210 protein-coding genes, 3 tRNA genes and 2 riboswitches (2 of these 215 cut by a window edge) are annotated in these 230,686 nt (G+C 48.9%); of the genes, 48 read left to right on the top strand and 165 right to left on the bottom strand.

Translation table 11 applies throughout. The features are described from left to right. From ACS5WU_RS04980 to ACS5WU_RS04950, 7 genes are all read right to left on the bottom strand, one after another. A protein-coding gene (locus tag ACS5WU_RS04980; RefSeq protein ID WP_302759871.1) for an AraC family transcriptional regulator crosses the window boundary here: on the bottom strand, nucleotides 1-717 show its 5' portion. Its footprint begins 150 nt before the window's first position; 717 of the gene's 867 nt are visible here — the first part of the coding sequence; the start codon lies at nucleotides 715-717; its stop codon lies beyond the left edge, outside the window. Beyond that, nucleotides 710-1,837, bottom strand: coding sequence for a C45 family autoproteolytic acyltransferase/hydolase (locus tag ACS5WU_RS04975; protein ID WP_302759870.1), 1,128 nt, complete (start codon nucleotides 1,835-1,837; stop codon nucleotides 710-712). Before ACS5WU_RS04975 ends, ACS5WU_RS04980 begins: the two co-directional genes overlap by 8 nt. 136 nt (nucleotides 1,838-1,973) lie before the next feature. Continuing rightward, on the bottom strand, nucleotides 1,974-3,713 hold the full coding sequence (locus tag ACS5WU_RS04970) for a COG1361 family protein (protein WP_302759869.1): 1,740 nt from the start codon (nucleotides 3,711-3,713) through the stop codon (nucleotides 1,974-1,976). A gap of 57 nt (nucleotides 3,714-3,770) precedes the next feature. Continuing rightward, nucleotides 3,771-4,835 carry a branched-chain amino acid aminotransferase gene (locus ACS5WU_RS04965; RefSeq protein ID WP_046444872.1) on the bottom strand — a complete coding sequence of 355 codons (1,065 nt, stop codon included), beginning with the start codon at nucleotides 4,833-4,835 and terminating at the stop codon, nucleotides 3,771-3,773. A 26-nt stretch (nucleotides 4,836-4,861) separates the two neighbouring features. Beyond that, nucleotides 4,862-5,524 carry a YigZ family protein gene (locus ACS5WU_RS04960; protein ID WP_046444871.1) on the bottom strand — a complete coding sequence of 221 codons (663 nt, stop codon included), beginning with the start codon at nucleotides 5,522-5,524 and terminating at the stop codon, nucleotides 4,862-4,864. A gap of 15 nt (nucleotides 5,525-5,539) precedes the next feature. Next, the gene (gene tyrS, locus ACS5WU_RS04955) at nucleotides 5,540-6,769 is read right to left on the bottom strand and encodes a tyrosine--tRNA ligase (protein ID WP_059109004.1); all 1,230 of its coding nucleotides are present in this window, start codon (nucleotides 6,767-6,769) and stop codon (nucleotides 5,540-5,542) included. Between the two features lie 138 nt (nucleotides 6,770-6,907). Beyond that, nucleotides 6,908-8,116 (bottom strand): aminotransferase-like domain-containing protein, encoded by a 1,209-nt coding sequence (locus tag ACS5WU_RS04950; protein ID WP_465088993.1) that lies wholly within the window; start codon nucleotides 8,114-8,116, stop codon nucleotides 6,908-6,910. Between the two features lie 233 nt (nucleotides 8,117-8,349). Here ACS5WU_RS04950 and ACS5WU_RS04945 point away from each other — a divergent pair, with 233 nt between their 5' ends. Continuing rightward, complete coding sequence (locus ACS5WU_RS04945; RefSeq protein WP_046444869.1) at nucleotides 8,350-9,273, top strand: mechanosensitive ion channel family protein; 924 nt, start codon at nucleotides 8,350-8,352, stop codon at nucleotides 9,271-9,273. A gap of 65 nt (nucleotides 9,274-9,338) precedes the next feature. Here the strand turns inward: ACS5WU_RS04945 and ACS5WU_RS04940 are convergent, their stop codons facing one another. The 9 genes from ACS5WU_RS04940 to nth form a co-directional block, all read right to left on the bottom strand. Continuing rightward, nucleotides 9,339-9,587, bottom strand: a complete 249-nt coding sequence (locus ACS5WU_RS04940) for a helix-turn-helix domain-containing protein (RefSeq protein WP_046444868.1) — start codon at nucleotides 9,585-9,587, stop codon at nucleotides 9,339-9,341. A 568-nt stretch (nucleotides 9,588-10,155) separates the two neighbouring features. After that, nucleotides 10,156-10,368, bottom strand: coding sequence for a zinc ribbon domain-containing protein (locus tag ACS5WU_RS04935; protein WP_046444142.1), 213 nt, complete (start codon nucleotides 10,366-10,368; stop codon nucleotides 10,156-10,158). A gap of 51 nt (nucleotides 10,369-10,419) precedes the next feature. Beyond that, nucleotides 10,420-10,785, bottom strand: a complete 366-nt coding sequence (rsfS, locus tag ACS5WU_RS04930; protein WP_046444141.1) for a ribosome silencing factor — start codon at nucleotides 10,783-10,785, stop codon at nucleotides 10,420-10,422. Beyond that, nucleotides 10,785-11,351: a bis(5'-nucleosyl)-tetraphosphatase (symmetrical) YqeK gene (gene yqeK / locus ACS5WU_RS04925; RefSeq protein ID WP_302759867.1), complete on the bottom strand. Its 567-nt coding sequence runs from the start codon at nucleotides 11,349-11,351 to the stop codon at nucleotides 10,785-10,787. Before yqeK ends, rsfS begins: the two co-directional genes overlap by 1 nt. After that, nucleotides 11,329-11,988 carry a nicotinate-nucleotide adenylyltransferase gene (gene nadD / locus ACS5WU_RS04920; protein ID WP_302759866.1) on the bottom strand — a complete coding sequence of 220 codons (660 nt, stop codon included), beginning with the start codon at nucleotides 11,986-11,988 and terminating at the stop codon, nucleotides 11,329-11,331. The genes yqeK and nadD overlap by 23 nt, the downstream gene beginning before the upstream one ends. A gap of 4 nt (nucleotides 11,989-11,992) precedes the next feature. Next, nucleotides 11,993-12,280, bottom strand: coding sequence for a ribosome assembly RNA-binding protein YhbY (gene yhbY / locus ACS5WU_RS04915; RefSeq protein ID WP_046444139.1), 288 nt, complete (start codon nucleotides 12,278-12,280; stop codon nucleotides 11,993-11,995). Then, on the bottom strand, nucleotides 12,274-12,570 hold the full coding sequence (locus tag ACS5WU_RS04910; protein WP_302759865.1) for a hypothetical protein: 297 nt from the start codon (nucleotides 12,568-12,570) through the stop codon (nucleotides 12,274-12,276). The genes yhbY and ACS5WU_RS04910 overlap by 7 nt, the downstream gene beginning before the upstream one ends. Nucleotides 12,571-12,592: 22 nt before the next feature. Then, nucleotides 12,593-13,861, bottom strand: a complete 1,269-nt coding sequence (obgE, locus tag ACS5WU_RS04905) for a GTPase ObgE (protein WP_046444137.1) — start codon at nucleotides 13,859-13,861, stop codon at nucleotides 12,593-12,595. Then, on the bottom strand, nucleotides 13,858-14,478 hold the full coding sequence (gene nth, locus ACS5WU_RS04900; RefSeq protein WP_046444136.1) for an endonuclease III: 621 nt from the start codon (nucleotides 14,476-14,478) through the stop codon (nucleotides 13,858-13,860). The genes obgE and nth overlap by 4 nt, the downstream gene beginning before the upstream one ends. Before the next feature lie 702 nt (nucleotides 14,479-15,180). Between nth and ACS5WU_RS04895 the strand changes: the two genes are divergently transcribed. The 5 genes from ACS5WU_RS04895 (at nucleotide 15,181) to ACS5WU_RS04875 (ending at nucleotide 17,288) form a co-directional block, all read left to right on the top strand. Continuing rightward, nucleotides 15,181-15,351 (top strand): hypothetical protein, encoded by a 171-nt coding sequence (locus ACS5WU_RS04895; RefSeq protein ID WP_302759864.1) that lies wholly within the window; start codon nucleotides 15,181-15,183, stop codon nucleotides 15,349-15,351. After that, a complete protein-coding gene (locus tag ACS5WU_RS04890; RefSeq protein ID WP_465088992.1) occupies nucleotides 15,348-15,680 on the top strand; it encodes a hypothetical protein in 333 nt (110 codons plus the stop codon). Before ACS5WU_RS04895 ends, ACS5WU_RS04890 begins: the two co-directional genes overlap by 4 nt. A gap of 216 nt (nucleotides 15,681-15,896) precedes the next feature. Beyond that, nucleotides 15,897-16,136, top strand: coding sequence for a helix-turn-helix transcriptional regulator (locus ACS5WU_RS04885; protein WP_046444133.1), 240 nt, complete (start codon nucleotides 15,897-15,899; stop codon nucleotides 16,134-16,136). After that, the gene (gene def / locus ACS5WU_RS04880) at nucleotides 16,136-16,588 is read left to right on the top strand and encodes a peptide deformylase (protein WP_046444132.1); all 453 of its coding nucleotides are present in this window, start codon (nucleotides 16,136-16,138) and stop codon (nucleotides 16,586-16,588) included. The genes ACS5WU_RS04885 and def overlap by 1 nt, the downstream gene beginning before the upstream one ends. Before the next feature lie 157 nt (nucleotides 16,589-16,745). Continuing rightward, a complete protein-coding gene (locus tag ACS5WU_RS04875; protein WP_302759863.1) occupies nucleotides 16,746-17,288 on the top strand; it encodes a helix-turn-helix domain-containing protein in 543 nt (180 codons plus the stop codon). 91 nt (nucleotides 17,289-17,379) lie between these two features. Here ACS5WU_RS04875 and ACS5WU_RS04870 read toward each other — a convergent pair whose 3' ends face one another. The 18 genes from ACS5WU_RS04870 to ACS5WU_RS04785 all read right to left on the bottom strand — a co-directional run bounded on the left by ACS5WU_RS04870 (nucleotide 17,380) and on the right by ACS5WU_RS04785 (nucleotide 31,799). Further along, complete coding sequence (locus ACS5WU_RS04870; RefSeq protein WP_046444130.1) at nucleotides 17,380-17,631, bottom strand: TM1266 family iron-only hydrogenase system putative regulator; 252 nt, start codon at nucleotides 17,629-17,631, stop codon at nucleotides 17,380-17,382. 6 nt (nucleotides 17,632-17,637) lie between these two features. Further along, on the bottom strand, nucleotides 17,638-18,831 hold the full coding sequence (locus ACS5WU_RS04865; protein WP_046444129.1) for a S41 family peptidase: 1,194 nt from the start codon (nucleotides 18,829-18,831) through the stop codon (nucleotides 17,638-17,640). Nucleotides 18,832-19,025: 194 nt separating this feature from the next. After that, nucleotides 19,026-19,598 carry a uracil-DNA glycosylase gene (locus ACS5WU_RS04860; RefSeq protein WP_302759862.1) on the bottom strand — a complete coding sequence of 191 codons (573 nt, stop codon included), beginning with the start codon at nucleotides 19,596-19,598 and terminating at the stop codon, nucleotides 19,026-19,028. Then, a complete protein-coding gene (locus tag ACS5WU_RS04855; protein WP_046444127.1) occupies nucleotides 19,585-20,151 on the bottom strand; it encodes a uracil-DNA glycosylase in 567 nt (188 codons plus the stop codon). Before ACS5WU_RS04855 ends, ACS5WU_RS04860 begins: the two co-directional genes overlap by 14 nt. Nucleotides 20,152-20,179: 28 nt before the next feature. Further along, nucleotides 20,180-20,770 (bottom strand): recombination mediator RecR, encoded by a 591-nt coding sequence (gene recR / locus ACS5WU_RS04850; RefSeq protein ID WP_046444126.1) that lies wholly within the window; start codon nucleotides 20,768-20,770, stop codon nucleotides 20,180-20,182. A gap of 6 nt (nucleotides 20,771-20,776) precedes the next feature. After that, complete coding sequence (locus ACS5WU_RS04845; protein ID WP_046444125.1) at nucleotides 20,777-21,112, bottom strand: YbaB/EbfC family nucleoid-associated protein; 336 nt, start codon at nucleotides 21,110-21,112, stop codon at nucleotides 20,777-20,779. 27 nt (nucleotides 21,113-21,139) lie between these two features. Beyond that, nucleotides 21,140-22,777, bottom strand: coding sequence for a DNA polymerase III subunit gamma/tau (dnaX, locus tag ACS5WU_RS04840; protein WP_302759861.1), 1,638 nt, complete (start codon nucleotides 22,775-22,777; stop codon nucleotides 21,140-21,142). Between the two features lie 38 nt (nucleotides 22,778-22,815). Then, nucleotides 22,816-23,538, bottom strand: a complete 723-nt coding sequence (locus tag ACS5WU_RS04835; RefSeq protein ID WP_046444124.1) for a phosphatase — start codon at nucleotides 23,536-23,538, stop codon at nucleotides 22,816-22,818. 29 nt (nucleotides 23,539-23,567) lie between these two features. After that, nucleotides 23,568-24,446 (bottom strand): DNA-3-methyladenine glycosylase family protein, encoded by an 879-nt coding sequence (locus ACS5WU_RS04830; RefSeq protein ID WP_046444123.1) that lies wholly within the window; start codon nucleotides 24,444-24,446, stop codon nucleotides 23,568-23,570. 62 nt (nucleotides 24,447-24,508) lie between these two features. Beyond that, the gene (locus ACS5WU_RS04825; RefSeq protein WP_046444122.1) at nucleotides 24,509-24,775 is read right to left on the bottom strand and encodes a hypothetical protein; all 267 of its coding nucleotides are present in this window, start codon (nucleotides 24,773-24,775) and stop codon (nucleotides 24,509-24,511) included. A gap of 110 nt (nucleotides 24,776-24,885) precedes the next feature. After that, nucleotides 24,886-25,134, bottom strand: a complete 249-nt coding sequence (gene rpsR / locus ACS5WU_RS04820; RefSeq protein WP_046444121.1) for a 30S ribosomal protein S18 — start codon at nucleotides 25,132-25,134, stop codon at nucleotides 24,886-24,888. Nucleotides 25,135-25,161: 27 nt separating this feature from the next. Then, complete coding sequence (locus ACS5WU_RS04815; protein ID WP_046444120.1) at nucleotides 25,162-25,611, bottom strand: single-stranded DNA-binding protein; 450 nt, start codon at nucleotides 25,609-25,611, stop codon at nucleotides 25,162-25,164. Nucleotides 25,612-25,684: 73 nt separating this feature from the next. Beyond that, entirely contained in the window at nucleotides 25,685-25,975 is a 291-nt protein-coding gene (rpsF, locus tag ACS5WU_RS04810) for a 30S ribosomal protein S6 (RefSeq protein ID WP_046444119.1), read from the bottom strand. Between the two features lie 96 nt (nucleotides 25,976-26,071). Continuing rightward, on the bottom strand, nucleotides 26,072-27,136 hold the full coding sequence (locus ACS5WU_RS04805; RefSeq protein ID WP_302759860.1) for a hypothetical protein: 1,065 nt from the start codon (nucleotides 27,134-27,136) through the stop codon (nucleotides 26,072-26,074). A gap of 87 nt (nucleotides 27,137-27,223) precedes the next feature. Then, nucleotides 27,224-28,687 (bottom strand): glutamate--tRNA ligase, encoded by a 1,464-nt coding sequence (gene gltX, locus ACS5WU_RS04800; protein ID WP_302759859.1) that lies wholly within the window; start codon nucleotides 28,685-28,687, stop codon nucleotides 27,224-27,226. Between the two features lie 26 nt (nucleotides 28,688-28,713). Next, complete coding sequence (locus ACS5WU_RS04795) at nucleotides 28,714-30,369, bottom strand: glutamine--tRNA ligase/YqeY domain fusion protein (protein WP_302759858.1); 1,656 nt, start codon at nucleotides 30,367-30,369, stop codon at nucleotides 28,714-28,716. A gap of 51 nt (nucleotides 30,370-30,420) precedes the next feature. Next, the gene (rlmH, locus tag ACS5WU_RS04790; protein WP_302759857.1) at nucleotides 30,421-30,897 is read right to left on the bottom strand and encodes a 23S rRNA (pseudouridine(1915)-N(3))-methyltransferase RlmH; all 477 of its coding nucleotides are present in this window, start codon (nucleotides 30,895-30,897) and stop codon (nucleotides 30,421-30,423) included. Between the two features lie 107 nt (nucleotides 30,898-31,004). Next, nucleotides 31,005-31,799 carry an MBL fold metallo-hydrolase gene (locus tag ACS5WU_RS04785; protein WP_046444114.1) on the bottom strand — a complete coding sequence of 265 codons (795 nt, stop codon included), beginning with the start codon at nucleotides 31,797-31,799 and terminating at the stop codon, nucleotides 31,005-31,007. Between the two features lie 276 nt (nucleotides 31,800-32,075). Between ACS5WU_RS04785 and ACS5WU_RS04780 the strand changes: the two genes are divergently transcribed. After that, complete coding sequence (locus ACS5WU_RS04780) at nucleotides 32,076-32,771, top strand: C40 family peptidase (RefSeq protein WP_052740539.1); 696 nt, start codon at nucleotides 32,076-32,078, stop codon at nucleotides 32,769-32,771. A gap of 142 nt (nucleotides 32,772-32,913) precedes the next feature. Continuing rightward, nucleotides 32,914-33,468 carry a TetR/AcrR family transcriptional regulator gene (locus tag ACS5WU_RS04775; protein ID WP_046444113.1) on the top strand — a complete coding sequence of 185 codons (555 nt, stop codon included), beginning with the start codon at nucleotides 32,914-32,916 and terminating at the stop codon, nucleotides 33,466-33,468. Between the two features lie 70 nt (nucleotides 33,469-33,538). On the opposite strand, the gene ACS5WU_RS04770 is transcribed toward ACS5WU_RS04775, so the two are convergent. Then, nucleotides 33,539-34,702 (bottom strand): iron-containing alcohol dehydrogenase, encoded by a 1,164-nt coding sequence (locus tag ACS5WU_RS04770; RefSeq protein WP_052740538.1) that lies wholly within the window; start codon nucleotides 34,700-34,702, stop codon nucleotides 33,539-33,541. A 271-nt stretch (nucleotides 34,703-34,973) separates the two neighbouring features. Between ACS5WU_RS04770 and ACS5WU_RS04765 the strand changes: the two genes are divergently transcribed. Together ACS5WU_RS04765 and ACS5WU_RS04760 are read left to right on the top strand one after the other, a co-directional pair. Next, nucleotides 34,974-35,876, top strand: a complete 903-nt coding sequence (locus ACS5WU_RS04765) for a DUF7973 family transport facilitator (RefSeq protein ID WP_302759856.1) — start codon at nucleotides 34,974-34,976, stop codon at nucleotides 35,874-35,876. Nucleotides 35,877-36,027: 151 nt separating this feature from the next. Further along, on the top strand, nucleotides 36,028-38,448 hold the full coding sequence (locus ACS5WU_RS04760; protein WP_302759855.1) for a YhgE/Pip domain-containing protein: 2,421 nt from the start codon (nucleotides 36,028-36,030) through the stop codon (nucleotides 38,446-38,448). Nucleotides 38,449-38,733: 285 nt separating this feature from the next. On the opposite strand, the gene ACS5WU_RS04755 is transcribed toward ACS5WU_RS04760, so the two are convergent. Then, a complete protein-coding gene (locus ACS5WU_RS04755) occupies nucleotides 38,734-39,837 on the bottom strand; it encodes a DNA alkylation repair protein (RefSeq protein WP_302759854.1) in 1,104 nt (367 codons plus the stop codon). 403 nt (nucleotides 39,838-40,240) lie between these two features. On the opposite strand from ACS5WU_RS04755, the gene ACS5WU_RS04750 reads away from it, so the two are divergent. Next, nucleotides 40,241-41,293, top strand: coding sequence for an inorganic phosphate transporter (locus ACS5WU_RS04750; RefSeq protein WP_046444108.1), 1,053 nt, complete (start codon nucleotides 40,241-40,243; stop codon nucleotides 41,291-41,293). 34 nt (nucleotides 41,294-41,327) lie between these two features. Further along, nucleotides 41,328-41,951 carry a DUF47 domain-containing protein gene (locus ACS5WU_RS04745; RefSeq protein WP_320606782.1) on the top strand — a complete coding sequence of 208 codons (624 nt, stop codon included), beginning with the start codon at nucleotides 41,328-41,330 and terminating at the stop codon, nucleotides 41,949-41,951. A 156-nt stretch (nucleotides 41,952-42,107) separates the two neighbouring features. Here ACS5WU_RS04745 and ACS5WU_RS04740 read toward each other — a convergent pair whose 3' ends face one another. From ACS5WU_RS04740 to ACS5WU_RS04715, 6 genes are all read right to left on the bottom strand, one after another. Next, nucleotides 42,108-43,616, bottom strand: a complete 1,509-nt coding sequence (locus ACS5WU_RS04740; protein ID WP_046444106.1) for a glycoside hydrolase family 32 protein — start codon at nucleotides 43,614-43,616, stop codon at nucleotides 42,108-42,110. Nucleotides 43,617-43,643: 27 nt separating this feature from the next. Continuing rightward, nucleotides 43,644-45,134: a xylulokinase gene (xylB, locus tag ACS5WU_RS04735; protein WP_046444105.1), complete on the bottom strand. Its 1,491-nt coding sequence runs from the start codon at nucleotides 45,132-45,134 to the stop codon at nucleotides 43,644-43,646. A 63-nt stretch (nucleotides 45,135-45,197) separates the two neighbouring features. Continuing rightward, a complete protein-coding gene (locus ACS5WU_RS04730) occupies nucleotides 45,198-46,133 on the bottom strand; it encodes an ABC transporter permease (RefSeq protein ID WP_046444305.1) in 936 nt (311 codons plus the stop codon). An 82-nt stretch (nucleotides 46,134-46,215) separates the two neighbouring features. Next, entirely contained in the window at nucleotides 46,216-47,712 is a 1,497-nt protein-coding gene (locus tag ACS5WU_RS04725; RefSeq protein WP_465088991.1) for a sugar ABC transporter ATP-binding protein, read from the bottom strand. Between the two features lie 152 nt (nucleotides 47,713-47,864). After that, complete coding sequence (locus ACS5WU_RS04720; protein ID WP_046444103.1) at nucleotides 47,865-48,875, bottom strand: sugar ABC transporter substrate-binding protein; 1,011 nt, start codon at nucleotides 48,873-48,875, stop codon at nucleotides 47,865-47,867. A gap of 240 nt (nucleotides 48,876-49,115) precedes the next feature. Next, nucleotides 49,116-50,336, bottom strand: coding sequence for an ROK family protein (locus ACS5WU_RS04715; protein ID WP_302760092.1), 1,221 nt, complete (start codon nucleotides 50,334-50,336; stop codon nucleotides 49,116-49,118). Between the two features lie 531 nt (nucleotides 50,337-50,867). Here ACS5WU_RS04715 and ACS5WU_RS04710 point away from each other — a divergent pair. Further along, a complete protein-coding gene (locus tag ACS5WU_RS04710) occupies nucleotides 50,868-52,337 on the top strand; it encodes a GH32 C-terminal domain-containing protein (RefSeq protein WP_302760091.1) in 1,470 nt (489 codons plus the stop codon). 108 nt (nucleotides 52,338-52,445) lie between these two features. Here the strand turns inward: ACS5WU_RS04710 and ACS5WU_RS04705 are convergent, their stop codons facing one another. The 11 genes from ACS5WU_RS04705 to ACS5WU_RS04655 all read right to left on the bottom strand — a co-directional run bounded on the left by ACS5WU_RS04705 (nucleotide 52,446) and on the right by ACS5WU_RS04655 (nucleotide 62,951). Beyond that, nucleotides 52,446-53,261, bottom strand: coding sequence for an acetyl-CoA carboxylase carboxyltransferase subunit alpha (locus ACS5WU_RS04705; protein WP_465088990.1), 816 nt, complete (start codon nucleotides 53,259-53,261; stop codon nucleotides 52,446-52,448). After that, nucleotides 53,258-54,172, bottom strand: a complete 915-nt coding sequence (gene accD, locus ACS5WU_RS04700; protein WP_082103528.1) for an acetyl-CoA carboxylase, carboxyltransferase subunit beta — start codon at nucleotides 54,170-54,172, stop codon at nucleotides 53,258-53,260. The genes ACS5WU_RS04705 and accD overlap by 4 nt, the downstream gene beginning before the upstream one ends. A 3-nt stretch (nucleotides 54,173-54,175) precedes the next feature. After that, a complete protein-coding gene (gene accC, locus ACS5WU_RS04695) occupies nucleotides 54,176-55,525 on the bottom strand; it encodes an acetyl-CoA carboxylase biotin carboxylase subunit (RefSeq protein WP_046444099.1) in 1,350 nt (449 codons plus the stop codon). Between the two features lie 40 nt (nucleotides 55,526-55,565). Next, nucleotides 55,566-55,997, bottom strand: a complete 432-nt coding sequence (gene fabZ, locus ACS5WU_RS04690; RefSeq protein ID WP_302760088.1) for a 3-hydroxyacyl-ACP dehydratase FabZ — start codon at nucleotides 55,995-55,997, stop codon at nucleotides 55,566-55,568. 19 nt (nucleotides 55,998-56,016) lie between these two features. After that, complete coding sequence (locus ACS5WU_RS04685; RefSeq protein ID WP_302760087.1) at nucleotides 56,017-56,508, bottom strand: acetyl-CoA carboxylase biotin carboxyl carrier protein; 492 nt, start codon at nucleotides 56,506-56,508, stop codon at nucleotides 56,017-56,019. Between the two features lie 39 nt (nucleotides 56,509-56,547). Next, nucleotides 56,548-57,789: a beta-ketoacyl-ACP synthase II gene (fabF, locus tag ACS5WU_RS04680; protein WP_465088989.1), complete on the bottom strand. Its 1,242-nt coding sequence runs from the start codon at nucleotides 57,787-57,789 to the stop codon at nucleotides 56,548-56,550. 81 nt (nucleotides 57,790-57,870) lie between these two features. Beyond that, nucleotides 57,871-58,605, bottom strand: a complete 735-nt coding sequence (fabG, locus tag ACS5WU_RS04675; RefSeq protein ID WP_302760085.1) for a 3-oxoacyl-[acyl-carrier-protein] reductase — start codon at nucleotides 58,603-58,605, stop codon at nucleotides 57,871-57,873. Nucleotides 58,606-58,631: 26 nt separating this feature from the next. Next, nucleotides 58,632-59,567, bottom strand: coding sequence for an ACP S-malonyltransferase (locus ACS5WU_RS04670; RefSeq protein WP_302760084.1), 936 nt, complete (start codon nucleotides 59,565-59,567; stop codon nucleotides 58,632-58,634). 87 nt (nucleotides 59,568-59,654) lie between these two features. Then, nucleotides 59,655-59,873, bottom strand: a complete 219-nt coding sequence (locus ACS5WU_RS04665) for an acyl carrier protein (RefSeq protein ID WP_046444093.1) — start codon at nucleotides 59,871-59,873, stop codon at nucleotides 59,655-59,657. A 60-nt stretch (nucleotides 59,874-59,933) separates the two neighbouring features. Continuing rightward, nucleotides 59,934-60,884, bottom strand: a complete 951-nt coding sequence (locus ACS5WU_RS04660; protein ID WP_046444092.1) for a 3-oxoacyl-ACP synthase III family protein — start codon at nucleotides 60,882-60,884, stop codon at nucleotides 59,934-59,936. A 132-nt stretch (nucleotides 60,885-61,016) separates the two neighbouring features. Beyond that, nucleotides 61,017-62,951: an aconitate hydratase gene (locus tag ACS5WU_RS04655; RefSeq protein ID WP_302760083.1), complete on the bottom strand. Its 1,935-nt coding sequence runs from the start codon at nucleotides 62,949-62,951 to the stop codon at nucleotides 61,017-61,019. A gap of 180 nt (nucleotides 62,952-63,131) precedes the next feature. Between ACS5WU_RS04655 and ACS5WU_RS04650 the strand changes: the two genes are divergently transcribed. From ACS5WU_RS04650 to ACS5WU_RS04640, 3 genes are read left to right on the top strand one after another with little or no spacing between them, the layout of a single operon-like run. After that, nucleotides 63,132-64,070: a DMT family transporter gene (locus ACS5WU_RS04650; RefSeq protein WP_307757335.1), complete on the top strand. Its 939-nt coding sequence runs from the start codon at nucleotides 63,132-63,134 to the stop codon at nucleotides 64,068-64,070. Between the two features lie 51 nt (nucleotides 64,071-64,121). Further along, nucleotides 64,122-64,382, top strand: coding sequence for a hypothetical protein (locus ACS5WU_RS04645; RefSeq protein WP_046444089.1), 261 nt, complete (start codon nucleotides 64,122-64,124; stop codon nucleotides 64,380-64,382). 24 nt (nucleotides 64,383-64,406) lie between these two features. Then, complete coding sequence (locus ACS5WU_RS04640) at nucleotides 64,407-65,441, top strand: 2-hydroxyacid dehydrogenase (RefSeq protein ID WP_302760082.1); 1,035 nt, start codon at nucleotides 64,407-64,409, stop codon at nucleotides 65,439-65,441. On the opposite strand, the gene ACS5WU_RS04635 is transcribed toward ACS5WU_RS04640, so the two are convergent. After that, nucleotides 65,438-66,370, bottom strand: a complete 933-nt coding sequence (locus tag ACS5WU_RS04635) for a YitT family protein (protein WP_082674820.1) — start codon at nucleotides 66,368-66,370, stop codon at nucleotides 65,438-65,440. The two genes, ACS5WU_RS04640 and ACS5WU_RS04635, sit on opposite strands and share 4 nt — an antisense overlap. Nucleotides 66,371-66,551: 181 nt before the next feature. On the opposite strand from ACS5WU_RS04635, the gene ACS5WU_RS04630 reads away from it, so the two are divergent. Next, nucleotides 66,552-66,731, top strand: a complete 180-nt coding sequence (locus ACS5WU_RS04630) for a hypothetical protein (RefSeq protein ID WP_046444087.1) — start codon at nucleotides 66,552-66,554, stop codon at nucleotides 66,729-66,731. Between the two features lie 75 nt (nucleotides 66,732-66,806). Here ACS5WU_RS04630 and ACS5WU_RS04625 read toward each other — a convergent pair whose 3' ends face one another. The 6 genes from ACS5WU_RS04625 to ACS5WU_RS04600 all read right to left on the bottom strand — a co-directional run bounded on the left by ACS5WU_RS04625 (nucleotide 66,807) and on the right by ACS5WU_RS04600 (nucleotide 72,941). Beyond that, the gene (locus tag ACS5WU_RS04625) at nucleotides 66,807-67,055 is read right to left on the bottom strand and encodes a hypothetical protein (RefSeq protein ID WP_131924659.1); all 249 of its coding nucleotides are present in this window, start codon (nucleotides 67,053-67,055) and stop codon (nucleotides 66,807-66,809) included. Nucleotides 67,056-67,358: 303 nt separating this feature from the next. Then, the gene (locus ACS5WU_RS04620) at nucleotides 67,359-68,849 is read right to left on the bottom strand and encodes an L-fucose/L-arabinose isomerase family protein (RefSeq protein WP_330697068.1); all 1,491 of its coding nucleotides are present in this window, start codon (nucleotides 68,847-68,849) and stop codon (nucleotides 67,359-67,361) included. 20 nt (nucleotides 68,850-68,869) lie between these two features. Continuing rightward, the gene (locus tag ACS5WU_RS04615) at nucleotides 68,870-69,493 is read right to left on the bottom strand and encodes a DUF4867 family protein (RefSeq protein ID WP_302760081.1); all 624 of its coding nucleotides are present in this window, start codon (nucleotides 69,491-69,493) and stop codon (nucleotides 68,870-68,872) included. A 92-nt stretch (nucleotides 69,494-69,585) separates the two neighbouring features. Continuing rightward, nucleotides 69,586-70,617, bottom strand: coding sequence for a TIM barrel protein (locus ACS5WU_RS04610; protein ID WP_046444084.1), 1,032 nt, complete (start codon nucleotides 70,615-70,617; stop codon nucleotides 69,586-69,588). Nucleotides 70,618-70,812: 195 nt separating this feature from the next. Then, the gene (locus ACS5WU_RS04605) at nucleotides 70,813-71,733 is read right to left on the bottom strand and encodes a helix-turn-helix domain-containing protein (RefSeq protein WP_046444083.1); all 921 of its coding nucleotides are present in this window, start codon (nucleotides 71,731-71,733) and stop codon (nucleotides 70,813-70,815) included. A gap of 56 nt (nucleotides 71,734-71,789) precedes the next feature. Beyond that, the gene (locus ACS5WU_RS04600; RefSeq protein ID WP_302760079.1) at nucleotides 71,790-72,941 is read right to left on the bottom strand and encodes a Gfo/Idh/MocA family protein; all 1,152 of its coding nucleotides are present in this window, start codon (nucleotides 72,939-72,941) and stop codon (nucleotides 71,790-71,792) included. Between the two features lie 164 nt (nucleotides 72,942-73,105). Here ACS5WU_RS04600 and ACS5WU_RS04595 point away from each other — a divergent pair, with 164 nt between their 5' ends. After that, nucleotides 73,106-74,152 carry a Gfo/Idh/MocA family protein gene (locus tag ACS5WU_RS04595; protein ID WP_046444081.1) on the top strand — a complete coding sequence of 349 codons (1,047 nt, stop codon included), beginning with the start codon at nucleotides 73,106-73,108 and terminating at the stop codon, nucleotides 74,150-74,152. 188 nt (nucleotides 74,153-74,340) lie between these two features. Here ACS5WU_RS04595 and ACS5WU_RS04590 read toward each other — a convergent pair whose 3' ends face one another. The 4 genes from ACS5WU_RS04590 to ACS5WU_RS04575 all read right to left on the bottom strand — a co-directional run bounded on the left by ACS5WU_RS04590 (nucleotide 74,341) and on the right by ACS5WU_RS04575 (nucleotide 81,906). Then, nucleotides 74,341-75,417 carry a sugar-binding protein gene (locus tag ACS5WU_RS04590; RefSeq protein WP_302760078.1) on the bottom strand — a complete coding sequence of 359 codons (1,077 nt, stop codon included), beginning with the start codon at nucleotides 75,415-75,417 and terminating at the stop codon, nucleotides 74,341-74,343. A 57-nt stretch (nucleotides 75,418-75,474) separates the two neighbouring features. Next, entirely contained in the window at nucleotides 75,475-76,455 is a 981-nt protein-coding gene (locus tag ACS5WU_RS04585) for an ABC transporter permease (protein ID WP_082103526.1), read from the bottom strand. Between the two features lie 29 nt (nucleotides 76,456-76,484). Beyond that, nucleotides 76,485-77,999, bottom strand: coding sequence for a sugar ABC transporter ATP-binding protein (locus ACS5WU_RS04580; RefSeq protein ID WP_059109061.1), 1,515 nt, complete (start codon nucleotides 77,997-77,999; stop codon nucleotides 76,485-76,487). A gap of 1,180 nt (nucleotides 78,000-79,179) precedes the next feature. Next, complete coding sequence (locus ACS5WU_RS04575; RefSeq protein WP_465089001.1) at nucleotides 79,180-81,906, bottom strand: family 78 glycoside hydrolase catalytic domain; 2,727 nt, start codon at nucleotides 81,904-81,906, stop codon at nucleotides 79,180-79,182. A 251-nt stretch (nucleotides 81,907-82,157) separates the two neighbouring features. Between ACS5WU_RS04575 and ACS5WU_RS04570 the strand changes: the two genes are divergently transcribed. Continuing rightward, nucleotides 82,158-83,711 carry a response regulator transcription factor gene (locus ACS5WU_RS04570; protein WP_465088988.1) on the top strand — a complete coding sequence of 518 codons (1,554 nt, stop codon included), beginning with the start codon at nucleotides 82,158-82,160 and terminating at the stop codon, nucleotides 83,709-83,711. An 87-nt stretch (nucleotides 83,712-83,798) separates the two neighbouring features. Here ACS5WU_RS04570 and ACS5WU_RS04565 read toward each other — a convergent pair whose 3' ends face one another. The 4 genes from ACS5WU_RS04565 to ACS5WU_RS04550 form a co-directional block, all read right to left on the bottom strand. After that, entirely contained in the window at nucleotides 83,799-84,779 is a 981-nt protein-coding gene (locus ACS5WU_RS04565; RefSeq protein ID WP_302760890.1) for an ABC transporter permease, read from the bottom strand. 82 nt (nucleotides 84,780-84,861) lie between these two features. Further along, nucleotides 84,862-86,052, bottom strand: coding sequence for a sugar ABC transporter substrate-binding protein (locus ACS5WU_RS04560; protein WP_302760892.1), 1,191 nt, complete (start codon nucleotides 86,050-86,052; stop codon nucleotides 84,862-84,864). Nucleotides 86,053-86,118: 66 nt separating this feature from the next. Then, nucleotides 86,119-87,093: an ABC transporter permease gene (locus ACS5WU_RS04555; RefSeq protein WP_302760894.1), complete on the bottom strand. Its 975-nt coding sequence runs from the start codon at nucleotides 87,091-87,093 to the stop codon at nucleotides 86,119-86,121. 25 nt (nucleotides 87,094-87,118) lie between these two features. Further along, nucleotides 87,119-88,615 carry a sugar ABC transporter ATP-binding protein gene (locus tag ACS5WU_RS04550; RefSeq protein WP_302760896.1) on the bottom strand — a complete coding sequence of 499 codons (1,497 nt, stop codon included), beginning with the start codon at nucleotides 88,613-88,615 and terminating at the stop codon, nucleotides 87,119-87,121. A 320-nt stretch (nucleotides 88,616-88,935) separates the two neighbouring features. On the opposite strand from ACS5WU_RS04550, the gene ACS5WU_RS04545 reads away from it, so the two are divergent. Next, nucleotides 88,936-90,690, top strand: coding sequence for a sensor histidine kinase (locus ACS5WU_RS04545; protein WP_302760898.1), 1,755 nt, complete (start codon nucleotides 88,936-88,938; stop codon nucleotides 90,688-90,690). Nucleotides 90,691-91,271: 581 nt separating this feature from the next. On the opposite strand, the gene ACS5WU_RS04540 is transcribed toward ACS5WU_RS04545, so the two are convergent. The 5 genes from ACS5WU_RS04540 to ACS5WU_RS04520 are packed head-to-tail and all read right to left on the bottom strand — an operon-like array spanning nucleotide 91,272 to nucleotide 97,542. Continuing rightward, nucleotides 91,272-92,978, bottom strand: coding sequence for an ABC transporter ATP-binding protein (locus ACS5WU_RS04540; protein WP_465088987.1), 1,707 nt, complete (start codon nucleotides 92,976-92,978; stop codon nucleotides 91,272-91,274). Between the two features lies 1 nt (nucleotide 92,979). Next, complete coding sequence (locus tag ACS5WU_RS04535) at nucleotides 92,980-94,731, bottom strand: ABC transporter ATP-binding protein (RefSeq protein ID WP_465088986.1); 1,752 nt, start codon at nucleotides 94,729-94,731, stop codon at nucleotides 92,980-92,982. A gap of 32 nt (nucleotides 94,732-94,763) precedes the next feature. Continuing rightward, the gene (locus tag ACS5WU_RS04530; RefSeq protein ID WP_465088985.1) at nucleotides 94,764-96,218 is read right to left on the bottom strand and encodes an ABC transporter ATP-binding protein; all 1,455 of its coding nucleotides are present in this window, start codon (nucleotides 96,216-96,218) and stop codon (nucleotides 94,764-94,766) included. After that, on the bottom strand, nucleotides 96,215-96,934 hold the full coding sequence (locus ACS5WU_RS04525; RefSeq protein ID WP_465088984.1) for an energy-coupling factor transporter transmembrane component T: 720 nt from the start codon (nucleotides 96,932-96,934) through the stop codon (nucleotides 96,215-96,217). Before ACS5WU_RS04525 ends, ACS5WU_RS04530 begins: the two co-directional genes overlap by 4 nt. Continuing rightward, on the bottom strand, nucleotides 96,931-97,542 hold the full coding sequence (locus ACS5WU_RS04520) for an MptD family putative ECF transporter S component (protein WP_465088983.1): 612 nt from the start codon (nucleotides 97,540-97,542) through the stop codon (nucleotides 96,931-96,933). Before ACS5WU_RS04520 ends, ACS5WU_RS04525 begins: the two co-directional genes overlap by 4 nt. Before the next feature lie 192 nt (nucleotides 97,543-97,734). Here ACS5WU_RS04520 and ACS5WU_RS04515 point away from each other — a divergent pair, with 192 nt between their 5' ends. Next, complete coding sequence (locus ACS5WU_RS04515; protein WP_465089000.1) at nucleotides 97,735-98,709, top strand: AraC family transcriptional regulator; 975 nt, start codon at nucleotides 97,735-97,737, stop codon at nucleotides 98,707-98,709. A 172-nt stretch (nucleotides 98,710-98,881) separates the two neighbouring features. On the opposite strand, the gene ACS5WU_RS04510 is transcribed toward ACS5WU_RS04515, so the two are convergent. Both ACS5WU_RS04510 and ACS5WU_RS04505 read right to left on the bottom strand, forming a co-directional pair. Continuing rightward, nucleotides 98,882-98,958, bottom strand: a tRNA-Met gene (locus ACS5WU_RS04510). Nucleotides 98,959-99,119: 161 nt separating this feature from the next. Then, nucleotides 99,120-99,386, bottom strand: coding sequence for a hypothetical protein (locus ACS5WU_RS04505; RefSeq protein ID WP_465088982.1), 267 nt, complete (start codon nucleotides 99,384-99,386; stop codon nucleotides 99,120-99,122). Between the two features lie 416 nt (nucleotides 99,387-99,802). On the opposite strand from ACS5WU_RS04505, the gene ACS5WU_RS04500 reads away from it, so the two are divergent. Continuing rightward, nucleotides 99,803-100,333 (top strand): hypothetical protein, encoded by a 531-nt coding sequence (locus tag ACS5WU_RS04500; protein ID WP_465088981.1) that lies wholly within the window; start codon nucleotides 99,803-99,805, stop codon nucleotides 100,331-100,333. Between the two features lie 111 nt (nucleotides 100,334-100,444). On the opposite strand, the gene ACS5WU_RS04495 is transcribed toward ACS5WU_RS04500, so the two are convergent. The 5 genes from ACS5WU_RS04495 to ACS5WU_RS04475 all read right to left on the bottom strand — a co-directional run bounded on the left by ACS5WU_RS04495 (nucleotide 100,445) and on the right by ACS5WU_RS04475 (nucleotide 104,736). Beyond that, the gene (locus ACS5WU_RS04495) at nucleotides 100,445-100,645 is read right to left on the bottom strand and encodes a hypothetical protein (protein ID WP_465088980.1); all 201 of its coding nucleotides are present in this window, start codon (nucleotides 100,643-100,645) and stop codon (nucleotides 100,445-100,447) included. Beyond that, entirely contained in the window at nucleotides 100,642-100,854 is a 213-nt protein-coding gene (locus ACS5WU_RS04490; protein ID WP_465088979.1) for a hypothetical protein, read from the bottom strand. The genes ACS5WU_RS04495 and ACS5WU_RS04490 overlap by 4 nt, the downstream gene beginning before the upstream one ends. 20 nt (nucleotides 100,855-100,874) lie before the next feature. After that, the gene (locus ACS5WU_RS04485; protein WP_465088978.1) at nucleotides 100,875-102,038 is read right to left on the bottom strand and encodes a tyrosine-type recombinase/integrase; all 1,164 of its coding nucleotides are present in this window, start codon (nucleotides 102,036-102,038) and stop codon (nucleotides 100,875-100,877) included. A 353-nt stretch (nucleotides 102,039-102,391) separates the two neighbouring features. Beyond that, nucleotides 102,392-104,050, bottom strand: coding sequence for a DEAD/DEAH box helicase (locus ACS5WU_RS04480; protein WP_465088977.1), 1,659 nt, complete (start codon nucleotides 104,048-104,050; stop codon nucleotides 102,392-102,394). Nucleotides 104,051-104,604: 554 nt separating this feature from the next. Continuing rightward, nucleotides 104,605-104,736: a hypothetical protein gene (locus tag ACS5WU_RS04475; protein ID WP_465088976.1), complete on the bottom strand. Its 132-nt coding sequence runs from the start codon at nucleotides 104,734-104,736 to the stop codon at nucleotides 104,605-104,607. Nucleotides 104,737-104,916: 180 nt separating this feature from the next. On the opposite strand from ACS5WU_RS04475, the gene ACS5WU_RS04470 reads away from it, so the two are divergent. The 5 genes from ACS5WU_RS04470 (at nucleotide 104,917) to ACS5WU_RS04450 (ending at nucleotide 107,422) form a co-directional block, all read left to right on the top strand. After that, on the top strand, nucleotides 104,917-105,306 hold the full coding sequence (locus tag ACS5WU_RS04470; RefSeq protein ID WP_465088975.1) for a hypothetical protein: 390 nt from the start codon (nucleotides 104,917-104,919) through the stop codon (nucleotides 105,304-105,306). A gap of 95 nt (nucleotides 105,307-105,401) precedes the next feature. Beyond that, complete coding sequence (locus ACS5WU_RS04465) at nucleotides 105,402-105,575, top strand: hypothetical protein (RefSeq protein ID WP_465088974.1); 174 nt, start codon at nucleotides 105,402-105,404, stop codon at nucleotides 105,573-105,575. A 16-nt stretch (nucleotides 105,576-105,591) separates the two neighbouring features. Next, nucleotides 105,592-106,773, top strand: a complete 1,182-nt coding sequence (locus ACS5WU_RS04460; protein WP_465088973.1) for a WG repeat-containing protein — start codon at nucleotides 105,592-105,594, stop codon at nucleotides 106,771-106,773. Nucleotides 106,774-106,907: 134 nt separating this feature from the next. Beyond that, on the top strand, nucleotides 106,908-107,159 hold the full coding sequence (locus ACS5WU_RS04455) for a type II toxin-antitoxin system Phd/YefM family antitoxin (protein ID WP_465088999.1): 252 nt from the start codon (nucleotides 106,908-106,910) through the stop codon (nucleotides 107,157-107,159). Then, on the top strand, nucleotides 107,159-107,422 hold the full coding sequence (locus ACS5WU_RS04450; protein ID WP_465088972.1) for a Txe/YoeB family addiction module toxin: 264 nt from the start codon (nucleotides 107,159-107,161) through the stop codon (nucleotides 107,420-107,422). The genes ACS5WU_RS04455 and ACS5WU_RS04450 overlap by 1 nt, the downstream gene beginning before the upstream one ends. A gap of 455 nt (nucleotides 107,423-107,877) precedes the next feature. On the opposite strand, the gene ACS5WU_RS04445 is transcribed toward ACS5WU_RS04450, so the two are convergent. Further along, nucleotides 107,878-108,219 (bottom strand): FtsB family cell division protein, encoded by a 342-nt coding sequence (locus ACS5WU_RS04445; protein WP_465088971.1) that lies wholly within the window; start codon nucleotides 108,217-108,219, stop codon nucleotides 107,878-107,880. A 193-nt stretch (nucleotides 108,220-108,412) separates the two neighbouring features. On the opposite strand from ACS5WU_RS04445, the gene ACS5WU_RS04440 reads away from it, so the two are divergent. The 3 genes from ACS5WU_RS04440 to ACS5WU_RS04430 all read left to right on the top strand — a co-directional run bounded on the left by ACS5WU_RS04440 (nucleotide 108,413) and on the right by ACS5WU_RS04430 (nucleotide 111,324). Further along, the gene (locus tag ACS5WU_RS04440; protein WP_046444079.1) at nucleotides 108,413-109,552 is read left to right on the top strand and encodes a DUF3048 domain-containing protein; all 1,140 of its coding nucleotides are present in this window, start codon (nucleotides 108,413-108,415) and stop codon (nucleotides 109,550-109,552) included. A gap of 250 nt (nucleotides 109,553-109,802) precedes the next feature. Next, complete coding sequence (gene glnA, locus ACS5WU_RS04435; protein ID WP_046444078.1) at nucleotides 109,803-111,131, top strand: type I glutamate--ammonia ligase; 1,329 nt, start codon at nucleotides 109,803-109,805, stop codon at nucleotides 111,129-111,131. Between the two features lie 118 nt (nucleotides 111,132-111,249). Continuing rightward, nucleotides 111,250-111,324, top strand: a tRNA-Glu gene (locus ACS5WU_RS04430). Nucleotides 111,325-111,622: 298 nt separating this feature from the next. Here ACS5WU_RS04430 and ACS5WU_RS04425 read toward each other — a convergent pair. Continuing rightward, nucleotides 111,623-112,477, bottom strand: a complete 855-nt coding sequence (locus tag ACS5WU_RS04425) for an HNH endonuclease (RefSeq protein WP_465088970.1) — start codon at nucleotides 112,475-112,477, stop codon at nucleotides 111,623-111,625. Further along, nucleotides 112,474-114,507, bottom strand: a complete 2,034-nt coding sequence (locus ACS5WU_RS04420) for an N-6 DNA methylase (protein ID WP_465088969.1) — start codon at nucleotides 114,505-114,507, stop codon at nucleotides 112,474-112,476. Before ACS5WU_RS04420 ends, ACS5WU_RS04425 begins: the two co-directional genes overlap by 4 nt. A 584-nt stretch (nucleotides 114,508-115,091) precedes the next feature. Between ACS5WU_RS04420 and ACS5WU_RS04415 the strand changes: the two genes are divergently transcribed. Next, complete coding sequence (locus ACS5WU_RS04415) at nucleotides 115,092-115,259, top strand: hypothetical protein (protein ID WP_302762163.1); 168 nt, start codon at nucleotides 115,092-115,094, stop codon at nucleotides 115,257-115,259. Between the two features lie 71 nt (nucleotides 115,260-115,330). Here the strand turns inward: ACS5WU_RS04415 and ACS5WU_RS04410 are convergent, their stop codons facing one another. The 26 genes from ACS5WU_RS04410 to ACS5WU_RS04285 form a co-directional block, all read right to left on the bottom strand. Then, nucleotides 115,331-116,371 (bottom strand): SIS domain-containing protein, encoded by a 1,041-nt coding sequence (locus tag ACS5WU_RS04410; RefSeq protein WP_302762162.1) that lies wholly within the window; start codon nucleotides 116,369-116,371, stop codon nucleotides 115,331-115,333. Between the two features lie 18 nt (nucleotides 116,372-116,389). Continuing rightward, nucleotides 116,390-117,301: an ROK family protein gene (locus tag ACS5WU_RS04405; protein WP_302762161.1), complete on the bottom strand. Its 912-nt coding sequence runs from the start codon at nucleotides 117,299-117,301 to the stop codon at nucleotides 116,390-116,392. After that, nucleotides 117,298-118,293, bottom strand: coding sequence for a uroporphyrinogen decarboxylase family protein (locus ACS5WU_RS04400; protein ID WP_302762160.1), 996 nt, complete (start codon nucleotides 118,291-118,293; stop codon nucleotides 117,298-117,300). The genes ACS5WU_RS04405 and ACS5WU_RS04400 overlap by 4 nt, the downstream gene beginning before the upstream one ends. 204 nt (nucleotides 118,294-118,497) lie before the next feature. Then, nucleotides 118,498-119,553, bottom strand: a complete 1,056-nt coding sequence (locus ACS5WU_RS04395; protein ID WP_465088968.1) for a sugar ABC transporter substrate-binding protein — start codon at nucleotides 119,551-119,553, stop codon at nucleotides 118,498-118,500. Nucleotides 119,554-119,648: 95 nt separating this feature from the next. Then, nucleotides 119,649-120,647 carry an ABC transporter permease gene (locus tag ACS5WU_RS04390; protein WP_302762186.1) on the bottom strand — a complete coding sequence of 333 codons (999 nt, stop codon included), beginning with the start codon at nucleotides 120,645-120,647 and terminating at the stop codon, nucleotides 119,649-119,651. Further along, nucleotides 120,625-122,136 carry a sugar ABC transporter ATP-binding protein gene (locus ACS5WU_RS04385; protein ID WP_302762185.1) on the bottom strand — a complete coding sequence of 504 codons (1,512 nt, stop codon included), beginning with the start codon at nucleotides 122,134-122,136 and terminating at the stop codon, nucleotides 120,625-120,627. Before ACS5WU_RS04385 ends, ACS5WU_RS04390 begins: the two co-directional genes overlap by 23 nt. 90 nt (nucleotides 122,137-122,226) lie before the next feature. Then, complete coding sequence (locus ACS5WU_RS04380) at nucleotides 122,227-123,102, bottom strand: NAD(P)-dependent oxidoreductase (protein ID WP_302762184.1); 876 nt, start codon at nucleotides 123,100-123,102, stop codon at nucleotides 122,227-122,229. A 59-nt stretch (nucleotides 123,103-123,161) separates the two neighbouring features. Further along, nucleotides 123,162-123,467 (bottom strand): hypothetical protein, encoded by a 306-nt coding sequence (locus ACS5WU_RS04375; RefSeq protein WP_302762183.1) that lies wholly within the window; start codon nucleotides 123,465-123,467, stop codon nucleotides 123,162-123,164. Beyond that, nucleotides 123,457-124,473 (bottom strand): carbohydrate kinase family protein, encoded by a 1,017-nt coding sequence (locus ACS5WU_RS04370; RefSeq protein WP_320606864.1) that lies wholly within the window; start codon nucleotides 124,471-124,473, stop codon nucleotides 123,457-123,459. The genes ACS5WU_RS04375 and ACS5WU_RS04370 overlap by 11 nt, the downstream gene beginning before the upstream one ends. Beyond that, nucleotides 124,470-125,360, bottom strand: a complete 891-nt coding sequence (locus ACS5WU_RS04365; RefSeq protein ID WP_465088967.1) for a sugar phosphate isomerase family — start codon at nucleotides 125,358-125,360, stop codon at nucleotides 124,470-124,472. The genes ACS5WU_RS04370 and ACS5WU_RS04365 overlap by 4 nt, the downstream gene beginning before the upstream one ends. Nucleotides 125,361-125,375: 15 nt before the next feature. Further along, nucleotides 125,376-126,197: an aldose epimerase family protein gene (locus ACS5WU_RS04360; RefSeq protein WP_302762164.1), complete on the bottom strand. Its 822-nt coding sequence runs from the start codon at nucleotides 126,195-126,197 to the stop codon at nucleotides 125,376-125,378. Next, complete coding sequence (locus tag ACS5WU_RS04355; protein ID WP_302762165.1) at nucleotides 126,142-127,200, bottom strand: aldose 1-epimerase family protein; 1,059 nt, start codon at nucleotides 127,198-127,200, stop codon at nucleotides 126,142-126,144. The genes ACS5WU_RS04360 and ACS5WU_RS04355 overlap by 56 nt, the downstream gene beginning before the upstream one ends. Beyond that, a complete protein-coding gene (locus tag ACS5WU_RS04350) occupies nucleotides 127,201-128,577 on the bottom strand; it encodes a hypothetical protein (protein WP_465088966.1) in 1,377 nt (458 codons plus the stop codon). Next, a complete protein-coding gene (gene nagA, locus ACS5WU_RS04345) occupies nucleotides 128,577-129,770 on the bottom strand; it encodes an N-acetylglucosamine-6-phosphate deacetylase (protein WP_465088965.1) in 1,194 nt (397 codons plus the stop codon). The genes ACS5WU_RS04350 and nagA overlap by 1 nt, the downstream gene beginning before the upstream one ends. 396 nt (nucleotides 129,771-130,166) lie before the next feature. Further along, on the bottom strand, nucleotides 130,167-131,300 hold the full coding sequence (locus ACS5WU_RS04340) for an ROK family transcriptional regulator (RefSeq protein WP_302761707.1): 1,134 nt from the start codon (nucleotides 131,298-131,300) through the stop codon (nucleotides 130,167-130,169). Nucleotides 131,301-131,453: 153 nt separating this feature from the next. Next, entirely contained in the window at nucleotides 131,454-132,467 is a 1,014-nt protein-coding gene (locus ACS5WU_RS04335; protein ID WP_302761705.1) for a carbohydrate kinase family protein, read from the bottom strand. Nucleotides 132,468-132,509: 42 nt separating this feature from the next. Continuing rightward, nucleotides 132,510-133,502 (bottom strand): AraC family transcriptional regulator, encoded by a 993-nt coding sequence (locus tag ACS5WU_RS04330; RefSeq protein WP_302761703.1) that lies wholly within the window; start codon nucleotides 133,500-133,502, stop codon nucleotides 132,510-132,512. A 242-nt stretch (nucleotides 133,503-133,744) separates the two neighbouring features. Continuing rightward, entirely contained in the window at nucleotides 133,745-134,632 is an 888-nt protein-coding gene (locus ACS5WU_RS04325) for a glycyl-radical enzyme activating protein (RefSeq protein WP_302761701.1), read from the bottom strand. An 88-nt stretch (nucleotides 134,633-134,720) separates the two neighbouring features. Beyond that, nucleotides 134,721-137,186 (bottom strand): glycyl radical protein, encoded by a 2,466-nt coding sequence (locus ACS5WU_RS04320; RefSeq protein ID WP_465088964.1) that lies wholly within the window; start codon nucleotides 137,184-137,186, stop codon nucleotides 134,721-134,723. A gap of 318 nt (nucleotides 137,187-137,504) precedes the next feature. Further along, nucleotides 137,505-138,590 carry a sugar ABC transporter substrate-binding protein gene (locus ACS5WU_RS04315; RefSeq protein ID WP_302761697.1) on the bottom strand — a complete coding sequence of 362 codons (1,086 nt, stop codon included), beginning with the start codon at nucleotides 138,588-138,590 and terminating at the stop codon, nucleotides 137,505-137,507. A 72-nt stretch (nucleotides 138,591-138,662) separates the two neighbouring features. Next, complete coding sequence (locus tag ACS5WU_RS04310) at nucleotides 138,663-139,652, bottom strand: ABC transporter permease (RefSeq protein ID WP_082674766.1); 990 nt, start codon at nucleotides 139,650-139,652, stop codon at nucleotides 138,663-138,665. 29 nt (nucleotides 139,653-139,681) lie between these two features. After that, nucleotides 139,682-141,169 carry a sugar ABC transporter ATP-binding protein gene (locus ACS5WU_RS04305; protein WP_302759952.1) on the bottom strand — a complete coding sequence of 496 codons (1,488 nt, stop codon included), beginning with the start codon at nucleotides 141,167-141,169 and terminating at the stop codon, nucleotides 139,682-139,684. Nucleotides 141,170-141,221: 52 nt separating this feature from the next. Then, nucleotides 141,222-142,916: a dihydrolipoyl dehydrogenase gene (lpdA, locus tag ACS5WU_RS04300; protein WP_302759951.1), complete on the bottom strand. Its 1,695-nt coding sequence runs from the start codon at nucleotides 142,914-142,916 to the stop codon at nucleotides 141,222-141,224. 15 nt (nucleotides 142,917-142,931) lie between these two features. Beyond that, the gene (locus ACS5WU_RS04295; protein WP_046444070.1) at nucleotides 142,932-144,299 is read right to left on the bottom strand and encodes a 2-oxo acid dehydrogenase subunit E2; all 1,368 of its coding nucleotides are present in this window, start codon (nucleotides 144,297-144,299) and stop codon (nucleotides 142,932-142,934) included. A gap of 122 nt (nucleotides 144,300-144,421) precedes the next feature. Further along, complete coding sequence (locus ACS5WU_RS04290; protein ID WP_302759950.1) at nucleotides 144,422-145,393, bottom strand: alpha-ketoacid dehydrogenase subunit beta; 972 nt, start codon at nucleotides 145,391-145,393, stop codon at nucleotides 144,422-144,424. Between the two features lie 34 nt (nucleotides 145,394-145,427). After that, on the bottom strand, nucleotides 145,428-146,399 hold the full coding sequence (locus ACS5WU_RS04285; protein ID WP_059108668.1) for a thiamine pyrophosphate-dependent dehydrogenase E1 component subunit alpha: 972 nt from the start codon (nucleotides 146,397-146,399) through the stop codon (nucleotides 145,428-145,430). A gap of 684 nt (nucleotides 146,400-147,083) precedes the next feature. Between ACS5WU_RS04285 and ACS5WU_RS04280 the strand changes: the two genes are divergently transcribed. The 4 genes from ACS5WU_RS04280 to ACS5WU_RS04265 all read left to right on the top strand — a co-directional run bounded on the left by ACS5WU_RS04280 (nucleotide 147,084) and on the right by ACS5WU_RS04265 (nucleotide 151,537). Beyond that, nucleotides 147,084-147,911 carry a transketolase gene (locus ACS5WU_RS04280; RefSeq protein WP_302759949.1) on the top strand — a complete coding sequence of 276 codons (828 nt, stop codon included), beginning with the start codon at nucleotides 147,084-147,086 and terminating at the stop codon, nucleotides 147,909-147,911. An 18-nt stretch (nucleotides 147,912-147,929) separates the two neighbouring features. After that, complete coding sequence (locus ACS5WU_RS04275; protein WP_302759948.1) at nucleotides 147,930-148,904, top strand: transketolase family protein; 975 nt, start codon at nucleotides 147,930-147,932, stop codon at nucleotides 148,902-148,904. A 1-nt stretch (nucleotide 148,905) separates the two neighbouring features. Beyond that, nucleotides 148,906-149,376 carry an RpiB/LacA/LacB family sugar-phosphate isomerase gene (locus tag ACS5WU_RS04270; RefSeq protein WP_052740533.1) on the top strand — a complete coding sequence of 157 codons (471 nt, stop codon included), beginning with the start codon at nucleotides 148,906-148,908 and terminating at the stop codon, nucleotides 149,374-149,376. Nucleotides 149,377-149,530: 154 nt separating this feature from the next. Beyond that, complete coding sequence (locus ACS5WU_RS04265) at nucleotides 149,531-151,537, top strand: heavy metal translocating P-type ATPase (RefSeq protein ID WP_046444065.1); 2,007 nt, start codon at nucleotides 149,531-149,533, stop codon at nucleotides 151,535-151,537. Between the two features lie 82 nt (nucleotides 151,538-151,619). On the opposite strand, the gene glmM is transcribed toward ACS5WU_RS04265, so the two are convergent. From glmM to ACS5WU_RS04205, 12 genes are all read right to left on the bottom strand, one after another. Further along, a complete protein-coding gene (gene glmM / locus ACS5WU_RS04260) occupies nucleotides 151,620-152,966 on the bottom strand; it encodes a phosphoglucosamine mutase (protein ID WP_302759947.1) in 1,347 nt (448 codons plus the stop codon). Between the two features lie 9 nt (nucleotides 152,967-152,975). Next, nucleotides 152,976-153,968 (bottom strand): N-acetylglucosamine kinase, encoded by a 993-nt coding sequence (locus tag ACS5WU_RS04255; RefSeq protein ID WP_302759946.1) that lies wholly within the window; start codon nucleotides 153,966-153,968, stop codon nucleotides 152,976-152,978. A 20-nt stretch (nucleotides 153,969-153,988) separates the two neighbouring features. Then, nucleotides 153,989-154,717, bottom strand: a complete 729-nt coding sequence (locus ACS5WU_RS04250) for a glucosamine-6-phosphate deaminase (protein WP_302759945.1) — start codon at nucleotides 154,715-154,717, stop codon at nucleotides 153,989-153,991. Nucleotides 154,718-154,797: 80 nt separating this feature from the next. Beyond that, on the bottom strand, nucleotides 154,798-155,808 hold the full coding sequence (locus ACS5WU_RS04245; protein ID WP_059108673.1) for a Gfo/Idh/MocA family protein: 1,011 nt from the start codon (nucleotides 155,806-155,808) through the stop codon (nucleotides 154,798-154,800). Between the two features lie 28 nt (nucleotides 155,809-155,836). Continuing rightward, complete coding sequence (locus ACS5WU_RS04240) at nucleotides 155,837-156,577, bottom strand: SDR family NAD(P)-dependent oxidoreductase (RefSeq protein WP_059108674.1); 741 nt, start codon at nucleotides 156,575-156,577, stop codon at nucleotides 155,837-155,839. A 66-nt stretch (nucleotides 156,578-156,643) separates the two neighbouring features. Then, on the bottom strand, nucleotides 156,644-157,612 hold the full coding sequence (locus tag ACS5WU_RS04235) for an ABC transporter permease (protein WP_302759944.1): 969 nt from the start codon (nucleotides 157,610-157,612) through the stop codon (nucleotides 156,644-156,646). Nucleotides 157,613-157,626: 14 nt separating this feature from the next. Beyond that, entirely contained in the window at nucleotides 157,627-159,168 is a 1,542-nt protein-coding gene (locus tag ACS5WU_RS04230; RefSeq protein WP_059108676.1) for a sugar ABC transporter ATP-binding protein, read from the bottom strand. Nucleotides 159,169-159,191: 23 nt separating this feature from the next. Beyond that, nucleotides 159,192-160,211: an ABC transporter permease gene (locus ACS5WU_RS04225; protein WP_082674771.1), complete on the bottom strand. Its 1,020-nt coding sequence runs from the start codon at nucleotides 160,209-160,211 to the stop codon at nucleotides 159,192-159,194. Between the two features lie 70 nt (nucleotides 160,212-160,281). Beyond that, nucleotides 160,282-161,454: a sugar ABC transporter substrate-binding protein gene (locus ACS5WU_RS04220; RefSeq protein ID WP_059108678.1), complete on the bottom strand. Its 1,173-nt coding sequence runs from the start codon at nucleotides 161,452-161,454 to the stop codon at nucleotides 160,282-160,284. Nucleotides 161,455-161,833: 379 nt separating this feature from the next. After that, entirely contained in the window at nucleotides 161,834-162,748 is a 915-nt protein-coding gene (locus ACS5WU_RS04215; RefSeq protein ID WP_320606887.1) for a glycyl-radical enzyme activating protein, read from the bottom strand. Nucleotides 162,749-162,766: 18 nt separating this feature from the next. Then, complete coding sequence (locus tag ACS5WU_RS04210) at nucleotides 162,767-165,190, bottom strand: glycyl radical protein (protein ID WP_302759942.1); 2,424 nt, start codon at nucleotides 165,188-165,190, stop codon at nucleotides 162,767-162,769. A gap of 395 nt (nucleotides 165,191-165,585) precedes the next feature. Next, nucleotides 165,586-166,347: a DeoR/GlpR family DNA-binding transcription regulator gene (locus ACS5WU_RS04205; protein WP_052740532.1), complete on the bottom strand. Its 762-nt coding sequence runs from the start codon at nucleotides 166,345-166,347 to the stop codon at nucleotides 165,586-165,588. A 259-nt stretch (nucleotides 166,348-166,606) separates the two neighbouring features. Between ACS5WU_RS04205 and ACS5WU_RS04200 the strand changes: the two genes are divergently transcribed. Continuing rightward, nucleotides 166,607-167,452, top strand: coding sequence for a site-specific integrase (locus ACS5WU_RS04200; protein ID WP_046444053.1), 846 nt, complete (start codon nucleotides 166,607-166,609; stop codon nucleotides 167,450-167,452). Between the two features lie 105 nt (nucleotides 167,453-167,557). Here ACS5WU_RS04200 and metE read toward each other — a convergent pair whose 3' ends face one another. The 3 genes from metE to ACS5WU_RS04185 form a co-directional block, all read right to left on the bottom strand. Beyond that, nucleotides 167,558-169,837, bottom strand: coding sequence for a 5-methyltetrahydropteroyltriglutamate--homocysteine S-methyltransferase (gene metE / locus ACS5WU_RS04195; protein WP_465088963.1), 2,280 nt, complete (start codon nucleotides 169,835-169,837; stop codon nucleotides 167,558-167,560). A 112-nt stretch (nucleotides 169,838-169,949) separates the two neighbouring features. Further along, the gene (locus ACS5WU_RS04190) at nucleotides 169,950-170,870 is read right to left on the bottom strand and encodes a LysR family transcriptional regulator (RefSeq protein WP_302759940.1); all 921 of its coding nucleotides are present in this window, start codon (nucleotides 170,868-170,870) and stop codon (nucleotides 169,950-169,952) included. A 122-nt stretch (nucleotides 170,871-170,992) separates the two neighbouring features. Further along, a complete protein-coding gene (locus tag ACS5WU_RS04185) occupies nucleotides 170,993-172,489 on the bottom strand; it encodes a carboxylesterase/lipase family protein (protein WP_302759939.1) in 1,497 nt (498 codons plus the stop codon). 184 nt (nucleotides 172,490-172,673) lie between these two features. Here ACS5WU_RS04185 and ACS5WU_RS04180 point away from each other — a divergent pair, with 184 nt between their 5' ends. From ACS5WU_RS04180 to ACS5WU_RS04170, 3 genes are all read left to right on the top strand, one after another. Then, nucleotides 172,674-173,423, top strand: a complete 750-nt coding sequence (locus ACS5WU_RS04180) for a LytR/AlgR family response regulator transcription factor (protein WP_465088962.1) — start codon at nucleotides 172,674-172,676, stop codon at nucleotides 173,421-173,423. Beyond that, a complete protein-coding gene (locus ACS5WU_RS04175; protein WP_046444049.1) occupies nucleotides 173,416-174,738 on the top strand; it encodes a sensor histidine kinase in 1,323 nt (440 codons plus the stop codon). The genes ACS5WU_RS04180 and ACS5WU_RS04175 overlap by 8 nt, the downstream gene beginning before the upstream one ends. Nucleotides 174,739-174,838: 100 nt before the next feature. Then, nucleotides 174,839-174,915: transfer RNA gene (locus tag ACS5WU_RS04170), tRNA-Met, on the top strand. 69 nt (nucleotides 174,916-174,984) lie between these two features. Here the strand turns inward: ACS5WU_RS04170 and ACS5WU_RS04165 are convergent. Next, nucleotides 174,985-175,317 carry a tyrosine-type recombinase/integrase gene (locus ACS5WU_RS04165; protein ID WP_413815484.1) on the bottom strand — a complete coding sequence of 111 codons (333 nt, stop codon included), beginning with the start codon at nucleotides 175,315-175,317 and terminating at the stop codon, nucleotides 174,985-174,987. A gap of 255 nt (nucleotides 175,318-175,572) precedes the next feature. Between ACS5WU_RS04165 and ACS5WU_RS04160 the strand changes: the two genes are divergently transcribed. Further along, nucleotides 175,573-176,133: a YdeI/OmpD-associated family protein gene (locus ACS5WU_RS04160; RefSeq protein WP_046444045.1), complete on the top strand. Its 561-nt coding sequence runs from the start codon at nucleotides 175,573-175,575 to the stop codon at nucleotides 176,131-176,133. Between the two features lie 131 nt (nucleotides 176,134-176,264). Here ACS5WU_RS04160 and ACS5WU_RS04155 read toward each other — a convergent pair whose 3' ends face one another. After that, nucleotides 176,265-176,816: a flavodoxin family protein gene (locus ACS5WU_RS04155; protein WP_302759937.1), complete on the bottom strand. Its 552-nt coding sequence runs from the start codon at nucleotides 176,814-176,816 to the stop codon at nucleotides 176,265-176,267. 341 nt (nucleotides 176,817-177,157) lie between these two features. Here ACS5WU_RS04155 and ACS5WU_RS04150 point away from each other — a divergent pair, with 341 nt between their 5' ends. Next, entirely contained in the window at nucleotides 177,158-178,210 is a 1,053-nt protein-coding gene (locus tag ACS5WU_RS04150) for a zinc-ribbon domain-containing protein (protein WP_302759936.1), read from the top strand. Between the two features lie 211 nt (nucleotides 178,211-178,421). Then, nucleotides 178,422-179,525, top strand: a complete 1,104-nt coding sequence (gene prfB, locus ACS5WU_RS04145) for a peptide chain release factor 2 (RefSeq protein WP_046444042.1) — start codon at nucleotides 178,422-178,424, stop codon at nucleotides 179,523-179,525. A 69-nt stretch (nucleotides 179,526-179,594) separates the two neighbouring features. Here prfB and ACS5WU_RS04140 read toward each other — a convergent pair whose 3' ends face one another. The 9 genes from ACS5WU_RS04140 to secA all read right to left on the bottom strand — a co-directional run bounded on the left by ACS5WU_RS04140 (nucleotide 179,595) and on the right by secA (nucleotide 189,487). Further along, nucleotides 179,595-180,389: a MerR family transcriptional regulator gene (locus tag ACS5WU_RS04140; protein ID WP_302759935.1), complete on the bottom strand. Its 795-nt coding sequence runs from the start codon at nucleotides 180,387-180,389 to the stop codon at nucleotides 179,595-179,597. Nucleotides 180,390-180,545: 156 nt separating this feature from the next. Continuing rightward, a complete protein-coding gene (locus tag ACS5WU_RS04135; protein WP_302759934.1) occupies nucleotides 180,546-181,907 on the bottom strand; it encodes a hypothetical protein in 1,362 nt (453 codons plus the stop codon). 3 nt (nucleotides 181,908-181,910) lie between these two features. Further along, nucleotides 181,911-183,323, bottom strand: a complete 1,413-nt coding sequence (locus tag ACS5WU_RS04130; protein ID WP_302759933.1) for a S24/S26 family peptidase — start codon at nucleotides 183,321-183,323, stop codon at nucleotides 181,911-181,913. Beyond that, nucleotides 183,313-184,293, bottom strand: a complete 981-nt coding sequence (locus ACS5WU_RS04125; protein WP_465088961.1) for a P-loop NTPase family protein — start codon at nucleotides 184,291-184,293, stop codon at nucleotides 183,313-183,315. The genes ACS5WU_RS04130 and ACS5WU_RS04125 overlap by 11 nt, the downstream gene beginning before the upstream one ends. Next, entirely contained in the window at nucleotides 184,290-184,820 is a 531-nt protein-coding gene (locus tag ACS5WU_RS04120; RefSeq protein ID WP_465088960.1) for a signal peptidase I, read from the bottom strand. The genes ACS5WU_RS04125 and ACS5WU_RS04120 overlap by 4 nt, the downstream gene beginning before the upstream one ends. A 90-nt stretch (nucleotides 184,821-184,910) precedes the next feature. After that, nucleotides 184,911-185,438 carry a hypothetical protein gene (locus ACS5WU_RS04115; RefSeq protein WP_465088959.1) on the bottom strand — a complete coding sequence of 176 codons (528 nt, stop codon included), beginning with the start codon at nucleotides 185,436-185,438 and terminating at the stop codon, nucleotides 184,911-184,913. Between the two features lie 36 nt (nucleotides 185,439-185,474). After that, nucleotides 185,475-185,558, bottom strand: a riboswitch (cyclic di-GMP riboswitch). A gap of 312 nt (nucleotides 185,559-185,870) precedes the next feature. Next, entirely contained in the window at nucleotides 185,871-186,089 is a 219-nt protein-coding gene (locus tag ACS5WU_RS04110) for a hypothetical protein (protein ID WP_046444040.1), read from the bottom strand. 179 nt (nucleotides 186,090-186,268) lie between these two features. Next, the gene (locus ACS5WU_RS04105) at nucleotides 186,269-186,544 is read right to left on the bottom strand and encodes a hypothetical protein (protein ID WP_046444039.1); all 276 of its coding nucleotides are present in this window, start codon (nucleotides 186,542-186,544) and stop codon (nucleotides 186,269-186,271) included. A gap of 210 nt (nucleotides 186,545-186,754) precedes the next feature. After that, the gene (secA, locus tag ACS5WU_RS04100) at nucleotides 186,755-189,487 is read right to left on the bottom strand and encodes a preprotein translocase subunit SecA (RefSeq protein ID WP_059109520.1); all 2,733 of its coding nucleotides are present in this window, start codon (nucleotides 189,485-189,487) and stop codon (nucleotides 186,755-186,757) included. Nucleotides 189,488-190,146: 659 nt separating this feature from the next. Here secA and hpf point away from each other — a divergent pair. Next, nucleotides 190,147-190,677, top strand: coding sequence for a ribosome hibernation-promoting factor, HPF/YfiA family (gene hpf, locus ACS5WU_RS04095; protein WP_046444037.1), 531 nt, complete (start codon nucleotides 190,147-190,149; stop codon nucleotides 190,675-190,677). Between the two features lie 55 nt (nucleotides 190,678-190,732). On the opposite strand, the gene ACS5WU_RS04090 is transcribed toward hpf, so the two are convergent. The 8 genes from ACS5WU_RS04090 to ACS5WU_RS04055 form a co-directional block, all read right to left on the bottom strand. Then, entirely contained in the window at nucleotides 190,733-191,386 is a 654-nt protein-coding gene (locus ACS5WU_RS04090; RefSeq protein WP_059109153.1) for a ComF family protein, read from the bottom strand. After that, nucleotides 191,370-193,556 (bottom strand): SF1B family DNA helicase RecD2, encoded by a 2,187-nt coding sequence (gene recD2 / locus ACS5WU_RS04085; RefSeq protein WP_059109154.1) that lies wholly within the window; start codon nucleotides 193,554-193,556, stop codon nucleotides 191,370-191,372. The genes ACS5WU_RS04090 and recD2 overlap by 17 nt, the downstream gene beginning before the upstream one ends. Then, nucleotides 193,553-194,728 carry a methionine adenosyltransferase gene (gene metK / locus ACS5WU_RS04080; protein ID WP_046444035.1) on the bottom strand — a complete coding sequence of 392 codons (1,176 nt, stop codon included), beginning with the start codon at nucleotides 194,726-194,728 and terminating at the stop codon, nucleotides 193,553-193,555. The genes recD2 and metK overlap by 4 nt, the downstream gene beginning before the upstream one ends. A 155-nt stretch (nucleotides 194,729-194,883) precedes the next feature. Next, nucleotides 194,884-195,648 (bottom strand): ABC transporter ATP-binding protein, encoded by a 765-nt coding sequence (locus ACS5WU_RS04075; RefSeq protein WP_046444034.1) that lies wholly within the window; start codon nucleotides 195,646-195,648, stop codon nucleotides 194,884-194,886. Then, a complete protein-coding gene (locus ACS5WU_RS04070) occupies nucleotides 195,645-196,703 on the bottom strand; it encodes a FecCD family ABC transporter permease (protein ID WP_046444033.1) in 1,059 nt (352 codons plus the stop codon). Before ACS5WU_RS04070 ends, ACS5WU_RS04075 begins: the two co-directional genes overlap by 4 nt. Before the next feature lie 2 nt (nucleotides 196,704-196,705). Beyond that, nucleotides 196,706-197,767 carry an ABC transporter substrate-binding protein gene (locus tag ACS5WU_RS04065; RefSeq protein WP_302760309.1) on the bottom strand — a complete coding sequence of 354 codons (1,062 nt, stop codon included), beginning with the start codon at nucleotides 197,765-197,767 and terminating at the stop codon, nucleotides 196,706-196,708. A gap of 123 nt (nucleotides 197,768-197,890) precedes the next feature. Further along, complete coding sequence (locus ACS5WU_RS04060; RefSeq protein WP_046444031.1) at nucleotides 197,891-198,949, bottom strand: ABC transporter substrate-binding protein; 1,059 nt, start codon at nucleotides 198,947-198,949, stop codon at nucleotides 197,891-197,893. 149 nt (nucleotides 198,950-199,098) lie between these two features. Further along, nucleotides 199,099-199,279, bottom strand: a riboswitch (cobalamin riboswitch). Between the two features lie 159 nt (nucleotides 199,280-199,438). Then, nucleotides 199,439-199,918 carry a COG2426 family protein gene (locus ACS5WU_RS04055; RefSeq protein WP_052740528.1) on the bottom strand — a complete coding sequence of 160 codons (480 nt, stop codon included), beginning with the start codon at nucleotides 199,916-199,918 and terminating at the stop codon, nucleotides 199,439-199,441. Nucleotides 199,919-200,032: 114 nt separating this feature from the next. Here ACS5WU_RS04055 and ACS5WU_RS04050 point away from each other — a divergent pair, with 114 nt between their 5' ends. Then, nucleotides 200,033-200,764 (top strand): tRNA 2-thiocytidine biosynthesis TtcA family protein, encoded by a 732-nt coding sequence (locus tag ACS5WU_RS04050; protein WP_302760310.1) that lies wholly within the window; start codon nucleotides 200,033-200,035, stop codon nucleotides 200,762-200,764. Nucleotides 200,765-200,808: 44 nt separating this feature from the next. Here the strand turns inward: ACS5WU_RS04050 and ACS5WU_RS04045 are convergent, their stop codons facing one another. The 3 genes from ACS5WU_RS04045 to mreB all read right to left on the bottom strand — a co-directional run bounded on the left by ACS5WU_RS04045 (nucleotide 200,809) and on the right by mreB (nucleotide 204,477). Beyond that, on the bottom strand, nucleotides 200,809-201,894 hold the full coding sequence (locus tag ACS5WU_RS04045) for an LCP family protein (RefSeq protein ID WP_046444028.1): 1,086 nt from the start codon (nucleotides 201,892-201,894) through the stop codon (nucleotides 200,809-200,811). Between the two features lie 189 nt (nucleotides 201,895-202,083). Beyond that, nucleotides 202,084-203,244, bottom strand: a complete 1,161-nt coding sequence (locus tag ACS5WU_RS04040; protein WP_465088958.1) for an LCP family protein — start codon at nucleotides 203,242-203,244, stop codon at nucleotides 202,084-202,086. Nucleotides 203,245-203,427: 183 nt separating this feature from the next. Then, complete coding sequence (gene mreB / locus ACS5WU_RS04035) at nucleotides 203,428-204,477, bottom strand: rod shape-determining protein (RefSeq protein WP_046444026.1); 1,050 nt, start codon at nucleotides 204,475-204,477, stop codon at nucleotides 203,428-203,430. Nucleotides 204,478-204,831: 354 nt separating this feature from the next. Here mreB and ACS5WU_RS04030 point away from each other — a divergent pair, with 354 nt between their 5' ends. Next, nucleotides 204,832-206,310, top strand: coding sequence for a phosphohexomutase domain-containing protein (locus tag ACS5WU_RS04030; protein WP_082674830.1), 1,479 nt, complete (start codon nucleotides 204,832-204,834; stop codon nucleotides 206,308-206,310). A gap of 163 nt (nucleotides 206,311-206,473) precedes the next feature. Here the strand turns inward: ACS5WU_RS04030 and yfcE are convergent, their stop codons facing one another. From yfcE to ACS5WU_RS03985, 9 genes are all read right to left on the bottom strand, one after another. Continuing rightward, nucleotides 206,474-207,019, bottom strand: a complete 546-nt coding sequence (yfcE, locus tag ACS5WU_RS04025; protein WP_059109160.1) for a phosphodiesterase — start codon at nucleotides 207,017-207,019, stop codon at nucleotides 206,474-206,476. 24 nt (nucleotides 207,020-207,043) lie between these two features. Next, nucleotides 207,044-208,639 (bottom strand): MBL fold metallo-hydrolase, encoded by a 1,596-nt coding sequence (locus ACS5WU_RS04020; RefSeq protein WP_302760313.1) that lies wholly within the window; start codon nucleotides 208,637-208,639, stop codon nucleotides 207,044-207,046. A gap of 152 nt (nucleotides 208,640-208,791) precedes the next feature. After that, complete coding sequence (locus ACS5WU_RS04015; protein ID WP_302760314.1) at nucleotides 208,792-210,069, bottom strand: energy transducer TonB; 1,278 nt, start codon at nucleotides 210,067-210,069, stop codon at nucleotides 208,792-208,794. A 174-nt stretch (nucleotides 210,070-210,243) separates the two neighbouring features. Beyond that, nucleotides 210,244-211,245 (bottom strand): ribose-phosphate diphosphokinase, encoded by a 1,002-nt coding sequence (locus tag ACS5WU_RS04010; RefSeq protein ID WP_046444021.1) that lies wholly within the window; start codon nucleotides 211,243-211,245, stop codon nucleotides 210,244-210,246. A gap of 70 nt (nucleotides 211,246-211,315) precedes the next feature. Beyond that, nucleotides 211,316-212,146 carry a PHP domain-containing protein gene (locus tag ACS5WU_RS04005; RefSeq protein WP_046444020.1) on the bottom strand — a complete coding sequence of 277 codons (831 nt, stop codon included), beginning with the start codon at nucleotides 212,144-212,146 and terminating at the stop codon, nucleotides 211,316-211,318. A gap of 78 nt (nucleotides 212,147-212,224) precedes the next feature. Next, nucleotides 212,225-214,228 carry an ATP-dependent zinc metalloprotease FtsH gene (gene ftsH, locus ACS5WU_RS04000; RefSeq protein ID WP_082103516.1) on the bottom strand — a complete coding sequence of 668 codons (2,004 nt, stop codon included), beginning with the start codon at nucleotides 214,226-214,228 and terminating at the stop codon, nucleotides 212,225-212,227. Nucleotides 214,229-214,304: 76 nt separating this feature from the next. Next, the gene (gene hpt, locus ACS5WU_RS03995) at nucleotides 214,305-214,853 is read right to left on the bottom strand and encodes a hypoxanthine phosphoribosyltransferase (RefSeq protein WP_046444019.1); all 549 of its coding nucleotides are present in this window, start codon (nucleotides 214,851-214,853) and stop codon (nucleotides 214,305-214,307) included. Beyond that, nucleotides 214,838-216,235 (bottom strand): tRNA lysidine(34) synthetase TilS, encoded by a 1,398-nt coding sequence (tilS, locus tag ACS5WU_RS03990; RefSeq protein ID WP_302762218.1) that lies wholly within the window; start codon nucleotides 216,233-216,235, stop codon nucleotides 214,838-214,840. The genes hpt and tilS overlap by 16 nt, the downstream gene beginning before the upstream one ends. Nucleotides 216,236-216,471: 236 nt before the next feature. Next, nucleotides 216,472-217,926, bottom strand: coding sequence for a C40 family peptidase (locus ACS5WU_RS03985; protein WP_302762220.1), 1,455 nt, complete (start codon nucleotides 217,924-217,926; stop codon nucleotides 216,472-216,474). Nucleotides 217,927-218,218: 292 nt separating this feature from the next. Here ACS5WU_RS03985 and ACS5WU_RS03980 point away from each other — a divergent pair, with 292 nt between their 5' ends. Further along, nucleotides 218,219-220,600, top strand: coding sequence for a beta-glucosidase (locus tag ACS5WU_RS03980; protein WP_465088957.1), 2,382 nt, complete (start codon nucleotides 218,219-218,221; stop codon nucleotides 220,598-220,600). A 192-nt stretch (nucleotides 220,601-220,792) separates the two neighbouring features. After that, nucleotides 220,793-221,341: a DUF2284 domain-containing protein gene (locus tag ACS5WU_RS03975; RefSeq protein ID WP_052740527.1), complete on the top strand. Its 549-nt coding sequence runs from the start codon at nucleotides 220,793-220,795 to the stop codon at nucleotides 221,339-221,341. 184 nt (nucleotides 221,342-221,525) lie between these two features. Here ACS5WU_RS03975 and ACS5WU_RS03970 read toward each other — a convergent pair whose 3' ends face one another. Then, entirely contained in the window at nucleotides 221,526-221,687 is a 162-nt protein-coding gene (locus tag ACS5WU_RS03970) for a hypothetical protein (protein WP_156415135.1), read from the bottom strand. A 275-nt stretch (nucleotides 221,688-221,962) separates the two neighbouring features. Between ACS5WU_RS03970 and ACS5WU_RS03965 the strand changes: the two genes are divergently transcribed. Further along, nucleotides 221,963-222,319, top strand: coding sequence for a hypothetical protein (locus ACS5WU_RS03965; protein WP_046444015.1), 357 nt, complete (start codon nucleotides 221,963-221,965; stop codon nucleotides 222,317-222,319). A 47-nt stretch (nucleotides 222,320-222,366) separates the two neighbouring features. On the opposite strand, the gene ACS5WU_RS03960 is transcribed toward ACS5WU_RS03965, so the two are convergent. The 9 genes from ACS5WU_RS03960 to ACS5WU_RS03920 form a co-directional block, all read right to left on the bottom strand. Further along, entirely contained in the window at nucleotides 222,367-223,206 is an 840-nt protein-coding gene (locus ACS5WU_RS03960; protein ID WP_046444014.1) for a class II fructose-bisphosphate aldolase, read from the bottom strand. Nucleotides 223,207-223,387: 181 nt separating this feature from the next. Further along, a complete protein-coding gene (locus ACS5WU_RS03955; protein ID WP_046444013.1) occupies nucleotides 223,388-223,930 on the bottom strand; it encodes an HdeD family acid-resistance protein in 543 nt (180 codons plus the stop codon). A 105-nt stretch (nucleotides 223,931-224,035) separates the two neighbouring features. Next, nucleotides 224,036-225,193 carry an MFS transporter gene (locus tag ACS5WU_RS03950; protein ID WP_302760351.1) on the bottom strand — a complete coding sequence of 386 codons (1,158 nt, stop codon included), beginning with the start codon at nucleotides 225,191-225,193 and terminating at the stop codon, nucleotides 224,036-224,038. A 131-nt stretch (nucleotides 225,194-225,324) separates the two neighbouring features. Further along, nucleotides 225,325-225,585 carry an acyl carrier protein gene (locus ACS5WU_RS03945; protein WP_059109576.1) on the bottom strand — a complete coding sequence of 87 codons (261 nt, stop codon included), beginning with the start codon at nucleotides 225,583-225,585 and terminating at the stop codon, nucleotides 225,325-225,327. Nucleotides 225,586-225,613: 28 nt separating this feature from the next. Further along, nucleotides 225,614-227,281 carry an AMP-dependent synthetase/ligase gene (locus ACS5WU_RS03940; protein WP_302760352.1) on the bottom strand — a complete coding sequence of 556 codons (1,668 nt, stop codon included), beginning with the start codon at nucleotides 227,279-227,281 and terminating at the stop codon, nucleotides 225,614-225,616. A 130-nt stretch (nucleotides 227,282-227,411) separates the two neighbouring features. Next, the gene (locus ACS5WU_RS03935; protein ID WP_059109574.1) at nucleotides 227,412-228,092 is read right to left on the bottom strand and encodes a class I SAM-dependent methyltransferase; all 681 of its coding nucleotides are present in this window, start codon (nucleotides 228,090-228,092) and stop codon (nucleotides 227,412-227,414) included. Nucleotides 228,093-228,184: 92 nt separating this feature from the next. Then, complete coding sequence (locus ACS5WU_RS03930; RefSeq protein ID WP_302760353.1) at nucleotides 228,185-229,255, bottom strand: glycosyltransferase; 1,071 nt, start codon at nucleotides 229,253-229,255, stop codon at nucleotides 228,185-228,187. A gap of 24 nt (nucleotides 229,256-229,279) precedes the next feature. Further along, nucleotides 229,280-230,512: an LL-diaminopimelate aminotransferase gene (locus tag ACS5WU_RS03925; RefSeq protein WP_046444008.1), complete on the bottom strand. Its 1,233-nt coding sequence runs from the start codon at nucleotides 230,510-230,512 to the stop codon at nucleotides 229,280-229,282. 83 nt (nucleotides 230,513-230,595) lie between these two features. Beyond that, nucleotides 230,596-230,686: the 3' end of a potassium/proton antiporter gene (locus ACS5WU_RS03920; RefSeq protein ID WP_046444007.1), read on the bottom strand. 1,325 nt of this gene lie beyond the right edge of the window; 91 of the gene's 1,416 nt are visible here — the last part of the coding sequence; its start codon lies off the right edge, out of view; its stop codon occupies nucleotides 230,596-230,598.

Below are 230,686 nucleotides of genomic sequence, written 5' to 3'. Positions count from 1 at the left end.
CAGGCGCGCAAGACTTCCCGCATGCGTAAAAACCGCATATTTTCCTGCGTGCAGTATTTTTTGTTCGAACTGCTCCGGCAGCCCTTTGGCGCTTTCCACCTCGATGCCTACAAATTCCGAAAACACCGCATCCCTGTTCATGGTATAAACCGTCTCATCTGTCTCGCATATCCCAAAACGGCGTGCGTTTTTCGCCCGGCCTGTGATCATTCCTTCCATTTCCAAAAAACGTTTCCAAAGCAGCGGCACAACATTTTTACCGATCGTCGTCTGTCCGCGCAGCCCTGCAACGGCCGCCCCCTCAAACTTCACAATTTGAGGCCGTACCGTTACATTTCCCGCTATGTGCCTCAATAACCCGGGCTGCAATCTTTTTTTAGCGCCAACGATCACGTCCCGCCTGTTTCTTCTGTACTGTGCAGGACTTACACAGTACACTGCCTTGAACGCCCTGCTAAATGCTTCTGAAGAACCAAACCCGTTTTCCACTGCAATATCGATCACCCGTTTATCTGTATAAAGAAGCTTGTGCGCTCCATCCGCCAGCCTGCGTTTTTTGATATAACTGCCCATCGGCTCTCCCAGCATATTTGAAAACAGGCGCGTCAAATGATAATAAGAGTATCCTGCTTTTTGCGCCGCTTCCTGTGCGCCGACACTTCCAAGGTCGTCTTCAATGACCGAGACTGCGCGCTCCAATGCCTCCAGTTTATCCAATGGTTTCCTCCCTCAAAGGTAATGCTTCATACAAACCGCGCGGCGAAGGCTCGGGCTCCATTGCAATGCGCTCCCTGCTTTTTTTGAGCGGCGTATCCACCCCATAACATTTCCAGCCATTCTGTTCTATCCCTCCCCAGCACAGCTCTATTGTACCATCATTTACATCCAGCAGCATACTTTTTGTCGTTCCAAAAAAATCCTTGTAATATGGGCAGTACAGTCCCTGTGGATATTTTTCGTGCAGCAGCTTCCTGAGCAAGCCGCTGTCCACACGCTGCGTAGTTTCCAGGAAATTCCGGATTTTTTCATACCGCACGAGCGAATGCCGCATTGCAAACGGTTCCCTCCTGATAAGCAAAGGAAGCGCCGCATGGTTTGTTGCGAATAAATATTGTTCCTGCGTATCCGTTCCGATTTGCCTGATCCCGGTCTCCCCATCGAGCGTTTCAAACAGCGCGGCGTTGCCTGCCTTATCCGCCAGAATCAGGTTGATATTGTATGCGATTGGCATTCCATCCAAATAATCGATTGCCTGGGCAACATCCGCGCAATTTTCCAGCAGCGTGCGGATCACAGCCCAAAACTGCAACCCGCGTAACGCGGGCGCTCGCATCCCTTTTGGCGCTCCCACCGGCAATCCGCAGGAGCTCATCGTGACCGCAAGTCCACATTCGTTTACTCCCTCATCCCTTCCAAGCTGCATCGCAGTCGTCCCAATATGCGTATATTTTCCCTTTACGCTCGTACGCGCAAGAATAAAATCTTCTGCCGCCGGAGAAAATTCATAGCTCCTTGCAAGCATTGTATGCCTGTTTTCCGTGCGTTGCGGAAGCACCACGGCCTGCGAACACCGCGGCACCAGATATGTCATGGTATAATATGCGCTGATTTCCGGCGGGAAACCAAGCACATCAGCGACGCCCTCAATCTCTTCGTTGATTCCGCTGCACCATTGCTCCAGCAGGTGCCTTGCATATATCATATCCTGTGCGCCCAGGCCGCATGGTTGCTGCGGGATTCCCGGCTTCGGATAACGTTTTATGTGTTCCCCCATCCTGCGGCCAATCTCATAATTCGTACCTGCGAGTTCCAGACAAGTTGCTTGCGTGTATATCATTTGTTTCTCCTGCGCTTTCTTTTCCTTTATTGTAGCAATCCTGCCGGATTAAAAATGATAATTCCTGCTGTTTTTGAAAAAAGATAATTTTTGCACAAAAAAACCGGCAGGATAACTGCCGGTTTTTTAAGTATCATCAGAACTTATTCCTGTCCGTATAATTTGCCCCGCCTTTTTTCGCAGGCGGTTTTTGCTGCCGTTGTTTTGGTGGGCGCTGCTGTGTCTTTGATGGTTCAATATTCTCCACGGACATATGGTTACGCGGCTTTTGCTGTGCCTGTCTGTGCTGCTGCGGCCTTTGCTGCGGCAACTGCCCCTGCGCCTGACGCTGTCCGTTTATGGGCTTCGCCGGACGGCCATTCGATCCGTTCTTACCGCCTTTACCGTTTCTCGGTTTTCCAAACGCAGTAAAGCCCGCTTTTTTGTTCTTATGGATAAACACACCCAGCACAATCGCCACTACCACAATCGCAATGACAACAATCAACAAAATCATCAGCATATTTCCCATGCCGCCGATTCCCTGATCAAGCGTCATTGTAACGGGAGTTGCCGCTTTTTCCACCTGTGTGCCATCCGGAAGCGTTGCGCTGATCTGGAATGTCAGCGTAGTCGTCTTATCGATCTCAATCGACTTTTTGACCTCCTGCTGCGCATCCGTCATGGTTGCAATCGTCTCGATATCGCCAAGCGTCGCTTCCGTGATTTTTACATCCGTAAGCTCTACGCCGGAATTATTTTTTACGATAAAGGTAAATTCAACCGGCCCCGCCTTGGTAAGCGTAAGCGTTGGAATACTGATGTCCATTCCGATAGCCGTTGCAGGATCTACTTCCTGCACTGTGATGCTGACCGGGCTCGACGTTGCCTTTACGCTGTTTCCATCGGCATCCTCACCTGTCACGGTAAACGAAATGCTGTCCGTTTTCTCCGCCACGATGCTTGCGGTGCCTGTAACGCTTCCATTACCTTCCACAGTTGTCGCGGAAAGCTTTACGTTGTTTCCTGCCGAATCGGTCGCTTTCAGGTTCCTGATTTTATCAGAACTGCTGTTCTTTACCGTGATCTGAAAAGCCACCGTGCTTCCCGAAACTACAGTCGTATTATCTGCCGTAGCAGAAATGGCAAGCGCATCTGCCGCCGCGCTTGCCGACGACTCGGCATCGTCTTCGCCTTTGATCTTAACGCTTACGGTATCTGCCTTTGCCGTTCCCTTTTCACCATTCGCCGTATAGCTGAATACCGGCTTCACTTCCACCCCCGCCGAAAGCGTGGGGCTCCATGTCATGGTCTTTTTTTCACCGGCCTTCAGCGTAAACGTATCTCCAAGCTGGTCTCCGCCATTGAGCGGCGGCGCTTTGAGCGATACCTTTTCCAGCGTCACATTCCCGTTGTTTTCCAGAACAAAGGTAAACTTTACCTTGCCGCCCTTATCGATTTCCTTTTTATCTACACTGGCGCTTGCCTGTGCGTCAACAACGGAATCCTTTTTGGTAATGGTCGCCGATGCGCTCACAGACTTCTCGTTTCCGTTCGCGTCCGTAAAATCCGCAGTGAATTCGAGGGGCGTATCCAGCATATCGCTCGATACCTCCCATTCGGAGTTGGATTTTGTACCGGAATCCCCCGCCGCGATACTTCCTATCGAGGCCGGATCCGTGCCCGGAAAGGTAACGGACACATCCGTGATTTCATTATCCGTATTGTTTTGCACGGTTGCCTTAACCGATACGGTGCCCGCTCCCGTCAGGGATTTTGGGCTGATCTCCACAGTCAGCTTTACCGAACCGGCGGCAAACGCCGTTACGCCCGTTGCAAAGCAAAGCGCAGCTGCAAGCGCAATCACAAGTAAAACCGATATGATTCTTTTTTTCAAATGTTTTCCCTCCGTTTAAAGGTCAAATTTCGCAGTATTTCCGGAGTCATGGGAAACTCAGAGCTTTTCTGTCCATCCGAATTTATCTTCTATTTCGCCATACTGGATGCCAGTGAGGATGTCATAGAATTCAAGCGCCAGTTTTCCCATCTTACCGCCTGCAACGGTAATCGTTTCATCTCCGTATACAAACTCCCCGACGGGGCTTACCACCGCCGCCGTGCCTGTGCCGAACGCTTCGCTCATCGCTCCCGATTTTGCAGTCTCGATCACTTCCTCAACCGACACTCTGCGTTCCTCCACAGTGATGCCCATATCGCGCGCAATCGTCATGACGCTGTCGCGCGTAATTCCGGGCAGGATACTTCCGTCAAGATCCGGTGTTACCAATTTTCCGTCGATCACAAACATAATGTTCATGGAACCGACCTCTTCCACATATTTGCGTTCTTCCGCATCCAGCCACAACACCTGGTCGCAGCCCTTTTCATGCGCCTCAACTCCCGCAATCAGGCTTGCCGCATAGTTGCCTGCCGTTTTTGCAAAGCCCATGCCGCCCTTTGCCGCGCGCACATATTCCTGTTCTATCAAAATTTTGACCGGCTGCAGCCCATGCGCATAATAAGCGCCCACAGGCCCCATCATGATATAAAACGCATATTCCCTTGCCGCACTCACCCCAATAAACGGATCCATGCCGATGTAGTTCGGACGAATGTAGAGCGAGGTTCCTTTTGATTTTGGAATCCAGTCTTTTTCGACCACAACAAGCTCACGCAATGCTTTGTGTGCAAATTCTTCATCGATCAGGGGCATTGCAAGACGCTTTGCGGAATTGTTGAGCCTCTTAAAATTATCCGCAGCGCGAAACAGTGCAATATCTCCTGTCACCTGCCGATATGCCTTTAACCCCTCGAATACCTCCTGGCCGTAGTGAAAAACCGTCGCAGCAGGCGAAATACTGAAATTCTCGTATTTCCTGATCTCTGCGTCGTGCCATCCCTGGCCTTCGGTATAGTTCATGATGAACATATAATCCGAAAAGATCGTTCCGAAACCTAATTTACTTTCATCGTCCGGTTTCTTTTTCAGTTGGTCCGTTTCCAAAAATTTGATATCCATACCCATCATTCCTTACTTATATAAATTTATTCAAAAGACTCTTTACTTACCGGCCGGCCTACATAACACTCCCCAGCCTCACGATAGACCGCCGCTCCCAGGAAGGCCTCACTGACTTTTTTAGCCACCGCAGGATAATATTCTTTTTCAAGCGTCATACGGGCGTTCACCTTTTCGCCAAATTCGGCTTCCACTGTAGCCCCATATTCATTTGCTATGTTCATCAGTTTGGCATAGTCGGCATACTCAACAGAAAAATCCAGTTGCACAGCCAAAGTCTTTTTTTCAAGCTGCGCTTCCCTTAACGCCTCGCTCACGCTTTGCGAATAGGCACGCACCAGACCTCCCGCACCAAGAAGCGTACCGCCGAAATACCGCGTCACAACCGCAAGGATATTGGTCACTCCGCTGCGTTTTAAAACCTCGAGCATCGGTACGCCCGCAGTGCCCTGCGGCTCTCCGTCATCCGAGCTTCGCAGGAATGACGAATCCGGGCCGATTACCATTGCCGAGCAATTATGCGCCGCGTTGTAATGCTTTTTTTTAATCTTCGCAAGCTCGTCTGCCGCCTGCTGCTCTGTTTCCACCGGAATCAGGCTGCATAAAAACCTTGATTTTTTGATTACAAGCTCATGCTGCGTTTGTTGCCTGATGCAGATATATCCGCGAAACCTTTCCTTTTTATCCACGTTCGTTACCGTGCCCTATGAGACAAGCTTCACACGATGGAATACCTTTTTGCCTTTTTTAATCATCAGTTCTCCGTCCGCGAAATCCTGCTCGGCGACTTCCCTGAACTCGTCGGTTACTTTTTCGCCGTTCAGCAGTACACCGCCGCCGGTAATCAGCCTGCGGCCCTCCCCGCGCGACTTCGTGAGCCCGCATTCTATCATAATGTCTATAAGCTGCGGCTTCTCTTTGAGCTGCGCCATGGCAAGCTCCGTGGTCGGTATGCTTCCGCCCGCGCCCGCGCCGCCAAACAACGCCTCCGCAGCCTGTTGCGCCTCTTTTGCAGCCTGCTCTCCATGTACCTGTTTTGTTATCTCAAATGCAAGTATCTTTTTTGCATCATTGATCTCGTTATCCTTTAATGCCGACAGCCTGTTTACTTCCTCCATCGGCAGGAACGTCAGCAGCGAAAGGCATGTTTTTACGTCCGCATCCGCAACATTCCTCCAGTATTGGTAAAAATCATAAGGCGACGTTTTTTCCGGATCAAGCCACACTGCCCCGGATTCGGTTTTGCCCATCTTTTTGCCGTCGCTCTTCAAAAGCAGTGTGATCGTAAGGCCATACGCTTCCTTTTGCTCTTTGCGGCGGATAAGGTCGGCGCCCGCAAGGATGTTCGACCATTGGTCGTCCCCGCCCATTTCGAGCTTGCAGCCGTATTTGCGGTTTAATACCAAAAAGTCGTATGCCTGCATCAGCATATAGTTGAACTCAAAAAATGTAAGGCCCTTTTCAAGCCGCTCCTTGTAGCACCGCGCCGTGAGCATACTGTTCACAGAAAAACACGTGCCGATCTCCCGCAGGAATTCCACATAATTAAGGTCTAAAAGCCAGTCTGCGTTATCCACCATGATGGCTTTATTGTCTGAAAAATCAAGAAATTTGCCAATCTGCCGCTTGAATATCTCCGCATTATGCGCGATTACTTCGCGCGTCATCATCCGGCGCATATCGGATTTCCCGCTTGGATCGCCGATCATCGTCGTACCGCCGCCAATGAGGACAATCGGCACATGTCCGGCGCGCTGCATGTGCGCCATTGCCATCAGCTGGACAAAGTGCCCTACGTGCAGGCTGTCCGCAGTCGCGTCAAACCCAACGTAAAATTTTACGCTTTCCTTGCCAAGCATTTCTTTGAGGCCCTCATGTGTGGTCTGCTTCAAAAAGCCTCTTTCCTGTAATGTATCAAAAACGTTCGCTGCCATTTATCTAAACTCCTAAAAAATTCTGTTTGATTGTACCCAGCCGCGCCTCCCCTGACCAGCCGGAAGGTTCAGCCGCTCTTACACAAAAGCCCACATATCCGCGTCCCTTCCAACTGGAAAGCCGCGAACCGGAATATTTTATACAAATTCCCGGATAATCCGCCCCATTCTTTCCACGCCCTTTTCTATGTCCGGAATGGACGGCATGGAAAAATTCATACGCAGCGTATTCTCGTGCCCGCCATCCGCGTAAAACGGAGGCCCGGATACAAACGCCACTTTTTGCGCGACACACGCTTCAAACAGCTTGCGCGAATCCATCCCGGCGGGAAGCGTCACCCATACAAACAATCCGCCCTGCGGATCTGTACGCTGTACGCCGTCCGGAAAATGCTTGTCGATTGCTTCGCACATTGCGTCACGCTGCTTTTTATATTCCCTGCACAGCATTTTAACATGGTCGTCATAATAACCGCGCTTCAAAAACTCCAGCACCATCGTCTGCGTGAGGTTTGAGGTGTGCACGTCGGCCCCCTGCTTGAGCAGGTTAAACTTCGCGATGATATCCCTGTTCGCAATCGCGTAGCCCACGCGCAGCCCCGGCGAAATCGTCTTGGAAAAGCTCGAAAGCTTGCAAACAATGCCGCTGTTGTCAAGCGCCTTGATGCTTCTTAACGGCTCGCCGCTGTAACGGAGCTCTGCATACGGATCGTCTTCCAGAATCAAAACGCCGTATTTGCTGCAGATGTCGTATACCTGCTGTCTTTTTTCCGCGCTCATTGTTATGCCGGAAGGGTTCTGGAACGTTGGTATCGTATAAAAAAACTTGGGTTTATACTTTTTGATCTGCTCTTCAAGCAGCGTGGTATCCACCCCGTCGTTTTGCATTGGAACGGTCCTTATTTGCGCGTCTGCCAGCCGGAAGGTCTGCAACGCCCCCAAAAACGAAGGAGACTCGGCAAGCATAACGTCGCCCGGCTCGATCATCGTATGGGCAAAAAAGTCAATACCCTGCGAGGATCCGGAAATCACGACCAAATCGTCGTCTTCCTTCATGATGTCCGCGTTTCTTACTTTCAGCAGCTCGATAAACTGCGCCACGCCAAGCGTTCCGCCATATTGCAGGACGCTTTTGCCCTGCTCCGCGATGATTTCCTCGCTGATTTCCGCCAGCGTTTCCGACGGGAATAAATCCGGCGAAGGATTCCCCCCCGCAAACGAAATCATGCCCGGCACGCCAAGCAGGCTGAATATCTTACGGATCTCGCTTCCGCCAACGCCGTCAAAGCGTTTTGCAAATCGGTACATTGCTTTTGCCATTCCTTCCATGAAAATAATTATACGCATTATATTATATAATTTTCGTGCGTCAATTTCAAGGAAAAGTGCAAGAAACACAGCATTTTGGAAAATATCCGCCTCCCATAACCCTGTCGATTTTACATGCTTATTCTTTCTATTCCCTGCCGGACTGTGTATAATAGATTTCATAATGATATGATATCCGGTCCATTCGCGGGATATTGATTGCCTGCCGTGGATATCACAATCACGCAATACTTAACAGGAGAACAAAAAATATGACAGGAGATTATGTACGCCTGCTTGCCGATACGGCGGCAAACACAGGGCAGGCTGCGGAAAGTGCGTTTGATGTATGGAACAGGGAAACTTTTTCACTCGGGCTGGTTAATACGCTGATCTATGCGGCGATCGTCACCGGGATTACCTTTCTGATCATCAAGCTGATTCAGCATTTCCTGGCAAAAAAACTTTCCGGGAATATGCGTATTTTTTACCGGCTTATTTATGTGGCGATCATTGTGATCGCAGTTTTTTCCGTCCTGATGACCATCAAGCCGCTTAACAGCCTTGGTACTGCTATTCTTGCAAGCTCGGGAATCGCCGCTGTAGTCATCGGTCTTGCAGCGCAGCAAACGCTTGGCAATGTGTTCAGCGGCATATCGATCAGCGCATCAAAACCGTTCGAGGTTGGGGAATATATCGAGATACTCGACGTTACCCCTCCCCTTATGGGCGTTGTGAAGGACATCGGCCTTCGGCATACAACCATCATTGACGCAACCAATAAAAGCATCGTGATTCCAAACAGCGTAATTGATAAAAACATCGTACGCGCGCTGCATAACAACGAAGAAACGACCGTATGCAGCTTCCTTGACGTGGGAATCTCTTACGGCAGCGATATTGACTTGGCAATGAAGCTTCTGGCAGATATCGTGGGCGCTCACAAAGACTCTTTGGATGTACGTACTCCGGAAGAAAAGGCGCAGGGTGCGCCAGCCGTCACCGTACGCGTTCAGGAGCTTGCCGAATCGTCGATCAAGCTGCGCGCGTTCGTTTGGACAAAGGACGCCGGCACAAGCTTTCCTACGCTTTCCGACCTGCGTTACGAGACAAAAAAGGTATTTGACAGGAACGGGATAGAAATCCCTTATCCCTACCGCAGTATTGTGATGAAACATGAGGAAACAAAAATATAGCGTCCGGCGGCAATCCTGTAACAAGCCGTCATATGGCATCTGCCGGACAGGATATATGCTTATTTTCATTCATGGGGTTTAACGCCCTTGAAGAACTCTGCGAAATCAACCTGATAAATTTGCTGGAGCGCAACCAAATCCGTTACCTTGATATTACGCGTGCCCGCCTCGATTTTCGAGTAAGCCGTACGTTCAATGACGCTTCCCAGTAAATTCATTTTCGCGACGAGCTCCTCTTGCGTCAACCCTGCCTGATTACGCAGTTTCCGTAAATTATCGGGTAACGAAGCATTTTGAAGAATCAAATTTTCCATTTACATGAATCCTCTTTTGATTTTTGACTGATCGTCATTTTTTTAATTGTATAATAGAATTGCTTTATAATGTTGACCAGATAGTCAATACGCAAAAAAGTTTGTCAAATGTCGAATAAAATGGAAACGATGATTTATATGAATAGATGAAAAAACGGTATGGTAGAAACCACAATACCGTTTAAAACCCATGCTTTTTATGAAATTTCACAGCATAGATATGTGATCGCCCGGATACTCGAAGGCAAGCGCATGAGACGCCGCCCTTCGGAGACGCGCCGTACAACTCAGGAAAAAAATACTGTGTACGGCGCTCTGCATTCGTCTATCAGAGCAAATATGGTTCAACGTGATACGACTTCTCAAGCTCCTCATTGCGGCATCTTATGTGCTCGCCGGCAGGTGTTCCACAAATCTCTTACACATTATTGCCAACGCCGGGTTAGCTCATTGCGTGAAAATGCCTTTGCGCACGAAGTAAGCAGGCTTTGAAGGCAATGAGCTAACCCGGCGTGAAATGAAGCGATGTAATAATAAGTCCCCCGAGCGATATCACATTCTTTTTCGATCATCTCCCGATCAGAAAATCCAGAATGTTCCAGCCGTCGTCCGTCTGTGCTTTGTACAGCTCTGTAAATCCGCACTTCGCACAGCTCACCGTAATAAATTTCTTGTTCTGCACGTCAAATATCTTGGAAAAATTCCCGCCTGTTGCCTGAAATTGGTCGTGCACATATTGATTGCACCCGCATTTAGGGCAAATATACTGTACTTTGTCCATTGTATCCCCCTATCATACCGCCCCGTTGCCTCTATTGGCATATAGGCCGCTTTATTTCTTTTCCTGTTCCGCAGAATAATCGAGGAAATTCCCCTCTACCTTCCACAGGCGTTCAAGCTGATAGAACTCGCGTTCGTCCTTGTGGAAAATATGGACCAAAACGTCGCCGTAATCGATGACCACCCAGCGGCCTTCCCGCTCGCCTTCCACGCGAAGCGGCTTTACTTCCTCCTCCGCCAGTTTGAATTGCACTTCCTGCGCCAGCGTTTGCACGTGGGACGTATTGGGCGCGCTCGCCACCACAAAATAATCTGAGATAATCGTCATATCTGCAACCTTCAAAACAACGATATCCTGCGCCTTTTTGTTATCCAGTATTTCCGCAATTTTTTTTGCCCGCTCTGAAATCTCCAACATCAAATCTCCTCTCCTGAAAACAGCTTTCGATAATAGTTATACGCCCCCACCGAATCTGTATCGATGAGGCTTTTCTTTTCTACAATATCAATAATCGACATCTTCAGTCCGTAAAGCACCGCTTTGTCGATATTCTCAAACGCAAGCCTGCGCGCTTCCCCGACTCCCGGGAAATCCCTGTTTGGTTCGATATAATCCGCCATATACACGATCTTCTCCAGCATGGTCATGCTTTCCCTTCCCGTAGTATGCCAGCGGATCGCGTCCAGCACGTCCTCATCCGTCACATAACCCTTGTCCTTTAATACTGCGGCTGCCGTATGCCCGTGCAGCGTCTTATCCGTCAGGTATGGAATCCCATATTTTTGAGCAAGCGCCACATTATCCTTTTGCTTGGTAAAATCGTGCAGCAGCCCGGCCACACCCGCTTTATTGATATCAGCGCCATAGCGCTGCGCAAGTGCAATGGCTGTTTCCTCCACGCCCAGGGAGTGTTCAAATTTTTCTCCCCTGACATTTTCCTTCAGAAGCGCAACGATCCCATCACGGTTTCCGATATAATCCATTTGCAATGATGTATTCCTCCACGCTTTTGGGAACGAGTCCTTCGATGCTGCGTCCATCGCTCACCCGTTTCCTGATGTATGAAGAGCTCACGAAAAGCCCCGTATATTCCGATAAAAAAATCTGCGCGCCATATTCCCATTTAAGCCGCGCGATCTCTGCTGTCAGCTTAATCAGGTCATGGCTTTGCCGACGCACACAGATAAACCGCGTAGACGCCAGAAGCTTTTCGAACTCGTGCCAGCTGCATAGCTCGAATACCGTATCCGCGCCAATAATGAAATAATAATCCGTATCTGGATTTTTTTCTTTCAGGCCGCACATCGTGTCTGCCGTGTACGAATAGCCCTTTCGCTTTACCTCGATATCCAAAACGCGGACGCTGCGGCTTTGGGAAACACACAACCGCGTCATTGCAAGACGCATCTCCTTTGGCGCGAGATTGTCTGTTTTGTGCGGCGGATTTCCGCACGGCATCAGGTATACCTCGTCCAGTGCAAACTCCCTTTCCACACGCTCCGCCATATCGATATGCCCACTGTGCGGCGGATTGAATGTGCCGCCAAGGATGCCGACCTTCTTTCTTGGAACGCCCGGCCTCGCATCACGCGTGATTGTCATGCCTTCCATATACTCCATTGATTCAAATCTCGATCTTTTTCTTGGTTTTGGATTCGCGGTACAACACAAACTTCCGTCCAATTACGCTGACGCCCTCGGCACCCAGCTTTTCTGACAATTCATTGCATGCCTGCCGTGCGTCGGTACCGCTGTTTTGCTGTACCGTGCCTTTAATCAGCTCGCGCGCCTCGAGCGCGTCGTCTGCCTGCGTCAAAATATTTTGCGTGATATCGCCTTTGCCAATATGAATCACCGGCTCCATATCCTGCGCCATGCCGCGCAGCTTCGCCCGTTGTTTGCTTGTCAGCATCTTCCTCTGCCCTTCCTCTTTTGATCCAGCTTGTCCGTCATCGTGAGATACTTTTTACGATTCTGCTCACGTCCCCGCTCTATGCGCGTCCTCTCCCTGACCATTCCCATACGTACACCGCTGCTGATTGCAATCACAATCAGGGCAATGATCCAGAGAAGATAGCTCTGCGCGGGAACCTCTCCCACATAACTCCATAACCATACGCCAACCGCAACCAGAATGATCGCAACCGCGCTCAATATCCTTCTCACGTCGCGTAAAACACGCACACGCTTCGCTGTTTCCATTACGCTTCCCCCAAATCCGCCGTTATTCCACGAAATCAAATTCTTCGCCGTTCAGCCTAACGGTATCGCCATCCTTTGCACCCGCCTGTACCAAACGCTTTATGATTCCCATATCCTTGAGCAGCTTGTGGAAATGCCGCATGGAATCCACCTCGTCCGGATTAATACGCGAAAATATCTCCTCGATAAGGGAGCCGTTCGCCTCCAGCACACCGTCCTCTCCATATTCAACCTCCAGCGTCAGCTCGGAATCCTGCATCTGCCATTCCTCAATCACGCCTTCTTCCTCAATAAGCTGTTCCTCCGGCAATGTTTTCAGAACATCCATCATCGCAACCTGAAGCGCGTCGATTCCTGTCCGCGTCGCCGCTGAAATCAAAAACACCTGTTTATCCGGATATATCTTTTGGAACCGTTTGAGATTTTCTTCCGCATCCGGCAGGTCGGCCTTGTTCGCCACTATGATTTCCGGGCGCTCGGCAAGCTGCTGCGAGTATTTTTTCAACTCCTCGCGTATTTTCACATAATCGTCAAGCGGATCGCGCCCTTCCGATCCTGCGATGTCAAGCACATGGGCAATCATACGCGTGCGCTCGATATGACGCAAAAAATCGTGTCCCAATCCTGCGCCCTCAGACGCCCCTTCGATCAGCCCCGGGATGTCGGCTACGATAAAATCATAATCATACGTTTTCACCACGCCAAGATTTGGCGCAAGCGTGGTAAAATGATAATTTTCGATTTTTGGCTTTGCGGAGGTCATCGCGGAAAGCAGCGTCGATTTTCCAACATTTGGAAAACCTACCAGGCCCACATCCGCTATCGATTTCAGCTCCAGGATAATTTCACGTTCCTGCACCTTTTTCCCGGGAGTCGCAAACCGCGGCGTCTGGCGCACAGAATTGGAAAACCGGGCGTTGCCTTTGCCTCCCGGGCCTCCCTTTAAAACCGTTATTCCGTCGCCATCACGAATATCCGCCGCAATACGTCCTGTCTCGCGGTCTATGATCACAGTGCCTACCGGAACCTTTACGACCACATCCTCGCCGTTCCTGCCCCGCATATTTTTCTTTTTACCATTCTCGCCGTTTTCGGCCCTGAACTTCCTGTGGTATCGAAAATCCATCAGCGTACGCATTCCGGGATCCGCAACAAAAACAACGTTTCCGCCTGTTCCGCCATCCCCGCCGTCCGGCCCTCCGGCGCTGACATATTTTTCGCGGCGAAACGAAACGGCGCCGTTTCCGCCGTCGCCCGCCTTGATTACGATCCTTACTTTATCTACTATCATTTATTGTTATAAGGGCACAAATCAGCAATACAGCAGGTATCGCACAAAGGCTTTTGCGCCTTGCACACCCTGCGCCCATGCCAGATCAGCCAATGGTGCGCCTGTGCCCAGTCCTCTTTCCTGAATATTTTTGTAACCTGTTCCTCTACCTTGTCCGGATTATCGGAATTGGCAAACCCAATCCGGTTGGACACGCGTTTCACATGGGTATCCACGGCAAACGCCGGAAGGCCAAACGCAAACGCCATCACAACATTCGCCGTCTTGCGCCCCACGCCCGCAAGTGTCGTCAGCTCCTCCATAGTGTGCGGCACCTGCCCGCCGTATTCGCTCATAATCCGCTGCGCGCAGGCAATCAGGTTCTTCGCCTTGTTTTTGTAAAGCCCGCAGGTCTTGATATAGCTTTCGAGCTCCGCAAGGTCTGCCTCCGCGAGCTCCTTCGGGGACGGGTAACGCTTAAAAAGATCCTTTGTCACGATATTGACGCGCACATCGGTGCACTGCGCCGCCAGAATCGTCGCGACCAGAAGCTCGTACGGATTTTCATACACCAGCGCGGATTTTACATCCGCATATTCTTTTCTCAATCTTTCGATGATTTCCTGTTTATTATCCATAATCTTATTTTAACACAAAAAAAATGGTTTTATCAATAAAACGCTTTTTTCCTTTGATTTATTGCATATCACAAATAAGCAATAGCCGTATCTCTATTTTAACACGTATGGTGATACTGACATTTTCAGCCATTCTTACCCCCGGAGGCAAATACCCGTCAGCGCCGCGACTTGACAATTTATAGTAAAAGTTATTTAATAATATTTAATAATAATTGAAAGAGTTTATTATTGTTTATCAAAAATCAACAAGTTTCTCAACACATCTTGATCGTATCTGTTTTATTCTTTTCGCACTCATGGTTTAGTTTCTATATAAAAATAAAAGGAGATTAGTCCCATGTTTTAGTTATTATATCATCGCATAAGGTTATATTCCCCTATCTTTCCCTGGCCGCAGATGGTTCTGCAGCGGATAAAGTCCCGACCACGGATGAATTGCCCCCTGGTTGCCAGACGATGCGCCCGCGCCGCTTCCAAGTACTGAAATTAGCACCATTCATTTTTACATAAATGACAACAACGAAGCCGCTGTTTATGATCCGGAGACTACAATAGTACCTTATACTTCTGTGAGAGGAAAAAATGGAACCGCGACAATTTATTGGACGATGAAAAACCAAGTGTTCTGGTCTGTCACGTCTGTAACGAAAGCTTATATGCTTTTCAGCGGAAACATTACTTCAAACCAGGGAGGTTCTTATGGCGTCGGCGGTGCAGGCGGCGCTGGTTATGTTTCAGGAACGAAAAGTATACCTTCCTTCCTATGCGGGCAGGACAACGACGGTAACGCTGAACGGTTTTATGATTGATGCCTGGGGAATTTCCTTCACTCTTCCGGGAGTCTCCTCTTCCTATTACCGTTCAAAATGAAAAATGATATAATATCGTTAGCTATGTATGATGTTAAGATAAAGTATATGGATTACTTATTCGATGCGCAGCTCTTTGTTCCGCCTGATAATGATAATGTAATCAATATTTCGCTATGCGTCCACCCGGACAACAAACAGGAGCAAGCGATATGTAACAAAACTGTCGGTATAATCAATAAAGATATACAAAAGAAAGATATACAGATAGAAATTAACGGCATTTTGTTTCAGGCAGTGATGGAAGGATATTCATTTTCTTTTGATCAAAGCCATAACGTATATAGTGATTATTCCTTGATCATAAAAAATGAACTGAGAGTTGTATAAAAACCAGCATCATTTTGCCATTTGTTCTTTAACCGCCATCATTATTTTAGCCTGGCTAATGATGGCGGTTTTTTTGCAGCCTGGAAGTTTTATCAATAAAACGCTTTTTTCCCATGGTTCCACCAGTGTATTTTTGTATTTATGTCATGTTAACTTGACTTTTATCAGATTCGTGTTATCATTTGTCATGTAAACACGACATTTGCGGAGGATATGATGAAAAACAGGATTCGGCAGCTTCGGCTTCAGCAGGGGATGACACAGGAACAGCTTGGCAGGCGCGTAGGCGCGTCCCGGCAGGCGATTAACGCAATCGAAACAGAAAAATACGAACCTTCGATCTGGCTGGCTTACGATATCGCACAGGTTTTTGGTTGCGCGATTGAAGAGGTTTTCCAGTTTGAGCAAAGCGTAAAAAAATCGCGCGTGGAAAGCAGCAGGAGGGCAGTGCTGTAATGGCGGTGCGCAATTTACGTTACGAAGGCGACGAAATCCTGTCCAAAAGATGCAGGGAAGTAACTGTTATTGACGACCGTATCCGCGGACTGCTTGCGGATATGGCGGACACCATGTATTCCACGGGAAACGGCGCGGGGCTTGCCGCTTGTCAGGTTGGCGTATTGAAACGGCTTGTAGTGATCGATATGGGAGACGGCCTTAAAAAACTTGTGAATCCGGTTATCGTCGAAACCAAGGGGCTCCAGCGCTGTACTGAAGGCTGTCTCAGTTTTCCAAACCGCTATGGCAAAACAGCCCGTCCACGCGTTGTTACAGTACGCGCACTTGATGAAAACGGCCGGGAGTTCATGATGACCGGCGAAGGCGAGCTCGCGAAATGCCTGTGCCATGAGCTGGACCATCTGGATGGTATTGTTTTTACCCAAAAGGTATACGAATGGTGCGAATAGCTTCCGGACGGCGGCCTTTGCAGGGCTGCCCGCCATATTTTGGTTTTTTCCGCTGGATGCCACTTCAGGTTGCGCTTGTGCAAGCGCCGGTTTGTAGACTCTGTCCGCTGCTCAGGATATAATGCGGATCAGGAACAAATTCAGGGAGGTTTTTCAAATGGGATTTGCAGAAAACATACGGGCTGTCAGGAAGCAAAAGGGCATTTCGCAGGAAGAACTGGCGGAATTATCGGGCGTGAGCAGGCAAGCTGTGTCAAAATGGGAACAGGGAACCGGTTTTCCGGAGGTTGAAAAAATACTGTTTCTGTCAAAAAAGCTGGATATTTCTTTGGACGCGTTGATGTCGGAGCGTCCCATTGACCTTACGGAAGTGCAGCAGAATCAAAACATGCCAAATGGCGCCGGCAGCATATTGATATCCTCTTTTGACGGGAAATCATTGGTCAACTGCTATAAGATTTTATCTTCCAACCGGTTCAGAACCAGGCAGGGCAAGCCAAAATATGCCTTGTTTGGTATTGACGGCAATTCCTTCTGGGGTGAGCATTCAACCGTATTGGGCTGGTATGACCATGAAGAAAACATCAAAAAGGAAATTAGGGGTATCCAGTCCGCACTCAAAAACGGCGACGCTTCGTACGACTTAAAATATGCGGTCAAAGTCAAAAGGCACTGGGGCAACATAAAAATTGACGAGTGATGGGGCGCCCTGTAACGATCGTTTGTCCTGCAAGATCACAAACCATCTCAAAAAACAAAAAGCCCTGAGCTTTCAGGGCTTTTCCTTTTGTTTAATAAGTTTTGTTGGTCATCATGCTTTTTACGGTCACACCCTTGAGATTCCCAAGCCGTCCGGTGATTGCGCCGAGCTGTTCGTTGTTCACCTCTACCACCAATGAAATCACATAAATGCCTTTCTCCCGGTTGGGTACGCCCATGCGCGCATGTATCAGCTCCGAATATTCCGAAAGGATCGCATTGACCTGCGCGACGCTTTCCCTGTTTTCTTCTATGATGATCGCAATAATCCCAATCCTGTTCATATTGTTTTACGCCACCGGCTCTCCTTCCAATGTAACGATTGCCTGTTGCAGCTGCGTATCCGTCTCGGCAGTCAGCGCCGTAACGTCTACAGGAATATCGACAGGCACATCCGGCGTGATACCATCCCCATTAATCAGCTTTCCTGCCGGAGTATAATAAACCGCGCTCGTAAGCTTCACGCCGCCGCCGGAATAGTACGGCATATCGAACACCGCCTGCACAACGCCCTTTCCATAGGTCTGCGAACCCACCACTTTACCACGGCCCCTGTCCTGCACAGCTCCCGCGAAAATTTCCGCGGCGCTTGCGCTGTTCCCGTCCACCAGGACAACCAGCGGCAGGTCGTAATACTCGCCGTCCACTGTGGATTCGTCCTTGTTTCCGTTTTTATCCATTGCGTATGTAACGACGCCCTCCGGAATGATCTCATCGAGCATACTGACCGCGTCCTTCACGCTGCCGTCCATATTCCCGCGAACATCGATGATCATGCCTGTCGCCCCGTTATCTTTCACAAACTGGAGCGCTTTCTGGAATTCCTCCACGCACTTGCCGTTGAATTCAGAAATAATAATCCAGGCCGTCTGGTCGTCGAGCATGGTATAGGTCACACACTGCGCGTTCACATCTGCGCGCACAGCCTCCACATCACGCGGCGCTTCCGCGCCTGTCTTCACCGTCACTGTTACGGACGATCCGCTCGGCCCCCTTAGCAGGTTGAGCGAGCTTTCGTAATCAAGGCTTTTGATATCCGTACCGTTGACTGCGGTGATTACGTCGTTTTCCTTAATCCCCGCTGTTTCAGCCGGCCCCGCGGCATAAACACGCTCCACCTTCAGTTGCCCGGTTCCCATATAAGGCCCCGCAGTAATGCCGATGCCCTGTAAATCCGCCTCATTCTGCTGATTGTATTCCTTATATTCATCCGCCGAATAATAAACGGAATACGGATCGCCCAGAGCTTCCACCATGCCCTTGAGCGTACCGTTCACAAGCTGGTTTTCATCCACGCTCTGGTAGTAATTTTCTCCGATAATTTTTTCCAGATCGCTGATTTCCATGTACTTTTTGATATCCTGGTAATCGAGCTCGTTTCCCTTCATCTGGGACGTTTGGTAAAAATATACAAACAATCCTGTGACAAAGCTTGCCGTTATTGCGATTGCCGCGCAAAGCACAAATACTTTCTTTTTATCCAAATACTTTACCCCTCCGAATCGGAATAATTAAAACCTCAAAACATCCGTTTCACTTTTACGCCACAAAATAGCGCCTGTAAAACGCTGCTATTCCATATATCGCTTAAAAATATTACAAAGTTATTACAACTAATTATTATAACATATCATAGCAAAAATGCAAGTAATCCCCATTACAAAGGCAAATCTACGGTTCAACTTTCTTTTTGAAGCCATTTTGCAAGCGCGCAAAGATCGCCCCGATAGACCTCTTTGAGCGAAGGATTGTAAATAATACTCGCAGGATGATACAACGCAAACAAATGGTACTGCCTTGCGTTCACCATTACCTTTTCCGGCCTGCCGTGCCAGGCTCCTATCGTCGCCGCAGGATCGTTCCTCACCGCGCGAAGGGGCGTATTTCCAAGCGTTACGATCATACGCGGCGCAATCTCGCCAATCTCCCTGTGCAAAAAATCCTGCGCCTGCAAAACCTCCTGCTTCGTAGGCGGGCGGTTGGATACCGTGCCCTTTGCGCTCACCTTAAACGGCCTGAATTTGCATACGTTGGTAATGTAAATCTGTTCGCGTCGCAGTCCCAATACATCCAGAAATTCATTTAAATTTTTTCCTGCCTTGCCCACGAACGGTTTTTTTTGTTCCACCTCGTCCCTGCCCGGCGCTTCCCCAATCAAAAGCAGCGACGCTTTCGCGTCGCCGTCTCCAAATACAAGCTCCATCCCCGGATAAAATGCTGTTATCTCTTGATACAGTTTACTGAGCGACATTCCATTCCTCCAGTTTTTTCTTCAGTTCCTGAAAATCTTTTTTTGCGTCCTCCGCATAATCCGGATTATGCAAAAGCGCAGCCGGATGGAACGTTGGCATGATATAGAAATTTTTTACCTTTGTACACACGCCGTGCTCTTTCATCATTTTCACATCGCGTCCAAGAATCACTCCTGCCGCAATCCTTCCAAGACATACGATCACCTTTGGCTTTACAAAAGCAACCTGCGCGCGCAGATAGCCAATACACGCCGCACGCTCATCCTCCTGCGGATCACGATTGTTCGGCGGACGGCATTTGACTACGTTTGCAATATACACATCCGCGCGTTGCAGACCGATTCCGGCAAGCATCTGATCCAGCAGCTTTCCTGCCGGGCCCACGAACGGCCTGCCCTGTTCGTCCTCCCGCGCTCCGGGCCCTTCCCCAATAAACATAACGTCCGCATGGAGATTTCCTTCGCCAAACACGACGTTCCTGCGCTGCTGCGATAAACGGCAGGCCGTACAGCCCATCACCGTTTCATATAGCGTTTTAATCGAATCATACATAACCGCACCTCACACGCGCGCCCTCCGCTTATAAGGAGGTCCTTCCCTCAAGCGCCTTTGCAAGCGTGATTTCATCCGCATATTCCAGCTCGGCGCCAATCGGTATGCCATGCGCGATACGCGATACCTTCACGTCAAAACCGGCGAGAAGCCTGCTGATGTAAGCCGCGGTCGCCTCGCCCTGTACGTCGGGGTTTGTCGCAAGGATGATTTCCTTCACCTCGTCCGTCAGCCTTCCAATCAACGGTTTGATTGCGATATCATCCGGCCCGACGCCCTCTAGCGGGGAGATCGTTCCTCCAAGGACATGGTAAAGCCCGCGATATTCATGCGTTTTTTCGATCGCAAATACATCGCGCGCATCCTTCACCACGCAAATAACCGACCTGTCGCGCCGCGTATCCTCGCACACGTCGCAGATATCGCTTTCGCACAAGTTGCCGCATATTTTGCAGTATTTCACCTTGCGCCGTGCATCATACATATCCACAGCAAACTGCTTTACTTCCGCCTCCGGCATTTTGAGCACGTAATACGCAAGCCTTTGCGCGGTTTTTGCACCGATGCCCGGCAGCTTACAAAACTGTGCAACCAGCTTTGAATAAGACTGTAAATTCATAACCTGTTACAGCAAACCTCCAAGATTCATGCCGCCGGTGATTTTCCCCATCTCCGTCTGCATCATTTCGTCCGCCTTTGCAAGCGCCTCGTTTACCGCAGCGATTACGAGGTCCTGCAGCATTTCCACATCGTCCGGATCGACGACTTCTTCTTTGATTTCAATGCTCTTCACGAGTTTTTTCCCGCTCGCAACAACACGTACCATGCCGCCGCCGGCGGTCGCTTCTACTTCGCGTTCCTCTATTTCGGCCTGCATCTGCTGCATTTTTGCCTGCATCTGCTGCGCCTGCCTCATCATATTCTGCATATTCATTCCGCCCGGGAATCCACCTTTTGCCATGTTTCATTTCCTCCAAAAGTTTTCTTATTATTTTATTACAACTTTGTCTTTCCCAAAAAGGTCAAACAGCTGTTGTTCCATACTTTTTTCTTCCTTGGCCTCTTCCTTGCCGTACAAAACCTCAATAACCATCGCTTTCCCGAATATGTCTTTTGTGATCTGCTGCATCTGCGTGTGGTAATCCTCTTTTTTGAACATATCCACCAGCACCGAATCTGCTGCATCTGCAACAAGATCCAGCATATTTCCATGCGGGTGCAGCGTCTTTACCGCTCCTGCCGCCGGGGCAAGCACAGGTATTTCCCTGCCTACCATTTCGCGGAACTTCACAAGCGCCTCGCCGCTGTCCGGCAATTCCTGCGCCTGTTCCTCTCTTTTCTGCACTGCATCTTTTTCGGCCTGTTCCGTTTGTTCTTCGGCCTCTACCGCTTCTATCGCCGCGCCTTCCTTCTTCTCCTGCACCGGAACATTGATTTCCTGCTGCGCCGCCACGGGAGCCGGTTTCGCCGCCGGGGGTTCCGCAGCCTGAGCCGCCTTACCCGCGCTCATGGAGAAATTCCCCTGCGCGATCCCTGCCGCGAGCTTTTCCACACGGGCTTCGAGCTTTTTTATACGCAGCTCCATATCTTTTGTTTCCACGTCCGTCGTATTCGTCGCCGCGCGCGCTACCGCTGCAATCAGCACCGCATCCGGCGTGGTTGCGTAACGCAATATATTCTGGTTATAGATAAACACTTCCAGCACGCGCAAAAGATTTGCACACCGGTATGCCTCGTCCGCCTCCTGGGCAAGCCGCAGCGAAAGCTCTACCACGATATCCCTTAAAATATTGTGCGGTTCAATACCCGATTGCAGCATCCCGTTCAGCTTTCCAAGCGCCGCGCCCGCATTTTCTTCCAGCACCGCATCGCACAGTTCTTTTGTCTTGAGGCTGTCTGCAATACCCATTGCTTCGTTCACGTGCTCCAGCGTAAGCGTATCCCTGCCGGAAACGCACTGGTCCATCACGGAAAGCGCATCCCTCATAGCGCCCTCGGCGGATTGTGCGATCATTCTGAGCGCTTCTTCTTCATAGGTAACGCCCGTCTTTTCTGCTACCTCGCGCAGGCGGGCAACGATATCCTCATCCGATATCCGTTTGAAATCGTAACGCTGGCAGCGGGAGAGTATGGTTGCCGGCAGTTTGCGTATCTCCGTTGTCGCAAGGATAAACACCGCGTGCGGCGGCGGCTCCTCCAACGTTTTCAAAAGGGCGTTGAATGCTCCGGGCGACAGCATATGCACCTCGTCTATGATATAAATCTTGAATTTGCCGAGTGCAGGCAAAAGCGACACCTTTTCCCGGATATCGCGCACATTGTCAACGCTGTTGTTTGACGCTGCGTCGATCTCAACGATATCCACAAACGCGTCATTACGAAAACTCTTGCACACCTCGCACTCCCCGCATGGATTACCATCCTGCGGATTCAGGCAGCTCATCGCGTTTGCCAGTATCTTTGCCGTACTCGTCTTTCCCGTTCCCCGCGGCCCATAAAACAAATAGGCGTGCGTGGTCTGCCCCGTAGTAACCTGCTTTTTGAGAATATCCGTAATATGCTGCTGTCCGTACACTTCGTCAAAGGTCTTTGGACGAAACACGCGGTACAAAGTTTTATATGCCATAAAATAAAAGCTCCCTATCCATCCTGTTTGTCGCTATCTTATTGCGCCACTCTTCGTTTCTTTTCCTCAAGGTATGCCTCAAAGGTTTTTAAATCCCTGCTCACAATCAGCTCCCGCGGAAATTCAAGCTCGCGAAGCGCCTCAATCGCCGCATCAAAACCGCCGATATTATAACAGGAATGGGCGTCTGAAGACACTGTGATGCGTACGCCCTTTTGTTTGCACTGCCTGATGTATTCCCTGCAATATTTGGGACTTCCCTTGCGGTATTCAAAGGAATGGCTGTTGATCTCCAATAGTTTATCATACTTTTTGGCAGTATCCACCACTTCCTCGATATTGACCGGAAAATGCGGATTCCCCGGATGCCCGATCACATCGATGTATTTATTTCTGAGCGCATTTGTCATGGCTGCCGTGTTTTCCTCCACACTTCCCTGCGGGATCGTGATATCATGCAGCGACGCAATCAAAAACTGCTGTTTCTTCAAATACCCTTCGGCAAGGTCAACGTGTCCCTCGCTGTCCAAAATGTTAAGCTCGCAGCCCCGGATCAGCCTGACTCCCTCGATCTCGTCAGGAACGCTCATCAGCACATTCAGGCTGAATGCTGGTACGATCCCCTTCATGCCTGGGCCGTGATCCGTGCAGCAAAATGCCTCAAGGCCCTTTTTAGCTGCAAAGAGGGCGTTTTCACGCAATGTGGAATAAGCGTGGCCGCTCGCAACCGTATGCGTGTGCGTATCCACCAAAAGCTTCATGTTATCCTCCTGAAATACTCTAAATTTTATCATACCGCGTTGCGGTTTGTTTCCTGTTTCCCACTGTTTTCCCTTTGCCAGAAAAACAGGTATTGCTGCGCGATCCCCGCGTATTCGCCGAACTTATCCCGCGCGAACTCATAGATCGCCTTGTCGCTGCCGACAAAGCCGTAATGCTCCCTCATAACCCGCTTGATCCAGACATCTGCCGGAAACGCGTCATAAAATCCAAGGGAAAAAAGCAACACGCAGTCAGCCACCTTTGGTCCTACTCCGGGCAGGGCCTGCAGCTCTTTTTTAGCCTCCCCGTAAGGCAACGCACGAAGAGCCTCCAAAGAAAACCCCTCCGCCACCATTTTGGCCGCTCCTTTGAGATACGGCGCGCGATAGCCGCTGCCGCATTCTTTCAAATCCCCTTCCGAAAGCCGCGCCAATGCCGCGGGCTCCGGAAAACGGTGCCACGTCTTCCCTTCAAACGTAAAAGGTTCGCCGCACAGGCGGCAAAGCCGGTCAATGATCCCCCGGATACGTTTTACATTATTATTTGCCGAAACAATAAACGTAATGAGCGTTTCAAATGGCTGCTGGTTCAATATACGCAATCCGCAGCCAAACTCCCTGCCGCTTCTGAGCGCTTCATCGCTGCAATCACAAAATAATGCGTCATAATCGCGTTCCAGATCGAAATAATGTTTCCATATCCGTTCATAGTCCTGCGTCCCGCACGGATACAGCAACACATCCTCCCCGCGCTTACTCACACGCAAAAAACGCCCGTGCGCCACGCCCTCATAACAGCCGTCCCTCTCCGCAAAACGAAACGCCTGTCCATTGTCGAAGATATGCCTTGGCTCAAAACAGGACAACCCGGAAATTACCGCAGTTCCCTTGTCAAATGTTATATTCATAGAATCAGTATACCATAAAAAGGCTTTATTTTACAGCATACAATCCAGAGCAAATTCTCATTTTATTCGTCCGCTGGCTTGTCTTTTTTCTTATTTGCAGAAAACACACCCCACAGCAGAAAGCAAAGGCCCACGATACTTAAAACAATGCCAAAGGCAATCGGCGCGTCCATACCGCAGGTTACGACAGACTGCCAATACATCCCCATTTCCGTATCCCAGCCGGGTGCAGTTGTTGCAGCAACCGCCACCCCCGCCGTAATTGCCGCCGCACCATACAGGATCGTCCCCGCAATCAGCATACCAACCCCCGCAATTACTTTTTTCATATTCTATCGTTCCCCTTTCCAGCATTTTTTCAACTATAGCACAATATCAGGGTATAAAAAAGAACACACGCACATTGCGTGTATTCTTTTTATTGAAAATTAATGTTTACTCAGTCGGATACATACGGCAGAAGCGCCATCACTCTTGCCCGCTTGATAGCAATCGCAAGCTCTCTCTGGTGCTTTGCACACGTTCCGGAAGCGCGCCTGGGCATAATTTTACCGCGCTCCGTCAAATATTTTCTTAGCTTTACAACGTCTTTATAATCGATGCTTTCCGATTTATCTGCACAAAAAGCACAAACTTTTCTTCTCGGGCGTCTTGCGCGCATCGGTCTTCTCGCTCTTTCTTCGCTCATTTGAGAAATTCTCCTTTTCTATCAGAATCAGAAAGGCAGTTCCGCGTCGTCGAGCGGCTGGAAATCCGATAATTCCTCTGCAAACAGGTCGTCGGCATTTTGCTGCGGCTGCGGCATATTTTGTCCGGGCGCGTCTCCGCGTGTAGCTCCCGGGTTCTGCGACTTATTTGTCACAAATTCCACTTCGTCCGCAACGACCTCCGTCACATATTTCCTTACGCCGTTCTGATCGTCGTAGGTTCTGGTCTGAATCGTTCCGATCACACCGATTTTAGAGCCCTTTACAAAATACTTTGCAACAAACTCCGCTGTAGACCGCCACGCAACGCAGTTAATAAAATCTGCCTGCTGCTGGCCATCCTGCGATTTATACCTGCGCGACACCGCTACGGTAAAGCTTGTTACCGCAACGCCGCTCGAAGTCGTACGCTGTTCCGGATCTCTTGTTAAATTCCCAACCAGAATCGCTTTATTCATCTTGGAACCATCCTTTTTTACTGTCGTTTCCGGGCAAATCGCCCGTTATCCTGCACCGGGGCAGAACACCCTTTTATTTTTCGTCTAAATTGATTACGATATAGCGGATTACATCGTCGGAAATCTTGTAATTTCTTTCGAGCTCAACCGGCAGTGTCGGTTCCGCTTCAAATGTCATCAATACATAATAGCCGTCGTTTAAATACTGGATCGGGTAGGCAAGTCTCTTTTTGCCCCATTCGTCGATCTTTTCAATCGTACCGCCATTGTTCGTTACGATATCAGAAAATCTTTTGACGAGGGCGTCTTTCTTCTCCTCTTCCATATCCGGCTTTAAAATATACATTGATTCATATTTTACCATCCGTAATTCACCTCCTTCTGGACTAATGGCCCTGCTTTTTGCCCGCAGGGCAAGGACGCTACATCAAGATATTATAGCTTAACCGCCTATCAAAAGTCAAGCGGTCGGCCCGGATTCGTTTTCGTCGTTCCTAGGTTCCGGCTCCTGTTTTTCCTGTTGCGGCGCGCCTGCCTGATGTGCTTCGGACGGCGGCTGCGGTGCTGCCGGCGGGATATTTCCCTGCGGCTGTTGCGGAATCTGGCCTTGCAGCGGGGCCTGCGGAGCTCCACCCTGCCCCATATTCTGCGGCGGGTAATACTGTCCCTGCGCTCCAAACTGCGGGTTGCTCACGGCCTGCGCTTTTTTGCGCGCATTTTTTCTTAAGGTAACGACCAGTACGATCGCAATGATTACGACCACTGCAATAATCACGCCCACCATGATATTACGCATTCCATCTGCCTTTGCCTTATCCTGCGCGTACGTTGCGCCGGTGCTCGGAATATTCTCATAGGAAGCGCTCTGTACGATTTCTTTGAGGGTTGACTTTTGTTCGTCCGTTACCGGCCCGTCGTAATTGATCACCCTGATATAAATAAACTGCCCGTTTTTCACAGTCGCATACATTTGCTGCCACACATCCATCCCGCTCATCGATCCGTCCATCGAACCGATCATGTAGGTATTGTCGCCGATTTTTTCCATGGAATCCATCTGGATGCTCGCATCGTCAACTATTTGTGCGCCACTCGAGGACATATCGTTGAGCACATCCTGATCGAGGTCGTCGACGCTGTTGATGCCCGCAGCCCCCTTCATAACCTCCTCCATATCCGCCTGTGAAAGCGTATCGAGGTCGTAAACATATTCTGCGCTGTCGTTTTCCATAGCTGTAACCGTATATTCAAAGCTTCCTTCCGGATCCATCACGGTTAAGTAAATCATATTGCTTTCGAGGTAATCCATGAGGTCTTCCTCATCGAGGCCCTGCATCCCGGTCCATTCCTCCATCGCGTCATTGATCTCTACTCCGGTGACTGCCGTCATCAGCCCCTCCGCGCCTGGAATCGTCACCGTCATGTGAAGGTCCGGAATCTCGAACGTTTCCCCTGCCGCAAACCCGGCGGCGGCAACCCCCAGCACAAGCACGCAAATTACCACCATGCAAATTATCTTCTTCATTTTGATACCTCCGTTTTTCATTCTGCACTTTTAAAAAAAAGCTGCCGGCTGTGGGTAATCTCCCTTTTGATCCGGCAGCTTTATTTCCTATTGAAGCGAATCTTCAAGCTTCCTTATCCCAGTCTCAATCCGGCTGAGCGCCTCATGCCTGCCAAGCAAATAGGCGATTTCGATTGCTCCTCCGGGCGTTACCGGCGTACCCGACAGCGCAACGCGCAGCGGGTATAAAAGCTGTCCGTTTTTGATGCCGAGTTTTTCTACGAGCGACATCATCGCATCGTGGATAGCGCTTTGCGTAAATTCCGGCAGGTCCCTCAGCACCGGATACGCCTCCCTTAAGTACACGAGCGCACTCTCCGGCGTAACCTTCATCTTTTTGTGGAAATAAAGGTCTATGTCATAATCCGGGAGCCTGGAGAGGAACGTAAGCTTTTCCGGAATCTCGTTGAGCACCTCAAGCCTCGGCTGGATCAGCCTTGTAATGAGCGGCAGGTCGAATTTATCCGGATCGATTGCCTGCTCGAAATATGGCATTGCCATTTTAATGAAATCCTCCTCGGAAAGAGCGCGGATATATTCCGCATTCATCCACCTGAGCTTTTCCACATCAAAAATCGCCGGGCTTTTGCTGATGCCCGACACGTCAAACGCGTGCTCCAGCTCTGGCAGCGTGAAAATTTCCTTGTTGTCTGCGGGCGACCAGCCCAGCAATGCAATATAATTCAAAATCGCATGGGACAAATAGCCCTTTTCTATAAAATCCTCATAAGACGCATCGCCATGCCGTTTGGATAGCTTTGCGTGTTTATCGCGCATCACCGGCGGCAAGTGGATATATTCCGGCACATCCCAGTCCAGCGCTTCATATAAAAGGTTATATTTCGGCGTAGAGGAAAGATATTCGATTCCGCGTATTACGTGCGTAATTTTCATGAGGTGGTCGTCCACCACGTTTGCAAGATTATAGGTCGGATATCCGTCCGATTTCAGCAGGATGTTATCCTCCATATCGCTGTTGGGAACCGTCACATCCCCATAGACCATATCGCTGTAGGTCGTCTGGCCTTCGGCCGGGATATTCTGGCGTATCACATAAGGCACGCCTGCGTCAAGCTTTTCCTGAATCTCTTCCGGTGTTAATTGAAGGCAGTGCTTGTCATATTTGAACTGCCGTCCGTCCTGCTCGCACTGGCTGCGCAGGCCTGCAAGGCGCTCCTTGGTGCAGAAGCAATAATACGCTGCTCCGCGTTTCACAAGCTCCTGTGCGTACTTACCATAGATGTCCTTCCGTTCGGATTGGATGTACGGGCCGTATTCCCCGCCAACATCCGGTCCTTCGTCATAAATGAGTCCCGTATCCTTGAGCGTACGGTAAATAATCTCGCTGGCTTCGTCCACCAGCCGTTCCCTGTCCGTATCCTCGATACGCAGGATAAACTTCCCGCCATTTTTCTTGGCAAATAAATATGCGTAAAGCGCCGTGCGCAACCCGCCAATGTGCAGATATCCCGTGGGGCTGGGCGCAAATCTCGTTCTTACTTCCATTCTCATCGTCCTTTCCGGAATTTATCCTGCTCTTACTTGCCTGCAAGCACCTGCTTTGCAAAGCTGTCCTTGAGACTCACGATCTGATTGAATACAAGCTTATCTGCCGTTGTATCCACCGGATCGATGCTAAAATAGCCCTGCCGCATAAACTGGAACCGGTCGCCCTTCTGTGCTGTTTTGATGTGCGGCTCCACCATCACATGGTCGAGCACGACCATAGAATTCTCGTTGGGAATCATCGTTCCGTCCTCCTGCTCAACAAAGAGGGAATCCAAAAGGCGCGCCTGCGCTTTTACCGCGGATTCCGCTTCCACCCAGTGCAGCGTACCCTTTACTTTTTTTCCGCTGTTCTCCCCGCCGGATTTCGTTGTAGGATCGTAGGTGCAGATCACTTCCGTAACATTGCCGTTTTCATCCTTTACCACACGCTCACATTTGATGATATAAGCGTTTTTGAGACGCACCTCCCCGCCGACAAACAGGCGGAAATACTTTTTATTGGGTTTTTCCTCCATAAAGTCTTCCTGCTCGATGTACAGGTGCTTTGAGAAAGGAACCTCGTGCGTGCTCCCGCTTCCGGGCATATCCTCTGCCGTAAGCATTTCCGTTTGCCCGTCCGGGTAATTTTCGATGGTCAGCTTAAGCGGACGCAGCACCGCCATAATGCGCGGCGCATGTGCATTCAGGTCTTCCCTTACGCAGTGCTCGAGCAGCCTTACGTCAACCTCGGATACCGCCTTTGCAACGCCGATACGCTCGCAAAAATCACGGATTGCAGCAGGTGTGTATCCCCTGCGGCGGACACCGGAAAGCGTAGGCATGCGCGGATCGTCCCAGCCGGATACAACGCCGTCGTCCACCAGCTTTTTCAGGTAACGCTTGCTCATCACCGTATTGGTCAGGTTCAGGCGTGCAAACTCGTACTGGTGCGGCACATTTTTGCATTCGCAGTTTTCAATAAACCAGTCGTAAAGGGGACGATGGTCCTCAAACTCCATGGTGCACACAGAATGCGTCACACCTTCAAACGCATCCTCCAGAGGATGCGCAAAATCGTACATGGGGTAGATTACCCACTGGTCTCCCGTTCTGTGGTGCGGCGCTTTCACAATGCGGTAAATCGCCGGATCACGCATATTGAGATTCGGCGAGGCCATATCGATCTTGGCACGAAGCACCTTTGTTCCATCTGCAAATTCGCCCGCCTTCATGCGTTCGAATAAATCCATATTCTCCTGCGCACTCCGGTTGCGGTAAGGGCTTTCTTTCCCCGGCTGCGTCAGCGTTCCACGATATTCCCGCATTTGCTCTGGTGTGAGATCGTCCACATACGCAAGGCCCTTTTCCACCAGCTTTTTGGCACATTCGTACATAAATTCAAAATAATCCGAGCCGTAGACCTCATTGTCCCACCGGAAGCCGAGCCATCCGATATCCTTTTTGATTGCCTCGATATACTCCGCATCCTCCTTCACCGGATTCGTATCGTCAAAACGCAGGTTGCACCTGCCGCCATACTCTTCGGCCAGTCCAAAATTGAGGCAGATCGCTTTTGCGTGCCCAAGGTGCAGGTATCCGTTCGGCTCAGGCGGAAAACGCGTTACTACCGTCTTCACCGCACCGTCCGCAAGGTCGCGGTCAATAATTTCTTCGATAAAGTTTTTCGATTCGTTTTCTGACATCATTGTCTCTCCAAATAATTCTAAATTATAAATAGTATTGTTATTATATCACAGTTATTTGTGATATGTCTCGTGATTTATGATCTTGAACGCGCGGAAAACCTGTTCCAAAAGAACAATGCGGAAAAGCCTGTGCGGCAGCGTCATTTTCGAAACGGAGAGCCGCATATCCGCACGCGACAGCACCTCCTGCGAAAGCCCGAGCGATCCGCCGATTACAAAGCAAAGCGTACTGTTTCCGTCCGTCATAAGCGCGTCTGTTTTCTGTGCAAATTCCTCTGATGAAAGCTGCTTCGCCGCAACGTCGCACGCGATTACAAATCCTTCGCATTTGGAAAGGATCCGCTTTCCCTCCGCTTCCTTCACCGCCAATTCCGCTTTCCCTCCCCTTACATTCGAGAGCGGTTCGTCCGGTAGTTCCTCCACTGTAATATCGCAAAAACGTCCGAGCATTTTGACATACTCGGCCTGCGCTTTCAGATAAAAATCCTCTTTCAGTTTCCCTACGCAAACAATTTTGATTTTGACCATTGTCATCCCTTTCTGAAAACCATGCTTTTTCCCAAAAGCGTGGCAGCCTATAAAAAAACTCCGGATACCCCTCCGAAGTTTTCCAAATCAACTGTTTTATTCCGGGTTCAGGTCGCCGCATAAATTCCCGTAACCCCTTCGCGCTTTGCCATCGCGACGGCCACGTGCTTTCCGATTGTCACACCGTTTTGTTGCAGGAAGCTGCACACCGTCTCATAAGCCAGTTCATAAAAATTATTCTTTTCTGATAAATGCCCGAGCAATATGCCCCTTACGCCCGCCGCAGCCAGCTGGTAAGCCGTTTTCGCCGCGTCGTCGTTGGAAAGATGCCCGTGCGTGGAAAGAATTCTGCGTTTTAAATAGTAAGGATACGGACCGCATTTGAGCATCTCCACATCGTGGTTGGATTCCAGTAAAACGATGGAAGAACCCGCCACCTGCGCCAATATCTTTTCCGTCACTCTGCCAAGGTCAGTCATAATGCTGACCTTCTTGCCTCCCGCCGTTACGCTGTAACCAAACGGACGCACCGCATCGTGCGATATTTCATACGGCTGCACACACAAATCCTTTACATAAAAATCCTGCTCGTCGATGACGCGTATATTTTTGCTTTGCACCTCGCCCAGACGCTTTTCCATCTCACACCACGTCTGCTCGTTTGCGTAAACGGGAATATCGTACTTGCGCGAAATCACCCCAACGCCAGCAATGTGGTCGCTGTGTTCATGCGTAATCAAAATACCGTCAATGTCCTCCATGTGCGTATCGACCTTTTTCAGCTCGTTTGCTATTTTCGTGCAGGAATACCCAGCGTCTACAAGCACCTTGGACGTTTCCGTTCCGATATAAATGCAATTTCCCTTTGATCCGCTGAACAGTGGGGATATTTTAAGCTCCATATATTGTGCCTTTCCATTACCATGTAACACATAGTATTGTATACCCTTTTGTGTTTTTTTTCAATCAAATTTATTTTTCATCCCCTTTGTCCCGAAATTACTGTTTGCTCATTGCAACCGCTCTCTTTTTCCGCTATAATAACAGTAATTTTTATAGCGATTTATCAAAAGGCTGATTACAGGCTTTTGATATAAATTGCAAATCCAAGCGATTGATCGTATGTATGGCATAACCTGCTTTACGCTGAATCGCTGTAATTGATTTGGGGTTCTTATATGGATACGGTAAACAATGTGCAGAAAACATGCAGCTGTGCGGCTGCCTCCGGAAATCAAAGCGCGGCTTCCATAAGCGATTCGCAGCGCCTTCTTTTTGCGCAGTTACTCGCGCAAAGTATGGATTCCTCGCTTGCATCCCTTGCGGATTTTTCGGAAAGCGATAGCGATAACAAGCGGAGCAACGGGGGAAGTTCTTCTTCGCTGTTGTCTTCCCTTGCAGGCCTCTTTGCAGGCGGCACGCAAACCACTGCTATTTCGGGCCCGTTTGGTAATTTCTCCACTGCCGGGCCGGTCGGCCAGACTGCGGCGCAGGCTGCCCTTACCCGCGTTGGCGATCCATATTCGCAGGCCAGGCGCGGAACTGGAAATTATGTTGACTGCAGTTCTTTTACGCAGTGGTCATACGGGCAGGCAGGCGTTACGCTTCCGGGCACGGCGGCAGAGCAGGCCCAATATTGCGCGCAAAACGGTTACACCATCGCGCGCGGGGATTTACAGGAGGGAGACCTCGTGTTTTGGAGTAAGGCGGGCTGCGACTGCGGACGATACGATGAAATCCACCATGTAGGTATTTATCTTGGGGACGGCAAAGTCGTGGAGGCGAGTTCATCAAAAGGGCAAGTCGTGGTAAACGATTTGTGGGGTGAAAACGGCGGCAAATGGCAGGTTGCCATGTATGCCCGCCCATATTAAACGGCAAATAGCAAAGAGAGGATTTCCTCTCTTTTTTGTATTTAAATTTTGATCCTTCCAAAAAAACCGCTTGCTATTTTTCCATTTCTGGTTTATAAGTAATTATACTGACTGGTCAATCCAATTTCAAAGGGGCAAAGCCATGAATAAAACCAAGGAAGCAATCTACAACGCGTCTGTCGATGTGTTTTCGCAGTCTGGCTACACCGGCGCGGCAATGGATGAAATTGCAGTGCGGGCCGGAGTTGCCAAAGGAACTCTTTATTATCATTTCAAAAGCAAAGAGGAGCTTTTTCTGTTTGTTATGCAGGAGGGGCTTTCCTATATGATCAAGGATGCGCAGCGTGTCCTGTCGCGGCCCCTTGCTCCCGCGGAAAAGCTAAAGGCCCTGTGCCAGTCGCAGCTTAAGGTCGTCCATAAAAACGAGAACTTTATCAAGGTAATCTTAAGCCAGCTTTTCGGACAGGAGGAACGGCAACAAATCCTGCGAAGCAAGTTAAGCGAATACACTCTGCTGATTCAGTCCTGTATTGCAGAGCTGGAAGGCGCGCCAAAAAGCCAGGCCGAAACAGATGCGGCAGTGCTCGGCTTCCTTGGCACGCTCATTTCCGCTGCGGTATACGGAGCGCTGGATCATTCTCCGCAGAAGGATATGCCGGATATCCTGATGCAAAATTACCTGCGCGGTATTCTGTAAGCAAGAAAACGGGAACACCAAGGCGTTCCCGTTTTTTATTTTCCAAACAGTTTTCGGATCAAAGCTGCTTTTAATAAGCCTCGTTATAAATTTCTATCATCTTATCCACTGTCATCGGCTTCGGATTTCCATTGTGGTTCATATCGTTAAACGCAAGCTCCGCAAGCTTTGGAATATCCTCCTTTTTGCAGCCGACCTCGCGCAGCCTTGGAATCCCAACATCGCTTGACATACGCTTGACCGCCGCAATGGATTTATCCGCGACTTCAATGACGCTCAGTCCGTCGCCAACCTCTCCCATTGCAACTGCAACGTCGGCAAAACGTTCGGGACAGGCTGTGATGTTATATTCCATTACATATGGCAGCATAATCGCGTTTGCAACGCCGTGCGGAGTATCGTAAGCGCCGCCCAGTGTGTGTGCCATTGCATGCACGCATCCAACGGGCGAACTATTAAATGCCATGCCCGCCATCAGGCTGCCCATCAGCATTCCCTCACGTGCCGGTATATTTTTTCCATTTGCAACCGCCTGCCGCAAATTCTGTGAAATAAGCTCAATCGCGTGCAATGCCAGCGCGTCTGTCTGCGGCATAGGCGCAATCGATGTGTAGGCTTCAATGGCATGGGTAAGCGCGTCCATACCGGTAGCCGCCGTAAGGCCGGCGGGAACCGAAGCCGTCAGCACCGGATCAGCCAAAGCCAGGTCGGGCGCATACCACGGATGTCCAAAGGAAGCTTTCATATTGCGCGCAGGATCTGTAAGTACAGACCAGATCGTCACCTCGCTGCCCGTCCCTGATGTCGTCGGTATGGCGATCAACGGTTTTTTCCTCTTCTTCAAAGGGTTTTTCTGGCCCTCGCGCGTCACCTCGTAATCCAGTATATTTCCGCCGTTTGCCTCAACGATATTGATTGCCTTGGCAACGTCCATCGAGCTTCCCCCACCGATTGCAATCGTAATATCGCAGCCGTTGTCCTTCATGACTTTCACGCCCTGCTCAATACACCCAACCACCGGGTTTCCTTTGATGTCGGCAAAACGCACCACCGGAATCTGCGCGTCCTGCAGGTATTTTTCAATCGTATCGATCATCCCCGTGGAGATCAAACCCGGATCTGTCACGAGCAGCGCTTTTGTGCCTCCGAATTCCTTTACCTTGTCGCCAATGGTTTCCGCCGCTCCCACGCCGAATTCCACTGTTGTAAAATGCTTAAATATTTTTGTATCCATTTCCAATCTCCTATCTACCCTTAATTGCATTATTCCATGCGTTTTTATTATATCATCGGTATCTTTTGATTGAAAAAGCCGTATAGGCCCATAAAAAACGATTTTGGGAAACCAATCCTCAAAATCTCTTAATGTAACCGGTTACCTTAGCATATTAAGGCATTTCTACCATGAATGGTATTATCATATTACCATTGGTTTTTATATAATAAAATAGAATGATCAAACGTCGCATCACAGCTTGGACACCGAAGAAAGAGGATTTCAATCCATGGACATTCTGGCACTCATCGGGGCGTTTGGCGGAGGCCTTATCGGCGCGCTCATTGGCGCGATTCCCGCTTTTATTATGACAGGCGTTATCGCCCTGATTGGCGGGATTGCGACCGCGTCCGGCGCTCCGGCAGACCTCACAATCGGGTTTCTTGCATTCGGCGCCTTTCTCGGCCCGCACGTCGCATTTGCAGGCGGCGTTGCGGCGGCAGGCTTTGCCGGAAAGACAAAGCGGATCAAATCCGGTTCCGATATCTTTATTGCGCTCAACCAGTTGAAATCCCCTGCCGTGCTACTCGTCGGCGGGATATTTGGCATGCTCGGCTTTCTGATCCATTATTTGATCGGAATCATTCCCTTTGCCGCTTTGCCTGACCTTCCGTCAATCACCGTGGTGATTCTGGCGGTTATCACGCGCCTGCTTTTTGGCTCAAGCGGCCTTACCGGAGAATGCACCGGGCCTGACAAAAGAGTATGGCTGCTGTGCGGAAACGACATTCTTTATGACGTGCTCCTTGGCGGCGGCGTTGGAACAGCGGTGGCGTTTGTCGGCAGCGCCCTTTCGGGCGCCGGAGCGGGCGATACGTTTCTCTCTGTTTATCCTGTTATCTGCTTTGGGTTTTCTGCCGTTACGCTTCTTTTTACCCAGATGGGCTTTGCCGTACCCGCAACGCACCACATCACATTCTGCGCTGCGCTTGCGGCTGTTCTTGGCATTTCCCTGCTTGGCCCGGTTGGCGGCGCATTACTTGGTACGCTTTTCGGCGCGCTCGCAGCAGTGCTTGGAAGCCTGTTTTGCAACCTCTTTAACACCCGTTGCGACACACATTTCGATCCGCCGGCCACTACGATCTCACTCCTTACGGTTGCGTTGGGCCTGATTACCATGGCCGTTTCCTGAATTCCTTTTTGGACACTAAAAAACATTAAAATTATAACCAACAGGTAAACTGTTGGTTTTTTTGCGCGCAATGTGTTGACAAATAAGTCCAAAAGCAATATTATTTATACTGACCAGTCAGTATAAATAATTCAACGAAGGAGTGTTACATTTGAAATTTGCAAAAATAGCAGGAAACGATATCTCCAGTATTTTCACAAACAGGCTGATACGCGTCTCGGTGATTGCCATCCTGATTGTGCCTATGCTTTACAGCCTTTGCTATCTCGCCGCATTCTGGAATCCTTACGGCAGGCTGGATCAACTGCCCGTAGCCGTGCTAAACCTCGACGAAGGCGCGACGCTTGACGGAAAGCCGGTCAATTATGGGGACAATGTAGTGGACGACCTGCGCGGCAACAACGAAGTCAAATGGTCTTTTATCACGCAGGACGACCTCAAGGACGGCTTCCAGAACACGGAGTACTACTCCATGTTCACAATTCCGGAAGATTTTTCCCAAAAGATTGTCAATGCAAAAACGGGCGAGCCTACGGTGGCGGATATTATCTATACCTCGAATCAGGCCAAAAATTTTCTTGCCTCGCAAATCAGTGGAAATGTCGAGGTCCAACTGAAGGACCAGGTTTCTTCTTCTGTTACGAAAGAATATACGCTGGCTGCTTTTGACGGGCTTTACGACGCTAAGGACGGGCTTTCGCAGGCAGAAGACGGCGCTGCCGAGCTGCACGACGGTATCGGCCTGCTTTATGGAAAACTGCCCGACCTCACGGACGGAGCAAGCAAACTCACGGACGGTTCCTCCACGCTCAACACAGGGCTTACCCAACTAAATTCGAATGTTCCCGCCCTGAAAAGCGGCAGCGCCCAGCTTTCCGGCGGCCTCGCTGAGCTTAATAGCCAGGTTCCCGCGCTTACGCAGGGTGCAAACCAGCTAAGCGAGGGCGCGGGCAGGCTATCCGGCGGCATCGACTCGCTTGAGGCCAAAAGCAGTGAACTTGCATCCGGAGTCAATCAGCTTTACGAAGGGGCGCAGTCTCTTTCAGGGGGAATCACAGAATTATCCGACCGTTCCTCCGAGCTGTCCGGCGGTGCTGCGGCGGTAAAATCCGGCACTGCAAAGCTCAGGGACTCTGCCGATGCGCTTGCACAAGGCGCGGCAGGCGTATCCTCCGGCCTTGACGCGCTCATATCCGCCACATCGTCCACCACAGACTTTGACGATGCGGTCACAGATATCAAAGCACTCATCGATTCCGGTTCGGCTACGCCCGACCAGCTAAAAGGTGCGCTTGACGCCCTGCAATCCTCCTACCACAGCAACCTTGCCGACCTGAATAACGGGCTGCAGAGTGCAAAAGGCGGTGTTGGCAGCATCGAAACCGGGCTTGGCGCATTGCAATATACCCTTGATCCCTCCAATACGGTAATGCCGGATGGCTCTCCTGCGTTTGCCGCAGGCGTCGACCAGCTTACAAACGGTATTGATACCGCCGCGGATGCGATCAATACACAGCTGAAGCCCGGCGCAGACCAACTTGCGAGCGGCATCGGCGAATTAGACGGAAAGCTGCCCGCCCTTTCAGAAGGCATCAACACGCTGTCAGAAGGCGCTCATCAACTGGACTCCGGTGCAACCGAATTATCTGAAAAAACGCCCGCGCTTGCAAACGGCGTTTCGCAGCTTGCTACCGGCAGCAACGCATTAAACAGCGGTATAAACCAGGCAGCAAACGGTATTTCGCAGCTTACGAGCGGTTCTTCGGAACTGAAAAACGGCATGGATTCGCTGCAGTCCCAGCTTCCACAACTGACCGACGGCGTTACCAAATTAAACGACGGCTCCGCTGAGCTTTCGACAAAGCTTGCAGACGGCGTAAGCTATATCGACGGTAACCTTGTAAACTCAAGCGAATCGATGGCAGAGTACATCAGCGAGCCCGTCTCGATTTCAAACCAGCCGGTCAATCCCGTTCCGGATTATGGCACTGGTTTTGCGCCTTACTTTATACCTCTTTCCCTGTGGGTGGGCGCAATCCTGATGTTTTTCATTATCTCTCCCCGTACCGATCCGCGCTATCAGGCGGGCAGCGTGCAGTCAGTGATCGGCAAATATCTTTCGTATGCGTTCATCGGCGTACTTCAGGCGATCATGGTAGGTGCAGTGGTCTTAACGCTTGGTTTGACGCCAAACAATCCCGCGCTCTATTTCTTTACGATCATAGTGATGTCTCTCACGTCGATCGCGATCGTACAGGCGCTGATTTCACTGCTTGGGGACGCGGGGCGGCTCATCGCCATCGTTCTGCTGATCCTTCAGCTTACCGCGGACGCAGGCACCTTCCCGCTCGAGCTTGTTCCGAATTTCTTTAAGGTGCTCAATCCGTTTATGCCGTTTACCTATTGCGTTACGGCCTTACGTGAAGCGATCTCCGGCTCTGATATCGCCCTGATCTGGCAATGTATCGGTATACTTGCGATCTTCCTCGGAAGCTTCCTCGCACTATCCATCATCTTCAAAAAGCGCGGGGAAAAGCTTCAGGATAAAGTTGAGCAAATGAAGCTGGCATAACGCTTCTTTCATGTATGCAGTCAGTTTGGAACCCCCGCTCCCTATCGGCCTGTAAAGAAACCCCGATTTTCATTGCTGAAAATCGGGGTTTGCCATGTAAACATCAAATAGCGCATAAAAAAAGGCGGCAAGCCCACAAGACCAGAAAATTTCATTCCGGCCCGGTTTCTTATTCGGCCAGGCCCTTATGGATGGTATTGCATCTATTATTTATCAATTTGGCCTGTGAGGCAAATCATAAAGTTGAAGTGCCACCAAAAACAGCCACGCCCGCCTGAAAGCATACTATTTTGCAGCCAGAACTTCAAAATCAAGCGTATCCTGCTCCGTGCCGTTTGCGATAAGCGTAATCGAATGGATGCCGGGATAATGCTTCCTTGAACTTACGTCGGCAAAGGAATGTTTTTTTGTGTACAGCCTCTTCCCGTTTTCCTTGAAGGAAAACTCAGATATCTGGAATATCCTGCGATTTCGTTTGCCGCTTGCTTTCACATAATCAATACCATATTCGAGCCGTACCTTGGCCTCTTTTTTCGCTTCAACCATAAAGGAAAAGGTCATATCTTCCCCAATGGAAACAGCTGCGGCGCCAAGCGCGAGGCCTTCAACCTTCACACAACCGGCGCCTGCAAACCCAAAGATACCCAGCACATCCCTGTTTCCTTTTTTGAGAAGCGTCCTGCATCCGTGCTTCACAATCCAATCGGTATGCCTGTCTTTGCCATACCAAGCCTTTGCGGTCTGTGCAACAAGATCAGGATGTGTTTTTGAGATGTCGTTCAGATTGTTGGCCACGCTTTTCCGGACATACGGCGATGGATCTGCCTTCAGTTGTTCTAAGATGCAAAGAACCGGGGAAGGATCTTTTTTGAAGCTGTCCAACGCTTGCCCCCACGGCAGACTGGGACGGCACCCCTCGCTGGCGAGCCGCCTGACATGCTCATCGGCATGACCGGCCCACGCGGACATCTGCCGCATCATACGCTCCTCGTGATTGATGATAAAGGGCCTAACGGCAAACTCGGAAGAAGAGGATGGGGTATACCGCTCCAAAGCCGCCATCGACAAATCCCAAAAGCATTCGTCCTGCCCGTAAACTTCAACAAAATCCGGGAAGTACATTAATGTAAAGTCGTTAAACCCCGCAGGATAACCCGCAACGACCTTATCAATGATGCCAAGCGCCTGTTCATAATCGTTTGGCAAATGCTTTCCCAAATTGACAGTAATTCGCCGCATTCGGGCTTTCAGCGCTAACCCATCCCATGTTTCGTCCATAATGCCGTCCACAAAATCATCAACCCGAAACGGTTGATATACGGCTTTCATCCGCAGAGCCAGCTCTCGAATCGACCGATCATTATATCTGTTTTTCAGTAATTCTGCCATATTGCTTCCTCTTTTCAAATGGCATTTCGCCACGAACGTTCACATCAACTCTTACGACAGGGGATGCCGTCCTGACAGCCAAACATGTTTTTACGCCACAAGTTGATCTGTATTTATCATAGCACATTCTATCCGACAGCTAACGTCATATTTTCAGTCCCCATATGCGAAACCAAACGACAGGTTATTATGATACAGCGGATTGGCCTGAAAGACAAAGCAAACTCCGGCCGCAGTGCATCCCGGAAATTTTTTCAATATCGTTTCACAACCTCTTTCATTATTTCCTTTTTTGGTTTATCCTGTATTTGGGAATCTTTTATGAAAAGTGGTATGTCACTGCTTTTTCTGTTTATAAAGGTAGAAATATCGTTATGATCATTTTTTTGACGGGGGAATTATTATGACAATTTCATTACCGGATTTTATATCCCAGCTCGGCTCCAATCCCGCGCTGCTCATCACCGTCATCCTGACACTTGGGGTTATTCTGGTGAACGGCTGGACAGATGCGCCAAACGCGATTGCAACCTGCGTTTCCACACGCGCCCTAAAGCCCAAGCCCGCGATCCTGATGGCCGCAGTGTTCAACTTTCTCGGCGTGCTGCTTATGACCATGGTAAACGCCACCGTCGCCTACACCATTTATAGCATGGTTGATTTTGGCGGGAACTCACACGAAGCTCTGGTCGCGCTGTGCGCCGCAATGGTAGCCATCGTTACATGGGCTACCGTGGCATGGCGCTTTGGGATTCCCACCAGCGAAAGCCATGCGCTCATTGCCGGGCTTTCCGGTGCTGCGATCGCAATGCACGGCGGCCTTGGCGGCATCAACGGCGCGGAATGGGTAAAGGTATTGTATGGCCTTGCGCTTTCCACCGGCCTTGGGTTCGGACTGGGCTGGGTATCCGCAAAAATCACGGCGTTTGCCGCACGGGATATTGACCGCCGCAAAACCACAAAATTTTTCCATTATGGGCAGATCGGCGGTGCTGCAGCTATGTCGTTTATGCACGGCGCGCAGGACGGGCAAAAATTTATGGGCGTGTTCCTTCTTGGCATCTTTCTTGCCAAAGGGCAGGCTAATGTGACGTCCTTTGAAATACCGATCTGGCTGATGATCCTGTGCTCCGTCGTCATGGCCCTCGGGACCTCGATCGGCGGCTACCGCATCATTAAGGCGGTTGGGATGGATATGGTCCATCTCAAAGGCTATCAGGGTTTTTCAGCCGACGTATCCGCCACCACCTGCCTGCTGATCTCTTCCCTTACGGGGCTCCCGGTCAGTACGACGCACACGAAAACCACTGCCATCATGGGCGTAGGAGCGGCACGGCGCGTTTCCTCCGTTCACTGGGGCGTTGTGAAGGATATGTTTATGGCATGGATACTTACCTTCCCCGGCTGCGGCGTCATAGGTTTTTTAATGGCGTTGCTCTTCATGGGAATCTTCTGAACCTTGCCGGTCTCAAATTTGAAAGGAATCTATTATGGCACGAAAAAACGCTTACAACTATTTTGACGAATTTGTAAAGCTCGTGGGCTATTCCTGCGACGGCGCGGAAATTTTGAATCGTACGCTGCGCGATTTTAATCCTGAAACAGTTGCCGAATCCATGAACGCGCTGCATGATATCGAGCACAGCGCGGACGACACCAAGCATCATATGATGAAGGTTCTGACGCATGAATTTCTCCCCCCGCTCGAGCGCGAAGACATCACAGAGCTTGCCGAGCGGATTGACGACGTAACGGACGCCGTGGAGGACGTGATTGTAAAAATATACACCTTTAATATTCAGGCCATTCGTCCTGACGCACTCGAGTTCATGGATATTATCATGAACTGCTGCAGCACAATGAAAAAGGCCATGCAGGAATTCCATAATTTCAAAAAACCCGCCCTCCTTATGGAGTATATTATTGAACTCAACCGCCTGGAAGGCGAAGGCGACCAGCTATACACCAAAGCGATGCGCAATCTGCACGTGACCTCAAAAGATCCCCTCGAAATCATAGCCTGGTCCAAAACCTTCGACTATCTTGAAAATTGCTGCGACGCGTGCGAAGACGTTGCAAATACGCTTGAAAGCGTAATCATGAAAAACACCTGACCGTGCAAGTTCTACAGGCTTTGCACGATCCGGCTATCCTGACGAAATACAAAAAAGATCTGCGTTTTGATACGCGGATCTTTTTCGTGTCGGAATCAAAATGAATTGTCAGCTGCTTTTGCCTTCCCCTTTTTGACAGGGAGAATGGCTTTTATTTCAGACTTCCTCGTTCAGTTTAATGTTTGTTACGTTCAGTGTGCCGTCTTCAACGAACAGTCCAAATTTATGGAAGGGCACTCCTCCCGTCGGATCGTAGATGCGGTAGGAAAGCGCAAGCTCGTCGTTTACAAAGCATTCCACAAAGGAACCGTCCACAAACGCCTTGACGTCGATCTCCCTGCCGTTTTCAATCTTCAGGGGGCGTTCTATGGTTCTTGGGCCGTCGACCTCCATCGGCGCGTCGTCTATTTCCGGATTCAGTGTTTCCCAGAAAGGATCAAGCGCAACCGGGTAACGGGTGATGCTCACCCTGGAACGCGCGGGTTCGAAAATCAGCTCCCATGAAGGCGACAGGCCTTCCGTGCTTTTAAGCAGCAGGCCAAACGCGCCGTATCCGTCTTCCAGATTCAGCTTCGCATGCAGCATTACCGCATCTTTGCTTTGTTCTTCAAAGAAGCCGTATGCAAAGGTGGATGTGGATTCCACCCTGAGGGAATCTTTTTCCTCTTTCCAGTCGCCCATCATCGGCTTGAACTGCTTTGGCACGGGTTTCCCAAACGAATCCACGATTTCATGGGGCACGCATACGACAAGTGTGCCGTCCTCCTGCTGCAACAGCTCGTGCGGCATTGCCATATCGCCCGCGTAGGTCCATCTTCCCTCATTGGTCAGCGTTTCGCGCTCATAGATATTCCCCCACTGGAAACGGCGTTTGCCGTCTGTAAGCGATTTCGCCGCATAAAAACGCCTTCCGTCAAAGCCCGGGAGACGCGGCGTGCGCCACGGCCCATGGCAGCTCTTTGAAATACGGTATGTCGTTTTGGCGTTCTGGTCAAAGTGGGAATATACCAAATACCACCAATCGCCCATCTTAAACATCTCCGGGCATTCCGGGCAAACCATATACCAGGGCGAATATAAAACATGATCCTCGCTCCAGTTCCACAGATCGGATGACGTGCGGTAGGTAATAACGCCTTTCCTGTGGAACGGCCCGCCATCCTTATATCTGGCGGCCAGCACCATCCAATACACCTGTTCGTCTTCATTCCAGAACACGTAGGAATCGCGATAATCGATCTGCTCCAGATAGGGATCCGGACGCAAGGTCGGGAAGTCCGGACGCTTTGTATAATGATATCCGTCTTCGCTCGTTGCAAGGCTTATCTTCTGCGGATTTTCCGCGTCATGGTCAAACGACGTAAAAAACAGATAGAACATTCCGTCGTCCCGTTTGCGTACGAGGCTTCCGGTCCAGCACCCATCCTCATCCATCTGTCCCGGTTCACCGGGATAGAGCGCCGGCTCATGCACCGTCCAATGCACCATATCTTTGCTGGAAATATGGCGTTGTGTATCCTTGCTCCTGATTTCGGGTACAATTTCTCCCAGGGAGTCCCACGGCGGGCTTAAGTGTATCACATGATATTCCCCGTCAAAAAACAAAGGCATCGGATCACTGCAAGGCGGGTTCTTCGGGCCTGAACGGCGATAAATGTTAGACATAATGAAATCTCCTTACTTTTTATTATTTTATATGTTTGTCCTTTCGAACAAATCTTTATTATTTTCATATAGATCAACAAACAGTTGATATGCTTCGTCATAAACGTTCTTCGTTTTTGCAGACGGTTCGTACACAGTCTTATCAAATGCAATCAGGTGGCTGCTGTCCTGTGCCGTACGGAATATACCCGTGCCAAGCGCAGCCAGTATTCCTGCGCCCAGGCACGCCTGCTCCTTAACCTGTGAAACGACGATCTCTTTTCCAAAGATATCCGCCTGGATTTGCAGCCATACAGGGCTTGTAGCCGCTCCTCCTGATGCGATGATACGCTCAACGCCAATTCCCAGTTCGTCGAAAATATCGAGCGTTCCCTTGAGTCCGAAGGCAACCCCTTCCATTACGGCGCGGGCAAAATGCCTGTCGTCATGGATCAGCTGGAGCCCAAAGAAAATCCCTTTGGATTTTGGATTCATATAGGGTGTTCTTTCCCCTGTCAGGTGCGGAAGAAACACGATCCCTTCACTGCCCGCAGGAATCTGGGCCGCCATGTCGCTCAATTCCTCGAAGGATTGCTTTTTCAGGATATTGTCCTTGAGCCACCGCAGCGACATGCCGCTGCACAGGGTTGCGCCATAGATAATAAACGCTTTGTTGATCGCGTGGCAGAAGGTGTGCGTCCTGAGCTTCGGATCATATATATCCTCCGCTATGTAGGATGCGATCTCCCCGCCCGTGCCGATGTTGGATACCACGACGCCTTCCTGATACGCGCCGTTTCCAATGCACTGGCACTGCTGGTCTCCGCCGCCAAAGATAACCGGGATCCCTGCGCGAAGCCCTGTTTGCCTCTCACATTCCGGCGATACCTCACCTGCAATTTCAGTCGATTCGTGGCAATCAGGGAAAAAGTCCCTGTCAAGACCTGTCCTGCAAATAAATTCTTCGCTCCAGCCTCTTGCCCTGACGTCAAAGCAGGTTGTGGACGACGCATCAGACGCATCCGCCCCATATGCCCCTGTCATCCTGTACCTGATATAATCCTTGGGCATCAGTACCTTATCGATCTGCCTGTAATGCTCCGGTTCGTTTTCCCTGATCCACATAAGCGACGGGAAGGCAAAGCCGGTGTATGGATCGTTATGCGCGATCCTCTTGATCTCATCCTCAGACAGCAGCTTTTTGATTTCCTCCACCTGTCTGTTTGAGCGCTGGTCCAGCCATATGATCGCCGGACGTACGGGCTTGCCGTTCGCATTCACGGCGACAAGGCCGTGCATCTGCCCCGACAGCCCAACCGCCGCAATTTTTTCAAACGCAGCCTGGTGGTCAGACTTCAGCTTTCCCAATGTATCGCAGACAGCGTTCCACCATTTTCCGGGGTTCTGCTCCGCATACCCCATTTGCGGCACAATCACCTCATAGCCCTGTGAAGCTACGTCAATTACGCCGTTTTCGCTGTCCAGCAGCAAAGCCTTTGTGCTTGACGTACCGATATCTATTCCCAATAAAATCGACATACTATTCCTCTGCGGCGGACAGTCCCGCCCCTCCTCAAGTGTTTACTTCGTTTTGTCGGCAGCTTAGAATTTTTCATTTCGTTTTTTCAGAAAATCGATGGTAACGGCAATCAGTATTACGATACCCTTCACAATGTCCTGCATGGACGAATCAATGGCCAATAAATTCATTCCGTTGCTCAGGATCGCTATGATGAGGCAGCCGATGATGGTACCCGATATGGTGCCTACGCCGCCGCTCATGCTGGTGCCTCCCAGTATAACCGCGGCAATGGCGTCCATTTCTGCTCCGTCTCCCACGCTGAACTGTCCGGAAAAGGTCCGTGACGCGCTGATAATTCCGGCAAACGATGCAAACAACGCAGCGAGGATAAAGACGACGAACGTCACCTTTTTGGCATTGATGCCGGCATAAGTCGCCGCCTGTTTGTTATCGCCCACCGCATAGATGTGGCGGCCAAATTTCGAATATGCCAGCAGCAGCCCGGTGATTGCAATGATGATGATCATAAATACGACAGGTGCGGGAATCGCTCCAAAGTAGCCTGTTCCAATAAATCCAAATAAATCGTCGTTTACCATGATCGTTTTATTCTGCGTATATACCTTTACGAAGCCACGGCCAATATTCATAGTGGCAAGCGTCACGATGAAAGAGGGAATTGTGGTTCGCGACACTACAAAGCCGTTAAACACGCCAATCAGCGTCCCGCAGCCCATTGCAAGGGGTATCGCCACAATCGAAGCCATGCCGTTGTTGGTGATAAAGCCTGCGCACAGGCAGGCCGACACCGCAATAACGGAACCAACCGATAAATCAATACATCCCAGGATGATGACCATTGTCATGCCGCATGCAAGAAATACGTTTGTGGACATCTGACGCAGTACGCTCAGAATGTTGCGCGACGTGGCAAACGAATCCGTCAGGATCGCCAGTACCACGCACAGCGCAGCCAGCCCGATGAGAATACCTATTTTGCTTTTGAGTCCTGTCATAAACGTATGCCCAAAACCCGAAAGTCCGTTTCTTTTTTCCAAAGTTACCTGAGCCTTCACTTTTCTATACCTCCAACTATTGTTACGCTACATCGGTTGTAGCCAGCATCATTATCTTTTCCTGATCCAGCTCTTCACGCCGGAGCACGCCTGTCGTTGTACCGTGGCACATCACGACCACCCTGTCGCTCATGTTAATGAGCTCCGGTAATTCCGAAGAAATCATAATGATCGACATTCCCTCGGCTGCCAAACCATTGATCAGCTCATAGATTTCAGCCTTTGTTTTCACGTCTACGCCCCTTGTGGGCTCGTCGAGTATCAGGATGCGTTTGGTACACAGCAGCCACCTTGCAATCAGCACCTTTTGCTGGTTCCCCCCTGAGAGTCCGGCTACGCTCTGTTCCATCGTGGAAACCTTCACAGACATTTTATCGATATAGGTCTGCGCGAGTTCCTTTTCATGTCCGCGCTTTAGCGCCACGCCCTTGATGAAGTCTGATAAAACGTCAATGGTCATATTAAACCTGACGCTCTGTTCCAGAAACAGACCCAGCTGTTTCCTGTCCTCCGGCACCATACCGATTCCAAGGTCAATCGCTTCGATGGGATCTGCGATTTTAATTTCCTTCCCATCCAGCTTTATGGTTCCGGCAGCCGGTTTTTGCAGGCCAAAGATGCAATTCATCGCTTCGCTGCGCCCCGCGCCCACAAGGCCCGAAAATCCCAGGATTTCTCCCTTCCGCAAATCAAAGCTGCAGTCCTTCACGCGCATACCGTCCGAAAGCCCCTTCACTTCCAGAATCACTTCGTCGGTCGCGGTATCCGTCTTTGTGTAATAACTGGATAATTCCCTGCCCACCATCAGCGAAACAAGCTTTTCGCGGGTTGAATCCTTTGTGACAACCGTGTCGACATATTGTCCGTCGCGCATGATGGTGATCCTGTCCGATATTTCATCAAGCTCGGACATCCTGTGTGAGATATATATGATTCCCATGCCCTGTGCTTTTAATTTTCTGACCGTATCGAACATGACCTCGACCTCTTTATTGGAGAGCGAAGAGGTCGGCTCATCCATAACGATGATGCGGGCTCCAAAGGAAATCGAACGAACGATTTCAATCATCTGCTGTTCCGCAATATTGAGTTCTCCAAGCTGTTGGTTCGCTTTTATGTCAAGCCCAAACCGGTCCAGTATCGCCTGCGCTTCCCTGAGCTGCTGAGATAGCCTGACACTTCCAAACTTTCCGTCGAGTTCCTGGCCCAAATAGATATTTTCCGCTACCGACATGTGCGGGATCAGCATCAACTCCTGGTGAATGATACTGATTCCATTTTGCCTGGCAGAGTTGATATCCTTGATTTCAACCTTTTTTCCCTCAATCAATATTTCGCCTTCGTCTTTGGTATAAATGCCGCCCAGCACTTTGATGAGTGTTGATTTCCCCGCGCCGTTTTCTCCAAGCAGCGCGTGAACCTCTCCACCGCGCACCTCGAGTTGCACCTTGTCAAGCGCTTTGGTGCCCGGAAAGCTTTTGGATATATTTTTCATTTCCAGTAAAACGCTCATTCTCATACCTCCCTCATGTTTTTCTATTTCATCGGTCCTTACCCGTTATTCTCTTATTTCAATATTTTTGGTTGTATCAATGATCTTTTTTATTCCGGCGCGGAGGTGACCGCGCCGGAATCTCTGCCTAATACTTCATTGTATTTGTTTGCTTTTCCTTATTGCCATGATTCCGCAAGGTAATCCTTAACGTTATCCCTGTCGATGATGAAAGGCTCGATGTAGATTTCTTTCTCAACGTTTTCGCCATTTAGTATTTTATAAGCGGCCTCGACGCTGGCTTTGCCGATGTTGATCGGTGACTGTGCCGCCGTTGCCCGGTAAACCGTATTTTTCGAAATTTCCGCCTTTGCTTCAGGGCCACCGTTTACGCCGTAGATTGCAACGTCTTCACCCGCGGCAACCACTGCTGCATACGCGCCCATACCAGATTCGTCGTTGATTGCGAATATCGCAACCAGGTCATCGTTGGCCTGCAGGATATCATTTGTGATTTCCAGGCCCTTTTCCGGCTTTCCGCCAGCATCCAGCTGTGCTACGACTTCAAAGTTGGAATCCTTGATGCCGTCGAGGAAACCGTCTGCGCGGTCAGTTGCAGCCGTGTTAACCGGAAGGTCGAGTACCGCTACCTTCCCGCCGTCCGGGAAGTCCTTTTTCAGGGCCTCTGCCGCCAGTTGTCCCGCTTTAAAGTTATCCGTAGCGATGAAGGTATCAACCTGTTCGATATTTACAACCGCGGAATCGAAGTTTACAACCGGGATTCCCGCTTCTACAAGCGCTTCCACCGCCGGTCTGCACGCTTCCGAGTCAACCGGATTGAAGAATACAAGGTCAACACCCTGGCTGATAAAATCTTCTACAATCTGGAGCTGTGCGTTGCTGTCGGCCTGTCCTTCCAAATGGATGATGGTATCTCCATTTGCCGTAACCGCTTCTTCAATCGGAGCGTATACTGCGTCAAAGAAATCTCCCGCGCCCCATTCCGTGAAACCGAATTTGTAGTGCTTGTCGGAATCGTTTGACACGCCGCTTGCATCAGCGGAAGCCGTTGCTTCTGCCGACGGCGCTGTTGTGCTTTCCTCCGCCGCCGGTTCAGCAGGCGTAGAAGAGCATGCCACCAGCGCTACCGCCAATGCGAGGCACAATACGATTACCATGATTTTTTTCATTCTTTTTTCCTCCGTTTTTCTTTTTTAGTCCTTTTAACCGGACAAATAGATATTTGACTGATGTGGACGATAAATTGAAATTCGCGTAAAAAGCGTACACAAAGCAGAGCGAGGTTCAAAAAACCGCCAATAACAACCATGCTGACCGTTATGCTTTTTTTAAACGATAAGCATTATTATGTAATTTTTCCTGTGTTTGTGATTTGATCTTCCGGTCAAATCCGTCCTGACTTTAATTGACTACGCATTTTTGCTGTCGCTAAACAGCAAAGGCATTGAAAACGCACGATTGATTGCAAGGGCCGCAGCGCCGTAATAGGCGGGATCCTTGTCAAAAGAAGTTAATCGAATCTCCAGTTGATTTATCACCCTCTTTATCGTCAGTTTACTGATAAGCTTCTCGAGTTCCTCTACTACCGGCAAGCCAATTTCGCTTACCTCGTCCCCTATTATGATAAGACTGGGATTATAGCTGTAAATAATATTGGTAATACCTGCTCCCAGATACTTCATAACCCTTTTAAAAATTCTGTAGGCAAACTTATCCTTTTCGCGCACCGCCTTTGCCAGCATGGCAAAATCAAATTCCATGGGGAGCGATGTGTCTTCATCGGCGCACGCCTGCCGCTCCTTGAGCGCCAGATTCAGGAAAGCGATGCTGGAGGCGTAAAGCGTCAGGCAGCCCCTGTTTCCGCATTCGCAACGCAAACCGTTGAACATAATGCTTGTATGGCCGATTTCTCCTGCGATGCCCTGCGAGCCCTTCATGATCTCGCCTTTATGATAAATCCCGCTGCCGATGCCCTGCCCGACCGCAACGTAAACGATCGTATCATCATCGTGCGGTTCACTGGAAAGCGTACACTCCGCCAGCACACCCGCATTCGCGTCATGGTCTACGACAACCGGAACATCAAAGCCCTTTTGCAGCTCCTCTTTGAGGGATATCCTCTCCCAGCCCGGGAAATCCGCCACCGGCTCTATTTCCCCAACCTTTGAATAGTAGGGGCCAGGCACCGCAACGCCAATCGCGACGATATGCTTATCCGGATTGCCCGCAATCAAGTCCTTGATATCTTTCTTGATCCTGTGCAAAAGCAGCGTCAGTCCTGTACCGGGAACCTGTTCTTTTTTATAAAGTAATATTTCATCCCCAACAATGTTGAATAACCCAACGCTGTAAAACCGGCGTGTCAGCCTTACGCCGACTACAAAAAACTTTTGGTCGTTTATGGTAAGCCCAATCGACCTGCGGCCTTTTTTACCCTCTATCGAACCGGTCTCCCTTACGATATCCCAGGATATAAAATCATTTATAATATTTGTAATGGTTGCTTGTTTCAAACCCGATTGCTTTGCCAGCCTCGCCCGCGAACACAGCCTGTTGCGTTGCAGCAGCTTCAGGATCAGCGTTCGGTTCATCTCCTGGATGCTCTCAAGGTTCTTTCCTGTATCTTCCATAGGAGCCCGTCCTTTAGTCATAGTGGTAAGATTTTTTATTTATAAATTGGATTAATTGATTAATTTTCTTAATCATAACACCGGCTTTGTTGTTTGTCAACGCCTATTTCGCTGTTTTTTGATATTTTAATATTTTTCGTCAAAAATAAAAATCAGCATTTCATTGCTTTTTTCCGCATTGCAAAGGCGTTTTTCAACAAACTTCAAACGAACATTATTCCTCCTATTACTTAATCCATTAAATTAATTCTCCTAATTAACTAAATTGTATTGACATCGTTTTGGGGCTATGTTATTCTTCAGGTAATCGAATCCCAACCATATAATAGATATATAAAATCCAAAGTATATGCGGCCTTTTTATACAAACGCCGCTTTTTCCGGTCCGATCCATCCGGCAGCAAATAAACGCAATCAATTTACAGCGTATTAACTTATGGCGCCGCCGTAAAGGCTCGCCGCACAGCAGTTTCTATCAAATGCTTGCCGCGCAACCATTTGGCAAACCGCAATCAATAACAGGAGGTTCTTATGAAAGTCTTTCGCAGAAATCAAAACAATCTGCCATCCGGTGATGCAATTCCATTTTTCCACGATGGCGTTTACCATTTATTTTATCTCACAAGCCCGCCGGGAACCACACGCTGGCCCCAGCGCGTGCGTACCACATGGCAACACGCCCGTTCTACAGACCTTGTAACCTGGGAGGAATTGCCGCCCGCGCTCGTTCCCGGCAACGAGCCGGATCCTGACGCAAACGGCTGCTGGACAGGCTCCGCTATCTTTGCAGACGGAATGTATCATATTTTTTATACCGGTTACCACATCAGCGGGGACTCCCCCCAAACGATATGCCATGCAACCAGCAAAGACAGCGTCACCTGGACAAAAGATTCCGCCAATCCTTATATTGTGCCCGACACAAATCTTTACGAAAATATAGACTGGCGCGATCCTTATGTGTTTTTTAACACAGAGGACGACTGCTATTGGATGATCCTCTCCGGGCGGCACAACGCCGGTCCGGACAACAGGCGCGGATGCGTTATACTTTATAAATCAACCGACCTGAAAACCTTTGAGCATTATGGCCCAATCTACGACGCTTACCACACCAACTGCCCGGAATGCCCGGAAATGTGGAAAATGGATGATTTCTGGTATCTGTCCTATTCACGGTTTTCCGAACGCGCCCAAACCTTTTACCGTTATTCCAAATCGCCCTACGGGCCGTGGCGTACTCCCGTTTACGACGGAATTGACGGACGCAGGTTTTACGCCGCCAAATCCCTTGTGAACGATGAAGGCAGGCGCTTTTATTTTGGCTGGCTGCACGACCGCGAAGGCGGTACGGACGACGGCTGGTGGCAATGGGGCGGCGTTTTTGGGATTCCCCACGAGGTCGCCCCAATGGGCGGTGGGAATCTTGACGTATTCATGCCGGAGGAATTCCACAGCGCTTACACGAAGCACATCCCCACCGGATTCACGCCCAAACTGGGAGATATCAGGCTTTATGGCGATAAGGCCATTGAACTGAAATCCACAGGCACGCTTTCCTACGGTTATTTTGACACGAAGGAAACCGGGATTTTGTTTGAATGCGACGTACTGCCCACAGATATTGGCGACTATTTTGGAATCACCCTGAAAACGGACGAAGACCTGGACAAAGGCTATCTGCTTGTGTTTGACTATGCAATGCAGCGGCTTTCCGTCAATAAGATGCCTGCGCCGCTCGATCCTTTTTGGGCTACCCTTTCCGGCAAGGAACAACCGGCCCCCGAGGCAGACGGCCCGCGCGTATGTGAAAAGCCTTTTCGCTTTGAACCCGGCGAATACATCAACGTAAAAATTGTCCTGGAGCATGATTCCTTTGAAATTTTCGTGGACGATATGATCGCATTTTCCTACCGGGCCTACGAAGAAGCCCCTCACAACCTTGGCGTATTCGCGCAGGACAGCAGCGTGGAATTTCACAACCTCTCAATCAAAAAATAATCCCTCCTTTCGGATGTTTATCAGGGAGTAACGTTTCCTGATACCGGTCTCCACCGCATCTGAAGCATAAAAAAAGAGCTGTCCCTGAAAATCAGGGACAGCTCTTTTTTATTCTTTTACCGCATCCTGCCCAAACGACCGGATTTTTTCATACCGCTTTTCCAACAGCTTATCAATCGGTTCCTTTTGCAGCTCGCGCACCGCGTCTGCCAGATACTTTTTCACAATCCTGGCAAACTTGCCTTTATCATCCGACTGTGCGCCGCCTTCCGGCTCCGGAATCACATCGTCAATAAATCCAAGCTCCTTTACCTCCGCGGCTGTCATACGCATCAGCTCCGCTGCTTCTGCCGCCCGCGAGGAATCCTTCCATAAAATACTGGAAAAGCCCTCAGGCGAAAGAATGGAATAAACGGCATTTTCAAGCATTGCAAGCTTATCCGCTACGGCAAGCGCAATCGCACCGCCGCTTCCGCCTTCGCCGATAAACAGGCCGATCACCGGCGTTTTGAGCCTGGAAAGCTCAAGCAGGTTCCGCGCAAGCGCTTCGCCCATGCCGCGTTCCTCCGCACCGATCCCGCAAAACGCTCCCTGCGTATCCACAATGCAGATTACCGGGCGGTGGAACTTCTCCGCCTGCCGCATCAGCCGCAGCGATTTACGGTAACCTTCCGGGTTGGCGCATCCAAAATTGCGCGTCACCTTTTCGCGCAGGTCTGCGCCTTTTTCCTGTCCGACCACCGTAACGGGTATGCCGTCCAGGTATCCGATGCCGCCGATCACCGCCGCATCGTCTGCGAACAGCTTATCGCCGTGCATTTCCATAAAATCATCAAAGATATATTTGATCATGTACTGCGCTGTCGTCCGTTTGGGATCGCGCGCTGTTTGTACGATCTCCCATGCCGAGCGTTTTTCACTCATTTCGCGCCACCTCCCGTATGCAGCTTCAGCACCTTCGTGAGCGTTTCCTTTAGCTCGCCACGCGGTACGATCATATCGATAAAGCCCTTTTCCATCAGAAACTCCGCCGTCTGGAAGGTGGGCGGCAATATCTGCTTCACCGTCTGCTCGATCACACGCCGTCCCGCAAACCCAATAATTGCGTTCGGCTCAGAGATCGTCACATCGCCAAGCATTGCAAAGCTTGCGGTTACACCGCCTGTTGTTGGATCTGTCAATACTACAATATATGGAAGCCCTTCCTGATCGAGCCTGCCGATCATAGCAGCGGTTTTGCTCATCTGCATCAGGGAAACAAGGCCCTCCTGCATGCGTGCGCCGCCGGAAACCGTAAAGGCAACAAGCGGCAGTTTCTTTTGCAGCGCAAGCTCTGCTGCACGCGCAAACTTTTCTCCCACAGCCGCGCCCATAGAGCCCATCATGAAAAAGCCGTCCATTACGGCGATCACCGCCGGCTGCCCGCCGATCGTGCATTCGCCTGTGATAATCGCTTCCTCTTCATTGGTATAAGCGCGGATTTTTTTGATCTTTTGTTCGTAACCGGGAAAGTCGAGCGGATTCTTTCCAATGAGCCCGCAGTCTATCTCCGTAAAGCTGCCGTCATCCGCCGTGTAAAGAATCCGCTGGCGTGCGGAAAGCCTGAAATGATAATGGCAATTTGTGCACACGTTAAGGTTCGCAAGAAGATCGTCCGTATAAATAACGGCCCCGCATTCAGGGCACTTTTCCCACATGCCCTCCACCTGCTCCTCATCGTGGGCGACAGGCGGATTGATGATCTGCTCCTCCGGCAGTACCGGCATCTCCGTCTGCTGGTTTGTGCGATATACGCGCATCGTAATGTCTTTGCGTTTTTTAGAAAATAAACCCATTGATTATTTTGCCTCCATGATACGCCCCACAAGCCCGGTATCGAGCTTTCCAGTGATCACGTCTTCATTGTTCAAAAGATCGAGTTGGAAATCCGCATTTGTTTCTACGCCGTCCACAACAAGCTCCGTAAGGGCTGCGCGCATTTTGGCCATTGCACGCTCGCGTGTGGGCGCGTGCACAATCAGTTTACCAATCATGCTGTCATAGGTTGGCGGAATCTGGTAACCGGTATACATTGCCGTATCAAACCTCACACCCGGCCCTCCCGGAAGGTGCAGCGCGTCGATCATACCGATTGACGGCATAAAATTCTTTTCCGGATCCTCCGCGTTGATACGGCATTCAATCGCATGTCCCATCAACGGAATATCCTTTTGCTCAAAGGAGAGCTTTGCCCCGTTCGCAACCAGTATCTGCTCGCGCACAATATCCTTGCCCGTAATCATCTCTGTCACCGGGTGCTCTACCTGCACGCGCGCGTTGAGCTCCATAAAATAATAATTGCCCGACTGCTCGTCGTACAAAAATTCAATCGTTCCCGCATTTTTATAACCGGACGCCTTCGCGGCGCGTACCGCCGCCTCGCCGATCTCCCGGCGCTTATCATCGCCAAACGCGATGCTGGGCGCCTCTTCCATCACCTTTTGGTTCCTTCTCTGCAAAGAACACTCGCGTTCGTACAGGTACACCGCGTTTCCATGATTGTCGCACATGATCTGCACTTCAATATGCCGCGCGTCCATAATACATTTTTCCATATAAAGCGTCCCGTCGCCAAACGCCCCCAACGCTTCTTTATACGCCGCGTCAAACGCATCCTCAAGGTCTGCCTCCTGGTCTACCTTGCGTATCCCGCGGCCTCCGCCGCCGTTCGCAGCCTTGATCATGACCGGATACCCAATCTTCTTGGCGATCTTTTTGGCTTCGCGTGCGTTTTTAAGCGCTTCCAGCGAACCCGGAATAATCGGCACATCCGCCTCAGTCATGATTCGCCTCGCCATCAGCTTATCGCCCATTTTTTCCATTGCGTCCGCATCGGGGCCGATAAAAATCACGTTGCTTTTATTGCACATGCGCACAAATTTTGAATTTTCAGATAAAAAGCCGTAGCCCGGATGGATTGCGTCCGCTCCTGATATGCTGGCTGCAGAAAGCAGGTTGTACGCATTCAGGTAGCTGTCCTTTGGCGCAGGCGGCCCAATGCAATATGCCTCATCCGCAAGCTGCGTATGCAGGGCATTTGCATCGATCGTCGAATATACCGCAACGGTTTCTATCCCCATCTCGCGGCACGCACGTATCACACGAACGGCGATCTCCCCGCGGTTAGCAATCAAAACCTTATTAATCATTGAATACTCCTTCACTCATGCAAAGCGTTTGTGCGCGTCTTCAGTCCTGCTTCACAAGCACGAACAAAATCTCTCCCTCGCACACAACCTGATCCTTTACGGTCGCTTTGACTTTTCCCTTGCCACCCATAGAGGACAGCCGCAGAATTTCTGTTTCGAGGATCATATCATCCCCCGGCTTCACCATACCACGAAAACGGACCTTATCGATCCCTCCAAATACGGCAAGACGCCCCTTATACTTCTCATCCTGCAAAATTGCAACAGCACCTGCCTGCGCAAGTGCCTCTGTAATCAGTACGCCCGGTAAAATCGGATTCCCCGGAAAATGCCCTTTGAAGCAAAACAAATCCTCGCGGATATGCCACAGCGCCTTGGTACGCTTTGCTACCTCGCATTCCAGTACCTCGTCCAGAAACAGAAACGGATCCCGATGCGGAATGATTTTTTTGATACCTTCCTGATCAATCATAGCTGGCTCCTTTCCCGTCTCAAATGTAGTTGAACAAAAGCTGGCCGTATTCCACGCTGTCGCCGTCCTCGCAGGCAACCCATGTGATTTCGCCATCCTCCGGCATTGTGATCTCATTCATCAGCTTCATTGCCTCAACCATACAGATGATATCGCCCTTCTTGAGCTTGTCGCCAATTTTGACGTCCTTGCCTTCAGAAAGCTTATGATATACGCCCACCAGCGGAGAAACAATTTCCTTGCCGCGGTTCTCCTGCTGAACGGGAGCTTCTGCCGGCGCAGGCGCAGCTGGTGCTTCAGCCGCAGCCGCAGGGGCCGCCGCAGGCATTGCTGCCACAGGCCCGGAAGCGATTTGTGCAGAAATCTGCGGAGGCGCCGTCACATAAACCGTTTTTGACTCCGAACTTCCGCGTTCCATCTTGAGGCTGAAATCGCCGTCGTTTAATTCAAATTTACTCAAATCTGTGTCGTCCACAGCCTTGAGGAGTTCCAGTACTGATTTTAAATCCACTGTTTTGCACTCCTTTTTATCATTCAAAATTTATACTACTCAAACCTTTTTAAACAGCAACGCCGCGTTATGTCCGCCAAATCCAAGTGAATTTGAAAGCGCAGCCTGCACGTCCAGTTTTCGTCCTTCGTTTGGAATATAATCGAGGTCGCATTCCGGATCGGCCACCTGATAATTGATCGTTGGCGGTGCAAAGCCGTCTACGATACTCATAATCGAAAAAATCGCTTCAATGCCGCCTGCCGCACCGAGCGCGTGGCCTGTCATCGATTTTGTGGAGGACACCGGAATTTTATAAGCAGCTTCACCAAACACCTGCTTAATTGCCATTGTCTCAGTTTTATCGTTAAGTTCTGTCGATGTGCCATGCGCATTGATATATGATACCTCAGAAGGCTCCATATCTGCGCTTTCAAGCGCATTCTGCATTGCCTTGGCAACCGCCGCGCCAGTCGGCTCCGGAGCTGTCATATGATAAGCGTCGCAGGTTGCGCCATAGCCTACGATTTCCGCATAAATGCGCGCGCCACGCTTCACTGCCATTTCATATTCTTCCAGCACCACTACACCCGCGCCTTCACCAATCACAAATCCGCTGCGTTCCAGATCAAAAGGAATCGACGCGCGTTCCAGTACATCTGCTTTTGTAAGTGCCTTAAGGCCCAAAAATCCGGAGATTGCGAGCATCTTGATCGGAGATTCGGCTCCCCCCGCAAGCATCGCGTCCATATATCCGTCCTTGATCAGGCGGTAGGAATCGCCAATGGAGTGATTCCCCGATGCACACGCAGTTGCGATTGAGGTGCAATACCCTTTGAGCCCGTGCCGGATGGCGAGGTTCCCTGACGCCATATTGCTGATCATCATTGGAATCAAAAGCGGGGTAACCCGCTTAAAGCCCTTTTCATTGAGCTTGGTGACTTCTTTTTCCATGGTATCAAGGCCGCCGATACCGCTTCCCACAAGCACGCCAAAACGGAATGGATCACACGGGAGTTCTTTTCCCTGTTCAAGACCCGCATCTGCCATGGCCTGGCTGCCTGCAATCACGCCGTATTGCGCATATTCGTCATAACGGCGCACTTCCTTTTTATCAAGGTAATCAAGCGGATCAAGATTTTTCAGCTCTCCCGCAAAATGGACCGGCAAGTCTTCCGCGCCCGCTTTTGTCAGCGGCCCAATTCCATTTGCGCCGTTTTTTACGTTGTTCCATGCTTCGTTCACCGTGTTTCCGGTTGGGGAAAGGATGCCCATTCCTGTTACAACAACTCTTCTGCCCATAAAATTCTGTTCCTTCCAATCTAAAATCCGCCCGCAGCGCTCATGCGCGCCACACCGGCAAAGCCTTTACCTGATTTCTGATTACATATACATTCCGCCGTTGACGGAAAGCACATGACCTGTGATATAAGAAGCGGCGTCGCTTGCAAGAAAAGCGACTGCGTCGGCAATGTCGTCCACTGTGCCTCCATGCCTTAAAGGAATACTGCTGAGTATTTCCTCACGCGCCTTTTCCGGCATTGCGTCCGTCATCGGTGTTTCTACAAAACCCGGAGCAACCGCATTCACCGTGATACCCCGTGAACCGATCTCTTTTGCCAGAGACTTTGTAAAGCCGATCATCCCTGCTTTGGACGCAGAATAATTCGTCTGTCCGCCCTGTCCGCACAGCCCCACAACGGAAGCCATGTTGATAATACGGCCGCTTCTCTGCTTCATCATATAAGGTACCGCATGACGGCAACAATTAAATACGCTCTTCAGGTTCACATTGATTACCGCGTCAAAATCCTCTTCCTTCATGCGTGCCAGAAGTCCGTCGCGTGTGATTCCGGCATTATTCACAAGAATATCGATAGAGCCAAAGGTTTCCACCGTTTGCTTTATCATTGCCTCAACCTCGTCAAATTTACTTGCATCCGCCTTAATCGCGATGGCTTTCACGCCTTTTTTCTCGATTTCAGCAACCGTTCCGGCATAATCCTCGTCTTCAAACAAATAGTTCACTACAATGTTATTGCCTTCGTCCGCAAGCCTCAGGGCAAGCTCCCTGCCAATGCCGCGCGAGGCTCCTGTGATCAGTGCTGTTTTTGCCATTGTAAAACCCTCCCGTATCTCCGGAATCAAAATCCCAGCTCTTTGAGCCCGCTTACCGCCGCCTCAAACGATTCAAAATCATTGATATAATATGTATTCACGCCTTTATCGATCCTGCCTGCAAAACCGGTGAGCGTCTTCCCCGGGCCCACCTCCACGAACGTATCGTAGCCCTCGCCGATCATCGAACGAATAATCTGTTCGAACAGCACCGGGCTGGAGGTTTGCTCCGCCATTACCTGTTTCATTGTTTGCTTTTCGTACGGTATACCCGTACGATTTGCATAAAGAATAAATTCCGGCTCCATGAACTGCGCGTCCTCAATCTCCGCCAAAATATTCTTTGCAGCCTGCTCCATGTGCGCCGAATGGAACGCACCGTTTACCGGCAGCCTCATGCACTTGATTTTATTTTCCTTGCAATACGCCATCATCGCTTCGATGCGTGATAAATCACCCGCAACTACAGTCTGCCCCGGACAGTTGTAATTGACCGGAATCAAAACGCCTCCGTCCGCAAACTGCTGTGCAAGCTGCCTGACCTCCTGCGCCGTTTTTCCGAGCACCGCCGCCATTGCGCCTTCATGCTCCTGCGCCGCCTGTTGCATCCACACCGCGCGCTTTTCTACAAGCCGCAGCGTTTCCTCGAAAGGCAGCACGCCCGCAGCCGTGATCGCGGCGTATTCGCCGAGGGAAAACCCCGCAGCCGCACCGGGACGTATCCCCGCCGACTTCAAGGCCTCGTATGCAGCAACATCCACTGTAAAAACAGTAGGCTGCGTATTGATTGTCTGATTCAATTCACTTTGCTCTGCCGAAAAGCACATATCCAAAATTCCGGGATGGACCTTCTCCGCCCGTTCAAACACCGCCCGCGCTGCGGGCACGTTGTCAAAAAGGCTCTTTCCCATTCCGGTCTTCTGCGCGCCCTGACCGGCAAAAAGCACCGCCAGTTTACCCAATAGTCAGTTCCTCCAAACAAATATGCGAAAGCGCAAAATTGATACTTTTGCGCCCGCATTCCTGTTTCATTCTAAAAAATAATTGCTTTATTTATTGTCTTCGATATATTTTACGAGGTCTGCAACGCTTTTCAGGTTTTCCGCTTCCTCCACGGATACGTCAAATTCTTCTTCGATGTCCATTACGATTTCAACCATATCGAGAGAATCGATCTTGAGGCTCTCAAAGGTTGCATCCATTGTGATATCGTCAACATCGATATCCATTTTGTCACTGATAATTTCCGCTATTTTCTCATAAATCATTTGCTTTTCCTCCATAGAAAAATAATTAATCAAACGCTTTGTAACCGCGTTTTTACCTGTTTACCACTCGTATACCGCACAACCGGACGACAGTCCGCCGCCAAAGCCCGCGATTACAAGCTTCTGCCCTTTTTTGAGCAAGCCCTTTTTGTTCATCTGGTCAAGCGCAATCGGAATGCTCGCAGCCGACGTATTGGACGTATCGTCGATATTGGAATAAAACTTTTCGATTGGCTGTCCAAGGCGCTGTGCGATGGTTTTCGTAATGCGCTGATTGGACTGGTGCATCAGGAACCAGTCGATTTCCTCAGGCGTTTTGCCCGTTTCCTCGAGCGCAACGTTGATGACGCGTTCCGCCTCGCGCGTTGCAAATACGTATACCTCGCGCCCTTTCAGCGATGCGTAGGAAGGCTGGACTATGCCGTCCACAAGCGTATTCATGCCGTTGATCTCAATGAGCCCGTCCGTATCCGGCTTGGAATACACCTCAAAATACTCCAGGTTATCGCCATACTCCACAACCATAGCGCCCGCTCCATCCCCAAACAGGATACAGCTTGCGCGGTCGTCCATATTCATAAAACGCGAGAGCGTCTCGCTTCCGCACACCAGAAACGGCTTGCCGCCCGGTTTCAAAAGGCCTTCCACCGCCTTTAGCGCAAACATAAACCCAGTACATGCGGAGTTTACGTCAAAGCATACTGCCACAGGGATTTCAAGCTCGCGCTGTATCTGGCTTGCCACAGAAGGTACGCCCATTTCGTTCGTCACCGATGCAACCACGATCCCGCCGAGATCGTCCTTTGTGATCCCCGCTTCCTTCATCGCGATGTTTGCCGCGATTACGCACATATCCTTGTTCCACATTCCGTTTTCCACGTAATGCCTGCGCTTGATACCCGTGCGTTTTGTGATCCATTCGTCAGACGTATCTATAATTTTTTCAAAGTCCTCATTGGTCATCACCTTTTCAGGCAGGTAACTGCCGGTGCCCATGATACGTATACCCATATTTCCTCCAGTAACGTGGTCATCTTATATAAAGTCAAAATTTAGACAGTATAATAATATTCTAATCCACTGTAAATGTCAATCAAAACAGGAGCCGGGGAAAAGCCGCGCTCTCCCCCGCTCCCTTTATTTTTATTGATTCGCCTCTTTTGTATAGTTGAGCAGTCCTCCGGCAAGCAGCATTTCGCGCAGACGCGGCGAGATGCTAAGCTCTACCTCAAAGCTTTCACCCTTTGTTTCGTCCTTTACGGTAAAGATTTCCTTGTCCTTTACGTTTTCACGCACGCCGGTAATCTTCAGCACGTCGCCCTGATCGATCTTGTCGTAATCCGCTTCGTTTACAAAAGTGAGCGGCAAAATTCCGTTGTTAATCAGGTTTGCCATATGGATACGTGCAAAACTCTTTGCAAGGACGGCTTTTACGCCAAGATACAGCGGCGCAAGCGCAGCATGCTCTCTCGATGAGCCCTGCCCATAGTTATGCCCTGCCACAAGGATCGATTTTCCGGCTTTTTTTGCGCGGCCCGGAAACGTCTCGTCCACAGGCGTCAGGCAAAAATCAGCCAGATACGGGATATTGGAACGGTACGGAAGCAGCTTTGCATTGGAGGGCATAATGTGATCTGTCGTGATGTTGTCCTCCATTTTCAGCATAACCTCCGCCTCGATCTCATCCGCAAGCGGCTCGTGTTTGGGGAAGGGCTTGATGTTCGGACCGCGTACCACTTCTACCTCACACGCGCATTCCGCTGGAGGAATAATCATGTTGTCGTTTACCTCAAATTGCTCCGGCATATCGACGTCGAGGATCGAAAGGTCTGAAAGCTCCATCGCATCCGATAAGTATCCGTTTAATGCTGTCACCGCAGCCGTTTCAGGACTTACGAGATATACGCTTGCGCTTTTTGTCCCGCTTCTTCCGAAGAAATTCCTGTTAAAGGTACGCACGGAAACCGCATCCGTCGCTGGAGACTGCCCCATGCCGATGCACGGTCCGCATGCGCATTCCAGAATGCGCGCGCCCGCATCGATCATATCGGCAAGCGCCCCGTTTTTGGCCAGCATATTCATCACCTGCTTGGAGCCGGGTGAAATCGTCAGGCTTATATGCGGGTTTACTGTCTTTCCTTTCAGGATAGCCGCAACGCGCATCAGGTCGCGATAGGAAGCGTTGGTGCAGCTTCCAATACATACCTGGTCTACTTTGATCGGGCCGATTTCCCCGATCGTCTTGACGTTATCCGGGCTGTGCGGCATCGCGGCCATTGGCTGCAGCGTGCCAAGGTCAATTACAATGTGCTCGTCATACTGCGCGTCCGCATCCGCAGAAAGAGGCGTAAAGTCTTTTTCCCTGCCCTGCGCCGCGAGGAATTCCCTTGTGGCTTCGTCACTGGGGAAAATGGAGGTCGTCGCTCCAAGCTCCGCTCCCATATTGGTAATGGTGGCGCGCTCCGGAACAGAAAGGGCTTTCACACCCTCGCCCGTATATTCGATGATCTTACCCACGCCGCCTTTTACGCTCATCACGCGCAGCACTTCCAAAATCACGTCCTTTGCCGATACGCCCGGTTTCAGCTCTCCCACAAGCTCCACATTTACAAATTCAGGGCAATTCAGGTAATATGCGCCGCCGCCCATTGCCACTGCAACGTCAAGGCCACCCGCGCCGATTGCAATCATTCCAATCCCGCCGCCCGTTGGCGTGTGGCTGTCTGATCCGAGAAGCGTAGCCCCCGGCACGCCGAATCTCTCCAGATTCACCTGATGGCAGATACCATTGCCCGGACGCGAAGCATAGATTCCGTGTTTTTTTGCGACGCTCATAATATAATTATGGTCGTCCGCGTTTTCAAATCCGCTTTGCAGCGTATTGTGGTCAATATACGCCACAGACCGTTTGGTCTTTACGCGGTCGATGCCCATCGCTTCAAACTGCAGGTATGCCATTGTTCCGGTAGAGTCCTGTGTCAGCGTGTAATCGATACGGATGGAAACCTCGCTTCCGGGAATCATTTCGCCTGAAACGAGGTGTTGCTCCAATATTTTATAAGCCAGCGGTTTACCCATTCTTTTTCTTTGCCTCCGTTATTCTACTTAATTATATACCTGCTTATTTTATACGTTTTACCTACTTTTTTCAAGTAGCGTGCCTTTCTTTTTGACGCTGTCGACTATATAATATAGTATAGTATCATTAATTCAATGTGAAGTTGGTGTCATATGCGGCAAAAAACACAGAAGCAGTTTTTGCAAAAAAATATCGTCGTATTCGTTTTAGCAATCGTATGCTGCCTGCTCTGGGGAAGCGCCTTCCCGGTGGTAAAGCTCGGCTATGCCGCCTTTGCGATCTCCTCAGGGGACACCGCCTCGCAAATCCTTTTCGCGGGGCTTCGTTTTGCTCTTGCTGGCGCGCTTGCCATTCTTATCGGCAGCGTATTGAAAAAACGGTTTCTTCTTCCGCAGAAGGCCTCCCTGCCGAGCATTGGCAAACTGGCCCTCGTCCAGACGATTGCCCAATATCTGTTTTTTTATATTGGCCTTGCGAACACCACCGCAGTGAAATCCGCAATCATCGGAGGCACTTCCTCCTTTCTGGCCATCCTGATCGCATGCTTTTTGTTCCGGCAGGAAAAATTCACAAAAGCAAAGTTTGTAGGCTGCCTGCTTGGATTTTCCGGCATTATTGTCGTTAACCTGCAAAGCCTTGGCTCCGTTTCCGGCTTCACCTTTTTCGGCGAGGGCTTTATCCTGTTTTCGAACATTGCCTATGCCATGTCCTCGTCCATGATCAAAATCTATTCCAAACAGGAAGATCCTGTGGTTCTTTCCGGATACCAGTTTTTATTCGGCGGTATTGTGATGACAATCGTCGGACTTTTGCTGGGCGGCGCGCTCCCCCATATTACAATGCAGGGAATGCTCATGCTTATTTACCTGGCGCTTGTTTCCGCGATTGCCTATTCCGTATGGGGGATGCTCCTGAAATACAATCCGGTTTCCAGGGTTGCCGTATTCGGCTTTATGATACCGGTATGCGGCGTACTCCTTTCCGCGCTGCTGCTAGGAGAAACAGATCAGGCCTTCCACCTGCAAAGCCTTTTGGCGCTGCTGCTTGTTTGCGCCGGAATCATCATAATCAACAAGGTTCGCCCGCCAAAAAAGAATGCGGCGCTCTACAAAAACTGATAGCGCTTCAGGTTATCTGGTTACAATAAAAAGAAGGACGGTTATTAAGAAATGATTACAGTATGGGGCAAATTATACAAAAATGGTAAAACGCTTCTCGCCAGCACCTGCACAAGCAGCAAGCCGGATTTTTCGGACGCTCTTTTGGAGTGCCTCGAAAGCTTTGCCAAAGAATTCGACATAGAAGTACCCATGTGGCATTCCAATCATACCAAACAAATGGGGCTGTTCCGCAAGGCGACATTCAAGCCGGATGATTTTGTGGACAGGTTCCCCTATGATAAATTTGAAATACAAATTCTGGACAGCTGACAGACTGCCAAAAGAAGGGATCCCATGAAAAAAATTGCTTTTTACGACGCGAAGCCATACGACAAAACATGGTTTAACGAGTACAGCCGCGAATACGGTTTTGAATTGAAATATTTTGAAAACAAGCTGAATGCGGACACTGCGGTTATGGCGGGCGGCTGCGACGGCGTATGCGCCTTTGTAAATGATACGGTAGATGCGGAAACGATAGACGTTCTTTACCAGAATGGTATCCGCGTGCTTGCATTGCGCAGCGCGGGCTACAACAACGTTGATTTCAAGGCCGCCTGGGATAAAATACATATCCTGCGCGTACCCGCTTATTCGCCATACGCCGTAGCCGAGCATGCAATGGCCCTGCTTTTGACTTTGAACCGCAAAATCCATCACGCCTACAACCGTACGCGGGAATTTAATTTCAGCTTAAGCGGCCTTGCCGGCTTTGACCTGCACGGAAAAACCGCGGGCGTAGTAGGCACCGGGAAGATCGGCCAGATTTTTATCGATATCTGCAAGGGCTTCGGCATGAAAATCTTTGCGTACGACCTTCATCCGAATGAGGAGCTGGGCATCGAATATGTGGACTTTGCCACCCTTTGCCGCGAATCGGACGTAATCTCCCTGCACTGCCCGCTGACAAAGGAAACGCAGCATCTCATTAATGGCGGCTCTATTTCAGGTATGAAAGACGGCGTAACTCTGATCAATACATCCCGCGGAGCCCTTATTGACAGCGAGGCGCTTGTAGACGGACTGAAAAGCGGAAAAATCGGTGCGGCGGGGCTTGACGTATATGAGGAGGAAAGCGAGCTCTTTTTCGAAGACTTTTCCAATACCGTCGTGCAGGACGATGTTCTCGCGCGGCTGATTTCCATGCCCAACGTAATCATTACGTCCCACCAGGCGTTTCTTACGAGGGAAGCATTGCAGAATATCGCCCGGGTGACGCTCGAAAACTTAAGCGCATATTTTCAGGACCAGCCCCTGTTTAACGAAATCTGTTACCAGTGCAAATCAATGCCCTCGTGTGATAAGTTCCATAACAAACGGTGTTTTTAAATTTCTCCCTGATTTGCCTTCTCGTCCTCCATACAGGGCTTGCAAAAGCCCTTCGCCGCAGGATCGTCGTTCGGCTGAAAGCCAACGCCCCTGATTTGCCCCGCCTCTCCTACGATAATAAAGGCGTTGGGATCGATTTTATGGATCAGATGGTACATCTTCGTTACCTCCGGCCTGCGCACCGCGCAAACAAGCATCTCGCCTTCCTGGCCGGTATATACGCCGCGCGATTTGAGCGCCGTAACGCCCCTTCCAAGCCGGCAGATGATTTCATTTGCAATAAGGTCGTTTTTCTTTGAAATAATAAACAGCATCTTACCGGTGGCAATGCTGGTACCGTACAAAATCGCGTCGATTACCTTTGATTCGATAAAAATGACGATAATCGCGTACAGTGGACTTTCCAGGTTCCCATATACGAAGCCGGAGCACGCAACCACGATCACATTCGTAATCAATATCATTTTCGCCATCGGAATATGCGGCCACCGCTTGCTCACGAGGTTTGCGACAAGGTCTGTGCCTCCCGTCGTGCCCCCGCGCATCAGTATGAGCGCAATCCCCGCTCCATAAAGCGCTCCGCCAAATACGATCGTAATCAGCGGATCGCCCTGATAGACCGGAAGCAGCCCCTCCGTCACATCAATCATCACCGATGAAATGATCGTCGCGGCGACGGTCTTGATCACAAATTGAAAACCGAATGCAAAAAATCCCAATAGAAACAAAGGAATATTCATCACGATCACCATGGTACCAATGGGCAGCCCAAACACGTAATTGAGCATAGTCGCGATACCGGTCAGCCCTCCCGGCGCAATGTTGTTCGGCGATATAAAGGAATTAATCGCGATCGCAAATACAAAACTTCCCACCAGGAACAGTATGAGATCGATCGTCAGCGTTTTGGCGTTAATGCGTTTCTTCATCCTAATTGCCTCCTCATTCTGAAAAGCATCCAGCATACCCTTTTTTCACTATTTTAGCACAAATAACAGTTGACTCTCCCATTGTTTGCTTTCTTGTTACATCTTTCGTACAATTCCCGGTTTATATACAAAACAAAGAGTGTATTATGTATAAAACCGATCAAGCAGGGAGGGAAACAAAATGACAATGCACGGACACCGCTCCGCGGTTCACGATAACGAAATCCGCAAGGAGCGCGACGCTTACGAGGCGGAAAACAGCCAGAAGCAGGCGCGGCTCAAAGAGGAAGTGGACAAACACAGGGAGCATGAAAGGGAATCCCGGGAATCCCAAAAATACGAATCTGAAGAAAAAGAATAACACAAAAGCCGCCTCACATTGGGCGGCTTTTGATATTTGCAATCTAACTCCACGGCTTCATACGCCGGGATTGTTTTATGCTTTCGAAAGCTTGACTACTTTTACAGGCGTATCACAATGTCCGCATTTGTACTCGTTTTCCGAAGCCTGGTCCATTGACCGGAATTTACATATAACCCTGCATTTTGGACACACGCCATAGGCTGTGAGTTCTCCGCGATAAAAGGTTCGGTCCGCATAGCGCTGCATAACGATGCACCTCCCTGCAATGATAATCAACACCAGTGTTCTGTCGTCCTGCGCAAGACACCTATACCATAGCATGCCCCTTCCAAAGAAGCAAAGCCCAGCCGCAGCAGAGAAAGCGCACAAAGCACAGGGAAAGCATGGGAACCTGCGGCAAAACGTTTTGTTCCTAAAACCCCCGGGGAAAACGTAATAATGTAAGAAAATACACAAAAAGGATCAGCCGCCATGAAAAGGCAGACAGGTTCCGAACCCTTACAGACCGCGCGCGTGCAATCTCCATTGATTTATTACCATTCACGCATCATTTTTACAGAAAAGAAAAACCGCATTCCTGCGGTTTTTCTTTTTGTCCTGAAGGAGGTTCGAAACGAAGTTATCTTAATCAAACGGATTTTCCGTTGGATAAAGCATTCCTTTGGGGCGGTTGAAGGCAATATCCTTCACGCCTAGGTAAGAGAAGATAGTAAACAACGTTTTCCCGCAATGCGCGAATGCTACCGCGCCATGATGCGGATATCTCTTTTCAACCAATACGTTGCGGTAAAAACGTCCCATTTCCGGTATGGCAAATATGCCGATGCCGCCAAAGCTCCCTGTCCCAACCGGCAGGACCTCTCCCTGCGCGATGTAGGATTTCACCTCTCCGCCAGCCGTACTCTGCAACCGGAAGAAGGTAATCTCACCCGGAGCGATATCCCCTTCAAGCGTGCCGCGCGTAAAGCCCGGCTCGTCCCCGTTTTCCAGCAAACGATTCAAAATCAGCTGGTATTTGACCGCTCCTTTGGAAAGCTTGCACAGCGGAGTATTCCCGCAATGGAAACCCATAAAGATATCCTTTAGCGTATAATCGTACTTACCTTTGATCTCTTTTTGATACAGGTCCTCGGGCACGGTATTATTGATATCGAGGATCGTGACGGCATCCTGCGTAACGCATGCGCCGATATATTCGGAAAGCGCTCCATAGATATCTACCTCGCACGCGACTATATATCCTTGCGAGGTCATCCTGCTGTTAACATAGCAGGGCTCGAATCCAAATTCTTCCGAAAAAGCAGGCCAGCATTTATTGGCAAACGCCACATAATCGCGGGCTCCCCTGTTTTGCTCCGCCCAGTCTTTGAGCGTCAGCTCAAACTGCGCCATACGCGGCAGCAGGTCCGGATAGGTGTTTCCTTCCCCAAGCTCCCGTTCCATGTCCTTCACTACGCCTGCAATACGCGTATCGTCCTTATGGGCGCGGTAGGCAATCAGCAGGTCAAGCTCAGAATTTTCCTGGATTTCAACGCCCAGATCATAAAGCGGTTTGATTGGCGCGTTGCACGCAAAAAAGTCTTGCGGGCGCGGCCCAAACGTGATGATTTTCAGGTGTGATATGCCTATGAGCGTACGCGCCACCGGAATAAACTCCGCAATCATTTGCGCGATATCCTCAGCACTCCCCACCGGATAGGAAGGAATTACCGCCGGTATGTTTCGCAGCCCAAGGTTATAGGAGCAGTTCAGCATTCCGCAGTAAGCGTCCCCGCGCCCGTTCATCAGGTCGTCCGCTGCTTCCTCCGCTGCTGCCGCATACATCACCGGCCCGTCGAATTTCTGCGCTATCAGCGTTTCCGGCGTCTCCGGCCCAAAATTACCCAGAAACACCACCAGCGCGTTACAGCCCGCCGCGTTTACTTCATCCACGGCCTTTAACATATCGGTTTCATTTTCTACCGTCGTCTTTGCTTCAAAAATATCGATTCCACGTCCGGCGCACGCGTTTGTGATCGCTGCCCGGCGGCGTTCTGAAAGCGAGATGACAAAGCAGTCGCGGCTCACCGCAATGATGCCAAGCTTTACCTGTGGAATATTTGAAATTGTGCTCATCGATTTGACCTCCTATTTGTTTACAGGGCGATATTCTCGCCAACCAGTCCTATAAAAGCGCCGTCCTGATCAAGCCCGCTCTGCGGGTGGGCGATCAGCCACTTGTTTTTTGCGAACAGAAGCGCGTCTTCCCCCTCTTTTTGCGGCGCCTGTGAAAGCGGAAGATTGGTATCCTGCGGCAATACCACCACGCAGCGGAAGCCTTGCCCATTTACGCCGCACGGCGCATAATGCAGGGCCGTTGCATAAAGCTCCACCGCCGTTGCCGCGGGCACCAGGAACGCCTCGATTTTTGAGGTGTCGTAGGTATTTGTACTGCGGTCAATGTCCTGCTCCATCCCAAGCAGCAGCACGAGGTCTGTGCACGCAATGTCTATCTCGCTCGACCGGTGATATTCAAGGGCGTTAAGCATATTGTTTTTTCCATTACAATAGCCTACCTGTATGGGCAGCTCCCCATAGATGGAATCCCTAAGCTCCTTTGCTGCGGCAAGCTTTTCCAGTTCTTTGTCGCCCGGCTCGTAGATTACATCGTCAGGCATCGGCGTTTTTTCCATTGCTTTCAGCAGCTCTTTGCCGCCTTTAAATTTCAGAACCCTGCCGTATTTGGCAAACTGCGGCGAGGTAATTGGTAAAATATTCATTCATTTGTCCCCCTTCTAAAAAAAGAGGGAAAAGCGGCGTTGCCTTCCCCTCCCGATGACAGATTGTGTTTTGAAATTTTCCAAGCGAAACGTCAGCCGTTCAAAAGCAGTTCCATCACATACATTTCAAGCTTTTCAAAGTTTTGTTCCCTGACGCATTCCTCCTGGAATTTATAATCAAATTTCCTGACCTTTTCAAGCAGCAGCTCAAATATTTTCTTGCTGTTGATAATGTGGCGGTAGCAGTCGCTTGCTGGCTGGGTACGCATGGATTTTACATCAAGGCCCACACATTCGCCGTTGTCGCCAAAATTATTTTCGTATAGCACCTTCACCTGGTTAAACGCAGCGCGGATGTTTTCCACTCCAAAGGTCTTATCCTGATCGTAGCGTATGCCGTTTTGATCGTTGAGGTGTACGCCCCATAATTTTCCAAACGTGATGGCAAGCGCCATATCGTCCGCAGGATCAAGCCCTGCCAATATGGAATGCGCGCTTTCGATACATACGCCCACACGGGACGGATCAACCGTATTTGCGCCGACTGTAAGCGCGTGGCCTACCGTGCCGCAATAGCTCCTGTCGATAGGCTCGTTCGGCTTGGGCTCGATCAGTATTTTGATACCCGGATCGTATTCCAGAATGGTATTGAACGCGTCCCTCATCTGGATGATTTTTTCTACAGGGTTTTTCCCTTCGGCACAAAGCGTGCCTTCCCTTGCAAGCCAAAGCTGTATCTTATCCGTACCAAGCGCCCGTGCGATATCAACCGACCGCAGCGACCTCCAGATCGCAAAATCATAATCCTCTTTTTTGCTTGCCGTAAAGCCTCCGTCGTTGGTATGCGCGTCAAACCACAGGCGGGGTGCGACGAATTCCGCAAACAAGCCGTCTTTATCAAGCGTGGCCTTCAAATCCTTCGCATAATCGACGATCGCTTTCTCCGACATATTATTGATATCCGGAACCGCATCGTCGTCATGAAACTGTACGCCATCCATGCCGATTTCTGCAAATGTTTTAAGCTTTTCCTCCAGCGGAATCGAAGGACGAATCCCCGGACCGAATGTTTCGTTGCCTTCGTGGACATTCCACGGGCCAACGGTAAATCTGAATTTTGCCATAGTGCAATTTTCCTCCTGCCTGTATTTTGTTTTATCAATGAAAAAAGAATAAAGTTAACTTTATTATCATTATATGCACTCCTGCAAAATTCATGCTGACAGCTTTGCTTTTTTTTTAAGACACCATTGTTTATTCCATGAAAAAATCCTATATTTTATCGCATATCCAGTGGTTTTGATTGTTCCCTTTTTTTGTCATTCGCTTTCATTTTTCTTAATGGCCTTAAGTGCGCGGCCCGCCTCCATCATAATGTGCTGCTCGCTGCACTCCGAAACGTCCTCCTGCCGTCTTTTATTGGTTTTCCTGTACTCCGTCGGCGAGCAGTGGAATTCATCCTGAAACGCCTTGTTCAGGTACTTGTAATCCGAAAATCCACATTCCATACAGATATCGATCAGGTTCAGGTCCGTATTCAAAAGCAGGTTTTCCGCTTTTTCCACGCGGATGCGCCGTAAATATTTCTGGAAGGAGATACCAAGGTAGTTTTTGATAAAGTGCGAAAGATAATACATATCCAGTTTTTCTTTATGCGCAATCTCCTTGAGTGTGATCGGATACATAAAATTATCCTTGATGTATTCTATGATATGCCGCATCCTGTCCATGTTCCGGCTTTCTGCGTTCACGGTTTTTTCGTCCAGCAGGATATAGTTGTCATACTGGATCATCGTATAAATCATATGGTTGAGTATTGCCATCATTTCGATTGGATGGCCGTCCTTTTTCTGCGTATAACAGGTGACAATGTCTATCATGCACTGGCGCAGCCTGTTCCAGTACTCGTAGGATTTCTCCTTGATGATATGCTTGTGCCGAAACCGCACATGGGTTATTTTGGGATAATAGGCCTTGCACAGGTCAAGGTCGAACTGGATTACAATAGACATATTGTTCTGGTCCGTATGCCGCAAACTGTGTATTTCATTTCTGTTGCATAAAAAGATATCATTTTTACGCAGCAGGTGGCGCTCCTTTCCATCGTCAAGGCTCATGCTGCCGTCAAGCACCATCATGATTTCCATATCGCTGTGGAAATGGTACTCCCGCTGATTGATCACCACGACAAAGGTCTTCAGGCTGGTTCCCTTGATGTGCGTTACGAATTCATATTCCATAGGACATACACCTCACACGTTTTTTCTACAGCATATCAGCAAATGGTAACGGGATTTTATTCCCCGTTCATATCTACCCAGACCGCGCCCGCTTCAGAGCTGTCCACGCATTTGCTTAAAAACCGCACTCCTTCAATCCCCATATCGATCGTCGGATATCCGTAGCTTTCCTCCACGACTTTTTTGCCGGCACGCCGGTCGCGCAGGGCAGCGCAAAAATCCCGGTAGATATTAGCAAACGCCTCCGTCAGCCCTTCCGGATGCCCGCATGGCACGCGTACATACTCCTGCGCCTCTGGCGTTAAATATGCCGCCCCGCGGCTGTAGGCCATCGGCGGCTGTCCGCGCAGCGAAACCTTCAGGTAGTTGTTTTCCTCCTGCACAAATTCAAGCGTGCCCTTTTCCCCAAAAACCCTGATTTTAAGCGCGTTATCAAACCCGATCGCCACCTGTGAAGTCCAGTACATTCCCGACGCGCCGCCATCATATTTCACAAGCACCTCGACGTTATTGTCCAGCATGCCGCCAGTTCCAAACACGTCAAGATTGCAGCACAGCGAACTGATGCTCAGCCCTGTCACATAACTAACCCAGTTTTCAATATGTGTTCCAAGGTCTGCCACGCACGCTCCCCTGCCCGACAGCGCCGGATCCGTCCGCCATGGTTTATTCTCCTCCGTCACATTTTCCAGCGAGTCAATCAGCCAATCCTGCGGATATTCGGCAATCACCATACGTACTTTTCCGATTACGCCATTGCGGAAAAGCTGGCGCGCCTCGCGCGTCATGACATGCCCCGTATACGTATACGGCACACAAAACAGGCAGCCTTTTTCCTGCGCGAGCCGTTTGAGTTCCTCACCCTGCTTCACCGTGAAGCACAGCGGTTTTTCGCATGCCACGCTGATGCCCTGCTGTAAAAACAGCTTTGCCGCAGGATAATGAAACCGGTTGGGCGTAACGATATCCACCCAGTCTATTTTATCCTCCCGTGCGCCTTCCCTTTCGGCCATTTCTTCAAAGGTCCGGTAATTGCGCTGTGTGTCTATTCCAAGTTCCTCGCCTGCCTGCACGATTTCTGCTTCAATATTCGAAAAACATCCCGCCACAAGCTGCGCTTCATCGTTCAGGCGAATCGCCGCCCTGTGCACCGCGCCGATAAACGCGCCCGGCCCGCCGCCGACCATCCCGTACTTTAGTTTTGTCATTTGCTTATCCTCCCGCCTATGTTTGTTATGATTTGTCTTATATGTTTGCGTTCTTTCCCCGAAACCGTTGTTTTCGTTTTTTACAATGTTATAATAAAATTATCATCTGGACGGAACGCTGCACGCGTCCGCAGACGAACCAAAGAGAGTGAGGGTTACATACAATGGAAAAATTACGTTTTGGAGTCATTGGCGCCGGCGGAATTGCCGACCGTCGTACCCTGCCGGGCATGATGGACGCGAAAAATGCCGAGCTTACAGCCGTTATGGAGGTTTCCGCCGCAGACGCCGAAAGGCTGCGCGATAAATACCATGCCAAACGCAGCTATACAAACGAGCATGAGCTTCTTGCCGATCCTGAGGTGGACGCCGTTTATATCGCATCCCCCGTCACCTTCCATGGAAGACAGGCAATCGCCGCAGCGGATGCGGGAAAGCACATCCTGATTGAAAAGCCTCTTGCGATGTCCAGCGAGGAAGGGCAGCAGGTACTCGACCATTGCGAGAAAAAGGGAGTCCGGATCGCCGCGGGGCTGATGATGCGTTTTGGTTCGCATATCATGGAAATGAAACGCGCCGTCCAGGACGGACGCATCGGCCAGGTCGTATCAGGCTATTCCCAGTTCACGCTTTGGAACCCGGATATGGAAGGCAACTGGAGGCAGGTAAAAGCCATGTCCGGCGGCGGGTGTATGATGGATATGGGCGTGCACACGATAGACCTCATGCAATATATCACCGGCAGCCGCGTCCGGCGCGTTGCAGCCATGAACGACACGGTAGTGTTCCACTACGACGTTGAGGATTCCTCTACTGTTTTGCTCGAGCTTGAAAACGGCGCGCAGTGCGTAATCCAGACAAACTTCAATATTCCTGACCAGGCTGCAAAATGGCGGGTTGAGCTTTTTGGTACCAAGGGCCGCCTGATGGGCGAAAACGTAATCGGCCAAAACGACGGCGGCAGCCTGAACGCACTGTATCTGGAAAACGTTGGCGGTTATGATCCCAAACAGGATCACAACGCGTTTACCGGCGTCGATATCGCCGGCGATTTTGGCAACATGTACACGCGCGAAATAGAGAGCTTTTCAAACTCGATTTTAAAGGGCCTTCCCCTTGAGGCTCCGGCAAGCGACGCTGTACGCGTGCAGCGCATCATGGAGGCCGCTTATCGCTCCTCAGAGGAAAATGTGATCATTCATATCGATTAAGGGAATTGTCCTTTCCATCATACTATACAAGGGCCATTCTGACCAGACTGCCGCAATTCCGGCAGTCTTTTTTCTTATCCCTCAAGCCCCTGCCTCTTTTACAAAACAGCCTTCCCCCTCCATGGAGGGAGAAGGCCTTTTGTCTCAATGCCTGTGCTGCCGAAGGCGCTGTTTTATCCTTCTTATTCTTAATATGCTGTTTTTGTCTTCAGCGCTTCTTCCACGTTTGATTTATCGATTTCTTCAAATCCGGTGTCAATGTAATGCGTATCGTCTCCCAGATCAACGCTCGTATCGCCCTTGATGATTTTGTAGAGTGTCTCGATGCCGATTTCTCCCATCTTTGGATAATTCTGTCCGATCAGCTGGTCTACCATATCGAGCTGTACGAATTGCAGCATGGGATAAGCGCTGTCAACAGAGATAACCTTGCCTCCGTTTGCCGAGAATTCCTTGAGCTCAGGAGAAGAATCCGGATCTGCAAAGAGCGGCCAGCCGCCGTCAAAGAACCAGCCTGCGAGGTCCGGGTTTGCCGTTGTAAACTGGGCGACAACTTCAACAGATTTCTGTACGTCGTCCTCGCCGGTCTGCACGGGGAGTACTTCAATGTTACTTCCTTCTACAGCGTCTTTGAAGCCTGTGATCCTTTCCTCAAGGTTTGGAGCTCCGAGCACGCCTGTCAGGATTGCTACCTTACCGCCGTCCGGCAGTGCTTCGAGCATTTTTTCGCCGCCCAGCTTGCCGATTTCATAGTTGTTGGTTCCTGCATAAAACGCTCTTTGCGAATCCGGCGAATCTGAGTCGAACGTTCCAACCGGGATGCCCGCCGCAACCGCTTTATCAATCACGTCCTTCAAAGCGTCCGCGTCGTTGCAGCTGATAAGGATGCCGTCAACCTTCTTCTGGATCAGGCCTTCAATTACGTTAACCTGCTCTGCAGCGTCCGACTTTGCCGGCCCAACCCATTCCATGTTGATCCCAAGTTCTTTCGCTTTATTCTCTGCGCCAACCTTTGCGTCAATAAAGATCGAATTATCCAGGGACTTTGGAACCACTGCGATCGTAATGTCTCCATCCGCTTTTTCAGCGCCCGCTCCGCCAGTATCCGAGCTTGCAGCCGGAGCCGCCGAGGATTCCGCCGGGACCGACGACTCAGCCGGTGCGGATGATTCCGTACCCGGCGCGTCCATCGAGCAGGCCGCAAGTGCAAAAACAAGCACCATGACCAAAGCGCATCCCAATATCCGTTTCAGATTTCTTTTCATAATTTTTTCCTCCTAGTATAGTTTTTCCTCTGTTTCAAGAGAAATTATAAATCCGTATTACCGTTTTGAAGAACGCAGCTTATCAAATGTAACTGCCAGTATGATAACGATACCAAGCACCGCCTGCTGCCAGTAAGCCGATACGCTCAGCAGCACCAGCCCGTTTCGCAGTACGCCCATAATCGCCGCGCCGAGTATCGGCCCCGCTATGTTGCCCGTGCCACCGTTTACGCTTGCGCCGCCAATGATAACCGCCGCGATTGCATCCAGTTCATAACCCTGCCCCGCTGTGGATTGTGCTACGCCAAGGCGCGCCGCCGTCGCAAGGCCCGCAAGGCCTGCAAGAAGTCCGCTCATTGCAAACACAAGAATTTTAACCCTGTCCACATGAACGCCCGATACACGCGCGGCTTCTTCATTTCCGCCAATCGCGTAAATCCGTCGGCCCACCACTGATTTATGAAGTAAAATGCCAAATATGATAGCCACAACAATCAGCAAAATGATCGGCGTGGGGATTCCTGCAATGTAGCCCTGTCCAATAAACTTAAAACCGTCCGGTAATTTATTGATGGGGTATCCGCCTGTGATGCCGTAAGAAAGCCCGCGCGCAATGCTCATGGTGCCCAGCGTCGCAATGAACGGAGGCAACTTGAGCTTTGTTACAAAAAGGCCGTTCGCAAGGCCGAATGCAAGACCTGCCGCGCAGCCCATTACAAGGCCGCCAAGCGTCCCCATTCCCCAGTTTGCCATCGCCATGCCGCCAACGACGCCGGAAAACGCAAAGATCGAACCAACCGAAAGGTCGATACCCGCGGTAATGATGACAAGGCATTCGCCGATTGCCATGATTGCCGTAAACGAAAACTGCCTGAATACCGAAAGCAGATTATCCGAGGACAAAAACGCACTTCCGGTTGTGATCGTGAGCACGGCGCAAAGCGCTACGAGAATGATCACAATACCAAATGATGCCGAATTCTTGAATTTCACAAAAATATTAGGTGATTTCAACGTCATACTTTCTGAATTTTTCATAAATATCTCTCCATCCTTTTCGAATACTTTTATGCCTGCTGTGGCTCAGGTTGGTCATCCTGCCCCTGCAGGATAATAGACATAATGCCTTCCTGCGTCGCTTCCTCCCTGGACACGATCCCTTTTATTTTGCCTTCATTCATCACGACGATCCTGTCGCTCATGCCGATTACCTCCGGAAGCTCGGACGATACCATGATGATGCTGACGCCCTCCTGTACCAGCGTATTCATCAGCATATAGATTTCCTTTTTAGCTCCAACATCTATGCCTCTTGTCGGCTCGTCCAGAATCAGGATCTTTGGATGTGTTGCAAGCCATTTGGCAATAACCACCTTTTGTTGGTTGCCGCCCGAAAGGTTCTCTGTTTTTTGTTCGATTCCCGGAGTCTTGATCGAAAGCTTTTCCACATAATAATTCGTAACTTTGCTTTCTTCCCTCGATTTGATCAGGTTCCCCTTGCTCACGCTTTCAAGGCTTGCCATCGTAACATTTTCGCGCACCGCCATCCCAAGGATGAGGCCCTGCAACTTTCTGTCTTCCGGGACAAACCCCATACCGAGCGCAATAGAATCGCTCGCCTGATGGTTTCCTATCTTCTTTCCATCTATTGTAATCTCGCCGGAATCCATTCGCTCTGTGCCAAAGATTGCCGCCATCGTTTCACTGCGTCCGGCACCTACAAGCCCGGCAAAACCGAGCACCTCGCCCCTGTAAAGCGAAAAGCTTACATCCTGTACCGCTTTTCCCGAGGTAAGGTGGCTTACCTCCATAATCTTTTCCCCACGCCGCGCCGACACCTTGGGGAACAGATCGTTGATTTCCCTGCCAACCATCATCTGTATCAGTTTTTCTTCGCTGCATTCACCTGCAGGCACCGTATCAATGCACTCTCCGTCGCGCAGCACCGTAATGCGATCCGCAATCTCAAATATTTCGCTCAGCTTATGCGAAATAAATACGATGCCCTTTCCCTGATCGCGCAGTTTGCGGATAATGCCCATCAAAATCTCGTTTTCCCGCTCCGTGAGGGATGAAGTTGGCTCGTCCATAATGATGACCTTTGAATTCACTGAAAGTGCTTTCGCGACCTCCACCATCTGCCTCTGCGCAATCGAAAGATCTTTCACAAGCGTATTCACGTCAATATGGAGGCCAACCTCTTTGGAATACATCGACGCTTCTTTCTGTGTCGTTTTGGAATCAAAAAGCAAACCCTTTCTTTTTTCCCTGCCCATAAAAATATTCTCGCCAATACTCAGGTTCGGCATCAGGTTCAATTCCTGATAAATAATGCTGATTCCAAGCTGTGTCGCGTGCTCCGGAGAATGGATTTCCACTTCCTTGCCGTCAATGAAAACCTGTCCTCCATCCTTTGTGTAGACACCGCTCAAAATCTTCATCAGCGTTGATTTGCCCGCTCCGTTCTCTCCGATCAGCGCGTGTACCTCTCCCGCCTTAATTGAAAAGTTAACGTCATGTAATGCTCTGACGCCCGGGAATGATTTTTCAATGTCTTTCACCCTCAAAACTTCATTGCCCATTCGCTCATCCTCCTCCCACAGCACCTTTATTTATGCTATTCATGTTGGAAAACTATTCTGTTTTTCTCATTGGTAATATTCAATACACCGCTTTTTTCTCAAACCACGGTGTCTCCTGCTGCTTTCGCTGAAACGATCTTGTCCTATTGTATTGTTTCTGTTGTTTTATTTTGAAAAGCGTGACGGGTACTTTTTCCTTTTGTAAAATCAATACCCGGTTTCATTAATCTGATGATATCTCAATTTCCTGTAATCCATATAGACACTTTTGCTATTTTAATAGATACACATTTGCTGATTTTGCGCTTTTTATTTTCGCATTGTTTTGTCATAAAGAACACCCTGATTTTTTTCAGTAGGAAACGGCCCTGAAAGAACCTTCTCTAAAATCAGATCAGTGCGGCTATTTCAGCATTTTGAAGCATATCCTGTTATTTTCCGGTTCTGGAAAGTGGATTTGCGCGGTCATATTTCGAAGGTCGTAATTCATGATGAATTTGCTATTACAGTGATTCATTTTTTGTTTGAAAAGCCAGTATGTTTTACAGCCCTAATTCAGACTTCTTTGCTCAATAGAGGCTTCTTTCACAGATTGGGGATATCAAAATCTCATAACCGCAAACAAACTATATAGTCGTTTCCTTATTAATATTATTTACCATCAATGCTTTCCCCCCTTATGTAGGGCAGATTATAATTACGATAACATAATTGGTAAACAGATAGCGAAATTTCGTATACGGGCAAACACGACACAGGAAGATTTGTCGGCTCGGTTGCAGACAAAAGGCTGTGACCTGACCAGAAGCGTAGTTGCAAAAATCGAAGCAGGAACAACGGCATATTTATACTTATGAAATCAAAGCGATAAAAGAAATACTTAAAGTATCTTATGAGTATTTGTTTATTTAATCAATTATTCATAACTTCATGTTTCTTTGCACAGAAACTATCACAAAAATAAAAAGGCTCTCGGATTTTTCCGAAAACCTTTTGCAGTAATGGTTGCGGGGACAGGATTTGAATTTATCCGCGCCTGTTTCAGCCCGTTTCATACAATGTCATTTTGTCCAAAATCCGCGCAGTTAAGCCATCCTTATTTTAGACAATATCGTTTAAATCTCCTACTGACATTCTGTGAAGGGTATTCAGGCTATTTTTTCTTAAAGCTCCTATTGCTTTATTGTACGGGACAGGTAAAATAGTATTTCCCAGAACCAATTTCAATACATTTCCCATTCGGCAGTACTACGCTTGCAGTCGCGTTCGGCGGCACAGTAACCTCTATGCGGAACAGGCCATGCGCTTTTCGCCACTTACAGGAAATCCTCCCGTAAACGCTGTCATAGCATCCTTTCGCCCAGTTAATTCCGCCTCCCGGCCTTGGCTCAAAACAAATTTTTTTGTAGCCCGGTTCCAAGGCGGTAATTCCTGCTATCGTTCGGTACATCCAGTCTCCCACACAGCCAAACGCATAATGGTTATAGGATACCGTAGTAGGCGTACCGTCTGGCATGATTGCCTGCCACGCCTCCCATATGGAGGTAGCTCCCATTTTGACCATATACAGCCAAGAAGGGCACTGGTCCTGAAAGAGGAGCCGGTATGCAGCATCTGCCCGTCCCGCTTCCGTCAATACGTCAAGCAGATAGGGCACCGAAACGATTCCCGTATCGAGTTTCCAGCCGTTTCCTTCAATCAACGAAACCAGTTTGTCGATCAATTTTTGCTTCCCTCCCTCAGGCACGAGACCAAAACGGAGCGCAAGGACATATACCCCCTGCAGCTCTGTTTTTAAGAATCCCTCCTCCGTATAGAATTCCTCCAGAAACGCCTTTTTAATATTCCCGTGCAACCGTTCATAGTATTCCGTATCCGCTTCTTTCCCTAATATGGAAGCAATCTTTGCCGCTAACGATGTGGAAAACGCGAAGAAACAACTGGGAACGATATCCATAGTTGCGTAAGCGCTTTTTACCATATCCACATCGCCCGTATCAAAATTAAAGCTGACACTGGGCGTCAGCCAGTCCCCATAGTGAAAATTCGTATTCCAAAGGTACTTCATCCGTTCTTTGCGCGCCGGCGCAAGCGTTTCCCGAACATCCGGAAACTCTGTGCGCGCTGTTTTTTCGACATACCCAAGCCACTTCTGGATCATCGCATAATTTTCCCTGAGTACGGAAATATCGCCATATGCCTGATAAAGCTCCCATGGGAGGATTACACACGCGTCTCCCCATGCTGCGGAACAATTCCGGCGTTTGGGACCATTCTTTGCCGATGATAGATTTCCCGGGTAATATGCGCTGATATAAGGCACCACAACCGGAACCTGCCCGTCCTCCAACTGGTCTTCGCGCATATTCCTGAGCCAGCGTTTGAAAAAATCAAGGGTATCGGTATTATAGGACGCAGTCGGCGCATAGATTTGCGCGTCGCCCAGCCAGCCGCCCTTTTCCCGCTGCGGGCAATCCGTCGGGATAGAGACCATATTGCTGATCTGGCTCCAATAAATATTGTGCTGCAACCGGTTCAGCCGGTCGTCGCTGCAAACAAAACGTCCGGTATCTTCCATTTCGGAACAAATCACCAGCACGTCAAAATCGTCGACGGTGGGCATCCTGGGATACCCTGTAATACGTACATAACGAAATCCGTGATAGGTAAACATCGGCTCAAATTCCTCTTCTTCCCCGCCTTTCAAAATGTAGGTATCCTGCTGGTTTGTATATACGCCTAAAATATTCCGCAGGTAATTTCCCTGCTTATCCAATGTCTCCGTATGTTCCAGCCTGACCTCGCAGCCCGCCTCCCCACGTACACGCATACGCAGCTTGCCAGCGAGCACTTGTCCGGTGTCCAGCAGCACATCGCCATTGGGCGCCTTCCACACTTTTACGGGCCTCAACACCTTACAAACCTTTACAGGGCCCCCATACTGCGCCCTAAGATTGGAAAAGCCGTACTCTTTTACCGTAACGGCAGTCCAGTCCCTTGCATCAAATCCACAGGTGCTGAAACCATCCTGTTCAAGACGCGCGTCATACTTTTCGCCTACAAAAAGGTCCGCATAGCGCTCCGGTCCCTCATGGCTCTTACAGTCCGAATCCGAGCAAATAACTTCCCTGCTGCCGTCTTCATACTCCACGTCTATCTGAAACAGGGCTGCCACCCGGTCTCCATATTGGCAGCTTAATCCAGTCAGTCCTACTTTTCCGCTCCACCAGCCGTCCGCAATCGTGATACCAATCGCATTCTCGCCGGATTTTATCAGGTTGGTTACGTCGTAGGCCTGATATTCCAGATAATGGCGATACGAGGTGTTTCCCGGCGCAAGCTCCACGTTCCCAACCCGCCTTCCGTTAATCCTGGCTGTGTAAATGCCGTGTGCCGTCACATAAAGACGCCCTTTATGTATCTTGTTTTTGAGGGAAAAATTTTTTCTTATCATTTGGGTGGGATTCATTTTTATTTTTTCCGGATCGATATCATGCTTTACCAGCTTCAAGGTTCCCCGCGAAGGCTCATGGAAAGCAGGGACCTGCTGCGGCTCTACCCAATTTGCCCGCCAGTCATCCTCCCGAAGTCCGGTTCCAAAAAAGGAACGGACAACATCCATATTTCCGTAGTTATCCCATACCGTCACCGTCCATACATATTCCGTACAGGAGCCGAGGGGAGGTCCTCCATAACAAACGCCTGTCGAAGTGTCGGATTCCGTCTTCCCCGAATCCCACATTTCCTTGCCCTCAAGCCCATTCGCGTTTTGCGCCACACGGATTCGGTAAGCCGTCTGCACCACATTTTCCCTCCCGGACCAAAGCTTCCAGCTGAAGAGCGGCTTTTCCACGTCTATGCAGGCCGGTCTTTCCATTCCTTCGCATTTCAAATCAAAGCACATCATATCCAAAACAAACGCTTCCTTTCTCTTTATGCTGAGCAGTGTGTTTTAAACAGGTCAGGACCATAGTTACAAGTCGTTCTGTTTTTAATTGTAAATGACTTGCCGGTAAAAAAAATATGGTAAAACAACTGTTTTGTTTAAAATCCTTTTTTTACGTCATATTGGACAATTTTGATGTTTCCTGCTATAATTGATCTAATAAATGTTAACAAATGAATGCTGACAAATCATTCCCATTCAACAGGTTATTTATGATGAAAGAACTAAATGTTATGCTGGTCGACGACGACCGTATTATTCTTGACGACATCAGGAGTATGATCAATTGGGAGGCCAACGGCCTGCGGATCGTTGCCACAGCGCCAAACGGGAAAAAAGCGTTTGAGCTTTACCGCCATTATATGCCGGATATTGTTATTACCGACATCAAGATGCCCATTATGGACGGTATGGAACTGGTTGAAAAAATCAGAAAAATAAGCGCGGATACCAAAATCCTCCTCCTGACTTCTTACAAGGAATTTGAATATGCTAAAAAAGCGATAGAACAGGGCATAAGTGACTATTATCTGAAAAATGACATCTCTGCCGAATCCTTTCTGAAAAAGCTGCTGTCAATCAGGGAGGATATCGAAAAGCAACAGAAAACGCATAGCCAGTCGCTGCATCACGTCATGGAAGAGCTAATTGAGGATGGCCCGGATATCGCCCTTGAAAACGCCAGCCCGCAAATACGTGCTGAGCTGGAAAAACAATACTACTTCCTGCTGATGGATGTGTGCAGGCCCCTGCGTATCACCACGAACCCCGCGAACGAAAATCGCGCAGCGCTTGTGGTGCTTTCCAAAAAGCTGGAATGTCTGCATCCTTTTGAAGGCCGTTGCCTTTTCCATGCTGTCGGCAATTTTCATATCCTGGTCGCTCTTGCGCCGTTCGATCCCGCCGCAAAGCCTATGGATCTGTTTCGGAATGCCGCATTGCAAATCAGCCGCTTTCTGGAAGAGGAAACGGGAATGCAATGCTGCTTTGGCTACAGTCTTCCGCGCAGGAATATTCTCGGATACCTGACGGAGTTTTATCCGGAATTTTCCTGCCGGCACGATGCCGCTTTCCTTGCCCCACGCACTCTTTACAATCTGTCGGAGACCGGTGGGCAAGCTGTGCAGGGTACAACAAAAAAAATCATGTGGGAGCTGCGCAAGAATTTTGATACACTTGACGAAGCCGGGCTGCATAGGATAGCGGACGATTTTTTCCACCATGCAGAGCAAACACTTGACTTTAGCTCAGTAAGGGATTTATGTGGGCAGGCCTGCATTTTTCTGGAAGAATACTGCCAGCAACAAGATTTATACCCCTTGCGGGCGGAGTATACGTTTCCACAGGCCGTGCTGTCTACCGCCAAAGATATGAAGCAATGGTTTTTCCGGTCCTTTGAAAACATTTTCCGTAACCGGCGGCAAAGGGCGGAGGGCAGTTACTCCCAAAGTACGCAAAACGCCATCGCTTATATTGACCGGAATTTCAGTCGGTTAGAGCTTTCGATCGCCGAAATAGCACGATTCATTTGTTTGAGCTCGGGACGTATCAGCGTGCTTTTCAAAAAAGAGACTGGAGAGACACTGAACGAATATATCACCAAGGTACGTATCAGCCATGCAAAAAGGCTCTTAACCACTACCACGCTCAAAGTCTATGAGATTGCGGAGCGTGTGGGGTATGGTTCCGGCCAGTATTTCAGCCAGATTTTCCAGCAATATACCGGCCTTAAGCCAAGGGATTACAGGCAAGGCAAAAAAGCTTGATACAAAAAAACCGCGGTTTCAGAATACCGCGGTTTTTTTGTGACACATTTTCAAGAGGAAAAATGCCTCGACCAGTCCGATTTCCGTTCAATCGGACTGTGCTTGTTTGATTGTTTTTTCGTAATCTTTGCGTACCTTTTTTCTTCTGGCCATATCCCGGATTCTCTTGGAATTTTCGGAAACAGCGACGACAATCACAAGGAACAGCCCCAGAAAAATGTTCTGTGTAGTTGCCGGGAGTCCCATGGCTATGAGTCCTGTAAAAATCATGCTGATCGCGAATTCTCCGACAAAGATACCAATAACCATATTATCAAGGACAGTCAGCAGTTGCAGGCCGATCAGTACGCCCATGATCGGCTTAAATGCCATAGAGATCGTTAGCGTATCGAGCTGGACCGACATTGCGGCCGAATAACTGATCTGAAGGATGGCGGCAATACCGAAAAACAAGCCCGCAACAATGAATGACTGCATCTTCACCGTTTCCGTCTTTACGCCCATATTTTTGGCCACGATCTCATCGCATCCCAAAGCTTTCAAATGAGTTGCAAACCTTGTCTTGTAATAAATCAGGAAAAAGATGACCGATGCAATTATGGCATAGATATAAGCATTCGTCCCATTCGCAACGTCGGCTACCTCCTGTGTGATCTTCATTACGCTGTTGATGCCTACCATAAATTTCGCCAAAACCTCGATGACCATGATCATTCCAATGGAAACTACCATAGAAGGTATCTTCGTGACACGGTATACCGCGCCCATTAATGTTCCCGTGACCAGCCCGCTTACGATACACCCGATAATGAGTCCTGCCGGACCGATCACCCGGCTCAAATAACCGCCGATCACGCCGGCAACTACGATCTGGCAGCCGGCGCTCAGGTCAAAAAGCCCCCCTGTAAGGCAAAACGCCATTCCGAAACCGATGATAAGCGGAATCATCGACTGACTCAAAATAACCGAAAGGCTGTTAAAGCCAAATCCGGGCGCTAATATGGAAAACATCAAAAACAGTACCAGTGGAATGATAATAATAACGCCTATTTTTTTTACATACTTCATGCTGCTTCCCTCGTTTGATTCTTGGGGCGGCGAGCAAATCCGCCGCCCGCAGTGCTACCTGACTCCACTCCTTTTCAGAAAATCATTCACCGTGCCGTTTGACAAGATCTTCCATACCAAAATTTTCTCCAAGGGCAATAAATTCCTCTTCCGTAAGGTCCGGATTCTTGGCCTTGTTGAGCATGGTGTCAACTTCTTCAGCCTTAAAGAGCGGGATGTCGCCTTCTACATATTTGTAATAGGCTTCCGCATCCTCCGTGGTAGAGACGGGCATTTCAGCGATACGGATCGACATTTTCTCGTCGCTGATTGGCGTTCCCTGCAATATGTTATATACCATTGCCGCACATACCGTTGCATCGTACGGGATGTGTCCACCCGCAAACGAGCTTGCAATCCCTTCTTCGATCGCTTCCGGCATTCCCGTCGCGAAATCTCCATAATGAAGCATTACCTTGCCAATGCTGTCGGTGTCACGTATGCCCTGGCAAGCCGCTTCAAGTGTCGGCACCTGTGAGGCGACCACACAAACCGCATCCAAGTCCGGATAAGAGGCAATAAAGCTCTCCACAGCTTTTGTCGCTTCATCCGCCTGAGCGATTGCACGAGCTTCTGCAACGATCTCTATGCCGTATTCGTCGCACGCTTTGTTGAATCCGATCTCCCGGTTATCTCCCGTAGTATCTCCTTTTGCCGTGCTGATGATTGCGACCTTCTTTGCTCCGCTTTCGCCTACGCGTTTGCCGAATTCGTAGCCGTGCATAATTTCGTCCTCATAGGTATTGCCGACATAGTATTCCGATTCCGTAACCATTTTACGGATTTCCTCATCATTAATGGAGCGAAGGAAAATCCCCCAATATACGCCCGCTTCCTCACACATCTGCGTAACCTTGGGAAGCGCCGAATCCCCGGATGGAACCACGATGATACCGTCGCACCCTGCCGTGATCAACTTTTCCACTCCTGAGATGAGCCCTTCCGGCGTGAAATCAAAATCCTCCCATTGGGTGGTTCCGCCCATATCCTCGATTACCTGGTTGATATTAATATTTGCATATTTGGTTGCCCCGCTCCCGCTTACCGACAACAGAATTCCCAGCTTTTTTCCTTCCATCGGCTTTTCTCCATTCCCGGCTTGTTGTTCTGTGGATGTTGCCGCGGTTCCTGAATCTGAAGCCCCCGCCGCCTCTTTATCCGAACATCCGGTAAAGATTGTAAAGGAGATACACATCATAATCGCCAGAGCGATAGCCACAACTTTCTTTTTCATATTATTTCTCCCAGTATCATTATTTGGGTTTTGAAAGAGATGCCCATAAACTCTAAAAGCTTTTGGTTACTTAATAACGGGAATATTCTTACGGTCGAATGTAAGCATTACTGCCAGCAGGAAAATAATGCCACGCGTAAGTTGCTGTATCTCGCCGGAAAGTCCACACATCGTCATCCCGTTGGCAAGTATCGTTACAGTAAGGCCCCCGATAATCGCACTTTTGAAACGGCAGTTCGTTCCGCCGGTGAGAGGCATCCCACCAAGTAGTACTGCAATCAGGGCATCCAGTTCAAAACCTGTTCCCGTAAGGCTGGAAGCGCTCCCCGTGCGTAATATATTAAAAAATGCGAGAAAACCGATTGTTCCGCCTGCGATCATAAATCCAATCATCTTTGCCGTTGCCACAGGAACGCCGGACTGAGTCGCCGCAGGTTCGGCGCTCACAGCCTTAACCCACTTTCCTACTTTCGTATACTCAAATGCGATAAATCCCACAACCGCTGCGGCCACCAAAACAATAAATTTCGTTTCCGTGCTGTCCCAGGTCAGCATTTCCATGGGAACTCCCAGGGAGCCGCTGGCCAAGATCACGACGACAAGTCCGGTCAAAACCAGCTTCATCGCCAGCGTCGTGATAAAAGAGTCGACGTGCAGCCGGGAATTTACAAGCCCGTTTACGAGCCCAATAACAAGCCCGGTCACAATCCCCGCAGGTAACGCAAGCATGGGATTGATAAAAGCTACACTCACCGCCACCGCGCAGGAAACCGCAAGGTTACCGCCTAGGGAAAAGTCAAGCGAACCCTGCGCGATGACGAAAGAGAGTCCAATGGCTGAGATGATCGTAAAAAATCCCTCGTTGATGATCGCACGCAAATTCCGTTCTGTAAGCAATTTTCCCTCGCTTGCTATTTGGAAAATGACAATCACCAGAATCAGTGCGGATAAAGGAATGATATTTTGTTTTTGACGCTGCATGAAATCTTTCAGGGAAAAATTGTCTTTTTTCACTTCTGTTATTACCAGTTCCTGTTTCATTTCCTGTTTTCTCCTTTTTCCGTATTCAGATCATATGGTGTATAAGCTCGTTTTCTGAAAGAGTCTCGCTGCGCTCAAATTCTCCGGTAATTTTTCCTCTTTTCATAATGACCACCCGGTCGCACATACCGATCAGCTCGGGGAGCTCCTCAGATATCATCAGGATCGCACATCCCTGTTGTTTCAAGTCCAGCATCAGCTCATAGATCCCCTGTTTTACCCCAATGTCGATCCCACGCGTAGGACAATCGAGGATCAGTGTCTGCGCATGAAAGCCCAACCATTTGGCGATCGCTACCTTTTGTTTGTTTCCGCCCGATAAATACATAACGTATTGATCCACACCGTTCATCTTCACTTCAAGTCTTCCCGCCCATTTCTCCGCAAATTTCCGTTCATCCGATTTGGGAATAACACCGCCTTTAGAAAGCTTGCTTAAGGAAGGAAGGCAAATGTTGTCTTTGATGCTAGAGGCTGTAATCAGCGATTCACGGTCGCGGTCTTTTGAAATGTATCCCATACCGGATTTCATTGCCGAACGCGGATTCTTCACAAGTGTTCCCTTGCCGTGTATTACGCGTCCAATATCCGGATTTATAAGGCCAAAACCGATTTTACCAAGGGTGTGCATCCCACAATCCGTCAGACCGCCAATCCCCAGTATTTCTCCGGCATGGAGCACCAGATCGATTCCCGAGACGCCGCTTCCTGCTACATTCTCAAATTGCAGAGCTATTTTCTTGCTATGCGTAGCAGTGTAATCACTACGGTAAAAATGACCTTTTATCTCACGTCCTACCATCAGGGTTTTGATTCTGTTTTCGGAAAATCCGGATTTTTCAACCTTGTCGACGTAGTGTCCATCGCGCAGGACGGATACGCTGTCACATATTTCCATAACTTCTTCAATATCGTGGGAAATGAAAATAACGGATTTCTTATTCTTCTTCATATCGCGAATGATCCCGTATAGCATCTCGCGTCCCTTTTTGCTGAGCGCAGTCGTAGATTCGTCTACGATCAGGATGTCAGGTTCCGTATACATAGCGCGGGCAATCTCTATCAGCTTCCTGTCTTCCAATACCAGTGTTCCGGCAATCGCTTTTTCATTGATGTGGACTGCGCCGATCCTGTCAAGCATTTTGCGTGCCTCGGACGTCATTTTTCTCACGTTGATCAGGCCATGGTCAAAAAACAAATTCTCTTTGCCAATAAAGATATTCGCCGCGACGGACATATTTGCAAACGTACCCTGTTCCTGTACGATCATGCAGACCTTGTGGTTATTTGCGTCGATCGTACTTTGGGGGTTATAGCTGTCGCCGTTCAGGAACATTTTTCCACTGGTCGCTTGCTGGACTCCTGCTATAATGGAAGCAAGCGTGGATTTCCCTGAACCGTTCTCGCCGATCAGCCCGTGGATACATCCCCGTTCCAGCTCGAGTGAAACACGGTTCAGCGCCACCGTCGGGCCAAATTCTTTTACGATAACTTCTGTACGCAAAAGCAACTCCATATCCATATGCGTTCTCCTTAACAAATCGTTTAATTCTAAAACTCAATGCGTAGCAATTAAATTGAAAAGCAATGAAAAAGTAAGTTCCAATTTTTTAACGTTGATGCGTTTTTTGATCTTCGACATCTTTATTGTAACGGAATAAATTTAGTAACAAAATATGAAAAAACGTATATTTTGTTTAAAATCCTTTTGTCTTTTTGTAAAATATTCCATTTTAGTTGAAATTGTCGTATAGTGGAAGAAAAAAAGAAATCTCCGTTCTTTTCTACCGCTTTTATCACAGGCATACCGTTATGAATTTGTTTCATAAAGCCAGAAAATCATTGAAAAACTCAATCATATCCGCAAAAATAGTCCGTCGTGTGCTTCTTTCGGGCGTGGCGTGTTTTTTGATCGTGCTTCTGGTCGCGGGCGTTTTTCTCTTTCCAATTCTAAAGCAACAGGCAATCGGGCGTGGAAGAACCAGTACAGAACAACTCAGCGACTTATTCAGCAAAGCACAATCCGATATGGAGCAATCCGCAGATTTTATTGCCGGGAATCTCGATTTCAATCAGTTTTTGGGGGAATACCTGCAAAATCCGAATGAGCTTAACCAAAACAGGTTAAGCCTAAAGCTGGAATCGCTCTCCTACGCAAACCCGCAAATCTACTTTATTGCTCTTAAAACGGAGGATTTCCCGGTCATTACTTCTGCATTCCATAAATGGCGGGCTTATGAAGGTCTTTACAAAAATCCCGCATACACAAGATTACTCGAAGCGACGCACGGTGTATATTTTTCCCCAATCTACCAGACAGAAGAACCAGCTATCAGTTCCGGCAAAATAGATAGCTACAATGCCTGTTCTATCTCGAAAAATTATTATATCAGCAATAAAAAATTTACAGTTTCAATATTTTACGGTGTCGATTCCTTTTTAAGGGAGGCCCGCTCTATCTATACGCCGTTTTTGGACAGTTACCGTATCACCTCTAATTCCGGCAAACTCATTTACGAGCAGCAGCCCGACGAATTTGTTTCCCTTTCAGGACTGGAGCACAGTCTCAACACCAGAGGCGAGGTGAAGACGCATGGCGGTTATTTCTTTGCCGAAAACACGAATAATTTCACATGGCAGGTGGAAACCTTTGCCTCCGACAATACGATCAACGGTAGCTTCCTAAGTATTTTTTTTATTATTATATTGTTCTTTTTACTTAGTGTATTAATTACCATATTCTTCATCACCCCTTATGTCCTGCGACGGATGCGTCCCTTAAAGGATCTTTCCGACACGATGGCCGCTTATTCTATCGGACGCAGCGATATTTATTCGACTATAAAGACGGACGATGAGATCAATGAGATGAGCCGCATTTTCAACAGAATGGTAGAAAGCAACAATGCCTATATCCGGGAACTGTTGGAAAGCGAAGAAATGCGCCAGCAAATGAAATACAGCCTGCTGATCAGCCAGATAGATCCGCACTTCATCTATAATACAATGAATATCATTACGGCGCTTGCACGCCAAAAAAAGCATATGGATGTGATTGCGGTCAATCAGGCGCTTGAAAAAATACTCCAGGACAGGCTAAGGGTGCACGATATAGAAATCTATGATACGGTGGAGCATGAAATCCGCATCGTAAAGGAATACGCCCTGATCATGGCGTATCGCTATGGAAATCTAATCGATATGGAGTATCGGGTAGAGGACGGCCTTGAAACGGAGGAAATTCCAAAGAACCTGATCCAGCCGCTAGTGGAAAATGCCTATTACCACGGACTGACCACTGAAGAAGGCGTGGTCGAAGGCCGCATTATTGTTTCTGTGTTTTCTGCTGGGGATGATATCGTCATACAGGTATCTGATAACGGAACAGGCATCCCTGAGGATAAACTCATAAAGCTCAAAAACCGCGAATTCAGCAAGGATTCTGAGCGAGGAAGGCATATTGGTCTTGGCAATGTCGTCGACCGGATCGAATATCTTTATCGCAGAAAGGATTGCATCGAGTATATCAGTTCTGAGGGCAAGGGCTGCACAGTAAAATTGTTTTTAAGCCGTAGAAGGAAAAGTACAGGAATATAAAATCGCCGTATCCCGCAGCAATACCGAGCCTTATTTGAGCCACAATCCCCCTGTTTCTGTGATAATACCTAAAAATTTCCTATAATCGGACTGCGTATACTTTAAAATTGTATTTTTTAACTGTTGTTTTCTTTTCCTTTATTTTCCTTATTGGTAAGGCAAATGAAAGAGCAACCGATCAAAAATAGGCAAAGAAAAAACCTGATAGCTGCATAGTTATCAGGTTTTCTTCATGGTTGCGGGGACAGGATTTGAATTTGTCCGCGCCTGTTTCAGCCCGTTTCATACAATGTCATTTTGTCCAAAATCCGCATGATTAAGCCATTCTTTATTTCAGCATATATCGTCTGATTTTCCTGCTGACATTCTGTAAAGGGTAAATTAAAGGGTGGTAAATGTTACAAAAAAATCGATTCTGAAAGCACTTTATTCATCGTAATTAAGCCACCCTTCCAAAATCTCAGTGCTTTATTTATGCTCATCTTGCAAGTCATGCCAGCAGAACATAAACATATCGAACCATCCTCTGAATCTCATACGCCGCACAAGGCGCTCCGCATTATCTTTATGGCTTTCCTCCTTTAAGCTGATAATTTCTGCTCCGCATTCCACATGGCGGCGTACTTTCCATTTTCACGAAGCAATTCATCATGCGTCCCGGTTTCCGCCACCTTACCCTTCGAAACAACCAAAATCTGATCCGCGTTTTTTACGATAGACAGGGTATGTGCGATCATAACGACGGTTTTATCCTGCTTCATCAGGTTGGCGATTGCCTGTTTGACCGCCAGTTCATTCTCGATGTCGAGGGAGGCCGTCGCCTCGTCCAGCAATAAAACAGGACTGTCTTTCAAAATGGCACGGGCAATCGACAGCCGTTGCCGCTCGCCGCCGGAAAGCAGGATGCCATTCTCGCCTGTTGGCGTATCGTACCCTTTTTCCATCTTACGAATAAATTGGTCGCAGTTCGCCTGTATACATGCCTCTTCAATCTCCTTGTCAGCAGCGCCGGGCCTTGCATGACGGATATTTTCACGTATGGTATCGTTAAACAGGAAAATATCCTGGTCTACCATGGAAATCTGCTCCAAAACCCTTTCGGCAGCGATATTTTGGATTGTTTTTCCGCCAATAGAAATGGTTCCGGATTGCGCTTCATAGTATTTTGCAATCAGGTTCAGTATCGTAGATTTTCCGGAACCCGAATCGCCAACGATCGCTGTCAATTTTCCATTGGGAACGGCAAAAGATATATCCTTCAATACCGGTTCTCCCTGCACATAGGAAAAATCTACGTCAGTAAAAATAATCTCATGTGTTGGAACGTAAAGAGGCTCCATGCTGCCGTTTTCTTCCTTCGTATTCATGATTTCGGTCACCTTGTTTTTTGAAATCATCAGGTTTTTATAGCTCATGAGGCTGCGCGAAATGGAATCCGTTATTTTTGCGAGAATCATGGGAAGCATACAAATCAGCAGATAGGCAACCGGGCTTAACTCCCCGGAGAACACCGGCCCGGAGGCTGCCAGTATCATCAGCGGCAGGCCCATCCCAAGGCAGATACATTGTAATGCGTTGATGGGAATCCCATGCTTTTCATAGGCATAGCTTACATCGCTGAAATCTTTCATTGCCGTTGTTACCGTTTTGTTTTTTGTGCCGCCGATCCCATACGCGCGAAACGCCTGGATGCCCGAAACATATTCGACGATACTGCTCACATTTTCCGCGCTCGCTTCATTTCGTTCCGTTCCGTATTTTTTGACGATGCGGAACGTCCACCACAGGAAAGGAATCAAAACGGCTTCAATCCCGAGCAGGATCAGGCCGCCCGGCAGCCAGATCATTCCTACGAAAATAACCAGCATAACAGCGAAAGCGATATACTTAATCAGGTCGCCTATCGTATGCGTGAGTATTTTCTCATAATTGTTGACGTCGCTGGTGATCACGTTGATATACTGTCCGGTCTGCCCCTGTGCAAAACGGGAAAGGGGTATCCTTTTGATCTTGTCGCCCAAAAACATTCGCACCCGCTTGCTGACGGCAGCGCCGCCGATCTGGGTATTTGTGTAACCAATACTGTAGACCACGATCCTCAGTACAAAAACGATTCCCAAAAACAAAGTCATCCACAGGATAGCGGACAAGTCGAATGAGCCGTCCCACAACATTTTCATCACCGCATAGAGGATCAGGAAATTGCACCCCGATAATAATCCTTCCAGAATGGTCAGAACAATCCCGCCATAAAATTTTTTATTTTTCCGCATTGGGGTTCCGTTCATGTCAGCCCTCCTTTTCCAGCGTGTAGGTCATATTCCGCGCAGTCTCGTAGTCGGTCCATGCCTGGTTATAGTAAGCGTTTTCCCTGCGCACCTCTTCATGCGTGCCTACTGCCGTTATTGTGTGGTCTTCCACTACGGCAACCCCGTCGCACATCTTCAAAGCGTTCAAACGATGTGCGACAATAATCACTGTTTTCCCCTTGCATAAATTGTGGATTGCCCGGTCTATTTCAACCTGGTTTTCAGGATCGGACGCCGACGTTGCCTCGTCCAAAATCAAAATCGGGGCATTCTTTAAAATTGCCCGCGCGATTGCGATCCGTTGCCGTTCACCGCCGGAAAAACGCGAGCCAAAGCTGCCTACCTTGGTATTGTAACCATCAGGAAGGGACATGATGAAATCATCGATCTGCGCCTGTTTTGCCGCTTCGCGCACATCTTCAAGGCTCGCGCTGCTGCCCATACGAATATTTTCCAGAACGGTATCGCGTGTCAGGAAGGTTTTCTGGAACACGATCGCAACATTCCGGAGCAAGGTTTCATAGTTGATGTCTTTGACGTTCTTACCGCCAATGAGAACCTCCCCTTCCTGAGCGTCGTAGAAGCGGGAAACCAGCTCGATCACAGTGCTTTTTCCGGCGCCGGAACGCCCAACGACGCCCATCCTTTCCCCGTCTTTTATATGAAGGCTGCAATCCTTCAGTACGTCGGTCTTTCCGTCATAGGAAAAGCATACGTTTCTCATTTCAATATCATGCTTTTCCGGGAAACCTCCGCCACCTTCATAGGTGGGAATACTCAATATTTCCTGCGTCTTGGTAACGCCTGTAAGCACCTGCGCAAACATGCTCCCAAGCTCCTGTAGCGGACGTATTTCCGTTAAATACAGGGAACCGACGAAGGCAAACAGTAAAAAGATACTTGCAGTAATGGAACCATTGAGGAAAAACAAACTGCCGAGGGGTACAAGGATCAGCATCCCGCATTCGATGATCACGACAAACGAGGCGTAAGCCGGCCCCATTTTGCGGGACATTTTATTCCACACATTATTTTCTTCCGCAATCGCGTCTGAAAACTTCTGGAACGACTGGCTCCCCATGTTGTATGCCTTGATCAGCTTCATCCCACTGATATATTCGACCATCACCGAATTCAGGTTCGCGACAGAACGGTTTGCCCGGTCCATCATGCCCGAAGCATTTTTGAACATCACTCCCATGACGATCAAAGCAAGCGCCAACGGTACGAGAGAGATCAAAGCAAGCGGCACATTGACCGTCATCAGGTAAATAAAAATCGCAACCGGGCCTATCAGATAACATACAAGCTCCGGGACGTTATGCGCCAAAAACAGTTCCAGCTTTTCGATATCTTCGTTCAGTACCGTTTTGATCTCACCGGTGCTTCGTTCGTTGAGCGCCCCCAAGGGTACCTTTGCCATGTGGTCGGCTACCATGCACCGTACCTTGAACAGAGCGCGGTACGCTCCCTTGTGCGACGCGACGCCGGATGCGCCAAACAGCACAAATCGGGCCACCACAGCTACTGCGACCAACACCGTGATTTGCACGACAAGCGCGGGTGTGTAGGTATTGGTATAGATAGCGTTGATCAACTGGTATATCCCAAAATAAGGGATCATGGTACAAAGTCCGCTTACAAGCGATAATATAACAGCCAGATACATCCAGTTCTTTTCCCGTCCCGCCCATTTCAGAAGCAGTTTGACGGGCTTTTCTTTTTTTGACATTAAAATTATCTCCTCCCGGGAAATTTTCCCCATTATAATACAAACAACCTTTTCAATTTTTTCTCCGCACCTGCTGCTACCGGCAGGTCGTCGCATTGCTCGCCATGGTCGACATGCAACACGCGCGTACAGGTACGGCAAATAAATTCATAATCATGAGTCACGATAAAAATGATCTTCCCCATGGAAGCGAGCTCCCGCACAAGAGCGGCAACCTGTGCCATGCTGTCGAAATCGAGGCCGCTCGTCGGCTCGTCGAAAACGAGCAGCTCCTTCCCACAGATCATACTGACCGCCACGGCGACACGCTGCTTTTGTCCGCCGGACAGGGTATTCGGATGCTTCCCGCAATAAGAGGTAAGGCCCAGCTCTTCCATGGTACGGTTTACCAGTTCCAGATCGGGATTTCGAATCCCGAAAGAGCATTCCGCTTTCACACTCTCCGCGAACAATTCATAGTTAACGTCCTGCATCACCATATAGGAATGCTTCAGCCGTCCTTTCCTGTCCTGCCGGCATCCATCCCATTCAAATGATCCGGCGGTTTTTTTGTGCAGTCCGCAAAGCGTGCGGGAAAGTGTCGTTTTTCCGGCCCCGTTATGCCCAACAACGCCAATCACCTCGCCCGCTCCGGCCGACAGATTGATATGTTCGAGTACAGGCCGTTTTTTGTAATACATACTTACGTCGCTTAGTTTCAGCCGCGGCTCTGCTGGAGTAAAGCAATCTGCTTCCGGGTGAACCTGCTGCAAGTCCACCGCCCGCAGTCCCATTTTTTCGCGCTTTTCCTGCGGCATCCGCCGGAATTCTTCCGGGGTATATATCCCGGCGATCTCACCTTGATCCAGGTAAATAATACGGTCCGCGATTTCCATTAGAAAATGCAGGCGGTGTTCCGCGATTACAATCGTTTTACCTTCGCGTTTTACAAGCCTGAGATGCTCCTTCAGGTCGCCGATTGCCGTCATGTCGAGATTCGACGAAGGTTCGTCCAGCAGGTAGATATCAGGATTCATCGCATACACAGACGCAAAGGCGATCTTTTGTTTTTCCCCGCCGGATAATTCATGCAGCCCCCGTCCTCGCAGGTTTTGTATCCGCAGCGCGTCTGTCGTTTCTTCGATCCGTTTTTGGAGCTCATGCGGCGGCCACGCTTCGTTTTCGATTCCAAAGACGATTTCACTGTCTGTATCGACGTTGAAAAATTGCGTACGCGGATTTTGAAACACGGAGCCTATTTTTTTTGCAAGCTCATACATCGGTATCCCTGTGACGTCTTCGCCGTCTACCGTAACCGATCCGGTCAACGTTCCGGGATAAAAGCGCGGCGCCAATCCGTTGACCAATCTGGTAATTGTAGTTTTCCCACAGCCGCTGCGCCCGCAAAGCAAAACGCATTCGCCGTCTTTTATGGTAAGGTTGATATTCCGCAGCCCGTCCCGCGCCTGCCCTGCATAAGAAAAAGATACATGATCGAGTCTAATCACAGGAACACCCCCTTGCAAAACTGTCCAACCAAAAATACTGCCAGAAAACAGGCTATCGCGATGATATCCGCCGCTCCGATTCCGATCTGCACGAGGCTCGTACGGGGAACGGGATTTTCAATGCCCCTTGTCATGGAAGCGATTGCCAGTTCATCCGACGTTTTGGAAGCCGCCATCATCAGGGGGACGTAAACGCATTCCACCGTCATCCCCGGATGGGTAAACAGCCCCTTTAAGGATAAGGACACGTCCCGCAGCTTCATCGCGTCCCTTATGTAGCGCCAGTCCTCACGTATGGTTGGAAGATACCGCAGCATTATGGCAAGCGGGATCGTGACCTTCCGGGGCAGGCGAACACGATTCATCGCAGAAAGAAATTCTCCTACTTTTGTCGTTGGGATAATGATCCCCGCAAGTATCCCGCAGGGATAGACCTTATGCACCAGTCCGAGGAATGCCACCAGCATCGCTTGTGCAGTTCCATTAAGTTGCATCGCTCCCAATGTCAGAAAATAGATTGCGATGTAAACCGCAACGCTGATCAGCGAATACCGCAGTTTTCCGCATATGATACCAAACAGCGCCACCACGAGCACCAGTACGATTTCGTACGGCAACGACGGCGCCATGGTTGCGGACAGGACACACAATATCAAAAGGATCATTTTGGTACGGGGATCAAACCACATCCCGCCGCGGGCACTTTTTTTCCTCATGCCGTAATTCCGGCTTTCTCAAATTGCCTTTTGAGCAGTTTCCTGCCGATCAATCCGCTGACGACCGCAAGCCCAATGGTACCCAATAAAATCACAGGCAGCATTCCCGTTGGCGCGGACGCCGTCATGATATCGATGTATTCCTGTCCCGTTCCATTGTTCAGCATTGTCCCCGCCCATGCCGCAGGATCGGCGAAATAAGCGATAAATACTCCTGCAGGCCCAAGGCAGAAAAGCGCGTAGGCAAAAATGTTCCATTTGACGCTGCGGTATTGTTTTACACCCGCGATAAAATCAGCCACAATTCCCATCACGACATAACCGATATCCATAGCCCAGTGCATTCCGGTCAAAAACCAGATCAAGCCGTTAATGGCTCCGACAATCATAATCGCGCCGCGTTTAGGCACTTTGGCGATCATCAGCAGGAATATCGGCCCGCATAGAATGGCGATTCCAAACGGCTGGTAGAACGTCAGCACCGGATTCGGTGCAAATGGAATTGAACCAATCAATTCAAAAACGAAAACCAGTGCGGTAAAAATACCGACTGTAACCAAATCTTTTACTGTCAGTCCCTTCTTTTCCAAAGTTGTCTGTATTATCATGATAATCCTCCTTTTTTGCGCCTTTTACTTGACGCTTTTGTTTTGATGTGCTACGCTTCAATTAGCTACCGCTTACTCTCATAAAAAACAATACTCCGCGGTCTGCATCATGACAATACTTTGGAAGCGCGTTCGTGTTTTCGGGGTAAACATTCGTGTGATCGTGGTATTCGGAGCGGTGCAATGATGAATATGAATGAGATTATTGAAAACTATTATAAAGATAAATTTGCGCAGGAAGGCTTTTTCCCGGATTTGAAAAATAAGGACTACTGCACGCTTGGCTCCGTGTGGCGGTTGTCCGATGAAATAGGGGAAGGCGTTTTTTGGATTTACGGGCAAAAGGATTTATTTGATATCAAAATCCATGATTTTTTCCTGCACGAAGATACGGTGCTGGAGTTTGATATGCCGGAATGCCTTGGGATTATGAGCCACACTTCCGTATCCGGCGAAGAGCTTACCCCTTACCGCAGACTGGAGGCCGGCATTGTCAAAAGCTTCATCGGCGGATATGAACCGTATAAAATATTGGTGCACAAAAAGATCCCTATCCGTTCCGTCGGAATAGAAATTATGCCCGCCTACTATGAAGATTACCTGAAACAGCAATATCCCGGAGAATACCTGCGTCCGCACGAAGCCTTTGCGGAGGTTGACCAGACGATGGATTTCCCTGAGATGTCCCGGCTGCTCACCCAGGTGAAAAATTATCGTGGCGAAGGCATGGCCGCTAAACTTTTTTATGCAGGAAAGGTGGCGGAAGCCGTGTCGCTCATCGTGGAGCGGAGTAAAAAACGAAAGAACGAGCAGACTGCCGGGCGGCGCCTGTCCGAGCAGGACGTCAGGCAGCTTGAAACGATCACGTCTTTCCTGAATGACCATTACGCACAGGATACGACCACAGAGCAGCTTGTACGGATCGCCTGCATGGGCGCAACCAAACTGCAGACTACCTTCAAGCGATATCACGGCTGTACGATCACTGCCTATATCCAGCAGAGGCGAATGAGCCAGGCGGAATACTTATTATCCAGTACTGATTTGACCATAGGGCAGGTTGCCCAAACTGTAGGCTATTCCAAAGCCAGCCGCTTTGCCGAATTGTTCCGCAAGAGTACCGGCCTTTTGCCCGGAGAATATCAAAAAATGGCGCGGAAACAATGAACGGGATCAGCCCAGCGAACGATTAGGAAACCGTTGACGAAGCTATGAAAAAAGACAGTGCAAAAAGGATGCAAAGCTACATCAATTCTGTAAATAGTAAATTGAAGGGTAAACGATCAAAAACAGGCAAAGAAAAAACCTGATAAACCGCATGGTTATCAGGTTTTCTTTATGGTTGCGGGGACAGGATTTGAACCTGCGACCTCCGGGTTATGAGCCCGACGAGCTACCAAACTGCTCTACCCCGCGACGTATTTCAAACTGTTTATCTAAGACAGCTTAATTATTATATAACAGGTGGCAGAGGATGTCAAGAGGAAAGCGCGTTTATATAATGAAATCATGTATAAGCTATTTCTATGCAGATGCAATATGATTTATGCAATCCTATGTCGAGGGCAAAGAGAGGGCTATTTTCTACTCCATCTTTTTGGCGTTACTACAGGCTCAGAATGTTCGACATTATCTGAATGCAAAATCTTCTTGCTCTCATCCAATTGTCTTTTTGCTTCATCTAATTCTTTAAACAGACTTAGATTATGCTTGACTTTAACCATATCAAGATAGTAATCACCCCCATTAGTTCTCACTAGCCAAAAACGTGTATTTGTACTAATTATGGGTATGGATAATTCTTCTAACACATTGTTAAATTCCCACATATCACTTTCCCTCATAATCTCTCTCTCTTTTATTAAATCAAATCTAAAAATATACTTTTAAGAAACAACAAGATGCAATTATTCATTACCATAATATCACCAATGGAGTTATCTATGCAATATGCATGAAAGGATACCGTGATATCATGAATTGTGTATGATATAATTAGATTATTAGACATGAAAATGATCTATAGATTATCTGGGGAAATCGATGAAAAATGCTATGACTACAAACTTGAATACTTGTGGATTGATTGGTTAAGATGCTGCTTGTACTTATAGCATCTTAAAAAACCTTATTTGATGTTTATTTTAATTAGGCGTATCTACTGAAATTGTATTACCGTTACTTTTGACGCATAACCACAAGTAAATTTTCAGCCTATAGTGGGGGATTAAATATGCTTTTGGAAAGCCAACCTTGGAAAATGGATTTAAAAAGAAGAATGCAACTTCTTCTGAAATATAATACACCTGAAAATTTTGATCAAAAACCAGACGCTACATACACCGTTATAGAGAAGTGTATATTTTATTCAGCTTTTATAATCCGTAAACTTATTGATTGTGGTGGTAAATTGAGTGATGAAGCAGACAACTATACATTTGAAGTTAAGTCTATAAACCCACTTAAGCCGATAAACAGGCTAAGTCGTTGCCTTGAAGAAGATAGCCATAATTGGAAGAAACAAACTTCCGTTGCTATTAAGGGAAAAGATATATGTAATTCGCTAATACACTCTTACTTATTTTTTGTAGAATTCGATGAAATTGGAATTATAGTCAATTTTTTGGTTTCATCAGATTACGACCGAAATAAATGCTTATATAAAGTATCTCTTTCTGATTGGGTAACATATATGAATTATATTGTAACTGATAATATTGTAAGTCTATCATCACATTTTGATTCTAAGTCAGGAGACTATATTTATTCTCGTAAGGAACGCGGGAAATGACAAATTCTCTCATAATAATCCCCGCCTAACATTTCATCAAGCGGGGATTTCATTGAAAATTTATGCTATTATGGGGGCCAAATGGGGGGCAAATTCTGTACAGGCAGGAAGCTATCTGTTCAGCTTGTCGGAGATGACGGCAAGTGTCTTGGCCGCACGCCGCAAGTCCGAAGCCTCCGCTTCACTCAATGCATCGTCATGACGGGTTTCGTAGAGTACTTCCAGTATCAGGTTCTTTGCCTCCATCAGCTTATCGGACGGCGTGCTCAGTTCCGTAATCTCGATTCCATTCCCCATACTATCCCTCCTCATTCCATACTTCCGGTTTCACATAATCCACGCAAACGGTCAACAAGGATTTCCAGTTTAAATCTCATATCCCGTAAATCGTCAAACTCCCGTTCCGAAAAATAGGGAGCGTCCACATTAGCCGACATAGCGTCTGTAACATACTGATACGCCTTAGCCAGATTATCCGCTAATGTCTTTTTGTCCGTTACTTCTTCCGTAATTTCTATCATATTCTGTCCTCCTTAACATATTACCTCACAGCCAGCACAGCGTCCAGCTTATCCGCTGCGTCGCTGTCCTTTGTCTTCAGGGCATGAGCATACACATCCAATGTGATGGATGTATTTGCATGACCTAACCTCTTAGAGACCGTACAGATGTCCACCCCCTCCGCTATCATAAGGGTGGCATTGGTATGACGCAGGGAATGGAGGGTTACTTTGGGCAGGTCATGACGTTTCAGGAATTTAGCGAACCATTCCGTTACCGTATCGGGATAAATGGGTTCTCCGTTGCTTTGGGTAAACAGCCTGTCCGTATTCATCCATCGTTCGCCTGTACGAAGCCTCCGTGTATTCTGCCATACCCTGTAATCTTTCAGCAGGGTACAGAGAGTAGGACTTAACGATAATTCCCGACGTCCTGAACGTGTCTTGGGTTCTTTCGTGATGATCTGTCCATGACCGATATACTGAGACGTCCTGACGATACTTAATCTGCGTTCTGTGAAATCAATATCTTTCCATTCCAATCCGCATAACTCTCCGCGTCTCATACCCGTATAGAGAAGCAGGAGAATCATGGTACGATACTGTATGGGTTCCTCATTCAACAGGTGAATCATGTGAGAAGTCTCCCGTTCATTCAGACATTGTATCTCCTTACGTATCAGTTTAGGCGGGTCAGCTCTTCCTGCCACATTCACATCTATCATGCCCCAACGGATAGCAGTATTCAGCATTTTGGAAATGAGCCTGTGATGTTCTATGATTGTCTTGGGAGAAAGTCCTCCGCCTCTGCTGTGATTTGCTCCATCCCGTGCAAGACTCCGATAGAACGCATTTAGCTGAATGGGTGTAAGGTCACGAATCTTGATATGACCGATTGCCTTATCAATCCGTTTCAGATAATCTCCATAACGGATATATGTCTTGGGAGCCAGTCTTGTCTTGAACTCCTGCATACACATCTCTGCCAAATCATGGAAACGGGTGGTGTTGTCATGGCATTTCCCACGCGTTATCTCATTCTCGAATAATACAAGCTGACGTTTCGCCTCTTTCTCTGCCTGCTTTGCTGTCATGGATGAATCGGGAACCCATCTTCTGTATTTCTCGATACGTTTCCCGTCAACGTCATATCCACAGCATACCCTAAGGTCATATCCTTTGCCTTTCTTTCTGATACTTGCCATTTGTGTAGTCCACTCCTGTATGATTGATTCATTGAGTCGTCCTCAACAAAATTTCATTTTTTCCATACTGAATAGGATTCCCTCTTTTTCGGATAGGATATTTTGACAGAATGATTTAAGACATTATATTTTATCGGTTTGGAAATACACAGTATTTCCAGACCAATGTATGATAGGGGATTTTATCATAAAAAGAACGAGATGGTATTTGTTGCTTCATCTCGTCATTAGATATACTTGATTATGATAATGTTCGCTTATTTATTGCAAAGGGAATCTATTTGGATTCATTTACCCCCTTTTTTGGATGGAAATTTATATTTTTTAGATTTTCACCCAAATCGGGGGGTAAGCTATTGACTGATATTGCGTTTTTCGATTCTCCAAGCATTTTTGTAATTATGCTTCTTTCCATCTATCATTTTACTGGTTTCAAATTTCTTTATGACAAACTGACTTCCGACTTCTTTTAACTTACTATTCAGAGTGTCTATGCTTTTCAGTAACCTATTACGATTATTACCGTCTCTCACGTTGATTCTCTCAATCAATTCCTGTCTATCTTCTCTGGTTAACATAATGATATGGGATGTATATAATTTGTTGAGATATGTTTCCAGATTTTCATGTTCTGTATCAGATACGCTGTTCTTAATCAGTCTATTCTCGTCAAACGTATCTTCCAGACCCATCCATGATAATTGTTCCTTAACAAACGCAAATTCTCCATCTTCTTCAAATTTCTGTATCATAGATTCCGCAAAATGTTTATCGTTCAGCAACCTTGCTTCTCCTGATGGATTGACAGTCCATTCCTTTGTTTCTTTATCCCGATAGAATAATTCCTGATACTCTCCAAGAGCTTTTATATTGGTATCATATTTTCTGTTAAACTCGTTTGGATTCTCCTTGCATAATTGGATTTCTTCTAATTTCTTTTGATAGCTCGTAAGCAGGGTATAAAAACTCTTTTTATACTGCATGGGGATATATAGATTCAATAAGTCTGCATGATTGATGTCTACTCTCCGTCTGCCTAACATCTGGAGAAAAGTTATTTTATCCCATACCATAATTACGATGTTTTTGACTGCATGGTCTTTAATATCTATCCCATTATCCAATGTTTTTGTGGTAATCAACACTTTTCGGTTGAATTTACTGTGATGGATGATACAGTCAAGTTCTTCATGTTCTGTTCCGGCAGATATAAAGACAGAATCGTTTCCTAATTCCCTTTGCAGTTTCTTCCCTTTATCCAGATTGCTTACAAAGACGATCCATTTATCGTCTGAACGGTCATTTTTGATGAGCGCGGTAATATCATGGATATTTTTAAAATATTGGGGATTGATATATGAGTAATCCCGACCTGTGGAATAAGTTCTAATATTCAGTTTACGCTCTCCTCCCAATAAGTATTTCTCTGCTACAGGCCTTATCTTCTCGGCATATTCTTTGATTGGCTCGATTACTTCATCCATCGTAGCGGTCATGAATATCTTGATAGCGTTAGGATGATAATAATTTACCAAAGAACCAAGGGCGATATTCGTTTTATTGTTGAAACCGCTATCTGCAAAGAGGTAATGACATTCATCCAGTACGATATAACTATACCAAACACTACGGTTGAGAGAGCCCATTTCTTTTTCAAAATATCTGTGATTCAGTACATCTTCCTGTAGCGACTGGTAACTGGAAATAGATATCCATGACGGCTCTAAGCGTCCTTCGATTCTGGATATTTTGTCCAATTCTTCAAGAGTGGAGGGGATTTCCTTACCATACTGTTTCAGTAAATCCCGTTTGATTTGCCTTTTAAGGTTGATTCGGTTACATACAAACAGCATATTTTTATATTCACGAAATATGTATGGAATTAGGATATCCTTAATGAAGTGTGTCTTTCCTGTTCCTGTCTGGCTTTCGATGAGTATAATATCTCCCGGTTCCCAGTTTTTATATTCCTCACCAATAATATCCGTTACCCAGTTCAGTTTCAGCTTCATCCTTGTTACTCCCATATTACCTATTATTATCTTTATCATATCACAAGCATTCGATGGATGGAATTTCGATTTACAGGGCAGGAGCTTTACCAGTCTGCGCCTGACATTTCATCAGCCCACTTGTTATCTGATTACGAAAAACTCCACCTGCATGATTTTGGGAAGCGTGGTGAGGATATATCGTTATACAAAAAAGAACGTCATATTATTGTGATATGACGTTCTTTCTATTTCCGAAAAGTAAACAAAGCAAGACATCAAAATATTCTTCCATCATAAAAGAGGATTCTTCAGAAGAATGGAAAATTTTTTGATTTACCATCATAACAGAATTTGATGTATGAAGTATTCTATTATGTATCTCACCATGGATATGCAGGGTGCTTTTTCAGCAGATATTCTGCATGGATAGGCAAGTTGTTATCTTTGGGATGAAGAAATATCCTGTGTGATTCTGGGATGTGTGGTGTCGATTTAGGGGGTGAAAATATGCTGTCAGGATAGAACAAACAGAAGCCACTCCATTGTACTGTATATAGGAGCGGCCCTTGTGTCTACTTGGAATTGTCGTTTTTACGGTCGATCTCCTCAATATATTTCAGCAATACATATTCGATAAGATTCGTCATAGAGCGATGCTCATCTTTTGCTATTGCTTCGATTCGGTCAAAGATTTCATCGTTCAAGCGTAGGGTAAATACTCGTTTTAATGTAGACATATAGGTTCTCCTTTCACTAACATTAGTCTGATTACAGTATAGGAGAAATAAAGGCAGGTGTATGCAACCACTAAATAATGTAATTGACATCACTATGACATATATCTATAATGAAATCATCTTAATATAAAAGGGGGCAAGAAATTAATGAAAGCAATCAGAAATATGTTATGTATCGCGCTTATAGCTATTTTAGCAGTAGGATTAGTGGGATGTGGAAATACTGGAAGTACTGGAAATACTGTTGGGAACACTATCGAAGATATTATAGGTGAGTGGAAACCAGTAAGCATGGAGTTAAATAACAAAACATATACTGGAACCGATATACCTGCGGGGAACTTGATTCTTTCTAAGGATGGAACGGCCTCCTATGGATTTTTAGAAGATACCACTTGGGAGAAAATTGAGGAGGGGTACTATCAGTTGAAAAATCCACAAGATGGAGTGACACATGAACTTAGATATGAAAATGATGTACTGAAAATGAATGCTATAGATGGAGAGTTAGTTATGACTCTTACAAAAATAGGATAATATCCAGTTAGGCAGACTGAAAGATGATAAAGTTTGGCTCAATATTGATACACAGAGCAAGAAAGTATTACGTATAGAATTTTCAGGAGGAAAAAATGGAAAGAAAAGTAGTCGCATTTATCGTGATTGTGATTGTAGCTATTATAATTATAAATAGTTTACGTTTACATAGTTGTACTAATAAATCACGTGAGATTGCTTGGTTCAAAGAACAAGGAATGCCCTCGAGTTTTATTGAGGGATATGAACATGCACGCAAAGGATTTTGAAGGGGTAACAAAAATTATGAGTACAATAAAAAATATATTATGCATTGTGTTGGTAGTCGTTTTAACAGTAGGATTATTAGGCTGCGGAGGGAGTGTAGAAAGTGGAGGAAATAGTGGTGCAATAGTAGCCGTTGAAAATTTTAGTGAGGGTTTGGCTGTTGTCTCAAAGAACGGATTGTATGGTTACATTGATACATCGGGAAATATTGTAATTCCTATCAATTTTGTGGAGGCAACATCATTTAGAGATGGGATTGCGCAAGTGTCATTAGAAGATGAAGATAATACATCCTATAAAGCACTTATTGATACACAAGGCAATATCGTATTTGATTATCGAGATTATCAAGATAAGTACACAGAAATGTTTGACTATTCAGAAGGACTTATCGGAGTTTCAAAACATGAGGAAAGTTATGATAAAAATGAAACATCCTACGGCTTTATAAATATTGATGGGGAAGTTGTAATACCCCTTCAAAATGAGTGGGAGATACAACCCGAGACAACATTTTCTGATGGCGTGGCTTGGGTAAAAAAAGACAAAAGTTGGTATATCATTAATAATAAGGGGGAACGACAAACCTCTTCAGATTCTCTCCCACTTCAATCAGTATCAGCTTTTCATGAAGGATATGCGATAGGTGAAACTCCTACATGGGATACAGTTATTGTTGATTCAAAGGGAGGGGCAACACGTTTTATGCTCCCCAGTAAACCAGACTATCTGGGAGACTGCAGTCAAGGACTATTTGCGTATGGTATTGACTATGGCGGCTATAGCAGCGACTATGGATATGCCAATGTAGATGGGGATAGAATAATTGATTTGTCTGACTATGATGTCACAACATTATCCGATTTTAATGAAGATCTTGCAGTTGTATTTTTTAAGGGCAAAGACGAGAAGTCATATTGTACCTATATAGATAAAAGCGGAGAATTTGTTTTGGAACCACAAAATGAATATTCATTTGGAATATTTAGCGAAGACCATGCTGTTTGGACTGAATGGGATACCTCGACAGGATTATATGGATATGTTGTAGATAAAAATTTTAACAAAGTATCAGACCGAATCCAATTTGATGATATTATAGACGCTAAATTTTCCAATGGATATTGCATAGTACAAAAAGATGGTAAAGCAATGTTTATGGATAATAGCGGCAATATGTTAGAAATTACTGAATCGTAATAAAGATTAGTATATCTATCTATAAATTTATTGAGGCTCAACCATCACACGGTTGGGCCTCTCTTCTATTAAAATCAATGAAATTCATTGACGTACGTTATGCCGTACGGTACAATAATGTTGAGGTGAAAGATATGGAATCAATCAATATTACCAAAGCAAGGCAAAATCTATATAAACTTGTTCGTGAAACCAATGAATCACATAATCCTGTTCATATTACAGGAAAGGATGGAAACGCTGTTTTGGTGTCCGAGGATGATTGGAAGTCTATTGAAGAAACCTTATACCTGCATTCTGTTCCGGGGCTTGTGGAAGCAATCAAGGAGAGTGAAAACGAATCTATCGAAGAAATGAAAGAGTATGACCCGAACGAGGAATGGTAATGTACAGGGTAGTATTCACGAAACGGGCAGAGAAAGATAAAAAGCTGCTGAAAGCCGCAGGATTGGAAGCTAAAGCAAAGGTTCTCTTAAATCGGTTGGTCGAAAATCCATTCCAATCCCCACCGCCTTATGAAAAACTGTTAGGAGATTTACAGGGCTATTATAGCCGCAGAATCAACGTACAGCATAGATTGGTATATTCTGTAGATACGGACGTTCAAATCGTTGTAGTAAGGAGCATGTGGACGCATTATGAACGGTAGTCAAGATATAATGAATCAAATCCCTGTTGACACACAAATAAGCAAGAACACAATCAACCGTTTGACTATTTTAGAACGTCTTGATAGGAGCGAACAGAGTTACAGACTGAACGGTGGTTATTCCAGTGAACAGGTCAAAGCGCATATTGATGAAATGGCAGAGAAATTGCCGTGAGGGCAGGAGGTTCAACACATCTGGTTGGGCCTTTTTTCATACCCTCAGGGGCCAAACGGGGGCCAAATCGTGATGAACAGGTGTTGATTCATGGAATAAAAAAAAACTCTGCATTATGATTACAGAGTCTTGTATATTTATGTTCGCTACGCGTTATGAGCCCGACGAGCTACCAAACTGCTCTACCCCGCGACGTATAGTATTCTATGGTCTCCAACAGCGACCAAGTAATATTATATAACGATACCCTGCCTCATGTCAACTAAAAAATAAATATATTTCATTCACCGGCAGATGGTTCGTCACTGGCCTGCGGATCAGGCGACGGGCTGCTGTTTTCCTGCTCCACATATTTTTTGTCGCCGGGCTTTAGCCAGCCAAGGCGTTCACGCGCCTGCTTTTCGATATATTCATCAGAGCCGATATAATCCAACTCGTTTTTGTAATAATCAATTTCCTTTTCGAGCTCTTCCTGCTTTGCGTTAAGCTCTTCCTGCCGTGATATCTGGGACGCAAGAATCGTCTGCTGATTAAAAAACGTTAAACTGGCATACACCAGAACGCCAATTAACACAAAAATCTTTATTCTGTTAAAGCGAAACGTTTTTTTCTTTTTTGCCATAACAGCAAGCCTCCCATGGTTTCCTATAAGATACCACAAATATCGCTTCACTTCAAGAAAAAGCGCAAACTACTGACAAATATAATACCCTGTCGCGAAATAAAACAATCTTAAATTTTACAGAAATGTTTATAAATCGTAAATATGATGTTATAATATACAAACTTAGTAAAATAAGGAAGGTTTGTTATTTATGAAGAAGATACTGACAGTTTTATTGGCAGCGCTCATGGTCTGCGGTGTATTTACGGCTTGCTCCAAGCCCGCAGAAGAACCGTCTGCCGCTCCAACGACCATTACAACAGAGACTCAGGAACCGTCGGCTGCGCCGGCAACAGAAACGCCGGATGCAATCCCCACGGATGTGTCGCCCACTACAGGGCTTACGGGGAATACGACATATAAGCCGATTATCGTGCAGATTGACAATGAGTCGGCAAAGGCCCGTCCGCAAACGAATATTCAGGCTGCGGACGTCGTTTATGAAACCCCTGTGGAGGCCAGCGACGTACGTCTCACCGCGCTTTACAACGACGCAATCAACGGCGAAGACGCTCCTGACGAATTTACGGTCGGGCCGGTCCGCTCCACGCGCTACTATCACCAGCGCATCCAGCAGGAATGGGATGCCCTTTTCGTACATAACGGCGGACCTGATTCAACAGGCGTTTCCGAGACAAACATCTGGGGCGAAAGTAGCGATCACATCAAACAGCGCATCAACGGAGCAGGCAAGCATGCCACGCATACGGAACTCTTTTTCGCCCTGAAAAAGGGATCGCCCGTATCGGCATATGCAGGCGTTGACCTGATGAAAGCACTCGAGCTGTATGATTACACGCCTGAGCCGCTGCAGTCCTTTACGTTCTATCCGCTCAAGGATTATGCCGATGAGCCGGAGATTGAAAAAATCGAGCTTTCTTTCTATAAGAGCCCGGGATTCGTATCCTATGAATACGATAAGGATAAAGACAAACTGATTCGCTCCATGAACGGAAAAGAATTTGAAGACGCAGTTACGGAAGCTCCTGTAGAAGTCCAGAATCTTGTAATCCAGTATGTGGACGGCATCAAGGACACCGGTTCGAGCGAGGGCTCGCGCAAAATCGTTACGCTTGAGGGCAGTGGAAAAGCGGAATACGTAATCCACGGCAAACACCTTACCGGAACGTGGGAGCGTCCAAGCTATACCGATAAAACAACCTATCGGCTGGACAGCGGCGAAGAAGTAACCTTTACGCCAGGCAATACATGGATTGAAATCCATCCGTCCGAGCACGACGTTGTCACAACGTTTGCAGATGGAACGGAAGAAACCAATAACGGACAATAAAAATTTTGAAGGCCGCCTGAAACAACGGGCGGTCTTTTTATAGTCAATAAATCAAACCCAGCGCATCGTACAGATATAACCATGTGCGTTGCGCAAGGCGGCTTAGTCTGAAGGGATCGGAGAAGGTCTCAGGGATAGTGATTTGGAAAAATACCGTTTGCGCAGGAAGTTCATAAACTGCAATAATAGTTGCCTATTCCCGCTGATATCATATATAATAGGTATATTAGCAAATATGGAGGAGAACAGAATGCCAAAATATACCAAGGCACAGCTTCACAAATTGATTGACGAAAACGATATTAAATTTTTACGGTTACAATTCACCGATGTTTTCGGCATTTTAAAAAATATAACGGTCATGGCTTCCAAGCTTGACACAATTATTGAAAAAGGATGTATGTTTGACGGCTCGTCTATCGACGGATTTGCGCGCATTGAGGAATCCGACATGATGCTGGTTCCCGATCTGGATACATTTGAAATCTTCCCCTGGTCAAACCCCAAGGGACGCACTGCCCGGTTTATCTGCGATGTATATATGCCGGACGGCACGCCGTATGAAGGCTGCCCGAGGCACATCCTCAAAAAACAGCTGAAACGCGCTAAAGAACTCGGCTATACGCTTAATATCGGCCCGGAATGCGAGTTCTTCATGTTTCACAAGGACGCGAATGGCAAAGCTACAATCGAGACAAATGACGACGCAGGATATTTTGACCTTGCACCGCTCGATATGGGCGGGGGCGCCCGTCGTGATATTTGCCTTGCACTCGAAGAGATGGGTTTTGAAATCGAAGCGTCCCATCACGAATGCGCGGCAGGTCAGCATGAGATCGATTTTAAATACGGCGACGCGCTCAGGATGGCAGACGACGTAATGACCTTCAAAATCGTGGTCAAGCGCATTGCGCAGATGCACGATTTACACGCTACCTTTATGCCCAAACCGATTTTTGGAATTGCGGGCAGCGGAATGCACATCAATATGTCATTGTGCACAGCTACAGGAAACGCCTTTACCAGCAAAGCGGATGAGCTTGGGCTGTCGCGGCAGGCTTATGGCTTTATGGCCGGCATCTTAAAGCACGCGCGCGGGTTGTCTTTGCTTACGAATCCGACGATCAATTCCTATAAACGCCTTGTTCCGGGCTTTGAGGCGCCCTGCTATATCGCATGGTCTGCCAAAAACAGAAGTCCTCTTGTGCGCGTACCATTTGCCCGCGGCTCGGCTACGCGTATTGAAATGCGCAATCCCGATCCTACCGCAAATCCGTACCTTGCATTTGCGGGCGCTCTTGCAGCAGGCCTTGAAGGCATCGAACACAGCCTGACGCCTCCACCGCCGGTGAATAAAAATATTTATACACTGACGGATGAAGAAAAGACCATGCACAAAATCAAGCGCGTGCCGCAGAACATGTTTGACGCGATCAATGATTTTAAAGAGGATCCGCTGATGCGCGAAGTTTTGGGCGGCGCCTACGAAAAATACCTCAAAGGCAAGAAAAAGGAATGGGCCGATTATTCCCAGCACGTTCACGAGTGGGAACGCGAACAGTATCTTACCAAATATTAAAAATAACAAACATGCCGCCTAGTAAAATAAGGCGGCATGTTTTATGCTCGACAGACGATTTCGTTATTGACAAAAGTCCCAGAATCCACTACAATTATTATTGCTATCTGATTTAGACGGCCCCATGGTCAAGCGGTCAAGACGTAGCCCTCTCACGGCTGAAACCCGGGTTCGATTCCCGGTGGGGTCACCATTTTGGAGCAAAGTACGCTTTGCTCTATTTTTATACAAAAAATTTAACCTGCGGTTCTCCCGTTTGGGGCAATATCAAAAAAGCGTTCCTCACGGCAGCATCGGATATAACAGTAATCAATTCACTTAATCAAACAAATGTGGAAACTAAATTAGAATTGCCTAAAAGCAACGGGACAGAATAGTTCGTTGCTTTTTTGTCTGATAAATTCGCAAAACTCAACGAATAAAGGCATATAACACTGGAATAAAAAAACAAATTACATCTACGAAGTGATGAGGTTACCAATGTTTCTCCTTTACACATTGTAGATTTTGTAAATTTCTTCTAATTCTATAGGTCTACCCAAAATAGCGCATAATTTCTGCCATCTGCTGTGATACAACGTGTCCAGCAGGCGACGAACATCTTCCGGAGCGCCATAGTGGATTTGATTGTGACAATTGCTGCACAGGCAACAAATGTTTTGCTCTCGATCAAGACTTACGTCGAATCGATCCGTGGCAGCCATGGGGATAAAATGGTGAGGCTCCATATACAGATGCTGGGTGTTACGCTTGGTAAAGGAAGGATGGTCCGGATTCACCTCACAAACGTGGCCAGCTAGTCTAAGTGCCGCTCGGGCTACCGTAGGACTGCGCTTATACACAGGCTTATTACCTGCTCGGCGGGCTACTTCACCTTTCGGCAGAGGCGCATTTATCAGCACCGAGGGGGTAGCAGATTCTTCCGTAGTCTCGGCAGCTAAGCTCTCCATCAGAATTCGGTCCTCGGCTTCCTCAGGATACAATTCCAGTAGGTTCAACTTTTGCAGAAAGGCCGCGTTTATCATTGCCATTTTCTCAGAAGATTCATCCCTGGCCTGTTCTATCAGCTGAGCCAGCATCGTCCGGCCTGTTGCTGTCAGCAGCCACCAACCCTTTTCCTCCCTCTTGGTCATATGACCACTATTCACAAGATGAAGGCGTTCAAAAGAAAAATCATTGCGCCAAGTCTTTTCGGCGCGGGAAGGGCGTGTCCCGTCATTCTCATCATTTTTGGCCCAATAGCCATTATTTTGTATATGCTCCAGAACTTGGGATTTGGTGGCTTCGCCTCCCAGCTCCGCTATGGCGTACAGCAATACCAATTGAGTTTGTTTCGTTTTGATCATCGTCCATCCATCCCCTCATTTTTCCACTGTAATATTGGATTGGTTATCAAGTTTTCCACAAAGAGTTTCTGTAATTCTTGCAGCATAAATTGCCCCCGGGGAGTGGCGTTTTGAAAGGCTTCGTGGATAGCGTATAAAGCGTCACCTATTTGCTTCTGCCGCTCCATGGCTGGATAGTACAGGGATATCCGAGCGATATCATTCTCTTTCAGACTAGCCCGGGTGGTAAATACCGGCGCATTGTGTTCCACCTCTCCCCGATACACTCGGCTACGAAAATAACCTGCTGCATAGCGGTGATATACTGGAAAAGTATCACCTGCGCCGCGGGGCCGCAAGCGCTTAGCAAATCCAACAAACACAGCATCCACGTCTTCATCCGCTACACAACCACAGCCAAGCTGCTCCAAGTTTTCACTGGTTCGGTTTATTAATACATCCCCTCGGCGTATGTTGTGCTTTTCCCTCTTTGCCTGTTCCACCACAGCGCATATGTGTTGGGTCCGGGGCACAAAGTGATTGTGTAGAATAGTTTTTACATCTACCAAAGGAGTTCCAGTCCCATACTCCGGTTTTCGTATCGACAACCCACCAAAAATATTGTATAGTGCGCCGATAGATGCCTTTTGCCAGCTTGTAGTAGCTGTATTGTAAGTAAGTGCTTTTATACATTCTGCAGTATCTTGGGCCAAACTGCCTTCCATACACAAAAGACGTATTATTAGTCGTGGTGTCTCCCAAGCATCAGGCGCAAGTGGTATGTAGGGCAGACAACTTCTGCTATAGTGATTGGGACTTAACGAATAGTCATATGCCTGAATCTCACAAAAGCTTGCGGCTATTACGCCCTCACGGTGTTCCATTCGCTCCTTCTCCCACTCCTTTAACAATACGGCAGGCAAAACAATCGCTTCCTCAAAAGTTTTATTCTCCACTTTCATAAGCCGGGGCAGATCAATAAACAACACCGCTTGCTTTTTGCGACTCTTTTTTTTCAACACCCAAATACATACGGGTATTTTTGTGGTATAAAATAAGTTTGGCGGTAGCGTAATAATCGCCTGCACCACTCCATCCTCCAGCATTCTCTGACGGATGGTCCGCTCCCTAACGTTAATGGTGGTAAGGGTGCTGTTTGGCATGATTACCGCCGCTATACAACCTTCCTCCAATTTAGATAGAATGTGCTGCAGCCATGCAAAGTTAGCATTACCTCTGGGCGGCAGACCATAGTGCCAACGCTTATCCCTATAATTAATGCCTCTGTACCAGTTCTTCTGATTAAAAGGTGGATTCGCTACAATAGCGTTAAAGGTCAGACTCTGGTGCACATCCAAGGCCAGAGTGTTGGCAGGGGCAGGCCCCAAGTCAACATCTAGCCCACACATTATTAGGTTCATGCGGGTCAGTGTACGGCAACGAGCATCCATAGTTTGACCATACAAGTCCGTGGCTCGTTCTGCCGCTCTTGGTACGGCAGCCAATAGAGCCCCGCTGCCGCAACAAGGGTCGTATAGACTAGCATCAGCATTTACAATATCTTGCATACACGCGATTACCTGCTTAGGAGTATAAAAATCTCCATTGGTTACTGGTAATTCCTCAGGTTCCCATCTCAAAAGAGTCTCATACACAAATTCTAAGCTTATATCTTCGGGTAAATTAGTAAATAAGCGTACAGCGTCCTCCATCGCCTGCTCGTCTTCTACAACAATATCCATATCCTCAAGCAATTCTCCTATCCAATTATGCTTTCGTGCCAGCCTTCTTATGGCCTCCTTCAAAACCGCAACATAGCTACCACCCTGCCGCTCAACTATCATATCCCAAGCAGTTGCGGTTACATCCCCAATTCCATCGATTCCGTTTTGTGGCTGGGCCTCTATAGCAAGCTCCTCCTCGGGTGGGGAATAGCTCGGCGAAAGCTTTCGCAGCAATAATAGCCATAGAAGCATGTTATTGTCAAGTCTTTCCCGTAGATGCCACAGATCAGAAAGGATACTCATCCGCCCTTCGTTTATGGTGTCCATTCATACCGCCGCCTTTCCATTGTTATGCTCACAATACTACTTGAAAGTAAAAATTAAAAAGTTTAAGTTGAACTTATATCCTCAATTACTACAGCTCAATTAAAGTGCCAAGTATAGGCCTATACAAACAAAATAGCATTCAATGCTGTTAATAAGCTTTTAAGGACTGTTTTTTACACCTTTTCCTTACAGCAGTACTATCTATCTTTCTACAGTTATGGTACATCAGCAGATAAAAGGGATGTTGTAATCCTTTCAGATATTTGGTCACTCATCTAATATACTTATCTACGTTTATATAACATCAGTTTTCGTCACATTGAATAGCGCATTATGGCTTTTCCAAAATTATATCACTGAATCAAACATTATCCAACGATAACTTGAGCAGATTGAAATATATGTAGTGAAATAAGCATAGGAATCGGGTAGACAATCCGATGGGTACGAAGCTCAACAGAGAGAATCGAAAAAACTGAGTATATGATTGTAAGGCTGGAAAAGAGATTAATCAGCTGGAACAACAGGCTACACAGGTTGAAGAATTTATCTCCGAGCACAAGTGGTATTCTGAAATCGATGAATTGACGTTTGCCATTCTCAACGCCCCTGTGAACAACGAGGTGCTTATGGAGACGCCGGACAAAAGCATTGACAAAATATTCTGTGAGCTATATCCTTATGAGGATATTGTCGCATTGGAACACTTTAAGCCTATTGTGGTAGAGAGACTAGACAAAGAAACGACGTAGCTTTGTGCCACGCCGTTTCTGCATCCTCTTTCCGTTGCACTTCGTGCCTCCCTTTTCCAGCTTTATAACAGCTAACCAAGCTTGATATATGCGTCAAGCCCTTCCGGATGATCCGGATCAAAACCAGTTTCGAGCGCTTTATAATAGGAAATTAGTTGTATCATATTAAGGGCGGGTATTCCCGCCGTTGCGGTTCCCGGATTACCATAATAAGAAAGCGCAAGCTGTACGCCTTCTATATTCGGGCAATCTTCATAGGTAAAGGTGATTACCTTTGCCTTCTTATTGATCAGGTCTTTCACCAGCTCCCTGTAAAAATCATAGCCGTCCTTACGCAGTACGACAATCACCAGTGATTGCTCGTTTATCAATACCATGGGCCCGTGCCGCACGTCCAGCACATGGTAGTATTTGCCGCTGATACGGGCAATTTCAGTAAACGCAAGCGCCCCTTCCCGCAATATGCCGCAGATTTCCCCGTCTCCCAATACATAGGTCTGATTCCAGTCAAGCTTTGCAGCATCCTGAAGCTCGGGTTCTATTTTCCCAAGATAGGTATCGCCTTGCGCCGCGAGCTCCCTCACACCGGAAAACATCTGCTCATTGCCGGTAAGCGCCGCGCAAATTAAAACGGAAGCAATGTATAGATTGGACACCGTGCGCGTCTGGCATACGCTTTCATCATATGCCCACGGGATCAATACACTCATGTCCGACATTTTCTGCAGCGCACTGTTTTCCCGCGCGATCACGGACAGCACTTTCCTGCCATAGCTTTCGCGTAATATTTTTACGGCATTCAATATCTCATGCGTTTCGCCGGACCTCGTGACTACGACTACCAATGAATCTCCGATCACTTTTTTGTAATCCTCCGAATGCAGCATCAGATCTCCCGCGGCGAGCGCAAACGCAGGTAGTCCGCCAAGGTTGGCCGTATATTGTGCCGATACCGATATTTCATAGCTCGAACCACAGCCGATAAAAAGAAGCCTTTTTGCCTTTGACTGTTCCATAATTTCCAGTATCTGTGATTTCTGCTCCAAAACCCTGTCCAACGTTTTTTCGATCGCACCGTATTGTGTTTTTATTTCAGAATATGTATAACTCATTCTCTTTTTCTCCTAAAATTATTTTTTCCGCACACTGCACAGCCTGCCGGCCATATGCGCCATGCCAATGAGCGCCGCATCGTTTCCCAGCTTTGCAGGCACAATTTCCACGTTCCTCAAATGTGCCGAGCACAGCCTTTGGTATTCCCTGACAAAGTCCTTCCACCAGTACTCGCGCGTGTCTACCAGCCCGCCGCCGACCACGATGAGCCCCGGATCCAGCAGGTTCACCACGGAAACCGCCGTAAGCGCCAAATCTGTCTTGAATTGCTCAATCACCCTTTGCGCGTCCTTGTCCCCCGCTCGAAGACAATCAAAGAATTCATATCCCGATGCAAGCTTCCTTCCCGTCCTTTCGTTATACAGGTCGTAAAGCGCCGTACCCGAGCAATACCGTTCCACACAGCCGTTTTGGCCGCATTTGCATTTTCTTCCGTTCGGATGAAGCACCATGTGCGCCACTTCCCCAAAACCAAAGTTTGCTCCGTGCATCAGCCGTCCACCTGAAACATAGCCGCCAACCGTCCCTGTCCCAAGGAATATCCCAAAATAGTCACTGCAGCCTTTTGCTGCGCCTGAAAGGCCTTCTCCAAGAACTGCCGCCCGCCCATCGTTTTGAACCACACATACGAGGCCGCATCGCTTTTGTATCTCCTGCGCGAGCTGTACGCCTGTCCATTCCTTTGAAACGTCGTCGGCATAAACAACCACGCCGTTTTCGTCGTCGACCGAACCATTTGTCGAAATCCCTACAGCACAAATGTCATACTGTTCCTTATACTCGTTTATGATCGTTTCAAATAGATTCAGAATGTTTTCCCGTTTGTATGCTCCGGTTGCCCATCGTTTTTTTGCGGTGAGCGCCCCTGTGCGGTCTGCGATTGCCGCAGCCGTTTTCGTGACTCCACCGTCGATTGCCAAAACATTCATTTCTCTTCTCCCATATTACCTGTTTCCCATGCTTTGTTATGTTCAGCAAGCGCCTCCAAAAACGCCTCCACATTTTCAAGCGGGACCTCCGGCTCCAATAAATGAGTAGGGGCAAGTACCAGTCCCCCACGGTCTTTTGTAAGTGAAAGTACTTTTTTACAGGCTGCTTTTACTTCGTTTGCGTTGCCAAACGGCATCGTCTGCTGCGTGCCGACCGTTCCCCAAAATGAGAGTTTTTCTCCATACCGGGTTATAATCCTTTCAGGATCCATACACTCCGGCTGAATTGGGTTGAGTATCTCTACTCCGGCCTCGATCAAATCAGGAATGATTTCTTCCACATTTCCATCCGAATGATAAAAAACAAGAATGTCCGGATTCACTTCCTTTGCGGCGAAAATTACCTTTGCAAGACGTGGTTTCAGCCATTTACAGTACATATCCCTGCTCATCATGAGTCCTGTCTGTGTCCCTACATCGTCGCCTGTCGTCAGGATATCCACGCCTGCCTGCGCCCATTTTTTTGCGAGCTCCACCTTGAAATCTGTCATTTTATCAAGCAATGCCTGTGCAAATTCCTCATTGACATAAAAATCCATCAGCATGGAATCCAGGCCGCGCAAATACCAAGACGCTTCAAAAACATCCATAAATGCCGCTACTGTCGGTTCCCTCGTTCCCGTATCATTTCCACCGTAGATGCCCGGCATCGTGATCAATCCGTTTTCTTTTGCACGCGCGACCTGCTCGCGTACGCCTTCCCAGCGGTAGTCCTCCAGAAAATCGGGTAGAGGCAATTCCAGAATATCTTCGATTTTTTCGCTGTCCTTCAGCGGCCCGATCATATGGGAGAAATGTTCTACCGAGCTTTTTTCGAGCTCAATCCCCCATTCCGTCACAATTCCCTTTACTTCCCGCCCTTCCAGATAATCCCGGAAAACCTCTCTTGGATCGAGCTTGGTCGGTCTCAGGAAAATTTCCCTGACAGGCATCCGAAAGGCCTCATGATAGTCAACGTCGCCGTATTTGCGTTTAAATTTTTCTACCAGTGCGTTACAAAAGCAAAAAAAAATATGGCACCGGCCCGTTTTGCTCCCTGCGTATCGTTTTTAAATATCCGTCCCTGTTCATTGCATCCTCTCAAAACCGTAGAATTTTGCGGGAATGCCATACAGGGCATTCCCGCAGTGTTTTATTTACTTTTTGAACGTCTCGTCATAGTAGCTCTGTGCGTTTTCAGGCGTTACTTCCACGATTGGCAGGTAATTCATCTTTTCGACCGGTTCCCCGTTCAAAAGCTTTACCGCATAATCGATGAGCGTCCTGCCATGTACGGCGCCGCTCCCCAGACTGATCGAGCCTTTCTGCGGGTCTCCATTGATGATATTGAGCACTTCCTGCTCAGTCGCGTCGATGGAGAATACCGCATAATCCTTATACTGGTCCTCGCCGATCGCCGCTTTTACCGCGTTGTTCCCACCAACGCCACCGCCGGCCGACAGGCTCAGGATCACGCGCAGGTCAGGATTTGCCTGCATGATGCTTTCTGTATTCTTCATGCCTTCCTCTACAGTCAGCGTCGATGCGTTTGCAACGAGCTCAGAATCCGGCAGGAGTTTTTTCATCTCTTCCTCTACTGCTTTTCCTTCCTGTACACCTACCTCAACCGTAGGGATATCAAGGAAGCCCCATTTAACCGCTTTATCTTCGCCAATATTCTCTTTGATCCAGTTTGTCGCAAGCTGCGCGAGTGCCTGTCCGGTCGCTTCCGGATCAAGGTTCAGGCAAGTATCCGCATTTTTGAGTCCCCTAGAGTAGTCGATGACCTTGATTCCTGCGTCCATTGCCTTTTTCGCTACCGGTTCCACGGCTTCAACGTCCACAGCCAGGATACAGATTGCGTCCATGCCGCTTTGGATGAAATTTTCGATCTGGGAAATCTGTGTCGCGGAATCCTCACCCGCATCCACATAGGTTACCTCAAGTCCCTTTTCCTTGCCATAGGTCTGCGCCTCTTCTACAAGCTCAGCCCATACGGGGTTTGACAGGTTGTAGAATGCAAATCCTACCTTATAGGTTTTATCCGCCGCCGGAGCGCCGGAAGACTGTGAGGATGCAGACTGTTCGCTCTGTGCCGCCGCGGTGCTTTGCTCCGGTGCCGAAGAAGTGGAAGGCGTTGTTTCCCCTCCTGTGCAGGCTGTGAATGCAAAGAGCATTACCACACAAATAACGATCGCAATTATTTTTTTCATTTTTCTTCCTCCATTACTTTTATTATTTGGATTTTTGTTTCAGTAGCTTCCTTTTTTATACGCGGGCGTCTCCCCCTTTCCCGGCAAGGATTGCTTTATGCCTCGTTATTAACGTTAATCGCCTTGATTTTTTTGATCTTTTCATTTTTTTCACGCGCCAGCGTGTCGTAAACCACAGCTACAAGCATCAAAACTCCCTTAATCACGAGCTGTGTATACTCGCTGACATTCATCAACAGCAACCCGTTTTCCAGAAAGCCTACGATCAGCACACCCACAAGCGCGCCGAATATCGTTCCCTTACCTCCCGCTGCGCTTACGCCGCCCAGTACGCACGCTGTAATGACATTGAATTCGAATCCCGCGCCGTTTGAGGATAATCCTGAATTGGTACGCGACAACATCAGCAGTGCGCCGATTGAAGTCAGGAAACCGCCAAGGCCGTACGCCAGTATTTTGAGCTTTGCCGTATTGATACCGGAAAGCTTCGCCGCTTCCTCGTTACTGCCGATCGCATAAAAATATCGCCCAAAATAAGTCTTGGTCAGTATGACCGCGCCCACCACAAAAATAGCGATCATCACGATGAGCGAAATGGGGAATCCTCCGATACTCCCTTGTCCTGCGACAGCAAAGCTTGCCGGAAATCCGAAGATGGGCAGGCCCTTTGAAACCATAAAGCTCAGTCCGTTGAGGATATTGAGCACCGCCAGTGTAACGATAAGGGGCGCTACGTGTGATTTTACGATAATCAGGCCGTTCATGATGCCGATCCCCGTGTTCATCAGAATCGCGATGATGACAGCCGCCACCGGGTTCAGTCCGCCTGTTACCATCAGCCATGCGCATACAACGTTGGTGAGCGAAATCTGGTAACCGAGCGAAAGGTCTATGCCGCCGGTAATCATAATAATCGTCATGCCTACTGCGCAAATCCCAAGCGTACACACCTGCCTTGCCACATTAAAAATATTGTTCAGCTGTAAAAAATTGGGGGCAATGAAGCTAAACAGGATAAACATAGCAACAAATACCAAGAATATCCCGTAACCACCCAGCTTTTTTCCAAATTTATGCCTCTTTGATTGTTCCATCGTCTTCGCCCTCCGCCGCGTATTTCAATACCTTTTCCTGCGTAAATTCGTCTTTGTCAAGAATTGCCGACATCCTTCCCTTGCTCAGGATCACCATGCGGTCGGACATCCCCAAAAGTTCTTCCATATCCGAGGAGATCATGATGATCGATTTCCCTTTCCTTGTGATGTCCACCATAAGCTTATAAATCTCCTGCTTCGCGCCTACGTCGATTCCGCGCGTCGGCTCGTCAAAAATCAGGATATCAGGATCCGTCCCCATCCATTTTCCCAGAACCACCTTTTGCTGGTTGCCGCCGGAAAGGTTTTTCACTTTTTGGTGAATGCCCGGCGTTTTGATGTTCAGGCTCCTGACATATTCGGTGGTGAAATCCTCCTCCGCCTTTTTGTTGACAAAGCCTTTTTTGGATAGTCTTTTCATGGAAGCCGCCGTGATATTCTCCTTAATGGTCATATCAAGGATCAAGCCCTGGTTTTTCCGGTCCTCCGGCACCAGTGATATTCCCGATGCGATCGCTCCTTCCGGGGTTTTGGGGCTAATCTTTTTGTCTTTCAAAAGCATTTCCCCGCCTGTAATCTTCGCATTGCCAAACAGGAGCGCCGCAAGCTCTGTTCGTCCTGCGCCCACAAGGCCGCCGAATCCAAGGATTTCCCCTTTTTTGAGGTCAAAGGAAATATCCTTCACTCCGTTGCCGCTGAGATTTCTCACCGACAGCACCACCTCGTCCGTGAGTGCATCGCGCTCCGGATAAGTTTCCTTCAGCGTCCTGCCCACCATAAGGCTGATGAGGTCGTCTTTGTTGGTATCTCCAATATCCTTCGTGGCGATATAGGCCCCGTCGCGCAGAACAGACACCCTGTCTGCCACGCGAAAAATTTCTTCCAGCCTGTGCGAAATATAAATGACCGTAACGCCCTGCTCCTTCAGGGTATCCACAATGCCGAACATTGCTTCCACCTCGTTTGTGGTGAGCGGCGCGGAGGGTTCGTCCATGATGAGTATTTTTGCATCCTTCGCGACCGCTTTGGCGATTTCTACGATCTGTTGGTAACCAGTTGTCAGGTCTTCTACTTTTACCTCCGGCTCAAGCTTTATTTTCAGCATTTTAAAAAGCTCGGCCGCCTTTTCGTTCATCGCTTTCCTGTTGCATATCCATCCCTTGCGGATAAATTCCCCAAGAAAGATGTTTTCTGCGGCGGAAAGCACCGGTACCAGGGTAAATTCCTGATATACCACCGCAATCCCGTTTTCACGCGACAGTGTAGGTGTTAGTCCTTCAAACGTTTTTCCTTCCACTGTTATCGTTCCCGCGCTCGGCTCGATCGCTCCGGAAATCGTTTTGATCAGCGTCGATTTTCCCGCGCCGTTTTCCCCCACAAGCGCGTGGACCTCTCCCCGCCGGAAAGAAAGGCTTACGTTATCGAGCGCTTTTACGCCGGGATACAGCTTTGTGATCCCTTTTAACTCCAAAATATTTTCGTTCACCATTGTAAGATTCCATTCCCTTCAAGCGTACTTTGGCGCCCTTCTCCCCGCAGGCAAAAGCCCGCAGGGAAAGCGCCTTCTATTTCGCATGGCCTACTTATCAAGTCCGACATATTCGTACATCGTCTGGCAGGGATAACTGAAATCGAGCACCTCGCCTTCTTTTTGTTCCTGCAGGGAAACACGGCACAGATCGAGCGCTCCATCGAGAATGAATCCGGGGATATTGAGCTCTTCATACAGCCGTTTCATGTAGGAAAGGTCTTTCAGGCCCAGCGCCAAAGCAAAATCGAGCCGGTAATTTTTATTTACATACTTTTTGCTGTAGAAATCGAATACCCAGTTGGCGAGCGCTTCGCAGTTTAAGATTTGAAACAAATCCTCCTGCTTCATGCCCAGCTTTGCCATTACCGGAAATACCTGTGCAAAAATAAGCGCTTCCGAAAGGCTGCAAAAATTGATTGCCAGCTTTGCGAGGTGTCCGCTGCCGCTTTCGCCGACATAGCTATACTTTTTACAATATGCGCCAAAGAGGTCACTCAGGCTTTCAAAATCAGCCTTATCCCCTCCTACCACGATCTCAAGCTCTCCCGCTTCTGCTTCGTCTGGCCCTGCCATAAGCGGTGCATCCACAAGCGTTCCGCCCTCTTCCTTCATCCGTTTCGCTAATTTTTTGGTGGACATCGGATAGCTTGTAGAGGTATCCACAATGACCTTTCCCTTTACGCCTTCTGCAAAAAACTGCTCCATGATATTTTCCACAATATTTGAATTGGGAAGCGACAGGAAAATTACATCACTCGCGTGAAACACCTGCATCACATCGTCAGCCAATACCGCTTTGCCCTCAAAGCGCTGCATTGCTTCCCTGTTGGCGTCAAATACCGTCACTTTGTTGCCTGCCTCAATAATATTTTTGCAGATACCTTTCCCCATATTGCCCAATCCAATAAAACCAACTTTTCTCATCCTTTATTCCTCCGTTTCTTTTTTAGCCTCGTGCATAGGTCCACGGGCTTGTTTTTCGTTTAAAGCTCCTTCATGATCTCCACATAATAATCCTTCATGTAGCCGACCTGCTCTTCAAGGAGTTCGCTGTGCTCTTTATTGTCTTCGATAGCTTCCATGAGCGCGACTGCCGCTGACATCGAATCCACCTCTGCCTCCCAGAAAAGCGTATTGGTTGGTTCCCTGCCCAGCACCGGCTGAAAACGCCTTGCGGGAGCAAGATTCTTTGCACGCCGTTCAAGCTCGATGAATTTTTGTTCCAGCCTGACAAAACGTTCCTGATCCTTCCTGTCGTACCTTTGGACAAATACCAATTTATATGCCATCTGTAACCGCCGCCCTTTCCTGTAAAAATTGTCGAACAAACTGCCTGTCGATGGACGGATCTATCGTATGGCGGCATAAAACTGCCTGCTGTGCAAACGCCGCGCCCATTTCCTGCGCACAGGGGGCATTCCCGTCTTTCTGGCCGAGCGGCAGCCCGAAATGCAGGCCGCAGATCGTCCCCGCCGTATACGCGTCCCCCGCTCCTGCGGTGCTGACAGCCTTCATCCTGTGTCCGGGCAGGAAGTCCGCTGACGTCCTTGAAATTGAATAACTTCCTTTTTCCCCGCAGGTCATCGCCACGTGTGGCATGTTTTCCCGCCCGGACAGGAATTGCATCATCTGTTGCGCCAGCCTGCCGCAGTCCCTTTCCTTTGAACCAAGAACCGCACCGGCTTCCTCTTCGTTGATCACCAGCAGGTCGCTTGCGTCAAAACCTCCGCCTGTCAAAAACTCCTGTGCCTCTGCGCATACGAACGACGCAACGCAATACGCACCTTTTTCCCTGCCGGCCTCAAGCAATGCGATCCGCGCCGCAAGCGGTACTTCCGGCACCGCCAGAACAAGCGTCTCCTTCCCGGGCGGCGTTTTGAGGCGCCCGACGCAGGAGCGCACATAGTCCGCGTCTACCGCTCCGCTTGCACTATTCGACGTAGTGATATTACACACGCTTTTATCAGGATATTGCAGGCACACACTATACATGGTAACGCCGCTTTTTGCCTGCTGTACAAATTCCGTACCGATACCGGCTTCCCGCATTTCCCGTACCAACCTGCCGCCGTTCGTGTCATCCCCAATTTTTCCAATCGCGTATACCTGCGTATCCCCGGCCAATACCTTTGCCACGTAATGTAAAATGATATGCTGCTTGCAATAATCGCGCGCATCGCTCAGGGCAGCCGGTCGGGATTCTCCCCTCCGCAACGTCCCGTTTCCCTCCAACTCGAATAGGACGCCTGCGCCAATTCCGCCCGTACCCACCACCTGCGCGAATCTTCCTTTCATACATTGACTCCCAAAAATTCCCACTCAGGATGTTCGCTGATCGGATGGCACGCGGTATCCCTGGTTGCAGTAATAATTGCGTCCGGGTGGTTTTGCAGAAACGTAAGCGGATATTCGGCGTCCACCTCTGAAAACAGGGCCACGCGCAGCGCCGTTTGCTTCCATGAGCCCGTATCGCTGAAAACGCGTACTTTTTTCGCCGACAGGCATTGCTCAACTCCCAAAGTGATCGACATGGGCGGTACAAATTGGTATGCCGCGCCAAAGCTCCTCTGCCCAAGGGTGATAATCGTGTCGAGGTTGTTGTCCTGAATACGGATACCCGACCTGCGGAGTTCTTCCACCGTGATTTTGGAGAAGGGATGCCGGCGCGTCTGGTTATAGGCAATATGCCCGTCTTGTCCCCAGCCACCGATCGTAATATCGACCGGCTTTTCCACGATCCGGTCCGCCACCTCGAACATAGTCTTCGGCTCAAGGAAAAAACGGTTTTTTGGCGGGACGGAAAGCTCCTTTTTGATTGGGCTGTAAAAATTTTTTTCCATGAAGGTACGGAAATTATACGGATCGTTTTTGGCAAGCAGATTCCCCTGCCAGTCTAGGCACTCGTCCATATGGAACACCACCAGGTTTTCCAGCGGTATGTTTTCCTCGTTCACGACGCGCGCAAAAGGCTCATACCAACAGTTCGGCCCGCAGGGGATGATCGCCCGCAGCTCGCGCCCCGCACGGTTGGCGGCTTTTATCTCATCCGCAAGCTCCCGCGCCATGAGTTCGCCCATTTCTTTGGAATCTTCCACCATGCGAAAGGGCGTTTTTGTTTTGCGGCTTGCAAGCTCCTCCGCCGGAATGCTGCACCACTCGTATAGCTCTTTCCTGTCGATCATTTCTCTGTCTCTCCTTTAAATATGGTCTACTTCGATTGCCCAGTGGTATTCTTCCGTCGCCCCGGGACCGATCCATTTTACATACCGTCCGTTGTTAATTGAATCCGGCAGCCCGCACCACGGCTCCAGGCACACACAATTTTCCAACACGGAGCAAATCACAAGCACGCTGTGGTTATCATCAAGCAGTACGCGCACCTTATAACCGTCCGCCTCGTTGCGCAACGTGAATTCCGGTTGCTCCGGCTGGTGGAAAACGTCGTCCCAGCTTTTGGAAAGGTCGATGTCCGAGATTGCCTTTTCGTCCACACAGTTGGTATAATCGTAATGCTTTTGCATGGAATGGCAAAAGCTCAGCTTCTTTTTATCCGTCGCCAGGAAATATGGGTGCCACCCAAGGTAATGCGGCATCCTTTCCCGCGAATGGTTTGTGATATCCGCCGTAATAAAAAGTTTTTTTCCTTCCAGGCGATACTGTACCTCCAGCCTGAAATCAAACGGATAGACTGTTTCCCTTGTAGAGAAGCCCGCATCCGTCCATACGGTTGCCTCGTTTTCAGAAACACTTTTTACGGCATATGCCGCATTTTTTACAAAACCATGCAGCGGCATATGGTATTTTTTCCCGTCCAGCGTATAGCAATCGTTCTTTGTTTTGCTCGGACATGGAAACAGGATCGGTATCCCACCCGCACTGATCGGCGCGGTCATGAGCGCGCCTTCATCCAACCTTAAAATATCCTTGCCGTCAAGCTGTAGCCTTGTAATCATCCCGCCGTATTCAGGCTCTATTTGTGCCGTCAGGTTTTCCTTGCTTTTTATCGTAAGTGTTCCCATTTTCTTCTCTCTCCTGTTTTGTTATTATTTCGATTTCGATCTCGTTTACTGTGCTTTCCCCCGTCCTGAGGAATGGGAGGTTTCCCTTCTCCCTCAGCTTTTTACGGCTTTCACACGGTGCGTTCCCTGGTTCCAGCGCAAGTACGTAATCGCGTACGCCTTCCATTTTCCATTGCGTGAGGAAGGGTAATTTATCCACCGGAAAGCGAATCGACACGCCGCAGCCGAGCTTTTCATTGTAAATTCCTGCGCAGCCCTTTGAAATCCTCTCAAAGGTATGCGTATAATTTTTTTCGCGGTTATGGGCATCCGGCTCCGAAAAGACCTGCAGGTTAGCAATATCAGCAGCCGAATATTCGTCGCAGCCGCTTACGTCCGTACTGTTCACAAACGACTGTGCGCACGTATCGAGCAGGGGATACCCAAAATTGATATGGTAAAGCAGCGTATATGGCGTCGGGGAACCGCCGCAATTTTTGATTTCGTCCCTGATACGGACGACGTTTTCCATAACCGCAGAACGGATCGTCCGCTTTATACTGAGCTTTTCACCAAACATTACCGATTGTTCTATACGGCCGGAGATACGGATTTCACCCTTTTCCAAATCCGTATCGTCGCACACGTACACGGCCGGTGTTACATTGTGCCTTCCGTGCAGCCCCAAGACCGTTCCGCCGTCCTCGCAGGGTGGTCCAAAGCTTGCAGGCCCGCAGGTCGTGAGCAAACCACCAAAAAATGTACGCAGCCATTCCTCCCGTTCGCAGCTGTAAAATGCCGGATGTATCTCCCCCTGAAGGGACAGGTACGTAAGGTTCACGCCGCGGAAGGAGGCCAGGGAAATATCGAGCCCCCTGTCCGGCAGCACCGTATATTCAAGGCCTCCGCCCGTCTTTACGTCGATCGCACGAACGCCGTCTCCTGCGCCCCCTGCAAGTGTATAATGACGCGTTCCTGCAATTTGCAACGTATGACCGATCTTACTGAATTCCATCCGTTCCATTTACAGCGCCACGCATTTGATTCCCATTACATCCGCAAAGGCTACCAGCTGTTCATACAGTTCCTCTCCATAGCCGAGGCAGGCGTATTCGTTGTCCCAATGCTGCAGCAGCGCTTCGATGTCCCCGTCCACTGTCACAAAAGCATGCGGCCAGAACGGAATACCGCTTTCCTCGCGGCGGCGCTGCAAGTTGTCCTCCCCGGGTACCGTTACATGGCAGCGTACTACTACGAGTACAAATTCCCCGTCCACACGGCAAATGCGGGCGAGCACGCCCTTCCCCGCCTTGCACACAAGCTCTACGGAAAGTCCTCCCGCTTCTCCCTCGGTAGGTATACCATGCTTGGCAAAGCCTGCTCCGTGCGCGTCCGCCAGCGAGGGCGGAACCGCTCCGTCACCGATAATTTTGATCTCGCCCGTTTCTTTGTCGATATTCTGGAAATCACCATAATAGGTGCGCTCTTTGCTCAGGTAGGTAATCATAATACTGGTGAGTGCCGTATTGAAATCTGAAAGCGTAGAGGTCGGGATTCCGTCGTCAAGCATCATGCTCTGTGCAAAACAGCTTGCCACGTAGTCGTCCGCAAGCCCAGGGAAGGACTGGAGCGTATAATAATCGAATCCGTTCCTTTCTATGACCTTTTTAAGCGCAATATACAGCCGGATAGACCGTTCTGCCATATCGCCCCGCTCCGGCTCGCTGCGGAACTTTTGCTTCATTTTTCCGTAAATCTCCGCGATTTCATTAGCCGTTACCGCTTTTGCAGTTTCGATCAGCTCAGTTGTATCCCGTGAATCGATATCGATGCCAAAGGTTTTCATCCATTGTGACGGATCTGCGACGCCACAGGTTTGCCCCATGCCCCTTCCGCCAAACGCGCCCAAAGTTGTCATATTAATCCTGTTTTTGAGCGCGGACGCCTTGCAGTAGCTGACTACCTTTTCCAAATCCTTTTCGTCTTCAGCTTTTCCATAAACAAAGCGGTGTTTGATCCCCAGTTCCCGCAGTCCTGCTTTCAATACCAACCCGCCAACGCTGCGCCAACCCTGCGAGCCCGGATAAGTCCAGATCACAATTCCCTTGCCCGTTTTGGCAAATTCGCGGATTGCGGGCACCATATGTGAGGCCCATACCCAAGTCCCTGAAAACAAGACCAGGCAATCCACGCTGTCGTCCTTTGCTAACGGCAGAATTGCCTCCGCCGCTTCTTTTTTGGTGGCAACCACCAAATCGTTTTCCACCAGCTCAATGTCGTTGTCCCGCAGCGCCTGTTTACAGCGCCCGATCACATCCTCATCGATAAATAAATTTCCCATGGGATCGCAAAGGCCGTCCTTATGCACCCCATATACCACAAAACCTGCTTTTGTTTTCATTACTTCCTCCCTTGTTTCCTGTCCATGAAATCGTTGTATACTTCCCCGTCGATCAACGTATACCTGATATTTATTTCTTCATCAAACACATTAATATCCGCCGCTTTTCCCTCAGTAATAGAACCTATCCTGTCAAATACACCAAGTAGCCTTGCAGGGGTTGCCGTCATCATTTTGACGGCGTCGTGAATTGGCGCTCCCACAAGCCGGTACATGGTACGTACCGCCCGATCACTCGTACATACGCTTCCCGCAAACGAACTCCTGTCCATAAGCGCCGCTACGCCGTCTTCAACGACCACCGGAAGCGCCCCCAGTTTATATTCCCCGGGCGGCATATCCGCCGCGCACATTGCGTCCGTGCAGATGTTCATATGATCCGCGCCCTTGATCTGGTAGAGCAGGCGCAAAAGCTCCTTTGGCAGATGCTTTCCGTCGGCAATCGCCTCCACCACAACGCTGCCTGAAAGCAGCGCCGCCTCGCACGCGCCGATCTGGCAATAATAGTAAGGACTGTTGATCCACGAATTTCCGTTGTAGATGTGCGTGATATGCATAAATCCATTTTCCACGCCCTTCTCGAATTCATCGTAGGTTGCGTCTGAATGTGCGCAGGACATCACAATCCCGCGCTTCGTCATTTCCCTTGCAAACTCGTAAGCGTTTTCCAATTCGGGCGCGCAGGATATCATTTTGATATTGGAAACGCTGTTGACGATCGATTCATAATTTCTCCTGACCGGAGGAATGATATAGGCCGGATCCTGCGCGCCCTTCTGCTTCATGGAAAAAAAGTTCCCTTCCAAATGAGCCCCAAGAATTTTCGGACCGGATGTTCTCTCATTCTGCACCTGTTCAATCATGCGGAGCGCCGTTATGATATTTTCCTGCGTGCTTGAAAGCGTAGAGGGTAATAACGCCGTAGTGCCGTGCTTTGCATGGGCATTGATCACGGTTTTTACCGCTTCCTCCGTACCGTCCATCACATCCGCGCCTCCCCCGCCGTGCAGGTGGATATCGATAAATCCCGGGGACAGGAACATCCCTGCGCAGTCGATCACTTCCGACGCGCTATGATCGTAATCCTCCCCACGAAACACCTTTACAATCACCTTGTCCTCGATCTCTACGCCGCCGCCATAGAGTACGCTGTCAAACAGCACTACCTTTGCGTTCCACAATACTTTTTTCATGGCTTCCTCCATTACTTAATTATCTTTACTAATAAATCAAACCAAGCGCACTATCCCTGCATAATTCAGGCAAATTCGTACTTTTATTTTATTTTGTCATTGGTTTGCCGTTACTTTTTCTGTGGTTCCGAGTCTCTTTTTGCACTGATTTTGTCTTTTTTTGTATGATCTGTTTCTTTTTTGACGCTTGAAAAACCAGACATTATCTTTCCCTGAAAATGGGCATAAAAAAACGCCCTGATGGGCGTATCACCTGAATTTTTCTATTGAATTCCGATTGAATGATAATGTCTACCTTTTCATTCGCAGTATCGGTTACATTTGATTAGTAATCTTTAATTAGTATTTTACACGGAAAATGCCGCTTGTCAATAGAAAATATTTTATTTTTTCAAATTATTTGTTATGGACATGGTTGATGCCCGTCACAATGGCGCCCATCATGGTTTCGTGATTGTCCATTTGGGAAAAAATGAGCTTTGGTGCAAAAGGCACGTGGTTGCTGAGCATTTCCTCCCACCTCCTGCGGAACAGGCCGCCCAGGTTTGCGCCGATCCCGCCTGACATGATGATTGCCTCCGGGTTCATCACTGCGCAAATATTCACGAGCGCCATGCCAAGGTGCAGCGCGATCTCATCCAGTACCAGCTTGGCGTACATCTCGCCTTCCTCGTACTTTTTGATCAGCATTACGAGCTCTTCCTTAAAATCCCCGTTTTGCAGGCATTTATTGATCTTTTGGCTGGAAAGCGTATCCTCGAGCGCGCCTATCTCATCAAAGCCACTGCGCATATTCAGCGGATCTGTTAGCATAAATCCAATTTCCCCGGCTGCGCCATTCGCTCCCTTATAAAGCTTGCCGTCAATAATAAATGCCGTGCCAAGGCCTATACCATAGCTGACATAAGCAATATTGCCATAGCTTGCACCCGCACCCTTCCATTGCTCTCCAAGCGCGCCAAGATTTACGCAATTTTCAAGCAGCAGGTCCGCCTGCGGATAGCAGCGCATCAGGCTGTCCCTCAGCTCCTGTTCCGAAAAGCTGTCCACAAACGGTGCAAGATAGCTTTCCCCTTGATTGATAATACCGGGAATACCTGCACAGATGCACAGCATTTGCTCCGGCTTCTTCCCACTTTTCTGAACAGCTTCACGTACCAGCCTGCAAATATTTTCCACCATCCCATGCGGACGGGATTTATCGTGCGCGCTTGCGATCACTTCCCCAAGGAGGTTTGCAACCATAACGCGCAACCGGAAACGTCCAACGTCCACGCCGACGATATAACCCCTGTCCGCGTTAAAGGAAAGCATCGTCGATTTCCTGCCAAGGGAATTATTTCCCTCGCCGATTTCCCTGATATATCCGGCGTCCAACAAAGCCTTTACATTGGAAGATACCGCGGGAAAACTCATCCCAAGCTTTCTTGAAAGATCGGCGCGCGACATATTCCCTTCCCCGCGCAGATGGTTTAAAATCAGCCTTTTATTCAATTCCCCGATGGTTTCCGGTGTTCCGATCCTGTTCATGCCTTATCACAGCTCTTTTCTTAATAATACTTAATAATATTTATTATATAATGTCGCTTCCTTTCCTGTCAATCACAAAAGAACGGCAGTAACCAGCTGTTTTGCAGCCGGTTACTGCCGCATCAGTTTATAGCGATCACTATGGAAGCATGATCAACTTTGACCGCCGTTCAGTTCTTCATAGAGCTTAAACGCTTCGTCCACGCTGCGCATTCCTTGTGTGGAACCTTCCTGCGACAGAGAACAGGCCGCCGAAGCAATCCCCATCACAATCGCTTCTTCAAGTTGTTTTTCCTGATAGGCACCGATCAGCACGCCCGAGCAAAACGCATCCCCCGCGCCGACTGTCCCCTTGATATATCCATCCGGCAGGCTAAGGCTCCTCTTTTCCACATAGTTCCCCTTTTCATCCATTCCGTATCCCCCTTCAGGCGCATGGATCACCGCCCATGTGGAAACTCCCATACGGAAAAGCTCTTCTAACGCTCTTTTGATGTTTTCCTTTTGCAGGATTCCATCGTCGCCGCGCAGCAAAACTCCCGTTGCCTGCTGCGCCTCAAGCTCGTTGATCACGCAATAGTCCGTATATTTAAGCGAGGGCGGAACCAGCTTTTCAAAACGGTTTCCCATCTCGCTGACAACATCGATGGATGTTTTGATTCCATGCTGCTTTGCCTCGCGCAGCAAGCGCGCCATTTTGGTCCCATATTGAGCGTCTTCCTGATCGAGCGCGTCAAGCAGCAGGATGTATCCGATGTGCAATATTTTTGCATCGATCTGTTCCCAGTCAAAGTCCGCTTCACAAAGCTGGGCGTTTGCGCCGCGGTATTGGAAGAACGTCCTGTGCTTTGTCGTATTTTCACACATCACGATTGTAAACGAAGTCCTTCCCTCGCGTTTCAGGCCTGAGAGCGAGATATTTTCATATTGCTCAAGTTGTTGCTCGATGAAGTCCCCGTCCGCGTCGTCGCCAATGATTCCTACGACGCTTAGCTCAAGCGACGGATCAAGGCTTGCAAGATCCATCGCCACATTGCAAAGCGCTCCGCCCGTGGCCCTTGTAATCCCCTCCGTAATGGTTGTCAGCTCACTTTTCCCAGGGTAGCATTCAATCGGATAAAGAATATCCAAAATCGCATTTCCCGCAACACAAATTCCATTTCTCATCTTTGTTTCTCTCCTTATTCTGTTCAATCGATTCCGGTCTTGCTATAAATATAGCTTCACCTGCTGATATAGCTGTTTTTCCTGCAAATATTCAAAAAACCGCTCAAATGATTTTTCATCTCCCATGATGATATATTGATCGTTTGTCATATCAATATCGTTTTGCGGTCCGATCTCTCCCTGATACCGCTCACGAAACTGCGTGGGCGTACATTTATACTCTTCAGAAAACGCCTTGCACAGGTACCTGTAATCCGAAAAACCGCTTTCCATACAAATGTCGATCTTCTTCTTATCCGTTTTTAAAAGCAGCTCGACAGCCTTATCAAGCCGCAGGCGGTTGACATATTGCTGGAAGGAAAGCCCCAGGTATTTTTTGATAAAGTGGGACAAATAATACATGTCCAGCCCTTCCTGTTCGGCAAGGTCCGCGAGCGAAAGCTTATAAATAAAGTTTTCCTGGATGGTTGTAATAATCCGGTTGATGCGTTTGAGGTTCCTGTCGTTGGAAAGCCTTTTCTCCTCGCTGATTTTTTCAAATTTTGTGTTTGTAAGCAGCGTATGGAACAGCAGGTTTAACAGCCCCACCACCTCCAGCCGAAATCCCTCTTTTTTGTGGTGAAGGCTCGTCATGATCCGCACCAGGAACCCATACAACGTGGTATACAGGTTTGACATTTCATCCGCCGCGATATTTCGATCCAAAAACTTATAGGAAAGCATCTCCGGATAATATACCTTACAAAAGCTCCTTGGTATTTGCATCACCATAACCTCGTTGACCGCTTTTGTTTTCTGGACGCAATGCAGCTCGTTTGCATTGATGATAAAAATATCGTCCGTTTGCAGGGTAAAGCTTTTTTCCTCTGTATGTACGATCACAGGGCCGTCCAAAACCAGCAGAAACTCCATTTCCTTATGCCAGTGAAATCTGGATTTGTTCATGCTGATCAGGCGGGATACGTGCACCTTAACGTCAAGGCCGCTCGTGAGCTGTACCAATTCGTATTTTTTATCTTTTACTATATTGGCCATCTTATCCCCTCGTCAAATAAAATCCAGGCATAAAACCATCCGCACGCAATTTGCATTCCGGTACGGACGCTATGCAAAAAAAGTGTGTTCCCATCTATCCTATTCAGTTGTTTACAGAATTACGGTTAAACGCTTCGATATCAGCGGGAAGTGGACGCCCCTGCCGTAACGAAAAACCAAAAATTAATACGTTTTATAATATTATTTTACCATAGATATATTTCCCGTTGGATTAAATTAGGTCATCCGCTTTTTTTGGCAGAAATCCCATATTCCCGAATCAACTCTATGATGCTGTCAATTTGCACGTCCTCCGGTGTGATTGCCTGAAGCTCGTAATCACGGTATAGCTTGTGGTATTTTCCTTCCCCGTATTTGTGATATGGCAGGATATGCACTTTCCTTACGCCTGCCTCCTGCAAAAACTCTGCCGAGCGTTTCATGTTTTGTTCGTCCGCATTGACCATTCCAATGAGCGGTATGCGTGTGATCAGCGCATCGCTCCTATTTGCCGCGACCTTTTTCAGGTTTTCGAGGATCAGGCGGTTGGATACTCCCGTGTATTTTTTGTGCAGCCCGTCGTCCATATGCTTCAAATCATAAAGGATATGATCCACCTCGCCAAAAATTTCCTCCGCTGCTTCCCATTTTGCATATCCCGTCGTTTCAATCGCCGTATCAATTCCGCTTTTTTTTGCCGCGCGGATAAGCTCCAAAGCAAACTCACCCTGCATCAGCGGTTCCCCGCCTGAAAGCGTCATTCCCCCTCCTGACTTACGGTAAAAGCTCCTGTCTTTCTCCACCTCGCGCATGACCTGCTCTACGCTTACCTTTTCGCCGATCATCTCGAGGGCCTCCGTGGGGCATACGTTTACACATTTCCCGCACGCGATATCGCATATCGTAAAAGGCTCGCGTCCCCGTTCCCCGGTTGGACACGAGGAAAAGCATTTGCCGCATCCGATGCACAAATCCGGTTTGAATACCACTTGCTTTCGCAGCGGCTGTGATTCCGGATTTGAGCACCATGCGCACTTCAGAGGGCAGCCTTTCAGAAAAATGATCGTCCTGATGCCAGGGCCATCATGGAGGCTGTAGCGTTGTATGTTAAAAATAGTTCCCTGCTTCATAGCATTACTTCCCATCGCTTACCATTCGCCGCACACCCTTCCCGGGGCCGTTCCCCGGGAAGAATGCAGGGCATAAGCACTATTCCCGTTAGCTGATTTTATGTTCGGTCCTTCCGATGATGCCATCCTGTACTTCATGCGACAGTTCGTTGAAAAATGCGCTGTAGCCCGCGACTCGCACCACCAGTCCCTTGTATTTCTCCGGATTTTTCTGCGCCTCGCGCAGCATATCCCCTGAGACGATATTAAACTGGATGTGGCCGCCGCCCATCTCGATATATGTCCTGATCAGGCCGATCATTTTTTCCATTCCGTCAGGCGTTTCAAGCGGGCCTTTATCCAGCCGCATATTAAAGATCACGCCATTGGGCGCACGCAGGTGGTCAAGCACGCATACGGAATTCAGCACGGCAGTCGGCCCATGAAGATCCGTCCCATTCGCCGGCGAAATCCCATCCGCAAGCGGATCCTTCGCGTGCCTTCCGTCCGCAGTCGCGCCCGTTTCCAGCCCAAAGGCTACAAATGAGGAAACCGGCACCAGCGATCCGATAAACTTCCCGCCATAATAGGTTTTATGGTCTTCCAGCTTGTCAAAAAAGCTGTCCGTGGCAAACTTTGCAAGCTCGTCCACCTCTGGAATATCGTTTCCATAATGCGGTACCTTGTTGATCAAATATTGACGCAGGTCTTCCCTTCCTTCAAAATCGGTTTCCAGGGCCTGTGCCATTTCCTGCATCGTGCAGACCTTGTCCTCAAACACAGCTTTTTTTACTCCCATCAGGGAATTTCCTACGTTTGCAATGCCAATTCCATAGGGCGCCGACCAGTTGTAGCGCATACCGCCCCATGTGACGTCCCTCCCATTTTCGATGCAATCGCCAACCAGTATGGAGGTGAGCGGTACTGGCATCTTGTCCTTGCTCACAGAATCCAGGTAATTATTCCACTTGATATTGTTGTTCACACAATATTCCATCTGCCTGTCAAAGGCCTCCAGGAATTCTTCAAATGTCCGAAAGCTTTCCGGCCCGCCCGTTTTAACGGATACCTGCTTTTTGCAGATATTGCACATACCGTTCGATATGGTAAGCTCAAAAACCTTCGCGAGGTTAAAGTATCCTCCGTTCAGCCTTCCGAATGTATTGAGCGGCGAACATTCGATGCAGCCCACGGGCGCGTAGTCCCTCGCTTCGTGCAGCTCCACACCCACATTCATCAGCGCCGGAATATATACCTCGTCGTTTGCAAGCTGTGGCATACCGTTTCCAAGCTTCATTGCTTCTGCGGTTTTCAACAGAAGCGTATGCGGGGACTGGTTGTGCACACGGACGGAAAAATTTGGCTGGTTTAACAGCATATGGCTGTGCGCTTCAAGGCAGCGGAAGCTCAGGTCGTTTGTCGCGTCCTTACCGTCCCTTCCGAGTCCTCCCACCACAAGATTTTGCCCCATTGGAAAGCCTGCGTGAGACGCCGCGTCCGCCGCGCGGTAAATTTTGAGCGGTTCTGAAAATTTAATCCAGAACGCTTCCAAAAGCTCCTGCGCGCGCACCTTATCCATCATGCCTTCCGTAATATCCTTCTCATACAGCGGATACATAAACTGGTCAAACCGTCCCGGCGTAATCGAAACGGCATTGTCATAAATCTGGACGACAAGCTGCAAAAACCAGACCGCCTGAAGCCCTTCGTAAAAGGACTCGGCAGGATACTCCGGCACCCGCGCACAAATACGCGATATCTCCATCAATTCTTTTTTGCGCTGCGCATCCTTTTCCTGTTTTGCCATTTCCATTGCAAGGCGGCTGTAGCGCTGTGCGTATGCAATAACCGAATCGCACATACTGATGCACGCATGGTAAAAGTGCAGCTTATCGATTGCATCCGGTTCCGTGCCGTTTATTTTTTCGATTTCCGAATTGACGCGCTCTTTCACACCATTAAGGCCCTGCTCGATCACGACCTTGTAATCGTGCAGCACATGGCCGAGACCGCCTTCTTCATGGACGCCCGTGCTGTAAAGCACCGCATCCTTCCTCAGCAGCTTCACATCCTCCGGCATTTCAGAAATAACCCTGTCTGAAAAGGTTTTTCCCTTCCAGAAAGGATAAATTTCTTCCATAAATTCCCGGCGGACTTCCGGCGGCACAATAAATTTATCCTGTCCCCGCGTTTCGAAAATATCGATCTCTTCCCTGATCCACTCTACGGCATATTCCGGAAACACCGGTGCGCTACGCTGTTTTTCCGCCTGATGACCAACGATCAGCTCATGCCCCAGAATATAGATCGTCATTTCCTTCATTAGCTTTTCAAACGCTTTCGCGCGTACGGAAAAAATGTTTTCTCCTTCATATTCCTTATATACCTGCGTTACGAGCCTTGCGCGTTCGATGCACAGGTAGTTTTTCGCGCTGATCACCTGATGCCTCAGCTTTTGCCCCCGTTCGTATGCCGGTGTGCCGGGCACGAGTACGTGGTCCGGCGTGATATCCATTTGTTTGCGAGCGCTTAACGATACAAGCTTTGTCATGTCATTCCAGCTCCTTTCCTTCATGATGACCGATTCTTTTTAAGCGGACCGAAGTCCGTAATTCTGTTATGTAAATCATCTTTTGCTTTTCTGTCTTCATCCTACAAAAAAGCGGCCTTTTTTTCCTTCATTATCTTGCGAAAAAAACGCGGTAATCTTGCGCTATTATTTTTTATCTTTTTATTCCCCGCTTTAAAAAACGCAGATGGCTAAGCCTCGCGAATTTCCGTCTTTGACTTTTTTGTGGTATTTGCTTCTTTTTTACCCAAATAAAAACTCCGGCTTTTGCCGGAGTTTTTATACTTTAGATATTGATTTTGTTTACCCGTTTTTTATTATACTTTACTTGTAATCCGCGATATATTCCGTGGATTTTTTCACAGTGTCTTCATAATCGGCCATGGTAGCTTTGGTAACCAGCATAACGTCCGTGGCGATGTTGGCTTCCATGTCCGTCTTTCCCTGCAGGTAATCATATGCCGCCTGGACAGCCGTCGTGCCGATCAGTACCGGCTGCTGCACAACCGTGCCGATCACAAACGCATCGTCCTTTTTGATTGCCGCGATAATATCCTCGTCCTCGTCAACGCCCATAATCTTGAGGTCGCCGCCACGATTTGCCGTTTCCACAGCCGCCATAACGCCGAGCGTACTCGAGCTGTTGAGCGGACAGATCAGGTCGATCTCGCCTGCGGGGTAAGTAGTAAGCGAGTCTTCCAGCAACGTCATCGTATCCTCAGAGGTGATGGAAATCGGCGATTTTTCAATAATTTCCACGTCAGGATACTGGCTCATAATTTCAGTCCATCCTGTCTTCCTGTCCCTCATGGACGTAATCTGGTCGTATGTTACGACAATAACCTTGCCTTTTACATCGCCATTCTTCTCTTTCAGGAAGTTTACCGCTTCTTCTGCGTTTTTCTTACCGATTTCAACGTTGCTTGAAGCGATATGCGACACAACCTCGCCGCCTTCCGCCGCAACGTCTACCGTGAATACGGGAATCTTTGCGTCGTTTGCGTCAAGCACTGCAGGAGCAATGGAAGCCGAATCAACCGGGTTCAGTATAATCGCATCCACCTTCAGCGCATTTACCATGTCCTGAACGTCGTTAAGCTGTTTTGCAGCGTCCTGCTGTGAATCAAAGTCTACAAGCTCTACGCCAAGCTCCGCGGCCTTTGCCTTCATTGCAGCCAGCATGTCCTGGAAAAACTGCATGTTGTAGTCCATCAGGCTCACGCCAATCTTATAGCTGCCGCCTGCCGCCGTTGTTTCCCCTGCATCTGGCGATGCGTCTACAGAAGCTTCCGTGGCGGCTTCCCCAGGCTGTGATGCGGAAGCGGCGCCCTGCTGGTTTTCCGCACAACCGGAAAATACCAGAGCTGCGGCAAGCATCACACACACCACAATCAATACTGTTTTTTTCATTTCTTTTCCTCCTTGTTTTTTGTTTTTCGATAGTTGTTACCGAAACTTTTATAAAATTTGTTATGATTTTCTTTAAGAATTATTCTTTGCCGTCTTAGAGTAGAGCACAACCGCAACGACAAGAATGATACCCTTCAGAATCTGCTGCCAATAAGAGGACACGCCCACAATGTTAAGCCCGTTTGTAAGGAATGTCAGGAACAGCGCCCCAAGTATCGTGCCAAGGATGTATCCTCGCCCGCCGGAAAGGCTTGTCCCGCCCAGGCACACCGCGGAAATCGCGTCAAGTTCAAGGCCGTCCGCCATGGTGGGCTGGCTCGATGCGAGCCGTGCTGTGTAAATGATTCCTGTCAGCGCCGCTGTCAGCGCGCAGATCGCGTAGACCTGTATTTTGACTCTGTCTACTTTAATTCCTGAAAGCCGCGCGCATTCCTCGTTGCCGCCTGCGGCATATACCCTGCGGCCGAATTTCGTTTTTGCAAGCACGATCCACGCAATCGCAATCACCGCGATCATGATGATAACCGAAATCGGTACGATGCCCACATATCCGCGTCCTATGTTCATGTACTCGGCCGGAAGTCCTGAGATCGGAAGCCCGCCGGAATACAGGAGTGAAATTCCTTTTGCTGTGCTCATCATGGCAAGCGTGGTGATGAAAGGCTGTATTTTGAGCTTTGCGATCACGATGCCGTTTACGATGCCAAGTCCAAGGCCTATAAGCAGTGCAAGTACAATCGACAGCCCCATATCCATGCCTGCCTTGGCAATAAAGCCCGCAGAGAGCGTACCGCAGAGGTTTGCTACGGAACCTACCGAAAGGTCGATGCCGCCAAGTATCAGTACGAACGTCATTCCGATTGCCACAACCATCTGCGCCGCGGCCTGCCTCAGTACGCTGATAAAGTTGTCGCCTGTCATAAAGGACGCGGGCGACGCGATGCAAAGGATGATGATCAGCCCGATAAATACGACCAGTATGCCGAATTGCGGGAAAGAAGTTATCCTTTTCCCAATGCTTTGCTTTCCGAGCATCTCGCCCGAATTCATTGTTTTATTCATAAATTTCTCCTCCAATCGTTTTTGCTGCGTCACGCGCCGTGCGCATAGGACATAATAAGCGGCTGTGTCGCCTCTTCTCTGGAAACAACTCCTGTAATCCTGCCTTCGTGCATGACGATAATCCGGTCGCTCATGCCCATCACCTCAGGGAGCTCTGAGGATATCAGGATGATTCCAACGCCTTTTTTGGCAAATTCCACAACGATTTTGTGGATTTCCGCCTTTGCTCCAACGTCTACGCCCCTGGTCGGCTCGTCAAGGATCAGGATATCAAGGTCGTGCGACACCCACTTGGCGAGTACGATCTTCTGCTGGTTACCGCCCGAAAGGCTGCTTGCCGGGTGGTTTGGGGAACCGATCTTGATGCCCAGTTTTTCCACCATCGCCGCTCCCAGTTCATTTTCTTCCTTTTTATTGACAAAGCCCATTTTGGAGATGCTGTCCCATTGCGTGACGGCAATGTTGTCCTTGATGGATCCCGCGAGGTTCAGGCCGTACTGCTTCCTGTCCTCCGGCACATATCCCATATGCAGGTCCAGCGCGTCGCTGGGTGATTTGATTGCGATGCTTTTTCCGTTGAGTATGATCTCCCCGCTGTCCGGACGCTCCTTGCCAAACAATACGTTTGCCATTTCCGTCCGTCCCGCGCCAACGAGCCCTGAGAATCCAAGTATTTCCCCCTTGCGCAATTTGAAATTGAGGTTTTCGAATTGCCCTTTTTTGCAAAGGCCCTTCACCTCCATCACAACGTCGCCGAGCTCCACCTCTTCCTTGGGGAACATCTCCGTAATCGTCCTGCCCACCATATGCTCGATCACCGTTTTGGTATCCAGCTCTTCGATGGGCCACTGCCCGACAAACGTTCCGTCCCGCAGCACGGTGATGTTGTCTCCAATCTCGAAAATTTCTTCCATTCTATGCGATATATAAATAATGGTAACGCCTTTTTCCACCAGCCCGCGAATGCAGGCAAAAAGCTGTTCTACCTCAGGCTCCGTAAGCGACGAGGTCGGCTCGTCCATAATCAGCACCTTGGAATCGGATAGCGTTGATTTTGCGATTTCCACCATCTGCTGCTTTGCGATCGTGAGGTCCTTGATCAGGATAGACGAATCGATTTCCACCCCGATGTTTCGCAAAAGCTCGTTGCTGACGCGCTCCTGTTGCCTCTTATTCACAAAGCCCTTATCGCCCAGTTCCCGCCCCACAAAAACATTTTCTGCAACGCTCATATAAGGAACCAGGTTCAACTCCTGGTAAATCATCGATATCCCGGCCTTGATCGCGTCCGAAGGGCCTGTTACGTTAAGCTCTTTTCCGTCAAGCTCAATCGTGCCCTCGTCCTTGGTGATCGCGCCGGCGAGAATCCGCATCAAAGTCGATTTGCCTGCGCCGTTCTCGCCCATGATCACGTTTACTTTTCCCTTTTCAAATTTCATACTGACGTCTTTTAGCGCATACGTCCCGCCGAACCGTTTGGATATATGATTCATTTTCAGCACATACTGATCTGCCATATTGTTCTAACCTCCCGTTTGTTCTGGTTCGTCAATTCTTTCGCCTTTTTCCTTACGGCTTATGTACCGCGTGACCGGATACGTCCTCCGCGGCCTCCATAATTGCCTCTGAAAGCGTGGGATGCGCGTGGATCGTCTTTGTTATCTCTTCTGCGGTGCATTCCATATTGATTGCAAGCGCGAGCTCGCCGATCATATCCGTGGCCCTTGGCCCGATGATATGCGCACCCAGTACTTCGCCATGCTTTTTGCCTGCAAGTATCTTGACAAAGCCCTCCGGTTCGTCCATTGCGAGCGCCTTTCCATTTGCGCTGAACGGGAACCTGCCAACCGTATATTCCACGCCGCCCTTTTTCAGTTCTTCCTCGGTTTTTCCCACTGAGGCGATCTCCGGGCTGGTGTAGATACAGCCCGGCACAAGGCCAAGCGCTATCTCCGAATCCATTCCGCAGATATGCTGCGCAACGTGCAGTCCCTGGGCGCTCGCCGCATGTGCGAGCAGCACCTTCCCATTTACATCGCCAATCGCGTATACCCCGCTTACATTTGTCATAAAGTTATCGTCCGTCACAATCCGCCCGCGCTCCATGCCGATCCCGGCATTTTCCAGCCCAAGCGCCTGTGTTTCCGGCGTCCTGCCTACGCACACAAGCACCTTTTCCGCAGATACGCTCCGCATCTTTTGGTCCTGCTCAAAGCTGACACTTTTCATCTTTGCGTCGCCCTCGATCTTCGTCACCTTTGCCTGCGTGTGGATATCCATCCGCTTACCCGCCAGCACGCGGAACGCGTCTGCAATCTCTCCGTCCATATTGCCAAGGATATTCGGCAGTGCTTCCAGTACCGTTACCTTTGTTCCAAATTCCGCGTATACGCTGCCAATCTCCATCCCGATGACTCCGCCGCCGATGATGACCATGCTTTTTGGCAGGCTGGTAAAGTCCAGCGCCTCTGTGCTTGTGATCACATTTTTGCCATCGATCCCATCGATTGGTATTCTTGCGCTTTCGCTCCCGCTTGCGATTACAATGGATTCAGCGCTGATTTCCTGTACATTTCCCTTGCCGTCTGTAACGCGAAGAGTCTTCTCTCCCGCAAAGTTTGCCGTGCCGGCGATCACCTCCACACCCCTGCTTTTCAGCAGGAACGCGACGCCGCCCGTAAGCTTTTTCACAACGCCATTTTTCCGTTCGTTCACAGCTCCCGTATCCACCCTGTATCCGTCTACTGTAATCCCTGCTGCCGCGCTGTTTTTGATCGTACTGAGCACCTGCGCGCTGTGCAGCAAAGCCTTTGTGGGGATGCAGCCGCGGTTCAGGCAGGTGCCGCCCACCGTATCCTTTTCAACGAGCACTGTTTTTTTGCCGAGCATCGCAAGCTTTATCGCTGCGACGTACCCGCCCGGGCCGCCGCCGATCACGATAACATCCGCTGTTTTCCCACCGGATTTACCGTTCTTCACTGCCGGCGTTTTTGCTTTTTTCTGCTTTTCCGGTTCCTGCGGCGCTTCGCCTGCCTTGCGTATTTTCGCCACAACGGTTCCTACCGGATGCGTACCGCCTTCTTCTACGATGATCTCGAGGATGCCATCTGTCGGGCTTTCTACCGAGGCGGATGCTTTATCATACTCAAGGTCGTAAATCGGCTCTCCTTTTTTGACTGTGTCGCCGTTATTCCTGAGCCACTTAACCAGCGTTCCTTCCTTCATCGTCTGGCCCATTCTTTGTATCACAACTGTTTTTGCCATTCGTAATCCTCCCCCTTAACCAAGCAGCAGCAGGAACGGCTTTGTGATGTACCGTTTGAGTTCCTCTAAAAATTCCGCTGCCGGAGCGCCGTCAATCACCCGGTGGTCTGCCGTCAGGCTCAACACCATCATTGGCCGCACTGTGATCTCGCCGTTTATGACGACGGGTTTTTCCACGGCGCGTCCTACGCCGAGTATCGCTCCCTGCGGCGTACTGATAATCGGCGTAAACATATCGATGCCCATACCGCCAAGGTTTGTGACGGTAAATGTGCCGCCAGCCATGTCCGCGCCTGTCAGCTTTCCTTCCTGCGCCTTGCCGATGAGCTGCTTTGCCTCCACTGAAATCTGCGGTACGGACAGCCTGTCGGCATGATTTACAACCGGCACGAGCAGTCCGTTTTCCACTGCGACGGCCATTCCGATGTTGATATCCGAATGGTACACGATTTCCTCACCCTCGAGGCTTACATTTACATAAGGCTTTGCTTCAAGCGCTTTCGCTACCGCTTTGATCAGCATATCGTTCACGCTGACCTTAACGCCCTGTGCCGCGAATTCTTCGTTCAGTTCTGCGCGCAGCTTCATAAATTCGGACATATCCACGTCTGTCGAATACGTAACGACCGGACATGTAAAGTAGCTGTCCACCATATTGCGCGCGATAGCCTTCCTCATGCCGGACATCGGCTCGCGCCTGTCCGCCTTCGTTTCCTGCGCGGCAAAAACAGCCTGTCCGTGTTCCTCCGCTGCCGCTTCACGACTTTTCAATCCCTGTGCGTAACGCTCCACGTCCTCGCGCACAATGCGCCCGGACGATTTTGAAGCCTTCACATCCGCAAGGTCCACGCCAAGCTCCTCTGCAACCTTCCTCGCGAGCGGAGACGCCTTCACACGCCCGCCCGTTTGCCGCTGTGTTGTATCACGGCCTTCACCTGCCTGATAACGTTTCAGGTCTTCCTCAGTGATCCTGCCGTCCGATCCTGCGGGGACAACATCCGCAAGGTCGATCCCCATTTGACGCGCCATACGTTTTACTGGAACAGACGCCTTCATTTTTTCCTGCCTTGCCGCTGCGCTCTTTACGGGCGCCGCCTCTTGCTTTGCCGGTATAGGCGCGTCCTTTTGCCCGCCAGCCTCCAGCTCTTCTTTGGTAAGAAGCGTACCGACTACCGTAGAAACCGGAACCGTTTCTCCCTCAGCCACCTCGATATGCAGGTACCCGTCCTTGGTGCTCTGCACATTTGCCGAGGCTTTATCGTACTCTATTTCATACAAATCTTCGCCAGGCTTCACATAATCGCCGTCCGATTTATACCAGCGTACAATCGTTCCTTCCTTCATGGTCTGGCCCATCCTGACCAGATATATTTTATTTGCCATTGTTTTCTCTCCCCTGCGCTTTTATCGCAATTTGTCAAAAGATTGGTTACAGGCTTTTGGCAAATTGCATATGCAAGCGGTTTATCAAACGTTTCACATAACCTGCGTTATGTTCAGTCACTTTAGAAAATCTCCGCGATCATATCCGCCACTTTATCGGGGCCTGGAACATACGCGTCCTCCAAAACAGGGCTGTACGGAACCGGACAGTCCGGCGCGGTGATACGCAGGATATTTTCATCCATCTCGTCGAGGCATTCCTCCGCAACGATTGCCGCAATCTCAGATGCAAAACCGGAAGTGTGTACCGCTTCCTGAACAATCGCAAGCCGGTGTGTTTTACTGATAGAATTCAGTATCGTTTCCTTATCGAGCGGCACGAGCGAACGAAGGTCGACAACCTCGGCGCTGATTTCTTTTTCCGCCAGCTGCCCAGCCGCCTGCATCGCTACCTGCGTCATCATGCTCCAGGAAACGATCGTAATATCGCTGCCTTCACGCATGACATTTGCTTTTCCAAACGGAACCGTGTAATCTCCCTCCGGGACTTCTCCCTTCATGCTGTATAATGCCTTATGTTCAAGAAACATTACGGGATTGTCGTCCCTGATCGCCGTCAAAAGAAGCCCCTTTGCGTCCGCGGGCGTCGCGGGCATCACTACCTTAAGCCCCGGAATATGCGTAAACATTGCTTCCAGCGTCTGGGAATGCTGCGCTGCCGCACGCACCGTCGCGCCGGAGGCCGCCCTTACGACAAGTGGCATCGTGCATACGCCGCCGAACATATAACGCATTTTTGCGGCCTGGTTCATGATCTCATCCATAGCGACTCCCGCAAAATCCACGTACATCAGCTCCACGATCGGGCGCATGCCAAGCGCTGCCGATCCGACGCCAAGCCCTATGATCGCCGTTTCGCTGATCGGCGTATTAAGAATACGCTCCGGCCCAAATTCATCATAAAGCCCTGACGTTACGCCAAATGCGCCGCCCAGCTTTGCTACGTCCTCGCCCGCAAGGAATACCATGGGGTCTTTTTTCATTTCAAGCTCAATCGCTTCTTTGATCGCTTCACCATATGTTAAATTACTCATCTTGATTCTCCTTTGATTCAATATTTGTTTGGGCTCAGACATATACGTCTTCCGTCAGGATCGAAACATCCGGCCACGGGCTTTCCTGAGCGAACTCAATCGCTTCTTCTATTTCCTCGTCCACCTTCTTTTCGATCGCGTCAAGTTCTGCCGCGCTTGCATATTTGCCGTCCAGCAAATCCTTACGGAATTTGGGGAGCGGATCTTTCTTCAGCCATTTCTCATGTTCCTTTTTTTCACGGTAAATAAAGAGCCTTGCATCCGGATCTCCTTCCCAGTGCCCCAGCCTGCGCCATGTTTTAAACTCCATCAGCGTTGGGCCGCCGCCCTTTCTTGCGCGTTCTACCGCTTCATCCGTTGCGTCGATCACAGCCATAATATCGTTTCCTTCCACCGTTACGCCCGGCATTGCGTATGCCTTTGCGCGCTCGGAAAGGTCTGCAAGCGTGGTAAGCTCCCTCTGGCTTCCGGAAATTCCGTAAAAGTTGTTTTCCAGCGCATAGATCACCGGCAGCTTCCATGCCGCCGCAAGATTCAGGCTTTCGTGGAAGGTTCCCCTGTTGGATGCTCCATCGCCGAAAAAGCACGCGCAAACCTGTCCTTTGCCAAACGTTTTGCAGGCATAGCCCGCGCCTACCGCAATCGGCAGGCCAGCGCCCACAATACCATTCGAGCCCAGAATACCGAGCTCCATATCGCAGATGTGCATCGAGCCGCCTTTGCCTTTGCAATAGCCCGTCGCCTTGCCGGAAAGCTCTGCCATCATCAGCTTCAGGTCTCCGCCCTTTGCGATCAAATGGCCGTGGCCCCTGTGTGTGCTTGTAATGTAGTCGTTGTTATTGAGCACGCCGCAAACGCCTGCCGCAACGCCTTCTTCTCCGGCGTACAGATGAACCGAGCCGTGCAGCAGCCCGTTTGCATACTGCTCATGCGCCGCCATTTCAAAGGCGCGGATCGCAACCGCATTGCGGTAAATCTTAAGTAACATCTCTTTGTTCTTTTTCATTTCAAACCTCCATAAGTATCCTAATGTTTTGTTTTTTCTGTGCTATCAAGCCTAAATCGTTTGTTTTCCATAAAATAGTGTCGCCAACAAAACAAACGCCGTGCGCCTGTGCTGTGACCGGGAATCGCCAAATTTGTTTTGAGTTTTTATTTTGTCAGGATAAAATTTTGTCGTGCTTGATGAGATCGTTTTGTGCATTTGTTCTTTTCATTCATTCTATGCTACCCACCCGCCACTCCTCCATGTTTATCTTGTCAAAAAAACGCGGCGGTTTTGTTGTTTACTCCTCCTGCCCTGCGTCAGAAATGCCAAAAGAGCGCTTTTTTCACCGCGTTACTTTTGCACAAATTAGTCCCGTTTTTTCAAAAAATATGAGCAAAAAAGGAAAAGCAATCATTTTTATTTGTTTGTATAGTGAAACCATAGTAATTTGTCAAAAGGCCAGTTACAGGCTTTTGGTATAAATTGCATATGCAAGCGATTTATCGGATGCTTTTAAATCCTGTATTGGGTTGAATCGCTGTAAAGCCCACAAACCTGCAGGCGCTCAAAAAAAAGGAACACTCAATTTGCCTGTATTCGCATGACGTCACAAAACCATTATGGATCATCGGCTGTGAAACATTCGCCAAATGTTTTGATAGGATAAAATGGAAAACATTTCTATTCAGAAAGGAGAATCACATGAAAACGACTCAGGAATTAAAAGATTTTGCGACAAACATCCGTATCGAGAACATCAAATGCCTTAAAAAGCGCGGTTTTGGCCACGTGGGAGGCTGTATGTCCGTTGTAGAGGTTCTCGCAGTCCTTTACGGCAGCATCATGAAATACGATCCAAAAAATCCGGGCTGGGAGGGCCGCGACTACCTCATAATGTCTAAGGGGCACGCAGGTCCCGCCCTGTTTGCAACGCTTGCCCTGCAGGGTTACTTCCCTTTGGAATGGCTTGATACGCTTTCCGAACCCGGAACGCGGTTGCCCAGCCACTGCGACAGGCTTCTCACCCCGGGCATCGACGTTTCTACCGGCTCTCTTGGACAGGGGCTTTCTATCGCAGCGGGGCTCGCGCAGGGCTTCCGGATCAAAAAAATGGATAACCGCGTATTCACGATATTAGGAGACGGTGAAATCGCCGAAGGCCAGATCTGGGAAGCTGCCCAGTACGCCACGCATTATAAGCTTAACTGCATTACTGCATTTGTTGACTGGAACAAGCGTCAGGTAGACGGTTACGTCGAAGACATTATGGATGCAGGCGGCATCGCTGAAAAATTCGAGGCGTTCGGCTGGTATACGCTCACAGTAAACGGCAGCGATGTGCAGGCAATCCAAAATGCAATTTTGAAGTCAGACGAACAGCGGGCTGACCGTCCTGCCGCCATCATACTTGACGGTATAAAGGGAAGCGGCGTGCCTGAATTCGAACAGCTCGAACACAATCACCACTTCGCGCTGGATGCCGGCCTTGCAGACAAAGCGATTGCAGATCTGGAAAAAAAATTATCCTAACCCAAAGGAGGTAAGCATATGTTTCAACTGGATTACAACGGAGCAATGGAGCAGACGCCTGTTACAGAGCTGTTTTCCAAATTTCTCAGTCAATCTCTCAGGGACGATCCTGATATGGTCTATCTTGATGCGGACCTCATGGCCGCAATCGGCGCGCTGGACGTACGCGCCGATTATCCTGACCGCGTAATCAACTGCGGCATACAGGAAAGCAATATGATCGGCGCAGCCGCGGGGCTTTCGCTTCTGGGCTTCAAGCCTTTTGTACACAGCTTCGCCGCATTTGTCACACGGCGCGCATTCGACCAGATATTCCTGTCCATCGCTTATGCGGACAAAAGCATCCACATCATCGGCAGCGAGCCGGGCGTCCGTCAGGATTTCAACGGCGGCACGCATATGACGTTTGAAGACGTGGGCCTGATGCGTACGATCCCCAATGCGTATATTTTTGATATCACAGACAATGCGATGCTGCTTTCGGTCTTAAACCAGACCAAAGATAAAAAAGGCGTGTTTTATTACCGGCTGCCCCTCGCGGAAATCGTCAGGGTTTATGCGGACGGTTCCGATTTTGAGCTTGGCAGGGGTAACATCCTGCGCGAAGGAACGGATGCAAGCATCATCGCCTGCGGGCTTCTTGTCCCGGCGGCGCTTGAGGCGGCAAAGCTTCTTGAAAAAGACGGTGTTTCCGTACGCGTCGTCGATATGTTTACGATCAAACCGGTCGATGAAGCCCTTGTCGTGGAATGCGCAAAAACTACCGGTGCAATCGTCACTGCGGAAAACGCATCCGTATACGGCGGCCTTGGCGAAGCCGTGGCGCAGGTTGTCACGGAAAAATGTCCCGTATTTATGCGCCACGTAGGCATCAGGGATGAATTTGGCGAGGTTGGCCCGGAAAGCTATCTTTACGAACGCTTCGGCCTTACCGCCGAAAATCTGGCGCAAAATGTAAAGGATGCCGTAGCGGCAAAAAAGGGGGCAAAGTAAAATGGCTATGAAGGTGATCATCGGTGCGGATCCTCTTGGGTTCGCCATCAAGGAAGACGTAAAAAAATACCTTCTTTCAAGCGGTTATGAAGTGGAAGACATCACAGGCGACGGCCCAATCGATTACTACAATGTAGGGTACAACGTCGGCAAACGAATCTCTTCAGGAGAATTTGAACGCGGGATTATATTCTGCGGTACCGGCATGGGCGTAAACATCGTTGCAAATAAATTCCCCGGCGTATATTGCGGTTTGTGCGAATCCGTGCTTACCGCAAAGTTGTGCCGCATTATCAACAACTGCAACGTACTCTCCATGGGCGGAACGCTCAACGGCGGTTTTAAGGCTGTTGAAATGGCAAAAGCGTTCATGGAAACAGGATTCTCCGAGGGGTTTTCTGAAGCGAGCCCGGAATTCCTGCAAAAATCTTTTTGCTGCGTGCAGGATATTGAATCAGAGATTTTCAACTGATCAAAAACCGTTTATCCTCTATCCAAAACCACATACATACGATTGACATCGCAAACAGGCGGGGCAGGATTGCCCCGCCTGTTTGCGCCATAAAAAAGATTTGATATTCCCTGATGTGGTTATCTTAATTAAAATATAAAGGACGGTTATGGTTATGGAACATCCTATGGATATGCCCGCGCATGGAGAAGGCGGACATATGATGAATATGGGAAACCTGAAGAAAAAATTTTTTATTTGCCTTATACTCACGATACCCATTCTTTTTTTATCGCCCATGATGGGTATGGCTCTTCCATTTCAGGTGACGTTTGAAGGTTCGGAGTGGATTGTGCTCATCCTTGCCTCTGTCCTTTTCTTTTATGGCGGTATGCCCTTTTTAAAGGGGGCGGTATCCGAACTGAAAGAAAAGCGGCCCGCGATGATGACGCTCATTTCCCTTGGCATCATAGTCGCCTACTTTTACAGCGTTTATGCGTTCATCTCCGCCAAAGCAAATCCCGGCCACACCCACGCGATGGACTTCTTCTGGGAGCTTGCGACGCTGATCGACATTATGCTGCTCGGGCACTGGATTGAAATGAACGCCGTTATGAACGCGGGGAACGCAATGCAAAAAATGGCGGAGCTCCTTCCGGGCAGCGCACAGGTCGTAGCGCCTGACGGAAGCATCCGGGAGGTGCCCCTGCAGGAGCTTACCGTCGGGCAAAGCGTGCTCACCCGTGCAGGTGAAAAAATACCCGCTGACGGCGTAATCGAAAAAGGCGAGACCACTGTAAACGAATCCATGGTTACCGGCGAAGCGCGCGCCGTCGCGAAAAAAGCCGGAGATAAAGTAATCGGCGGTTCTGTAAACGGCGCGGGTACGATTACCATAAAAGTAACGGGTACGGGCGAGTCCGGTTACCTTGCACAGGTGATGCAGCTCGTAAACAGCGCACAGCAGGAAAAATCAAAAGCCGAATCCCTATCCGACAAGGTTGCAAGATGGCTCTTTTACGCCGCGCTTTTTGCCGGAATCGCCGCGCTTGTCGTCTGGCTTATTGTGAGCCGCAATATGGACACTGCGCTTACCAGAATGGTAACGGTCCTTGTGATTGCCTGCCCCCACGCGCTTGGCCTTGCAATCCCGCTCGTTGCGGCGCGTTCCACATCGCTTGGCGCAAAAAACGGGCTTTTGGTGCGTAACAGGCGCGCGCTTGAAACAGCCAAAAAAGTCGATGTAATCATGATGGATAAAACCGGCACGCTCACGGAAGGCAACTTCCGCGTCACTAAGGTTCTTTCGTTCGAATCCGGCCTTAATGAAACGGATATCCTCGCTATGATGGGCGGGCTGGAACAAAATTCCAATCACCCGCTGGCAGCAGGCATCCTCAGGGAAGCGCACGACCAAAACATCAAATTGTCCGGCGCGGATGACGTCAAAAACGTTCCGGGCGTTGGCCTTGAAGGGACGCTGGGCGGCAAAAAACTCAGCATTGTGAGCGCCTCCTATCTTGACCGGAACAATCTCCCTTACGATAAACAGGTCTTTGCAGAGCTTTCCGGAAAAGGCTATACCGTAAGCTTTCTGGCAGTAGACGGCAAAGTTGCCGGGCTGGCGGCGCAGGGAGATGAAATCAAGCCCCACGCAAAGGAAATGATAGACGCGTTAAAGCAACGAAACATCCGGCCTGTGATGCTTACCGGCGACAATGAAGCCGCCGCGCAGGCTGTTGCCAAAAGCCTTGGTATAGACGACGTACACGCTTCCCTCCTGCCGGAGGACAAGGAACGCATCATCAGGGAATACCAGCAAGAGAGCCTCACGGTAATGATGGTCGGTGACGGTATCAACGACGCGCCCAGTCTTGCGCGGGCAAATATCGGCGTTGCCATCGGCGCGGGAACGGACGTGGCAATCGATTCTGCCGACGTGATCCTTGTGCGCAGCGATCCCGCCGATATCCTGCATTTCCTGTCCCTCGCACGAAATACAAACCGTAAAATGGTACAGAACCTGTGGTGGGGCGCGGGTTATAATATCGTGGCAATCCCGCTTGCGGCAGGCGTGCTTGCGGGCGCGGGTATTCTGCTCAGCCCTGCGGTCGGCGCGGCGCTGATGTCCTTGAGTACGATTATCGTGGCAATCAATGCGGTTACGCTCAAAATCGATTAGTCAAGCACCATGATTGGAAAGCAACCAAAAAAGGCCAGTCGTATTTTCATACGGCAGGCCTTTTTTTGAAACCCTCTTTTGATCATCCCAGCTGTTGCTCGATGAGCGACGCAAGCCTCACGGCATGCTCTGTGATCTGCCCGCTGTCTTCGCCCTCAATCATTACGCGTACAAGCGGCTCTGTGCCTGAGGTTCGGATGAGTACCCGTCCGGTACCCGCCATGCGCTGCTCAAGCAAATCGATTTCCCTGCAAATCTGTTCATCCTCCGCATAAAAATGCTTTTTGCTTTCAGATACTCTTGCGTTCACCAATACCTGTGGCAAAATACTGATCACACGGGCAAGCTGCGAAAGCTTCATTCCGCGCTTTTTCATGACCGATACCAGATGGAGACCGGAAAGGATACCGTCCCCCGTTGTGCTTTCGTCAAGAAAAATGACATGTCCGGACTGTTCCCCTCCAAAATTACAGCCTTCCTGCCGCATCTTTTCAAGCACATACCGGTCCCCCACGTCCGAGCGTAAAAGGCGTATTCCTTCCCTTTTAAGCGCAAGCTCCATGCCCATGTTACTCATCACCGTCGCTACTACCGTATCATGCGCAAGTTTTCCTTCGTTTTTCAGGTCGATTGCACAGATCGTCATTACCTGATCGCCGTTCAGGATCGCTCCGTTTTCATCCACCGCGATCAGCCTGTCGGCGTCCCCGTCGAACGCAAGGCCAACATCGGCTCCCATTTCCCGCACCTGCGTCGCGAGGCTTTCCGGATGAGTGGAGCCGCAATTTTCGTTGATATTGGTTCCATCCGGCATGTGGTAACAGGCATGCACCTTTGCACCCAGGCGTTTGAACAGCTCCGGCGCAACCGCTGAAGACGCTCCGTTCGCGCAGTCGAGCACAATCATAAGCCCGTCGAGCGGCATTTTTGCAAGTGATTCAATGTGATCCACATATTCGCGCTCCGCGTTTTTATGCCGTACGCGCCTGCCGATCTCCATGCCTGAAGGGGCGGGAATCTCCTGCCCGCCGGTTGCGATCAGCGCTTCGATCCGGTCTTCAATACTGTCCGCCAGCTTGAATCCGTCCATGCTGAAAAACTTGATTCCATTGTATTCCACCGGGTTGTGCGACGCGGAAATCATCGCCCCTGCGTCGCAGCCAAGATGCTTCGTCAGGTATGCGACGGCAGGAGTTGGGATCACTCCCGCAACGACGGCCTCCGCTCCCGCCGAGCAAACGCCCGCCACAAGCGCGCTTTCCAGCATGTCCCCTGAAATCCGCGTATCCCTGCCGATCAATATCTTTGCCTTATGCACCGCGTTTGTAAGGCAGTATGCACCTGCCCTGCCCATTTGATACGCGAGGTCTGCATTCAATTTCCCGTTTGCGATGCCGCGCACGCCGTCCGTGCCAAATAACCTTGCCATATGCGCTCCCTATTTGCAGCACGCGGTAATCTGGCGTATCAGGTTTTCTTTGTCATACGCACAGCCAGCGCGCTCCATGGCCCATGCTACCGCGCCCACTACCGGGGGATGCTCCAGCTTGATGAATGTAAAGCCGCCTTCCGCTTTCTCCCCGCACAGATTGCGGGTAAGGGACTCGATAATGCGTCCGTTTTTTCCTTTGGTGTAAAGGGAGCCGAGCATAACCACCGGAATCGGCCTGTCCTGCGGGAAATCGAGCTCGTCTACAATCGCGCAGATATCCTTTGCATTCTGCTTGCCGCAGTTTTCCAGGATTTCCAGCGCAACCTCGTCGTCCATACACGCCGCTTCAAATAATATCGGCGCAAAAGATTTTGGCTCCAGCGTATGCTCGCTCACGCCGCATATAATTTTCTCCATCAGCGCGTCGCGGTCCGATACGCCCATACATGCAAAAAGCAGCTGCGCCATGCACGTTTTTCTGCCGTTCCGGAACAGCATATCGTACACATAATGCACCACCTCCGAGCCAAGCACCTTCCCGCCCGCATAATCGCCTGTCAGTTCGAAAAGCGCGCCGCGGTTACATTGCCGTCCCTGCGGATCGATCCCGCACGCGCCGGTTCCCGAGCCGTTTAGCGTGCAGATTCCCCACTGTTCCGGCGAACCCGCCTTGATTCCCAGAAAGGAATCGTTGCATAAATGAAAATGCGTAAGTCCGCATTCCTCGATAAATCCCGCTATCTTTTGCTGCTGGGCCTTACAATCTACGCCCGCCATGCCAAACACAGCTTCCGTCTCTTCCCAGCTGATTCCGTTTTGAGTGCGTATCCGGTCCAATAACGTTTGGAGTTCCTGCCGAAGCTGTCCGTAGCCGCCCGGCATAAACTCGTGGCTCGTGGTTCCCCACTGCAAATATTCAATCAATGTCCCGTCCGCGCGGAACAGCGCACAGTCTGTCTTTGTACCGCCGCCGTCTATACCCAGTATGTATTTACGCATTTTGCACGTTCCCCGTTTTCTCAAAGAATGTATTTCGCCGCTTCCCGGTCCACGATTATCGTTACGTCCCTGTGCAGCCGCAGGAAGGACGCCGGAAATTCCGGATAGATCGTATTTTCCTCATACAGCTTGCGAATCCCGTTCGCTTTCTTTTCGCCGTTGGCGATTAATGCGATCTTCTTCGCTTTGAGGATCGTCGCCATACCAAGCGTAATCGCCTGTGTGGGCACATCGTCGATATGATCAAAAAACCGCGAATTCGCTTCAATCGTATCCGGATCAAGGTCCACAAGGTGTGTCTTTTCATAATAATACGGAGCGGGCTCGTTGAAACCGATGTGACCGTCGTTGCCAATGCCCAGTAAAATAAAATCAAGGTTCCCCGCATCCTCGATCTTTTGTTCAAATTCCGCGCAGGCCGTATCGATATCCTTGGTTATGTCCGGCACAAAGGTGTTGTCATAGTTGATATTTACCCTGCTGTAAAGATATTTGTTCAGGAAATAATAATATCCCTGCGGATTGTCCTTCGCGAGCGGAATATACTCGTCTATGTTAAAGGATTTCATCTTACTGAAATCGAGGTTTTCCTCCTGATGCTTTTGTGCAAACAGCTCCAGCGGGCGTTCAGGCGTTCCTCCCGTAGGCAGCGCCGCCACAAGCTTTGGGTTCTCCTTCAAAAGCTGCGCCATCATGTCCGCAGCTTCCCTGCTCATTTCCTCATAATTATCTTTGATGATAAACTTCACGTGTTACCTCCCCAGTACATATGCCCGGCGGACAAACCATCCGCCGGGCATCTTTTTGTCACTCTATTACTTTTTTCCTTTTATTTTCCTAAAACAACCGTCTTTCCATTGTCGCTGGCTTCATAGCACGCCAAAACAATTTCCACGGCCTTTTTACCGTCCTGCGCGCCCGGATTGGTGGGCGTATCGTTTTTGATCGCATCCTGAAGCGCTTCGATTTCGGCTGCAAACAGGTTCTTTGGCTCATATTCGTATTCCTGTTCGCCGCCGATGTTGACCACACACTGCCCGTCCGGATTGCGGAATACCGTACCTATGCCGTATGCAGAGCCCTTCGATCCGTATACCTCACACATATAACGGCAGTTTTCCGTAACAACCGTCGCGTCTACAACGGCCTGCGCTCCGTTCTCGAATTTCAATACCGCCGTGCAGATGTCTTCTACAGAATACTTATCGCTCAGCTCATTGCCAATGGTGTCCGCAAACGCAATCACCTCTTTTACATCGCCAAGCCAGTACCGCATCAAATCCACGCAGTGCACGCCCATATCGAGCATCGAGCCTCCGCCTGAAAGTTCCTTGCGCGCCAGCCAAAGCGGCTCGCCGTCCGGGCCGTATTCGCCGCGGTAATAAGACATCTGCGAATGCGCCGTACCGATTTTTCCAAGGTCTCCATTGTCGATCAGCTCTTTGATGTGCTGATGCGCCTTATGGAAACGCAGCATATGCCCAATCTGGATTTTTACGCCGTTTGCTTTTACCGCTTCTTCTATTTTCTCGCATTCTTCCACGTTCATCGCCATCGGTTTTTCCAGCAAAATGTTCTTTTTGGCATTTGCCGCCTTTACCGCCAGCTCGCAGTGTGCAAACACCGGCGTTGCAATATAAACGATTTCAACCTCCGGATCGGCAAGCAATTCCTCAATCGTATCATAAGCCTTAGGAATGTTGTGCGTTTTTGCAAACTCCTGAGCCTTTTCCGGAAATTTATCCGCAACCGCGATCATTTCGCAATCCTCTGCCTGGCGAAAACCCGGCATGAACGCGCAATCCGCGATGTCGCCTGTTCCAATGATGCCCCATTTCATAGCTATATCCTCCTGATTTTTTACCGTTTTAAATCCACTGGTTTACGCCGCGTACCGAAAGGAAGTTCCCCGATACCTGGTCGTTGTCGTTATCCGCAAAATACATAACGGCTTTTGCGATATCGATGGGTTTCTGCCAGCCGGATTTATCCATGTTGTCTACATCCACGCCATCCGCACGAAGCGCATCCACATTGAGGGGCGTATCCAGATCGCCCGGCAGTACTGTGTTGACTCTCACGCCAAAAGGCTGGAAATCGAGCGCATGCGCTTTTGTAAGCATTACAACCGCGCCCTTTGCCGCACAGTATGCAGCCAGATTCGGCTCTGCGTGAATCGAGCAGTCGGAGCCTGTATTAACGATATTGCCCTTGCTCTGCTTCAGGTATTTTGCGCATGCCTTTGTCATGTAAAACATCGAGTTGAGGCATACTGCGATCACCTTGTCCCACTGCTCTGCGGACATGGTGTCCACATTTCCGCGCGGCGCGATTCCCGCGTTGTTAAAGAGGATATCGATGTGGCCAAAATCGGCTGCAATCTGCTCCACGGTCTTAACGACCATATCGTAGTTGGCAACGTCGCACCCGTAGGCCTTTGCTTCCTTGCCAAGCGCACGGATTTCCTCGCAGGCTTTTTCCGCAGCCTCTTTGTTGAGGTCTACAACCGCTACGTCAGCTCCGTTTTCTGCAAGCAACAGCGCCGTTGCTTTTCCAATCCCCGATGCGCCGCCGGTTACAACCAATAATTTCCCGTCAAATTTCTTCATGTTTATTTCCTCCGTTGTTTAGATTTATTATACGTGATACCAAAACTTATTTCTGTTAAAATATGGTTACTTGATGATCTGCTCCTTGCGGGAACGGTCTGCCGTGAGGCATACCGCCGCAATAACGAGCGAACCGAATACCACCTGTTGCATCGTCATATCCACGCCGACCATATTCATTCCGTTGTTGATCACCACTACGATTGCACAGCCAAGCAGTGCAAACAGGATATTTCCCTTACCGCCCGCAAGCGCTGTTCCGCCGAGCGCGCACGCCGCGATTACCTGCAGCGTAACTGCGTCGCCTACGGTTGGAATACCGCTCTTGAGCTTCGCTGTAATCATAATTCCCGCGATTGCAGCGCAAAGGCCCGCAAACAGCATAGTCGTAATCTTCACCTTATCCACATTCACCCCTGCAAGCCGTGCGGAGCGTTCGTTTGCCCCCACTGCAAAGGTGTACCTTCCAAACTTTGTGTATTTCTGGATCAGGTAAGCGACTACGAATACCGCAAGCGCGATCACAAACAGCAGCGGGATCACTCCCAGGTTGATCTTTGCAAAATCGATCATCCAATAGTTATCCGGCTTCACCTGCAAAGGTACCGATCCGGAAACGAGCAGTGCAAAGCTTTGCCAGATATTCATCGTACCCAGCGTCGTAATAAACGACGGAATCCGAAGCTTCGTGTACAGTATTCCATTGAGCGCGCCCGCGCCGATTCCAAACAGTATTGCCAATACGAACGAGAAGGCTCCCATACCGTCGCTCATCATCAGCGTAAGGAGTACCGAGCAGGACGCGTAAATCGCGCCGATCGAAAGGTCGATTGCCCCGGTGAGCAGTACAAACGTCATACCGCAGCCGAGTACCAAAAGCGTGCTCAGGCTTACCAGCATATCGGTAATATTCTGCGGGAGAAAAAACCTGTTATTGATAATCCCAATGACTACAATCAATATGACAAGCGCAGACAGGCCGATGAAATTTGCAACTGAAAACTTCTGGTTTGTTTTAATAGATGGTGCTTTCATTTTCTTCATCCCCTTTACATCATGTATTTGACAATTTCAACCTGGTCCGGCTTATTGTCTTTGCCCGCTCCCACTTCGCCCGTCACAAAGCCATCCTTCATGATGATGACGCGGTTGGAAAGCCCGATACATTCGTCAAGCGTGTCGCCGAGCAGTACCACCGATATGCCGCGCTCCGTAACGTCGCGGATCAGGGAATAGATTTCCTCTTTTGCACCGATATCCACACCCCTTGTCGGATGGTTCAGGACAAGGATGTGCGAGCCGCTCAGGATAAGCCTTGCAAACAAAACCTTCTGCGCGTTGCCGCCGGAAAGGCTTTCCACCAGCTCTTCCCTGTCCCCGCACTTGATGTTAAGTCTCTTAATGAGGTCGTCAACCGCTTTATCCTGCAACTTCTTGGACAAAATTCCCTTTTGTTTTACAACGTCGTAGTTGGAAACGCATACGTTTTCACTGATGCTGAGGATACCGATGATCCCTTCGTCGCGGCGCTCCTTGGGTATTCCGAGTATCCCGTTTTTAAGCGCCTGGTTGGGAGCGGTGAACCTGCAAGGCTTCCCGCCTACTGTAATCGTGCCTTCGGTCGGTTTGTCGTCGCCGACAATTACAGAACACAGGCTTTCCTTCCCTGAGCCTTCCACACCGCAAATTCCCAGAACCTCGCCCTTATGCAGGTCAAAGGATACATCCTTAAATTCCCCATACATCGAAAGGTCTTTTACGCTCATCACCACGTTTTCGCCGGGAGTGGTCTGCCGAGCGATCCTGTAGTATTCGCCCGATGTGGCGCGGCCCACCATCATTTCATACAGCTTATTTTCGTCCGCATCCTTTGTCTGCACCTCGCCGGTATTTTCACCGTCGCGGAAAACAACAATACGGTCTGTGATCCTCAGCACCTCGTCCAGCCTGTGGGATACGAATACGACTCCGTGCCCTTCCGCCTTGATATGCTCGATCAGGTCGAAAAGCTTGCCAACTTCTTCGTCGTTCAGGATCGAGGTCGGCTCGTCCAGAAGGATGATTGCTTTTTCATCCTTGCTCCTGCCGCAGTTTTCGCCCATTGCCAGGTTGAAAACCTTTGCAATCTCAACCATCTGCCTGGTGGAGAACTGCAGGTCACCAACCTTTGTCTTTGGATTGATGTGGGAAAGGTCTACGATTTCAAGAGCTTTTTCCGCCTCCTGATACATATGCTTCCAGTTGATAAATCCATTTTTACGAAATCTTTTTTCCTGCCCGAAGAAAATATTCTGTCCAACTGTCAGGTTTGTAATCAAAGACTGTTCCTGGAAAACCATTCCGATTCCCGCACAGTGCGCGTCATCCGCATTTTTTGGCGTGAAGGCGGTTCCCCTCATTTTCATTTCGCCGGAGGTTTGCGGCTGCACGCCGTTTATGATCTTGAACAGCGTGGATTTACCGGCGCCGTTCTCTCCTATGAGTCCCAATACTTCGCCTGAGCGTATTTCAAATGATATGTCGCGAAGCGCATAATGGGCACCAAATTTTTTTGATATTTTTTCTGCTTCAAATAGAATTTCATGTGTCATAATTGCTACCTGCCCTCTTCATATCACTTGTTGATGATCTTCTTCCCTCTTGCTACCGACGCTGCGACTGCAATCAGTATGATGACGCCCTGCACGCCCACCAGCAAATACTGGTTAACGCCGAACATAATCAATCCGCTTCGAAGTACTGTCATAATCAGTGCGCCGATCAGCGTGTTCACAACGCCGCCCCGGCCGCCGCTCATTGCCGTACCGCCGACAACGACCGCAGTAAGCGCCGGGAACAGCTGCCCCTTGCCCATCGTCACGTCGCCGCGTCCAAGAAGCGCGAGCATCAGAACGCCTGCGATGCCGATGCAAATCCCGGACCAGATGAACGCCTGTATTTTGACCTTATTTACGTTGATTCCAGCCATCTTCGGAACCTGTTCGTTATCGCCGATTGCATATACGTATCTGCCAAACGGCGTATATTTTTGCAATATGAGCGCAACCACAAACACTGCGATTGCAATATAGGTAATAGCCGGAGCCGGTCCGATATCTATAAGGGCCAGGTTTCGGAACGCTTCGTCCGTTACGGTTGCGGGCTCCAGGTTATAGGTAATAACCGCAAGGCCTGCACCTACGTTTGTAAGGCCAAACGTTACCATAAAGGATGGTATGCGCAGCTTTACATACAGGAATCCGGCCAGAAAACCAAACGCTGCGCCCGTGGCGATTGCGATCACCACACCCCAGATTCCCATGTTCATTGTGTTTTTTGTGTTTGCGATCAGCACGCTTGCGACGCATCCGCAGAATGCCATCATACCGTCTACGGATAAGTCGATGCTGCCCATAATAATGACGAATGTCGCACCGATCGATAATACCAGCGGAATTGCCAGCTGTGTCAGGATTGCCGTCAGGTTTTCAGGTGTAAAAAAGCCGTTTGCCGATATTGAAAAAACCACTACCAGCGCTACCAGGATGAGAATTGGCGCATACTGTACGATCTTTCCTTTTTTCTGTTCCTTCTGGACTTTGGCTGCAAATTCCTGCGCAATCGTATTCGTGGTATTCATGTGATTTGTTTCCATTTGCGTTACCCCACTTGTGTGATGCACTGCGCGGGAGCTGGAAGCCGCTCCCACACGCGCACCGATTATATTATTCGCCTATTTCCATCGGGCGGGCAATAATATCATACATTTTGCTTCTGTCGAATTCTTCAGCTAATTTTTCCTTGGTAAAGTTCGCTTCATATTCTTCCACATTGTCCGGCGTCAGCAGATATCCTTCTGTGTAGAACATTCTCTGGCCGGGATCCATCTCGCTCGTCTTGATCTCTCCGGTGTATGCTGCATACGGGAATGCGAGACCATAGAAGCCCTGCAGCCAGCCGTTGCTCGCGTAGGACGCCGCCATATCGCCGTTTTTGATTGCCGATATCGCATCCGGAATGCCGTCAACGCCGCATGCAAGTACTTTACCGTTGAGTCCTTTTGCTTTGAGCGCTTCTACAGCCGCCAGGCATGTCGCGTCGTCCGCCGCCCACAGGCCGTTTGCTTCGTCGCCATACTTCGCCGTCCATGTCTGCGTCACGGACAACGCCTGCGCCGCAACATAGTTGCTGGATTGTTCGTCGAGGATTTCCACGCCGGGTGTTTCCTCAACCGCCTTGTGCACGCCCTTCTGCCTTGCAAGAGGCGAGCTGTTTGCAAGCAGTCCGTTCAGGACAAGTACTTTTCCTTCGTTGGGCGTCGGGAACTGTTTGAACATTTCTTTGGCAATCTCATAACCGGCCTGTTCGTCGTCCGGCGTCTGGTGCATTACATAGTATTCGTAATCCGTGGGATATACGCCGTCAGCCATGCTCCATACGCTTGACCAGTATACGCCTGCTTCTTCGCACAGGTCCGCTACAACCGCGGCAACCGGCGCATTGTTCGGATCTACGTAGAGAATCGTATTTTTGCCGCCTTTTGCAATCAGGCTCTTGATGTCGTTGACCTGCTTTTCATCCTGCCCCTGGCATTCCAGAATCTGCAGTTCCGCGTCCACGCCCTCTGCATTCAGCTTTTCTACGAAGATCTCTGCGCCTTCCTTAACCTGTACATAGTACTGGTCTTCAAGCCCGCGGATCGATACGCCTACCAAAAGCTTCTCACCGGTAGCTGCGCCGCCGTCTGTTGACTCCTCTGATGCCGGCGAAGCCTGAGCGCTGCTGCCGCTGTCTGCCGATGCTTCCGCTGACGGAGCTGTTTCCGCAGGTGCGCAAGCTCCAAGCGTCAGTGCAAAAAGCACAAGTAAGACCATAGCCACAATCCTAAATTTTTTCATCCATATTTCCTCCCTTGGTTTTTTAATTAAAGTCATTACGACTAAAATTCAGTAAAAGTTACCATGCGCTTCGTTTTATATCACAAGTTTTATCCCTTAGTACTTGGAAAATTTAAACGAATCCTGTAGAATGATTTCATTGCGTCCGTTTCCAAAACGCTTTTTATTTTGTTTTTACTTTTCTTCTTTGAAATAGTACTTCGATTTTTTCAGATTGGATTTTGATTTTTCACGGAGAGCTTAACGCCCTCTCTTTTGTTTTTTTCATCGTAACATATCGCACATAACTTGTCAATACTTAATGTTTTATTTTGTTCTTTCTTCTTTTTTCATGAAAATTATCCGATGATAAAATAATTTTCCTGTTTGTTTTTGTTCATTACGATTCAATGACCGCAGGCAGCCCAAGTTCCTTCGCCCGATTTAGAATATGCTGCATTGTTTCATCCGGACAGGGCAGCGTACCTGCAAGCCCATAGGGCATTCCAAGGCTTTTATATTTTCCTTCTCCAAGATTGTGATAATTCAGAATATCCACTTTTATGACGCTTTGTCCAAGCGCTTTGATAAACGAAAGCCTGTTTTCAATTTCCTCAGGCGAATCGTTGATCCCATTCACCACAATCATGCGGATAATCATATCCTTACCCATCTCTGCGATTTTTTTGGCATTCTCAAGGATCAACCCATTGGCAACGCCCGTATACCGCTCGTGGACCTGAGTATCGATCGCTTTGATGTCGTACAGAACCAAATCCACCGCCTGCACAACCGGCATAAGCTTTTCCCACGCAAGATGCCCGGCCGTATCAAGCGCAGTGGCAATCCCCCTGTCTCGCAGCAATTTTGACGTTTCAATAATAAACTCTCCCTGCAGGGCCGCTTCTCCGCCGGAAAACGTAACGCCTCCGCCGGAATGATCGTAAAAATCCTTGTCGCGTACGAGCTTTTCGCACAGTTCCTCCGGCGTAACCTGCGTGCCCAGCATCTCGTAGGCGTCATAAGGGCAAACCTCTACGCACGTACCGCAAACTACGCATTTTTCGCGGTCGATTACCGCAGCTTTCCCGCCCATCGTAATTGCGTGCTCCGGGCAGGCCCGGGTGCAGGCGCCGCAGCGCCTGCATTTGTTTTCGAAGCTCAAAATCTTTTTTTCACTGCTTAGCAGCTCAGGATTCGCGCACCATTTGCAAATAAGATTGCACCCCCTGAAAAACACCGTTGACCTGATTCCCGGGCCATCCTTTGTCGCATAACGCTGGATGACGGAAATTTCTCCAATTGCTTTACCCATTCTCCCATGTACCCCTTCTCAGTTATTTGCACCATATTCCGTACGCGCGATGATCGCATCCTGCGCCTCTGGCATGAGAGAGGTGAACAGCGCGCAATAGCCCGCAACCCTTACCATAAGGTTCCCATGCTCCTCCGGGCGTTCCTTTGCGGCCCGCAGCGTTTGTGAATCAATGATATTAAACTGGTTGTGGAAAATATTTTTTCCCTTTGTCGTCTCCAAAAACGCTACAAATTTATCCAGGTTTTCCTCGCCCTCCAAAAGGCCCGGGCTAAACCTCATATTGAGCAACTGGCCGCCTGCCATACGCTTATTGGGAAGCTTGGAAACAGAGTTGATGACCGAGGTCGGCCCGTTGAGGTCTGCGCCAAGGCAGGGCGACGCGCCTTCGTTGAGCGGCGAACCCGCAAGCCTGCCGTCCGGCGTCGCTCCAACGTCCATCCCGTTTGGCACATAGGATGAAATATTCGAGGTAGACATCGTATATCCGCAGCCAATCGGCCCTCTCCCCGCACGGTCTGTCTTATAACCCGGCAGCAAGTCGAGATAGGAATTGAACACATCAACCACCAGCTCATCTACGTAATCGTCGTCATTTCCAAATTTTGGAACATTCCTGCACAGCTTACGCAGGTGCAGGCCCGCTTCTCCCTGCCAGTTGCTGTCAAGCGCATTCCGCAGCTCCTGCATTGTAACGGTTTTCTCCTCAAATACCAGTTTTTTAATGACTGCAAGCGAATCGCCTACAACCGACATCCCAATGTTGGACTGGCTGACATAATCGTATTTTGCGCCGCCGTTTTTGAGCGTCTTGCCGCGCTCGAGGCAGCAATCTACAAGCGATGACGCAAAGGAGTCGGAATCGTAATATTTCAGCGACCGGTCGCACACAAGATCGCATTCCACCGCAAGGTCCGTATAAAATTTCAGCAGCTTTTTCCATGCGGCCCATACTTCGTCGTAACTCTTGTAGTCAATATCCCGGCCCTGTTTGCCTGTAATGCTTACGATTTGTACGCCGCTTTCCGGATCGTAGCCGTTGTTCATCACAAGCTCCATAATTTTTCCAAAGTTGATGTAGGTCATACCCGTCGCCCTGTGGCCCCACTTGCCGGGAATCGCCACCTCGACGCACCCCATGGAAGCGTAATCCCGCGCTGTTTCAAGGTCGATATCCAGCGTTTGCATCGCAGGGATTACGACGTCGTCCGCAAACATGGACGGCTGCCCAAAGCCCGTTCGGATGAGCTTTGCAGCGTCTACAATCAGGCTGCGCGGCGTACCGTCGTGATAGCGTACGCTGAGGTTCGGCTCCGGCAGGCGGTTCAGGTTCATTGCTTCAAGACACAAATACGACAAGTCGTTCGTGCCGTCTGTTCCGTCCGGCTTCAACCCGCCCAGTATCAGGTTAGAGTACAGCGGATATCCCGCTGAATACTGCGTGTGATCCCACGGGCGCACTTTATTGATGCTGTTCGTCTGGATGAAGAAGTGCGTAATGATCTCAAGCGCCCTGTCTTTATTGATTACGCCCGCCTTCATATCCTTTTCGTAATACGGATAAATATATTGGTCGAATCGTCCAAACGAGAAGGAATGTCCGTTGCTTTCGATCATCATCAGCAGATGCGTAAGGTAAATCGTCTCTACCGCCTCATAAAAGCTGCGCGCTCCGCCCTCCATAAGGTTTTTGCACATTTCTGAAATTTCAAGCAGTTCGCTTTTGCGTTTTTCATCGGTTTCCACCTGCGCCATTTCAGCGGCCAGCACGCTGTACCGTTTGATGTATTTGAGCACCGCTCCCAGTGAAATCACCGCAGCCTCGTAAAATTCCTTTTGTTCCTGCGTGAGTCCCTCTTTTTTGAGATTTTCCTCCGCAATTTTCTTCAGTCCGCCATAGCCTTTTTCGAGCAGCATCTCATGGTTTGGAATAATATGTCCGTCGCCCGACATACTGATACCGCCGCAGTGGATCACATTTTGCTTTTGCGCCTGTTTCACATCGTGCGGCAGGTTTTCCTGTACCTCGTCCGCATGAGTTTTTCCCTTCCAATAGGGCGCGATTGCTTTCAGGCGTTCCTTCGTTTCCTCTGTAATGTAAAACATATCGCCCGTACGTTTTTCAAATTCGTCAAGCTCTTCGATCACCCAGTCATAGGAATACTCCGGGAATACAGGCGCCGCGAAATTTTTGCTGGCCTGGTTTCCGACGATCAGCGTATCGTCGTCAATATAGATCGTCATTTTTTCCAGAATACGGTCAAGTGCCTTCGCGCGGCGCACAATCATCGGTTCGCCCTCTGTTTCACGGAAAACCTCCGTGATGATCTCCGCACGTTCCGGGCAAATACTTGCCTTGCGGTCAGTCATTTTCTTTTGCATTCTTTCAATTCGGCTGAAATCAACCGTTTTATCCTTTGGTTCATAGCTTAAAAAATTCATTGTAAACCCTCCTGTTCTTATAGCGAAGTCAATAAAGAAGGTGAATCGTTCGTATCGTTAGAACCTTTTATTGACAGAGCATGCAGCCTGCATGATTTTGGTATTTTTCATGGCCGGGCTGTAAAAGCGTTTTTGACGTATATGAAGGACAACATAGGATGTGCTCCTACATTTCTCACATTTTTTATACTGTTATCTCTTCGGTAACTTCATCCTACCACATCGATCATATTATGTCAACTATTTTTGTTCTTTTATGTTCTTTTAATTATAATAAGCTGTTTTCGGCACTTCAAACCTGTTCTTTTATGTTATTTCATGAAATATTTTCTGCCCATTTGTTAAAAGGGTACAAAAAAAGCGGGAATCGATGATTCCCGCTTTGGTTTTCTCTGTCAGTCAGCGATAATGACCTCTACGCCGCAGGCACGGGCACGCTCGACCTGCTGCGGATCAGTGCCGCTGTCTGTAATAATCTCGTCAAAATTCCTTACATCGGCATATTTGATCAGGTAATTATCTCCCCATTTTTCATTGTTGAGCAACAACACCCGTTTTTTGCCTGCTTCCAGAAGCGCGCTTTTTACACCCGCATCTTCAATATCCGGCACAGTCGCGCCCTTTTCCACATCAAAGCCCTGCGTGCCCATAAATACGGTGTCCACGTTAAACTTGTTATAAAAATCAATCGTCATATTGGAAAGCACGCCCGCAGACGTTTCGCTGTATTCGCCCGGGGCCAGAATCAGTTTGATCTTATTGTTTGACTGGAGGTAATTCACGATTGCCCATGAATTTGTAATTACCGTAATGCGTTTGTCCTGGATATAATTGGCAAGCTGCAGCGTTGTGGTTCCGCAGTCGATGATAATCGAATCCCCGTTTTTCACCATTTCCGCAGCCACACGCGCAACATTTTTTTTATTCTGCTGCATCTGCCCGGCCTTCAGCGAAAAGCTCGGCTCAATAGCCGTCCCCTGGTTGATATACGCTCCGCCGTAATTTGTTGTCACCAGCCCCTGCCGCTCGAAAAGCGCAAGATCGCGTCGAATCGTCATTGCAGACACGTCAAATTTTTTCGCAAGCTCGTTTACTTCCACCGTTTTTTCGGCCTGCATGATTTCAAAGATCTGCATCCGCCTTTGTGTTGACGTCATAGATAAGCCTCCTTCGCGATGAGAATATCCGTTTTTTCAACTATAACACCTGCAGCTTGATTTGTAAACGCACATCATTGAACTATTTTTGAAATACATTTTTGTTTGTTCTATTCTTTTTCACATTTTTATCAACACCATCGTGTGAATTCGTGTTTTTACGGCTGAACTCATATTTTTTCTTCTTTAAAATAAAGACATATCAACAAAACATATGATATGTAGATCAATCTCAAAAAAATGACAAAGGAGGAGAATTATGAAACTGACACTGGAGCAGCTGAAAACGGGGATCTCGGATTATCTCGAAGAGTTGCGTACAAAAGGTCTCGCTAAGTCGACATTTCATGTTTATGCGCGAAATCTTCTTTATATGACGGACTATTTCGAAAATGAAATGAAACGGCAGGAAATTTCGCAGTCAGACATTGCACGCTTTAAATTCCATGTGGAATCCAGATACAAAAATGCCACTGCTGTAAATATTATCGGCATCACAAACCGTTTGCTCCGTTTTATGCACTATGACAGCTTTTGTATCAAGAACATCAAAAAGGAGCATCCCGATCATCTCCCGGACGTACTGACGCGCGAGGAATACAAAAAATTACTCGCCGTTGCTTCCAGGGAAGACAGTAAACTTTACTATATCATCCGCACCATCGCGGGTACAGGAATCAATTACAGCGACCTTGAGTTTATCACCGTAGAGGCTGTTACAAAGGGTTATGCCCAGGCATGCCGCAACGATAAAACGTGGGATATCGTTATCTCGCGCAATCTTCAGGAGGTGTTGCTGGGTTACTGCGCCGAAAACGGTATGAGCAGCGGCATCATTTTCTACGGCAAGGGCAACAACAAAATCATAGACCGCGCCTACATCTGCCGCCAGCTTAAAATTCTGGGCAACATGGTGAAAATTTCCGACAATAAGCTCACAATGAGGGCATTGCGCCTGTTCTTCTCATACATTTACCTGCAGAGCGAAAACAATATTTTTGAACTGAACGAATTGCTGGGAAACAAAATGTATGCCGATAAACAAATACTTCCGTCAAGGAGCATCGCGGAAAAAAGCCGTGTGCTGGCAAGCCTGAAGCTGTAACAAAAAACGGGGATACATACCCCCGTTTTTTTATTTCTGAATTTATTGTATCCGGTTGTCGCCCGCATATTGCGGAAAGGCCGGCGCTGCAAGAATAAACGCATGTTATTCGTGTGCTGATTTCCCGCGCATTTCCAAAGCTGCGGCGACCATATTGGCCAGGCTGGCCTTTACTTCCTTTTCTGCACGCGTCTTCAATCCGCAATCAGGATTTACCCAAACCTTGTACGGTGACGCGTTTTCCAATATCCGTTTCAATACGGATACTATTTCCGCTATCTCAGGCACCCGCGGCGAATGGATATCATAAACGCCGGGGCCGACATCTGTCCTAAAACCATTTGCGGCAAGGGCGTCAAGTATCGTCAGATCCGAGCGCGACGCCTCAAATGTAATCACGTCCGCATCCATTGCGTCTATCTGCTTAATAATATCATTAAATTCACTGTAGCACATATGTGTATGTATCTGTGTCTCCGGCTTTACGCCACTATGCACAAGCCGGAATGCCGGGATCGCCCAGTCAAGATATCGGCTGTCCCAATCTGTTTTACGCAAAGGCAGCTTCTCGCGCAGCGCAGCTTCGTCTATCTGTATGATCCTGATTCCGTTCCGCTCCAAATCAAGCACTTCTTCGCGGATGGCCAGCGCAATTTGCAGAGTCGACTCCCTTAAAGAGATATCCTCACGCGGGAAGGACCAGTTGAGGATCGTAACAGGCCCGGTCAGCATTCCTTTTACCGGTTTTTGTGTCAAGCTCTGGGCATAAACGGATTCACGAACCGTCATCGCTCCCCGGAACGACACATCTGCCCATATGATCGGCGGCTTTACACACCGCGTGCCATACGATTGCACCCATCCCTTTTGCGTGAATAGAAAACCATCCAGCTTCTCGCCAAAATATTCTACCATATCGTTCCGTTCAAATTCGCCATGTACCAGAACGTCGAGGCCAATTTCTTCCTGCAGCGCGATACACTCCGCGATCTTTTTCTGGATAAATGCGTGGTACTGCTCATCCGTCACAGCGCCGCTTTTCCATCCGGCACGGTTTGCACGCACTTCTGCCGTCTGCGGAAAAGAACCGATTGTAGTTGTTGGCAGCAACGGCAGCCCAAAAACCTCTTTTTGCAGTTTTTTTCGCTCGTCAAAATCCGGCAGTCTTACAAAATCCGCATCGCGCAAAGCTTTTATCTTTTCACGAACCGCGTCGTTCCCGCATTCCCTTGGCTTATCAAACAAACGAATATTTTCCTGAAACGCAGCATTCCCTTCCGTGTGTGCCGCAGACAAAATATCCTTGAGCTCTTCAAGTTCCGCCAGCTTTTCCTGCGCGAACGCCAGATATCGTTTTTGATGGCCTGAAAGCATTTCTTCGCTATCCAGCGTATATGGAACATGCAGAAGCGAGCACGAGGTTCCAATCACAGTTTCCGGGCATACGGCCTGCAAACTCCGAACCAGCTCAACCGTTTTATTGTAATTATTTCTCCAGATATTTTTTCCGTTGACTACCCCGGCAAACAATAATTTGCCGGATGGAAATCCCTGTTTTAAAACCAGTTCAAGGCTTTTTTCGCCTTCTACGAAATCCAGTCCTATGCCGTCAAACGCAAGCTCCATCACCTGTGTATAGCAATCCCTGATATCTCCAAAATAGGTTTGCAGAAGACATTTCGCGGCCTTTTTGGACGCCAGTATCTGTTTGTATAATTTTTGGAATAGAGAAATATCCTTTGCTGTCATGTCCATTACAAGGGCAGGTTCGTCAAATTGTATCCACTCCACGCCATTTTCTTCAAGCGAAGCCACCAGTTCTCCATATACGGCGGCTACCGCTTCAGCGACCTCTTCTGCGGTCCTGTTCCCAGTAAAACGCGCCAGCTTCAGAAAGGTAAACGCACCGGGAATAACAGGCTTTGTCATAATGCCAAGCCCTTTCGCTTCCAAAAACTCGCGCAAAACCTTATTATTCGTCAAACGGATTTCCGTTTCATCGTCGATTTCCGGAACCATATAATGATAATTCGTATTGAACCACTTTTTCATGGCCAGCGCCTTAACGTCGCCATGATTTCCCTGATATCCGCGCGCCATGGCAAAATAAGTTTCAAGCCTGTTGAGTCCAAGCGCCTGATATCTCTGTGGAACAATCCCAAGCATGTTCGCCGTATCTAAAATCGTATCATAGAAAGAAAAATCATTGGACGGTATCAAATCAACCCCGTGCATTTTCTGGGTTTCCCAGTGCAGTTTACGCAGCCTTCGTGCCTGTGTTTGTAGCTCCTCTTTTGAAATTTCCTGCCGAAAATATTTCTCTGAAGCAAACTTCAATTCGCGGTTCGCGCCAATACGCGGGTACCCGATTACCGATGTTTTCATGGCAACAAAAAACCTCCTGTTTCATTAATGATATTTTTAATTATTATCAATATATCACAGAAGATTTGGTATTGAGTAATTCTTATAATTTCTAATTGGTTATAGTTTTTTTCTATAGCCGGTTATTTTGATATTCCTTAATGTAATGCCGCAGCTTTTCAACATACGCTGTCGCCATCGCACTCATTCCAGTGCCCTTGCGGATTATATAACCGACGCGCATCTTTTCGCCGCTACCAAGTGGAACCGAAACGATATTCGGGCCGTTGAGGTCTTCGCTGAGAATCCCGGTGGAAATCGTATATCCGTCAAGCCCAATGAGCAGGTTGAAGAGCGTCGCCCTGTCGCTGACCTTAATCGTTTTGGGATGGTAAATCGTACTGAGGATTTCCTCCGCATAATAGAAGGAATTATATACCCCCTGTTCAAAAGAGAGGCAGGGATATGGCTTCAAATCGTCCAGCGTAACCTCATCAAGGTTTGCAAGCGGATTGCTCTTGCTGATAAAGATATGTGGCTGCGCTTCGAACAGCAATTGAAACGCAAGGGAGTTTTCCCTGAAAATTTTCATCATCACTTTTTCATTGAAATCACTTAAATAAAGAACGCCGAGTTCACTGCGTAAATTTTTCACATCCTCGATGATGTCGTTTGTCCTGGTTTCGCGCAATGTAAAATCGTATTCATCATGACTGTAATCCTTGATCAGGTTGACAAAAGCATTGACGGAAAACGCATAATGCTGGGTGGAAACGGCAAATACCCTGCGGATGGGCCGCGAATGTTTATACCTTTGCTCCAAAAGCTCCAGCTGTTCTGTTACCTGGCGCGCATATCCCAAAAACTCCGCGCCTTCAGCAGATAACGCAATTCCACGATTGGAGCGTACAAACAGCTCAATCCCCAGTTCTTTTTCCAGTTCGCGAACCGCGCTCGAAAGACTCGGCTGTGTAATAAAAAGCTTTTCCGCTGCTGCGTTCATCGAACCGGAATTGACAATTTCAATCATGTATTTCAGTTGTTGCAACGTCATTTTATGCTCTCCTGTTTCGCATCCAATAATAATTAACGATTCAATCGTCCCGGCCGCGAATACGGATTAACCAGCTTTAAACTGTTCCGCCCGCTTTTTTGTACTTACCGTACACCTTCCAGCTATCTTTTTGCATTCTGGAAAATCACTTTTTTGAAATTTGTATGCTCATACTGCTCCCTGATTTCAGGTTCTATCATGGGTTTTATTGCGTGTTCTTTATTATAACACTTCGCAGGCGTGTGTCCTTCCCGGCATTTTTCCCACGCAAGCGTTCCCTTCCTGGCAAACGTCACAATGTCTTTTTGTATTTCCTGTGAAACGCTTCTGGCCCTCTTTTTTGACGGAGTCAACAGCATAATCAGCCTCGCCATGCTCGCATCAAAATTACCGAATACAAACGGCAGGTCGCTCGAATGGAACGCGTGCAGTCCGCTTGCTTTCATCGCCGCAGTTTCATAATCAAACCGGTACATCCACGTATCAGCATACCGTCCGTATTGCTCCGCATACCAAACGCTACCTATACGGAACGCCATATCCGTATACATCATAGATTTCCAAAGACGGCTGTTTTGATACACCTGCTGGTAAACCTTCGGCGTCCGGTCTTTGGTTTCTTTGCTTTCCATACTAACACCTGCGCTCATGATGCCCTCCACATCAAGAGCCTTTGCCACCGGTTTGATGAGGACAAAAGCCATTTCCTCTTTTGTGGTGCCAATCAGCATCGGTATTTTCCCCGCGCTGCCGTCCCTAACCGCAGGGATCGGAAACTCAGGGACAAACCCGCCGTCAATCTCGATGCGAAAGGTCCCTACGCCAAGCCCGCACCTCCGGGAAAATTCTTTTTCCCGCGCGACAAGCGCGCTGGCCGGTGTTTCCATCAGCTTCTTTGCGCTATGAAGCCCGGTGCATTCCAAAAAGCTGCGCGAGGTATTCACGCATTCTTCTTTATCCTGTAGAAGCGCCGGACATCCGCTCATAACGATACATTTTGATACCAGCTCCTTCGCCGCCGGCAAAGTTGGAAGCGTCGCGGTAATCGTCCCTCCTGCCGACTGGCCGAAAACCGTGATATTGTCAGGATCTCCCCCAAATTGCGCGATGTTTTCTTTGGTCCATTTCAAAGCCTGCACAACGTCATATAATCCACAATTAGGATGAAAATCTTCGTCCAGAAATGAAAAATCCAGAAAACCAAGTAGCCCAACGCGGTAATTGATCGTCACTACAACAACATCGCCAAACCGCGAAAGCTTTGCGCCGTGATACATCCGCTCGCTCCCTGCGCCGCTGGAAAACGATCCGCCATGAATAAACAACAGCACAGCACGCTTTTGGCCGTCAGCAGCGGGAGACCATATATTAAGGTACAGGCAATCCTCCGACGACCTGCCCCGCACCCTGCTTTGCTGCGGGCAAATCGGCCCGAATTCCACAGCGTCACGAATCCCGCTCCACGCCTCGGCCTGTTGTGTGGGTGCAAATCGCAAAGCGCCAACCGGGGGCTTTGCATAAGGAATCCCCCGCCATACAAAAACGCCCTCGTCATCCGTTCCCTTCACTTTTCCAATGCTTGTTTCCACCACGTACTTGCGCACTATCATCCACTCCATTGTTTTCAAACCGCATAACGGTTTTATCTTGCCATTATTTACGCTATATCCATTATACTACACCAAAACAGGATTTGTGTAACGCCTATTTTTATAAATCATACCTGCGTAAAAAGGTCGTTTTTTAACGTAAAAGCCCCAAAGTAAAAATACAGATGTGCTATAATATGATAGGGAGGTATGTATGATTCAATTTGGAATTTGTGATGATAATAAAATAGACCTTACCTATATCCATGAACTGATTCAAAGATTTTCCAATACCTACCATGACGAATTCGATTACTGCGTCGCCAGGTTCTATGACGCGTCAAGTCTTCTTGAAAGCGTCAACGCCGGGCACTCCTTTGATATTCTTTTTTTGGATGTGCTCCTGCCCGGCTGCGACGGAATAGAACTGGCAAAAAAGATACGCCTGCGCGATGAAAGTTGTATGATTATTTTTTTAAGCGTATCTCCTGAATTTGCGATTTCTTCTTATGAAGTCGGCGCATTTTATTATCTGCTCAAGCCGGTGGAACAGGATAAATTTTATGTGGTCATGAAAAAAGCGCTCGAGGCGCTGCATACCCGCACAGAAAACAGTCTTGTTATCAAGACAAGCTCCGGCATAGAACGGATTCGTTATTGCGATATTGCCTATATTGAAAGCATGGACCATAAGCAGATCCTGCACAAAAAAGAGGGCAGTACGCTCGTTTTTTACGCGCGTATTTCCGATATTTTTAAAACGCTGTCCTGCGACAGCCGCTTCGTAATGCCCCACCGCTCTTACATTGTTAACCTGAACTGCGCCAGCGCAATTTCTTCCAAAGACCTTACGCTGATAGGAAATCTCAGGGTTCCCGTCTCGAAAAAAAACTACCCGCAGATCAAAAGGCATTACCTTGATTTTTTGTTTATGACGTCCGGGGAGGACTGCTCCTGTGAATGAATTGTTCACCCCATCCGGCTCTTTGCCGGAAACCGCCGCCCTGCAATTTCTGTGTAATTTTTCAACGATTATCATGTTTTTTATCTTTACGCGGGCCATTACAGAGCTGCGTTTCAAAAAACGCATTACGATTATCATTTCGGCCTTATATTATGTCGTTATTTTTATGCTTTCCATCTTTTTCCTGCCATCCGGGGACCAAGGCTTGTCGCTTTGGAGCATACTCTTTACCGCTTTCCTGCCGACAATTATTTTGCTGCATATCACATCGCGCGGATCGTTTTTCCAGATCGTTACCATGTGGAGCATTGGCATTATCTTTTTCTATGTGATCACACTTTCCGGGCTATACGTACGTCTTGCAAATCATTCCGTGATCGCAGACCTCCTCGTGCGTATTATTATATTTGTGCCAATTCTTATCCTTGTTTTTCGGTTCATAAGAAAGCCCGCTCTGGAATTTACACACAGCATCCATAAATACTGGTCGTTTATCTGGCTGCTTCCGTTTTCTATTGCAGTTCTGCTTACCTACCTGATTTATTCCCCCATCAATATCCTGATATATCCGGGCAATATCCCGCCCGCAGTCGCCTTACTTGCGATTTCGATTTTTTCGATTGCAGTCCTCTACCTTATTTTTCGCGAAACGGGAAATTCGATCCGTCATCAAAGGGACGGAGAACTTATGAAAACACAGCTTGAGGCGCAAAAAAAACAATTTGTGTTGCAGGAGGAAAATATACGGCTTACAAAGATGTATCGTCATGATATGCGTCACCATATTGCGGTCATTTCCGACTTCCTGCAAAAGGGTGAAACACAAAAGGCCCTTTTATATCTGCATAAAACCCAATCTTCACTGGAGAACATGACGCTTGAAGCTTTTTGCAGTCACAGCGCCGCAAACGCCGTCTTGTCTTCTTATCATACCGCGGCCCTTCAAAAAGGAATCGATATGTGTATCCATGCTGAGATTCCGGATAAACTTTCAATCGATGAAACCGAGCTATGCGCAGTGCTTGCCAACTGCGTTGAAAATGCTGTTTGTGCCTGCGCCAATCTGCCTGCTCAAAAACAGATCGATATTTTGGTCAAATATACGCCGGGCGTTCTGGCCATGCAGATAAAAAATCCATACACCGGAACCATTGATTTTGACAATGAGGGCCTTCCCCTTTCCACGCATCCGGAAGGCGGGATCGGAATACGAAGTGTTTTGATGATTGTACAAAAATACTCAGGTGTTTTGACCATTACTGCGGATGATGGAATTTATACAATACGCGTGGTACTGAATGAAATAAAAAAGTGAAATATTCTGCCCCGGAAACATGAAAAAATATTGCTTTTACCGGGTGCGTGTGATATTATATTGCAAGACAATTCGATTTGAATTGTCTTTTCAGTGAAATGGCGGCGTAGCTCAGTTGGCTAGAGTACTCGGTTCATACCCGATTGGTCGGTGGTTCGAATCCACTCGCCGCTACCAAGAAAAGCTGATTGTAGAGCGGTTTTCTGCAATCAGCTTTTACTATTGACCTTTCAAAAGTTCTACATGCTAAAAAAGACTAGGGATATTAGCAAAATACCTGTCGCTTAGTATGTTTGCTGTCTTTTCTTTATTCGCTAAATTATCGTGAGCATAGAGAAGCGTAGCGTCAATATCTGAGTGTCTTAGCCATGATTGGATTTCAAAAACTGAAAATCCCATAGAACGGAGCAAGCTCGCTGTACTGTGGCGCAACTCATGCAGAGTAACAATCGGCAAGTTGTTTTGGATTAGTATTTTTTTCAGTCTGTCATTCAGATAATGAAGATCAAAGCGTTTCCCATCATTTCGCTTAATTATGATATCATTGTCATCATAATTTTCGCCATAGACTTCAACAATAGTTATTAAAATTTATAAATGCTGGAACCGCTGCCTTACAACAATGCCAAAAATACTGCTTGGAGAAAATATTGTCTGATTGTTCAATAACAAACCCGACAAGTACCAGTCTGTATGGCAAAAAGCATGGTTAAATTTTGTTGGATTTGAGTTGAACGCCACTGTTGGCTGCCTGAAAACCTCTTTCAATATAATACTGGAAGCATTTGGTGTGTATGGTATAATTTAGTTCAAGAACATCAGAAGGGGAAAACCATGTGTGATATTTTGAAATTTTCTGATAGCAGGACATTCCGTGCGTGGCTGGAAAAAAACAATGCAAGCAGCGATGGAGTATGGCTGCTTTTTGGCAAAAAAGGCGGGCCGGAAACGCTCTCGGCAGACGCCGCTCTAAAGGAAGCCCTTTGTTTTGGTTGGATCGATGGAAAAATGCAGAGTATCGATAATAAAACCTATAAAAAATATTTTGCCTGCCGCCGCCCAAACAGCAAGTGGTCGGACAAAAACAAACGTTTAGCCAAGCATCTTGAACAACAGGGAAGGATGACCGATTCCGGGCGGGTTAAAATTGAAGAAGCTCGAAAAAATGGCCAGTGGGATGTCCCGAAGCCTCCGCAAATAACAGAAAAGCAAATTACATTTTTGTCTGAATTGCTGAAGCAGTATGAGCCTGCTTATACAAACTTTGCTGCAATGCCCCCATCCGTAAAAAAGACATATATGCGAGCATATCTTGATGCAAAAACAGATGCCGGGCGGGAAAAGCGACTGGCATGGATGGTGGAACGCCTGAATCAAAACCTAAAACCGATGTAACCCCTGATGTCAGATTCGTGATTTCGGGATTATAGATAGAGCGATCAAATGGAAGCTTATGCAAAGAACCTGGTAACGATGTTTGCCAGGTTCTTTTTACGTCTTTTCAGCCGTTCCCCATAGATTTATCGTCAGATACTCCGTCCAAGTTCTTCTGCTTTTTCCAGAATTCCTGACTTCTCTATGGCGCCTTCATCGTCCATGCCGCCTGTCCGCAATATTCCACGGTCTTTCCAGCCCAAAAAATCAGCTGATAATTGATACATTGTTTCAATAGGCTTGTATTCTTCTTCACCAGTATCCCCGCCGCACACAAACAAATAACATTCCTTAATTGCCAGCTTGCGCAGCCCTCCTGCGCCGCCATAAGCATACAGCTTATCAATCGCGCCTTTAATTTGGGCAGGAAAGGACAGCCAGTAAAGCGGCGTGGAGATTAAAACAACCTCGCAGCTTTCCAGCAATGGTTCCAGTTCATTGAAATCATCTTTGACAGAACAGGCTGTACCTGTGCTCCAGCAAGTATTACAGGCCCTGCATCCGTCAATATTTTTAAAGGCAGTTTCAAACTTTGTAACGCAATGCCCTGCTTGCTCCGCTCCTTTTATAAATGCGTTCGCCATTTTATCCGTATTACCGTTTTTCCTTGGACTCGCCGTTAATACCAAAACTTTTTTGCTCATAATCTCCCCCTCCTTAAAATGGTTGGCTAACCATGATACATTCATTATACTGTGCCACTAAAAATAATCAAGTATACCATCCGATTGTATATTGTCCATTTCCGGAACCGCAATATCACCAGTGTTCGGCTTCATTTTGCGTATAGCATTGCCTTTTATCGCAAATTTGACCGGATCGACGATATTTTAAAACGGGCGGGCAAGCGAATGTATGCCAATAAAAAACAAAGGAAATCAAAATAATCGTAGGAAATCTGTTTCGGATGTGATATCGTTAAACGAAGCAATATTTTTATATCTGTTGTATATTAAAAAATTTATATAGTTTGGAGAATCATTTAATGGCTTGTACAAAATGCGGCGCTACACTCCCTACGGGCGCACTTTATTGCCCAAAATGCGGTTTGCAGCAACAAGTACCGCTTCCCAGAGAACCACTGCCCGAAACTCCGGAGGAACGATGGCTTCGTAAGGGGCTTTATTTTCTCGACAACTATTTAGCATTTGTAGCCGTAGGCGTACTTGCTGTAATAACCGTGATTCTATTTGCCGTTGGATCGCAGGGCTTTACGTCGTGGAGCGCAACAAACGTGGCGCAGCAGTTTTGTCTTGTGGGCGCCCTTGCCCTGGCTGCGCTTGTTTCCACCCGGACGGGCGGGCTCGATATTTCCATTGGCGGAATGATGGCCTTATCTGCGATGATATTCGCAATGTATACATCAGCAGACAATCCTGTCGCCGGTTTCCTGATGGCTTTGGTTATTTGTGTCGCACTGGGTTTTTTAAATGGACTTTTTATTATGGTGCTGCGTATCCCTTCCCTTCTGGTTACGGTGGCAAGCGCCATGCTGATCCGCGGGATCTCCATGTGGGCCAGCAACGGCATGAGCATTGATCTGCCGCAGGAATGGAAAAGCATGAGTATTGCGGCTCCCGTCCTGGCCCTGTGCATTTCAGTAGGTATCGTAATCTTCCTGTTATGGCGGACAGGCGGTTTTTCCAGGGATAAAAAAAGCATTTATGGCAAAGTAAAATTTTTCTGGATTTATGGCCTGATTGCAGTAATCGGCGTGCTTGCCGGGTGGGCCGCGGCTATTTGCTTTGGCTCGGCAAACGCGGGCATTGGCTCCGGTTCCAGCAACGAAATGATTCTCTTGTTTATTTTCGCAGTTATCTCCGCAAGCGGCCTGCTGAAAAGTAACTGGATCGCCCTTGCGTGGGTGCTGCTCATGGCAATCCTGTGGACAATACACGACCAGGCAATGATCCTCTTGCAGCTAAACCCTTTTTCTATGATGGTAAGCAACGCTTCATGGGTATTTATCCTGATAGCTGTTATGTCCATTGCGAAACACAGCTGGAAAAAACCAATGTGGGAAACGCTGAATCCTTAAACCTGCCATTCTATTGGTTTTTTTGTCTGCCAGTCCTATTTTTCTCTATCTTTTGGGCTGTATTTGTGCTATATTTAGAATGATATTTTTAACAGCATTTTAATAAATCGCAGCGCATATTGTGCGCATAAAGATGTTTGCTGTGTAACAGTTTTTTGCAGATGCTGCCTGTGCAACACTGCAAGAGTAAAAATCAGAGGTTTTAATCATTATGATAGTAACGGATGAACAAAGACAGCGTATACAGGACGCTGAAAAAATGCTTAATGAGGCGACTGCGTCGCTCGACCTCCCTTCCTTAAGGGAACAGCTTGCGGATTTGAACGCACAAATGGAGGCGCCGGATTTCTGGAACGATGTAGAAAACGCCAATAAAATTACCAAACAGGAAAAACCCCTCAAGGGAAAAATCACTTTATGTGAAAGGCTCACTTCCTCCCTTGACGACCTGAAAGTACTGGTTGATATGGTCGATGAGGAACAGGATGACGAGCTTCTTGCAGAACTCAACAGTGAACTCGACCAGTTTGAAAAGGATGTAACGGAATTTCATCTTCAAACCCTGCTTTCCGGAACCTACGACAGCAACAACGCGATCATTTCGCTGCATGCCGGGGCCGGCGGCACCGAGGCGCAGGATTGGGCCCAGATGCTGATGCGCATGTATACGCGCTGGGCGGAGCGCCATGGCTATGACGTCAAAATCCTCGATTACCTGGACGGAGACGATGCTGGCATCAAGAGTGTAACCATGCTTATTTCAGGTGATAATGCTTACGGCTATATGCGGAACGAAAAAGGCGTTCACCGCCTCGTGCGGATTTCGCCATTTGACTCCAACGCACGCAGGCATACCTCTTTTGCGTCACTGGACGTTATGCCGGAAATTGACGATGCAGATAACGACATCGAAGTCAATGCAGACGACATCCGTGTGGATACCTACCGCTCTTCAGGCGCGGGCGGGCAGCATGTTAATAAAACGTCCTCTGCAATCCGTATCACCCATTTTCCAACGGGTATCGTCGTGCAATGCCAGAATGAACGTTCCCAGCTGCAAAACCGCGAAACCGCGATGCGTATGCTAAAATCCAAGCTTGCGGAAAAACGCGAGGAAGAACGTATGGCGGAGCTTGCAAAAATCAAAGGCGACCAAAAGAAAATTGAATGGGGAAGCCAGATTCGTTCCTATGTATTCTGCCCTTACACAATGGTAAAGGATCATCGCACCAACGTGGAAACCGGAAACATCAATGCGGTAATGGACGGCGATATTGACGAGTTTATCAAGGGCTGTCTTATCCAGGGCTTCTGATTACAAGGCGTATATCAAAAGAAGGATATGGAAATCCATATCCTTCTTTTTTTCATCATAAAGCTATCGCTATTTTTTCCTGACCGGGAAATAAATTTCCGTCACAAGCTTATCCTCCGGCACCTCGTAGGGAGAATTCAGGTACTTATCATATGGCGCGTCTGCAATTTCGTAGCCGTTCTCTTCAATCCATTTCGCAATCGCAGCGTAGGTTTCCCCCAAACTTGAGTATGCCCCCAAGTGTACGCCCATAGCGCATATCCGCCCCGGGAAAGTCCTTGTTACACCGCTCTTTTCCGAAACGATTGCGCCAATTTCAACGTCCGAGCTTTCCGGATTAAATTCCTCACAGTAATAAATCGCCATAAGCCCGCCCGTGCATTCCAGTTTGTTTGCCTTCAGCTTGTCCATAACCTTGCCAAACATCTTCCCAAAATCTTTCATGGATATCACATCGCGTTCGCTTACAATTTCTACCGGCTTTGTTTCCACAAGTTTAATTTCTGTTTTCATCGTACTCATAATATCGATTCCTTTCTCCAACTTTTCCATATCCTCGCGCATTTTGCGCATGAGCTCCTGGTGCCGCGTCAGGATCGTTCCCTGCTCCGTATATTTCGCCGCAAAGCGCGCGGCGACTACGTGCGCCTCCGCGTGTAACAGGCTGCTGATTTCATCCAGCGTAAATCCGTAATCTTTGCATTTCAGGATAAAAAACATGTCGCGGAACTGCGAAGCCTCATAATACCTGTAGCCTGTTTCGCCGCTGATGTGCGCGGGCCTCAAAAGCCCGATATTATCATAATGCCTCAGCGTCTTTGTGGTTACCATACACAGATTCGAAAATTCTCCTATCGTATACATCAGTTGCTCCTTTACTTTTTTCGGAACCGGTTCCTTATGTGTTTAGTATAAGGCTTGACGTTGGGGAAAGGTCAACTACTTTTTACCAATATTTTTTAAAAAAGAAAAAGGGCTTGAATAAGCCCTTTTATCGTTTGGCGGTAATCGCCCGTTTTACTACTCCGCAGGCATTTCGGATTCCACAGGTTGCGGCGTTACCTGCGTCTCTGTTTCCGGCGCAGGAAGGTCCTCAGCCTGGGTGGGCGGCTGCATCGCGTCAGGTTGTGCTTCCGGGGTAGGCTGCGCCGTTGGCTCCGGCGTTTCCGGTGCGGGCTCCGTAGCTGCGGGAGCAGTTACTCCAAGCGCATCCTCCCACGTATAAACCGCAGTCTGTCCGCCGTATGAATAGGTAACGCTTTCCACCTTGTCAAACACAGACTTGTCTGTTCCCGAATTGGTAAGCGCCACCGTAACCGTAGCTCCCGGCAGCTTTGTTCCCAAAAAGGCCGCAAATGCTGCTGAAACATCGTGCACAGATATATTGTTCCCGTCCGCGGCGCGCCATGGCGAATCCTTGCCGCATTCACACGATACGGTGGTATCCTGGGTTCCAAAGGAACTGATTTTCAAAATACTGTTTGCCTGCGCACCGCAAGCCTCGTACGGGTATTTTGACCAGAAATCACCCGCCGCCTGATACAAAATCTGCGCGCCAGCCTGTACATCCGCAGCGTCAAAACGATACGATGCGCTGCTCTTAAGCGCCTCCGTTCCGTTCTCTTCCGCCATCATTGATATCGCTCTTTCTCCCATAATATCGCCTTGCATCACATTAAGCCCCATGACATAAATGCTGCCCTGCCATACGCGTGCTCCAATATAAAGTGGTCCCGTCTGATGCACCGGCGTAATGAGCAAAGGCCTTGACGTCTGTACTTGGACACTATTGAGGTATATTTTTACCTCCCACTTTCCATTCGTGGACGGCATCATTGAAATGGTGAGTTTATGCCCGCCCTTCAGTTCTTCCAGATCAAATCCCTGTGCTGTTAACTGCTCTGCTGTTGCAATGCCTGTATAGCTGGATTCGTTTCCCTGCTGCTTGGGATCATCGTTGGAAAGATCCAGCTCCCGTGCTCTCATAGAAATCCCGCCGTTATCATACTGCAGGCAGGTTCCCCGGATGGTTTGCGTTTCCGGATTATACTGTCCATCGAGATAAACGCCAAACTTGCTCATGTTGTTTTCACCGATCGCCGCGCTCAGGGTATATCCCTCTTCAAAATAATCCACGCTGATATACGCGTCTCCCCTTCCCTTGAGGGAAATATCGGTGTTTTTAATCGTCGCCTCAGAATTATCATAAGCGCAATGCTTCAGCTCCGCCGGATACGTTTCAGCAGGGCTGCCTTCCAATGTAATATTCCCGGTAAAATCCAGCGTTTTGCTGTAAATCGCCATTGTCCCGGACACCGCGGACGCGATGACCGCAACGGCAACTATAGCAATAACCAGCGCCCTCTTTGCATTTTTTTTCATTTCCTACTCCTTTGCTCCATGCGAAACATTCTTAAAAAACTTCGTAATCGGTTTATAGAAAAACAGCAATACCACCGGTACCAGTAACATCAGCAGCCTTCCAAAGACGGTATTGGCAAATAAAATAAGCGCGCCCAGCCACCGGTTGCTGCTTTGATATCGTCCATATACCGAATCCTGCTCCACCGTTTCCTCATAAATGCCTTTTTGCGAACCGGCCGGGTAGTAATCGATATCTACCTTGAGTTCATCGCCCATGTCTTCCTGTACACGCGCGATTGAAACGGTTTCACCTTTTTTAAACAGGATGACGTCGCCCTCCCTTACCTCCTGCGGGTTGATCTTTTCAAATAAGGCAAGGTCGTTATACATAATGGTCGGCTCCATGGTTTCAGACTGGAACACATAAGGAATTACTCCAAACATATCCGCATCTTCATCCGCCGATACAAGCGTAAGGCTTAGCACCAGCACGTTAAACGCCACAAAGCACAAAATTACCAGCGTAAGCGCGACATTTACAACCACATTGGCGACTCGTTTCTTTTTTGCCGAACGAAAAGCCTTATCGACAAAATATTCCGCAGACTCTCCGTCTTTATCAACGATTTCCACGCCCTTTTCAAAATCCATGTCATTTTTGTAAAAGTCAAAATTGCTGTATTTTGCAATGTTCTTTGCGCGGAACGAAGAAATGACGATACAGCCTCCTATCAGTACGACAACATAAATCCAATAAACAGACAGATCCGTATCAAATAACACCCCGGGATCAGTCATCAGCGTCCGGTTGGAAAGCACTTCGTAAAAGCCGCTCGTAATATTGAGCACCAGAACCATAAACGCTATGAGCAGGATCAGCCACCGCGCCATACCCCGCTGCTTTACAAACGGCGAGAGCGTCATAATCAGCGTCACGACAAGAAAAACGTTCATGAGCCCCGCCAGGTACAGGGATATCATATATCCCCACACAAACGGATATTTCAAAAACGACGACACAAGAACAGTCAACAGGAATCCCACCGTGTAGAGGATCGCGATCTCGGCAAGCCGCGCAGCATATTTCTGGAATATCATCTTTCCCGGCGAAAATCCCATTTTTACTAAAATGTACCACTTATTCTGGCCGATTTCAGCAAACGTCAGGTAATCATAATATACGACAAAATATATGACAAAAAATGCAAATGACAGGACAAGATACAATAGCAGCACGCTGAAGTAGCTTTGCATCATATATTCAGGCAGCGCATCCGAAAGTACCGACCGCGTAACCGTCTGCAGCATGAAGTGTATCGCAAACGTCAGGAGCGCCAGAAAAACGCTGAACTGGAGAATCTTCTTGGCTGTGATCCCCTGCTCCGTATACGCCATTTTATTTTCTTTCGATAAAAAGCTGTTTTTATATATCATCCGATCTAATGGCCGCCTCCACAGCATTGCCGATGTTTGGCCTGTTTCTTTCAATCAGGTCGGGCATAAGCCGGTTATCTGCCGTTATCCTGTAAAACGTTGTAAAATCCGTTTCACAGGATGAACGATCCAGAACTTCGACCGCTCCATCCCCAATACGGTATTCATACTCCGGCGCAGCCTGCCGGAAAATCTCTTCGAAATGCTTTGTGTCACATCCTCGAATCGTCAGGATCAGCCTGTCCCACTTTGTGCGGAACTCCTCCGCTTTCCCTGCGTATGCAGCCGTCCCACGCTTCAGTAGCAGGATATGCGTGGATATCCTGTCTGCAAGGCCGTAATCCTTTGTGGAGAACAGCAGCGTCTTTCCCTGCTCCTTCAGTACTTCGCATATTTTTTCCGCCGCACCCGCAAGCTCTGTGGTGTAATCAAGCCTTGGCAGATTCCACACCAGAATAACACTCTGGGTGTAAGAGCCTGCAAGCAGCAGCACAATGGAGCGTTCAGCCGGCGTGAGTGTCTGGATGGGCGTCAGGCTCAGGTATGCAAGTCCCAGTTCATTTAGTTGGTCGAATATCCGCCGCTGCCTGCGCACGGGATGCTCTTCCTGTTTTTGCGTGATCAGCATCAGGTATTCCAGAACATTCATGTTACCAAACATGATGTTTGTCCCGCCGATATAAAAAACATGGGGCAGGATCACACGCTTTTTCCGCATCATCCCTGTCTCGTTAAGTACGCAGCGTCCTGTTTCATACGGGCGCGCATTTGCCGCAATTTCAAGCAACAGGCGCATTTCAAACGCAAGCTCGCCTGTCACGCACCATATTTCTCCCGCCTTTGCTTCAAAATTTATATTATGAAGCACCTGCGTCCTTACGCCGTCCTTTGCATAATATTCCATAGAACCCACATTTTCGAACAATACCGTCCTTTTGGGCCCTGTGTTTTCTTTGGTATCCTGTCTCACTGTTCTGTTCCCCCATTCAGCGAGAAACGGAACACTGCCTCGATATTTTCCGGCCTGAGCAGCTCAGGATCAGGTGAATTTACGGGGTTGTCGCCCTTGGTCCGGTATAAAACCGTGCCGTCCCCATCTATTACCTCAATAATCCTGTGGGTAACGATTGTTCCGTCATCCTGTCGGAAGGTAACAATCGTTCCTTCCTGCAAGTCTTCCGGATGCTCCGGCGTTTGGCTGACAATAATTGTTCCAACCGGAAGCGTTGGTTCCATACTTCCTGTTTCCACCTGAAAAATTTTATATCCAAACAGCTCCGGGACACGCCCTGCTGATTTATCAATCCAAACCTTGCCGAGCAACAAAAGCACGCACGCAAGAGCAATGATAAAAACGACTGTCCCCGCCTTTACCTTATGCTTTCTTCTGCTGCCGCTGCGTGTTGCAAGCGTTTCCTCCGCCTCTGTAAGCTCGCGTTCCATCTGGTCGAGCTCCGCCTGCGTGGTATATTGCCTTTCGTGCTTTATTTCTGCCATTGTTCGTCCTTAGCTACTGATCTACAGATACACAGAAAGGCTATCCTGTAAAGAATAGCCTTTCTGTCAGGTTCAGTGTTTTAATCGCATTTACACAGACTGCGTACCTGTGATCGTTGCAGTTACAACGCCCGTCGTCTGAGCAAGTCCCATTGCGGTGTCTGCATCGTCCGAGCTGCCCTGCCACGTAAAGTCCGCTTCATATGCCTGCGTCTTCGCAACGTTTGCCTGCGACCAGTCGTCCTGCTGGAATGTCAGTGTGTTGCCGTTTTTCACAGCCGCAACCTCTGTGCGCGAACCATCTTCGCCAATGCTGTAAAGTTTAACTTCTACAGCCGCGAATTCAGCCGGCAGTGTAATCGAGGTTGCAACGTCCATATCAACTTCCGTTGCCGTTCCGTCGTCAAGCGTGTTTGTAAGAGTGAAAGCCCATGATTGTGTTTCGCTCGGGGCCAATTTGATATCGATATCTGTGTTTGTAGTTTCACGAATATCAAAGGCTTTTGCCGTTACGTCCCCGCTGTAGTCAAGCGAGCGCGTATAGGTAGCCATCGTTCCTGCAACCATGGATACCACCAGCACCAAGATCAAAATACTTACCAATAGTGTTTTTTTCATTTTATCCTCCGCCATTTTATGATGATTCCAACATAGCATGGCAACTGGCTGCCGTATCCTTTGGACTTAGGCCCTTTAGCTTTGTGTCGCGCATTTTCACACGTTTTACTCTTGTCCCCTATATTCGTATCTGCGTCCGGATGCACCGTGCTTTTGCATTTGGGACTCATAATTAATATCTTACTGCACTGATATTGTTTTGTCAATGAATCTTGACGAATAAAGTCACATATTTTATATAAAAATCAAGATTTTTGTATATTATGAGACTTTTAAAAATAATTTTTTTATTCCTCGTATGTTTAAATGTCGTTTTAAGGGTTTGAAGGAACGTTCCCCCCTGAACCTGCAAAATCTAAACCTGTATATAAAAATGGGAACGCCTTTTTGGCATTCCCATTTGGTCAGGTTGATTATGATTGGTGTCCCGCATCATCCCGCTCCCAGAATCACCCGCAGCGCTTCGCACGCCCTCGTATAATCTGCGTCGCGTACATATAAATGACGCATCTCCCCGCATTTTCCTGTGTGGCAACGATAATCGATACTGTAATCACACAAAATCTGCTTACTTGCCAGAAAATTTTTCACCTCTGAAAACTTCTGGACGGAAGGCGTTTTCAAAATCTCCTGCCTTCTACACGGAATCATAACAATCTTCCCTCCTGTTTTATCCGCCGGATTCGGCGTTCCGGCGAATTGATCCTGTCATCCGCAAAACTCTTCGCGGAATCTGTAATGCTATTGTACCCCAGTCAGAAAATTTTTCAACAGGAATTCCACAACATTAATGCGATCTTAACGCCAGAGGAAAGAACTTAATATCCTCTTTATCCAATCAGCTTTCTCAGAACCTTCCACGCCTTGTCGCTATCGTATTTATGCACATAGACATAATATAGCTGATCCCGTTCCGGACTCCCCGGCATGGCGCTCACGGCAGCAAACCCTGTTCCCCGGTGCGCGCCAAGCCTTCCCACGCGCCCGGCTGAAGACTTGATATCGTAAGCATATTCTATCTGGCTGTGCGCAAGGGCATTTTTGATTTCAGAAAATTTTTGTGCATTTGCACCCATCCACACTTCTTTTCGGTTCCACGGCATCATATGCCTTGTTCCTCCTTATATCAAAACAACGATTATGTATCCTTTAAGGTACGTGCAAACTATATCATCTTTAGGTTTGTGATACAACCCATAAATCAGGCATTTTCAGCGGATAAAAAACGATAAAACAGCTCAGAACAAATTGGGATTACATTCCCTCCTGTTCTGGGCTGTTTTCGTCGTGATTGAGCCAGTTTTAATCCTGCGGCGTCAGGAATTTTTGCCGCAGCAGTTTTTATATTTTTTACCGCTTCCGCAAGGGCAGGGTTCGTTCCTGCCAACCTTTTTTTCCACGTGCACAGGCGTCTGCGCTTCGCCCGCGCTTGCATTTGTATTCATACGTCTTTGCGCCGGGGCATTTGTCGCAACAGGGTTTCCGTTTTCGTCAACATTTGCGTGCACATTCTGCACCTCGCGCTGCTCTACCTTGCTCTCCACCTTGATATGATAGAGCATATAGATCGCTTCCTCACGGATCGCGTTTACCATTGCGTCGAACATCTCAAAGCCTTCAACGCGGTATTCGTTGATCGGATCGCGCTGTCCAAGCGCACGAAGGCCAATCCCGCGCCGGAACTGGTCCATTGCGTCGATATGATCCATCCACTTGGAGTCAACCACGCGCAGCAGCACCATCCGCTCCACATCACGCATATTAAAGCCCGCGCCGGACATCTCTTCTTCCTTTACGGCATAATAGCTGCGAATCGCATCCATCAGCTCTTCACGAAGCTTCTTTGCCTCCGCCTGCTCGCGCTGCTCGTCGGTATACTGTTCCATGCGGACCGCAAAAATACGTTCGATATATGCGTAAAGATCGTCCCAGTCCCATTCTTCCGGATATTTCCCCTTGGGACAGTAAACTGCAAGCGCATCATCCACCAGCGATTCGATCATGCTCTGGATATTCTCTGATAAATCGTCTCCTACCAGCACCTGCTTGCGCTGTCCGTAGATTACTTCGCGCTGCTTGTTCATAACATCGTCGTAATCGAGCACCTGTTTCCTCAGGTTAAAGTTATTGCCCTCGATACGCTTCTGTGCATTTTCAATCTGCTTGGTCATCATGCCAAATTCAAGCGGAATATCGTCGTCACCGCCGGAAAGCCTGTCCATGATGCCCTTGACGCGTTCACCGCCAAACAGACGCATCAGGTCGTCCTCCAGCGCAATAAAGAACTTGGAGGAGCCCGGATCTCCCTGACGTCCGCTACGGCCGCGCAGCTGGTTATCGATACGGCGCGACTCATGCCGTTCCGTACCAATGATCGCAAGGCCGCCCAGCCCGACTACCTCATCGTGCTCCGCGTCCGTCACTTTTTTGTGTTTCTCAACAAGCTCCGCATACTTTTTACGCGCGGCAATAATTTCCGGATCGTCCGTCGCGGCATGGCTTACCGCATTTTCAATCATTTCATCCTCCATGCCGTCCGCGCGCATCTCGTTTCTTGCAAGGTAATCCGCGTTTCCGCCAAGGATGATATCCGTACCACGTCCCGCCATATTCGTTGCAATGGTGACCGCGTTTTTCTTACCTGCCTGCGCGATAATCTGCGCCTCGCGCAAATGGTTCTTCGCATTCAGCACCTCGTGCTTGATGCCCCTGCGCACCAGCAGCGAGGATAAATATTCACTGTCCGAAACCGAAACCGTACCCACAAGGATCGGCCTGCCCGTCTCGTGTATAGCAGCAATCTCGTCTACAACCGCGTTGAATTTGCCTTTTTTCGAGCCGTAGATCACGTCGTTCTGGTCCTTACGCACCATTGGCCTGTGCGTGGGAACCTCCACAACCTGCAGATTGTATATACTCTGGAACTCCGCTTCCTCCGTCTTCGCCGTACCCGTCATACCGGAAAGCTTGCTGTACATACGGAAAAAGTTCTGGAAGGTAATTGTGGCAAGCGTCTTGGATTCACGCTCCACCTTCACGCCTTCTTTTGCCTCGATTGCCTGGTGCAGCCCGTCAGAATAACGCCGGCCGATCATAAGGCGGCCCGTAAATTCATCGACAATCACAACTTCCTTATCCTCTGTCACCACATATTCGCGGTCCCGGATAAAGAGCCTGTGCGCTTTCAAAGCCTGGTTAATATGATGAACGATCTCAGTATTTTCGATGTCAGTCAGATTTTCGAGTTTAAAGAACTGCTCCGCTTTTTTAACGCCTTCCTCAGTGAGGTTAATCGCCTTCATTTTTTCATCGACTTCGTAGTCTTCCTCCTCCTTGAGGCGGCGTACGAACTTATCCGCCTGCTGATAGAGGTCTGTTCCCTTATCGCCCTGACCTGAAATGATAAGCGGCGTACGCGCTTCATCCACCAGGATACTATCCACCTCGTCGACGATTGCAAAATTCAATTCGCGCTGCACACGGTCTTCCCTGCGCACCACCATGTTGTCTCTTAAGTAATCAAATCCAAGCTCGTTATTCGTGGAGTAAACGATGTCGCAGCCATAGGATTTCTGTTTTTGCGCTTTATCCATTTCACGCGTGATAATGCCCACCGAATATCCAAGGTAACGAAACACCTTTCCCATCCACTCGCTGTCGCGCTTTGCGAGGTATTCGTTAACCGTCACAACATGCACGCCTTTGCCGGATATTGCGTTTAAAACCGCGGGCAGCGTCGCAACAAGCGTTTTACCTTCACCGGTTTTCATCTCAGCGATGTTTCCCTGGTGCAGGACGATCCCGCCCATAATCTGCTCATAAAAATGCTTCATTCCGAGCACGCGCAGGCTTGCCTCGCGCACCTGGGCAAACACCTCCGGCAAGAGCGCGTCGAGCGATTCCCCGTCTTCCTGATGGCGTTTTTTAAATTCCTCCGTTTTGGCGACCAGCTCTTTGTCGCTCATTTTTTCGTAGACGGAGGAAAGTGCTTCCACCTTGTCAGCAAGCTTTTTCACCGGACGCAATGCCGAATTTGAAAATAATCCCATATTGTATTTAAAACCTTCTCCCTTACATACTATCTAAAAAATCCAATTCTCTTTATTTTATCAAAGTTGTGAAATGAAGTAAATCATATCCGCTTAAAATCTACAAATTGTTAATAAATTATTGTCATTTGGTGCTTTGGGACGTATAATCATTCTTAAATCCGCTGAAACTTTGCGTCTGTGGTTGAAAGCCGACGCCAGTCGCAGGCAAAACGGCCCACGTAAGCAGCGCCTTTGGCGCGGTGAGCATAGTGCGGCTAGACGTAAGCCCGTCCTTCCGAAAAAGGAAGAGAGGAGTAAGAGTGGCGTAATGCCGCGGGGCTCCCAGGCGGCGAATGTGGGGGAAAAGACCAGGTCAGGCAAATCTTTTCAGCGGATTTATTTGAATTTAAAGGATTCCGTCACCTGTGTGAAGAATTTATACAATAGGGAATATGCCTATGTTCCCCGGGTGTGGAAAACCAGACGATACAATCGGAAAAGCCACTTTTGTCTATGCCGCAGCGCGCGGATGTTTCCATCCATGCCTGCCGCCCAAACGGAAGGCCGGTGTTTGAACTCATTGCTATCAGGTTAATGTAATAGTAAGTACGATTTCAATTTTGATTGGTTTGATTTTTCGTACCTGATTTTATCATAATACGGAAGGGGCGAACTATATGAAAATTAATATCTCCGGAAAGAACATTGCGGTTTCTGATTATCTGCGCCGCGTCGTCAACAAAAAAGCGGGGAAACTGGAACGTTATTTTAAGCCCGAAACCGAAATGCAGGTAACTCTCTCTATCGAGAAGTCGCGGCACATCGCTGAAATTACGATCGTATGCGATGGCTTGGTACTGCGTGCGGAGGAATCGACCGGCGATATGTATTCTTCCATCGACGTTGCGCTCAAAAAGCTGGAACGCCAGATGCGCAAGCATCGCACCAAGCTCGAAAAGCGCCTGCATGAGGAATCCTTCCCGGAGGAAACGGTTTACGACTATTACGACGAAAATTTCGCCGAGGACGAGCCTCAGATCGTGCGGAACAAAAAATTTGCTTTGCGCCCGATGAACGAGGAAGACGCTGCCATGCAGCTGGAGCTTCTGGGCCACAACTTTTATGTATTCCGCAATGCGCACAATAACGAGGTTAACGTAATCTATAAACGCGCCGACGGAAACTACGGCCTGATCGAGCCGATGTGACCTGACAAAAACACAGGGCTGCGGAAATTCCGCAGCCTTTTTGATTGGAAAAACGTCACTTTTTCTTTTCCGGCTTTAAAAATTCCCTGGAATATGTATAGGCCGTTACATTCGCTCCCGCATCTGCAAGTATCCTGACACACTCGCCAACCGTCGCACCTGTAGTGTAGATATCATCGATGAGCAAAAGGTTTCTTCCCTCCACATTCGCGTCCTCACGCAGAGAAAACGCGCCGCGTATATTTTTTTGCCGTTCACGCGCGCCCAGCTTATACTGCGGCCTCGTATCCCGTACACGCAACAGAAAGTCCCCGCATGGAACGCCAAGCAATGTGCTCAGATGGTTTGCGATCAGTTCTGTCTGGTCGTACCCGCGCATCTTCAGCCTGTTTTTATGGATCGGCACATAGGTAACGCCGTCTGCGTTTACCTCGTAATCCGCAAGGAACTCAGCCATACGCTGCGCAATAAACATAGAATAACGCGGCATATCGTTGTATTTGAACTGGTGGATCAGCGTACGCACAATATCCTCGTAACGGTACGCGTACAAAATCCCCCCTGCAAAACCGTCTTTGTTTCGCAGCGCCTCTTCCTTTCCGGCGCATTCCTCGCAAAAAAGGTCTTCATAAGGTATTTCCCGGCCGCAATATACACATTTTTTGCCGCCAAGCAGCAGCTCCTGTAAAAATTTATTCCATTTGCCCATCTTGTGTCAACCTGTCAAGGTATTGAAGCTCACGTTTTAATATCGTATTGCGGCGGCCTTGCCATACGTTTGAGATCATATGGCGGAAGGTCTGCATACTGCCTGCAATCAGTACTTTTTTCTTTGCGCGCGTCACTCCGGTATAAAGCAGGTTCCGTGTCAAAAAGGGCTGCGCTCCATACATCATTGGCATCAGGATCACATCAAACTCACTGCCCTGGGACTTATGGATCGTATAAGCGTATGCCCCGTCAAGCTCTGCAAGCTCCGGCAGCTGGTAGCTGCTGCGCTTCATATCCTCAAACAGAACGTCGACATTGCCTCCCATAATTTCCGTAATGGTTCCAATGTCGCCATTGAACACTCCTTCCCCTGTCGCGAAGTTGACATCGTCGCGCCATTCGCGCGCATAATTGTTTTTGACCTGCATCACCCTGTCGCCGTCGCGAAACACCCTGTCGCCAAAGACGATCTCCTGCTTCGCGCTTTTTTTCGGATTCACACGCTCCCGGATGGCTGAGTTAAGGGCCACGGTTCCAAGCTCCGTACGCTTGATTGGCGCAATCAGCTGTACATCCGCTCCCTTCTTTGCATAGTGCTCATATTGTCCGCACAACAGCTCCCGCACCTCGTCCATATCCGCGCATTCACGAAATTCAAAGGTATCATCGTATGCCTCAGGCACATTGCCGTTCAAAATCTCATAAGCCGCGTCCGCAATCGCGCCCGCGTTACGAAACCGGTGCGTCAGCTTCACGCACGGTACCACGCCGGATTCAATGATGTCGCGCATGACATTACCCGGCCCGACCGATGGCAGCTGGTCTGCGTCTCCCACTAAAATCAGGCGCGCTCCTTCCTTGAGCGCTCTTAGCAGATTGTGGAACAAAAACACGTCCAGCATGGAGACCTCATCCACAATAACCGCGTCCGCCTCCAGAGGATTTTCCTCGTTCCTGCGGAAATAACAATTGAAGGCGTCCTCATCGTAGCAATATTCAAGTAAGCGGTGCAGCGTACCCGCGGCTGTCCCGGTCGCCTCCTGCATCCTTTTTGCCGCGCGGCCTGTGGGCGCAGTCAGGCTGCAGGTGATCCCCGCCCCGCCAAGGATACTCAGCACTGCTTTCAGAATTGTCGTTTTCCCCGTACCCGGCCCGCCGGTGATAATGCAGATGCGGTTTTCCGCCGCCTGGCGGACCGCCTCCTCCTGCTCCTGCGTCAGCGAATATGCCTTCACCTGCTTTTTAAGCAGGCTTCTCAGGTTTTTGATTTCAAACGGCGCACATGTTTTTGCAAGCGTGCACAGCTTTGCCGCACATCTGGATTCCGCCCGGTATGCGGATTTCAGGAACACCACCTGCTGATCCGGATAATATTTTTTCAGAATAATATCCTTGGAAAGGACAAGCGCCAGCAGCGCCTTATTGACGCTTGCTTCCGGCACGTTCAGGTTCTTTGCAACGTGCGGGATGAGCTGCTTGCGGTACACGTATGTGCTGCCCTGGGCAAGCACCTTACTCAGCACATTCAGGATAGCATTTTTGACGCGAAAGGGCGATCCCTCCTCAATGCCGATCTTCAGAGCGATTTTATCCGCCGTCAGAAAATCGATCCCGCGCACATGCTTAATCAGGATATATGGATTTTCGCGCACCAGCCTCGCCGCGTCCTCGCCAAGCGCAGACGTTGCGGCAGTTGCCTGTCGCGAGGTAAGCCCCATTCCCATAAGGTCTGTAAAAATATACTTCTTTTGGGCGTACTCTTTCATTGCGGCATGCACGCTGTCCGCAAGGCGGCGGGATACTCCCTTAACGCGCACAAGCTCCCTGTGATCGTTCTCTATCACGTCAAACGTATCCTCGCCGAACGTTTCTACAATGCGCTGTGCCAGCACCTCGCCAAGGCCTTTGATAAATCCGCCGGACAGGAACAATACCACATCGTTCAAATCGCGCGGTAACGTGCTCTCATATGACTGCACTGCAAACTGCGTGCCGTATTTCGCGTGGGTTTTATAAGCACCAAAAAAGCGCGTACGCTCACCGGGTTTCAAATCGGGCATATTGCCCACCACGATGGCGGGCTCATCTGCCTCGATTTCTGCCACGGTATAACCATCCGCGCTTTCATAGATAATGCTTAAAACCGTTCCAACCAGTTCTTCGCTCAAATTTCTTTCTTGATGGCCTCCACCATATCAAGCTTCTCCCACGGCAGGTCCAGGTCTTCTCTTCCAAAATGACCATAGGCCGCGGTCTGCCTGTAAATCGGCTTTCTCAGCTGTAATCTTTCAATGATTGCCGTCGGGCGAAGGTCAAACAGCTTTGTGATAATGTCCGCAATTTCCGTGCTGTGCTTTTTGCCTGTGCCAAACGTTTCAACAAAAACAGACACCGGACGCGCAACGCCAATCGCATATGCAAGCTGGATTTCGCAGCGGTCGGCAAGCCCCGCGGCAACAACATTCTTGGCAACGTAACGCGCCGCATAAGCCGCGCTTCTGTCTACCTTCGACGGATCCTTGCCTGAGAACGCCCCGCCGCCGTGACGGCCCATTCCACCATAAGTATCTACAATGATTTTGCGGCCCGTAAGTCCGCTGTCGCCCTTTGGTCCGCCGATTACAAAGCGTCCCGTCGGATTCACATAGATTTTTGTATCGTCATCCATCATGTCGGCCGGAATCATCGGATTGATCACCTGCTCGATCATGTCTCTGCGGATCTGCGCCTGCGTAGCTTCCGGATCGTGCTGGGTGGAAATAACCACTGCGTCCACACGCATCGGCTTCCAGTTTTCATCATATTCGATGGTAACCTGCGATTTTCCATCCGGGCGAAGATACTCCAGCGTACCGTTTTTCCTTACCTCTGCAAGCCGCCTTGAAAGCCTGTGCGCCAGATAGATCGGCATCGGCATATATTCAGGCGTTTCGTTGCAGGCATAACCAAACATCATACCCTGGTCGCCCGCGCCGTTTTCCGCGTCGTCGTCGTTGTCTTCCCTTACCTCGAGCGCTTTGTCCACGCCCATTGCAATATCAGGCGACTGCTCGTCAATGCTGGTGATTACGCCGCAGGTTTCGCCGTCGAAGCCATAATCCGCTTTATCAAAACCAATCTGCTTCACTGTCTCACGCGCAATTTTAGCAATATCTACATAAGCATTCGTTGTGATTTCTCCCATAACGAGTACAAGACCTGTATTAACAGCCGTTTCGCACGCAACACGCGCATTCGGGTCCTGTTCGAGGATCGCGTCAAGCACGGAATCTGAAATCTGGTCACATACTTTATCAGGATGTCCCTCAGTCACTGATTCCGAAGTAAATAATCTTCTCATAGTTTTTCCTCCATTATCATTGATACATAAAAATGTATTATTTCACTAATAATTTATTATATCAAAGCTTTGGCTTCTTTTCAATCAAAAAAACAGATACATTGCCGTATCTGCGCGGATTTTCATCTTTTTTCAGGCCGCTTATTTGAACGCGTTTACTGATAGTCAATAAACATCCTGCCATTATGACCGAACACCTCTGCGCTTACTCCATAGAGTTGATTGATGAGTTTTTCGCAAATAACATCGCCGGGTTTTCCTTCGCACAGTATTTCCCCCGCGAGCATCACATAAATTCGGTCACAGTACTTCGACGCGACGCTAAGGTCGTGAAGAGCGGCCAGAATTGTTTTCCCTGAATCTTTCATCATGTTAAGCGTTTTTATCTGGCTGCCCATATCCAGATGGTTTGTCGGCTCGTCAAGCACTACGAGGTCCGTATCCTGCACGAGCGCGCGCGCAATCAGTACCCGTTGCTTCTCCCCTCCAGAGAGATTCAAAAAGCTGCTTTTGAGAAACGCTTTCATGCCCACCTGCTCTATCATTGCGCAAACGGCTTCCCTGTCGTCATTCCCCAAAGGCTCCATCATCTTTTTGTGCGGGTAACGGCCCATGGAAACCACCTCTTCCACCGAAAAATCAAAGCTGGTATTGTTTTCCTGCGCAACCACGGCAATCTCCCGCGCCATCTGCCTGTTTGTCATGTGCGCGAGGTTATGCCCCTTTACAAAAATATCCCCGCCTGTTGGCGTCAAAACCTTATAAATGTTCTTCAGGAGTGTGGATTTTCCACTACCGTTCGGGCCGATGATGCCCACAAACTCCCCAGGCTCCACGGTGATCGATACCTGCTTCAATATTTCAAATTCGCGAACCGCATAACGGATCCGCTTTACGTCTAATATTGGTTTACTGCTCATGCCTTTTCACCAAACGAATATCTGCGTGCCTTGATCATCCACAGGAAGAGCGGCGCGCCAATCATAGAGGTCAGGATTCCAATCGGTATCTCCTTGGGCGCGTCAAACATGCGTGCGCCAACATCAACCCAAATCAGGAAGATTGCGCCAAGAAGAACAGACAGCGGTATCACCTTTTTGTGATCCGCGCCGACGATAGACCGTACAATATGCGGTACCACAAGTCCCACAAAACCGATGCAGCCCGCCACAGCTACCGTAACGCCTGTGAGAATCGCCGTGATAACGATCAGCACATTGCGCACCGTATTCAGGTTCACGCCAAGGGTTACCGCGGTACTGTCGCCCATCATCATTGCATTGAGTGGAGACGAAAGACAAAACATCGCAATAATACCCGGCCCAGTCACAATCGCAATGGGTATCAGCTCTGTCCACTGTACTCCGGCAATTCCGCCAAGGAGCCAAAAACTGGTTTCCCTTATTTTGGTATCGTCAGGCGCATTGTACACAATGAAATTCGCAAACGCGCTGAACATAGCAGCCACCGCCATTCCCACCAAAATCAGTGTGATGGGAGTAACCGAGCGTCCGCTTTTTGAAAAGGCATATACGACTGAAATTGCGATAATCGCCCCCAAAAATGCCCCTACCTGCACCTTAAACAGTCCAAAAATTGCAAAGCCGCCGAGTATGATTGCGATCACCGCGCCAAAATATGCGCCGGAAGAAATTCCAAGCACATATGGATCGGCAAGCGGATTTTTGGTCAACGCCTGCATTGCGACGCCCGCCAGAGAAAGCCCTGCTCCAACCATCAGGCCGAGCAGCACGCGCGGAGTACGCAAATGCCATACAATATTCTGGGTATTTTCAGCGACAGAAGAAATATCCATCCCAAACAGCTTGCCAAACATCACGTTCCAGACGGTATCAAAAGAAATCGAAACCGGACCGATCCCAATACACAGTATCACGGACAGCACGAGTATTATGCCAAGCGCGATACAGCAAGCAAGGGTATTATTTTTGATGTAAACGGATAATTTTTTCATCGTTATTCCACAAATAATTCCGGATGGAAAGCCTGTGCAAATTTTTCAATCGTATCCGCTGCGCGCGAGCTTGCAAATACCTCCGGCAGGGTAATGACAAGGAAGTTTTCTTCCTGCACTGCCTTAAGGCCCGACAGCGCTGGATTTTCCTTTAACTGCCGTATCTTTTCATCCAGCGTAGTGCCGCTGTAGTCGTTGATCACAATGATATCAGGATTGGCCTCCACAACCGCTTCCCAACTGACCGTGCCCCATGTTTCTTCAAGGTCTCCAAATACGTTAACTCCGCCGGCGTGCCGAATCAGGCTGGAGGTGAAGTTGTTTCCCGCCGTGTATGCGCCGCCCTCTTCTTCAGAATCAAAATTAAACACCTTAACCGGCTGCGCGTCCGCTACTTTTTCTTCCACAGCCGCAATTCGTGATTTCATATCGTCGACGATCTCGTTTGCTTTGTCCTCCACCTGGAAAATCCTGCCAAGGTTATAGAAATCCTGGTAAACATCCTCCACATCGGCTCCCATCTTGTAGCTCTCGATCGAGGATAAGGACATAATTCCATTTTCTGTCAGGGTATCGTGAGACGCGATCCCTTTCTGGTCAAAAGCCGCGCTGCGCCCATATACAAAATCCGGATCGAGTCCGAGAACAGCCTCAAGTGCCGGATACCCGCTATCCGTAAGGCTTTGTTTGGCTTCATATTCCGCACGATATTCCTCGGCAACCTGCGCATAATTATAGCTCGTCGCTATGATCTTATCGCCCAGGCCAAGCGCCATCAGTTCTTCACCCGCATCCGGATTTGCAGCCAACACACGCTCCGGAACATGATCGAACGTTACTACCGCGCCGTCAAATGTCGTAAGCTCAAACGGGAATCCTGCGCCGCTGCTTTTTGCAGACGCTGCATCAGAGCCCGTTGCGCTGGCGGAAGGCTCTTGCGAAACCGTTTCAGACGCACCTGCAGCCGGCGCCTGCGATTCCTGCACCGGCGCGCTGCATGCCATCAGTCCTGCCATCATTATGGCAATGATTGCCACACATACAATTCTTCTTACATGTTTCATTTTTTCTCCCCGTGTCAGACGGTAAATTCCAATGCACAAGCTAACGGAAAAACCGGAACAAATTCAAGGACAATACGGCCGTCCAAGCTGCCACATTGTCCTTGATTACTGTCATAAATTCTTTTATTCAGCTTCCGTGAATAAATCAGGATGGAAGCCTTTTGCAAACTTTTCGATGGTATCTGCAATTCTCGAGCTTGCAAACACTTCCGGCAGAGTGATGACAAGGAAGTTTTCTTCCTGCACTGCTTTCAGCCCTGAGAGGGCCGGATTGGTTTTGAGCTGCTCGATTTTTTCATCCAGCGGCGTTCCGCTGTAGTCGTTGATCACAATAATATCAGGATCCGCTTCCACGACCGCTTCCCAGCTAACTGTGTTCCATGTTTCTTCCAAATCCTCAAAAACGTTGACGCCGCCCGCATGGCGGATCAGTTTGGAGGTAAAGTTATTGCCCGGCGTGTATGCGCCGCCATCCATTTCCATATCGAAGTTGAATACCTTAACCGGCTCCACTCCGGCTACCTTTTCTTCTACTGCGGCAATACGTTGCTTCATGCCGTCGACAACCTCGTTTGCCTTATCCTCCACCTGGAAAATCTTGCCGAGGTTGTAGAAATCCTGGTAAACGTCTTCCACATCGGCGCCTTTTTTATAGCCTTCGATGGACGAAAGGGACATGATTCCGTTTTGTGTCAGCGTATCATGGGATGCAATTCCCTTTTTGCCGAACGCCGAGCTCCTGCCATAAATAAAATCCGGGTTGAGGTCAAGCACCACTTCAAGGGACGGCTGTCCTTCCTCCGTAAGGCTTGGTTTGGATTCATATTCCGCGCGGTATTCTTCAGCGACCTGCGCGTTGTTGTAGCTCGTCGCGATGATCTTGTCGCCAAGGCCAAGCGCCATCAGCTCTTCACCCGCATTCGGGTTTGCGGCAATTACGCGCTCTGGCACATGGTCAAACGTCACCACTGCGTCTTCATATGTTGTCAGCTCAAACGGGAAAACAGAATCCCCGGACGCTGCCGCAGACGCCTGCCCGCTCGCGCTTGCCACCGGCGTTTCAGACGCAGCTTCGGATGCGGACGGCGCCTGCGATTCCTGCGCCGGAGCGCTGCACGCCATCAGTCCTGCCACCATTATGGCAATGATTGCCACACAAACAATTCTTTTCATACTTTTCATTTTTCTCTCCTTCGTTTTGCCTGGAAGTGAAAACGTATTTTTGTAAAACCCTTGGGGAGGGAAACGGGCAAACACAGGTTTTTACGCCTGCATTTGCCCGTTTTTTTAAATGCAAAATAAAAATACGTATCCGTAACTCGCAGATCCAGTATTATGTCGTTTCATAGGCCTGTCTTCTGACTTTTACATCGACGCATCCGGCCCGCCTTCCCGGAAAACTCCAGTGGCTTTATTGGACCGATACTCCGTAATTACAGCGGCGGTACCGTACAGGACTTGCACCTGTTTCCCAGACCGGCAATGCCGGCCACCTATAAAAAGCAAATATTAATGAACAGTTTGTATTATACAGCGTGAACTTAAAAAGCACAAGGCACTTTTCTCTTTTGTTTTGCAATATTGTGATTATTGCAGGTTGCTTGCAGGAAGGGAAAATGTCTCATAAAAAAACAGGCAGCTTTTAAAGGCTGCCTGCATACTGATTTACCGTCAGGCTGACCATGGCGCCATGCCCGGGAAAAAGATGCTCGATAGCATAAGCATAATAAAACCTGCAACCACGTTCCCAAGGATTACCAGCGGGATTGCCTTTGCGGGCTTCAGGCCCAGCACGCTTGCAATCAGCGAGCCTGTCCACACGCCGGTTCCAGGCAATGGAATCGCCACAAAGATAAACACGCCGAGATATCCGTATTTTTCAATACCTCCCTTGTGCTTTTCCACCTTTCCCATCAGCCAGTTTGCAAATTTGTTGAAAAGCTTTACTTTGCTGCCCTGCATCCAGCGTATAATCCGTTCGATGAAAATAACAATAAACGGCGCAGGGAGGCATGAGCCCAGCAAAGCGAGAAAATAAGTCGTCCAGAACGGTACCCCCAGCCCAAGGCCCAGCGGGATCGCTCCCTTCAATTCTATAATTGGCAGGATGGATGTCCCAAACACCGTCCAAAGGCTTGCCGCACTTACCATAGATATCATTACCCCTTTTTTAAAATCAAACAATACAATGATACTGTATCTGTGATATAATTTCAATAAAATAGCGATTATTTTAGAAAGTGTTAAGGATTTAAAATTAAGCGTATGAGAAAAATTTTAGGCGGTGTCCGCCGTGCGGACGAGCGGTTTTCCATGATTTCCCCGGGTGATAAAATCGCAGTGGGGCTATCCGGCGGCAAGGATTCCATGCTGCTGCTCTATGCCCTTACACTATACCAAAAATATGCCAAAACAGATTACGAGCTCCTTGCCGTCACCGTGGATCTCGGCTTTGGAAATTATGCAACAGACGTAATGCAGCAATATGCAGACGGTCTTGGGGTGCCGCTCACAATTATCAAGACACAAATTTCAGATATTGTTTTCAATATTCGCAAAGAGAAAAATCCATGCGCCCTGTGCGCCAAGATGCGTAAAGGCGCTCTTTATGAAACTGCGAAAAAGCTTGGCTGCAACAAGGCAGCTTTTGCACACCACGGCGACGACGTGGTACAGACGCTGCTCATGAGCCTCATGTACGAGGGGCGCATGAACACCTTTTCTCCCAAGTCCTATCTTTCAAGGCGGGATATTACTCTGATACGGCCGTTTGTATTCCTGCGGGAAACCGATATTATTTCCGCCGTCCGCCGCCTTGATATCCCAATCGCCAAAAATCCATGTCCGATTGATTTTTCCACCAAACGCGAGCAGGCCAAAGAGATTATCCGGTATTTGGGAACGCTCAACCCACAGGCTGCGGATAATATGCTCGGCGCAATCAGGAATACGCAGACCTATAACCTGTGGGATAAGGATTTTGACAACCTGACCTGACAGATAAAAAAGCAATGGCCGCGGCCATTGCTTTTTTGATTCCCTTATTCCTGGGGCGAGTAGTAAAGCGTTAGCATTTTATCCAGCAACTCCTGGTCGTCCATAACGAAATAATCGAGCTTGGAGGGCGTCGTTACAATCGGATCCGGGAATTTCTGCCAGCTCTCGTCCGTTTCAGTGAAGGTATCCATCGTGATATCGTCTATCGACGAAACCTTATCGAGCACGCCCGCCATTGCAACGATCTGGTCCAGATTCAGGTTTGTCTGGATCACCTTGTTATTAAGCTGCGTAAAAAGCTTGGAGGCGGACTGCACTGCGCCCATCTGTTTGATTTTCTTTGCAAGCGCCTTCATAAAATCCTGCTCGTGGCGTTGGCGGGACATCTCGCCGTCGTCCTGGTCTTTTCTGTTTTGCAGGTAAAGGCGCACAGTGTCCCCTTGCAACGTCACCGTTTCCCCCTCGCTTCCCACGTAAGGCACGTCCTGGTCGAGCGTTACCTCAACGCCTCCAAATGCGTCCGCAAGATCGGATAAGTGCTCCAGGTCAATCGAAATATACTGTTGCACAGGAATGGAAAGCTGCCCGTCGCATTCTATGAGGTCTTCTGTAGCCCGCATCGCGTTTTGCGGTCCGTACAGGTTCGGATCGTTTCCCCCGCCAAGGATGTATGCGTGATTGATCTTGGTCATATATTCTTTTTCTTCCACCTTACCTGTTTTTTGATCCACCTTGTGAACCACAGTCCGCGTGTCGCGCGGAATGGACAGGAAGGAAATATCATTCGTCTCGGTATCGATCGTGCACAGCATCAGCATATCGCTGCGCGCGCCGGTCGCATCCTTCTGCTCCGTGCCGTCCCAGTCAATGCCGAGCATCAGGATGCTGATCACACCATTTTTCTTTTGATATGTCTGCCCGTCGATTTGTACCGTTTCCACATGTGCGTTTGCATCATAGTTTACGTCGTCTGACGCGAGCGCTCCCTGGCTCGTATTTGTAAACGCGCTCATAGGATTCGCTTTCAGGGCAAAATAAGTCCCAAACAATGAATAGGCCACCACACCCGCTATTACTCCCAGCGCAATCAGCGCGATCAGCAGGCCCTTGATTGCTTTTTGATGATTCAACCGTTCGTCCTCCCGGCTTCATTTATTGAATATGCTTATATATAGCATATCTGTTTTAATCCTAAACTTAATAGTACCTTAAAAATTTTATTTTTTCCCTTCAATTTCCTATTATTTACAAAAAATTAATAATGCAAAAAGGCGGTGGACTGCTATTCCACCGCCTTTGCTTCGATTTTAAACGATCATTCAGTCATCAGATGAATTCAATTTTGAGCCCTTTGACGCAGCAGACGCTTTCGCTGACGCACTTGCGTCCGCGTCGTCCTGCCCCGCAGCACTCGCAGAGCCGCCGTCCACAGGCGTATAATACATTTCGAGCATCATATCCATCAGCTCATCCTCGTCCATCACAAAGAAGTCCAGATCCTGTCCCATGAGCTCGTCGTTCATCATCTTGTAGTTTTCCGTAAAGCTGTTCCGCTTGATCTCGTCAAGGGAAACCTTATCCAGCACGCCCGCCATGCCGACGATCTGGTCGAGGTTCAAATCCATCTTCACAACATCCTGCAACTGTGTAAACAGCCTTGAAGCCGATTCTACTGCGCCCAGCTTTTTGATTTTTTTCGCAATCGCCATCATGAAATCCTGCTCATGCTTCTGGCGGGACATCTCCCCGTCGTCCATCTGCTTCCTGTTTTGCAGGTAAAGCCGCACGTTGTTGCCTTCGAGAGTAATGGTATCACCCTTGCTGCCAATATCCGGATAGTCCTGGTCAAGCGTTACCTCTACACCGCCAAGCGCATCCGCAAGGTCTGAAAGGTGCTCGAGGTCAATCGAAACAAAATAGGATACCGGAATAGAAAGCTGTCCATCGCACTCGATGAGATCCTCTGTGGCGCGCATTGCGTTTTCCGCACCGTATTTATCCTGGCCGCCGCCACGGTTATAGGCATGGTTGAGCTTTGTTACCCAGGTTTTATCTTTGATTTTACCCGTCTTTGTATCCACATCATGCACGACGGTACGCGTATCGCGCGGAAGGGATGTAAGCTCAATCGTATTTGCATCCATGTCGACTGTACACAGCATCATCATGTCGCTGCGCTCGCCCTGCGCGTTTTTGGCTGCGCTGCCGTCCGAATCGATGCCGAGCATCAGCACCGTAACGACATTTTGCTTCTTCTGGTAAGTCTTTCCGTCAATCGTTACTGTTTCAACATTCGCGTTGTTGTCAAATTTCAGGTCGTCCGACGCAACCGCCGAAGCCTGCGGCGTAGCGAACGCCGCCATTGGATTGTCTTTGATCGCTTTGTAGGTTCCATAGAGCGTATAGAGGACTACCCCCGCCGCAACAATCAAAACGATCAAAAGGACCGTCAGGCCCTTGATTGCCTTATGATGATTCAAACCACTATCCTCCGGTTCACAGACAGTACTGCTGTCATACTCTCAAATTTTGCCCCTGCATGAAAAATAAAAATCCAAAAATTGCTTTACACAGCCATTCTTCACACATGGAAATAATCTATTTTTACATAATAACAGAGCTGCCCCTTTCAATGAGGGAACAACTCTGCTTTTTCATTCTTATCAGTATCCCTGATTATAATAGTCACCGCGGCGATAATCGTAAACCGCTCCGGCGCTATATACGTCGATGCTTTCAAGCGCCTTGCCCGTACCGATTGCAACGCACGACACCGCGTCCTCCGCTACATAGCACGGAATCTTGGTCCGCTCCGTAAGAAGCCTGTCAAGGCCGTACAGAAGCGATCCTCCGCCCGTCATGCAAATCCCGTTCTCCGCGATGTCCGCTGTGAGCTCCGGCGGCGTACGCTCAAGTACGCTGTGCATGGTCTCCATGATACGGTTAAGCGGCTCCTGCATCGCCTCAATCGTCTCGTTCGAACTGATGGTAATCGTTTTGGGCAGCCCTGAAATCAGGTTGCGGCCCGTGACCTCCATATATGCTTCCTCTTTACGCGGGAACGCGCTGCCGATGTTGATTTTGATTTCCTCAGCCGTACGTTCACCAATCAGCATATTGTATTTTTTCTTGATATACCTAGAAATATACTCGTCAAACGTATCGCCCGCGATTTTGATGGAATCGCTGATTACCGCCCCGCCAAGGGAGATAACAGCCATGTCCGCCGTACCGCCGCCGATATCAAGAACCATATTTCCCTGCGGCTCGCCAATGTCGATTCCCGCGCCGATTGCAGCGGCGATCGGTTCCTCGATCAGGCAGGTGTGGCGCGCGCCCGCTTCCTCCGTCGCCTCGATTACGGAACGCTTTTCCACTTCCGTAACGCCCGAGGGTACGCAGACCACCACGCGCGGTTTAAAGAACAATCTTCTTCCGATTACTTTGCGCAGGAAATAACGCAGCATCCTTTCCGTATCGTGAAAGTTCGAAATAACGCCTTCACGAAGAGGACGTACCGCCACAATATTCCCCGGCGTACGCCCAAGCATGATGCGCGCTTCTTCACCAATCGCAAGCATCCTGCCGGATAATCTATCCACGGCCACAACCGAAGGTTCCCTCAGCACAATTCCCTTGCCCCTGACGTATACCAGCACGGTTGCAGTACCGAGGTCTATTCCTATATCGTTAAAATTTCCGAATAAGCCCATTCATCGAAGCCTCTCTTCTAAATTTCTGGATAAGCAAAATTCTGCCTATATACCATATATGATAATACAACCCTCCTGATTTTTCAACTCTTTTATTACGAAAACGTCATATTTCATGATTGCCATGCGGTTCCTGCTGTAACCTTTATGTTTCTTTTCTCCCGCCTGTTGTACGCTTGCCCCGCCATTGCACATGCTTTTTGATGAATCGCCGTAAAATTTTCACAACTCATCCGCGAAGGCACATATCATTTATAATGTTTGCGTTTGCGTACTTGAACCCGGACAAAATTCCAGTTACAATAAACACAAGAAATATTTTTCAAATTCTAATTAGAAAGCGTGGTATTTGATATGGATTACAGCAAACTGCAAAATGGCAGCGATATACGCGGCATTGCTCTCGGCGACGACGCAAACCTGACGCCTCAGGCGGCGCTTGACCTTGCAAAGGCTTTTGTATTGTGGCTTGGGAAACCAAACCCCAAAATTGCGATCGGCATGGATTCGCGCGTCACCGGGCCGGCTCTTAAGGATGCGTGCATGGAGGGCTTTACCAGCATGGGCGCAGATGCGCTCGATTGCGGCATGGCCTCAACGCCCGCAATGTTCATGACAACCGTAACCGACGGATTTCTTTGCGACGGGGCGGTCATGGTAACGGCAAGCCATTTACCGATGAACCGTAACGGACTGAAATTTTTTACCAACAAGGGCGGCCTTGAAAAAGCTGACATCGCGGAGCTCATCAAAATTGCGGCGGCTCTTCCCGCGGCCTCCGGAAAAAAGGGCAGTGTAACAAGCGCAGATTTCATGAGCGTTTACGCAGGCATCCTCACCGACAAAATCCGCAAAGCGACCGGCGAAGAAAAGCCGTTCAGCGGCTTCAAAATTATTGTGGACGCAGGCAACGGCGCAGGTGGTTTTTATGTGGATAAGGTTCTTGCACCCCTTGGTGCAGATACGCAGGGCAGCCAGTTCCTCGAGCCGGACGGCACCTTCCCCAACCACATCCCCAATCCCGAAAACAAAGAGGCCATGCAGAGTATCGTTGACGCCGTCATTGATACCAACGCAGATTTTGGCATCATTTTTGACACGGACGTAGACCGTGCGGGCGCAGTGGATAAGGGCGGCAGCGTGCTCAATAAAAACCGTCTGATCGCTGCGATCTCCGCAATTTTACTGAAGGAATTCCCCGGCACAACAATCGTCACGGACTCCATTACGTCAAGCGGCCTCGCAGATTTTATCAAGGCGCACGGCGGTACGCATCACCGCTTTAAACGCGGATATAAAAACGTAATCAACGAGTCGATCCGCCTCAATGAAGGCGGGACGGATTCGCAGCTTGCGATTGAAACCTCCGGTCACGCCGCTCTCAAGGAGAATTATTTCCTGGACGACGGCGCTTACCTCGTGACGCGCCTGCTGATTGAAATGGCAAAGCTCAAAAAACAGGGGCACACGATTTCCGACCTGATCTCCGACCTCAAAGAACCCGTTGAGAGCGAGGAATTCCGTCTTGGAATCGGCGAGGACGATTTTAAGGCATATGGTGAAAGCATGATCGCAGACCTGACCGCATACGCACAAAAGCAGGACGATTTCCACGTCGCGCCGGATAACCATGAGGGCATCCGCGTTTCCTTTGATAAGGAGCACGGGAACGGCTGGTTCCTTGTGCGGCTTTCCCTGCACGATCCGCTTATCCCCGTCAATGTGGAAAGCGACGAAAAAGGCGGTGCAAAAAAGATCACACAGACGCTGTATTCCTTCCTCAAGGGGTATGGCAGCCTTGATCTCTCGCCAATCGAAGCTTATTTAAAATAACCGATTCCAATAAAAAGCATAGGCTTTTGGCCTATGCTTTTTTTGTTGCATTTAAATTATGTGCTATTGCTCGCGGACTCGAAGGCAATGAGCCAATGCGGCGTGAAATGAAGCGATGCAATCATAAGTATCCGGAGCGAGGCCACATTTTTCCGATTCCGCCTTATGGAGTATATTCCCTGTAAGGTTCCCCGCTGTCAATATCTTTCCACAAAAACACGCCATCCTCCAGCGTCATATAGCTGTGGACGCTGTCTTCCTTTGGAATGGAAACCGAACCAGGGTTCAGGTAAAGGTAACCGCCGTGTGCCCTGCATGCCGGGATATGCGTGTGCCCATTCAGCAAAATATCCCCGCTTTTCAATGGCGGAAGATTCTGTTCGTTAAAAACGTGTCCGTGGGTTGCAAAAACCATGTGATTGCCAAGGTACAGGATACAGTATTCCGCCATCACCGGAAAATCAAGCACCATCTGGTCTACCTCGCTGTCGCAATTCCCACGCACACATAAAATCTCATTTGCAATGGGATTGAGCATTGCGATTACCTTCTTGGGATTATATTCCGCAGGAAGATCGTTTCGCGGGCCGTGGTATAAAACATCTCCCAATAAAAGGAGCCTGTCTGCTTTTTCCCTTTCGTACGCCCGAAGCAGCTTATCGCAATAGAACGCCGAGCCATGTATGTCTGAAGCGATCAAAAGTTTCATTGTATTCCTCCCTGTCCATCAGTATCACCTGTCCCATTTATCCGCAAGGCTGTTGATCTGGTCCGCAAATTTTGCAAGACTCTTATTCGCGCCTCCGCGATTGCGTTCGATCACCTGTATAAGCCGCCTTCCTGCAGCAACAAGCCTGTCGTATACCGTCCTGGCCTTGGAAGGTTCTTTGACTTTCGCTTTTTCTTTGATCCCTTCTTTGACGAGCGCGTTCGCCGCAAGGTCGTATTGCTCCATCTCATAGGGCGCGGTCGCTTCGACCTCAAGCTTTTCGCGAAGCTCGTTTGCGAAGAAATCGCATACGCGTCCCTGTCCATGCGTGACAAACAGATGTTCCGGCTTCCTCTCGAAGCTGGAAGCCCATCGCAGAAGGCCCGCATTGTCCGCATGGCTGCTGATGCCCTCAAGCGTACGGATTTCCGCTGCAACAGCGACCTCCTCGCCAAACAGCTTCACGTGCTCAGCACCCTCGAGGATTGATCTTCCAAGCGTTCCCTCCGCCTGGTATCCAACAAACAATACCGTGCATTCGCGCCGCCACAGGTTGTGCTTCAGGTGATGCTTAATCCTGCCCGCCTCACACATGCCGCTTGCCGAAATGATCACCTTGCACGTTTTATCTGCGTTTACAAGCTTTGATTCCTCGCTTGTGACCGTCGTTTTCAGTCCGTCAAAGGAGATCGGATTGATCCCCCGCCCGATCAGCGCAATCGCTTCATCGTCATAGTATTCCATGCTGTTTTGCCCAAATATCGTCGTGGCCTCGATTGCAAGAGGACTATCGACATATACTGGAAAATTCCCGTGGCCCTTCACAAGCCCATCCGTTTTGATTTGACGGATAAAATATAAAAGCTCTTGCGTACGGCCTACCGCAAAGGATGGAATCACCACATTCCCGCCGCGGTCAAATGTTTTTTGTATGATACGCGCAAGCTCCCCAATATAATCAGGACGCGGCCCATGGCTGCGGTCGCCATAGGTGGACTCCATAACAACGTAATCCGCCTGATGCAAATATTCCGGATCACGAAGCAGGGGCTGGTTCTCATTCCCAATATCTCCGGAAAAAACAATGCGCTTGCTGATCCCGTCTTCATCCAGGGTAAGTGTGATGCTGGATGAACCCAAAAGATGCCCCGCATCCGTAAAGCGCGCCGACACCCCCTCGCATATGAAAACAGGTTCGCCGTATTTGCATGGAACAAGGCAGCTGATCGCCCCCTGAGCGTCCTCCATTTCATACAACGGAATATATTCTTCACGCCCTGCGCGTTTTCCTTTCCGGTTGCGCCATTCCGCTTCAAACATCTGGATATGCGCACTGTCCCGGAGCATAATATCCGCCAGGTCGCATGTTGCGCCCGTTGCATAAATCTTTCCACGGTAACCTTCTTTGTAAAGCAGCGGCAACAACCCGGAATGATCGATATGCGCGTGTGTCAGAAGAACACAATCAATAGATTGTGCGTCAAATGAAAACGCCTGCGATTTGTACTCGTCCGGCCCCTGTCTCATTCCGCAGTCCACGAGCAGCTTCTTTCCCCCAATCTCCAAAAGATAACAGCTGCCCGTCACCTCGTGTGCGGCCCCCAAAAAATTCAATAACATAAGCGTTTACTCCTAACCAAATCCCCATGCGGCCAGGGACTTCTTTTACTTCTATTTTAGCGGCTCGCTTCTTTTTGTGCAAGGATAGATGGCCTCCAGCCCTTTGGGGACAACAAAAAAGGAACGGCTTTCGCCGCTCCTTCTTTTGTTTTTTACATCCTGGACCTGTCGCCCATTTTATTCGCTCCACCCGTTTGTTTGGGGCGGGGCGCCTCCGCGGAAGGTTCGTCTTCTTTTTCCAGCTCGAACTCACGTTCCCGTCCGCGCGGCTCGTCGGCGCTCTTTTGTGCGGCACGTTTCTTTTTCCGGTTATGGCGCACCACCACCAGAATCACAATCACAACCACAATAATCACTATAAACATGATAATGCCCAGCGTCAGCGAATCGATCCCGCCCGGCACCTTATCCAAAACCTCTTTGAGCACATAGCCGTTTCCGCTTTGCTCAAACTTCATGTACAGCTCTTTCGTGGTTCCGGGAGTCTGCACCACATACGAGCTTCCATCCGAGGATACGATCTTTGTCGTCGCTCCCTGCTGGATTTCCGTATCAACTGAAATCGCCTGATCCTCGGACATATTTGCCGGGAGAATTCCCCACAGGAAGTTCCCCAGTCCGCCTTGATTAAGCACAAATCTGCCTTTACTGTCCACCATTCCCATTACAGGCGTCCCACCGTCCTGCGAAACGCCAATCCCGAGTCCTGTCACCGGTTTTCCCGCAGAGTCCACAAAGTCCGCCGTAATCTTCATCGCTCCCACAGGGCTTGTGGAGGCTGTGGCAGTTGCCACAGGCGCAGGCGTTTTGGATTCTCCTACCGAAGTGATCTCAATCGCTTCGTCCGCCACAAACACAACCGATGCGTAAAGGTTGTGCGCGCCGTTCGCCACCGAAATTTCATATTTGCCACCCATTGCAACATTTTGTATCTCCGTGCTGTTGCCGCGTGAAAGGTACATCATTCCAACGCTTTGCTTTCCTTCCGGGTTGGTGATTGTAATCTTATGATCTTCCACCGTCACGTCAGGATAAGAAACCATGCCCTCTTTATTGGTCTTTTGCGATACGGTGTCCAGCTTTACCGTATAGCCGGATGCCGCCGCGCCTCCCGAATACACATACAGTGTAACATTAACCGTCTCATTTCCGGAGTCTTCGGATGGTGCTTGCGTCGGCGTCTGCGTCGGTTCCTGCGTAGGCTCCTGAGTAGGCGTCTGTGTCGGTTTTTGCGTCGGCGTGGGGGTTGCCGTCGGTTTTTGCGTTGGCGTGGGAGTCTGCGTCGGCTCCTGCGTAGGCTCGTCCGTCGGTTGCGTGGTCTCAGTCGGTTCCTGCGTCGGTTCGTCCGTCGCCGCAAAGGCAGCCGGTGCAAACATTGTCATCACCAGCATCACCGTTATTACAATTCCTAAAATTCTTTTTATCTTCATATTACTCCACCTCATGCGCATCATACCATATATTCTGTCATGCGCCTTCCTCTATGAGTTATTTCATGACTCCAGGCAAAACGCCGATACTTTGGTAAATCACCCGCCGCCTGTATAAAAAATTTCCCTGTCTTAGAATAATAAGGCAGGGAATACTCCTCTGGTTGTTGGTTTTTATTTACGGCAGGCTTCCCTGAGATCATCTTTGAGTTTTTCAGGCACTGTCGAAAACAGTGTGCTCACAGACTCTCTTTCATGGATCCTGTAAACCGCTTCGGCAAAGAGCGGCGCCACCGAAACAGTCAGGAACTTTTTCTGTCCGATAATAAACGGATTTTCCACGCTGTCTGTTGAAATCAGGTACTCAATCGGGCTTTCGTTGATCGCCTTAACACCCTTTTCACGAAGCATAATGTGCCCCAGGCAGGCTACAATCCGTTTTGCGCCGCGCGCCTTGAGCATATTCGCAACATCGATGAGCGTTCCTCCGCTGATTGAAAAATCATCCACGATCAGGCAATTTTTGCCTTCCACATCGCCAATCACTTCAAGGATCTGTGCGTTTTCATCGTGACCTGTACGGGTTTTATCGCCGATCGCTACCGGAAGCTTCAGGTAGTCGGCATATTTTCTCGCTGTTTTCGCAAATCCCGCGTCCGGCGAAACCACCACGAGATTTTCCATAATATCCATTCCCTTAATGTATTCGCAAAGGATGGGCAGGGAAAGCAAATGGTCAACCGGAATCTTGAAAAAGCCCTGAACCTGTGCGCTGTGCAGGTCCATTGTAATCATCCTGTCAGCGCCGGAAACTTCAAGACAGTCCGCGCATACCCTCGCGCGGATCGAAACCCTTGGCTCGTCCTTTTTGTCTCCTTTTGCATATCCAAAGTAAGGTACGATTGCCGTTACCGACGCTGCGCTTGCACGTTTAAAAGAATCCATCCAAAATAAAAGCTCCACTAATTCGTTGTTTGGATCCAAACCGATTGGGAGCACTACATAAACGTCTTTGTCACGTACTGTTTCTTTGATACGAATAAAAATATTTCCGTCCGAAAAATGGATTACCTCGGATGAGCCAAGCTCCGCTCCAAGATAGGTACACATCTTCTTGGCAAAGGAAACGCCTGACGAACCAGCAAATATTTTTATATCCGGATTTCCGCTAAGCATAAAAAACCACACCATCCTTGTTTATTGTCATTCTAGAATTTATTATAGCACCGAACCCGGTGTCTTTCAATCATATTGCATATTTTTCGGTTAAAATTTCAAGCGATTCCTCAAGGTACGGTCCTGTTCTTTTCTCACAGGCAAGCGCAGCATAAGGGCGCATCGCGCCATGGTAATCGCTGCCCGCCGTAACCATAAGCCCATGCCTTTTTGCAATGCCCACAAACTTCTCCACATCCGCCTCCGAATGCGCGGGGTAATAAGCCTCTACGCCCATAAGCCCCATATCTTTCAGCTCAACGATCAGCTGCTCGATATCGTTTGTTTTCACAAACTTTGGATGCGCGAGAACCGGAACTCCTCCCGTTTTGCGTATCATGTCCACAGCCTGCTGCGGATTGAGCTTCCTGCGCTGCACATAACAGCTGCCTTCCTCATTCAGGTAGCGCGTAAACGCATCCTGCAGGTCGCTTGCGTATCCCTTCTCTATCAAAGCCAGCGCGACGTGCGGCCTGCCAAGCGTATTTCCTTTTGCAAAACGTTCCACGTCCTCAAAGGATATATTCATGCCGTGCGCCTGCACCGCTTTTATAATCTCAGTTACACGGCCCACACGGGACGCACGAAGCTCTTCCATCATAGCCACAAGCTCCTTGTCCGCGGAATCGATCCCGTAGCCGAGGATATGCAGCTCTCCCGTATGGCGTACAGAAAACTCCACTCCCGTAAGATATTTCAACTTTTTCTGTTTTGCGCAGCGGATTGCCTCCGGCTGTGCGTCTACCGTATCATGATCTGTAATCGCTGTCAGCTTCAGCCCCAGCTTACTGCATTTTGTGATGATTGTTTCCGGCGTATCTGTGCCGTCTGAAGCTGTTGAATGTATATGTAGGTCTATCATTGCTCTTCCTCTTCCGTCCCTTGGAACGACGAAAAATCAGCGGCGCTTCTGCCGCTGATTTTGTCGTTTTCCAACCATTTATTCCCCTTCCGGCGTGGGCGGCTCCACGATGATTGTTTCCACCGCTTCCGCGTCCGTCGGCTCTGCCGGCGGCGTAATCCACTCCGGTTCTTTTTCCTCGTCCTTCTTTTTCTCTTCGATCTCCCATGAGTCAGGATCGTCAACCTGTACCGCATCCTCAAAGAGCTGCTGGAATTCCTCGCCAGACAGCTTTTCCTTACGCATCAGCACTTCGCCGATGTTGACGAGTTTACGCAGGTTTTTGCTCAGGATTTCCGTCGCATTTGCATATGCGCTTTCCATGATATTGGTAACTTCCGCGTCAATGCGTGCCGACGTACTTTCCGAATACTCCGGAGACTGTCCGAAATCCTTGCCAAGGAACACCTCGTGCCCGGAGGCCAGGAACACCGGCCCGATCTCTTCGCTCATGCCGTATTTGGTCACCATGTCCTTCGCCGTTTCCGTCGCACGCTGCAGGTCGTTGATCGCGCCTGTGGAAATATCCTTTAATGTCAGCGCCTCCGCAACCCGTCCGCCAAGCATCATCGTGATTTCATCCATGAGCTTGCTCTTGAACACATGCTGCTTGTCTTCCTCCGGCAATGTCATCGTATAGCCAGCCGCCATTCCGCGCGGAATGATCGAAACCTCATGAACCGGATCGCATTTTGGAAGCACATGTGCGAGAATCGCATGGCCTACCTCATGGTATGCCGTGCAGCGCCTGTCGTCCTCCGTCATAACCCTGCTCTTTTTCTCCGGGCCTGCAATCACGCGCGTGATTGCTTCTTCAATCTCGCTCATGCCGATTTTCTTTTTCCTGCGGCGCGCCGCCAAAATCGCGGCTTCGTTGAGCACATTTTCAAGATCTGCGCCGATAAAGCCCGGGGTGCGTCTCGCAATCACCTTAAAATCAACCTCAGGTTCAAAGGGCTTACCCTTTGCGTGCACCTTCAGAATTTCCTCCCTGCCCTTTACGTCAGGGTAGTTAACCGTGATCTGCCTGTCAAACCGTCCCGCACGCAGCAACGCCGGATCGAGGATGTCGCGCCTGTTGGTCGCCGCCATCACGATAATTCCTTCGTTAACCTCGAAACCATCCATCTCGACAAGCAGCTGGTTGAGCGTCTGCTCGCGTTCGTCGTGACCGCCGCCCAGTCCCGCGCCCCTCTGGCGTCCGACTGCGTCGATCTCATCGATAAATACAATACACGGCGCGTTCTTCTTCGCGCTTTCAAACAGGTCGCGCACGCGCGAAGCGCCCACGCCTACAAACATTTCCACAAAATCGGAACCGCTGATCGAGAAAAACGGTACCTTCGCCTCGCCGGCAACCGCCTTTGCAAGCAAAGTTTTACCACCGCCCGGAGGGCCCACCAAAAGGACTCCCTTTGGAATACGCGCCCCAAGCTCTTTAAACCTCGCCGGGTTCTTCAAAAATTGTACGATCTCGACGAGCTCTTCCTTTTCTTCGTCCGCGCCCGCAACGTCCGCAAACGTCTTGTTCGTCTCGCCCCCGTCCGTCATCCTTGCTTTGCTCTTGCCAAACGCCATCGCGCCGCCCGTGCCTGCCGCGCCGCCCTGCGCGCGCTTCATGATAATCACCCACAGCACCAGCAGCAGTACGATCGGTATCAGGTATGGCAGCAGCTGCATAAAGAAGTTTGGCTCCGCTGTCGGAATATAGTTCAGTACAAAGCCATACTGCTCAGGGTTGTTGGTCCCTGTAATCGCCGCGATATCTTTATTGAACTGGTCAATGGTCGGCATCGTGGCGCTGAAGTCATATTGCTGTGGAAATACCTCGTCCGGTATCTCCGAGCTTGCGTAACGCCCTACGATATTCCTGTCCTGTATCGCTATATCCTTAATATCCTCGTCCTGCACCTTCTGCAGGAATTCAGTATATTTCAGTTCGTCAATCGTTGTTGTCCCCGGGTTCCCCAGGAACTGCGCCGCTAATATAATAACTACGATGATGATAATATAAATCAGCGGTCCTCTGAAAAATTTGCCCAAATTACTATCCTCCTCTTATAAGGCTATGTCCTTATATTTTTACCATTTTTCCCGTTCCTTCAAACATAAACGGTTTTTATTCGTATATTTCGCGTTTCAGGACTCCCACGCAATCGTAATTCCTGTATTTCGACGCGTAATCGAGCCCGTACCCTACCACAAATTCGTCTGGAATATCAAATCCGATGTATTTCACAGGGACTTCTACCTTCCGGCGGTCCGGCTTATTGAGCAAACAGCACATCTCGATGCTTTCAGGCGTTCTTCCTTTGAGCATTTCCTTCAGGTTTGAAAGCGTAACGCCCGAATCGATAATATCCTCCACAATCAAAAGATGCTTGCCGCTGATGTCCTCCTGCATATCGAATTTGATATGCGCGCTGCCGGATGTTTCGCTGCCCGAGCCATAGCTTGAAACTGCCATGAAGTCGATCGCCATCGGAATGGAAATATGCCGCATCAGGTCTGAGAAAAAAATAACGCTCCCCCGAAGGATCGCCACCGCGATAAGGTCTTTCCCTTCGTAATCTTTGGAGATTTGCTCTCCCATTTCCGCCACTCTTTTTTCGATCTGCTCCTTCGAAAGCAATATCTTCTCGATATCTTTTTCTACGTAGTGCTGCATGATTCTTCCCCCTGTTTTTTATAATACTTGATCTGCCATATTTTTTCTGTCCGCTCCGTCACCTTTACGTCGTCGCTGATCGTGAGGCCCACCGCCCATAAAATGCGGTTCCCGTCAGCAAGCAACGGCGTTTTTTCCCGTGCTTCGCGCGGCAGCTTTTTATCGATAAAATAATCCTTAAGCTTTTTGGTGCCGCCGCTTCCGAGCGGATGGATCATATCCCCCGCATACCGCGTGCGTACCGTGATGCGCCCGGGCAGCCTGTCCGCGTCCAGATAAGCGGTAAACTCGTCTTCGTTTTCAAAATCGCAGTGGTCTACGATCCGGCACACCATCTCGCTGCCGTCCGGCAGCTCGTTTTTGGCAAACAGGTCAAACTCCTGACGAAATTCGTAATTAACCCTGCGCGCCGAAAACCGTATTACCAGCAGTCCGTACTCCACCTCCGCGCACAAATCGTTCGAAAGATTGACGCGCGTGCCCGTCCTGCCGCTTTTGGCAAGCCGCATCACAGAGCGGATGTGGACGTTCTCGATGTCCTGCGTAATGTGCAGCCCCGCGCACGCAAGCTTCAAAATACGGTATTCCACTGCGGGCGCAAGCCCCAGAAAGGTTTCAAGGTCTATAATCACCTTGTCGTCCTTTTTGGATGCGCATGATTTATAAGCCTCCGTTGCCTGTGCAAAGATGAAATCCGAATCATCCTCCGCAATCTGGCTCAGGCGGTTGAGCGCCCCCGCCGCATCCGGGTTGATCCGTTCCCTGATCTGCGGAAGCAACACATTCCGCACATAATTGCGCGTATGCTCGGTGTCCCGGTTGGTTCTGTCCTCCACAAAGCTGATGTCATGCTTTAAAAGATACTCCAGTATCTCTTCGTGCGTAACGCACAAAAGCGGCCTGACCAAAAAATCCCTTTTGGCATGGATGCCTTTCAGGCCATCCGTCCCGCTGCCGCGCAAAATGTGCATCAGCACGCTTTCCGCGTTGTCGTCCATATGGTGGCCGGTTGCGATCACGTCCACTTCCCCGTTCTCTACGAGACTCAGGAAAAACGCTTCGCGCGCGCGTTTGGCCGCCGTCTCCTTACTTACGCCCCATTCCTGCGCAAGCGCCGGTACGTCCGCCGCGCCCATGTAGAAAGGAATATTGTGCTGTCCGCACCACTTTTCCACAAAATCTGCATCGTCGAGCGATTCCTGCCCCCGTATGCCATGCTCAAAGTGCACGCAGGCCACAGAACAAGAAAAAAGCGGCGCAAGAGAACATAAGCAGTGCAGCAGCGCCATAGAGTCCGGTCCGCCGGAAACGGCGGCGCCTATTGTCTGCTCTGGCATTAATAACTCGTTTTCTGTTACAAATTCCCTTACTCGCTTCTCCATATGGACTTTTCCCTACTATATATAATATACTCAAATCCACCACTTTACAACTGTATTTCGCAGGGAATCCGCATGACTTTTTTCGTTCTCATGCCTTTCTTCATTTGAACAGTCACGATTATTTTACTACTTTATTCTAATCTGTCAAAATGAACACAACATGAATAAAAGAAAGCATATGATAAAAAAGGCGGTATCAATTCTGATACCGCCTTTTCTGTTACTGTCTGCCGGTTTTAAAGAGGTCTCTTCGCGCAGATGAATCCATTCTGGAACCATGAGCCAAAGTCTCTTTCCACCATCGCGTTCTGGCTGCTGGATGCGTCAAGCACGCGTCCGCCGCCAAGATAAATCGCCACGTGACCATTCATGCAGATAATGTCGCCCCTCTGCAGGTCGCTTTGGTCTGTGATTGTCGGGTAGTCGGCGTTTCTCCAGCCACCGGACGTCATATATCCGATGTTGTTGCCGCTTTCCCTCAGCGCATAGTAGATCAGCCCTGAGCAGTCAAACGAATTCGGGCCTTTGCCGCCAAGCACATACGGCTTGCCAAGCTGTGCCTCTGCAACTGCGATGAACGCCTCTACAGAACCTGCATCCTGCTCATACGAGGTGCCTGAGCCGCCGGAGCTTTCCTCTTTGGAGCTCTCGCTACCGGAGGAGCTGCCACCGCTGTTGCTGCTGCTTGAAGAAGAACTGCTGCTTTCCTCTTTTTTATCGGAGGAGCTGCTGCTTTCAGATTCTTTCTTATCGTCTTCAGCCTTCTTCTGCTCTTCTGCCGCCTTTTGTTCTTCCGCAGCCTTCTTTTCCTGCTCTGCCTTTAATTGTTCTTCATATTCCAAAGATTTTTCAGCCGAGCTGGAATAAATCAGCTCTTCGGTCATATGGCCAACGCTGCCGTCCTCAGTAAGGCCGCTCATTCTCTGGAAATATTTTACCGCTTTTTCCGTATCCGTTCCGAAGTAACCCGTTACGTCTACCGAATAACCAAGCTCCTGCAGTCTTTCCTGCAAATTCCAAACGTCAGCGCCGTCAGCGCCAAGCGCCATGGTGTATTCCTTCGCCTGGTCGGAGAACAGCAATGCCTGCGTTTCCGGTCCTGCTGCGCCATCCACGGTGAGGCCGTGCTTGCGCTGGAAATACCTGATTGCCTGCGAGGTCTGCGGTCCGAAATAATCGGTTGTCTCATCCACTCCCATATAGTAGAGGTCCATCAGTCTCTGCTGAAGGGCCGGAACGGATGCGTCCGTCATTCCCTCTGTAAGCGTCGTATAAACGGGTGCCGTTTCAACAGGCGCCGCTTCAGCGGACGGTGCGGGAGTCTGCTCCTGCGCCCCGGCCGTTTCACCTACCGCCGTAACGGAGGATGTGTCCTGTGAAGGCTGCGCCGATTGTGTTTTCTCGGTGAAGGCCGGCGTTTCTGTCGGCTCCGGCGAAGGGCTCGCTTCTGCCTGCTGTACCTGCGCTGCAGGCTCCGCCGGCGTTACGCCCATATTTCCGTTTGCTGCTGATGCAATCATGATCGGCACCATCACCGACGCCACTACAATCGTTACAACTGTGAACAGACGTTTCTTCTGTCTGGTGCGGTAACGCACGACCGCACGTGAAGTCTTTTGTGTATTTGAGGAAACGTCGTTGTTACGTCTGGCTCTCACAGACGTTTTGTGTTTCCCAAAAGGCTTAATCATGGTCTCTTTTATCTCCTTTTCTTTTCGCTTCCGCGAATTTAAATTGATTATACAACAATTTCTTTAATATGTCCATAATTTTCTTAACTATTTCTTAATACTTTCGTAATATATACCCGTTTTTCCCAGTCTAAACACAAATTTTTTTCCTGGAATCCATTAATTTTAATCTTCTTAGCCCGGAATTTTCTCATTTCGATTCAAATGATTACAAATGTTTTCCGTTACTTTGTTTATGTTATAATAATAAGGTATCATTAAAATCACATCTGTCTTTTATGAGGTATTTTCTATGGATAAAATCGAAACGATCCTTTCCACGCTTTCACTGGAGCAAAAAGCGGATCTCTGCTCGGGCCTGGACGCCTGGAATACGTTCCCCATCCGGGAATACGGTATTCCGCAAATCCTGATGACCGACGGCCCGCACGGCCTGCGTAAGCAATACGACGAAAGCACAGCTATGCTGGAAACCTCGGTGCCCGCGACATGCTTTCCTGCCGCCGCGACGACAGCCTGTTCCTGGGATAAAGGCCTTTTATACCGTCTGGGCGCGGCACTGGGCAGCGAGGCGCGCAAGGAAAACATTTCCATGGTTTTGGGCCCCGGCATCAATATCAAGCGTTCCCCGCTGTGCGGAAGGAATTTCGAATATTTTTCAGAGGATCCTGTGCTTTCAGGAGAGCTTGGCGCCGCTATGATCGAAGGCATCCAGAGCACCGGTACGGGCGCTTGCGTCAAGCATTTTGCCGCAAACAACCGCGAATACTTCCGTATGGTTTCCAATTCCATCGTGGATGAACGCGCCTTGCGGGAAATTTATCTTTCCGGCTTTGAACGGGCCGTTAAAAAGGCGCATCCTTATGCCGTGATGAGTTCCTATAATATGCTCAATGGCAGCTACTGCGGCGAAACAAAAGAACTGATCGACGGCATTTTACGCAAAGAATGGGGCTACAACGGCATTGTCGTTTCCGACTGGGGCGCATGCTATAACCGCGAAAACGGTATCGCAGCCGGCATGGACCTTGAAATGCCTTACTCCGGCGAAGAAAACACAGAGCGCATCATACGCAATGTGCAAAACGGCAACTTAAGCGAGGATGCCCTCGATGCCTGCGTACGGCGCATTCTTTCCTTTGTTTTCCGCTGCGAAGAAAACAGCAGCCTTCCATTTGAATGTAATATGGAAAAAAACCACGACCTTGCGCGCGAGGCAGCGGCGCAAAGCGCAGTCCTTCTGAAAAACGAGTGTGGCGTCCTTCCTCTTAAAGCTGGAACCAAAGTAGCGCTCATTGGAGAGTTTGCAGAAAATCCACGTTATCAGGGCGCAGGCAGTTCTATGATCAACCCTGCGCGCCTTGAAACTGCTCTGGAGGAATTTCCCAAATACGGAATCGATTTCACCTATGCAAAAGGCTTCCCGCTGGATACGGATGAAATCGATGAAACGCTTGCGCTCGCCGCGGAAGAAACCGTTTCCGGTGCGGATGTGGCAATAATCCTCGCGGGACTTCCTTCGCGTTATGAAATGGAAGGGATCGACCGCACGCATATGCACATCCCGCAAAACCAGATCGACCTCATTGAACGCATTTCAAAGATAAAGCCGGTCGTAGTCGTCCTGCATGGCGGCGCCCCTGTCGAGATGCCATGGCTTTCCGCTGTGAGCGCGCTCCTGCACTGCTATCTTGGCGGTGAAGCAGGCGCATCCGCAACCGCAATGCTCCTCACTGGCGCAGCAAATCCATGTGGTAAGCTTGCCGAAAGCTATCCGCTTCTGGTTTCCGATAACCCGTCCTACCGTTTCTTTTCAGACGACCGCCATAATGTAGAATACCGCGAAAGTATTTATGTCGGATACCGTTACTACGACGCGGCGGAAAAGGAAGTATTGTTTCCGTTTGGTTTTGGCCTTTCCTATACCACCTTTTCCTACTCCGGCCTGCAGGTTTCATCCGGCACATTCACAGCCGGGCAAACATTGACAGTAAGCGTGCAGGTTCAAAACACCGGCAGCGCTCCGGGCGCGGAAATCGTACAATGCTATTGCAAGGAAGATTCCTCCCCGGTAAAACGGTTGTGCGGCTTCGAGAAAGTGTGGTTACAGCCGGGCGAAAGCAAGCAAGTGTCTTTTACGCTTACAGATAAAGATTTTTCCTTTTACAGCAACGGCGGCTGGAAACTACAGGAAGACGCCCATATCCTGATCGGCGCCTCCTCTCAGGATTTGCGGCTGGGGGCAATGGTCAGCATCGACGGCGGACAGGCTGCGCCGTCATATCCCGTAAGCACGGACGGCCACTGGGACGCGGTAAAATTTTACGCATTGTTTGACAAAATACCGCAGGTCACATTCAAAAAACGGCCCTTCACCATTAACGCTACCCTCTCCGACTTTGATTCTGTGGCAATCGGCAGGGCGATCCACCGTTTTATACGCAGCTTTGTCCTCAAGCATCTGGAGCCGGGCAATTACAACAGTTACCAGATTATGCTCCAGCTATTGGAGGAAAACCCAATGCGAACACTGGTGTCCATGTCAGGCGGTTTTTTTACCTATGGTATGGCCCGCGGCGTGCTTATGGTGGTAAACGGGCAGCTTTTTATGGGCGCGTTTGCCTTCTTCTCCGCATACCGCAAACGAAAAAAAAGAAAAATAAAATCAAATTAATGAAAATAATGTTTTACGTTGATTTTTGCAGGTTATATATATGCTGTCGCGGACGCCAACGGTGTCAGGCGGCGCCAAAACAATACATACCCCCAATCAGCAAAATACCGGCATTTATGCCGGTATTTTGTTTCGGGTTTTTTATGTGTCGTGTGTTATACTGTTATGGATAGACCTTGAAAGGGGATTTTTATGTTACAGGAACAAATAGTAACTGAACTCACGGAAGCAGGCGCCATGTTTTGCGCGCCGGTCAAAGTTCCCGGAATTAATTTTTATCCTGAGCTCCGCCCGCTGTGCGAGATGAACAACTGCGGATGCTTTGCCACCAACTGGGGCTGCCCGCCGGGCTGCGGCAGTGTGGATACGCTGTCCGCAAAGGTGCGCGCATACCCGCTGGGGCTTGTGTACCAATACGTCGGCAAACTGGCGGATTCCTTTGACGTGGAAGGGATGATGGAAACAAACCGCGTGTTTAACGGAATTACGCTTGCCATTAAAGATTACCTGTCAAAAAATTGCTCAGACTTTCTGGTACTCGGCGCAGGCAAATGCAATATTTGCGAAACCTGCACCTATCCGGACGCCCCCTGCCGCTTTCCCGACCTCACCAACGTCTCCGTTGAAGCGTGCGGCATCAATGTATCAGAGCTTTGCTCCCAGTGCGGGCTTGACTACATCCACGGCCCTAATACGGTCACAAATACCGGGCTTATTTTATATCATGACACAAGCCTGTAAAGAAAGACCGTTTGGTCGGGCGGCCTGTGTTCTTATTTTTTTACGATTCTTTATAATCCGGTATCAGCTCGAGCGCCTCCTGTTCGCTTGCTCCTGCGTTTACCAGAAAAAATGCGCTCACGCATACGCCAATGGCATAAAATACTTTTTTCATTGTTCTACTCCTTCTGTCAAAATGCCCATGTTATTTGATGGTTGCCGCGAGGGCCTCCTTCATAATGGGGCTTGCGTCTTCCGGTTTGTCGTGCTTTTTTCTCCTGCCCACGGAAAGCCTGGTAACAGCCGTGTAGCAGAGCGTGATCAATACGGTCATTACAATAATGAACCAAAATATAATTCTCTTCATGTTCGATTACCTCTTTCCTGTTTCATTTGATGCTTTTATCATACCGTATGCAAGGGTTTCTTACTATTTGACTTGCTTACAACAGGATTACATTTTCGTAAGGTAAATTTTTTATTGCAACCAAAAAACGCGATCGTTTCCAGACCGCGTTTTTTTGATTATATTCGATTTTAGAATATTTATTACAATTAAGAAACTATTACAACATAATATTATATAAAATAAGATTGAATTGGAGGGAAGATTGTAAGTAAAAAATTTGAAAGGAGAAATCTATGTCAAATCAAAAAATACTGGATTATCTGGAGCAAAATGTAGAGGGTGTGGCCGAACTTGCTTACTTCATGCAATACGGCGACGAGCTGACATCCGGTGCGATTATGGTGGATATTGAGGTCGATCATTTCAGCGGCTACGAATATTGCTTGGCGATTATGCTGCTCGCAGCCAACGATATCGTAATTGACCGCACAAGGAAAAGGCTGTTCCTGCAATGGTTCCGGGATGAGCTGGCAAATACGGACGAAGAGCAGACCATAAACAGAATCGCGAACATTTTAGAAGAAGAACATTTTCGTTTTGAAGCAAGGCAAACGCGCCTGGAAGAATTAGGCAGACAAAAAGGCTTATAAAAAACAGGTCTCCCTATTGCTTGGGAGGCCTGTTCCATGTCCTTAATTTACGCCCGGTTTGCCGTTCCAAACAGGTCGATCTTTTTGGTTGCTTCTGCGCTTACCGCATTTACAACATCGACGCACTGCAGGAGGTATACATTTTCCTTTGTGTTTTTGAGTGCGTTCATGGCCGCAATCGTCAGGTCTGTAAAAATATTCGTTTTTGTGATGCCGCGCGCCACTGCGTTCCTGAAATCGTCGTCCGTAAGTCCGGAGCCGCCGTGCATGACGAGCGGCACATCCAGCGCCTCGTTCAGCTCTTCGAGCCGTTTGAGGTTCAGCTTTGGCTCGCTCTTGTAAACGCCGTGCACCGTGCCGATCGAGACCGCAAGCGCATTGATGCCCGTCTGCTTCACAAATTCCTTTGCTTCTTCCACTTCTGTATACACAAAATCGTCCCCATAGCCTTCCGGATATCCTTCCAGTCCGCCTACATGCCCAAGCTCCGCCTCTACAGACATTCCTTTGGGCTTGCACAAGGCGACAACTTCATTCGTCATCTTTACATTTTCCTCAAACGGCAGTGCGGATGCGTCCAGCATTGCGGAAGTAAAGCCGCTGTCAATCGCCCGTTTGATATACTCGATATTGTTTGCATGGTCAAGATGCAGGGCCACCGGGATATCCACGCGTTTTGCCGCGCTGATTGCCATCGGCGCGAATTCCTCGATTGCAATAAGAGGCTCAAACGCCTCCGCAAAAGCAATGATCACAGGAGCGTTTTTCTGCACGGACGCTTTCAGTACGCCTTTGAGCATTTCTTCGTTAATCACATTGAAGTGCCCAACCGCGTATTTCCCTTTTTTTGCGTCCAGAAGCATTTGCGTCATGTTCACAAGAGCCATAATAATACCATCCTTTATATTTTATAAATTTTTACACTCATAGTTTATCACGTTCCTTCCCTGTGCACAATACAAATAGAGAAAAAATGTATGAAAATGTCATATTTTTTTTGTTATTGTGCAAATACGAAAAAAACCGTCTCTGCCTGTACGCAGAAACGGTTTTTGATTGATCGCGTTTTTATTTCTTTGCCGACGACACGAGTCCCCAGCTGACAAGGCTCAAAATACCATAAATTGTCAGGCAAACACCCAGCATAATTCCCAAAACGTTGGACTGCGCGATAATACCCGCAATGATAATAATACCGACCACCAGCTCCGCAAGTCCGCTGATCAGCACCACTTTCCACGACGACGAATTGTAGTCCTTGATCTGCGATGACTCCATCAGGCTCATAATACCTGTGATAATCGCCCACACACCGATGATAAACGGCAGGATAATGTTTGCGATACCATCGCGGAAAATAATCAGCAGTATGCCGACAATAATTGCGATGATGGGCACGACATAGCTTGCGTTTGCATCCCCGCGGTTGCGCCTTGAGATATTTGTAAACAACTGAATAACCCCATACGCCAACACGACAACTCCAATAATAACAACGATGACCGCCATTGCGGTATTCGGCGCCATCAATAAAATAATACCGATTGCAAGGAGTACGATGCTTAATATAAGGCGTATCATTTCCTTTGATTTCCAAGATCCAGAATTCATAATACTTTCCTCCTGTAAAAATTGTGAGGCGGAAAAGCCCCCGTCCTTTCAGTTAAACTATCATTTTAATAATACCCTCTCCAAACTTGCTCAAACACTCTTCGCTTACATTTTATCATATTCCTTTGGAATCAGCGCCACCGTCAGCACAGTAGCTGCAAGCATAAGCGCGAAGACTACCCAGAACGCCGTATCCATCGTCGAAACCTCCATGACGTTTCCTACGATCACCGGCCCCAAAAAGATTCCAATGGCGTAAATGGACTGGAACGCCCCCATTGCAGTGGAACGCAGCTTTGGGGTGACGCTTTTGATCACAAAGCCTGCAAGCGCGCCGAGGATAATACCGTAGCCAATTCCTGATACCGCCTGCATCACATAAATCACCGCAAGATTCATATGATAGAACGCCGGTATGCAGGTCAGCGCTCCTGTAAGGAAGCAAAGCGCGAGGCATTTGATCCCCCCGAGCTTTTTATACGCTTTTGTGCCCACAAACAGCGAGGAAACGGCGCTGAACAAAAAGTATACCACCATCAGCATACCAAGCTGTGAGGAATCCGCGCCCAGAAGCTTTGCCGCTTCTGACGTAAAATAACTGGGAAACGCAAAGCTTAGTATTTGTCCAAAGATAGCGAGGATTGAAAAAACCATCATATCTTTGTTTTTCAGCAATGACAGCAGCTCTTTTCCGCTTGGCGGAACAATTTTCTTCGATTCCCTGGGCGTTTGAAACAGCAGGATACAGCCAAGGCCGACAAGCGCGGCAATCAATGCGAAATAAAACGGTGCGTGCAGGCCAAACGCCTGTGCCAGCAGGCCGCCGGCAAGCGCGGCAACCACCTTTCCCCCATTGGAGGAAGCGTTCAGCATTCCCTGCGCCTTCACCTGATTTTCTTCGGCGTTGAATTTTGCATAAGAAGAACAGATCACAACCCACCATGCTGCCGCGGCTCCGCTTACGCCGCGTGCGATCATCACCCAAAACACATCGTGCACCACAATAAACAACACTGCCGCAAATACAAGTATCACAAACCCAATCAGCAAAATCAGCCTGTCTCTGCCTATTTTATCCGACAGGATGCCAAGAGGCACCCGCAGGGCTATCTGCATGATTCCATATGCGCCGCCAATCGCCCCGATCATCGCGGCCGTCGCCCCCAGGGACGCGGCATATGAGGTAAGGGTGGGCACATAGGTATACATCGACATCCACAGGAAAACTGCCGCCAGATTCAGTACCAGAATATTTCTTTTCATGAAACCCTCCACAAAAATTATATACCCTTTGCCCCTTTGCCGCCAATAGCTATCTTTGCTTTTCTGTTCAAAAGCATACAAAAAAGGCCGGAACTTTTCCGGCCTTTTTCCATAAAACAGTAAAATAATTGCTAAAATGCCCGTGCCGCCACGTGTTTTGCTCCCGTTTTTTCCTCCAGATAAACCATCACGTCGCGCACTGTGTCGAATAGCCGCAGGTCCCTGTCCGGAATTTCGATCCCAAATTCGTCCTCAAACGCCATTACCATCTCCAAAAGTCCAAACGAATCAAGCTCCAAATCTCTTACCAAATGCTTTTCCATTGTGATCTCTTCAGTATCCACCGGGCAGGCCGTTGCAAGCAACTGACGTACCTTTTCAAATTCTACCACAATCGCACACCTCCTTTTTTGTTCCTGCTTAAATCGTAAACCGTTTGATTGATTTTTTGGTTGTTTTTTCAAATTCTTGGTCGCGTACATGAAAATGCTGCACGTGCTTATATGTCGGAAGCGTCTTATTCACTTCTGAAATATCATTTTCGAGATTTTTGGCGATCTCCTCCCCGCTGTGTGCGGCGGTATACTCCTCAGCCACAAAAATTTCAGCATTCAGTTCCACCTCGCTGAGCCCGTCCACAATGGGTGCGGAAACAACCACTTCCTTAATATACGGTATCCGCATCAGGTATTCCTCTATTTCCTCCGGGTAAATATTTTTTCCGTTGGACAGCACGATCAGGTTTTTCTTTCTTCCGGTAATGGATAAAAACCCGTCTTCATCGATATGCCCGATATCGCCGGTGTTAAACCAGCCGTCCTGCATCACCTCTTTTGTGCCCTCGTCGTTTTTGTAATAACCGAGCATTACGTTATCGCCCTTCACCCATATTTCGCCTTCGCCGCTGCTGTCCGCCTCCCTTACCTGCACCTCGCAGCAGGCAATCGGCAGGCCAACCGTTCCGTCCCTGTAATAACGGTTCCGGTTCACCGAAACAAGGGGCGCGCACTCCGTAATACCGTAGCCGTTAAGCAGGAGCATTCCAAATTCACGGAACTCACGCATCAGCCTCGCTGAAAGCGGCGCGCCGCCGCAAATGATCAGCTTCAGCTTTCCGCCAAACGCATCCTGTATATTTTTAAAATATACGTCCCTGTTGTCTACGCCCTGTGCCAGCTCCCGGTTGCTTTTCTCAATCAACGCCCGCAGCGCTTCCTCCTGTCCCCCGGCCTTGGCATTCTGCCATATTTTGCGGTGCATCATCTCCACAAAAAGCGGCACAAGAAAGATCGTATCCGGCTGGAACAGCTGCAGGTTCTCAAGAAAATGGCGCAGGCTGTCATTCAAGCAGATCGTCGTGCCATTCTCGATCATCATTGTGATACCGTGCGTGCTTTCAAACGAATGATGAACCGGCAAAACCGACATACAAACCTTTCCAAGGTCCAAAAGGCTGATCCCGCCCTCCGCAGCCGAAATAATATTTTTCTGCGAAAGCATTACGCCCTTGCTTTTTCCCGTCGTCCCGGACGTATAGAGCAGGATTGTCATTGCATTTTCATCAATTTTACGCTGCGAAAAACCAAGATCGGTTGCCTTGCCCTCCGCGACCAGCGCGCCAAAGCTTTTTATTTCAGGCGTATCCGCAGGCGCGTTCATGTCGATATAATGCTTCACCTTCGGCAAGCCTGAACGGATTTTTTCCACCGTGTCCGCATATTCTCCGGAAAAAATCAGGCAGGATGCGCCGCTGTCCTCAAGGATATTGGCAATCTCATCGTCCGGGAGCTCTTTATCGATCGGTACGACTACGCCTGTCCCGCACGTAATTGCATAATAGGATAGCAGCCATTCATAGCTCGTCGGCCCAATGACGGCAATGTGCTCGTCCGCAAGCCCCAGCGACAAAAGGCCGTTCCCAAGCGCATACATGTCCTGCATAAACTGCCCGTGGCCGATTCCTTTCACCGAGCCTTCTTTGGTACGCAGCCGCAGCATATCCCGTCCGTCAAAAGCCTTCGCTGCCCCTTCCAGCATCGTCCTGAAATTTTTCTCATGCTTTGTTTCATAGTTCGGATAATTTTCCATATCGACCACTCCCAAATAATTTGAAAAATATTATATCATATTTTTCCTGAGCATACCCATCTGGTATTGTTTCGTAATTTACCAAAGCCGGTCATAAACCACGATTATGAAACCATTTTCCATACCAACCTCAGGCTTTTTCCTGTTTCTTCGCATAGAGAACAACAAAATGGTAGTACTTGTAAACGCAGTCTGCATCCGAAAAGCCCGCTTTTTCAAGCCATGCCAGCTGATCCGCAAGGGTGGAAGGGTTATCGAGCGCAAGCCGCTCGTATGCCTTTTCCAGCTCTTCCGGGGAAAGTCCGCTTGCATTCACCGTTGCTTTCCACAGCTTTTCCTGCATCCGTTCAATTTCCTGTGAAGGGCTCAGCGCCTGGTCTGCATTTACAAATACCCCGCCCGGCTTTAAAAGGTCATAACACTTTTGGTAAAGCGCTTCCTTTTGCGCACCGCTCAGGTGATGGATGGAAAGCGCGGAAATAATCATATCAAAATCCCCGCCGAACTCGTATTCCGTATAATCCGCCGTTATATATTCCACATCCCCGTGTCCGGCAAACCGCTGCCGTGCCTGCCCAAGCATCTGCTCTGAAAGGTCTGCCAGCACCAGCTTTGCGCCAGGATATTTTTCAAGCAAAAATGCTGCAAACAGGCCCGTTCCCGATCCAAGGTCCAGAATACGCGGCGCTTTCTCCCCCGTTTCAGCCATTGCCGTTGCAATCCCGTAAAAATCATCGAAGCAGGGGATCAGCTGCCTGCGCTGCCCGTCGTATTTTTCAGACACCGCGCTGAATTTTTCTTTGATATCCATACATCCTCCCTTGGCGGACTTTGCGCCCGCACCTGCGTATATAAGAAGGGAGCCGGCATAATAAGCGGCTCCCCTCCTGCTACCTGTCGGTTTTACATCACCCGCGCGCCCACTGAGCGCAGCGCGTCTTCATACTTTTTGACGCAATCCGTAAGATCGAAGGATTCCATCACGTCCCCGCGCGCCAGAGAGCCCATGTGCTCACGCGCCGCTTTGTCGCGCAGCTCCATCATGCACTCGCAGCAACGGTCCGTATTATTCACTTTTACGAGATATCCTGTTACGCCGTTGAGAATGTATTCGCTTGCGCCGACCGTATCCGACGCAACCACCGGCACCTCGCACGCCATAGACTCGATTGCGCACACACCAAACGCTTCCGCCGCGTTCATTTGCACAGTCGCATCCATCGTGCCTATCACATCCGGAAGGTCGTCGTTTTTCACACGTCCCAAAAACTCCACCTTACCTTCAATACCCATGCTCTGGACTTTCTGCTTGAGATTGCTTTCCATCGTTCCGGTTCCCACAATTTTAAGCGTTGCGGCTCCCGTGGTCTTTTCAAGGTATTTTCCAAACGCCTCGATCACCATATCCACTCCATTTCCAAACTCCAGCATTTTGAGCGATCCAAAGCACATCGAATCTTCAGGCTTTTGTATGTCTTTTTTCACAAACTTCTTCATATCAACGCCAAACGGTGCAACAAAGAAGGGCTTTTCCTTTTTGAAGAGAGACTTGACGCGTGTGATGACGTTGGGCGCAGCCGCGAGGACTGCGTCCGCGTGCTTAATGCTCTTCATCACAAGCCCCTTTTGCCCGCGGTCAACGCTTTCATATACGTCCGGGCCAAGCACGGTAAGCAAAACGTGGGGAGCCTTCGCCTTTGCCGCAAGCACCCCGTAGGACGTAGCGTCAAACGCGTTTACCACGCCGAAATTCCCCTCTGCAAGATAGCTTTTTACCTGTGCGGCATTCTTTTTCGCACCGTTCTGCGCCGAGGTAAACGGCAAATATACTACGGTTACCTTGTCGTTGATTTCACCGGCCTCATCCTTTTGCTCGGGCATGGAAAACACCGTGACCTCGTTGCTTTCGCTGAGCGCGTTAGCCCATTTGATTGTATGCGGCGAATTTGCCGCTGCCAAAAACGCAATTTTCATGTTTGATTTCCTTTCTGGTTGGTCCTATTTCAGGTTCGCAAGACGCGAGATTGCCTTTTCCGTGTTCTCCTTCGTATTAAAGGCCGTCAGGCGGAAATACCCTTCGCCTGCGCTGCCAAATCCGCTTCCCGGCGTACCGACTACATTCGCTTCCTTCAATAACTTATCAAAGAAATCCCAGCTCGCCATGCCGTCGGGCGTTTTGAGCCATACATATGGGGAGTTCACCCCGCCATAAGCCGTAATGCCAATTTCCCTCAGCCCGTCAAGGATCATCCTTGCGTTTGCAAGATATGCCTCGATGTTCTGTTCCACCTGCTTCTTTCCCTCCGCCGTATAAATCGCCGCAGCGCCCCGCTGCACGATATAGGATACGCCGTTAAATTTGGTGGTATGCCTCCTGAGCCAAAGCGCGTTCATGCTGACTTTGTTGCCTTTTGAATCCTGCCCCATAAGCTCCTTGGGAACAACCGTATACGCGCAGCGCGTACCCGTGAAGCCCGCCGTCTTGGAAAAGCTGCGGAATTCAATCGCGCACGTTTTCGCGCCTTCAATCTCATAAATGCTGTGGGGAACATCCCCGTCTGTAATAAACCGCTCGTACGCACCGTCAAACAAAATAAGCGCGCCTGTTTCATTGGCCCAGTCCACCCAGACCTTAAGCTGGTCTTTTGTCATCGCCGTCCCTGTTGGATTGTTGGGCGAGCAAAGGTACATCACATCCACCCTGCGCTGTGGGAGGGCGGGCACAAAATCGTTTTCCGCCGTGGTGGGGATGTAGGTAATTTCCGAAAACTGCCCTGTCTGCGCGTCAAACTCCCCTGAGCGCCCCGCCATAACGTTTGTATCGACATATACGGGGTACACCGGGTTTGTCACGCCGATTTTGCAGTCCGGGGACAGCAGCTCCTGAATGTTGCCCGTATCGCACTTGCTGCCGTCGGATACAAATATCTCGTCAAGGCCGATATCTACGCCGCGCGCGGCATAGTCGCCTTCCCTGATCGCCGCGCGAAGGAATTCATAGCCCTGCTCCGGCCCGTAGCCCATAAAGGTCTTTTCATCCGCCATCTCCTGCGTCGCTTTATCGATCGCCTGCAACACAGCAGGGGCAAGCGGACGCGTTACGTCGCCAATGCCAAGACGTATGATCTCCCTGTCCGGATTTTCCCCGGTGTATTCGTTCACCCGGCGGGCGATCTCTGAGAAGAGGTAGCTCCCCTGCAAACGCCCGAAATGATCATTTACCTGAAACATAAATCTTATCTCCTGTCAAAAAATTAATATACAATCTTATCATATCTACTTATGCGCCAAAACTCAATAGTTTCGTGAAAATATCAAAGCGGTATCTCGTCAAAATTATCCCCGCTCAAAACAAGCGTATCGCCCGTTAGCAATACCGTGGAACCGTTTGGAGTGATATTCTTC

Source organism: Christensenella sp. KGMB01412, assembly GCF_055522415.1.
Note: the sequence above shows the minus strand (reverse complement) of the source record. Positions and strands in the feature narration are given on the sequence as shown.

Coding starts and splice junctions, on each gene's coding strand:
- ACS5WU_RS04975 (WP_302759870.1), bottom strand. CDS start 1,837: ATGATATACACGCAAGCAACTTGTCTGGAACTCGCAGGTACGAATTAT.
- ACS5WU_RS04965 (WP_046444872.1), bottom strand. CDS start 4,835: ATGGATATCAAATTTTTGGAAACGGACCAACTGAAAAAGAAACCGGAC.
- tyrS (WP_059109004.1), bottom strand. CDS start 6,769: ATGGCAGCGAACGTTTTTGATACATTACAGGAAAGAGGCTTTTTGAAG.
- ACS5WU_RS04950 (WP_465088993.1), bottom strand. CDS start 8,116: ATGCGTATAATTATTTTCATGGAAGGAATGGCAAAAGCAATGTACCGA.
- ACS5WU_RS04945 (WP_046444869.1), top strand. CDS start 8,350: ATGACAGGAGATTATGTACGCCTGCTTGCCGATACGGCGGCAAACACA.
- ACS5WU_RS04940 (WP_046444868.1), bottom strand. CDS start 9,587: ATGGAAAATTTGATTCTTCAAAATGCTTCGTTACCCGATAATTTACGG.
- ACS5WU_RS04935 (WP_046444142.1), bottom strand. CDS start 10,368: ATGGACAAAGTACAGTATATTTGCCCTAAATGCGGGTGCAATCAATAT.
- rsfS (WP_046444141.1), bottom strand. CDS start 10,785: ATGTTGGAGATTTCAGAGCGGGCAAAAAAAATTGCGGAAATACTGGAT.
- yqeK (WP_302759867.1), bottom strand. CDS start 11,351: ATGGATTATATCGGAAACCGTGATGGGATCGTTGCGCTTCTGAAGGAA.
- nadD (WP_302759866.1), bottom strand. CDS start 11,988: ATGGAGTATATGGAAGGCATGACAATCACGCGTGATGCGAGGCCGGGC.
- yhbY (WP_046444139.1), bottom strand. CDS start 12,280: ATGCTGACAAGCAAACAACGGGCGAAGCTGCGCGGCATGGCGCAGGAT.
- ACS5WU_RS04910 (WP_302759865.1), bottom strand. CDS start 12,570: ATGGAAACAGCGAAGCGTGTGCGTGTTTTACGCGACGTGAGAAGGATA.
- obgE (WP_046444137.1), bottom strand. CDS start 13,861: ATGATAGTAGATAAAGTAAGGATCGTAATCAAGGCGGGCGACGGCGGA.
- nth (WP_046444136.1), bottom strand. CDS start 14,478: ATGGATAATAAACAGGAAATCATCGAAAGATTGAGAAAAGAATATGCG.
- ACS5WU_RS04895 (WP_302759864.1), top strand. CDS start 15,181: ATGGCGTCGGCGGTGCAGGCGGCGCTGGTTATGTTTCAGGAACGAAAA.
- ACS5WU_RS04890 (WP_465088992.1), top strand. CDS start 15,348: ATGAAAAATGATATAATATCGTTAGCTATGTATGATGTTAAGATAAAG.
- ACS5WU_RS04885 (WP_046444133.1), top strand. CDS start 15,897: ATGAAAAACAGGATTCGGCAGCTTCGGCTTCAGCAGGGGATGACACAG.
- def (WP_046444132.1), top strand. CDS start 16,136: ATGGCGGTGCGCAATTTACGTTACGAAGGCGACGAAATCCTGTCCAAA.
- ACS5WU_RS04875 (WP_302759863.1), top strand. CDS start 16,746: ATGGGATTTGCAGAAAACATACGGGCTGTCAGGAAGCAAAAGGGCATT.
- ACS5WU_RS04870 (WP_046444130.1), bottom strand. CDS start 17,631: ATGAACAGGATTGGGATTATTGCGATCATCATAGAAGAAAACAGGGAA.
- ACS5WU_RS04860 (WP_302759862.1), bottom strand. CDS start 19,598: ATGTCGCTCAGTAAACTGTATCAAGAGATAACAGCATTTTATCCGGGG.
- ACS5WU_RS04855 (WP_046444127.1), bottom strand. CDS start 20,151: ATGTATGATTCGATTAAAACGCTATATGAAACGGTGATGGGCTGTACG.
- recR (WP_046444126.1), bottom strand. CDS start 20,770: ATGAATTTACAGTCTTATTCAAAGCTGGTTGCACAGTTTTGTAAGCTG.
- ACS5WU_RS04845 (WP_046444125.1), bottom strand. CDS start 21,112: ATGGCAAAAGGTGGATTCCCGGGCGGAATGAATATGCAGAATATGATG.
- dnaX (WP_302759861.1), bottom strand. CDS start 22,777: ATGGCATATAAAACTTTGTACCGCGTGTTTCGTCCAAAGACCTTTGAC.
- ACS5WU_RS04835 (WP_046444124.1), bottom strand. CDS start 23,538: ATGAAGCTTTTGGTGGATACGCACACGCATACGGTTGCGAGCGGCCAC.
- ACS5WU_RS04830 (WP_046444123.1), bottom strand. CDS start 24,446: ATGAATATAACATTTGACAAGGGAACTGCGGTAATTTCCGGGTTGTCC.
- ACS5WU_RS04825 (WP_046444122.1), bottom strand. CDS start 24,775: ATGAAAAAAGTAATTGCGGGGGTTGGTATGCTGATTGCGGGGACGATC.
- rpsR (WP_046444121.1), bottom strand. CDS start 25,134: ATGAGCGAAGAAAGAGCGAGAAGACCGATGCGCGCAAGACGCCCGAGA.
- ACS5WU_RS04815 (WP_046444120.1), bottom strand. CDS start 25,611: ATGAATAAAGCGATTCTGGTTGGGAATTTAACAAGAGATCCGGAACAG.
- rpsF (WP_046444119.1), bottom strand. CDS start 25,975: ATGGTAAAATATGAATCAATGTATATTTTAAAGCCGGATATGGAAGAG.
- ACS5WU_RS04805 (WP_302759860.1), bottom strand. CDS start 27,136: ATGAAGAAGATAATTTGCATGGTGGTAATTTGCGTGCTTGTGCTGGGG.
- gltX (WP_302759859.1), bottom strand. CDS start 28,687: ATGAGAATGGAAGTAAGAACGAGATTTGCGCCCAGCCCCACGGGATAT.
- ACS5WU_RS04795 (WP_302759858.1), bottom strand. CDS start 30,369: ATGATGTCAGAAAACGAATCGAAAAACTTTATCGAAGAAATTATTGAC.
- rlmH (WP_302759857.1), bottom strand. CDS start 30,897: ATGGTCAAAATCAAAATTGTTTGCGTAGGGAAACTGAAAGAGGATTTT.
- ACS5WU_RS04785 (WP_046444114.1), bottom strand. CDS start 31,799: ATGGAGCTTAAAATATCCCCACTGTTCAGCGGATCAAAGGGAAATTGC.
- ACS5WU_RS04780 (WP_052740539.1), top strand. CDS start 32,076: ATGGATACGGTAAACAATGTGCAGAAAACATGCAGCTGTGCGGCTGCC.
- ACS5WU_RS04775 (WP_046444113.1), top strand. CDS start 32,914: ATGAATAAAACCAAGGAAGCAATCTACAACGCGTCTGTCGATGTGTTT.
- ACS5WU_RS04770 (WP_052740538.1), bottom strand. CDS start 34,702: ATGGATACAAAAATATTTAAGCATTTTACAACAGTGGAATTCGGCGTG.
- ACS5WU_RS04765 (WP_302759856.1), top strand. CDS start 34,974: ATGGACATTCTGGCACTCATCGGGGCGTTTGGCGGAGGCCTTATCGGC.
- ACS5WU_RS04755 (WP_302759854.1), bottom strand. CDS start 39,837: ATGGCAGAATTACTGAAAAACAGATATAATGATCGGTCGATTCGAGAG.
- ACS5WU_RS04750 (WP_046444108.1), top strand. CDS start 40,241: ATGACAATTTCATTACCGGATTTTATATCCCAGCTCGGCTCCAATCCC.
- ACS5WU_RS04745 (WP_320606782.1), top strand. CDS start 41,328: ATGGCACGAAAAAACGCTTACAACTATTTTGACGAATTTGTAAAGCTC.
- ACS5WU_RS04740 (WP_046444106.1), bottom strand. CDS start 43,616: ATGTCTAACATTTATCGCCGTTCAGGCCCGAAGAACCCGCCTTGCAGT.
- xylB (WP_046444105.1), bottom strand. CDS start 45,134: ATGTCGATTTTATTGGGAATAGATATCGGTACGTCAAGCACAAAGGCT.
- ACS5WU_RS04730 (WP_046444305.1), bottom strand. CDS start 46,133: ATGACAGGACTCAAAAGCAAAATAGGTATTCTCATCGGGCTGGCTGCG.
- ACS5WU_RS04725 (WP_465088991.1), bottom strand. CDS start 47,712: ATGAGAATGAGCGTTTTACTGGAAATGAAAAATATATCCAAAAGCTTT.
- ACS5WU_RS04720 (WP_046444103.1), bottom strand. CDS start 48,875: ATGAAAAAAATCATGGTAATCGTATTGTGCCTCGCATTGGCGGTAGCG.
- ACS5WU_RS04715 (WP_302760092.1), bottom strand. CDS start 50,336: ATGGAAGATACAGGAAAGAACCTTGAGAGCATCCAGGAGATGAACCGA.
- ACS5WU_RS04710 (WP_302760091.1), top strand. CDS start 50,868: ATGAAAGTCTTTCGCAGAAATCAAAACAATCTGCCATCCGGTGATGCA.
- ACS5WU_RS04705 (WP_465088990.1), bottom strand. CDS start 53,261: ATGAGTGAAAAACGCTCGGCATGGGAGATCGTACAAACAGCGCGCGAT.
- accD (WP_082103528.1), bottom strand. CDS start 54,172: ATGGGTTTATTTTCTAAAAAACGCAAAGACATTACGATGCGCGTATAT.
- accC (WP_046444099.1), bottom strand. CDS start 55,525: ATGATTAATAAGGTTTTGATTGCTAACCGCGGGGAGATCGCCGTTCGT.
- fabZ (WP_302760088.1), bottom strand. CDS start 55,997: ATGATTGATCAGGAAGGTATCAAAAAAATCATTCCGCATCGGGATCCG.
- fabF (WP_465088989.1), bottom strand. CDS start 57,789: ATGGGCAGAAGAGTTGTTGTAACAGGAATGGGCATCCTTTCCCCAACC.
- fabG (WP_302760085.1), bottom strand. CDS start 58,605: ATGGCAAAAACAGCACTGATCACAGGAGCCTCGCGCGGCATTGGCAGG.
- ACS5WU_RS04665 (WP_046444093.1), bottom strand. CDS start 59,873: ATGATTTATGAGAAAATAGCGGAAATTATCAGTGACAAAATGGATATC.
- ACS5WU_RS04660 (WP_046444092.1), bottom strand. CDS start 60,884: ATGGGTATACGTATCATGGGCACCGGCAGTTACCTGCCTGAAAAGGTG.
- ACS5WU_RS04655 (WP_302760083.1), bottom strand. CDS start 62,951: ATGGGTAAACCGCTGGCTTATAAAATATTGGAGCAACACCTCGTTTCA.
- ACS5WU_RS04645 (WP_046444089.1), top strand. CDS start 64,122: ATGATTACAGTATGGGGCAAATTATACAAAAATGGTAAAACGCTTCTC.
- ACS5WU_RS04640 (WP_302760082.1), top strand. CDS start 64,407: ATGAAAAAAATTGCTTTTTACGACGCGAAGCCATACGACAAAACATGG.
- ACS5WU_RS04635 (WP_082674820.1), bottom strand. CDS start 66,370: ATGAAGAAACGCATTAACGCCAAAACGCTGACGATCGATCTCATACTG.
- ACS5WU_RS04630 (WP_046444087.1), top strand. CDS start 66,552: ATGACAATGCACGGACACCGCTCCGCGGTTCACGATAACGAAATCCGC.
- ACS5WU_RS04625 (WP_131924659.1), bottom strand. CDS start 67,055: ATGCTATGGTATAGGTGTCTTGCGCAGGACGACAGAACACTGGTGTTG.
- ACS5WU_RS04620 (WP_330697068.1), bottom strand. CDS start 68,849: ATGAGCACAATTTCAAATATTCCACAGGTAAAGCTTGGCATCATTGCG.
- ACS5WU_RS04615 (WP_302760081.1), bottom strand. CDS start 69,493: ATGAATATTTTACCAATTACCTCGCCGCAGTTTGCCAAATACGGCAGG.
- ACS5WU_RS04610 (WP_046444084.1), bottom strand. CDS start 70,617: ATGGCAAAATTCAGATTTACCGTTGGCCCGTGGAATGTCCACGAAGGC.
- ACS5WU_RS04605 (WP_046444083.1), bottom strand. CDS start 71,733: ATGGAATATGAATTCGTAACGCACATCAAGGGAACCAGCCTGAAGACC.
- ACS5WU_RS04600 (WP_302760079.1), bottom strand. CDS start 72,941: ATGACAAAACTAAAGTACGGGATGGTCGGCGGCGGGCCGGGCGCGTTT.
- ACS5WU_RS04595 (WP_046444081.1), top strand. CDS start 73,106: ATGGAAAAATTACGTTTTGGAGTCATTGGCGCCGGCGGAATTGCCGAC.
- ACS5WU_RS04590 (WP_302760078.1), bottom strand. CDS start 75,417: ATGAAAAGAAATCTGAAACGGATATTGGGATGCGCTTTGGTCATGGTG.
- ACS5WU_RS04585 (WP_082103526.1), bottom strand. CDS start 76,455: ATGAAAAATTCAGAAAGTATGACGTTGAAATCACCTAATATTTTTGTG.
- ACS5WU_RS04580 (WP_059109061.1), bottom strand. CDS start 77,999: ATGGGCAATGAAGTTTTGAGGGTGAAAGACATTGAAAAATCATTCCCG.
- ACS5WU_RS04575 (WP_465089001.1), bottom strand. CDS start 81,906: ATGATGTGCTTTGATTTGAAATGCGAAGGAATGGAAAGACCGGCCTGC.
- ACS5WU_RS04570 (WP_465088988.1), top strand. CDS start 82,158: ATGATGAAAGAACTAAATGTTATGCTGGTCGACGACGACCGTATTATT.
- ACS5WU_RS04565 (WP_302760890.1), bottom strand. CDS start 84,779: ATGAAGTATGTAAAAAAAATAGGCGTTATTATTATCATTCCACTGGTA.
- ACS5WU_RS04560 (WP_302760892.1), bottom strand. CDS start 86,052: ATGAAAAAGAAAGTTGTGGCTATCGCTCTGGCGATTATGATGTGTATC.
- ACS5WU_RS04555 (WP_302760894.1), bottom strand. CDS start 87,093: ATGAAACAGGAACTGGTAATAACAGAAGTGAAAAAAGACAATTTTTCC.
- ACS5WU_RS04550 (WP_302760896.1), bottom strand. CDS start 88,615: ATGGATATGGAGTTGCTTTTGCGTACAGAAGTTATCGTAAAAGAATTT.
- ACS5WU_RS04540 (WP_465088987.1), bottom strand. CDS start 92,978: ATGAACGGAACCCCAATGCGGAAAAATAAAAAATTTTATGGCGGGATT.
- ACS5WU_RS04535 (WP_465088986.1), bottom strand. CDS start 94,731: ATGTCAAAAAAAGAAAAGCCCGTCAAACTGCTTCTGAAATGGGCGGGA.
- ACS5WU_RS04525 (WP_465088984.1), bottom strand. CDS start 96,934: ATGAGGAAAAAAAGTGCCCGCGGCGGGATGTGGTTTGATCCCCGTACC.
- ACS5WU_RS04520 (WP_465088983.1), bottom strand. CDS start 97,542: ATGATAATACAGACAACTTTGGAAAAGAAGGGACTGACAGTAAAAGAT.
- ACS5WU_RS04515 (WP_465089000.1), top strand. CDS start 97,735: ATGAATGAGATTATTGAAAACTATTATAAAGATAAATTTGCGCAGGAA.
- ACS5WU_RS04505 (WP_465088982.1), bottom strand. CDS start 99,386: ATGAGGGAAAGTGATATGTGGGAATTTAACAATGTGTTAGAAGAATTA.
- ACS5WU_RS04500 (WP_465088981.1), top strand. CDS start 99,803: ATGGATTTAAAAAGAAGAATGCAACTTCTTCTGAAATATAATACACCT.
- ACS5WU_RS04495 (WP_465088980.1), bottom strand. CDS start 100,645: ATGAGGAGGGATAGTATGGGGAATGGAATCGAGATTACGGAACTGAGC.
- ACS5WU_RS04490 (WP_465088979.1), bottom strand. CDS start 100,854: ATGATAGAAATTACGGAAGAAGTAACGGACAAAAAGACATTAGCGGAT.
- ACS5WU_RS04485 (WP_465088978.1), bottom strand. CDS start 102,038: ATGGCAAGTATCAGAAAGAAAGGCAAAGGATATGACCTTAGGGTATGC.
- ACS5WU_RS04480 (WP_465088977.1), bottom strand. CDS start 104,050: ATGAAGCTGAAACTGAACTGGGTAACGGATATTATTGGTGAGGAATAT.
- ACS5WU_RS04470 (WP_465088975.1), top strand. CDS start 104,917: ATGAAAGCAATCAGAAATATGTTATGTATCGCGCTTATAGCTATTTTA.
- ACS5WU_RS04465 (WP_465088974.1), top strand. CDS start 105,402: ATGGAAAGAAAAGTAGTCGCATTTATCGTGATTGTGATTGTAGCTATT.
- ACS5WU_RS04460 (WP_465088973.1), top strand. CDS start 105,592: ATGAGTACAATAAAAAATATATTATGCATTGTGTTGGTAGTCGTTTTA.
- ACS5WU_RS04455 (WP_465088999.1), top strand. CDS start 106,908: ATGGAATCAATCAATATTACCAAAGCAAGGCAAAATCTATATAAACTT.
- ACS5WU_RS04450 (WP_465088972.1), top strand. CDS start 107,159: ATGTACAGGGTAGTATTCACGAAACGGGCAGAGAAAGATAAAAAGCTG.
- ACS5WU_RS04445 (WP_465088971.1), bottom strand. CDS start 108,219: ATGGCAAAAAAGAAAAAAACGTTTCGCTTTAACAGAATAAAGATTTTT.
- ACS5WU_RS04440 (WP_046444079.1), top strand. CDS start 108,413: ATGAAGAAGATACTGACAGTTTTATTGGCAGCGCTCATGGTCTGCGGT.
- glnA (WP_046444078.1), top strand. CDS start 109,803: ATGCCAAAATATACCAAGGCACAGCTTCACAAATTGATTGACGAAAAC.
- ACS5WU_RS04425 (WP_465088970.1), bottom strand. CDS start 112,477: ATGATCAAAACGAAACAAACTCAATTGGTATTGCTGTACGCCATAGCG.
- ACS5WU_RS04420 (WP_465088969.1), bottom strand. CDS start 114,507: ATGGACACCATAAACGAAGGGCGGATGAGTATCCTTTCTGATCTGTGG.
- ACS5WU_RS04410 (WP_302762162.1), bottom strand. CDS start 116,371: ATGAGTTATACATATTCTGAAATAAAAACACAATACGGTGCGATCGAA.
- ACS5WU_RS04405 (WP_302762161.1), bottom strand. CDS start 117,301: ATGAATGTTTTGGCAATCGACGGTGGAGTCACGAAAACGGCTGCGGCA.
- ACS5WU_RS04400 (WP_302762160.1), bottom strand. CDS start 118,293: ATGCCTGTCAGGGAAATTTTCCTGAGACCGACCAAGCTCGATCCAAGA.
- ACS5WU_RS04395 (WP_465088968.1), bottom strand. CDS start 119,553: ATGAAAAAAATAATTGCGATCGTTATTTGTGTGGTAATGCTCTTTGCA.
- ACS5WU_RS04390 (WP_302762186.1), bottom strand. CDS start 120,647: ATGGAACAATCAAAGAGGCATAAATTTGGAAAAAAGCTGGGTGGTTAC.
- ACS5WU_RS04385 (WP_302762185.1), bottom strand. CDS start 122,136: ATGGTGAACGAAAATATTTTGGAGTTAAAAGGGATCACAAAGCTGTAT.
- ACS5WU_RS04380 (WP_302762184.1), bottom strand. CDS start 123,102: ATGAGAAAAGTTGGTTTTATTGGATTGGGCAATATGGGGAAAGGTATC.
- ACS5WU_RS04375 (WP_302762183.1), bottom strand. CDS start 123,467: ATGGCATATAAATTGGTATTTGTCCAAAGGTACGACAGGAAGGATCAG.
- ACS5WU_RS04370 (WP_320606864.1), bottom strand. CDS start 124,473: ATGAAAGGAAGATTCGCGCAGGTGGTGGGTACGGGCGGAATTGGCGCA.
- ACS5WU_RS04365 (WP_465088967.1), bottom strand. CDS start 125,360: ATGATCGACAGGAAAGAGCTATACGAGTGGTGCAGCATTCCGGCGGAG.
- ACS5WU_RS04360 (WP_302762164.1), bottom strand. CDS start 126,197: ATGGGAACACTTACGATAAAAAGCAAGGAAAACCTGACGGCACAAATA.
- ACS5WU_RS04355 (WP_302762165.1), bottom strand. CDS start 127,200: ATGGAACGGATGGAATTCAGTAAGATCGGTCATACGTTGCAAATTGCA.
- ACS5WU_RS04350 (WP_465088966.1), bottom strand. CDS start 128,577: ATGAAAACAAAAGCAGGTTTTGTGGTATATGGGGTGCATAAGGACGGC.
- nagA (WP_465088965.1), bottom strand. CDS start 129,770: ATGAAAAAAGTATTGTGGAACGCAAAGGTAGTGCTGTTTGACAGCGTA.
- ACS5WU_RS04340 (WP_302761707.1), bottom strand. CDS start 131,300: ATGAACAGGATCGGAACACCGGAAACCATCGGGGAATTGAATAAAAGG.
- ACS5WU_RS04335 (WP_302761705.1), bottom strand. CDS start 132,467: ATGAGAAATGGAATTTGTGTTGCGGGAAATGCGATTTTGGATATTCTT.
- ACS5WU_RS04330 (WP_302761703.1), bottom strand. CDS start 133,502: ATGGCCAATATAGTAAAAGATAAAAAATACGAATTGGTACAGCTCACG.
- ACS5WU_RS04325 (WP_302761701.1), bottom strand. CDS start 134,632: ATGAAGCAGGGAACTATTTTTAACATACAACGCTACAGCCTCCATGAT.
- ACS5WU_RS04320 (WP_465088964.1), bottom strand. CDS start 137,186: ATGAAGGAAAGGAGCTGGAATGACATGACAAAGCTTGTATCGTTAAGC.
- ACS5WU_RS04315 (WP_302761697.1), bottom strand. CDS start 138,590: ATGAAAAAAACAGTATTGATTGTGGTGTGTGTGATGCTTGCCGCAGCT.
- ACS5WU_RS04310 (WP_082674766.1), bottom strand. CDS start 139,652: ATGAATAAAACAATGAATTCGGGCGAGATGCTCGGAAAGCAAAGCATT.
- ACS5WU_RS04305 (WP_302759952.1), bottom strand. CDS start 141,169: ATGGCAGATCAGTATGTGCTGAAAATGAATCATATATCCAAACGGTTC.
- lpdA (WP_302759951.1), bottom strand. CDS start 142,916: ATGGCAAAAACAGTTGTGATACAAAGAATGGGCCAGACGATGAAGGAA.
- ACS5WU_RS04295 (WP_046444070.1), bottom strand. CDS start 144,299: ATGGCAAATAAAATATATCTGGTCAGGATGGGCCAGACCATGAAGGAA.
- ACS5WU_RS04290 (WP_302759950.1), bottom strand. CDS start 145,393: ATGAGTAATTTAACATATGGTGAAGCGATCAAAGAAGCGATTGAGCTT.
- ACS5WU_RS04285 (WP_059108668.1), bottom strand. CDS start 146,399: ATGAAAAAGAACAAAGAGATGTTACTTAAGATTTACCGCAATGCGGTT.
- ACS5WU_RS04280 (WP_302759949.1), top strand. CDS start 147,084: ATGAAAACGACTCAGGAATTAAAAGATTTTGCGACAAACATCCGTATC.
- ACS5WU_RS04275 (WP_302759948.1), top strand. CDS start 147,930: ATGTTTCAACTGGATTACAACGGAGCAATGGAGCAGACGCCTGTTACA.
- ACS5WU_RS04270 (WP_052740533.1), top strand. CDS start 148,906: ATGGCTATGAAGGTGATCATCGGTGCGGATCCTCTTGGGTTCGCCATC.
- ACS5WU_RS04265 (WP_046444065.1), top strand. CDS start 149,531: ATGGAACATCCTATGGATATGCCCGCGCATGGAGAAGGCGGACATATG.
- glmM (WP_302759947.1), bottom strand. CDS start 152,966: ATGGCAAGGTTATTTGGCACGGACGGCGTGCGCGGCATCGCAAACGGG.
- ACS5WU_RS04255 (WP_302759946.1), bottom strand. CDS start 153,968: ATGCGTAAATACATACTGGGTATAGACGGCGGCGGTACAAAGACAGAC.
- ACS5WU_RS04245 (WP_059108673.1), bottom strand. CDS start 155,808: ATGAAATGGGGCATCATTGGAACAGGCGACATCGCGGATTGCGCGTTC.
- ACS5WU_RS04240 (WP_059108674.1), bottom strand. CDS start 156,577: ATGAAGAAATTTGACGGGAAATTATTGGTTGTAACCGGCGGCGCATCG.
- ACS5WU_RS04235 (WP_302759944.1), bottom strand. CDS start 157,612: ATGAAAGCACCATCTATTAAAACAAACCAGAAGTTTTCAGTTGCAAAT.
- ACS5WU_RS04230 (WP_059108676.1), bottom strand. CDS start 159,168: ATGACACATGAAATTCTATTTGAAGCAGAAAAAATATCAAAAAAATTT.
- ACS5WU_RS04225 (WP_082674771.1), bottom strand. CDS start 160,211: ATGGAAACAAATCACATGAATACCACGAATACGATTGCGCAGGAATTT.
- ACS5WU_RS04220 (WP_059108678.1), bottom strand. CDS start 161,454: ATGAAAAAATTTAGGATTGTGGCTATGGTCTTACTTGTGCTTTTTGCA.
- ACS5WU_RS04215 (WP_320606887.1), bottom strand. CDS start 162,748: ATGGGTAAAGCAATTGGAGAAATTTCCGTCATCCAGCGTTATGCGACA.
- ACS5WU_RS04210 (WP_302759942.1), bottom strand. CDS start 165,190: ATGAATTTTTTAAGCTATGAACCAAAGGATAAAACGGTTGATTTCAGC.
- ACS5WU_RS04205 (WP_052740532.1), bottom strand. CDS start 166,347: ATGACGTCAACACAAAGGCGGATGCAGATCTTTGAAATCATGCAGGCC.
- ACS5WU_RS04200 (WP_046444053.1), top strand. CDS start 166,607: ATGAAACTGACACTGGAGCAGCTGAAAACGGGGATCTCGGATTATCTC.
- metE (WP_465088963.1), bottom strand. CDS start 169,837: ATGAAAACATCGGTAATCGGGTACCCGCGTATTGGCGCGAACCGCGAA.
- ACS5WU_RS04190 (WP_302759940.1), bottom strand. CDS start 170,870: ATGACGTTGCAACAACTGAAATACATGATTGAAATTGTCAATTCCGGT.
- ACS5WU_RS04185 (WP_302759939.1), bottom strand. CDS start 172,489: ATGGAGTGGATGATAGTGCGCAAGTACGTGGTGGAAACAAGCATTGGA.
- ACS5WU_RS04180 (WP_465088962.1), top strand. CDS start 172,674: ATGATTCAATTTGGAATTTGTGATGATAATAAAATAGACCTTACCTAT.
- ACS5WU_RS04160 (WP_046444045.1), top strand. CDS start 175,573: ATGTGTGATATTTTGAAATTTTCTGATAGCAGGACATTCCGTGCGTGG.
- ACS5WU_RS04155 (WP_302759937.1), bottom strand. CDS start 176,816: ATGAGCAAAAAAGTTTTGGTATTAACGGCGAGTCCAAGGAAAAACGGT.
- ACS5WU_RS04150 (WP_302759936.1), top strand. CDS start 177,158: ATGGCTTGTACAAAATGCGGCGCTACACTCCCTACGGGCGCACTTTAT.
- prfB (WP_046444042.1), top strand. CDS start 178,422: ATGATAGTAACGGATGAACAAAGACAGCGTATACAGGACGCTGAAAAA.
- ACS5WU_RS04140 (WP_302759935.1), bottom strand. CDS start 180,389: ATGTATACGATAGGAGAATTTTCGAATCTGTGTATGGTAACCACAAAG.
- ACS5WU_RS04135 (WP_302759934.1), bottom strand. CDS start 181,907: ATGAAAAAAAATGCAAAGAGGGCGCTGGTTATTGCTATAGTTGCCGTT.
- ACS5WU_RS04130 (WP_302759933.1), bottom strand. CDS start 183,323: ATGATATATAAAAACAGCTTTTTATCGAAAGAAAATAAAATGGCGTAT.
- ACS5WU_RS04120 (WP_465088960.1), bottom strand. CDS start 184,820: ATGGCAGAAATAAAGCACGAAAGGCAATATACCACGCAGGCGGAGCTC.
- ACS5WU_RS04115 (WP_465088959.1), bottom strand. CDS start 185,438: ATGAAAAAAACACTATTGGTAAGTATTTTGATCTTGGTGCTGGTGGTA.
- ACS5WU_RS04110 (WP_046444040.1), bottom strand. CDS start 186,089: ATGATTCCGTGTAGAAGGCAGGAGATTTTGAAAACGCCTTCCGTCCAG.
- ACS5WU_RS04105 (WP_046444039.1), bottom strand. CDS start 186,544: ATGATGCCGTGGAACCGAAAAGAAGTGTGGATGGGTGCAAATGCACAA.
- secA (WP_059109520.1), bottom strand. CDS start 189,487: ATGGGATTATTTTCAAATTCGGCATTGCGTCCGGTGAAAAAGCTTGCT.
- hpf (WP_046444037.1), top strand. CDS start 190,147: ATGAAAATTAATATCTCCGGAAAGAACATTGCGGTTTCTGATTATCTG.
- ACS5WU_RS04090 (WP_059109153.1), bottom strand. CDS start 191,386: ATGGGCAAATGGAATAAATTTTTACAGGAGCTGCTGCTTGGCGGCAAA.
- metK (WP_046444035.1), bottom strand. CDS start 194,728: ATGAGAAGATTATTTACTTCGGAATCAGTGACTGAGGGACATCCTGAT.
- ACS5WU_RS04075 (WP_046444034.1), bottom strand. CDS start 195,648: ATGAGCAGTAAACCAATATTAGACGTAAAGCGGATCCGTTATGCGGTT.
- ACS5WU_RS04070 (WP_046444033.1), bottom strand. CDS start 196,703: ATGAAAAAATTATCCGTTTACATCAAAAATAATACCCTTGCTTGCTGT.
- ACS5WU_RS04065 (WP_302760309.1), bottom strand. CDS start 197,767: ATGAAACATGTAAGAAGAATTGTATGTGTGGCAATCATTGCCATAATG.
- ACS5WU_RS04060 (WP_046444031.1), bottom strand. CDS start 198,949: ATGAAAAGTATGAAAAGAATTGTTTGTGTGGCAATCATTGCCATAATG.
- ACS5WU_RS04055 (WP_052740528.1), bottom strand. CDS start 199,918: ATGGTAAGTGCGGCAAGCCTTTGGACGGTGTTTGGGACATCCATCCTG.
- ACS5WU_RS04050 (WP_302760310.1), top strand. CDS start 200,033: ATGAGAAAAATTTTAGGCGGTGTCCGCCGTGCGGACGAGCGGTTTTCC.
- mreB (WP_046444026.1), bottom strand. CDS start 204,477: ATGGGCTTATTCGGAAATTTTAACGATATAGGAATAGACCTCGGTACT.
- ACS5WU_RS04030 (WP_082674830.1), top strand. CDS start 204,832: ATGGATTACAGCAAACTGCAAAATGGCAGCGATATACGCGGCATTGCT.
- yfcE (WP_059109160.1), bottom strand. CDS start 207,019: ATGAAACTTTTGATCGCTTCAGACATACATGGCTCGGCGTTCTATTGC.
- ACS5WU_RS04020 (WP_302760313.1), bottom strand. CDS start 208,639: ATGTTATTGAATTTTTTGGGGGCCGCACACGAGGTGACGGGCAGCTGT.
- ACS5WU_RS04015 (WP_302760314.1), bottom strand. CDS start 210,069: ATGAAGATAAAAAGAATTTTAGGAATTGTAATAACGGTGATGCTGGTG.
- ACS5WU_RS04010 (WP_046444021.1), bottom strand. CDS start 211,245: ATGCTTAGCGGAAATCCGGATATAAAAATATTTGCTGGTTCGTCAGGC.
- ACS5WU_RS04005 (WP_046444020.1), bottom strand. CDS start 212,146: ATGATAGACCTACATATACATTCAACAGCTTCAGACGGCACAGATACG.
- hpt (WP_046444019.1), bottom strand. CDS start 214,853: ATGCAGCACTACGTAGAAAAAGATATCGAGAAGATATTGCTTTCGAAG.
- tilS (WP_302762218.1), bottom strand. CDS start 216,235: ATGGAGAAGCGAGTAAGGGAATTTGTAACAGAAAACGAGTTATTAATG.
- ACS5WU_RS03985 (WP_302762220.1), bottom strand. CDS start 217,926: ATGATTAAGCCTTTTGGGAAACACAAAACGTCTGTGAGAGCCAGACGT.
- ACS5WU_RS03980 (WP_465088957.1), top strand. CDS start 218,219: ATGGATAAAATCGAAACGATCCTTTCCACGCTTTCACTGGAGCAAAAA.
- ACS5WU_RS03975 (WP_052740527.1), top strand. CDS start 220,793: ATGTTACAGGAACAAATAGTAACTGAACTCACGGAAGCAGGCGCCATG.
- ACS5WU_RS03970 (WP_156415135.1), bottom strand. CDS start 221,687: ATGAAGAGAATTATATTTTGGTTCATTATTGTAATGACCGTATTGATC.
- ACS5WU_RS03965 (WP_046444015.1), top strand. CDS start 221,963: ATGTCAAATCAAAAAATACTGGATTATCTGGAGCAAAATGTAGAGGGT.
- ACS5WU_RS03960 (WP_046444014.1), bottom strand. CDS start 223,206: ATGGCTCTTGTGAACATGACGCAAATGCTTCTGGACGCAAAAAAAGGG.
- ACS5WU_RS03955 (WP_046444013.1), bottom strand. CDS start 223,930: ATGAATTCTGGATCTTGGAAATCAAAGGAAATGATACGCCTTATATTA.
- ACS5WU_RS03950 (WP_302760351.1), bottom strand. CDS start 225,193: ATGAAAAGAAATATTCTGGTACTGAATCTGGCGGCAGTTTTCCTGTGG.
- ACS5WU_RS03940 (WP_302760352.1), bottom strand. CDS start 227,281: ATGGAAAATTATCCGAACTATGAAACAAAGCATGAGAAAAATTTCAGG.
- ACS5WU_RS03935 (WP_059109574.1), bottom strand. CDS start 228,092: ATGGATATCAAAGAAAAATTCAGCGCGGTGTCTGAAAAATACGACGGG.
- ACS5WU_RS03930 (WP_302760353.1), bottom strand. CDS start 229,255: ATGAAAATTGCGTTTTTGGCAGCGGCAAATTCGCCGCATACAATCAAA.
- ACS5WU_RS03925 (WP_046444008.1), bottom strand. CDS start 230,512: ATGTTTCAGGTAAATGATCATTTCGGGCGTTTGCAGGGGAGCTACCTC.